We start from the raw sequence: 222,910 nt of genomic DNA, 5'->3' as shown, positions 1-222,910 counted from the left end.
GGCGGCCGAGCGCTGGCTGTCGACGCACCCCTCGACCGACGAGCGCGTCGAGCGCCTGCGGCAGATGGCCGAGTCGCAGGGACCGACGCGGCGGATTCCCGCGGGACCGTCGCGGGCGGCCGTCGGACGAGGACGGTCCCGGCGGTGAAAGGCGTGCGACACGCGATTCGGTCGGTACTGCGGTGGCGCGTGCCTGCGAGCGGCCGCCTCCGGCGGCCGCGAGGAGCACGCGCGAGGGACGCGGTGAGAGAGGGGTGACCGCAGGGAACCCCGAGCGAACCGCGAGGCTGGGGAGGGGTGAGGTGCGGTTGCGGGGCGGGGTGGGACTCAAAGGGGCAGCCGGGAGGGCGAAGCACGACGACGCAAGGACCGCAGAAGCGAGCGAAGCGAGCGACGAGGACCGCAGCGAGTCGCGCGAGTCCTCCCGGCTGGGGCTTTGGAGGTGTGCGCCGTCGGTCCGCTGGCAGCAATAGATAGGTGATCGACCGCGACGACGGACGCCCTGATCTATAAGTCGTACTTTTCGCGCGTCACGTCGTCGAGTCCGGACGCTTCCAGCACGTCCGACGGGACCAGCATATCGAGCTGGACGACGCCGGGAAGCCGGCCGATCTGGACGCCGCCGGTGAACGTACACCGGCCGCGGACCTCGCCCTCGCTCATGCCGAGCAGGGTGCCGGCGCGGTCGAAGGCGTTCTGGGTGGCGTCGTTGACGGTCGCGCCGGAGCCGATCACCTGGATCGGGGCGGCGTCGGTGTCAACGTCGACGCCGTGCTCCTCCCCGAGACCCTCGCCCGCTGCGACCTCCTCGTCGCTGTAGGGCGCGCTGATGAACGGGAGGTCTGCCTCGTTCGGCAGCAGGACCGGGCCGTCGAGGTCGACGTCCTCGATCACCTCGACGTCCATCGTGACCGTCCCGCTCACGTCGGTGGTGTGGAGGGATAGCTCCCCGTCGCCCTGGTTCGCGTGGAGGTCGCCGACGTAGACCCCGCCGCCGTCGACGACGACCGGGCAGATCAGCGTCGCGCCCGCCCGGACCTCGGGCACGTCCATGTGGCCGTCGGTCCGCAGGTCGAGGTCTTCCTCCGTCTCGACGCCGTAGTCATGGTCGGCGCCGATCAGGTTCTGCCCGAAGTCGCCCGCGTTGTGCGAGTCGGGCATCGTCACCGGCGGCGTCGTGCCGATGTTGCCGATAAAGGGTCGGAGGCGACCGAGCGTGCCGGACATCCCGTCCGGCTCGTACAGCAGGATCGGGTGCTGCCGGGCGTTCTCGGGAATGTCCATCACCTCGTCGGCGTCGAGCGCCAGCTCGTGGGCGCCCTCCTTGTCGAGCGTGATCCCGACCGCGTTCTCGTGGTCGAACGCGACGGTGTAGCCGTACTCGAAGCCGAACGAGGAGGCGTTCGCGCCGCACTCTGCGCAGCGGATCGCGTCCTCGCCGGTGCCCTCGACGACGGAGTCGGGCCACGTCGTGCCGCACTCGGGACAGCGGTGGTCGACGAAGGGGTCGTCGCCGAACGCGCCCTCGCGCTCCGCCATCGACCCCGTGCTGGTGGCCATGCTCGTCACCTCCACGTCGCGGATGTGGATCGCGACGGCGTCGCCCACCTCCGCGCCCTCGACGCGGATCGGGCGGGTCACCTCGTGGCCGCCTCGGAACGAGGGGGTCACCATCGGGCCCCAACACCCCGGCGGCGTGTACGTCGTCACCGTCCCGCCGTCCGCGACCGTCCCGGCCCACTCCTGATCGGGTCCGACCAGCCCGAGCGTGTACTGGTCGACGTACAGCTCCTCTTGAACGCCTTGCTGTGACATACCGTGTTAACGTACGGCGCAGACCGAGATAATCCTACTGCTCGCGGTAGGGGCCGGGCGGTCCGGCGGCGCCGCGGCCGGTTGCGGTCGTTTATAACCGCGCCGCGTCAAACGGCTCGCGTATGCAGACCCACGTCGTGCCCGTCGGGTTCGACTACGACCGGATGATCGCCCCGCTCATCCGGGACCAGTTCGACGTCGACCGGGTGATCCTCCTGGAGGGGACCGTCGGCAGCGAGGCCAACGTCGAGTACTCGCGCAACATCGCGCGCAAGCTGGAGCAGGACTTCACGAACCTGCTCGGCGCCGAGACGGTACGCGAGCAACTGGACGACGTGTACGACTACGACGCCGCCTTCGAGCGCGCCTTCGACCTGATCAACGCGGAGCTGGACCGCGACGGCGCGGCGGGCGGGGGCGACGATTCCGGGGAGGCCGACGCGCCCGCCGACGAGCGCGAGGTGTGGGTGAACCTCTGTTCGATGCCCCGGCCCGTCTCCTTCGCGTTCGCGACCGCGGCCCACTCGATCATGGTCGAGCGGCAGGCGGACCGCGACCGCATCCACACCTACTACACGGCCCCCGAGAAGTACCTCGAAACCGAACTCGCGGAGGAACTGCGCGCGACGCGCGACCTCCTGCGCGACCTCGACGACGAGAGCGACGCCGAGGCGCTGGCGGACGCGGGCGTCGACCCCGACCGCGTCGCGGACCGGCTGGCGAGCACCACGGACCTCCTCGCGGAGTTCGACGAGCGCGGGACTACCATCGGCGCGAAGAAAATTGGCGACCGCCACGTCATCGAGCTGCCGGTCGCCTCCTTCCAGAACGTCAAGCCGTTCGAGGAGCTGGTGCTTTTCACCCTCGGCGAGCACGGCGAGTTCGAGTCCGTCTCGGAGCTGGCGGAGACGCTCGCGGCCGAGCTCAACGAGGAGTACACCGACTCGTTCCGCTCGAAGGTGATTTATAACGTCGATCGGTTGGGTCCCGGCGGCAAGGGGTACATCGAGCGCGAGGAACACGGGAAGTCCTACCGGACGAGTCTTTCGCGGATCGGGCAGTTGTGGGTGCGTTCGCACGCCGACGAAGATCGAGACGTGGCGTAACCAGTGGTTGGCGAATCGATCGATTACTTGTAAACCGACACCGGCAGATCGGCAGAGAACACTTCCAAAGCCCCAGCCGGGAGGCGGACAGACGCTCGCTGCGCTCCTCGTCGCTCGTTTCACTCGCTCCTGCGGTGCTTACGTCGCCTCTGTCCGCCTCCCGGCTGCCCCTTTCGAGTCCCGCCCCGCACCGCAACCGCACAGCGCCTCACACCTCCCCAGCCTCGTCGGCCGGCCTCCGCTTTGCTCCGGCCGCCCGACTCCCTCGCGCGTGCGATTCGCGCCCTTCGGGCGCTCATCGGCACGCGCCACCGCAGTTGTTTATAAGTAAACGTCGCAGCGCCTGGATCTATTTATAAACAGACGTTCGTGATCGGCGCCGATTCTCCGACTCGACCGGTGTCGCGACCCGCCCGTTTATCAGGGTGGAACCGGGAGCGTTAGGGGATGAGTTCGGGGGGTAGTTCCGACGCGAGCGGATCGGACGGCGACGGAGACAGGCGGTCGGAGAGCGGCGCAGAGGGGTTCGACTTCGCGACGCCCGCGACCGACCAGTCGTTCGAGAACGCGCTCGCGAAGGCCCGCGACGGCGTCCGGCTTTCGGTCGACGACGCGACGGAACTGCTCGCCACCGGCACGGAGTCGTCGGGGATCGACCCTGTCCGCAAGGAGGCGGTGCTGGAGGCGGCCGACCGGCGTAGGGCCGAGGAAGTCGGCGACGAGGTCACCTTCGTTGCCAACCTCAACAACAACGTCACCACGGCCTGCAACACCGGCTGCCTGTTCTGTAACTTCAAGGACTCCGCGCACGCGTTCGAGGCCGACAGCGAGGTGGAGCACGCGGGGTTCACCAAGACGCCCGCCGAGTCACGTGAAATCGTCGATGACGCCCTCGACATGGGGATCTACGAGGTCTGCTCCGTCTCGGGGCTTCACCCGGCGTTCGCGCTGAACGGGGAGCACCACGAGATCCTCGCCGCGCACGACGACCCCGCGAGCGAGGTGAACTACAAGCCCCCCGAGACGTACGCGACCGACCCGGGCACCTATCTCGAACAGATGGAAGCCATGTCGGTCGGCGGCGTCCACCTCCACTCGATGACGCCGGAGGAGGCGTACCACGCCGCCCGCGGCACCGACTGGGAGTACGAGACCGTCTACCGCGAACTGGCGGCCGCGGGCCTCGACTCCGCGCCGGGCACCGCCGCCGAGATCCTCGTCGACGAGGTCCGCGACGTGATTTGCCCGGGGAAGATCCGCACCGACGACTGGGTGGCGGCGATGGAAGGCGCGGCCGCCGCCGGACTTGACATCACCTCGACGATGATGTACGGCCACGTCGAGACGGTCGCGCATCGGGCGCAACACCTGAAGGTTATCCGCGACCTCCAGGACCGCACGGGCGCGATCACGGAGTTCGTCCCGCTCTCCTTTATCCACCAGAACACGCCGCTCTACCGCCGCGGCGTCGTCGACTCCGGGCCCTCGCGCGCAGAGGACGAGCTAGTGGTCGCCGTGGCGCGGCTCTTCCTCGACAACGTCGACCACGTCCAGGCCTCGTGGGTGAAGTCGGGCGACGCCCACGGGCTGAAGCTGCTCAACTGCGGCGCCGACGACTTCATGGGCACCATCCTCTCGGAGGAGATCACCAGTCGCGCGGGCGGCGAGTACGGCGAGTACCGCTCGTTCGACGACTACGTCGAGATGATCGCGGCTATCGGGCGGACCCCGGTGGAGCGCTCGACCGACTACCGGACTCGGCGCCGCATCGACCCCGACAACGGCCCGTACGGCCCGCAACTCGGCCCGCGAGCCGACGGGACGCCGTTGCTGCCGAACCGTTCGTCCGGCGGCGGAAACGGCGGCGACGCGGCCGGTGCGTCCTCCGCCGACGACTGAACCGGCCGAGCGGACCGAGTCGACGCCCGAGAAAACCGGTTGGAAACCGAATACGTTCCGCCGAGCGCTGGCGACTCCCAGCGAGTGGGAACTGCCGGTGGTCCCTTTACCGCGATACGCGTCACCGTATGTGAGATGGCCACACCTGACGCACAGCCGACCGACCGTCCGGCAGGGGGTTCGGATGCTGGGGAACGCGACGGGCGGATCGACCCCGACCGTCCGTCGCTCACGCGCTCCGACGAGCGGCTGCTCTCGTACCTCGCCGACGTCGGCGCCGACTACCAGGCGTTCGTCGCCGGGAACACCGGACTCTACGACGACCACGTGGAGTCCCGGCTGACCGCGCTCGAAGACGCCGGACTCGTCGAGCGCGTCTCCGGCGAGGCGGTGTACCGGATCACCGACGCGGGACGGGACGCGCTCCGCGACGACTGTCCGTGCTGGTCGGATTGAGGGAAGGAGTTCGCGGGCCGAAACGTCCGTTTATCGGCCAAGTTCCTCGTGCGCCGACGAGAGGTGTCGCGAGCCGAGCGCAGCGAGCAGGTTGAGTTCGCCCGCGAGCGCGCACACCGCGATCGACTCCGCGAGCGCGTCGGCGTTGCTCCCGGCCGGGTCGCCGCCGCCGGCGACGCCGAGGATCTCCAGGCTCGCCCGCTGCGTCGGCAGCTTCGTCCCGCCGCCGACCGTCCCCACTTCGAGGCTCGCCAGCGAGACGGAGACGTAGAGGTCGCCGTCGGCGGTCGTCTCGGCGGTGGTGATCGCGTTCGCCCCCTCGACGACCTGCGCCTCGTCCTGTCCGGTGGCGAGGAACATCGCCGCGACCGCGTTGGCGACGTGGGCGTTGAAGCCGAGCGCGCCCGCCTTCGCGGAGCCGACGAGGTTCTTCCGGGTGTTGATCTCGGCGACGGCCTCCGGGGTCGTGTGGAGGCGCTCCTCGACGACCTCGCGCGGGATCGTCGCGTCCGCGACGACCGAGCGTCCACGGCCCTCGACCGCGTTGATCGCGGCCGGCTTCTTGTCCGAACAGAGGTTCCCCGACAGCGCGACCAGCGACGCGTCCGTCTCCGCCTCGACCACGTCGCAGGCCTCACGGGTCGCGATGGTGGCCATGTTCATCCCCATCGCGTCCTTCGTGTCGTAGCGGAACCGCAGGAAGACGTTGTTGCCGACGACGTACGGCGTCACGTCGAGCAGTTCGCCGTGGCTCGTCGTCGACTCGGCCGCCTCGCGCAGCGCGGGGACGCTGTCGCGGACCCAGGCGACCAGCGCCTCGGCCTCGGCGACGCCCGCGACCCGGAACACGGGGGCGCGGGTCATCCCGCTCTTCGTCACCCGCGCGGTCGCGCCGCCGCCGTCGTCGATGGCGGAACAGCCGCGGTTGATCGACGCGACGAGCGCTCCCTCGGTGGTCGCGAGCGGGAGGTAGCGCTCGGCCGACCCCGATCCGCCGTCGACGGTCACCGGACCGGCGACGCCGACGGGGACCTGAACGCCGCCGAGGGTGTTCTCGATGTTCGAGCCGTGGACGGCCTCGGCGTCGAAGGCGTACTCGCCGAGCGGGTCGAGGTCGGCGTCGGTCGCCTCCGCGACGAGCAGCCGGCGCGCGGCGGTCGCGGCGTCGGCGTCGGCGTGGTCTTCCAGCTCGTGGAAGCGGAGGTCGCCGTCGCGGACCCGGGCCGCGAGGTCCGCGGGAGTCGGTTGCGACATGCCGGTCGTTCCTCGCGGCGGGCGCTAAGTACTGTCGGTTCCGCGGCCTTCGGGGGCGGAGAGAGCGGTCAGAGATCGCTGACTACCGCCCGACGAACCCGGAGAGCCGCTCGCGGATCGACTCGCCGCCCAGCTTGAGGTAGTAGGCGTCGCCGCCGTCCTCGTAGTAGTCGTCGATGCGGCGGATCACCTCGAATCCGAGGTGCTCGTAGAAGCCGAGCGCCGAGCGGTTGGTCGTACGGGCGTGACAGGTGACCGACCGGTGCTGCTCCGCGACGTCCGCGATGAGGCGCTCGGCGTGGCCGCGGCCGCGGTGGTCGGGGTGGACGGCAAGAAAGAGGATGTACCCGTCTCGTCGGACGGAGGCGAACGCGACGAGCCGGTCGTTCTCGACGAGCAGGTGGGCGGTCGACCGGCGGTACGCGTCGACGAAGAAGCCGCGTCGCTGTCGGAGGACGCCCTCAGCGGACCGAATGTGCTCTTTGAGCTCCCACGCGGCGGTCGCGTAGTCGGACTCGCCGGGCGGGTCGACCCGCTTTTCGACGTTGACGCTCACTGCGATGACCTAATACGCCAGCGGAATATAACTCCACCGCCAGCGGGGACCGTTGCGGACGGCTCCGCCGCCAGCGAAAGCGTTGCGGGCGCGAAAGCGTTTGCGGACGCGAAGCGTTGCGGACGCGAGAGCGTTGTGGCGGCAGACCCGCTCTCGACGGGGCGACCCCTGTCCGCGTCGACACCGAGACCACGACGGAAACGTTTTGTCGCGGTCGCGCGTGGTCGCGATCAATGACCGACGAGTCGTCGGGAGCCGAACTGCTCCGACGGGCGTTCCTCACGGGCGTCGCCGTGGTCGTCCCCGCCGTCATCACGCTGGTCGTCCTCGCCGTCGCGTTCAACGCGGTGTACAACTACCTCGACGTGTTCTCGTCGGCGGTCGTCGCCGTGTCGCCGGGCGGCGGACTGCCGCTGATCGGTGCGATCTCCCGGGAGCTCGCGATCGAGATCGCGACCCCGGTCGTGTTCGTGGCCGCCATCCTCGTCATCGGCGTGGGCGTCGAGTCATCGCGGTACGGCGAGCGCGCCGTCGACTACGTCGACGAGGCGGTCGAGCGCGTCCCGGGCGTCGGCTCCGTCTATCAGGGGTTCCGACAGATGAGCGACGCCATGCTGGAGTCTGACGGGGGAAACTTCCGCGAGGTCGTCCTCGTGGAGTTCCCGACCGAAGACACCTACACCCTCGCGTTCGTCACGAGCGAGACGCCCGCCGTCATCGCGGACCACGCGGACAGCGAGGGGGATGGCATGCGGACCCTGTTCATGCCGATGGCGCCGAACCCGGTGATGGGCGGCCATGTCGTCTTCGTCCCCGACCGTCGGGTCGTCGACGTCGAGTTGAGCGTCGACGAGGGGATCCGCGCGCTGGTGACCAGCGGCGTCGCGCTGGAGGAGGTCGCCGCCGACCTCGACGACGTCGACCCGGAGGACCTCCGCGCCGGGGCGCCGGAGCAGACCATCGACGCCCGGTTCCAGACCGACGAGCGACCGGGGAGCGCCGAGGCGTCCCGCGACGAGACCGGCGGAGAGAGCGGCGGGCGATGAGCTACGAACTCCGCGACCACACCGCCGACGTCGCCGTCGAGGCGACCGCCGACAGCCTCTCGGCGCTGTTCGCGGCGGTCGCCGACGGACTCGCGGCCGCGAGCGCGGAGTCGGTCCCGGACGCCGGCGATCGCTTCGAACTCGAGGTCGCCGCCGAGAGCCGTGAGGCGCTGCTGTTCGACTACCTCGGCCGGCTGATCTACGAGCGCGACGTGCGGCTCGTCCTCCCGGCCGACCACCGGTGCGCAGTGGTCGAACCGGGTGAGGGGGACCGGCAGAACAATCCCGCAGACCCGGACGAGTGGCGGCTCGCGGCCAGCGCGCGCGGCGTCCCGCTCGACGCGGTGGCGGCCCGGGAGATCAAGGCGGTCACGTACTCCGAGATGGCGCTCGAACGCCGAGACGACGAGTGGTACGCGTACGTCGTGTTCGACGTGTGAGGCCGCGGGCAGGCGGCCGGAATCCGCCTCGACGGGGCGGGGGTGGCACCCCCGCCCGCTGACGCAACGCCCTTGCCTCCCCGCGTCGAACGCCGTGTATGACCACGCGCGAGTTCGACGGAATCCGACTGGAGAAGGTGCGCGAGCACGTCTGGGAGATCCCCCGCGAGGGGGACATGAACGTCCCCGCGCGGGTCCTCGCCAGCGAGTCGCTGCTCGAAGAGATCGGCGAGGACGACTCGCTCCAGCAGCTGAAGAACGCCACCCACCTCCCCGGGATGGTCGAGCCGGCCCTCTGTATGCCCGACGGGCACCAGGGGTACGGCTTCCCGGTCGGCGGCGTCGGCGCTATCGACGCCCGAACCGGCTGTATCTCGCCCGGAGCGGTCGGCTATGATATAAATTGCGGCGTCCGAATGGTCCGAACGAACCTCACCTACGACGACGTGCGCGGGCGGGAGGAGGAGCTGGTTGACGCACTTTTCGAGGCGATCCCCTCCGGGCTGGGCGGCGGCGGCGTGATCGGCGGCGACGCGGACGCCATCGAGGGCGCCCTCGAACGCGGCGTCGAGTGGGCGGTCGAGGCGGGGTACGGGATCGAGAGCGACCTCGCGCACTGCGAGGACGAGGGCCGTCGCCCCGACGCGCGCCCGGAGCACGTCTCCCAGAAGGCGATGGACCGCGGCCGCAACCAGATGGGGTCGCTCGGCTCGGGCAACCACTTCCTGGAGGTCCAGCGCGTCACCGACGTGTTCCGGGAGGACGTGGCCGAGGCGTACGGGCTGGCGGAGGACGGTATCGTCGTCCTGATCCACTGCGGCAGCCGCGGGCTGGGCCACCAGACCTGTAACGACTACCTCCGGCGGATCGAGAAGGAGCACGGCGACCTCCTTGAGAAACTGCCCGACAAGGAGCTGGCGGCCGCGCCCGCCGGCTCCGAGCTGGCCGACGAGTACTACGGCGCGATGGGCGCCTGCATCAACTTCGCGTGGGTGAACCGCCAGCTTATCACCCACCAGGCCCGCGAGACGTTCGGCGAGGTGTTCGACGCCGACCCGATCGATGACCTCGGGATGGAGCTGCTGTACGACGTGGCGCACAACATCGCCAAGAAAGAGACCCACGAGGTCGGCGTCGACGCCGAGGGACGCCCCGCCGTCGGCGACGAGGCGGTCGACCGCGCGGAGCGCGAGCTGTACGTCCACCGCAAGGGCGCGACGCGGGCGTTCCCCGCGGGCAACGCGGACGTGCCCGAGACCTACCGCGACGTGGGCCAGCCCGTCATCATCCCCGGCAGCATGGGCGCCGGGTCGTACGTGCTCCGCGGCGGCGACGAGTCGATGTCGGTCTCGTTCGGCTCGACCGCCCACGGCGCCGGCCGCCTGATGAGCCGGACGCAGGCGAAACAGGAGTTCTGGGGCGGCGACGTTCAGGACGACCTCGAGGACGGCCAGCAGATCTACGTGAAAGCGGAGTCCGGCGCCACCATCGCGGAGGAGGCCCCCGGCGTCTACAAGGACATCGACGAGGTGATCCGCGTCAGCGACGAGCTCGGCATCGGCGACAAGGTTGCGCGCACGTTCCCCGTCTGCGAACATCAAGGGATAGCGTCCAGTCGCCGAGTTCGCCCCGCCTCTCCGACTCCTTATCACCGGTAGCGCGGCCACTCACCGTCGAGATGGCGAGTCACTCGCGGGACGGCGACACGCAACGAGAGCCGACCAGACGAACGCTTCTCGGCGGAACCGCCGCCGTCGCGGTCGGCGGCCTCACCGGTCTCGGTGCCCTCGCCGCGTCGAGCGAGCCGGCGGCCGCGGTCGAGGGCGACCCCGCTGCCTTTGAGGCGGGCGACGCCCCGACGGTCACGAGCAATGACGGTCGGGTCGAGTCGGTGTACCTCTCGCCCGCCCTCGAAGTGTCGTGGACCGACTTCTCCGAGGGCGTCGACCGCGTGACACTCTCGCTCGCGGTGGGAAGCGATGCCGGCGTCGATGAGGTGTACCGAGAGACCCTGACGGACACGGATCCGGAAGCGACGCCCGGAGACGTCGCGTCGGTCGGGAGACCAAGCAGCGACCAGTCCGACGCCGCGTCGGACGCACCGCCAGACTTCGACGCGGTCGACGGCGCTCTCACCGCGCGGTTCGAGCGTGTGGACGCGACCGAGCGCGGCGACGCCGTGACGAGCGAGACCCTCTCCGCGGCCGACCTGTCCGGCGGCGAGACGGCCACGACGACGCTCGACGTCGTGTTCCGCGCGGACCTCGCCGGTGGCGGCGACGAGGCAACCGTCGTCCGCACGACGACCGTCGAGGTCGCGGTCGAGAACCCCGCGGGCGACGCGACCGCGGGTGGGTCGGTCGAGATCGACACCGCGTGACATAGAGCGTCGAGGTGATGCCGTGCCGACTCGTCACCGCTCCCGCTTCGCTGCCCGACCGAGGTGATCTTCGACCGCGTCTACCTTCTCCGCGGCGGTCCCGTCGCTCGTCCGCTTGTCGTCGATCTTGAGGACGGTCGAGACACGGTCGCCGTCGACCGCGTCGTGGGCGGCCGCCGCGGCCGCGAACAGCGTCTCGGCGTCGTCGGCCTCAATGACGGTCCCCATCGGGTTCGTCTCGTAGCTCACGTCGAAGTCGTCGAGCGCGGCGACGGCCGCCGCGACCTCCTCGGCCATGCTCCCCTCGATCACCGGCGCGACGCTCAACATTGCGATCGCTGTCATGTTCGAGACTGTGCTGCGAACTCACTTAAGCAGTAGCGGGGAGCAGAGTTCCGAGCGACGACTTATGGAAGTAACAAGGCAAAAACCCCGCCCTTCAGGGCGGGGATACAGCCGACAATCCCTCCACTAACTACGTTCGATGGCCCCTCCGGATATTCCACGTCTCAGTCGTTGCTTTTAATACTTGATTCTTCATAAGTACTTATGAACACAGTCCGATGTTGGAGACAACCCGCACCTATCGAGCAAAAATCGTCAACCACCAACAGGTGAGTGACGACCTCGATGACTGCGGGCACTCAGCATCCAAACTGTGGAACGTCGCCCGCTACCACATCCAACAAGAATGGGATGACACGGGAGAGATTCCGTCCGAAGCCGATCTTAAGCGCGAATTAAAAGACCACGAACGATACAGTGACCTACATTCTCAGTCAAGTCAGCGCGTTCTTGAAGAACTCGCTGAGTCGTTCAACGGTTGGTTCAAAAAGCGCAAGAACGGTGATTCAGGCGCGAATCCTCCCGGTTACCGGAAGCGAGGCGACAACCATCCACGCTCCACCGTGACGTGGAAGCAGAACGGCATCAAACACGATTCCAAGCACAATCAACTCCGTCTGAGCAAAGGGTTCAACCTGAAGAACCACCGTTCTGACTTCATCCTCGCAGAGTACAAGACTCGACCGGACGTGACTGTAGAGAACATCCAGCAGGTTCGAGCCGTGTGGAACGGCGACCGCTGGGAACTTCACCTCGTCTGCAAAGTCGAAATTCCCGTTGGGGACGCACCCGGCGACAACACGGCTGGAATCGACCTCGGTATCAGCAACTACCTCGCCATCGCCTACGACGACGGTGACGCCGAGTTGTATCCGGGGAACGTCTTGAAGCAGGACAAGCACTACTTCACCCGCGACGAGTACGACACGGAGGGCGATCACGGGCCATCGAAGCGTGCGCTCCGCGCCCGACAGAGACTCTCGCGTCGGAAAGACCACTTCCTACACGCCCTCGCCAAACACATCGTTGAGCAGTGTATCGACCACAAAGTCGGTCGCATCGCCATCGGTGACTTGAGCAAGATTCGTGAGGACGAAAACGGTGACTCGCGGAACTGGGGGAAGCGCGGGAACAAGAAACTCCACGGATGGGAGTTCGACCGCTTCACCACGTTGCTCGAATACAAGGCTGAGGAACACGGTATTCTTGTTGACCGCACGAGCGAGCGAGACACGAGCAAGACGTGTTCGTGTTGTGGTCGGAAGCGTGATGCGAATCGCGTGGAGCGTGGGTTGTACGTCTGTGAGTCGTGCGGAGCGACGATGAACGCAGACGTGAATGGTGCGGTGAACATTCGCAGAAAGATAACTCAGAGTCCTCCCACTGAGGATATGAGTAACGGTCGTTTGGCACGGCCAGTAGCCTACCTGTTCAACCAAACCTCGGGGCGTTTCGCACCGAGGGAACAGGTGGGTTACAAACCATAATATCCCAACCCTCGGGAATCCTCGCCCTTCAGGGCGGGGAGGATGTCAATCGAGCGCGTCGCGCAGGAACGACAGCTGGTGACCGACCGCGCCCTCGAAGTCCGCGCCCAGCACGGAGAAGTGGTCCGCCGGCATCGAGACGACCGTGCCCCGCGAGAGCCGCTCGCCCGCGTCCGCGACCGACTCGGCGTCGACGATGGCGTCGTCGGTGCCGGCGAGAAGCAGCGTCGGGGCGTCGATCTCCTCGAGCCGCGTCACGGGTCGGTACCGGACCAGGCCGAGCAGCGACCGCGCGGGCGTCTCGTTGCGCCACGCCGACTCACGGTCGACGAGGTCGATGTACTTCCGCTTCGTCCCCGGCTCCGTGATCGCCGCGCACTCCTCCGTCCCGCCGACGATTGGGACGGTGCGGCCGCGACCGATCCGGTGACCGAGCAGGTCGCGGAGGCCCGCGGCGCCGGAGCGGAGGAGGTACCGCCCGCCGCGCCGCAGGGCAATGGCTCGCCCGTCGAGCATCGGGACCAGCCCCACGACCGCGTCGACGTCGCGGCGCTCCGCAGCGAGCGTGAGGACGTGCCCGGCCGACAGCGACGCGCCCCACAACACGAGGTCGTCGCCGACGGCGTCGACGCGCTTCGCGCGGTCGATCGCGGCCGCGTACGCCGCGCGCTGGCGGTCGAGTTCGACCGCCTGCGAGTCGCCGTCCGACTCGCCGAACTCCGGGTGATCGAACAGCAGCGCGGCGTAGCCCGCGTCCGCGAACCGCTCCGCGACGGCGGGGTAGCCGAAGGTGCGCTCCGCGCCGAGTCCGGGCGCCATCACGACCACCGGGGAGTCGTTCGCGTCGCCGCCGGGGAGGTACAACGTTCCGCGGCAGGTCGCGCCGTCGACGTCGAACGCGACCGCTCGGGTGGCGAACCGCTCGCGGGCCGGCCGCGCGAGCCGTCGCTGTGCGCGGTTGACCGGGTCGCGGCGGGTCACCGGTCCGCCTCCGGGTCGGTTTCGGCGGCCGGCTGAGCAGCGCCCTCGATCGCGTGGCTCACGGTGTCCAGCACGCGGGCCGAGAACTCCGTCTCGGATATCTCGTAGCTCGTGAGCGCCTCGAACCACTCGGCCTCGGCGCGCCACGTACCGAGGACGTCGCCGGGCGATCGAACGACCGTGCCCTCGACGCGGACCGGGTCCCACTCGTCGGCCTCCGTGCGGTCGATGAGCGCGTTGAGCGCGCGACCGATCTCGCCGCGGTGGATCTCGCGGCCGGGGAACGCGGTCATGTACGTCAGCTCCAGCGGGTCGCCGCGGTCGATCGACTCGACGCTGACGCCGTAGCTGCGGAGCGCCGGCTCCACGTCGGCCGTCCGCTCGTCGCCGGTCATACCCGATCCGTCGGCGGGACGGGATAAATCGGTACCGGCACGCGACGGCGACGCGGCTACGAGGAGGGGGGAACGGGATGTCGGACGAAAGCCGCGGACGGGGGTGCGGCCGCCTTCGGCGGCCGCGGATGGGTTGTCAGAGGCACACGATTATCCCGCGCGGCCGATCGGTGATAGTCCGCGAAGCGATATAAACGCTCGGGCCGGGGACCTTTATGCGGCTCCCGTCCCTGTGTTGGGCCACATGCTCACCGCGGCCGCGACGGCACTGACGCGAACCGACGACGCCGCCGGCGTCGTCCTCGTCGGCGGGGTAGTGACCCTGCTCTCGTGGGTCCTGACGCCGCTGTGGCTCGGCGGCGTCCTCTTCATCACCCCGGCGTTCGTCGTCGCGGCCCCGGTCGCGCTCGCCCCGTGGCTCGTCGCGCGCGGCTACTTCGTCCGGGTGACGCGCAGCGCGATCCGGACCGGGGAGGCGACCGGCGTACCGTCGCTCGTCGCGTGGGGGGAGCTGGTCAGGGACGGTCTCAAGTCCGCGTTGCTGTCTGCCGCCCTCCTCGCGCCGCTCGCAGGCGGCCTCGCGGTCGCCGGCGGCGTCGTCGCCGCGCTCGTCGCCGGGCCGGTGGAGCCGGCGTCGGTCGCGGCCGCCGTCGAATCCGCCCTCGGACCGAACGGACCGGCCGCCGTCGCCGCGGTCGCCGCCGGCGGCGTCGGCGCGCTCGTGGTCGCGTACCTCCTCGCGTTCGCGTACGTCCGCCCGGCGGCGCTCGCGACCTTCGCGGAGTCCGGACGACTCAGAGACGGACTGCGTCCCCAGACGGTGGTCGGCGTCGCCGCGACCGGCTCGTACGCCACCGGGTGGACGCTCGCCGTCGGGGCGCTCGCGGTAGGGTACGCCGTCGCGGCGCCCACGACGCCGCTCGTCGTCGGGGTCGCGCTTGCGTTCGCCGTCCGCGTCGTCGCCCACGGCCTTTACGGGCGAGGTGCGGCCGACGCCTTGCGGGGGGATCCGGCACCGAACGCGGGTCGCCGTCCGGAGGACGACGGGTCTCGCGACGACGCGACTTCCGACCCCGAAACCGTCCGCGACGCCGACGTGATTCGCGACAGCGGTCGCTCGCGCGACGACGGTCCGGTCCCCGCCGTGTCGGGCGACGGCGGGCGGCCGATGCGGAGCGAGCCGCCGGCCGCGGTCCAGGTCGGCCGGGCCGTTCCGGTCGGCGACCGGGGAGACGCCGTCGAAAGCGACGGGATCGGCGGGGGCGACCCGGCCGGTGGCTTCGAGTGGGGACCGGCCCTCGCCGACGCGGAAGACAAGAGTTGATACGGCCGCGAGCGAACCTTCGGGCATGCGCATCTCCGAGCGGGGGTACGGCGAGGAGGGCCGGGAACGGCTCACGCTGGTCCCCGAGAACGTCGACGACCTCTGGCACCTCGCGCACGTCCTCGAACCCGGGGACCTCGTCGAGGGCGACACCACCCGACGGATCCAGCGGAACGACGACCAGATGCGGGACACCGGCGGCCAGCGCGAGCACATCTTCGTCACGCTGGAGGTCGAGGACGTGGAGTTCGCGCGGTTCGCCAACCGCCTCCGCGTCTCCGGGGTCATCGTCGGCTGCTCGCGGGAGGACCAGCTCAACGCCCACCACACGCTCAACGTCGAGGAACACGACGAGATCACCGTCGAGAAGCACTTCAAGCCGGACCAGACCGAGCGGCTGGAGGAGGCCACCGAGGCCGCCGAGAACCCCGACGTCGCCATCGCGACCGTCGAGGAGGGCGCCGCCTACGTCCACACGGTCCAGCAGTACGGCACCGAGGAGTACGCCTCGTTCACGAAGCCGACCGGGAAAGGCGAGTTCTCGCGGCCGCGCGAGGAGCTGTTCGCGGAGCTGGGAGAGGCGCTCGCGCACCTCGACGCCGACGCCGTGATCCTCGCGGGACCGGGGTTCACCAAGAACGACGCGCGCGACTACATCGACGAGGAGTACCGGGACCTCTCCGACCGGATCACCACCGTCGACACCTCCGCGGCGGGCGACCGCGGCGTCCACGAGGTGCTCAAGCGCGGCGCGGTCGACGAGGTCCAGAAGGAGACCCGCATCTCGAAGGAGGCGAGTCTCATCGACGAGCTGACCGAGAACATCGCGACCGAGGCGAAGGCGACGTACGGCCCGGACGACACCGCCGAGGCCGCCGAGTTCGGCGCGGTCGAGACGCTGCTCGTCGTCGACGAGCGGCTCCGCACCGAGCGGCAGGGCGACGGCGACTGGGACATCGACGTCAACGAGGTGATCGAGTCGGTCGAACAGCAGGGTGGCGACGTCGTCGTCTTCTCCTCGGAGTTCGCCCCCGGCGAGCAGCTCGCCAACCTCGGCGGCATCGCCGCGATCTTACGCTACCGACTCCAGTGAGCGGCTGACAGTCGAAGTGCGGTGGCGCGTGCCCGTAAGCGGCCGCCGCAGGCGGCCGCGAACGGCACCGCGCGAGGGACGCCGCGAACGCCCGAAGGGCGTGAGCGGCGAGGCTGGGGAGGTGTGAGGTGCTGTGCGGAGCGGTGCGGGGCGGGACTCGAAGGGGCAGTCGCGAGGGCGGCGCAGGCGACGTAAGCACTGGAAGGAGCGAGCGCAGCGAGCGACTGAAGTGCGCAGCGAGCGTGCGCCGCCCTCGCGGCTGGGGCTTCGGAAGTGTCGGTGTCAATCGATTACATATAAATGAAAGCGTACCGCCGAGCGGCTGGGGCTTCGGCGGCGTTCGTGTCGATCAGTTATTTATAAGAACCACTGTCGTATCGCCGAGCGGCTGGGACTTCGGCAGGCCCGGTCGTAGAGTCGTTCGCAGCGACGACAGTCACATATCGCGTTCGGGGAGCGGCCGTGACCTTATGAGAGCGCGTCGCCAACTCCGGATCGATGGCGGACCGATCCGGCGGTGACGAGAGCGTCTCGACGACCGCCGACCGCGAAAGCGCCGATGACGCCGACGGCGATCCGATCTCGGACGCCGATCCGCTCCCCGACGACCTCGACGCCGGCGTCGACGAGGCGGTGAAACGCCGGCTCCGGGAGGCGTACCTCAACGACGAGGAGAACGCGCTGATCGTCACGGAGGTGCGCTCAGTTGGCGACCGCGTCGCCGTCGAGATGCGCCCGCCGCACGGGGACGCGACCCACACCGAGCGGTTCGACGCGCCCCGAGACGGGTCGCTCCAAGAGTCCGAGGCGTTCCTCGAATTTCTGGAGGCCGCGGGCGTCTCGCCGCTCGACGTCGACGAGCTCGTCGGCGCCCGCGTCCCGGCGATGTACGACCCGGAGACCGGCTGGCGGGTCGACGCCGCGTACCGCGGCGAGGTGGAGACGGAAACCGAGAGCCGATTCGCGGACGCCCGCGAGTGGCTGTGGACCTACCGGACGTGGCTGCTCGCCGCGCTGCTCGTCGGCGGGGAGTTGGCGTTCGTCGCCGTGATCATTCTGGTGTACGCGTGACCGGCGACCGGGTGCGTTACTTCCCCCAGAAGGGGTCGCGCTTGCGACGCGTCTCCAGATACCCCTGAAGCGCCTCGCGCTCGTCGGCGGTGATCTCCTCTTTTAGCTCCTGTTCGAGGATTTTCGCGTGCTTCTCGGGCACCTCGGTCCACAGCGTGTCGCCCTCTTCGATGTCGCGGCCGACCGTCGGCCCGTCGATGGCGATGCTGACGCGCTCGCCGGCGCGCGCCTCGTCGACGTCGTCGCCCTGCTTTTGAATCCCGGAGAGACCGCCGACGCGCTCGAACTCGTTACCCTCGAAGTAGCCGACGTTGCGGTTGTTCTGGAGGGTGCCGGAGATGACCTCGACGCCGACGACCGCGGGGTCGTTCTGCCGGAAGGTGTGGTCGGGGAGGATGCGGAAGCGGGCCGGGCGCACGACCTTGTCCAGCACCGTCTCCTGTTGCGCGCGCTGCTTCTCCTCGACGTAGCGCTCGTAGTCCTCGACCAGCTGGTAGATGACCTCGTTTTTGAACAGCTTCACGTCCGCGTTCTCCAAGTCCGACTCCGCGTTCTGGAGGAGGTCGACGTTGAAGCCGAGAATCGCCTTGTGTTCGTCCTGGTTCGCGGTCTCCGCGACCGCGATGTCTCGCGGTGCGATGTCGCCGACCTCGGCGCGCAGGATGGGAACCTCGGCCTCGCGGAGCGCGTTCGCCATCGCCTCCAGCGAGCCGAGGGTGTCCGCCTTGACGACGACGCCGTTTTCTGCCGTCTCGACCTCGATCTCGGCCAGTTCGGCCTTCACTTCCTCGACGACCTGGTCGACGGTGCGGTCGCGGACGACCCGGACCGGCGCGCCCGCCATCGCCTGGTCGAGGTCGGGCGCGGCGATCTTCACGCCGGCCGCGGCCCCGATCTCGCCGACCTTCTCGAACTCCTTCTCCGTGCGGATCTCCGCGAGCGGCCGCGGACGGAGCAGCGCGCGGATCTCGGTGACGATCGGCTCGTCCTGCCCCCCGACGACGACGGTGTCGCCGTTGCGGATCACGCCGTCGTAGACGACGGTGTCGACGGTGGCGCCGAACCCGCGCTCGTCTTTTACCTCGAGGACCGTCCCCTCGCCCGGGCCGGTGACGTCGATGGCCATCTCCTCTTTCATGAACCGCTGGGAGAGACCCATCAGGACCGTGAGGAGGTCGGGGACGCCCTCGCCGGTGAGCGCCGACAGCGGGACGACGCCGATGTTCTTCTGGAAGTCCTGGACGCGCCAGTAGAGGTCGGCGGAGAAGCCGGCGTCCGACAGCTGGCCGATGATCTCGTAGAGGTTCTCGTCGAGCATCGACTTCGCGCGCTCGGACTGGGCGTCCATGCTCACCTGGATCGGCTCGCCGTCCTGTGGGTTCCAGCCGGGCGTCGTGTCGACCTTGTTGGCGGCGACGACGAAGGGGGTCCCCGTCCGGCGGAGGATGTCTATCGCCTCCTCCGTCTGCGGCTGGAAGCCGTCGTTCACGTCGACGACGAGCACCGCGATGTCGGCGAGCGCGCCGCCGCGGGCCCGCAGCGTCGAGAAGGAGTGGTGGCCCGGCGTGTCGATGAACAGCAGGCCGGGGAGATCGAAGTCGGTCGGGTCGATGAGCTCGCCCGCCATCCCGGAGATGGTGTCGAGCGGGATGTCCGTCGCCCCGATGTGTTGGGTGATCGCGCCGGCCTCGCCCTCGCTGACGGCGGAGCCGCGGATCGTGTCGAGCAGGCTCGTCTTGCCGTGGTCGACGTGGCCCAGCACGGCGACGATGGGGGTTCGCAGGGTGTCCGCGTGTGTGTGGTCGGTCATATGTGATCGCCCCGAGAAGGTTATACCGTCCGTTCCGCCGGCCGTCAGTTAAGCCTTTCAAAATGCCGCGACGAACCGGGACGACGGAGCCGGACCGTTCGGCGTCGTTCGTCCAGCCGTGGTGCGACGCGTTCGTCCGGCCGCGGTGCGACGCGCTCGTCTGTCCGTCACCCGTCCGACGGCCCGTGGCGTTTAATACCGTCGCCCGGAACCGTGAGGGTATGGTCGACATCCTCGCGGAGAACCTCTCCGGGAAGGCGGTGATGAGCGCCGACGGCACGGAACTCGGGGACCTCTACAACATCACGATGAACCTCGAGTCCGGCGAGCTGAACCACCTGCTGGTCAGCCCGCACGAACAGCTGCGGCCCGAACGCGTCGACTTCGAGGTTGACGAGATGGGGCGGCTCCGAGTACCGGTTGCGAACGTGCAGGCGGTGAAAGACTACATCGTCGTCGCCCGCTGATGCAGGTCCTCGACTCGTCCGCGTTCATCCACGAGTACACGACAGACGAGGACGTGGTCTCCATCCCGGCGGTCCACGACGAGCTCACCGGCGAGGTCGCCCTCCGCTTCGACGCGATGGAGGGTTCCGGGATGACCGTCCACGTGCCGGCGCCGGAGGCAGTCGACCGGGTCCGCCGGGCCGCGAAGGGGTCGGGTGACGCCGCGGAGCTGTCCGACACCGACATCCGGCTGATCGCGACCGCGCTGGAGCTTCACGCGACGCTCGTCACCGATGACTACGCGATGCAGAACGTCGCCGAGCGGCTCGACCTCCCGGTCGAGGCCATCGCCCGCGACGGCATCTCCGAGGAGCGGGAGTGGCGCTTCCAGTGCGTCGGCTGTAACCGCACCTTCGACGAGAACAAAGAGCGGTGTCCGATCTGCGGGAGCGACCTGACCCGGAAGAACCCGGCGTGAGCGGTCCGACCGCGTAGCGGCGCGCGAACTGATTCTGCGTGCTATCGTACCGCACACGACCGACCGATTGAACAGGCGTCCCGCCGACCACCAGCCGTGAACGCCTTCGAGGAAATCTCTCCGGACGCGCTCCGCGACGGACGGGCCGACGCGCTCGACGACGCGGTCGCGACGGCGCTGGCCGCTCACCCGCTCGACGGGGTCGAGACCGAGTACCCGCACTATCAGGGAGTCGTGGAGGGACCGGAGGCGCCGCCGCGTCCCGCCGAGGACCACCCCGTCTTCTACGGCTGTTTCGACTGGCACTCCGCGGTCCACAGCCACTGGGCGCTCGTGCGCGCGCTGCGCCTCGGCTCGGACCACCCGGACGAGTCCGAAATTACGGCGAGCATCGACGGGCGGCTGACCCCCGAGAACGTCGCTCGCGAGGTCGACTACCTCGACGAGAACCCCGGTTTCGAGGAGCCGTACGGCTGGTCGTGGCTGCTGCGCCTCGCCGCCGAGCTTCACCTCTGGGACGACCCGCGCGCCGACGCGTGGCGCGAGACGCTCCGCCCGCTCGAAGTGCGGGTCCGACGCGGGACCCGCGAGTCGTTCCTCGACGTCGACCGCCCGCAGCGCGTCGGCACCCACGGCAACACCGCGTTCGCGCTCGCCGGGGTCCTCGACTACGCGCGGGTCGTCGGCGACGCCGACCTCGAAGCGGAGACAGAGGCGACGGCGCGCCGCCTCTACGCGGACGACACCGCCGCGGTCGTCGGCGCGGAGCCGGTCGGCTGGGACTTCCTCTCGCCCGCGCTGACCGAGGCGGACCTCATGCGCCGCGTCCTCGACGCCGACGCGTTCGCGGCGTGGCTCGACGAGTTCCTCCCGGACCTGGCCGCCCCGCCGCACGACGCGCTGGGCTCGCCCGTCGACGTCGAGCCGGACGAGGGCGACGGCGCCGCGATGCGACCTGATCGGGCTGAACGTCTCCCGCGCGTGGTGTCTCGCGGGGCTGGCCGACGCGCTGGCCGGCCGAGAGGGACCGGCGGCGGCCCGGCTTCGGGAGCCGCTGGAGACCGCGGCGCGCCGCCACGCCGAGGCGGGGGCCGCGGACGTGCTCACCGACGATTACGCGGGGTCGCACTGGCTCTCCTCGTTCGCGCTGTACCTGCTGACGCGGAACGAGGGCGGGATCGCGCCGGGAGCGGTCTAATCGCGGTTCCGAGAGCGGCCCGCTCCGCGCGCTACGACTCCGGCGCGTCGGCGTCGACCGGGTCGGCCGCGTCGCCCTCGGCGATGCCGAGCGCGTCCTCGGAGAGGTCGCTGCCGTCGAGCCGCGGGACGCGGTCCCGGAGCCGCGAGGCGGCGGCGCGGGCCTCGGCGAACTCCACCTCTGCGAGCGCGCGCACCAGCGCGGCGGCCCGCTCCGCGCGGGCGCGCTGCCACGACTCCTCGCGCGACTCGTAGGTGCGGATCGCGCGCAGGAAGTCGGCCTCGGAGAACTCCGGCCAGTACGGCGCACAGAAGTAGACGGCGGCCTCGTTGCCGTTGGCGTGCCACGGGAGGAAGTTCGAGGTGCGCTCGTCGCCGCCGGTGCGGACGATCAGGTCCACGTCGCGGATCGGCCGGTCGTACAGCCGGGACTCGACCGTCTCGACGTCGACGTCCCCCGGCGCTATCTCGCCGGCGTCCACGTCGCGAGCGATGGCGCGCGCGGCGTCGAGCAGCTCGGTCCGGCCGCCGTACGCCAGCGCGACGTTGAGCGTGAACCGGTCGTTGTCGGCGGTGCGCCGCTCCGCGTAGTCGACCGCGTCGCGGACGCGCGGCGGGAGCCTGGGCACGTCGCCGATGGCCCGGACGCGCACGCCCTGATCGTGGACGCGGTCGGCGTCGGCGAACTCCCGGAGCTTGTGCTCCAAGAGGTCGAAGAGGGGTTCCAGCTCCTCATCCGGGCGGTCGAAGTTCTCGGTGGAGAAGGCGTAGAGGGTGAGCTCCGAGACGCCGAGGTCGGCGCACCAGTCGAGGACGCGCTCGGTGGTGTCGGCGCCGGCGCGGTGGCCGTCGGGGGCGTCGTCGCCGCGCTCGCGGGCGTACCGACGGTTCCCGTCCTGGATGACCGCGACGTGGTCCGGGACGTCGTCGATCTCGCGGCGGAGGTGCCGCCGGTACGCGCGCCCGACGAGGTCGCGGAGTCGCTTCCACATGGCCGTATATCACGCCCCCGAGCGGTATACCTTTATGGATCGATCGCTCGACCCCCGAGGCATGGAGGCCGCATACGTGTTCCGCGTCGCCCTCCGCCTCGATCCGACGGCCGCCGCCGTCGACCCCGACCGGTTCGAGACGACGATGGAGATCCCCGCGAGCGAACCCGGAACCGACGGCTGGCTCTTCTTCCGCGACCGCCTGTGGCGCGGCGAGGTCGGCGACGAGCCGGCGTTTCGGCGGCTTGCGGAAGAGCGGTTGGGGCTCGCGGACGCCGCGAGCGTCGAGGTCGTCGACGTCGACTTCCGAGAACTCCGCACCGACGAGGCGTACCTCGACGCGCTGAAAGACGCGATCGCCGCGGATCTGGACCGGTTCAACGCCGACTCGGTCGACGAGGTGCTCCGCAAGTACCTCGGCTCGTCGGTCCACGTTCGGGACTGAGCGAGAGGATTCGGAGCGGAAGGCCAAGGCCTCAGAGCGGAAGACCTCGGAGCGGAAGACCTCGGAGCGGGACGACCGCCTCGCTCCGAACCCGCAACGCACTTGCCGGTCCCCGGCGTACGGGTCGATCCATGGCCGTCGCCGACTACGATTTCCACCTGTTCGACCTCGACGGCACCCTCGTCGACGCCGAGTGGGAGTACACCCGAGCGGTGTTCGACCGCGTCGGCGACCGACTGGACCGCGAGTTCTCGGACCGAGAGGCGTACGTCCTCTGGCACGGACTCGGCGGCGCGCGCGCCGAGACCCTGCGCGGGATGGGGGTCGACCCCGACGCGTTCTGGCCGGCGTTCCACGACGTGGAGGATCCGGTCGCCCGCGCGGAGGCGACGTTCCTCCACGACGACGCCGCGCGCCTGCTCGACCGCGTGAGCGAGGTCGGCGGACCGACCGGGCTGGTCACCCACTGTCAGGAGTTCCTCGCGGACCCGGTCCTCGATCGCGTCGACCTCGCCGACCGCTTCGACGCGGTCGTCTGCTGCACCGACGAGACGGGGTGGAAGCCCGATCCGGACCCGATCGAGGCCGCGATGGGCGAACTCGGCGTCGACCCGGGCCGGCACCGCGGCTACTACGTCGGCGACGGCGAGAGCGACGTGGCGGCCGCCTGGAACGCCGGACTCGACGCGGTCCACGTTGAGCGCGTCGGCCACGACGACCGCGGCCGGTGCGTCCTCGGCGACCGGCGCGTCGAGCGCCTCGACGAACTGGTCGGCGGCGACGGGGGCAACGCCGACCGCCGCGGCGGCGTGCGCGTCGATTCCGGTGGCGCGGTCGACGCGTCGTGAGCGATTTATCCCTTCCCGGAGCGACTCGCGATCCATGACGAAGTGGTTCCACAGCGGCCGGCGCCGCGACCTCTGCGCGCTGCTGTACGAGCACGGCGAGCTGCGCGCGCAGTCGGCGAAGAGCCGGCTCGAATCACACTACGACGAGCGGATCGATCCTGGCTCCTTCTACGGCACCCTCTCCGCGCTCGTCGAGTCCGGCTACCTCGACCGCCGGACCGAGGGGATCGCCGACGTGTACGCGCTCACCGAGGCGGGCGAGACCGCGCTGCTCGACCACTACGCGTGGCTCGGCGACCGGATCGAGGGGGGCAACGGGTCCGAGCGAGGGCCCGATCGCGGCGACCCGGACCTCAAGGATTAACAACTTCGCCGGCGTGGGTTAATACATGACAGTCGTCAGCGTGTCCATGCCCGAAGAGCTGCTCGAACGGATCGACCAGTTCTCCGACGAACACGGCTACACCGGGCGCAGCGAAGTGATTCGCGAGGCCTCCCGGAATCTCCTCGGTGAGTTCGAGGACGCCAAACTGGAGGACCGTGCGCTGATGGCCGTGGTGACGGTGCTTTTCAACTACGAGACGACGAGCGTCGAGGAACGCATGATGCGGCTGCGACACGAACACGAGGGGATCGTCGCCTCGAACTTCCACAGCCACGTCGGCTCGCAGTACTGTATGGAGCTGTTCGTGCTGGAGGGCGGCTTAGAGGAGATATCGACGTTCGTGGGGAAGGTCCGCGCGACGAAGGACACGCTCACGGTGGATTACAGCGTCACGCCCGTCGACGAGTTCGGCGCCGGCGCCCTCGGCGAGGCGCACGCACACGGTTCCCCGGGGGGCGACGAGACCGCGACTCCCGAGGAGGACTGACCGGACCGACGGAGTCGCCGCTTCCCGCCCTTAGACGGTCTCGGGCCGGACCGATTCGAGCGCCGCGTCGAAGTCCGCGCCGGTGATCCCGACCTCGTCGGCGTGGTCGTTGGCGGCCTCCCCGTGTTCGTCGGCGACGCGCTCGATGGCGCGCATCGCGGCCGCCCTCGACAGGGCCGCTATCTCGGCGCCGGAGTACCCCTCCGTCTCGTCGGCGAGCCGCTCCAAGTCGACCTCGTCGACCAGCGGCTTCTCGCGCGTGTGGACCTCGAGGATCTTGCGGCGCGCCTCGCGGTCCGGCTCGGGCACCTCGACGTGGGTCTCCAAGCGACCGGGGCGGAGCAGCGCCGGGTCGAGCGCGTCCCGCCGGTTGGTCGCCGCGAGGACGACGAGGTTCGGGTTGTCGCTGGCGCGATCGAGTTCGGTCAGGAGCTGCGAGACCACCCGCTCGCCGACGCCGGAGCCGTCACCGCCGGCCGCGTCGCGGTCGGTCGCGACCGCGTCGATCTCGTCGAAGAAGATGATCGCGGGCGCCGCCTGTCGGGCGCGGTCGAACAGCTCGCGGACCGCCTTCTCCGACTCGCCGACGTACCGGTCAAGGAGTTCGGGGCCGGCGACTTGGATGTAGTTCACGCCGCTCTCGCCGGCGATGGCGCGCGCGAGCAGCGTCTTCCCGGTCCCGGGCGGGCCGTACAGCAGGACGCCGGTCGGGGGTCGGCGCCCGCCGCGTCGAACAGGGGACCGTACGACAGCGGCCACGTCACGGCGCGCTCCAGCTCCGCTTTCGCGTCGTCGAGACCGCCCACGTCGGCGAAGTCGGTCGTCGGCTGCTCGGCGACGTACTCGCGCATCGCGCTCGGCTCGACGTTCGCGTGGGCCGCCTCGAAGTCGGCCTTCGTGACCGTCACGTCGTCGAGCGCGGCCGCGTCGTCCTGCCGGGCGCGGCGCAGCGCCGTCATCGCCGCCTCCTGCGCGAGCCCCTCGATGTCGGCGCCGACGAACCCGTGGGTGCGGCTCGCGATCCGGTCGAGGTCCACGTCGTCGGCCAGCGGCATCCGGCGCGTGTGAACGTCGAGTATCTGCCGGCGTCCCGCCTCGCCGGGGACGCCGATCTCGATCTCGCGGTCGAAGCGCCCGCCCCGCCGGAGCGCCGGGTCGATGGTGTCGACGCGGTTCGTCGCGCCGATGACGATCACGTCGCCGCGGGCGTCGAGACCGTCCATCAGCGAGAGCAACTGGCCGACGACGCGGTTCTCCACGTCGCCGCCGTCGTCGCGCTTGCCCGCGATCGAGTCGATCTCGTCGAAGAAGACGATCGCCGGAGCGTCGTCGCTCGCGCGCTCGAACACCTCGCGGAGCCGCTCTTCCGACTCCCCTTTGTACTTCGACATGATCTCCGGGCCGTCGACGGTGATGAACGTCGCGTCGACCTCGTTGGCGACGGCGCGGGCGATGAGCGTCTTCCCGGTCCCCGGCGGCCCGTGGAGCAGGACGCCCTTCGGCGGGTCGACGCCGAGCCGGGTGAACACCTCCGGCTCGGAGAGGGGCAGCTCGATCGTCTCGCGGACCAGCTCCAGCTCCTCGTCGAGACCGCCGATGTCCTCGTAGGTCGCGCCCGCGGTGTGCTCCGCGGGCGGCGATCCGCCGGCCGTCGGTTCGGCGTCGTCTCCCGGCGGAGCCGTCCCGGAGCCGGTCGGTCCCCCGGTGCGGTCGTCCGTGCTCCGGGTCGGTACATCGGCCCGGTCGCCTGCGGATTCGGCGTCGTCGTCATACTCGACCGAGACGTCGGTCGAGGCGGTGATCCGGACGGTCCCCAAGGGGGCCGTCCGGGCGACGACGAACCGGAGGCCGCCGAGCCGCTCGACGTGGACGGCCTCGCCCTCGGTGACCGGGCGGTCGCGCAGTTCGCGGGAGAGCGCGCGCTCGACCACTTCGCGGCTCACGTCGACCTCGGCGAGGCGGCCGGGCGCGGCCAGCGTCACGCGGTCGGCGTCGGAGACGTCGACGGGGGCGATCGTCACGGTGTCGCCGACCTTCACGCCGGCGTTGGCGCGGGTGTCGGCGTCGATGAGGACGGAGCCGTCGTCGGCGTCTGGACCGCCCGGCCACACCTTCGCGACCGCGGTGCGCTCGCCGCGCACCTCGACCGTGTCGCCGCTGAGGAGGGCGAGCCGCTTGCGAGCCGACTCGGGGAGCCTGGCGATGCCCCGGCCCGCGTCCCGCTTCTCGGCGGCACGCACCGTGAGCCGGAGCCCTGCGGTGTCGTTCATACCCGTCGTTCTCGCCGGCGGCTCTTTATCCTTGTCCGGCCGGACAGCGCCGGCGCCCCGCCGCGGCGTGTGAGACCGATTCACAGCTTTTATTTTCGTTTGATTTTCACTTCCGCTCGATGACCGAGTCCGTACTGAACGTCGCTGCCTCCGTGTTCGTGTACGGGCTCGTCGTGGCTTTCCACGAGTTCGGTCACTACGGCGTCGGACGATGGGTCGCCGGGATTCCGGCTTCGAAGATCAAGGTCGTCCTCCTCGACTTCCCGCAGCACGTGGCGTTGCGTGACGAGGAAGACTGGATCAGACCGCGGGAACAGCCGCGATACGGCGAGATATACGCCGGGTACGACGCGGAGGCCGCGCGGACGAAGCACGTCGACCTGTACACCGCCGGAGGGCTGGTCGGACAGGCCGTCGGCGTCGCCGCGGCCGTTGGCATCTTGCTCGCCGTCGGGGGACGAGCGTGGGCCGAACTGTTCGTCGACCTGTCCGTGCTGCTGACGGCGTCGTACTTTCTTTTCAATCTCGGAGCGTCCTTCCGTTCCGCTCGAAACAGGCGGTACACCGGCGACTTCTCGGCGCTCTGGACGTACTCCCCGCCCGGGACCATCGCGGTCGTGCTCTTCTTCGTAGTCGTACACGGCGGTCTCTATCTCCTGTTGTGAGGGGACGCGATGACTGAAACCAGTCGGTCGCCTCGGTCGCTGGGGGTTTCGGTGGCAGCGCGCCTCCCGGCGTCGACGGGAATGTTCCGAACGGATCCGTTTTTTGTCTCCCCGCGAACGGACACGTATCAGTCGGCCCCTCGCCGGCACACCGCGTCGCGGACTGTCGGCGGCGGCCCGTTACACGGAACGAGCGATGGACCCCGAGATCACCGAACGGCTCGACGCGAGGTTCGACAACCACAAGGTTCGCCGTCGACTCCACGACGTTCCGCCCCACGAGGTGTACGAGGTGTCGGTCGACGGCCGTCTCGCCGTCTACAAGGGAGACACCGGTCCGACCGGGAACGCGGAGACGGAAGGGCGGGCGATGGCCGCCGTCGGGGACCACACCTCGGTTCCGGTGCCCGAGATGCTGTGTGTCGGAGACGGCTACTACGTCGCGGCGTGGCACCCGGACGCCCCTTCTGCCGAGGCGGACCACGAGGCGGACGAGGCGTGGGCCCGCGCCGCGGGGCGCGGGCTGGCGACGCTCCACGACGAGACGGCGCCGTTCGTCGACGCCTACGGCGCCTTCCGGCCGGAGGAGCCGTTCGCGGTCCGCGGGCGCGACGAGTGGCAGGCCGCCGCGGTCGAGTACGTCGAGGACCGCCGTCCGGTGCTCGCTCGGTACGGGCACGCCGACGTTGTCGACCGGGTGCTTGACCACCTCGCGGCGCGTCCCGACGCGTTCGCCGGTGCCGGCGAGCCGGTCTGCTGTCACGGATGGGCCACGCCCGAACACGTCGCTGTCGCCGACGGCGAGGTGGCGTGTCTGATAGACTTCGAACACGCGATCGCCGCGCCCGGCGAGTACGACTACTGGCGGACCGTGTTCCCGGCCTTCGGGCCGGGGGAGAGCGATCCTCGAACCGCGTTTCGGGAGGGGAACGAGTCGCTCCGGTCGCTGCCGGCCGGGTTCGAGCGGCGAGCGCCCCACTACGCGCTGTTGAACGCGGTGTACCACTTCGAATCGCTGTACGTCCAAGACCAGAACGACCCGGAGGAGACGGGGAGGAAAGCCGATCGGCTGCGGAGCCGGGTCGACGCGATACTCGACGATCTCGCGTGAGGGCCGCGCGGGGCGCCGGCCGCCCGCCGACCGCAACCCCCTTCCCTCGGCCGGCCGGTCTGACGCGTATCGCAACCGACCGGCCACCTGCGGGGCGACGCGGTCCGCGTCGGCGGGGACGCCCGCCAGCGCTTCTACGACGCCCGGGGGTACGGGCGACCGCTCGACGGCAACGAGATCGCGCTCTCGCGGGTCGAGGCCGCACACCTGCTGTTCCGCGGCGACCTCTCCGGGATCGAACTTGGGGATGATTCAGATCCCGTCGGCTTCGAGCGCTTCTTCGTCGCGAGCGCGGCGGCGGCCGACCGCTTCGCGGTGCGCTTCCTCGTCTACTCGGACCTGCGCGACCGCGGCTTCTACCTCTCGCCTGCCCGCGAGCCGTGGCCGGGCGGGAGCGACGCGCCGAGCGACGCGGTCGACTTCGTCGCCTACGAGCGCGGCGAGACGCCCGACACGGGCAACGTGAAGTACCCGATCCAGGTCGTCGGCGAGCGCGAGTCCGTCGCGGCCGCGGGACTCGCCGGGCGCACCCTCGCGGTCGTCGACGAGGAGTCCGACATCACCTACTTCGCGGCCGAGTCCGGCGGAATCGAGGGCGCGACCGACTACGAGCCGCCGGAGTCGCTTGCGGGCGTCCTCCTCGCCGACCGCGTCGTCGTCTGGGACGCCCCAGAGGACCTCTACGAGCGCGGCTTCTACGGGCGCCCGCTCACCGGGCGGGCCGCCGATGTCGAGGGCGCGCTCCAGCTCTCCCTCGTCGAGGCCGCGTCGCTGGCCGCCGACGGCCGGCTGTCGCTGTCGGCGTCGGTGGGGAGTGGAGACGTGGACGGAAAGAGGGGTGACGCCGCCGCCCGAATCGTCGCCCGCGGCCGCGACGTGGAGGGCGAGCGGTTCGACCGCCGGCTCGCCGTTTATAAGCGCCTCCGTGCGGCCGACACGGTGCCGAAGACCGGCTTCAAGTTCGGCGCCGACTTCCGGACGTACCTCGACGTGGAGACGGTCGATGACCTGCCGCACTCCGAGCATCTCGTGCGCGTGGTGGGACCGGCCCACGAGTTCTCGCCGCGCGAACTCTCGCTCGACGTGCGCCTCGCCGGCGGCGTCCGCAAGGAAATGGCCTTCGCGCTGACCGCGGTCGGGGGCGAGCATCCCGCGGAGCGCGGAGACACGCGAGAGGGCGACGCCGCCCGCAACGCCGACGTGGACTGGCTCTCGGTGGATCGGCTGACGCCGTAGCTCACTCCTCGATCGCGAAGGGAACGACGTAGGTCCGGTCGTTCGCCCCGAGCGAGAAGACGTACTCGCCCGACCGGTGTAGCACCGCGTCGCGGCGGTCCGACGCGTCCGGCGCGCTCGGATCGTGGCGGAGTTCCCACGTCTCCGTCTCGCCCGGAGCCAGTCCCCGCACGGTCAGGTTGTGGGTGCCCGCCGGGGCGTTCGCGGCCGTCTCCCACTCGGGCGCGTCCGCTCCCGATTCGGCGGCGTTCCGGAAGACGACCCACTGGTCCGGGTTGACCGGCACCGTCTCGTCCCCCACGTTTGTGGCGGTGACGCGGACGGTCTCGGCGTCCCGTTCGAGGGACAGCGAGAGGCCGCCCGCCCGCTCGTCCGGACACACCGGATCCTCGACCCGCTCGCCGTCCGGTCCGATCGCGGGACAGGCCGGGGCGCCGCCCGACAGGCAGCCGGCGACAACGACGAGACAACCGATCGCGACGAGCGCGAGCCGAGACATCATCGTCACGACGGCTCGCCGTTCAAAAAGGGGTTCCGAAGGCTACGACGATCGCTTTAGAACGACTGCGTTCGGGTGCGGGCGCCGCCGAGAGAACGGCAGGTTTTTCCGCCGGTGACGCGCTTCGACACCCATGGACGATCCCTCCACCTCCCCGTCGGAGTCGAGCAGGTACGACATCTCGACCGTCGACCTCAGCGACGACCGCTACGAGGTCAAACAGTCGATGGTGCGGAACAAGTACACCGTCCGCGACGGCGCCGGAAACGTCGTCCTCCGCGGGAAACAGAAGATGTTCAAGCTGAAAGAGGAGTTCCCGTTCGTCACCGGCGACGACGCGGACGCCTTCTCGGTGAAGGCGGGCGGAATCATGGACATCGGCGGGAACTACGCCATCGTCGACGCGGGCACCGGCGAGGAGGTGGTCGTCCTCGACGAGGACTACTCGCTGTTCGTCGAGAACTGGACGATCCGCGACCCCGAGACCGGCGAAGCGCTGGCGACGATTCAGTCGAAGAACAAGCTGCTGTCGGGGCTCCGCCACCTCGTCGGCGCCGCGAACCTGATTCCGAACAAGTACGAGATATTCGACGCCGACGGCGGCCACGTCGGCGACATCGAGGGGCAGTTCTCGATGCGGGACGCCTACACGGTCACCGTCGACGACGCGAGCGACGTACCGAAGGAGGCGGTGGTCGCGGCCGCGTGTATTCTCGACGCCTTGGAGAACCAGTAGTCGGTCGCGGAAAACAGCGGTCCCGCTTACTCCCCGCCCAGCTTCGACTCGCCGACCGCGTCGTGGCCCTCGATGACCTCCGTCCCGCCCATGTACGGGCGCAGCGCCTCGGGGACGGTGACGGTGCCGTCGTCGTTCTGGTAGTACTCCAAGATGGCGACGACGATCCGGGGAACCGCCAGCCCAGAGCCGTTCAGGGTGTGGAGGTACTCCGCGGACTCGTGGTGCTCCTCGCGGTACCGAATCCCGGCGCGGCGCGCCTGAAAGTCCTCGAAGTTCGAGACGGAGGAGACCTCCAGCCAGCGGCCGCCCTGTTCGGGGCCCTCGTCCATGTCGTCGGCGGGCGCCCACACCTCGACGTCGTACTTCTTCGCCTGCGTGAACCCGAGGTCGCCGGTACACATCTCCAGGATGCGGTAGGGGAGTTCGAGTCGGCGAAGCACCTCCTCGGCCTCGTCGACCAGCCCCTCGAAGCGATCGTCGCTCTCTTCGGGTCGGACGAAGTTCACCATCTCCACCTTGTTGAACTGGTGGACGCGGACGATTCCGCGCGTCTCGGTGCCGTGCTCGCCCGCCTCCTGCCGGAAGTTCGGCGTGTACGCCTGGTACTTCAGCGGGAGGTCCTCGCCGAGCAGGATCTCGTCGCGGTGGAGGTTCGTGACGGGCACCTCCGCGGTCGGGAGCAGCCAGAGGTCGTCGTCGTCGTACTCGTCCTCGTTCGACCCTTCTACCCGGTAGGCGTCCTCGGTGAACTTCGGCAGCTGCCCGGTGCCCCGCATCGACGCGGAGTTGACCGGGATCGGCGGGAACACGTCCTCGTACCCCTGCTCGCGGTGGACGTCGAGCATGAACTGGATCAGCGCGTGTTCGAGGCGCGCGCCGTCGCCCTTCGCGACGTAGAAGCCGCCGCCGGCGACCTTCGCGCCGCGCTCGAAGTCGAGGATCTCGAGCTCCTCGCCCAGGTCGTAGTGCGGCTCCACGTCGGCCGGGAGGTCCCGGAGTTCGTCGAACCCCTCGCGGCGGCGCTCGACGTTCTCCGACTCGTCTTCGCCGACCGGCACGGAGTCTTGGGGAATCTGCGGCAGTTCGAGCAGCGACTCCTCCAGCTCTTCCTCCAGCTCGTCGGCCCGTTCCTCGATCTCCTGAAGCTCCGATTTGAGCTCCTGCGAGCGCTCGATCGCCGCTTGGGCTTCCGCCTCCTCGCCGGCCGCCTTCAGCTCGCCGATCTTCGAGGAGACCTCGTTGCGCTCGTGCCGTAAGTCGTCGCCGCGCTGTTTCAGCTCCCGCCACTCCTCGTCGACGTCGAGTATCCGGTCGAGGTCAACGTCGACGCCCTTGTTTTCGAGCGCCTCGCGGACAACCTCGGGGTTCTCCCGGACGAACTGTCGAGACAGCATTTGTCGGGAGTTCCGCGGGGCGACCCAAAACCGTATCGGAGCGTCGGCATCGGTTGGCACGACGTGTCGACGTCGGTCGGCACGGCGCGTCGGCACCGCGCGACGCGAAGCGCGTCGTGGGGGCCGTTCAGGGAACGAACGCGAAGTTAGCGACGACCATGAGCAGCGCGAGACCGGCGACGACGACGCCCATCACGCGCATCATGAGGATCCGGGTGTCGCTCGGTTCGATCTGTTGGGTAGAGCCGTCGGCCGATCGCATCTGCCACGCGGTCATCCGTCGGGGAACGCTGCCATCGCCAGCGCGCCGCCGGCGACGAGGAGGGGAACGGCGACGAAGAACAGCCGGAAGGGTGCGGGGAGCATGTCCGGGCGTTGGTCGCGCGGACACACAAAAACTTGCGATTTCGAACATTCCCGCCGAACCACGACGGTCTCGAACGAGCGTCGCCGTCAGTACCCGCCCGGCAGCGCCATCCCGACGGCGAGCACGACGAGCGGAACCGCGGCGACGACCGCGTACCACAGCGGCGGCGACGAGGAGGATCCACGTCGAGTAGCCGTATCCGGTCGGGTCCCAGTCGATCCCGAGCCGCGGGAGGCCGGCGACGGCGACCGCCGGGGCGACGAAGCCGACGAGGACCCCGCCGAACAGCGCCGTGGTGAGGAACCCCTCGCTCCAGGCGGGACCCGTGTCGGCGGCGAACGCGACCGTCAGCACGACGCCGACGATGTACGGGACCGAGAGACCGATCGAGACGCCGATGTACGAGGGCGTAACGCGTCCCGCCGGGGGAGCGCGCGGAACAGCGCCCGGCAGCGCGTCGTCGCGAGGAACGGCGCGCACAGCCCCGCGGCGACGAGTCCGGGGAAGAGGAACAGCGCGAGCGCCCACAGCCACTCGACGACCGAGTCCGCGACCGCGGAGATCGCGGGGGTGGGGACAGAGAGGAGGGCAAGGACCATGCGGAAGACGAGGCGTTGCCGGCGACAAACGTCTTGTGGTGGCCGCGGCGGTTCGTCGACGGACGCGGTCGCCGCCCCGCCGCTCCGTGGCCGGGAACCACCAGCGTTTATCCCGCGCGCCGCGACCGGCCGACAACGATGCTCATCACGGGTGCGACGCTGGCCGACGGCCGGGTGCGAGACGTGCGTATCGGCGACGACGGGCGGATCGACGCAGTCGCCGAGGGACTCGGCGCCGACGCCGGCGAGCGCGTCCTCGAGGCCCGCGGCAGACACCTCCTGCCGGGCGCGGTCGACGTCCACGTCCACTTCCGCGAGCCGGGCGGGAGCCACAAGGAGACGTGGACTTCCGGGTCGAAGAGCGCGGCCGCGGGCGGCGTGACGACCGTCGTCGACCAGCCGAACACCTCGCCGCCGACCGTCGACGGCGACGCCTTCGACGAGAAGGGCGCGCTCGCGGCCGACTCGCTCGTCGATTACGGGATCAACGGCGGCGTGACCCCCGACTGGGACCCGGAGAGCCTCTTCGAGCGCCCCCTCTTCGCGCTCGGCGAGGTGTTCCTCGCGGACTCGACCGGCGACATGGGGATCGACGCCAACCTGTTCGCGGACGCGCTCGACGCCGCCGCGGCCCGCGACGTCCCGGTCACCGTCCACGCCGAGGACGCGACGCTGTTCGACGAGTCCGCGCTCGACGGCGACCTCGGTGGGGTCGGGACGGCCGCGACCGCGGACGCGTGGTCGGCCTACCGAACGGCCGACGCCGAGGTCGCCGCGGTCGAGCGCGCGCTCGCGGCGGCGGCCGACCGCGACGCGCGGGTCCATATCGCGCACACCTCGACGCCGGAGGCGGTCGACGCCGTCGTCGAGGCCCGCGAGGCCGGGGCGGGGGGAAGCGACGGCGACGGAGACGGGACCGACGCGGCGCCCCGCGTCACCTGCGAGGTGACGCCCCACCACCTGTACCTCTCCCGTGAGCGGGCGCGCTCGCTGGGGACGTTCGGGCGGATGAACCCGCCGCTCCGCTCCGAGTCGCGCCGCGAGGCGCTGTTCGCCCGGCTCGCCGAGGGCGACATCGACGTGGTCGCGACCGACCACGCGCCGCACACGGTCGAAGAGAAGCGGAAGGGACTGGTCGACGCGCCCAGCGGCGTCCCCGGCGTCGAGACGCTGTACCCCCTCCTCCTCGAATCGGTCCGGAAGGGGGAACTGTCGCTCGAACGCGTCCGCGACGTCGTCGCAGCGAACCCGGCCGAGACGTTCGGACTCGACCGGAAGGGACGGGTCGCCGAGGGGCGCGACGCCGACCTCGTCCTCGTCGACACGGCCGACCCGCGAGAGATCGAGGCCGCGGCGCTCCACAGCGCCCCCGCGTGGACCCCCTTCGAGGGCCTCCGCGGCGTCTTCCCGGAGGTCACGCTCGTCCGCGGCGAGGTCGTCTACGAGCGCGACCCGGCGACGGGCGCGGCGTCGTTCGGCGATCCGGTTGGCCGGAACGTCAGGGGGTCGTAGTCCCCCGAAGAACCGTCGGTCCCGAACGAGAGTCGAACCCCACGCGGGCGACGCCGAGAGACGAGATCCGGCGAGACGGACGGCCCCTCGCCGGCGGAACGCATATGCCGTTCCTCGTCTTACTCGGGGTATATCGATGATCACGGGGAGCATTCGCACGGTCGTATCCGGACGGGGAACCGACCCGGACGAGACCGACCGGCCATGACGGACCCCGGGGAGTCCGGACCGGTCGGAACGGGTCCCGCTGAATCGACCGACGGCGATGCGGAGACCGCCGGCGCGGCGGCCGGTGTCGGCGCGGCGATCGAACCCGAGACCCCCGCGGACGTCGCCGCGCTCGCGGACCGGATCGTGAGCGAGGTCGAGGACGTGATCGTGGGCAAGCGCGACGCGGTCGAACACGTCCTCGTCACCGTGTTGGCGCGCGGCCACCTCCTCGTCGAGGACGTGCCGGGCGTCGGGAAGACGACGCTCGCAAAGTCGGTCGCGCGCTCGATCGACGGCTCGTTCAAGCGCGTCCAGTTCACCCCCGATCTCCTCCCGTCCGACGTCACCGGCGTCAACGTGTTCAACCGCCGGACGGACGAGTTCGACTTCCAGCCCGGCCCGGTGTTCGCGAACGTCGTGCTGGGCGACGAGATCAACCGCGCCCCGCCGAAGACGCAGTCGGCGCTGTTGGAGGCGATGGAGGAGAACCAGGTGACCACCGACGGGACGACCCGCGACCTGCCGGACCCGTTCTGCGTGATCGCGACCCAGAACGACGTGGAGCCGGGACAGACGTACGAGCTACCCGTCGCCGAGGTCGACCGCTTCACGAAGAAGATCCGGCTCGGCTACCCGGACACCGAGGAGGAGGCGGCGATCCTCGGGCGGCTCGCCGGCGACCACCCGATCGACGCGGTGGAGCCGGTTGCGACGATCGCCGACGTGCGGCGCGCCCGCGAGGTCGTCGGCGAGATCGAGGCCTCGGAGGCGGTCCGGGAGTACGTGGCCCGGCTCGCGGTGTACACCCGTCGGAACGCGAAGCTCGGGGCGAGTCCGCGCGGGAGCCTCGCGCTGATACGGGCGTCGCAGGCCCGCGCCGCGCTCGCCGGCCGCGGCTACGTGATCCCCGACGACGTTCAGGCGGAGGCGCCGACCGTGCTCTCGCATCGGATCCGAACCGAGACGGGCGGGACGGACGGCGCCGACGTCGTCGACGACGCGCTCGACCGGATCCGGGTGGAGTGATGACGGCGACGCCGACCCCTCCCGCGCGCCGATGACGACCGCGCTCACCCGCCGGGGACGCGTCGCCGGCCTCGTCGGACTCGTCGCGGCCGCCAGCGCGCTTGCCGCCGGGGGGCGCGCGCTCGACGCGATCGTGATCCCGGTGGCCATCGCGCTCGCGGCCGGCTACGTTCAGGTGTCGCGCGTCGACACCCCCGCGGCCCGCCACGTGACGCCTCCCGACGGGTTCGTCGGAGAGACGCGGGACGTGCGCCTCGAGTTCGGGTCCGGGGCGGCGCGGGGCGGCGACGGCGACGATGCCTCACCCTCCTTTCTCGCCGACGTCGGCGTCCGGGTCGACGAGGGACTCGACGGGCCGACGACGCCGATCCGCGGGTCCGTCGGCACGGAGCCGGTCTCGTACCGCGTGACGTACCGCAGGCGCGGCGAGCGGACGCTCGGACCGGTCGAACTCACCGTCACCGACGTGTTCGGTCTCTTCGAGCGCGAGATGGTCATCGACGAGACCGCCGCGGTGACCGTGTACCCGCCCCGCGACCCGGTCCCGACCCGGTTCCGCCGGGAGCTACACGCGGTCGACGCGGTCGACGTGAGCCGGGAGCGCGAGGAGTTCGACCGGCTCCGGGAGTACACCCGGGGGGACGCGGTCCGTGACGTCCACTGGGCGACGACCGCCAAGCGCGACGAGATCGTCGTCAAGGAGTTCGCGGCCGAGACCGCCCGGAACCGGGTGACGATCGCCGGCGGGACGGACGTCAGCGGCGGCGACGAGGTCGGGGGGTTCGGGACGGCCGGCCGCGGCGACGGCGAGGGCGGCGACCGCTCCCCGAGCGCGGTCGCGGCCGACGAACTCGCGCGGGCGACCAGCAGCCTCGCGCTAGCCCTGCTCGACGACGGCGTCCCGGTCGACGTGCGGCTCCCCGGCGGTCGCGTCTCGGCGTCCCCGGGCGGACGGGGGCGGCGCGAGGTGCTCGAACTCGCGGCCCAGACCGGTCCCGGGGAGGTGACCACCGACGACGCCGACGTGACGGTCATCGCCGACACGAGCGGCGCCCGGTTCCGAACCGGCGACCGGGCGGTCGAGTTCGCGGAGCTGCGCCGCGAGGCGGACGAGGAGCGCTCCCCGAGCGGCGGGTCCGGGCGGAGTCGGACCGGCGAGGCGGCGGGTCGACGTGAGGTGACCCCGCCGTGAGCCGCGAGTCGTCCGCGGGAACGGCTCGCTCGCCGACCGAATCCGGCGGGAACGAACCGGGCGAGAACGACCGGCGGGCGGCCGACCCGGCGGTCGTCGGCGTCGCGGTCGTCGCCGCGGCGTACCTCACCGTGTTCTTCCAAGTGACGAACGTCGTCGGCGGGACGGCCCGGACTGCCGGCGTCGTCGCGGTCGCGGGGGTCGGCGGGGTCGCGCTGGCGCGGGTCGTCGGCGAGCGGACCGCGCTGTGGCTCGCCGGCGCGGTTCTCGTCGCCGGACTGTCCGGCTATCTCCTCGCGATCCCCGAGAGCCAGCGCGCGCTGTTCACGGTCCGGAGCGTCGCCCTGGACGTCCTCGCGCTGTCGACCGGTCTCTCCGTGTTGCGGCTGGCGCTCGCGGACGTCTGGGTGCTCGCGGTGGCGCCGGTGCCGACGTTCCTCGTCGGGTACTTCGCCGGGCGGGGACGGCACGTCGCGGCCGCGAGCGCCGGCGGCGGGACCCTCGGCTTCCTCGTGCTCACCGGCGACGCGGGAACCGAGGCGGCGGTCGCCGGCGTCGTCGGGCTGGCGCTCGCCGTCGGTCTCTCGACGCTCTCGACGCCGAGCCGCCGCCGCGGCCACGCCGGCACGTTCGCGGTGGTGGTCGCGGCGATGGTCGTCGCGAGCGCGACCGTCACCGTGATCCCGGCGGGCGCGGCGGCGCCGCTCGGGCTGGACCGCGGCACGGCGACGCTGGAGTCGAGCCTCAGCGGCGACGACGAGCTGGCGGTCGTCGGGACGACGCGGCTCTCTCCGGAGGTGCGGTACACGATCGAGAGCCCGGTCGAGCGGAACTGGCACACGGGCGCGTACGACACTTACACGGGCGACGGCTGGGTCAGGACGGGGGAGCGATCCACGCTCGGTGACTCGCTTTCCGGTCCGCCCGGGTCGAGCGAGTCCGTCACCGTCTCGATCACCGCGGAGACGGAATCGACCGCGCTGCCGGCGCCGTGGAAGGCGGTATCGGCGTCGACGGCGGACGGCGGGGCCGTTCGGCTCGACGAGCGCGGCAGCCTCCGGCTCGCGGAGCCGCTCGAACCGGGCGAGGAGGCGACCGTGGAGAGCCGCGTGCTCGACGCCGACCCGGCCGCGCTCCGGAACGCGAGCGCCGACTACCCGGCGGCGATCGAAGAGCGGTACACGCAGCTGCCGGAGAGCACGCCCGACCGGGTCGGCGAGCGAACGGACGAGATCACGGCCGCGGCGGACGCCGACTCGCCGTCCGAGCGGGCGGCCGCGGTCGAGGCGTACCTGCGCTCGGAGTACGAGTACTCGCTGACCGTCGAACGGCCCGAGAGCGACATCGCCGACGCGTTCCTCTTCGAGATGGACGCCGGCTACTGTGTGTACTTCGCGACGACGATGGCGGCGATGCTCCGGTCGCAGGGGATCCCGACCCGGATGGAGACCGGCTACACCCCGGGCCAACAGGTGGGCGAAGACGAGTACGTCGTGCGGGGACAGAACGCCCACGCGTGGGTGTCGATCTACGTGCCGGACCACGGTTGGGTGGCGTTCGATCCGACCCCGTCGGACCCCCGCGACGAGGCCCGAGACGCCCGGCTCGCGGAGGCGCGCGCCGGCGGCGCGGAGAACGTCGACACCGAGGAGTCCACCCCCAACCAGACGCTTGAGGTGGGTCCCAGCACGGGCACCCCTGACCCCACCGACGGTGACACCGCGTCGAGCGCGGACGGAAACGACTCGACCGACCCGGAGACAGGGGGTTCGAACGTGACGAACGGCACGGAGGAGAACTCGTCGGTCGACATCTCGCGTCTCGAAGGCGCGAACGCGGAGGGCGGCGGACCGAGCGTCGTGTCGGGCGATACCGGCGATAGTGGACTCCTCCCGACTCCGAGCGCCGAGACCGCGATGTACTGGCTGCTCGTCGTCGCGCTCGGGGTCGCGGGCGCCCGTCGGACCGGATTCGCGAGCCGCGCGACCCGGCGTATCGGACCGATACTTCCGCGGCGGCGGCGCGACCCGGTCGCGGACGCCGAGCGCGCGTTCGCGGACCTCGAACGGCTGCTCGCGGGGCCGTACCGCGAGCGGCGGCCGGGCGAGACGCCGCGGAGCTACGTCGACACGGTCCGGACGCTCGGCGCGGACGAGCGCGTCGAGACCGTCGCGGCCGCGTACGAGCGCGCCGCGTACGCCGGATCGATAACCCGCGACGAGGCCGACGAGGCCCGGCAGGCGGTCCGGCGGCTCGCGCTCGAACGGGCGCCGCTCATCGGGCGGTTCGTCCGCTGATCGGGGGGCCTCCCGACACTATTTAATACGGGCGTCCTGTAGATTCGGGCTGTAATGTCGGAAGTCTGCTCGACGTGCGGACTGCCCCAGGAACTCTGCGTCTGCGAGGACGTCGCGAAAGAGTCCCAGCAGATCAGCATCCGCATCGACGAGCGCAGGTACGGTAAGGAGGTAACGGTCATCGAAGGATTCGACCCGAAGGACGTTGACATGAGCTCCCTCTCGTCGGATCTCAAGTCGAAGTTCGCCTGCGGGGGCACCGTCGAGGACGGTGCCATCGAACTCCAGGGGAACCACTCGGGTCGCGTGGAGGACTTCCTCCGCGACAAGGGTTTCAACGTCGCGTGACCGTCACCTGACCGTCCGCCGTCGAGCGTCGATTCGAACCGCAACCGCGGCCGTTTTTATCGCCGACCGTCCCGGCCCGGAGCCGTCGCTTCGCCCGACTCAGACGACCACCGCGGCCCGACCGACGACGAACGCCGCCGCCGCGAGGAACGTGCCGTACTTGAAGCGGCGCTGCGCGGCGGCGGGGTCGGCGAAGCTCTCGTAGGTCGCGTACAGCATGACCGCGTCGGCGACCGCGACGACCGCGAGGTACGCCGCGCCGAGCGTCCCGGAGAGGTACGGGAGCGGGCTGACGGCGACGGCGATGACGAGTGCGGCCGCGCCGATCCACAGCGCGCGGCGCTCGCCGACCGCGATTGGAAGCGTGGTAAGCCCCTCCTCGCGGTCGCCGGCCACGTCCTCGACGTCTTTGATCACCTCGCGGGTGAACGTCGAGAGGCCGGCAAGCGCGGCGAGGACGAGGACAGAACGGGGATTGCCGACCGCGGCGCCGCCGAAGAGGAACGTCGACCCGACGAGGTAGGCGACCAGGGCGTTGCCCAGACCGGGCGTCCCCTTGAAGAGGCTCGTGTAGGTGACCAAGGCGACGAGGTTCACCGCGGCGATGCCGATCGAGAGCGGCGGGAGGCGGACCGCGGCCGCGACCGCGACCGCGAACCAGGCGATCGCGGTCGCGAGCGCGACCCGCGGGGAGACGGCGCCGCGCGGGATGGGGCGGTCGGGGCGGTTGACCGCGTCGATCTCGCGGTCGAAGTAGTCGTTGATGGCGTTGCCCGCGGCGACCGCGAAGACGGTCGTGACGGCCGCGAGCGCGGTCGGGAGGGCGGCGCCGCTCGCGCCCGCGACGAACGCGCCGGTCGCCGTGAGAGTCCCGGCGGCGACGCAGTTGCCGAGGCGAGCGAGTTCGACGATACCGCTGAGCGTGTCTCGCACGTCGTCCGCGTACTCCCGCCCCCGAGAAATAAACGGTGCGGGATCGGTCGACGCGCCTCGCGCCGCACCTCCGTACCCCCACGAACGTTTATCACGTCCGAAATGAAATAGCCGCGTATGGCCAAAGGCCTTGACGTCGGCACGATGAACATCCTCTCCGGACGGCAGGAAGGCGCGGAGACGGTGTTCGTACAGCAGCGCAACTCGTTCGTCGAGATCGAGTACAGCGACATGGCCGAACAAATGCTCTCCCGCAGCGAGGTCCTCCACATCCGAAAGGACGACAAGGTGTACGTCGTCGGCGACGACGCCCTCAACTTCGCGAACATCTTCAACAAGGAGACGCGCCGGCCGATGCGAACACGGAATCCTCTCCAGCGACGAGGCCTCCGCGATCCCGATGATCAAGCTCATCACCGAGCAGGTGGTCGGGGAGCCGTCGAAGCCGAACGAGCGGCTGTTCTACTCCAGCCCCGCGGACCCGATCGACTCCGGGCTGACAACGCTGTACCACGAGAAGACGCTCGAATCGATGCTCGGCGACATGGGGTACGACCCCGAGCCGATCAACGAGGGGATGGCGGTCATCTACTCCGAGCTGGCCGACAACAACTTCACCGGGCTGGGGATCTCCTTCGGCGCGGGGATGACGAACGTCTGTCTCGCCTACTACGCGGTGCCCGTCATGAAGTTCTCCATCGCCCGCGGGGGCGACTGGGTCGACGAGCAGACCTCGCAGGCGACCGGCACCCCGGTCGACAAGGTGACGAGCATCAAGGAGGACGACTTCGAGCTGGACTTCCGCACCGACGTGGGCGGCGTCGAGGGCGCGCTCGCCATCTACTACGAGAACCTGCTCGATTACGTCATCGAGAACATCACCCGCGAGGTCGACGAGGAGGACGTCGAGGAGGGCCTCGACGTGCCCGTCGTCGTCACCGGCGGCACCTCCAGCCCGAACGGGTTCGAGGACATCTTCGCCGACCACCTCGCGGACGCGAACATCCCGTTCTCGATCAGCGGCGTGCGCTCGGCCGACGAGCCGATGTACAGCGTCGCCAGCGGCGCCCTCGTCGCCGCGCGCTCCGAGGAGGGCGAGGAATCTGATTCGGGCGGCGCAGCCGACGAATCCGCCGAGGAGGCCGCCCCCGAGTCCGAGGACTGACGCCGGACGCAGCGACGCGGCGACGTGCCCGCGTTCTCCCCCTACTCTCCGCTTTTTCCGAACCGACCCGGACCGCCGCGCCGGATCTCGGGAATCCGCCGAAGAATAAAACCGACGCCGTCCGTAGCGACTGACATGTCCGACGCCGCCGGCGACGACGGCGACCGCCGTCTGCGGGTCGACCTCGACGTCGATCCGACCGGCGACAGCGGCTGTCCGATCGTCTCGGAGGCCGACGAGGCCGCCGAGGTGGCGGTCAACGCCGTGGGCGACGAGTGCGTCGTCGACGTGACGACGCCGGACGGGGAGGTGCGCCGCGGAACCGGCGAAGTCGACGAGGGCTGCCTCTGTCACGCGTTCGGGCGGCTCGGCTGCGCGCCGCACTTCCGGCGGGTCGAGGACGGGACGATTCTCGTGACCGCGTACGTCGACGACCGGGCCGCCGTCCGCGGTCTGGTCGACGAGCTGCGCGGCGTCGTCGACCGGGTGCGGCTCGTCCGGCTCGCGGTCGTCGAGGGACCGAACGCGACGGAGCAGGTCACCTTCGACCTCTCCGCGCTGACGCCGAAGCAGCGCCGCGGCCTCGAACTCGCGGTCGTCCGCGGCTACTTCGACGACGACCGCGACGTGCGCCTGCGCGACCTGGCCGAGGAGCTCGAGATCAGCAAGTCCGCGCTCTCCCAGCGGCTCCGCACCGCGCAGGCGAAGCTGGTGACGGACGTCTTCGATGACGCCGAGCGGTGAGCGCGGGTGCCTCTTGAAGCGATGCGACACGTGAAGCGGGACGCGGAGGGGCCGCCGAGCTCTTCGTCCGGCCATGAGCGACGACGACCCGCCGGGAGGTTCCCGCCGAACGGTTCTCGGCGAAGTACGGCACAGGAGGGGAGTCCGGGACCACGGGCGAGGCGAGGAGTAGGCGATAGCGACGACCGCCGCCCGGAGCGGCTCAGTCGTCGGCGGGCGCGGACCGGTCGGTCCCGTCAAGCCGCGCGAGCGCCTCCTCGCCGGCGCGCTCCGCCTCGGTGAGGTAGCACTTCGGATCCGGGGCGAACGGGTCGCCGTGCGCCGAGAGCGCGCGGAGCCGCGAGCCGCCGCGGCAGATCGACTGGTACGCGCAGTCGGCACAGCGGCCGGAGAGACGCTCCTCCCGGTCCCGAAGCCCGGAGAGGAGCGGGTTCGACTCGTCGGACCAGATGGCGCCGAACGACCGATCGCGGACGTTGCCGGGCGAGTACCCCTGCCAGAACTGCGTGAGGTGGACGTTGCCGACGGGGTCGACGTCGGCGACCCGCTCGCCGGTCGGGTCGCCGCCGTTGCGCTGGAGGTACCGGTAGATGAGCCGGGCGCGGTCGGTCCCCATCTCGCGGTCGGCGTACTCGACAAGGTGGCCGGCGTCGGCGTAGTTGCCGACGAGCAGCGTCTCTATCTCCTCGCCCGCCTCGTGGTACTCGCGGGTGAGGTCACAGAGGTCGGTGACCGCTTTCCGGGTCGCCTCCGGACTCAGGTCGACGTTCGAGATGTCGGCGCCGCGGCCGCCGTAGTCGAGGTGGTAGAAGCAGAAGCGGTCGACGCCGACGTCGACGAGCAGGTCGACGACGCCCGCAAGGTCGTCGACGTTGTGCTCCGTGATCGTGTACCGCAGTCCCGTCTTGAGACCGACGTCGAGGCAGGCCTCGATTCCCCGGACTGCGGCGTCGAACGCGCCTTCCTCGCCCCGGATCCGGTCGTTGCGTTCGGGCAGCCCGTCGACCGAGACGCCGGCGTACTTGAGACCGGCCTGCTTCAGTTCACGGGCGCGTTCGCGGGTGAGGAGGGTGCCGTTCGTCGAGAGCACCGGGCGAACCCCGCTGTCGTCGGCGTACGCGATAAGCTCCGCGAGGTCCTCGCGAACGAGGGGTTCGCCGCCGGAGAACAGCAGGACCGGGACGCCGAACTCGGCGAGGTCGTCGATGAGCGCCTTCCCCTCGGCGGTCGACAGCTCGTTCGGCGCGCCCTCGGCATCGGCGCCGGCGTAGCAGTGCTCGCAGTAGAGGTTACACCGCTTCGTTGTGTTCCAGACGACGACCGGGCGCCGCTGTTTCTCCTCGGTGATCTGCGGCTCCTTCGAGCCGTCGGCCGCGTCGTAGCGGAGCCCGTCGCTCTCGGCGTCGAGTCCGCACAGCAGCTTGCTGACGGAGATCATCGCGGTCCCTCCGCGTCGTCGGTGTCGGCGGTGTCGGTCGCGTCGGCGGCGTCGGCCGCGTCGGTCGCGGGCGCCCCGCCGCAGGAGGCGGTCGGCGTCCCCTCAGTCTCCTCGTAGACGCGCGGCTCGTCGGGGTCTGCGGACGACTCGTCGCCCTCTCTCCCGTCGTCAGCGAGCGACTCCGCGGAGTACCGGGACACCTCCCCGGCCGGACACACCCACACGTCGCGGGCGTACCACGCGAAGAGCTTGCTCGCCTCCTCGTGGGCGACGTCCGGCGTCGGCGCGGCCACCGTGCCGACGTGACGGAGCGGGTCCGACTCCTCCTCGCGGACGAACACCTTGAACCGGCGACCGTCGGCCGACCTGGGGCCGTTCGCATCCTCGCTTCGGTCCGTCTTCTCGACCATACGCCCCGTACGGACGGTCCCCCGAACGGGGTTTCGCGCGTTCTCACGGCCGCGAAATTCGCCCGAACCCGTTCGGGCGAGCCTGAAGGATGAGACGCGACCCATTTGGGAGACGGGTAGCGAGCGGCAGGCTCATCGCTACCGAAGCGGAGTGAGATTCGGGGACCGCGAGCGACGCGATCCCGCGTGAGAGCGGCCTGTCACCGCAGTAGAGAGCCGATCAGATGACGCGGTTCTGCAGGTAGTCGAGGTGTTTCGCGTTGTAGACGATCTTGACCTCGTCGGTAGCCGGACTCCCGATACAGGTGAGGCGGACGTTCTTCTCCTCGACCTCTTCGTCGGAGAGGATCTGCTGCATGTCCATGTCGATGTCGCCCTTCTTGACGATGGACGCGCAGTTCGCACACGCGCCGGCGCGACACGAGAAGGGCCAGTCGTAGCCCTGGGCCTCGGCCGATTCGAGGATGTACTCGCCCTGGTTGACTTCGAGGGTACCGTAGTCCTCGTCGTCGAGGTCGGCGTCGGCGGCCGCCTCGAAGAGGTCGTCGTCGTCCATCGACCAGCCGTGGTCGTCGAGCACTTCGTAGTTGAGGTATTCTACTGTGGGCATCACCTGCCGGTTTGAAGCCCACCTCATTAGGCTTTGCTGTTCCCCACTTGTCGCCCCCGGAGAGCAGGGCCGCGCGGCCGAACACGTTCGACCGACCGCAGCGATCCCGGCAACCTCCGGGGCACGCCGACGTATCGCGCCGCGCTCGACGAACCCCGTCGGTCCGTCGGCGCTCGCGTGACAGTTCGTTATCACGACTGATACGACGTGAGAAACAATAAATAGCGTACGGCGCTCAGGTAGTATCGATGGAGGAGTCCGTCGTCGCCGACTTCGTCGGCCGCGTTCACGCGGCGAGCCTACAGACCGACGAGCCGGTGACCGGTCGCGTGCTGTTGAGCCAGAAGCGACTGGTCCTCGCGACGGACGACGGCAAGGAGACGATCCCGCTCGCGCGGGTGTTCGACGTCGTCGTCGGGAGCGTCCCCGGCGACCTGCGCTCGTTTTTCAACGACAGCGTCACCGTCGCGTACGACCGCGACGGGTCGCGTCGCTCTGCGCTGGTCGAAGGGGAACCCGAGGACATGGACCGGTTCGTCCGGCTGCTGTTCAAGCTGCTGTTGCGGAACGTCACGGTCACGGTGCGACACCCGGCGAAGGTCGGCGGCCGCGTCACGGACGCGACCGACCACCGCGCCTCGGTGTCGGTGTCGCCGGGCGAGATACGGTTCGACGACTGCCCTGAACCGTTCACCGTCGACCTCTCCGCCGTGATCGACTACGAGCGCACCGACCGCACCCTCGGCGGAAAGAAGCGACCGGCACTCGTCTTCCGCCACGTCGCCGACGACCGGACGGTCACGTCGATCACGACCGTCCCGAACGAGCGGGCGCTCAACATCCTCGGTCGGTACATCAAGATCGAGTACGACGAGGCGATGGAGGACCTCGACTCGTTCGACCCGACCGAAGAGCAGCTGGAGATCCTCGTCTCCATCTACTCCGCGGGCGGCGAGGCGAACATCGCGGACGTCGTCACCGGCGACGTCACCCAGACGTCGATGATCCTCGACTCGCTGCGCGAGGCCGGCCTCGTGGCCGACGGCGAGAGCGGGACCACGCTCACCCGCAAGGGCCAGATGATCGTGAGTTCGTACCTCGAATCGGTCAACGCCTGATAGCGGGAGATAGTCGGACCGCGCCGTTCGCGGCCGCACGCGACGCGTCCGCTCGGGGGAAGTTTCAAGCTCTTGTAACCGTAGGTGTCTCTCATGTCAGGCCGCGACCACCGCGGCGGCGAGACGCCGCTCGACGCCGTGGTCCGCGAGCGGGGAATCGACGCGCCCGACGGGGCGGGGGAGGTGGACGCGCCCGGGGGCGAGACGACCGCGACCGACGGCAGCGACTCGGGACCGCGGGTCGCCCGCGTCCCGGAGACCCACGACCACGACACGTTCTCGGTCGAGGGGATCGACACCGACCGCCGCGAGGGGCTGCTGGAGGAGGTCCTCCGCGACGTCGACGGGGTCAGCGCCGCCTCGGCGACGCGGCGCAACGGGACGGTGGGCGTCCACCACGACCCGTCGCTGTCGCGCGACGCGCTCCGGGAGGTCCTAGTGGACTGCGGACTGGTCGTCGCGCCCGGCGACGACGCGTTCGAGGCGCGACGCGCCTCGCAGTTCGCGTCGGCCCGCGTCGCGGTCGCGGTCCTCTTCGGCCTGATGGTCGCGACGCCGTACGTCGCGGTGCTGTACCCGACCCGCGTCGAGTGGCTGTTCTACGACCCCGTGACGGTCCAGTACCTTCAGTCGATCCTCGACTCGCAGATGACGACGCACTTCTTCGTGAACCTCGGCGCACTCTCCGGGATCGCGTTCCTCGTCGCCTGCGGTCCCACAATCCGCCGCGCGCTCGCGGCGGTGCGTGACGGTCGGTTCACCAACGAGATCGCGTTCGTCGGGAGCGTCGTCGCCCTCTACGGGTACAGCACGCTGGTCGCGTTCACCGGGCTGGAGGGCGCGGTCCACTACGACCTGGTCGCGTACGCGGTCGTCGTCGCCACCCTGTGGACGCAGTTCGGCGTCACGGACACCGCGGTCGACCCCGCGTCGACCGGTGAGTCCGCGGCGGAAGAGGTCCCCGACGCCGACGGCGACGGCGACGGCGACGAACCGGTCGCGATGACCGACGGCGGCCGCTGACGCGTCGCGGCTCCCCGTCCGACTACTCCGCCGTAGATTCGCTCTCGGCGATCGGCGTCCCGTTCTCGTCGACCGCGACGACCCCCTCGACAGTGACCTCGTCGCCGACGGCGAGGGCGTCTCCCCACGAGCGCTCCTCAACGACGGTGTTGACCATCAGCCGGAAGTCGTGGTCGAAGCGGTCGCTTTCCGTCCACTCCGGTAGCGTCTCGCGGCGCCGCCGGATGAACCGCTCGCGGAACCCCTCGATCTCGTCGCCCGTGTCCGGGTCGCGGGAGGGGACGACGCAGCGCTGGCAGGGGTTGACGCCGATCAGCTCAGTCTCGCCGACCGCGACGCGGACCCCCTCTCCGTGGTCCGCGAACAGGCGGTCCTCGAAGAACGCGGGGCAGTCGTCGAAGACGACGTTCGGACGGAGCCGACGGCGCATCTCCGTCGCGTCCGCGATGCCGTCGAACCACGACGCGACCGTCTCCAAGGTCGCCCGTGAGACGACCGTCGGGCCGTGCGCGGCGCGGTCGTCGGGGAAGCCGCCGGACGAATCGCGGACGAGGTCGACCGCGTACCCAAGGTACTCGCCGACCCAGTCGGCCAGGGCGTCGCCCTCGTCGGGGAGCGCGAAGGTGCGCTCGTCCGCGGGGGCGCGCTCCGTCTCCGGCCGCGAGAGCGTCACGGCCGTCGGCGTCGCGTCCGTCGGTCCCGCGAGGTCGTACTCGGCGCTGAGTCCGTGGACCGCCGGCTCGCTTTTCCCGTTCACGTAGCCGCCGCCACCGCCGACGGAGGCCGAGTCGGGGTCGACGCCGGCCTCGACGAGCGCGTACGAGCGGTCGCCGCGGAGCGCGCCCTCGGGACCGATCGTGGCGCGGTCGACGGCGACGCCGTCACAGGACTTCAGCGGGTAGGCGACGAGTTCGGCGACGCGTGTCATACCCGGGGTTCGGCGGGGCAGACCAAAAGCGATCGGCCGACCGAGACGGGTCCCGTCGCACCGGTTCCGGAGGGGACCGGCGGGTCAGAACAGCCCGGCGATGAACCCGAGACCCATAACGATGAGAACCGCCGCGGAGAACGCGGGGAGGTACGGCGTGTACCGCTCGACCCGTTCCTGCGAGCGGTGGTAGCCCGCGATCAACAGCATCGTCAGTCCGACGATGCCCGCGATCACCGTCAGCGCGTACGCGCCCATCAGTTCGAGACAGTAGTTCGACCCGGCACACAGCGCGATGATCTCGAACTCCTCCTCGTGGGCGAACCCGAGGACGAACGCGAACCACGCGATGCCGAGGAGTCCCCGATCAGCGCTCTCGTCGAAGCTGTCGTGCGAGTGGGAGTGGCCGCCGACGAACGGGAGAAGCCCCTTCAGCTGGGCGAGGCGTCCGCCGCCGTCGTCGTGGTCGTGTGAATGATCGTGGTCGTGCCCGTCGTGGCGATCGTGGCCGTCGTGGCTGTGGTTGTGCTCGTCGTGGCTGTGGTCGTGCCCGTCGTGGCCGTCGTGTCCGTCGTGGTGGCCGTGATCACCTTCCGAGTCGTGGTCGTGCGCCTCGCCGGGAGACTCGTGCGAGTGCCCGTGGAAGTACTCGCGGACGCCGAGACCGATCAGCAGCACGCCGGCCACGAGACTGACCGGCCCGCCGATCTGAACGCCGCCGAGCACCGTGATCGGCTCGTTGACCTGCGTGAGATCGAAGTAGTTCTTCGCGTAGAAGAAGGCGGCAACCATCGCGATGCTGCTGACGAGGTGACCGAAGCCGATGATGGCGCTCGCCGCGAGCCCGTACAGCCACTTGTTGGTCTGATCGAGCGCGTAGGAGGCGGCGACGGGCCAGCCGTGCCCGGGTTCGATACCGTGAATCGCGCCGAGCAGGATCGCGCCCGCGAGCGGTCCGAACAGTTCGCTTGGGAGCATCTTGCGCGAGGGTCGGGAACGGAGCCGTTTAGCGGTTGTTAGTACCGAACCGGGGGAATCGTCATAACGAACCTCTTGTGTCCGGGGCCTCGACGACGAGGTGATGCGAACGAGTTTCAACATCCCCGACGGACTGATCGAGGAGTTCGACCGGGCGTGGCGAGACGAGGGGATTGAGAACCGGTCGCGGGCGGTCCGAGAGGCGATGCTGGAGTTCGTCGAGTCGCACTCGCGGCTCGAGGAGACGTCCGGGGAGGTCGTCGCGCTCGTCGGCTTCGACTACCGCCACCACGAGGTCATCCGAGAGCTTCACGGCGCCCAACACGAGTACCAAGACGTGATACTCAACACGAGCCACACCCATCAGGGCGAGTGGTGTCTCGAGTCGCTGTTCTGCCGCGGGGACGCCGAGCGCGTTCGCGAACTGACGTACCGGCTCCGCGACTTCGACGCCGTTCGCCGGGTGAAGGTGATGCTGATCCGCGACGGCGACGGGTAGGGCGGAGCCGCGTCGACCCGCGAAGACGCTAACGGCTCTCCCGCTGTTCGACCTTGTTCAACTCGATCAGCAGCCGGAAGATTGCCTTCACGAGATTGGCGTCCACGTCGAAGCGCTCGGCGTTCTCGCCGGCGCGCTCCATCACGCGCTCCTCTTGGCCCTCGTCGGTTGTCGGGAGGTCTCGTTCGTCTTTCACGGCCGCCACGGTGTCGGCGACGTAGGTCCGCCGGGCGATCAGTTCGACGATCTCGCGGTCGATGTCCTCGATCTCGTGTCGCAGTTCGTCGAGGCTCCGGTCCTCGGTGTTGGGTGTGTCGCTCATTGGTAGTGGGGTCGGTCGGTGATCTGCTCGCGGGTACTCACTCGACGGCCGCGCCGTCGTTTCTGGTCGTCGTTCGTCGCAGCGTCCCGGGGCGGTCGCCCCACGCGTCGGCGACCGCGTCGAGGTCGGTCTCGGGGTCGTCGGGGGCCGCGACGGCGACGACGCTCGGGCCGGTGCCGGAGAGCGACACCGCGGTCGCGTGCGGCATCGCCTCGACGGCGGGGTCGGCGTCGAACCCGAGCGCGGCCGAGAACGCCAGCCCGTTCACCGTCATCGCCTCGCCGTACCGCCCGTCGAGCGCGAGGTCGGCGACGAGGTCGGCCATCGGCGCCACGGCCTGACAGCGCGCCACGTCGGCGTCCGCGCTGTACGCCCGCTCGGCCGGGGTCCAGACGAGCACGTCCCAGTCGACCGTCTCGCGGACCCGCAGTTCGTCGGCGTCGTTGTCGGTGACGGTGACGCCGCCGAGCATCGACGCGGTCGCGTCGTCGAAGGCCCCGGTGACCGTGACGCCGGCCTCGCGGGCCGCGCGCACGCCGAGCCGGCAGGCCGCGAGGCGGGTGACGTCGACCGCGGGGTCGTCCCGGTCGTCGCCGACCGCAAGTCCGAGCGCGTCGCAGGTCGCGAGGACGGTCGCGTTGGCGGCCGCGCTAGAGCTTTTCAGCCCCGCCGCAAGCGGCACGTCGCTGTCGGTGCGGACCGTGCCGCCCTCGCCGTCGCCCCAGCGCTCGGTCGCGAGCGCGACGCAGCGCTCGATCAGGTCGGTGTCGGCGTCGGCGTCCTCGGCGATTTCGCCCGCGACGTCGTCGGCCGCGGGGTCGAGTTCGACGGTCGCACGCGTCTCGACGTCGATGCCGAACGCCGCGCCCGTACCGGTCGCGAGCGCGTTTAACACGGTTCCGGCGCCGAGCGCCGCCGCCCGTCCCTCCATGGGTTCACGCTCGCGAGCGCGGACAAAGAGGTAGCGATCACGGCGAGTCTCTCGGCGGGGGCCGACCGGGGTCTCAGACCGGCTCCGCGCGCCTGACCGCCGCGTCGACCGCGTATCGGTCCGGCTCGGGCCGAACGTTGCTCCGTCGGCTCGGGAACGTGATCTCCACCGTGAACTGCCGTGTCCGCGACCCGTCGAATCGGTCGTCTGACGGGAAACGACGCGTGACATTCCCGAACCCGACGGAGTCGCGCTCGTCCGACCCAGCCGGCGTCGGGTACGCGTCGACGCGGAACTCGACGACCCCGTACACGAACCGACCCGCGTTCTCGACGGTCAGGCGAGCGTCGACCGTCGTCCGTCCCCCGCTTTCCGTTACGTCCAGCACCGTGGCGTCGGTGACCACGAGACCGGACCCGTCGGGACCGACCTCCTCGGGCGGGGTTTCGGCGTCGCCGCCGGAATCCCCCACCGTCACCGCCGGACCCGTTGTCGCCCGCGTCCGAGTCGTCGCCGCCCCCGCCGTCGTCGTCCGATTCGTCGCCCCCCGTCCCGTCGTCCGTCTGTCGAGCGGCGGCGCCGTCTTCCTCCTCCGAGGTCACGAGACAGCCGGCGAGCAGTCCGGCGGCCCCGGCCGCGAGGACGCCCCGCCGCGACGCGCGTCGGAGGGGTCGGTCGGGTCGGTCGTTGTCGCAGTCCAATCTGTCCCGGTTTCGGGTCATCGCATCAATCCTCCGAGGACTCCGGCCGACGCGCCGACGGCCCCGGAGACGAACGCCGTCGCGAGCGTCGGCACGAGCGCGTCGGCCAGCCCGTGCGCCTGTGTCGCGGCGTCGCCCTGCGAGACGACGATAACCGTGACCGCGATCAGCCCGTACGCCAGCGCGCCGAGACCGGTTCCGAGTCCGCAGGTCGTCGCCGCGGAGACGACCCCGCGGGCGCGAGACCCGACGAGCACGCCGAGGACCCCGGCCAGCGGGACCGCGGCGACGAGGACGGTCGCGGTCACCGCGAGGTACGACTGCGCGACGAACACCGGCCCGAACCGCGCGGTCTCGCCGGTCGCGGCGGTCGCCAACGCGGCCTCCGCCCAGCCCGTCGCGGCCGCGCCGACGATGCCGACGCCGGCGCCAACGAGCGCGAAGACCGCGGCCACGAGACCGACTTCGTTCGCGTTCACGCGCCGCTCACCCACCCGTGCCGCAGTCTGCCGTGCCAGCCGGTCCGCTCCTCCCACGCGTCGCCGGAGAAGCCGGTCGCGAGGAGGAACTCCCCCGCCCGGACGACGTAGCCGTACTGGACGCCGGCGTGCTCGTCGAACCCGTACCGCTCGCCCTCCGCCTCGCGGTGGTAGAAGCGGTACCAGGCGGTCGGGCCGTCGTCGACGTCGGCACGCTCCTCGCTTCCGCCGTCGGCGGCGGTGTCGTTTTCGGTCGCCGAACTGTTCCCGCTGAAGTCGGAGCCGGCGAGCGTCGCCTCGGGGTCGATGGCGGCTCGCCCCTCCGTCGACCCCCCTTCGAGAGCGGTCGAGAGCCGCGCCTCGGCGGTCTCCGCGTCCGGATACCGCTGGACGTAGGCCGGAACGCCGTCGAGTTCGCGGGCCCAGCCCTCGAACGCCTCTCGGCGTCGGTTCCCCGCGGAAGGGCGGTCCGCGAACGCGACGAACAGCTCCTCGATCCGGTCCGCCGACTGCGGGATCGGGCCGAGCCGGGCGCGCAGTTCTCGTTGTCGCTCGGGAGCGAACGCGTCGCCGTAGATCCGCGGCACGTCGTCGCGGTCGAGTTCGTCGCCGTACGGCCGGTGCGCGAACGTCGAGAAGCCGCGGCTCGCGACGGCGAGTTCGACGAGCGTCCCGGACGTGACGCGCCCGCGCTCCCCGTCGTCCGTCGGCAGCGGCGCCAGCAGCCGACGGAACAGACGGTTGTGAATCGGGTCTCGGGAGAACTCCTCCTCGACGTAGATGGCGGTCCCGATGCTCGCGAGGTCGGTGCGCATGCGGTCGAGTTCCTCAAGAGCGCGGTCAACGTCGTCGCGGGACGCGAAATCCCGCAGAACGTCGAGGTGAGGGTCGACGCGGGCGCGGATCCGCGGCCCGGGCGAGAAGTGGGGTTCGAGGGCGTCCGCCGCCCGCGAGGCAGCGGTCTCGCCGGCGGCCGCGACCTCCTCCACCTGTTCGGCCGTGATCGTCGCCTCCTCGTCGACGGTTTCGCGGACCGATCGGACGGTCGAGACCGCGTCGGCGACGGCGTTGCGGTAGGTCGCGACCGCGTCCGGGTACTCGGTCGCGAACCACACCGCGTCGTCGACGACCGCGCGGGTCGCGTCCGCCAGCGCGGGGTTCGCCGCCGGCGGGTCGCCGTCGGCGTCCGCCGGATCGTCGGGAGGGCCGTCATCGGGCGGGTCATCGTCGGAGTCGCCGTCGTCGCCCGGCGCGTCGGCACCCTCGGGGGCGTCGGGGTACTCGACGCCCTCGACGCCGAGACACCCGGTGGTCCCGACGAGGGCGGCGCCGACCCCCAGAAGCGTCCGTCGCGTCCGTTCCATGACACGCACTCCCCGCGGTAGGAACTTAAATGTGGCACGCCGATTCTCGCAGCTGAGGGCGCCCCGGCGCTCGGCGGGGATCGAGGCGCTCCCGCCGGTCGCTGGCGGCGCGGTCCGGCGCGAGGCCCGAGCGCGTTCCTTTTGAGGCCGGCACCCGGAGCGTGGCGTATGTCCGCGCCATCACGCAGCGACGTGCCGCCGACATCGATCGGCGTCGACCTCCGCGAGGAGGGCATCGTCGTCGAGTACCTCGACGGGCGGACGACCCTCTACCGGGGCGTCCCCGAGTCGGCCGAGGGGTCGGTGACCGCCGGTCCCGGCAAGGAGACCCACGTCCTCGTCACCGACCCCACGGAGACGGAGGGCGTGATGACGTACGTGAACGACTACAAGACCGACGACGAGATCCTCGAAGACTCCGGCGTCGGCCGCGTCATCGTCGAGGACGGCGAGCGCGACGAGGTGTTCCCCGGCGTGATCGTCGGCCGCGACGGCCAGCGCAACGAGGTCGTGGCCGACCCCGAAATCGCCGGCGGGCGCGTGTTCGTCTTCGTCGAGGACGGGTGGACCGAGGGGAGCTACGAGATCGTCGAGGGTCCCGAAGACGGGCTCGACGCCCACCGGTAACCGCGGCGACGCCGACAACGCTTATCAGATGAGCCTCGCGAAACCCTGGCGCGACCTCGACCGCTCGACGGTCGGGAGCGTCCCGAACCGCTACGCGCTGTACGAACTCGGGGACGCCGACGGCGAGACGGTGGGATTCGGAACCGGGATCCTCCACGACGAACTGAAGGAGGCGCTCGCGTACGGCGACGCCGCGAAGGTCCGGTGGGAGTTGGCCGACTCGCTCGACCACGCCGAGCGCCTGCTCGCGGAACACGTCGAGGAGTGACCGCCTCGTCCGCCTCGACGTGACCGTCCCGAGCGCGCGGGAACGACCGACAGACGAAAGTCCCGCGGCCGCCGAGGGAGCGACATGAGCGACGAGGCCGAGACCGACGGCGACGAGGCCGAGACCGACGGCGGCGACGAGGTGCTCCGCGCCAGCGACCTCGGCGGCGAGGGACCGCCGATCGAGGAGAAGCCCTACAAGATCGTCTTCGAGGCGAACAAGTGCTTCGGGGCGGGGAAGTGCGCGGAGGTCGCGGACAACTGGGTGATGGACGTGGTGAGCGGGATGGCGAAGCCGGAGACGTACTACATCGGCGAGGACGACTTGGAGGAGAACGTCCGCGCGGCCGAGGCGTGTCCCGCCAAGAAGGAGGCGGGCGTGATCCACGTCGTCGACCGCCGGACGGACGAGGAGATAGCGCCGGATCCGCACGGCGACGGGACGCTCTCGGTCGACTGGTAGCGCGTTCGGCCCGGTGTTCCGAAAGGCGTTTCACCTCGCCGCGGATACCCGAATCCGCGCGGGGGTGGCTGAGCCTGGCCAAAAGCGGCGGACTTAAGATCCGCTCCTGTAGAGGTTCGAGGGTTCGAATCCCTTCCCCCGCATTGCTGCTGCGAGCAACTCGCGAGCAGCAGCAATCAGAAATGGGATTCCAACCAGGGAGCGGGAGGTGAGCGAGCGTAGCGAGCGAACGGGAGCGACCGTGGTTCGAATCCCTTCCCCCGCACTCCTGCGGCGAGCACTTCGCGAGCCGCAGGTGTTTGATCTAAATCGTTGCCTTACAAACCTAATAGCTCGGACGACGCGTGGCGAATTCTGAAGAGCGTACCGGATGGCACGGCGATCCGAGCGCGGGACTCGAACCCCCTCCCCACGTCGTGAGCGCGGGAGAGCTACTCCTCGGTTTCGTAGGGGTCACCGACGACGGACGGGACCCGCGTCTTCCCCCACACCGTGAGCACCACGAGCACCGCAGCGTACGGGAGCAGGTTGATGAGCCGCGCCGGGACCTCGATGCCGACCGTCTGGAACTGAACGTTCAGCATGTCCAGAGCGCCGAAGAGGAGTGCCGCGGCCGCGGCTCCGACCGGGTTGTAGTTGCCGAACAGGTACGCGACGATGGCGATCCAGCCGCGGCCGTCGACCATCGTCGAACCGGCCCCCACGAAGTTCCCGGCGTGAGCGAGCAGCACGGCACCTGCGAACCCAGCCATCGCACCGGAGAAGATCACCGTCGCGTAGCGGACGCGGTTGACGTCGACGCCGGCGGTGTCGAGCGCCTCGGGGTTCTCGCCGGCGGCTTGTACCCAGTAACCGTACCGGGTCCGGTAGAGGACCACCCAAGCCGCGCCGACGAGCAGGACGGTGATAAACACCAGCGGCGACTGTCCGAACGCCAGCTTCTCGACGCTGGTGAGTCCGGGGCTGGAGCGGCTCCCCCACAGGAGCGCGGCCGCGAACGGGGCGAAGCCGAGTCCGATGAACCAGACGGCCAGCCCGGCGACGATCTGATCGGCCTTGTACCGGATCAACAGGACGGCGAAGAGCGTCGTGAGGACTATCGAGACGACGACCGCGACGAGGACGGCGGTCCAGACGTCAGCCTGCGTCGGTGACGTGCCGCCGAGCACGAACATCGTTCCGGCCGTGATGAACGCGCCGAGGATCATGAACCCCTCAAGCCCGATGTTGAACACGCCGCTTTTTTCGGCGTACAGTCCGCCCACCGCCGCGAGCGCGATCGGCGTCGCCATCTCAAGCGACCGCGTCACGAACCCCCGCGTGACGATTCGGGAGAGGTCCACGTCGAGTCCGACCGTGAGGACGGCGGCGATCACCGCCAAGGCCCCGAGGGAGAGGCCACCGATCCGGACCCAGCCGGACTCGACGAGGTCGGAGACGCTCACTCGCCGTCACCCCCGAGTCCCGTCCGGTAGGCGATCATCCGAAACAGCTCCGGGGCGGCGACGAAGAGGACGACGAGTCCCACGATTCCGTCGATCAGTTGGACGGGGATGTCGCTATTTATCTGTACGTGCGATCCCGCGGACTCGAGCCCGCCGAACAGCAGGCCCGCGGGGAGGACCCCGATCGGGTTGTTGGCGGCGAGCAGGCTCACGGCGATCGCGTCGAAGCCGTAGTTGCCGATGCCGGAGGGGTCAGTGTAGTAGCCTTGAATCATAATCGCGAAGAGCGCGCCCGTCAGCCCCGCGACCATTCCGGAGAGCGCCATCGTCGAGATGACCATCCGCTTTGCGTCGACCCCGGAGTACGTCGCCGCGGTGTCCTGGTACCCGCTCGTCACCATATCGTATCCGAACCGGGTTCGAGTCATGATCACGGCGACGAGCCCGACGACGCCGAGCATGACGAGAATACCGACGATAGAGAGGTTCGGATCGCCGAAGACCGCCTGTGGGAGCTCCACGCTCTCCGGGAGGCGCCTGGTTCGAGTCGCGGTCGCCTCGGGGTCGCCGAACGGACCCGAGACGAGCCAGCCGACGAGACCGATGGCGATGAAGTTCAGCATGATCGTCGTGATAATCTCGTTTGCGTCCCCGTACGCCTTCATCACGCCGGGGAGTGCCCCGTAGAGGCCGCCGGCGGCGACGCCGACGAAAGTGCCGAGGATCATCAGGACGACTCCGCCGACCGTGCCGGCCGGCACGAACGACGCCAGCCAGATGATCGAGACGACGGTCGCGAACCCGCCGACGACGAACTGTCCCTGAACGCCGATGTTGAACACGCCGGCGCGGAACGCGACCGCGACCGCGACGCCGGTCAACACGAACAGCGTCGTGCCCCGCAGCGTGCGAGCGATGGCGCGCTCGCTCCCGAACGCACCGACCAAGAGCTGTCTGGCGAACTGGACCGAGTCGTAGCCGGCGACGGCCGCGATGACGAGTCCGATGAGAAGCGCCAACGCCGTCGACGCGGTCGCGATCCCGACGCGTTCGAGGACCGTCGCGTCGAGAAGCCTGTCTGCGGCGGCGTCGAGAGCGCCCCGAACCCGACCCCTCTCGGAACCGCTCACGACGTGACACCTCCGTCGGCGTCGGTCGATTCCGAGTCGCCGGACGCGCCCTCGTCGTCGAGCGTTCCTCCCGTCATCAGGAGACCGAGGTCGGACTCGGAGACCGAATCCGGGTCGACGACGTCAGCGAACCTGCCCTCGTACATCACCGCGATGCGGTCTGAGAGCTTCTGTATCTCCTCAAGCTTCGAGGAGACGACCAGGATACCGATCCCCCGGTCCCGGAGCTCGATCAGCCGGTTGTGGATGAACTCGATCGAGCCGATGTCGACACCGCGGGTCGGATGCGAGGCGACCAAGACGTCCGGGTCGTGACCGATCTCGCGCCCGACGATGAACTTCTGCTGGTTCCCGCCGGACAGCGACTCCGCGTCGGTTTCCGAGTCAGGAGGCTGAACGTCGTACTCCTCGATGACGTCCTCGGCGTGAGCGCGGACCGCCTCCCAGTCGATGACGCCGTTTTTCGCGTACGGATCGATCGTCTGGTTGCCGAGGAGCGCGTTCCGGTAGAGGGAGTACTCCTGAACGAGCCCCTCCGTCTGTCGGTCCTCGGGAATATACGCGATCCCGTCTTCGATCCGATCGCGTCGGCTCCGGTCCGTGATGTCGGTCCCGCGGAGCCGAACCGTCCCCGACGACGGTCGCCGGAGCCCCGTGATACCCTCGATGAGCTCACTCTGTCCGTTGCCTTGGACTCCCGCCACACCGAGAATCTCGCCCTCGCGGAGGGTGAAGTCGACGCCCGCGGCCTGCTCTTGGCCGCGGTCGCCCCGCACGTGAAGCCCCTCGACGCCGAGGACGGGATCCCCCGCGGTCCCCTCGCGTTCGAGACGGTCGAACAGTACCTCGCGGCCGACCATCATCCGCGCGAGGTCTTGCTCTGTCGTCCCGACCGCCGAAACCGTCCCGACTGCCTCCCCGTCCCGGAGGACGGTAATGTCGTCGGCGATTTCCAGAGCCTCGTCGAGCTTGTGTGAGATGAAGATCAGCGAGCAGCCGTCCGCCCGGAGGTCGTTCATCACGTCCATCAGCCCGTCGACCTCCTGCGGCGTGAGCACCGCGGTCGGCTCGTCGAGTACGAGCACGTCCGCGCCTCGATAGAGGCTCTTGACGATCTCGACCCGCTGTTGCGCGCCGAGATCGAGGTCCTCCACGGGCGTGTCGAGGAACCGGTCGACGTCGAAGCCGTACCGCGAGCAGATCGCTTCGACCTCCTCCCTGGCGCTCGCGTCGTCGACGAGTCCGTTCGTCGTCGGCTCGTGACCGAGGACGATGTTCTGAAGCACCGTCATCGGTTTTACGAGTTGGAAGTGCTGGTGGATCATCCCGATCCCCGCGTTCATCGCGTCCCGCGGCGACTCGAACGTCCGCGCCTCTCCGTTCACGCGGATCGTTCCGCTGTCCTGGTCGTACAGCCCGTACAGAACGCTCATCAGCGTCGTCTTTCCTGAACCGTTCTCGCCGAGAAGGGCGTGGATGGATCCGCTCTCGAGCGTGAAGTCGACATCGTCGTTCGCGACGATATCGCCGAAGCGCTTCGTGATTCCTTCGAGGCGTACCGCGGATCCGTCACGCGTCATAGATTCTCATAGTGGGTGGGTGGGTGATAAATTCGGACGAGGGGGGCGCCGTCAGCAGCTCGTCGGACCGCAGGTGAGGTCTATCTCGTCGTTCTCGAAGCCGGTCTTCGCCTCATCGATGCGCTGAGTAAGCGCGTCGGGAAGGTCGCCCTCGAACGCCTGTCCGACGACGAAGTCGATGCTGCCCTGTGCGACGCTGAGGTTCTGCTCACCGACGTACTCGTCGAAGTTCCCGTTGACAACCGCTTCGGAGACGGTGTAGGTGGCCTCGTTGAGCGCCTTGACCGCAGAACCGAGGATCACGTCCTGATACTGGTCTTCGGTGACGGACTGGTCGACGTCGACGCCGAGCGCAAACCGCCCGTTGTCCTGCGCCGCCGAGAAGACACCCCCGCCGGCCGCTGAGGCGGCGTGCCAGACGATGTCTGCCCCGTCGTCGATCTGGGACTCGGCGACGTCGTTCGCCGCGCCGGTGTCCGAGAAGCTTCCGCCGTAGCCGGTGAGAACCTCGATGCCATCGTCGATCCACGCGACGCCCTCGATGTAGGACTGCTCGAACGCGTTGATGAGCGGGATGTCCTCGCCGCCGACGAAGCCGACGGTTGACCCGTCGGGGTCGGTAGAACTGCCCTCGTACTCGAACTCCTGTTGGGTCATCACGCCCGCGGCGACGCCCGCGAGGAACGACATCTCGTTGTTCATCTCGATCCAGCCCGAGACGTTGTCGGCGCCTTCAACGATGTTGTTGATGAGCATCCAGTTCTGGTCGGGATACTCGCTCGCGTTGGTCGTCAGCGGGTCGGTGTGGTTGTCGCCGACGCAGACGATAAGGTCGTACCCGCTCTCGGCCACGTCGGCCTGAACCGACTCGTACTGGGCCTCCTGGGTCTCCTCGACGGTCGTGTACTCAAGGTCAAACTCCTCAGACGCCTCCTCTAACCCCTGAACCGCGTTGTCGTTGAACGCGTTGTCGTCGAAGCCTGCGGGGCTGGAGATGATCGCGACTTGTGTCGTCGACCCGCCGTCTCCGCCGTCCCCTCCGTCGCCGCCGCCGCTGAGGCAGCCGGCAAACACCGTCGCGGTCGCGAGCGTTCCACCGGACGCGAGGACTGTCCGCCGGCTGATACCCGTCGATTCGTCGGAGTGTGTTAGTCTATCTGTCATGGGTGTGTCTGTTACTCTCACATCCCTCATTATAAATTTGCGTATTAACTGACGATGTCACTAATCACGGATTCTCAGAGACGACCGTGAGCGAGGAGACTGATCCCGAATACTCCGAATGTAGCCGCGTTAACAGCAGAACATGAACGGGTAGACGAGCGCGACGCGGTCGCCATCCTCGAGTTCCGTGTCGAAGCCCTGCTCGTTCTCGTTGAAGTGACCGTTCACGAGGATCCGGGCGTACGCGATGGTCTGCTCGCCGACAGGGTTCTTCGACCACGTCCCCGGAAGCTCCTCCGGCGTCGGCGCCCAGCCGCTGTGGGTCGCGTCCGATTCGGACTCCGCGATCAGCATGTCCTGGAGCTGGGGGTAGTCCTCGAACAGCTCGTCGAGGAACGCGCGGAGGGTGTTGCCCTCGAAGGTGTACTCGAACTCGTACACGCCGAGTTCCGTGCGCACGTGCCCGGTACACCGGACGGTGACGGTCGTCTCCGCCTCGGTCGCGGTCGCTTCCGCCTCGTCGCCGCCAGGTTCCGTTTCGGCCGCGCTCCGGTCCGACTCGGCCGCGGGCGGGTCTGCCATCTCGCTGGTCTGGGCCATACGCGGGCGTACGCGACCGTTCCGGGTAAGACGGGTCACGAACATGTTCGCAGGGAGTTCGGCCACGGCGGAGCGGAGTCGGGCGAGCGGGACCGTTACCGCGCGAAGCGCGTCCGGGAGTCCGCCAGTTCGCCGTCGAGATCGGTCGAAAACGCCCGACTGAAGCGCTTTCGGCGGTCGGGAAACCGACCGAACATGTTGCCGCCAAACCCATAGGGCGTCTCGACGGTACGCACACCCGATGGAACTCACGCGCAAGACGATAGCGAAAGTGATCGTCGCGGCGTTCCTGCTCAACCTGGTCGTGATGGGCGCCGGGGCGTGGTTCGCGTATCAGGAGGCGCCGCCGATACCCGACGAGGTCGTCGGTCCCGACGGCGAGACGGTCGTCACGGGGACCGAGGTCCAAGACGGGAAGGAGGCGTTCCAACAGTACGGGCTGATGAACCACGGGTCGATACTCGGCAACGGAGCGTACTACGGCGAGGACTACACCGCCGAGACGCTGGAGTTGAAGACCCAACACATGCGCGAGTACTACGCCGACGCCGAGTACGGCGCGGCGTACGGCGACCTCGACTCCGGCGAGCAGTCGCGGATCGATGCGCTCGTCCGCGACGAACTCGACCAGTCGCACGACGGGAGCGACACCGTGGAGTACTCCGCCGCGGAGATGTACGCGCACGAGCAGGTGCGGGAGACGTACGTCGAGCGCTACCACGAGGGCGACCACGACCGCGGCGTCCCGGTCGAGATGATCGACTCTGAGGAGGAGGCCCGGTCGTTCGCGGACTTCGCGCTGTGGACCGCGTGGTTCTCACACACCGACCGCCCGAACGCCGACCACTCGTACACCAACGAGTGGCCCTACTCGCCCGGCGCCGGCAACGACGCTACCGGCTCGGCGATGATCTGGAGCGTCATCGCGATGGTGCTGCTCGTCGGCGCCGCTGGCGCCGCGATATTGCTGTACAAGTCGGTGAAGCTCCCGGAACCGTCGGCGGAGGGACTCTCGGTGCCGAAGCCGGGGGACGTGAGCGTCTTCCCGAGCCAGCGCGCCGCGCTTCGGTTCATCCCCATCGCGGCGGGGCTGTTCCTGGCGCAAGTGCTGTTAGGGGGCTGCTCGCGCACTTCTACATCGAACGGGCGGGGTTCTTCGGGGTAGAGCAGGTGTTCGGGATCCACATCCTCCAACTGCTCCCCTTCTCCATCGCGAAGACGTGGCACATCGATCTGGGGATCCTCTGGATCGCGTCGACGTGGCTCGGCGCCGGCCTGTTCCTCCCGCCGCTGCTCACCGGTCACGAGCCGAAGCGGCAGGGAGCGTACGTGAACGTCCTGCTCGGCGCGCTCGTCGTCGTCGTGGTCGGCGGGATGGGCGGCATCTGGCTCGGCGCGAACGGCTACCTCCCGGGCGAGCTCTGGTGGCTGCTCGGCAACGAGGGGCTGGAGTACCTCGAAGTCGGGAAGGTGTGGCAGGGCGGCCTCCTCGTCGGGTTCGTCCTCTGGGCGGTCCTCGCGATCCGCGGCCTGAAGCCGCTGCTCGACCGCGAGCCGGTGTACGGGCTGGCGCACATGATCCTCTACGCGGGCGGCTCGATCACCCTGCTTTTCGTCGCCGGCTTCATGTTCACGCCGTCGACGAACATCGCCGTCACGGAGTTCTGGCGCTGGTGGGTCGTCCACATGTGGGTCGAGGGCGCCTTCGAGTTCTTCATCGTCGCCATCATCGGACTCACACTCGTCTCGATGAACCTGCTCTCGCGGCGCAGCGCGGAGAAGGCGGTGATGCTCCAGGCGCTGCTCGTGATGGGGACCGGCGTCATCGGCGTCTCCCACCACTACTGGTGGATCGGAATGCCCGACTACTGGGTGCCGATCGGCAGCGTCTTCTCGACGCTGGAGCTGCTCCCGCTGATCTTCATCCTCTACGAGGCGATCGGCCAGTACCGCGCGATGAGCGAGACCGGGTTCCCGTACAAGCTCCCCTTCATGTTCATCGTCGCCAGCGGGGTGTGGAACTTCGTCGGGGCCGGCGTCCTCGGCTTCTTCATCAACCTCCCGCTCATCAACTACTACGAGCACGGGACGTACCTCACCGTCGGGCACGCCCACGCCGCGATGTTCGGCGCGTTCGGCTTCCTCGCGCTCGGCATGGTCGCGTACATGCTCCAGCTGTCGATCGACCCCGACCGCTGGGACGGCTCGTGGCTCCGCGCGTCGTTCTGGCTCTGGAACGTCGGGCTGGCGCTGATGGTGTTCGTCTCGGTGCTCCCGGTCGGCTTCCTCCAGCTCGACGTCGCGTTCACGGAAGGCTACGCCGCGGCCCGCAGCCTCGGCTTCTACGAGGGCGACCTCGTCCAGACGCTGTTCTGGGCGCGGCTCCCCGGTGACACGCTGCTCATCCTCGGGACCGCGGTCTACTTCGCGGACCTGATCCGCAAGCGGTTCGTCCTCCGGCGCTCCGAGGACGACCCCACGATCGACGACATGGCGGTCGCAGAGGGGATCGTCGGCGACGACGACTGACGGTTCCCCTCTCGTTTTCGCGAGCGACGAGAATCAGGAGCGCGGCGGTCTCACCCGGCGCCCGTTCGTCGGCCGGATCCGTTCGTCGGCTGAAGCCGCTGCCTGACGCGCGTGGCTCGCGCCGATCGCGTCAGGCTTCTTTCGGTCGCATCACTTCCCCTTCTTCTTGCTGGCTTCCTGGACGAGGGCCTCGAGATCGAGGTGGCCCGCGCCGTGATAGGTCTCGCCCGCCTCGGGCATGTTGGCGGTCTCCTGGATGAGGGACTCGATCTCATCGACGGAGGCGTCGGGACGGAGCGACCGGACGAGCGCGACCGCGCCGGTGACCTGCGGCGCCGCCATCGAGGTCCCGGCCTTCCAGCCGTAGGACGCGGTCTGTTCCCCGTCGGGACCGGAGACGTTGACCGTGGAGTAGACGAGGTCGTTGTAGGCGTCCGGGTTGTTCGCGAGCGCCTCCTGGTCGACGTTTCCGCCGCCGGCGCTCACGTCGACGGCTGAGCCGTAGTTCGTGTAGAACGCCGGCTCGGTCGTCGGCTCCGCCAGGCGGTTCCCGGTGAGCCACTTGGCCTCGTTGTCGCTGTGTTTGCCGCCCCAGCCGTAGCCGATGGGACCGGTCGCGCTCACGCCGAAGACGCCGTCGGCCTCCGTCGGGAGGCTGAGGATGTTCTCGGCGTCCATGTCCAGCGAAGAGTTGCCCGCGGAGTTGACAATGACCGTCCCCTGCGAGCGAACGTACTCCGCGACCTGACTGATCATCTGTTCGAGGGCGATCAGGCTCGGGTACTCGACGGTGTCGGCGACCGTGTAGCCGACGCTGTAGTTGATCGCGTCACAGCCGATCCCCGCGGCGTACTCCCAGCCGGCGAGACCGTCGCCCGCGTACCCCTCCAGACCGGAGAACATCCGAACCGCGACGATCTCGGTGTCCGGCGCCGTGCCGAGCACGCCGCCGGCGGGACCGTCGTTGTCGTTCGTCGCAGCGATCGTTCCCGCGACGTGGGTGCCGTGGTTGCCCGCGCCGTTGGGACGGAAGTCGAAGCCGTCGCCGGTGATGTTCACCGAGAGTTCCGCGTTGACGACGCCCTCCAGGTCCGGGTGGTCGTCGTAGACGCCGGAGTCGACGACGGCGACGCGGGTCCCCTCGCCCGTCGTCGTGTCGTGGACGAACTTCCCGCCGCCGGGCTTGTCGGTGAGTTCGGCGCTGACCGCCTGCTCGCGCTTGTCCCACTGGTACTCGGTGTTGCTCGGCGCCCCGTCGTGGTTGTGGCTCGCGGAGTCGCCCGCGGCCGCCGGCCCCTCGGACTCGACGACCGCCCCGGTCTCGTCGTCGCTGCGGTCGATCTTCACGTCCGGCGCCGTCGCCGTCGCGCTACCGACGCGGGTCTGATCGCCGCGAGCGACCAGCACGTCGGCCGCCGAGAGGTCGTGGATGATCTCCACGTCGTCCGGCACGTCGCTGCGGTCGACCTTCCGGAGGTTGATGAGGAATCGCTCGTCGTCTGTCGTCGCCGAGACGTTCCCCGTGCCGAACGCGAGGCCGCCAAGTGTTACGCCCGCTCCTTCGAGAAACCGCCGCCTGCTATGTTGTCGCATGACTCTCTTACAGAGTACAGACAACTTACATAATAGTGTTCATAGAGGAAACTTAGTAGTGCCAGGGGTACTCGCGGAACTCCGGCTCCCGACCCTCCAAGAACGCGTCGCGGCCCTCCTGAGCCTCCTCGGTCATGTACGCGAGGCGGGTCGCCTCGCCCGCGAACACCTGCTGGCCGACCATCCCGTCGTCGGCCATGTTGAACGCGTACTTCAGCATGCGCATCGCGGTCGGCGACTTCCGGGTCATCTCGTCGGCCCACTCCAAGGCCACCTCCTCCAGCTCCCCGTGTGCGACGACCTCGTTGACCATCCCCATGTCCGCGGCCTCCTCGGCCGAGTAGGTCTTCCCGCGGAAGAACACCTCGCGGGCCTTCTTCTGGCCAATCTGTTTCGCGAGGTACGCGGAGCCGAACCCGCCGTCGAAGGAGCCGACATCGGGGTCGGTCTGGAGGAACTTCCCGTGTTCCTCGCTGGCGAGGGTCATGTCGCAGACGACGTCGCAGCGAGTGGCCGCCGCCGACCGCCCAGCCGGGGACGACCGCGACGACCGGCTTCGGCATGAACCGGATCAGCCGCTGGACTTCGAGGATGTGGAGCCGGCCCGCCCGCGCCGAACGAACGAGGTCGTCGTCGTCGTCGCCGGCCTCGTCGTCGTCGCGGTACTCGTAGCCGGAGCCGCCACGGACCGACTGGTCGCCGCCCGAGCAGAACGCCCAGCCGCCGTCCTTCTCGGAGGGACCGTTGCCGGTGAGGAGGACGGTGCCGACGTCGGCCTGCTTGCGCGCGTGGTCGAGCGCGGCGTACAGCTCGTCGACCGTGCCGGGGCGGAACGCGTTGCGGACCGCGGGACGGTCGAAGGCGATCCGGACCGCGGGGACGTCGACGGCGCGGTGGTAGGTGATGTCGTCGAACTCGTCGGTGACCGGCTCCCACGCGTCGGGATCGAATATCTCCGAGACCATGCGGGTACGTACGCCCGGGACGCCCATAAACGGCTCCGGATCGACGCCCGGGCCACCCATAAACGGCGTAGGATTGAACGGGGAGTGAGAACCGCCGGTTCAGAGAGTCGACTCTCCGCGGCGCTAGGCGACGAGAACGGGGAGCCGGCCCCAGCGCCGGGGGCGGACGCCGGAATCCCGGCCAGTCCGCCGGAGTTCGTCAGTCGTCCTGCGCGTACGCACCCTTCGGGTGGCCCTTGTGCTGGAGGTTGCGGTTGTCGCGTTTCCGCGTCGCGGTCGCGGGGATGACTTCGCGGGCCGGATCGATCTCCGACCGCGGCATCCCGGTGTAGCCGTGGTCCGGCTGCTCGGAGCAGTGCGCCATCGCGTCGTGCGAGCCCTCCCACGGGCCCTCGTTACAGCCGTCCGCCGTACAGACGAACACTATCTCCTCTGACATGCTAACCGGAGGTTCCCGACCGGGGTATAAAAATCTCGCACCCAAATTATCAGATGTGATTTCGGGCGAGAGAGGCGGCCGTAAAACGACCGACTACGGGACCGCGCGGTCAGTCGCCGACGGCGGGCGCGCCGAACAGTTCGACGCTCGTCCCGTCGTGTCGGCAGTCCTCGAGGGCGTGTTTGGCCGCGAAGCCGGCCTCGTGGGCGGAGGCCCCCTGACCGACGCCGACCTGAAGCTCGATGTCGACGTCCTCCTCGACGTGCTCGACCGCCGACGAGAACGCGGTCTCGGGGAGGTCGGGGCAGACCGCCACGACGTTGTCGCCGCCGACGAAGAAGGAGAGGGCGCCGTGCGCCTCGCGGAGGTGGCGCATCAGCGAGCCGTACGCCTGTTCGATATTGATGAACGTGTCGAACTCGTTGAGCCGGTCGGTGTACTTGCCGGTCGCGTTGACCACGTCGAAGTGCGCGACCTGGAGGTCCGACCGGTTCGTCTCCGAGAGGTACTCGCCGGCGAGCACCTCGGTCCGGCTCTCGTCTTGGGCGCTGCCCGCGGTCTGGAGCCGCCGGTTCGCCGCTTCGAGCGCGTCGACGGGGCGCTCGGCGACGGCGGTGCCGAGGCTGACGCTGACCGGGTAGCGGTTGCCGATCGACTCCTGGAGGGTCGCGTGGGCCGCGCCGTCGACGCCGTTCGTCACCGCGATCATGTTGTCAAACCTGGTGAAGAAGACGTAGGCGTCGCGGTGGCCCAGGAACTGGGCGACGTCGGCGAAGAGCCGCGACTGGAGCGTCTGGAGGTCCATCTCGCGGCGCGGCTCCGGCGTCGTCGTCCACGGCCCGTAGTTGTCGATCTGGACGAGGGTCACCTGGGTCGTCGTCACAGTGGACACCGGTACGGAACGCGGCCGCTTTACCCTTCCGTTATCCCGAAGGTGGGACCTGTATCGTGTTCGTGATCGTCGGTCCCGGACGGGACCGGTCCGCCGTGGACCCGGGCGCAACCCCTACGGCCGTGGCGTCCCCACTCCGGATATGGAATTCAGCGGCGCCGTCCTCGACGTCGACGGTACGGTGGTGCGCGGCGACGATCCGATCCCGGGCGCCCCGGCGGGATACCGGCGGCTCCGGGAGACCGGTATCGAGACCCTGTTCGTCTCGAACAACCCGACAAAGGCGCCGCCCGCGTACGTCGACCGCCTCGGCGCCGCGGGGTACGACATCGACGCCGAGCGCGTGCTCACCGCGGGCAGCGTGACGACGCGGTACCTCCGAGAACACCACGCGAACGACGACCTGCTCTGTATCGCCGACCCCGGACTGCTCGCTCAGTTCGCGGACGCCGGTCTCTCGACGACCGACGACGTCGACGCCGCCGATGCCCTGATCGCTTCCATCGACCGCGAGTTCGACTACGAGGACCTCTGTACCGCGCTGTGGGCCTTGGAGCGCGAGATCCCCTTCATCGGCACCGACCCCGACGTGGTGATCCCGGCCCCCGAGCGCGACGTACCCGGGTCGGGCGCCGTGATCAACGCGGTCGCGGGCGTGGCCGAGCGCGACCCGGACGCAGTCCTCGGCAAGCCCTCGGACACCGCGATCGAGATGGTCCGCGAGCGGCTCCCCTACCCGCCCGAGGAGTGTCTCGTCGTCGGGGATCGGCTCAACACGGACATCGCGCTGGGAGAGCGCGCCGGGATGACGACGGTCCTCGTCCGCTCGGGCGTCACCGACGACGACGACCTCGCGGCGTCCGAACTCTCCCCCGACCACGTGCTCGATCACCTCGGCGAGATCGACCGTATTGTCGGCTGAGGATCGTCTCTGAGCGGTCGATCACCTTCGCCACGTTAACAACAGTTATATGCGAGCGAGTGTACCGCTCGCACATGGGAGTGGTTGACTCACACGAAGATCGGACCGGGGACGACGAGGAGGATCCGGAGGAGTCCGTCCGCGTGCTGGAGGGACACGCGGTCCAGTTCAACGAGTACCGATACTGACGGCGTCGTCGCGTCGGCTGGGTTCCGCGACCGACCGCCCGACGGCTGTCGGGACCGTTAAGTGGTCGTCGCGGGTAGCCGAGGGTGTGATACGGAGGCTCCGACGAGCGAGTGTTTTCGCCGCGGTGGCCGCCTTCGCGGCCCTCGCGCCGGCGCTCGGCGCCGCCGCCGCCGTTCCCTTCTTCGCCGTCGCCGGTGTCGCGTTCTTCGGAGTCCGCGACGGCGAGTGGTTCGAGACGCTCGCGCTGCCGGGCGACCGCGAGGAGGAGCGCCTCTACGGGTTCGTCTCCTTCGCGCTCGCCGGCGCCGGTCTCGCCCTGTTCGCGTCGCTGCCGCGCGCCCCGCTACCCTACGAGGCGTTCGCGGCCGCGACGCTCGCGGTCGGCGCCGGCCGCCTCGGTCGAACCCTCGTCTCCCGGCGGACGGCCGACGAGTTCCCGCTCGTCGCCGGCTACGTCGTCACCGGGACGGCCGCCGCCCTCGCCGGACAGATCGCGGTGCGCCTCCAGACCGACGCCCCCGTCGACGCCGAGGCGGTCCCCCTGCTCGTCTTCCTCGCGGCGGCGGCGGCGCTGACGGCCGCGCTCGTCCGCTCGCTGGTGTTCTCTCGGGACGCGCACATCACGACGATCCTCGTCGCGTTCGTGACGTGGGGGTTCCTCGCCTTGGAGCCGACCGTCGACGCCCCACTCATCGTCGTCGGTCTCGCCGTGACCGGGGCGCTCGGCTACGTCTCCTTCGCTATCGGCACCGCCTCGGTCGCGGGGATGCTCACGGGGGTCGTCTCCGCGCTGCTCGCGGTCGTCCTCGGCGGTGTCGGCTGGTTCCTCACGCTGATGTCCTTCTACGCGATCGGGGGGCTGGCCTCGAAGTACCGGTTCGACGAGAAGGCCGCCCGGGGGGTCGCACAGGAGAACGAGGGGGCCCGCGGCACCGGCAACGTGCTGGCGAACTCCGCCGTCGCGCTCGCGGCGGTGGTCGGCTACGCCGCCGCGCCGCACCTCGCCGTCCCTGCCGCCCCGCTCGGCTTCGCGTTCGCGGGCGCGACGGCGACCGCGATGGCCGACACGCTCTCCTCGGAGATCGGCGGTCTCTACGACGGGCCGCGGCTGGTGACGACGCTCCGGCCCGTCGAACCCGGGACCGACGGCGCGATCACTTGGCAGGGCGAGCTAGCGGGTCTCTCCGGGGCGCTGCTCGTCGGCGCGCTCGCAGCCGGCGGGGCGCCCTACCTCGACCCGGTCGCCCCCGGCGGCGTCGCCGCGGGTGGCGCGGTCGTCGCCGGCGGCGTCGCCGGGATGACCGTCGACAGCCTCCTCGGCGCCCTGATCGAGGGCGACCGGGTCGGCAACCAGACCGTGAACTTCCTCGCGACGCTCGCCGGTGCCGCCGTCGCCGTCGCGCTCTGGGCGGTGGTGTGAGATGGCGGACGGCGATATCGACCCCCGGGTCCGTCCGGGGCGGCCCGCCGACGCCGACCGGATCCGCGAGCTCCAGTCGCACCTCCGCCAGCCCAGCCCGGACCTCTTGGAGTACGGTCTCGCGGTGGGCGCCGCGCGCGTGAGCGTCGCCGACGGCCGCGTCGTCGGCTACCTGCTGCCGGTGGATGGCGCGAATCGCCCGGGCGTCCACGTCGCGGAGCTCGTCGTCGCCCCCGGATTCCGGCGCGAGGGCCGAGCGCGCGCGCTGCTCGCCGCGACGGTCGCGGACGCCGACGGGCCGGTGACGCTCCAGGCGCACCCCGACAACGACGCCGCGCTCGCGCTGTACGAGTCGCTCGGCTTCGAGGTCGCGGAGCGGCGGCCGGACGCGTACGCCGACGGCGACGCGCTCGTGATGCGGCGGGAGTAGCGCGTCCAATCCGCCCCGGGGCGGGTAATACGTCCGATCCGTTCCGGGGCGGAGACCGGCTCCGAGACGCCTCGCGGGACGCTCCCGCGCGGTGACCGCAGGCACAAGGACTATTCGAGCGCCACGCCTCCGGACAGCCATGAGTGACGCCGACGCGGAGACCGGGTCGATCGAGGTCGACTTCGGCGACGACGGGTTGGTCCCGGCGGTCGCCCAGGACGCTAACTCCGGCGAGGTGCTGATGCTCGCGCACGTCTCGCCGGAGGCGCTCTCTCGCACCCGCGAGACCGGCGAGGCCCACTACTACTCCCGGTCCCGCGAGGAGCTGTGGCACAAGGGCGGCACCTCGGGTCACACCCAGTCGGTTCGGGAGGTCCGGGTGGACTGCGACGCCGACACCCTGCTGTACCTCGTCGAGCAGGAGGGCGGCGCCTGCCACACCGGCCACCGGTCGTGTTTCCACCGGACGATAGACGGCGAGCACGTCGGGGAGCGCGTCTTCGACCCCGACGAGGTGTACTGATCGATGGCCGACGGGAACCGAAGGACCGACGGCGGCCGGGCCGCCCGCAGCGACGCCGAGAGCGACGCGGACGACCCCGTCGCCGAGGCGGGCGAGGCGGCCGCGCGGCTCCGCGAGCGCTACGACGAGCTCCGCCGGACGACGTCGCGGATCGACGGCTACGGCCGCGACCGCGTCGAGGCCGCCGCCGACGCGTACCGCCGCGCGCAGCGCATCCTCGACCGGTACGAGGAGGACGCGGTCGGCTCCGGCGACTTCGAGTCGTACGTCCGCTTCCGCGGCGAGTTCGGCGACGCGGTCGACGTGGACGAGGATCTCCCCGCCAGCGACGCCTTCGAGGCGGCCGACGAGGCGGTCGACAAGCGCCGGCTCTCGGAGTCGGACTTCGCGGACGCCCGCGACGCGCTGGAGCCGGCCGGGGAGTTCGTCGACCTGCTGGAGGCGTACGACGACGCGGTCGACGACTACCGGGCGGCGCGGAAGGACGCCCGCGAGGCCCGCAAGCGCCTCGAATCGCGGCTCGACGAGCTCCGCGAGGTCGCCGACATGGCCGACGCCGACCTCGACGCGGACCTCTCCCGCCTCCGCAATCCGATCGAGGCGTACGACGAGGGGATCCGCGAGGCCTTCCGGGAGTTCTTCAAGTCGGCGTCCGCCCGCGAGGTGTTCGACTTCCTCGACCGCGCGGACGGGACGCCGTTCGTCGACGTCGACGTGCCGCCGACCGACCTCGCCGAGTACGTCGAGTCGCACGCGGCCGGCGAGGAGCCGCCGGCGACCTTACTGGAGTACGCCGACTACACGAACTCCAAGCTGGAGCACTACGTCGACGATCCGGGCGCGCTCCGCACCGCGGTCGCGGTCCACCGGACGTACCTCGAACGGCTCGACGGCGATCCGCTGACGCTCGACTGGCCGCCGAAGCCGGGCGACGAGCTCGCCTACGAGATAGACGAGCTGGTCCCGCTGGTGGGACGGATCGCCGACGACGAGGTCGTCGCGACCCTGCGCTCGGTACGGGAGCTCGCGCGGACCGACGAGTACGAGCGGCTCCGCCGCGCGGCCGAGGTGCGCGACGCGCTCGACGAACCCGACCTGGCCCTGATCGAGCGCGGCGAGGCCGGCGCGCGGGTCGCCGAGGCCGAGCGGACGCTCTCGGTCGTCGACGACGTGTTGAGCGAGACGGAGCGGGAGTGAGTGCGGCGCGGCCGTCGACGGATCCCCGCCGCCGCGGAGTGCGGATTTTAAGCCCCGCCGCGGCCGAGCGGGAGTATGACCCGATTCGACGCCGCGACCGAGGACGAGCGGCTGAAGCTGTTCGCCGACGCCGCGGCCGCGCACCGCGCGCGCTCCGGCGACGTGATGACCGTCGACGTCGACCCCGACAGCGACGACACCGAGGGCGGCGAGGTGCCGCCGTGGATCCAGTTGGCGGGCACCGAACTCATCATGGACTGTACCGACGAGGAGCTGGAGCGACTGAAGTCGCTGCTCTCGGAGTTCCCCGAGTTCCGGATCGACGAGCTCGTCAGCCCGGAGGAGGCCGAGGGGACGAACGCGGTCGTCACCGCGCGCTCGGACGCGAACCGCGTTTCCGGGTTCGTCGAGCGCGCCTTCCGCGAGGTGTACGAGCTCAACGAGGAGTACCAAGCGTGGGTGACGGCGATATAGGCGGACGACGGCGATACGGCGGCCGATCGCCCCGCCTCAGTGGAATCCGCGGTCGACGTCGTCGTCTTCGATCAGGTCGTCCAGCTCCGAGGTGAGCAGCTCCTCGGCCTCCTCGAAGGTGTCGGAGAGTTCGTCCAGCTCGTCGGGGCGGCCGTCGAACTCGTACTCCATCGGCCCGAACGCGGGCGACTCGACCGCCTCCATCACGTCCTCGAAGAGGTGGTCGGGGTCGGTCGGCGCCTCGGCGTGGACCTTCAGCGTCTCGGTGAGTCGCGTCGCCATCTCCTCGGCGTGGTCCTCGTCTTCGGGCGCCGACCGGACCGCGAACCGCCCGTCGCTTTCGGCGTCCGGGAGGAGCGGGTCGAGTTCGTCGTCGACCTTCCGGGCGACCTGCGTGCCGACGCCGCGGAGGTCGTGTGGGTTCTTCGCGTACGTCTTCAGGTGGTAGAGTCCGACGCTCGGGTGGCCGAAGTAGAGGTCCTCGCCGAGACCGCCGCGGCGGGAGCCGGCGACCGCACGCCAGCCGTCGGGGTCGGTCGAGTCGCTCGCGACGTCCGCGAGGATGTCGTTCCAGTCTCGCACGCGCATATCAGAGATTGCCGCCTCGTCGTCATGAGAATGTCGGTCGCGGCGGGTTCGATCGGTGTTCCACCCGATACGGAGGTTCAGGTGTGCCCATCGGTACCGAGGATCGTCGTTCGGGCGCTCCTGTCAACGGTTTTCTGTTTCACTTCGCCGCTGACCCGAACCCGTTCACTTCTTCTTTGAGACCTGAAACTATCGTCAAAAATCGATAGACTACGACGACCCTATTGTTTATGAACTATGAAATTATTGACCACTTTCAGGACGGTAGCTACATTTATCACTCGTTTCGTGGAATCAGTATTCCCACTGGGGAACATGTAATGAGATGTGCGTCGTGTGAGGATCGCCAGGTCCGCAAGCGGGCGATCATCGACGTTCACGGCGAGTCGGTGCTGAGCGGCTACTGTCGGTCGTGCGAGCGGAGTCACTTCGGCGAAGCGCTCGAAAACGGCGACTGGGACGGCGATTCCCGCTGTCTCCTCTGTGGCGACGGCGGTCGGTTCGCGCTGGCGCTCCGCGAGATCGAGTACGTCGAGACCCCGGACGGCGAGATCCGCCACGAGACGTTTCCGATCGGGTCGGAGACGCCGCGACTGTGTGGGACTCACCTCCAAGACGTCGTCGGCCTGCCCGCGGAAACGGAGACCGAACAGCTCCGGTTACCCGAGGTCGATCCGGTCGGCCGCTCACCGTGACCGCCCCCGAAGCCTATCGACGGGCGGGAGTCCCCCGACGAGCGACGGAGAGCGCCCGCCGAGCGGCGATCCGCCGATGGAGGGCGCGCAGACCGAGATCGCCGAGAGACCGCACCGACAGCGTTTTTCGCCGCCGCCGCCGAGCGGGAGCGTGAACGTTCGGGGGCCGATCGTCTCCGTCGGGGAGGCGCGGACGGTGTCGACATCCTACGGGGAGCGCGACCTCCGCGAGGTGCGGGTCCGGCCCGACCGCGGCGCGGGCGACCCGGTCGACGTGACGCTGTGGGGGAAGTGGACGGAGACGGCCGAACACGCGGCGCCGGGGATGGAGCTGCTCGTCACCGACCCCGAGGAGGACGAGTACCGCGGGGAGACGGGGTACGCGACGACCGACGAGTCGTGGGTCGTCCTCGAACCCGACTTCCTCGTCGACGTGACCGGGATCCGGTCGTGGGTCCAGTGTCCCCGGATGTACTACCTGAACAAGCTCTCGGGGATCCCGCTCAACTACCCGGTGGTCAAGGGGACGGTCGTCCACGAGGTGTTCGGCGACCTGCTCCGCGGGATGGAGCTTGAGGCCTCGGTTCAGGACCGCGTCGCGGAGGCCGGTCTCGAACTCGGGCTGCTCGGCTACGAGACGGAGGAGGTCGAAGACGAGGTGCGCCGCAACGCCGCCGCCGTCGAGGGGTGGCTCGCGCAGGGGACGCTCGCCGACGAGGACACGTGGCGCTCGGAGTTCACCCTCATCTCGCCCACGTTCGGACTGAAGGGGCGGGCGGACGCGCTCCGGCGCGGCACGCCGGTCGAGCTGAAGACCGGGAAGAACACCAAGCGGGAGCCGCGCTTCCACGACAAGGTCCAGGCCGCCTGCTACGCGCTCATGCTGGACGAGCGCGGCATCGACCCGGACATCGGGACGCTGCTGTACACGAAAAACACCGCCCTCGACCGCAACGAGGAGTCGGGCGACCTGGCGCCCGCCAAGGAGTTCACCGTCGGGCGGGGCTTCCTGGAGTTCGTCGTGCGCGAGCGCAACGCCCTCGCGGCGATGGAGTGGCGCGCGCTCAACGACCCCGGTGAGCGCCCCACGGTGCCGACGGGGTACGAGGCGGACGCGACGTGTAGCTACTGTTTCGAGCAGGACGCCTGTATGGTCGTCTCCGGCCGGCTCGACCAGGAGTCGAAGGCGGGACAGGTCGGGACGCCGGTCCCCGACGAGGAGCGCGACTACTTCGACCGCTTCTACACCGCGCTCGAGGAGGAGCGCCGCGAGACCCACGCCGAGTACCGGAAGCTGTGGGAGCAGACGCCCGAGGAGCGGGCGGCCGACGACCGCGCGCTGATCGACCTCGAACCGGTCGCACAGACCGAGATCGACGACGCCCGCTGGGAGCTGCGCGCCCGGAAATCGGGCGACGCCGTCTCGAAGCTCCGCGAGGGCGACGTGGCGCTCGCGAGCGACGGCGACCCCGTCTCCGGCCACGCGGAACTCGGTCGGATCACCGAACTCGGGGGCGACGAGGTCGTCGTCGAGACGGACGAGCCGGTCGAACTGCGCCGGCTCGACGTGTACCCCTCGGAGATCTCCGTCGACCGCTCGCTCACCGCGCTCCACGACGCGGTCCTGAAAGGCGAGCCGGAGCGCAAGGACGTGCTGTTCGGCCGCCGAGAGCCGGAGTTTCGGGACCCGAGCGAGCGACCACCGGGCAGCCCCGGAACGGACGACCCGGACGACCCGGACGCCCAGGATGCCCCAGACGCGTACATCGGCAACAACGACGCCCAGAACGAGGCGGTCGAACTCGCGGTCGACGCCGAGGATCTCGGCGCTGATCCACGGGCCGCCCGGCACCGGGAAGACGTACACCATCGCGCGGACGATCCGGGCCTTGGTCGACGAGGGCAACCGGGTGCTGCTCTCCGCGTTCACTAACCGCGCGGTTGACAACGCCCTCGAAGCGCTGCGCGATCAGGGCTTTGACGAGGTTCTGCGAGTCGGGACCGAGACCGGCGTCCGCGGCGACATGCAGGACGTGCGGCTGGTCCAGCGCGGCGAGCCGAACGCGAAGGCGGCCGAACTGCGGGACGCGCCGGTTGTCGCCGCCACCACCGCGGCCTGCGGCTCCCGGGTCATGCGCGAGTGCGAGTTCGACGTGGCCCTCGTCGACGAGGCCTCCCAGCTCACGGAGCCGGGCACCCACGCCGCGATCAACCTCGCCGACCGGTTCGTCCTCGTCGGCGACCACGAGCAGCTCCCGCCGGTCGTCCGCGCGGAGAACGACCTCCAGACGTCGCTGTTCCAGCGCCTCATCGAGACGTACCCGGACGCGAGCGTCATGCTCGACCGGCAGTACCGGATGAGCCAGCGCATCCAAGCGTTCGCCTCCGCGGAGTTCTACGACGGCGCGCTCCGGCCCACGACCCCAGAGGTGGCCGGGCAGACGCTCGCGGACCTCGGCGTCGACCCCGACGCGCTCGCGCCCGAGCTGACCGGCGGCGTGGGGTTCGTCGACCCCGACGGCGAGCGCGACGGCAACCGGAACGTCCGCGAGGCGGAGCGCGTCGCCGCGGTCGTCGACGCCTACGTGGCCGCCGGCGTCGACCCCGATGATATCGGCGTGATCGCCCCCTTCCGCGCGCAGGTCGCGGAGATCGGTCGCCGGACCGACGTGACGGTCGACACCGTCGACCGCTTCCAAGGCTCCTCGAAGGAGGTGATCCTCGTCTCGTTCGTCGCGACCGGCGACCTCGACGGTCCCATCTTCGAGGACCACCGCCGCGTGAACGTCGCGCTTACCCGGGCGAAAAAGCAGCTGACGATCGTCGGCGACGCCGACGCGCTCGGCTCCGACCCGTTCTACGCGCGGATGCTCGATTGGGCGCGGCGCTGAGACGGTCATCAACCCGATTCGTTCACGCCAGTGAGTGACAGCGTTGATCGCTTATAAACCGGTGCGGTGGCGCGTGCCGACGAGCGCCCGGAGGGCGCGAGTCGCACGCGCGAGGGAGTCGGTCGCCGAGCGGAGCGAAGGCGACCGACGAGGCTGGGGAGGCGTGAGGTGCGGTCGCGGTGCGGGGTGGGACTCAAAGGGGCAGCCGGGAGGCGGACGCAGGCGTCGCAAGCACTGGAGGGAGCGAGCAACGCGAGCGACTGAAGCGCGTGGTTCGAGAGAGCTTTGCTCTCTCGTCATCCCGAAAATCGGAGATTTTCGGGCGACAACGAGCGTGCGCCCGCCTCCCGGCTGGGGATTTGGAGGTGTTCGCCGCCGATCCGCTATATTCTATTTATAAGTGAGTGGCTGGGGCGTTGGCGGTGGTTACCGCCGATCCACTATCAGCGATTTATAAGTCGTCGACCGCGTCGAGCGCCGCCTCGACGTCAGGGACGTCGAACCACTCGCGGTCCGTGTATGTGTTCGTCCCGGCCGCGTACAGGTCCGAGACGGCCTCAACGACCGCGGGCGGCAGCGGGTCGGGCGACTCATCGCAGAGCTCGCGCCAGTCGTCCGTCTCGCGGCCCGCCACCGACTCCTTCGCCGCCTTGACGGCCTCAACCCAGTCGGGGTCGTTTGCCTTGTACCACTGGCGGACGACCTCCTTCGAGATTCCCCGGCCGCCGTAGGAGAACCGGTTCTCGTCGAAGGTGCCGACCACGTCGGCGACGCGGAGGTCGCCGTCGACGTAGAGGCACTCGATCTTGCCGTCCTCGTGGACGAACCCGGTCGCCTCGGCGCGCTCGGTGACGACGCGGTTCACGTCGCGCGCGAGCGATTCGAGGGCCTCAATGTCGGCGACGCCCGCGACCTCGTCGGCCTCGGCGCGCGTGAGGTAGCGGTCCTGCTGCTCGTACTTCGTCGAGAACTCCACGACGGGTTCGGGGAGGTCGACCGGCTCGTCGGGCCACTCGCCGTCGGCGCCGCCGAGGTCGTCGAGGCCGAAACCGGCGGGGTCGGTTCGCCTCCGCAGGCTGGACCCGACCGGGACCCGGTTGCGGAAGACCACTTCGAGCGGGACGAGGTAGTTCTCCCCGCCCGCGGCGTGGAAGGCGTCGTAGTCGTAGCCGGCGTGCGGTCCCTCGTACGGGAGGTCGGGTACCTGCGTCAGGTCGATGGCCATCTCCGTCGGCGGGGCAGTCGCCTCGTCGAGCGGGACGACCTCGGGCGCACCCCCGTCGCCCGCGTCGGCGTCCCGACCGGGGTCCGCGACACCGCGGTAGTGGGTCGGGACCCCCTCACGCTCCAGCAGTTCGAAGTTGAACGCGCCCATCGCACAGAGGCTCGCGCCCTTGTTCGGGATCGCGTCGGGCATCTGTCCCCAGTCGAACACCGAGTAGGCGTCCGTGAAGACGAACCGCCCCCGACCGAGTCCGTCGGCGGTCGCCGGCTCGTCGACGCGGAACTCCTTGACGCTCGTCATGCCTCACACCGCGACCGCCTCCCACATGAAACTTTCAGTTACGTGGTTACATGGACGGTCTTCGAACCAATTCGATCCACGAAAACGGATCGAAACGGGTTCGACGAGCGTCGTCGACCGCGCGCGCTCGCATCGAAAGCGACACCCGGATTCGCCCCCCAGCACGTGGCATGAACGATGCGCGCGAGGTCGTCGTCCTCCGGTACGGCCACCGGCCGGGGCGCGACGACCGCATGACGACGCACGTCGGACTCACGGCGCGGGCGCTCGGCGCCGACCGGGTGATCTTCCCGGACAACGCCGGGCAGTCGGCGGAGACGGTCCGCGATATCACCGACCGGTTCGGCGGGCCGTTCGCGGTCGAACTCCGCGACGACCAGAAGGCGATCGTCCGGAACTTCGAGGGGGTCGTCGTCCACCTCACGATGTACGGTGAGCGCGTTCAGGACGTCGAAGCGGACGTTCGCGAGGCGGTCGGACTCGACGGGCCGGACGTGATCGAAGAGGCGTCGCCCCCGCGCGACCTCCTCGTTGTGGTCGGCGGCGAGAAGGTCCCGTGGGCGCTGTACGAGCGCGCCGACTTCAACGTGGGCGTGACGAACCAGCCGCACTCCGAGGTCGCCGGGCTGGCGGTGTTCCTCGACCGGCTGTTCGAGGGCGCGGAGCTGGACCGCGAGTGGGAGAATGCCGACCGCCGGGTGGTGCCGGAGGCGACCGGGAAGACGGTGGTCGACACCGAGGAGGAGTCCGAGAACGACGCGGCCGCGGACTCCGACGAGGGATCCGAAACCGGCGACCGCGACTGAGTCGTTCCCGCGCGCCTACTCGTCCCAGTCGCCGCGCTTCGACTTCCGTTCCGACTCCTCGACGACCTCCGGCGTGCCGCTCAGGATGCCACGAAGCCCGGACATCGGCTCGCCGACGGTGATCCCGTGTTCCGTAATCTTGAACTCGCGGATCGTCCGCTCGAAGTCGCTCGTCCGCTTTTTCAGGACGCCGATCGCCTTGCGGATCTCGCCGTTGACCTCGAGGTGCCGGAGGAAGACGATGTTGTCGGCGAGGTAGCTGATGTTCTCCATCGTCGCGTGGAACTCGCCCGTGACGTTCTGCGTCTCGTCGATAAACACGCCCGTGACGCCCGCGTTCTTGAGGTACCGGCCGAGCGCGTCCGATCTGCTGGAGCATCTGCTGGTCTTCCCCCCGGAGCGTCAGCCGGTAGCCGGAGATGCCGTCGACCATGACGATATCGGCGCCCCGCTCTTCGACCTCGTCGCGGACCATCCGCGCGAACTCCTGTGGCGACCGCTCCAACGCCTCGACCTCGTTCACCTGGAGCGTCCCCTTCTCTATCATCTGGTCTACCGGGATGTTGACGGCCCGCGACCGGGAGAGGAACGTCCCTCGGGTCTCTTCGAACAGGTAGATGACCGAGCGTTCCCCCGGCCGGCGGCCTCCTTCATGAACTGGGTGCTGAGAGTGGTCTTCCCCACGCCGGTCGGCCCGCTCACGATGCTGACGGTACCACGTTCGATCCCACCGTGAAGTAGCTCGTCGACCTCGGGGATCCCGGAGGATATCTGCTCGAACCCGCTGCTTTCTCCGCGGTGCGCTCCGGGCTGGAGCGCCGGATACACCTCGATGCCCGAGTCGGTGATCCGGTACGCGTGGTCGCCGCCCTGCGTCGCCGAACCACGGAACTTCGGCACGTCGACCGTCTTGCCGTACGACGCGGCGTTCAGTCGGATCGTCCCGTCGGTGATGAACTCCAAGTCGTCCGTCGGCAGCGACTCGGTGTTCTGGACGGTGAAAATCACCGTCGACTCGCGGTCTTTCACGAATCGCATGAATCCGACCACCTGCTTCCGGAACTGGTAGTCGTCGGACAACAGGAACCGGAGCTGCGTCAGCGGATCGACGACGACGCGGTCCGGATCGACCGCGGTGACGCCCTCGACGATCCGGTCGGTTAGCGGTTCCCGTTCGACCTCGGCCGGCTCGAACACCTCGTACGATTCGTCCCCGACGAACGCGTCCGCGCTGGGACTCAGATCGAGGAACTCTATCGCGTCAGTGTCGAAGCCGAGCGCGGCCGCATTCGTCTTCAGGTCTCGGAGGTCCTCTTCGAGGTTGATGAACAGCGCCGTCTCCCCCTCGTCGATCCCCTGCTGGAGGAAGTGGAAGCTCAGGATCGTCTTCCCGCTCCCCGCCTGTCCGCGGACCATGTAGCTCCGTTCTGGAACGAGGCCTCCGAACAGCACCTCGTCGAGCCCGACGATGCCGGTCGACGCTCGCTCGGACAGCGGTGGTGTCATGCCTTACCAATCGAGCGGGACGGTCATATAAATGGGGTAGTTCTTAGTGCGTTCCCCGCCTCACTGAAATAGAGATGGATTCGGAGTCGGATCCCGAAGCCGGTGCCGACGGCGACGAGTCTGCGGAACGGGACGGCGACGACGTTCCAGCCGGTGACGACGCTCGTGGTGACGACCTCGCCCCGCGACCGGACGGCGACGCGACCGTCCTCCTCCTGATGGACGGCGACCGCGACCGCGAACTGCTCGCCGAGGCGCTGGGCGAGCGGTACGAGATCCGAACCGCCGCCGCGCCGTCCGCGCTCGACGGCGAGTTCGACTGCTGTCTCCTCGATGCCGACGCCTTCGACGCCGCTGGCGAGGCGGTCGACTCGCGGCGCGAGCGCGCCGACCCCGTATTCCTGCCGTTCGTGTTGCTGGCGAGCGACGGGTCACGGAGCGGGCTGGACGACCGCGCGTGGCAGCGCGTCGACGACGTCGTCGAACTGCCGGTGGGGCGGCGGGCGCTCCTCACGCGGGTCTCGAACCTGATCGAGCGGCGGACGACCTCGCTCCGGCTCAGGCGAACCGTCGCGGACCTGCGGCTCAAAGAGCAAGCGATGGACGAGGCGCCCGTCGGGATCACCCTCGCGCGTGCGACGGGGGGCGACGACAACCCGCTCGTGTACCACAACCAGGGGTTCGAGGAGCTGACCGGCTACGGCGAGGAGATGCTCGGCGAGGACTGCCGGTTCCTTCAGGGACCGGACACAGCCGACGAGACGCCGGAGGAGATCCGAGCGGCGCTCGACGAGGAGCGACCCGTGAGCGTCGACATTCTCAACTACCGCGCGAACGACCAGAAGTTCTGGAACCGAGTCACCATCGCGCCGCTCCGCGACGAGGAGGGGAGTACCACGCACTTCGTGGGGTTCCAGACCGACATCACCGAACGGAAGATCCGAGAGCGACGGCTGGAGGTGATGACTCGGGTGCTCAACCATAACCTCCGGAACAAGATGAACCTCATCTCGGGGTACGCGGATCTGCTCCGGGGCGACCCCGGCGAGGAGATGCGCCGCCGGTCGCTGGACGTGATCGGGGAAACGGCGGACGACCTCACGGGGATCGCGGAGGCGGTCCGGACGGTCGACGAGACCCTCTCGGCGTCGGAGGCGGCGGTCGATCTCCAGGTGGAACTGATCGAACTCCGGAACCGGATCCGGAGCCGCTACCCGCACGCGGATCTGACGCTGTCGCTGCCCGACGACGACCCGATCGAGGTTGCGGTCGTCGGCCTGACCGTCGCCATTGAGGAGGCGGTCGAGAACGCGGTGAAACACAACGACGCGGCGACGCCGTCGGTCGAGGTGCGCGTCGAGCGAGACCCTCCCGGGTGGATCGCGATCGCGATCGAGGACAACGGCCCGGGGATCCCCGACCACGAGACGCAGGTGCTGGAGTCGGGCGAGACGTCGCTGACCCACGCCGACCGCCTCGGCATCTGGCTCATGTACTGGGTCGTGGGGAAGGCAGGCGGCGATTTTACCGTCGACACCGGCGAGGACGGGACGACCATCCGGCTGGAGGTCCCGACCCATCCCTGAGTCGGTCGAAGCCACGCGGCCGGCCGCCCCTACAGCACCCTACCCACCTCTACGACGCCCCTACCCGCCTCTACAGCGCCCGTTTCGAGCGGAGCCGCGCGAGTCGGGTCCGCCCCTCCTGGCGACTCGTCCCGCGCACGCGACCCGTCTCGGCGTCGGCCATGGAGACCAGAGAGAGGCGGTCGAGGAGGGGCGGCCAGTCGCCGGCGCCCGCGGCGTCACTGGCGAACGCGACCGCGTTACCGAGCCCGTCACGTTCCTCGCTCCCGGCCCGCGCGACCAGCGCGTCCGCGGCGCGGCGCCCGCCAGCGACGGAGAGCCGGTCGCCGACCGTCGCGGGGATCCACGCCGGAAGCAGCACCAGCCAGCACAGGACCCCGGCGGCCACGTAGGCCCACGACGGGACGCGCTCGCGGTCCGGCTCGTATCCATGGATCCGGTTGACGCGTCGGTCCGCGGCGGTGCGGTCCCCGCGGCGTCCCACGAGCAGCGTCGCGAGCAGCGCCGCGGTCTCGACGGCCGCCAGCGCCGGGAGCGTCGCGGTCGTGAGCAGCGCCTGCCGCGTCCGGAGCCTGACGAGCGCGTGGCGCAGCGCGGCGTCGCGGTCGGCCTTCGGCAGCGCGAGCAGGCGCGTCGAGACCACCAGTCGGGATCCGCGGTAGCCGTCTGTGACGGCGACGTTCGCGGCGTCGGCGCGGACCGCGGTGATCTCGGGCACGTCGACCCCGACGTCGGCCGCGAGCGACTCGACGCGGTCGGCGACGAAGTCGGCGCGCCGGTCGTCGAGGTCGGCGCCGGGGAGCCGAGCGATCCGCCTGTCGACGAGGACCGGGCCGAGGAGCGCGGATGCGGCCGGGCCGACGACGATGGCCGCGAGCAGTCCGCCGAGCGCGCCGAGCGGGAGCACGCCCAGTCCGCCGGGACCGAGCAGCGCGGCGGCCGGGACCAACGGGACCGCCGCCAGCACGACCGGGACCGCGAGGAGCGCGACGGCGCCGAGCGCGCGTCGCCCCCGTCCGTCGACCGAGTCTGTCATACGGCCGAGTGTGAGCCACGGCGCGTAAAGCTCTGCCGGACCCGCGGGTGGGTCGACGGCGGTTGGGGGAGAGGTTCGGCGGCGGTTCGGGGAGGGGTTCGGCGAGCGGTTGGGGGAGAGGTTCGGCCGCGCGGTCCCGGAGGCGGTCCCGACGCGCGTCGGGACGAGCACGACCGCGCCTTTCGGAGGTTTTAACCGGATTCCACCACCAGTTTCGCGTAATGGCTTTTGAGGATCTACTGAACGACCCCGTCATCCAGAAGTACCTCCACGAGCTGGTGGGACCGACGGGGATGCCGGTCGCGGCCGCGCCGCCCGACGGCGAGGTCACCGACGAGGAGTTGGCCGAGGAGCTGGGCCTAGAGCTCAACGACGTGCGGCGCGCGCTGTTCATCCTGTACGAGAACGACCTGGCGACGTACCGCCGCGTCCGCGACGAGGACTCCGGGTGGCTCACGTACCTGTGGACGTTCCACTACGACAACATCCCGGAGAACCTCCAAGAGGAGATGTACCGGCTGCTCGACGCCCTCGAAGAGCGCGAGGAGTACGAGCGCACCCACGAGTTCTACCTCTGTGAGGTGTGTTCGATCCGCTTCGAGTTCGGCGAGGCGATGGACTTCGGCTTCGAGTGCCCCGAGTGCGGCTCGCCGCTGGACGCGATGGACAACGACCGGCTTCGCGACGCGATGGACGAGCGCATCGACCGGCTCCGGGACGAGCTCAACGTGGACGTGACCGGCTGATGGTCGTCCTCGCAACCAAGTGCTACGTCGAGGGCGACGCCCGCGACCGCGCGCTCGACGGCATGAACTCGCTCGTCGCCAATGACGTCGGCGAACTCGACGTCGACTGGCAGGTCGGCGTCCGCGACGACGAGTTCGTCCAGATCGACCTGACCGGCGAGGACGCCCCGGTCGCGCGCAACGTCCTCGCGGAGACGTGGGGCGAGATCGTCGCCCACGACGGCGGACTGGAGTCCGGAGAGGAGTACGTCGGCACCCTCGAGTCGTGGGACGACGTGGGGTTCACCCTCGACGCCGGCGTCGACGTGTTCGTCCCGGCCGACGAACTCGGGCTTGGCGTCGGCTCGCCACAGCAGGTCGTCGAGCGGTTCGGACTCGTTCAGCACCTCCCGATGCGGTTCGTCTACGGGGGCGACCCGGACGGCGACGACGAGCCGGAGCCGTCCCGGCTCGCCGACGCCGAGCGCGACCGCCTGTACGACTGGCAGCGCGGCGACGGGCGCGTGAACGTCAACTCCGCGACCCGCGGCGAGACGCGCGCGACGGTGAACCGCGCGGGCCACGCGCAGGACATCGTCACCGTCGAGCGGCTGGGACTCCTCGAACAGAGCATCGTCTGCGCGGAGGGGACCGACCCGCCGGGACTGCTCGCGGCCATCGGCTCGTACCTCCCGGCGGAGATGCGCTGCGTCGTCTGAGGTGAGTTGAACACGTGAACAGACGCTTCGCGCTCGCGGTGGCGGCGATCGCCCTCCTCGCTGCCAGCGCCGGCTGCCTCGGCTACGCGACCGGCGGCGGCGAGGTGACGAACGAGACGCTCGACGCCGAGCCGCCCCGCGAGTACGACTTCGACACGGACCGGGACGCCGCGTTCGACCTCTCGACCGACGCGACGTACACCGTCGTGTACGCGGTCGGCGACCGGGAGGAGATCCGGCTGTACGAGCAGACGCCGTACGCGGGCGACGAGCCGATGGAGTTCGAGGCGCTCCGGTACCAGTACCCCGACGGCGAGGTGATCACCGGCAGCGAGTTCCGCGCCCGCGGCGGCGAGGTCGAGCGGACGACCGACGAGACGTGGATCCGCTTCGCGGACGACATGGCCGGCGGCAGGCTCGCGTTCTCCGGCGACGGGTCGCCGCGCCGGTTCACCATGCGCGCCTACGTCGAGGGGTCGTACGCCGTGACGCTGCCGCCGGAGTTCAGCACGGAGTTCCCGATTGTCGGCCACGTGTCGCCGCGCGACCACTCGGTCGAGACGGTCGGCGACCGCGACCGGATCGTCTGGGACGAGGTGACGACCGGGTCGATCGTCGTCCAGTCGTACCGCGAGGGGGACCTGCTGGTGTTCGGCGTCATTCTCGTCATCGGGGCGATCGCCGCGGTCGCCGGGACGGTCTACTTCCGGCGACAGCTGGAGGCGCTCCGCCAGAAGCGCCGCGACCTCGGCTTGGGCGTCTACGACGACGAGGACGACGACGGCTGGCTGTAGCGGGCGCGGCCGCCCGCCGTCCTTCCGGTCCCGCCCGCGCCGCGGTCCTTTTCTACCGCGCGGCGCTTGCGTTCGGTATGAACGCCGCCGTCGTCACCGTCGGGGACGAGCTCCTCGTCGGGGACACCGAGAACACGAACGCCACCTGGCTCTGCGACCGCCTCGACGCCCGGGGCGTCGGGGTCCGGCGGGTGACCGTCGTGCCGGACGAGGTCGCCGAGATCGCGCGAGTCGTCAACGAGTACCGCGCCGAGTACGACGCGGTGATCGTTACCGGCGGTCTCGGGCCGACGCACGACGACGTGACGATGGAGGGCGTCGCGGCCGCGTTCGGACGTGACCTCGTCGAGAACGCCGAGGCGGCCGCGTGGCTCGCCGAGCGGGGGTACAGCGGGAGCGACCTCGCGGCGGAGACCACGCACCTCCCCGCCGACTGCCGGCCGCTGCCGAACGAGGCGGGGGTCGCGCCCGGCGCCGTTGTCGACTCCGTCTACGTCCTGCCCGGGGTTCCGGGCGAGATGAAAGCGATGTTCGAGCTGGTCGAAGACGAGTTCGCGGGGACACTCACCCACGTGGTCACTGTCGACGTCGACGAGCCGGAGAGCGAGCTGCTCGACCGGATCGCGACGCTGCGGGAGCGGTTCGACGTGCGAGTCGGATCGTATCCGGGCAGGGTCGTGACGGTGAAGATCACCGCCGAGAGCGAGGCGGAGGCCGAGCGCGCGGCGGCGTGGGTCCGCGAACACGCGGACGCGATCGAAGAAACGGACGGAGACTCGGTCGGGGACGAGGCGGCCTGAGCGTCGCGTCGCGACGGCTCGGTTACCGGTACAGGTACGCGACCCACACGGCGACGAGGGCGAGGCTCGCGAGCAGGACCGCGCCCGCGGTCGCGCTGATCGGCAGCGGCTCCGTCACGGCGGCTTCGAGGATCATATCTCGGGGTTGTTCTGGGGGCGTCTTAAGTATTGATTCTCGGGCGATCCGACGCCGGGAGCCGGTCCCGATCTCCCTCTCCGCCCGGACGCGGCTCTCTTAAGAGGCCGGCGCGGTGAACGTCGGGCATCCACGTGGGGATCGCGGTGAACCCGGTCGCCGGCATGGGCGGCCGCGTCGGCCTGAAGGGGACCGACGGGAAGGTGGCCGAGGCGGTCGAGCGCGGCGCGGAGCCGCGGGCGCCGGATCGAGCGCGGCGGATGCTCGACCGGCTGGCCGCAGTGGCCCCCGAGACGACCGTCTCCGCGGCCGCGGACCCGATGGGCGAGTCAATCGTCCGCGAGGCGGGCTTCGACCCGGTCCGCGTCGTCGACCCGTTCGAGGGAGAGGCGCCGGAGCAGACGGCGACCTCGGAGCCGACGGAGACGACCGCGGCGCACACCGCGGCGGTCGTGCGGGCGTTCGCGGGAATCGACGACGGCGACGACGGCGAGGCCTCGGACGAGACCGCCGCCGACCCCGTCGACCTCGTCTTGTTCGTCGGCGGCGACGGCACCGCCGCGGACGTCGCGGAGGCCTTGGAGGGGACCGACGTGCCGATGCTCGGCGTCCCCGCCGGCGTGAAGGTGTACTCGTCGGTGTTCGCGGTGTCGCCGGAGGACGCCGCCGAGGTCGCGGCGTCGTTCTCGCGGACCGAGCGCCGCGAGGTGATGGACATCGACGAGGACGCCTACCGCGAGGGCGAGGTCCACCCGGAGCTTCGGGGGGTCGCGCACGTTCCCGTCGCCGACGACCTCCAGTCGTCGAAACAGACCGCGAGCGGGACCGTCGAGTCGCTGGCCGAGGGCGTCGCGGCCGACATCCGCGAGCGCGACGGCGAGGGAGTCACCTTCGTCCTCGGCCCGGGGTCGACCGTGGGCGCGATCAAGGACGAACTCGGCTTCGAGCCGTCGCCGATCGGGGTCGACGTCTGGCGGGACGGCGAGGTGCTCGTCCGGGACGCGACGGAGGCGCAGATCCTCGACGCGCTCGGCGAGGAGAACGTGATCGTCGTCTCCCCCATCGGTGGGCAGGGGTTCGTCTTCGGCCGCGGCAACCCACAGATCTCGCCGGCCGTGATCCGGCGCTGCGACCTCCGGATCGTCGCCTCGCGGGCAAAGCTCGACGACGTGCGCGCACTCCGCGTCGACACCGACGAACCCGACCTCGACGACGAACTCGCGGGGTGGGTCCGCGTCCGCGTCGGGAAGTTCGAGACGCGGATGATGAAGATCGTCTGAGGCGGCGCACCGGTTCTCGGGAGGGACAGGCCTTTGTCGGTGGCCGGGGCGGGAGTCGTATGGGACGCGAGAAGGAACGGATGCTCGCCGGCGAGGCGTACGATCCGATGGTGCCGGAGCTGGTCGCCGACCGCCGGCGCGCGAGGGACCGCTGCCGCCGCTACAACGCCACCGCCGCGACGGAGACCAACCGCCGGGAGCGACTCCTCCGGGATTTGTTCGGCGAGGTCCGCGGCGACGCGACGGTCCTGCCGTCGTTTCGCTGCGACTACGGGTACAACGTCGGCGTCGGCGACGGCTTCTTCGCGAACTTCGGCTGCGTGTTCCTGGACGCCGCGCCGATCGCGTTCGGGGAGAACTGTATGCTCGGGCCGGGCGTCCACGTCTACACCCCGACACACCCGATCGACCCCGAGGAGCGCGCGACCGGCCGCGAGTTCGGCGACCCTGTCACGGTCGGCGACGACGTCTGGATCGGGGGGCGGGCCGTGATCACGCCCGGAACCTCGGTCGGCGACGGCGCGGTCGTCGCGGCCGGCGCCGTCGTGGTCGACGACGTACCGGCGCGGACGGTGGTCGGCGGCAACCCGGCCGAGGTGATCCGAGAAATCGACGAGAAGTGATCAGTTACGGAGCGTCGAGCGCGTCGGCCACGGCGGGCGCGACGCTGACGACGCTACAGCCCCGCTCGACGGTGTCGCTGCCGACGATCCGGTCGACGCCGGCGGCGCGGAGCTTCGTCACCGCGTTGGCCGCGAGGACGGGGTGGACGCAGGCCGTCAGCACCCGCGCGGCGCCGCGGTCGGTGAGGACGGCGACCGACTCACTCATCGTCGACCCGGTCGCGATGATGTCGTCGACGACGACCACGTCCCGGTCGGCCACGGGGGCGTCGGAGGGCGACACCGCGACGGCGCCCGTCTCGCGGTCGCGGTGCTTCTCGAAGTAGTCCGTCTCGCCGGCGCCGTAGGCGTCGCGGACGGTGGCGGCCACGTCGATGGCTCCCTCGTCGGGGGAGAGGAAGAGCGGGTCGTCGAGGTCGACGGGGAGCGGACCGGCAAGGACGCCGGCGGCGTCGACCGTCTCGACGGGGACCTCGAAGAAGTCGGCGACCGTCGCCTCGTGGGGGTTGACGAGGAGGACGCGGTCGGCCCCAGTCGATATCGCTCTCGCCATCGCGCGGGCGGAGACCGGCTCGCCCTCGCCGAACGAGGCGTCCTGGCGCGCGTAACCCATGTACGGGATCACGGTCGTCACGGTCGTCGCGCCGGCCTCGCGGACGGCGTCTTGGAGTTGGAGCAGTTCCACCCACGCCTCGTCGGAGTCGGTTGCGGCGACGATCACGGCCTCGTCGGCGTCGAAGTCGGGCACCGCGGCGAGCCCCTCCCCGTCCGGGAACCGGTCGTATGTCGGGGTCGCGAGCGCCCGGTCCGTCTCCTCGGCGAGCGCGGCCGCGAGCTGCTGCGAGCTGGACCCGGGTACGATCATGGGCGACCGTTCCGCGGACACCGGTAAACCAGTTTCCTTACCGCGCGGCCCACTCCCGCGCTCGGGGCGGTCCACCCCCGCGCTCGGGACGGCCCACCGGCGTCGCCGCGCCGCCGCGCGCCACGCGAGCGCGACCCACACCGGTCCCACAGGGGCGGATATTCACGGGCGCGGCGGGTACGAACGGCCAATGACCGACACCGAAGCCGGCGCGCGCGTCGGACTCCCCTGTCCGTCGTGCTCGCCGTCCGAGCCGACCGTCCACGAGGTCCTCAGTCCGGGCGGGCAGGCCACCGTGCGCTGTACCGAGTGCGACCACACGCATAAGACCGAGATCCCCAAGGAGGAGACCGTCGCCGTGACGATCGTCGTCTCGCAGGACGGCGACTCGTTCACGACGACGATGGACGTGCCCGCCGACGGCGACGTCGCCACGGGCGAGGAGTTCGTCGTCGACACCGATGAGGCGCTGATGCAGGTGCGGATCACCGACATCGAACTCGGGCCGGAGAACCGCGTCGAGGAGGCCGACATCACCGACGTGGAGACGCTGTGGACCCGCGCGGTTGACAACGTCGCGGTCCCTGTCACGCTCCACCCGAAGGACGGCGACGCAGACCAGACGCGCTCGCTGCGCGTGAACGTCCCGGGCGACTACGAGTTCACCGTCGACGAGACGGTGGAGTTCGGCGAGGAGGAGTTCACCGTCGAGGGGCTTCGAGATCCGCGAGGACGCGCCCGAGTACCGCCACGAGAAGCTCGACCACCCCGGCGACCTCGCCTACGCGAAGGACCTTAAGCGGGTGTACGCCCGCGACGAGACGCTGACCGCGTGGTCGGCCTGGTAGGCGCGGCGCGCTCGCCTCACCCCGGCCGGCGAAAGCTCGTACCAACATAAACAATTATGAAGGATACGCCCATTAGTCGAGTCGTGCCACCCGTAGTACACGACTGACGCACGCTCGACGGCGGGGACGACGGCCGGTCCCGGCGGTCCGAGCACGCGCGAGGCGACCGAGACCGAACCGACGACCGAACGACCGAAGTCGTCCCCGGAGTCCGACGAGGACAACGCCGACGACGCAACCGACGACCTGCCGACCGCCGCCGAGGCGGTCGCGCAGGCGGCGGGGACGTTCGACCCGTCGGACACCCGACAGATTGCGAACGGCACCGACCGTTGGAACGCGTACGCCGGCTCGTCGCACTGACGACGCGGCCGGATCCTTTTATTCGGCGGCGCGACTACCGACGAGCGGCCGATGACGAACCACCGCTCCGAGCCGGACTCGGCACCCGGCGACGACGAGCCCTATGAGTGCCGAGGCCCCCGTTTTTAACGGTAGATGGCAACTCAGAGGGGATCTGGTTATGGCCACGGTAGACATAGGCCCCGGTCAGGTTCCCGCTGATTAGGCGGACACGGATTTAAGAACGTTGCCGAGTAATCAGCCGATATGGCCGCCGAAATCTCCGATCGGGTTCGAGAACTCGCTGAAGCCCGCGGCCTTCCAGAGTCCGAAGTATTCGAACAGGCACTCGAACGCGGTCTCGAAGACCTGTGGGAGGATCTCGTTCTCGCTCGGTACCTCGACGGCGAACTCGACCGCGAGGAAGCAATCGAGCGAGTCGGCCGGACGAAAGTCGAGCGAGCGGAGCGAGAGCGGGAAGTCGTCGAGGAAGACGTCGACTGGGGCCTAAACGCGTGACGCTCGCCGCCGTCTCAGACGCAGGACCGCTCATTCACCTCGCCGAAATCGACTCGATCGAACTGCTTGAGACGTTCGACACACTTCTCCTTCCGGAGACGGTTTACAAGGAGGTCGATGCCGGCGGTGTTCCGGACGGGTTGACCAATCTCTCGTACGAACTTGTCGAAGCCGATAAAAGCCGAGTTGGGCTTGAAGAGCTGGACGCCGGAGAACGCGCCGCGATTGCCGATCGCAGAGGACCGAGGAGTCACCCTCCTGACTGACGGCCTCCCCGCCCGAAAGACGGCGTCCGACGCGGAGATCGAAGTACACGGCTCTATCGGCGTCGTCGCGCTCGGGTACGGCCGCGGGTTGCTCGATAGGGACAACGCGGCATCGCGAATGCGAGCACTCCAGCGTGAGACGAGCCTCTTCGTGACCGATGCCGTCGTCGAACGTGGCATCGAACTACTGGACGAAACGTGATTTCAAGCCGATCATCTGATGTGGAATAGATCAGTCACCACGCTTCACTTCCGGTCCGGTTGGACGTCGTTTATTATTTAACAGAACGCTCGTTCCGCTATGTCCTATTACGGGGGTACATCTTGGACGACATGTCCGCACTGCGATAAAAGGCAGAAGGCTTCGAGTGGCTGGGTGACGTGTCGAAGTTGCGGCGAGAACTTCCACGCTTGACCGACGGTGTTTGAGTCCGCCAGATCGCAGAAGAGCGGTGTCTATAGACGCGCTGAACACAGTCACTAGGGATAGATTGTGAGTCGTGAGTGCCGAGGCCACAGCTTCGGAACCGACGCCGAGTGAGCGGAGACTACACGAATCTCTGAAACGTTTTTGAGGTGCGAGTACGGCGAAAATCTGGATGCTTCGACGGAAATCACCGTCTCGGACGAGGGGCGAGACCGCCCTGACCGTCGGTCGCGTCGAGCGATCGATTACAGGAAGAACGTGACGAGCGCGAGCACGACGAAGATAATGACGAGCCACTTGGCGATGGTCATGCTCAGCCCGGCGACCCGGCTGGCGCCGGCGATCGCCGCGATGACCGCGAGGACAAGGAAGGCGATCGCCAGTCCGATCAGGTCCCCGCCGAACTGGAGGGGGGCGAGCACGGCTCCGTCGTGAACCACTTGGGCCAAGTTCATACCCTATCGACCGTCGCCACCCGGTTAGTTATTCGAGGGCTATCACGCGGACGAACCGTTTTTACGCCGGTGTGTGAGTCGTCACCCATGGACCACCGCTGCCCCGACTGCGGCGCCACGATGGAGGAGGTCAGGTTCGGCGTGGGCGACGCCTGAAACGCGTACGTCGAGATCGGCGAGAAGCGGGCGGGGCTGCTCGGCAAGCTCGGCGTGAACGAACACACGGACCTGACGACGGTGATGTGTCCCGAGTGCGGGCTGGTGCGGCACTACGTCGAGTTCGAGGAGTGACGCGAGAGCCCGGGGGAGTCGCGCCGGACCGACACCGGACACATCCGGTCGGGGCTTTATTCTCTCGGGCGCCGGACGAGTTCGTATGGAGCCAGACTTAGACCGATTCACGTCGCGCCGGTCGACCGTGTACGGGCAGCGCGGCGTGGTGGCAACCAGCCAACCGCTCGCGAGCGAGGCGGGCATCGAAGTCCTCCGAGAGGGCGGCAACGCCTTCGACGCCGCGGTCGCGACCGCGGCCGCGCTCAACGTCGTCGAGCCGACCTCGACCGGCCTGGGCGGCGACGTGTTCGCGCTGTACCGGACCGCCGACGGCGACGTCGGCGCGATGCGCTCCTGTGGCGGCGCGCCCGCGGACGCGACGATCGAGAACGTCAAGACGGCGTTAGCGGAGGACGACGACGCCGACGCCTACTACCCCGACGACGGCGGCTACGCGGTCGACGACGCGGGCGAGGCCGGGATGCCGTTCTACGGGCCGCACGCGGTCACGGTCCCGGGGACGGCCCGCGGCTGGGAGGCGACGGTCGAGAAACTGGGCCGGCTGAGCCTCGCGGACGCGCTCGCGCCCGCCATCCGCTACGCGACCGAGGGGTACCCGGTGTCCGAGGTGATCGCCTCCTACTGGGCGAGCGCCGACGCGCTGTTCACCGACGACCACGCCCGCGAGGCGTACCTGTTCGACGACGATCCGCCGAGCGTCGGGCAGACGGTGACGATGCCGCGCCTGGGCGAGTCGATGCGCAAGATCGCCGAGGAGGGCGCGGATGTCGTCTACGAGGGCGAGATCGCCGAGGCGATCGCCGACGAGGTCCAGTCGCAGGGCGGGTTCATGACCGTCGACGACCTCGCCGACTTCGAGGTCGAGTGGCCCGACCCGGTGTCGACCACCTACAACGGCGCTGAGGTGTACGAGCTCCCGCCGAACAACCAGGGGCTGATCGCCCTCGAAGCGCTCAACGTCGCCGCCGAGCTGGGCGCGGGCGAGCACGACTACGACTCGCCGGAGCGCGTCCACTACTTCGCCGAGGCGCTGAAGCGGGCCTTCCACGACGGCCACCGCTACATCACCGACCCCGAGTACGAGGAGGTCCCGCCGCTCGCGTCGAGCGAGTGGGCCGCGGAGCGCGCCGCGGGCGTCGGCGAGACCGCCTCGCACGATGTCTCCTTCGGCGTGCCGAACGCGAACGCCGAGGACGCGGACACCGTCCTCCTCACCGTCGCGGACGACGCGGGCAACGTCGTCTCGTACATCAACTCGCGGTTCGCCGGCTTCGGCTCCGGGCTGGTCGCCGGCGACACCGGCATCGCGCTCCAGAACCGCGGCGCGTCGTTCTCGCTCGACCCGGACCACCCGAACGCGCTCGAACCCGGCAAGCGCCCCTTCCACACGCTCATCCCGGGCGTCGTCCGATTCGACGAGGACGACTGGGCCGCCTTCGGCGTGATGGGCGGATACATCCAGCCGCAGGGCCACGTCCAGGTGATCTCGAACCTCGTCGACTACGACATGCCCCTCCAGCGCGCGCTCGACGAGCCGCGCTGGCGCTACCGCGAGAGCGGCGAGCTGGCGCTCGAACCGCACTTCGACGACGCCGCCGCGGCGAAGCTGGTCCGGAAGGACCACGACGTGCGGACGCTCTCGCCGGTCATGTTCGGCGGGGCACAGATCGCGCGGAACCGAGACGGAGTCCTCTCGGCCGCCACGGAACCCCGGAAAGACGGGAACGCACAGGGATACTGAGACGGAACCTCTCGTCCGCGGAGCCGGCGTTGTTTTCTATCAAGTAATGTATATGAAACGGAGTTCGCGCTCGGTCGTCGATCAGCGAACGGTCGGTAGAACGCACAAGTCTCCGACAGAACCCGTCTGATCGGCCCGAATTCGAACGCCGTCGTATTTGTGGCCGTGGATACACTTATAACGACTCGTATGGTATACGCTCACAGGATGACGCGAAGAATCCAGCGACGCGACGTACTCAGAGGCGCCGGTGCGGTCGGGATCGCAGCTGTCGCCGGCTGTTCGACGGAGAGCGGCGACGGCGGCGACGGCGGCGACGGCGGAGACGGCTCCGACGGTTCCGACGGCGGCGACGGCTCCGACGGTTCCGACGGCGGAGATGGGAGCGACGGCGGCGACGTTCCCGACGCTGTCATGGTCGTCGGCTTCCCGCAGTCCGGCATTCAGCTGTTCCGCGACTTCTACTCGGAGTTCGCCGACAGCGCGCCCGACCTGGACATCATCGTCCCCGACGGGCTGATCGACGCCGACCTCCCCGGCGAGGTCGACAACGACATGAACAACGTCATCGGCACCGCGCCCTCCGCGGGCGGTCCCGGCGCGGAGTTCTTCACGGAGTCGTATCAGGAGGCGTACGACGAGGAGCCAGGCGTGTTCACCGCGCAGGCGTACGACGCGATGGCGGTCGAGATCCTCGCGGCCACGGCCGCGGGCGAGAACGACGGCGAGGCGATCCGCGACCGGATCCGGACCGTCGCGAACCCCGGCGGCGAGGAGTTCGGCCCGGCCGACCTCCCGGAGGCGGTCGAGACCGTCGCCGGCGGCGACCCCGTTCACTACGTGGGTGCGTCGTCGAGCGTCAACTTCGACGTGAACGGCGACGTCGCCACCGCCGCCTACGACATCACGGATTTCCAAGACGGCGAGCTCGTCACCCTCGACACCGTCGAGTTCGGGAACGAGCTCTCGGAGGAGGACCAGAACGCGACCGCCGCGGATCCGGTCGGCGTCGACTCCTTCACTGCTCGGATCGGCGTGTTGATGCCGGAGACCGGCGACCTCGGTCCGCTCGGCGTGCCGATCCGCGACGGCGCACTGCTCGCGGCCACGCAGGTCAACGACGCGGACATTAACGTCGACGTCGAGACCAGAGTCGAGGACACCCAGACCGATCCGCAGGCCGGTATCTCGGGCGCGAACGCCATCGTCAACGCCGGCTACGGCGCGGTCGTCGGCCCGGCGTCGTCGAACGTCAACCTTCAGGTCGCCGACCAGGTGTTCATCCCGAACGGCGTCGTCGGCATCTCGCCGTCGTCGACCGACCCGAACGTGACGGACTTAGAGGACAACGGCTACATCTTCCGGACCGCGCCCTCCGACCTGCTTCAGGGACCGGCGATGGCCGACCTCGCCGTCAGCGACACGGTCGGCGCCGAGTCCTCCGGCACGCTGTACCTCAACGACGCCTACGGCCAGTCGCTGGAGGAGGCGTACGTGAACGCCTTCGAGGAGCGCGACGGCACCATCGACCAGCGGGTCTCCTTCGAGCCGAACCAGGCGACGTACACCAGCCAGTGGTCGAGCGTGCTGAACGAGTAGGGAGTTCCTCCGAGTCTGTTCCGATTTTCCGCGGCACGTGAGCAGCGGTGCTGGTCCGGAGAGGCAGTGCGATCGAGGGATGACCGCGACAATGATTTATAAAATACTGCGGTGGCGCGTGCCGACGAGCGCCCGCAGGGCGCGAGTCGCACGCGCGAGGTCGCCGGCGCTACTTACGTCGTCTGCGCGGCCCTCGCGGCTGGGTCTTTGGAGGCGTTCACCGCGGAGTCGCCAGCACCCATTTATAAGCAAGCGGCTCGGGCTTCGGTGTGGTTCGTGGTGGCGGTGTGGAGCGCGTATCGCCGAGCAGCTGGGGTTTTGGCGGTGTTCGCCGCCGATCCGCCGTCGGCGCGTATAAATAGCCGCCGGCAACGTCCGGAACCGGTTTATAAACGACCGTCCTCCCGCAGCAAAGCGATTATCCGCCGAGGAAGTCGCGCCGCACATCCTCGTCTGAGAGCAGCACGTCGCCGCGGTCGGTGTAGCGGTTCTCGCCGTTCACCAGCACGTAGCCGCGGTCGCAGCGGCGCAGCGCCTCCTTCGCGTTCTGCTCGACCATCAGCACCGCCGTCCCGCCCTCGTTGATTCGGTCGATCCGGTCGAACATGTCGGAGACGAGATCGGGGGCGAGACCGGCCGAGGGCTCGTCGAGCAACAGGAGGTCGGGGTCGAGCATGAGCGCTCGGCCCATCGCGACCATCTGCCGCTGACCGCCCGAGAGCGTCCCCGCCTTCTGGTCGCTGCGCTCCCGGAGGATCGGGAAGCGGTCGTAGATCGTCTCGATCTGGTCTTCGGGCACCTCGTCGAGGATGTACGCGCCCATCTCGAGGTTCTCGCGGACGCTGAGTCCCGGGAACACGTTGTCGTTCTGCGGGACGAACCCGATCCCCTCGCGGATGATCTCGCTCGGGCGCGAGCCCGTGGATCGGCTCGCCCTCGAACTCGACGGTGCCGTCCATGTGGGTCGTGAGTCCGAAGACGGTCTTCATCACCGTCGACTTGCCGGCCCCGTTCGGACCGACGATGGTCACGTACTCCCCGTCGGCGACGTCGAGGACCACGTCCGAGAGGATCTGGAGGTCACCGTACCCCGCGTCGAGGTCGCGGATGCGGAGGATCGCGTCCCCGTCGATCGCGTGATCGGTTCCGGCGTCGGCGTCAGTCTCGACCGAGTCCGAGTCGACGTCGACCGCGTCGGTGGTATGTCCGCCCGTCGCGGAGGCGGCGTCGGCCGGCGCGTTCGTCGCGGTCGACTCGGCGTCGGTCACCGCCTCGTCACCCGTGGCGTCGGCGGTCATAGGTCCTCACCCAGGTACGCCTCGATGACCCGCTCGTCGTTCCGTATCTCGTCGCCGGTCCCCTCGGCGAGCACGCTGCCCTGATCGCATGACGATGACGCGTTCGCAGTTGTTCATGATGACGTCCATGTCGTGTTCGACGAGCAGGAAGGTGTAGCCGTCAGCGCGCAGGTCGTGGATCCGGTCTAAGAGCTTCTCCTCGAGCGTCGGGTTGACCCCGGCGAGCGGCTCGTCGAGCAGCACCATCTCGGGGTCGGTCATCAGCGCGCGGGCCATCTCCAGCAGCTTCCGCTGGCCGCCGGAGAGGTTCCCCGCGTGCTCGTGCGCGAGGTGGTCGATCTCGAAGAACTCCAGCGTCTCCCAGGCGCGCTCGCGGAGCGCGGTCTCCTCCTCGACGACCGCGCCGCGAAGCCCGGGCGTGACCGACCGAATCGCGGACTCGCCGAGCTGCCCCTGCGGCGCGAGCATGAGGTTCTCCAAGACGGTCATCTCGGAGAGCTCCCGGGCGATCTGGAACGTCCGAACCAGTCCCTTCCGCGCGATCTGATGCGGTCTGAGACCGGTGATGTCCTCGCCGTCGAAGTACACCTTCCCGGCGGTCGGCTCGTGGACGCCGGTGATGCAATTGAAGGTGGTCGACTTCCCGGCGCCGTTCGGCCCGATGAGTCCGGTCAGCGATCCGGACTCGACCTCGAAGGAGGCGCCGTCGACCGCGGTGACGCCGCCGAACCGCTTCACCAGCCCCTCCACGCGGAGCGGGACCGTCGAGGGGGTGCGCTTCGCGGCCTCCTCGACCGCGCTGTCGTTCGCCTCCGGTTCGTCGTCCGGCCCGTCCGCCGCCGCGACGGTGTCGGCCGCGCCGGCGTCTCCCGGGTCTGCGGCGTCGTTCGCGTCGGCGTCGTCGATCGGATCGGGCGCGTCGCTACTCATCGGACTCACCTCCGGCGGGCCGCTCCGAGAGGTCGACGGCCGCGGCCGTCTCGATTCGGTCGCCGAGGATCCCCTCCGGGCGCCGGTGGATGATGAACACGAGCACGAGTCCGAGGAAGACGAACTGGAGCGGCGCGACGTTGTCGGTCGCGTACGCCAAGAACATCACCGGGTCCAGCGAGGCGACCGCGTCGGCGAACGACGCCGGCGTCTCCGCGTCGATGAGACCGCGGACGGCCCCGCCGACGCGCCGCGGCCCCTCGAACAGCACCGCGGCGAAGACGATACCGCCGAGGACGGAGCCGGTGTTCGACCCGGAGCCGCCGATGATCACCGCGATGAACACGTAGAAGGTCAGGAGCGGCCGGAACTGCGGCGTCGGCGAGACGTTGCCCTGGCTGCCGAACCAGAGGATGCCGGCGAGTCCCATCAGCGCGCAGCCGATGACGAACACCTTGATCTTCACGAGGTTCACGTCCTTGCCGAGCGAGTTGGCGACGAGTTCGTCCTCCCGAATGGCTTTCATCGTCCGCCCGAACGGCGACCGTCCGAGGCGTTCGAGCAGGAGGTAGAAGCCGATCAGGAAGCCGGCGAGAACGGCGATGTACCCCCAGCCGATGAGTATCGTGTGGGCGATGCCGAGACCGTCGGTGCCGAAGACCCCGAAGACGAGGTCGCCGAGTGCGGTCGGGTTCCCCGCCTGTCCGTCGACGAGGAACAGGCCACGGACGGGGTTGTCCGGCATTCCCATCCCGCGGCCGCCGCCCGTTCCGGCACCGATCGTCTCGCGCAGGAACGTGTCGAAGGCGCTCGACTGGAGCGACAGGCGGATTATCTCGGAGAGTCCGAGCGTCACGATCGCGAGGTAGTCGGCCTTGAGCCGCAGCGCCGGGAGAGCGGCGAGCGCACCGAGCAGCGCCGCCATCCCCATCCCGGCGAGGACACCGACCGGGAGCGGTAGCCCGAGTCCGGGCGGACCGAAGGCGGGATCGGGCGACCGAACGACCATCCCCATCGTGTACACGCCGACGGCCATGAAGCCGGCGACGCCGATGTTAAAGAGACCGGTGTACCCCCACTGGAGGTTCAAGGCGAGCGCGGTGAGCGCGTAGACGAGACCGAGGAAGGTCAGCGTCTCAAGCAGCCCGACCACGCTGTTGAGTCCGTCTGTGAACGTGAGCAGCGTCGCGGCCGCGTAGACCGCGAGCAGCGTCCCGACCACGAGTCCGAGGTCGCTCTCTCTTGCGGCCTCGACCAGCGCCGCGGTGACGCTCTCGGGCGGGTCGGACGCGGGCGCGGGGTCGCCTGACGTGGAAGCGGAGTCGTCGGACGCGTCGGGGTCGCTCATGTCGTCGAAACACCTCCGAACAGCCCCTCGGGGCGCAACAGCAGCATCAGGATCATCACGGCGAACGCCGCCGCCTGGTTGAAGTCGGACGGGATCCAGATCGTCGAGGTCGTGAACACGACGCCGATGACGAGTCCGCCGACGATGGCCCCGTAGACGGAGCCGATCCCGCCTAAGATTACGGCCGCGAAGATGAGAAGCAGGAGGAGCCAGCCGAAGTCGAACTGGATCGTCCCCCGGAGCAGGACGTAGAGATAGCCGGAGGCGCCCGCGAGTCCGCCGCCGATGATCCACGTGGCGGTGACGACGCGCTCGGCCGGAATCCCCGTGATGAGCGCGAGGTCCTTGTTGTCGGCCATCGCGCGCATCGCGGTCCCGAGCTTCGTGTGCTGGAGCATGCCGTCCATCGCGAGCATCAGGCCGAGCGCCGCGACGAGGATGGTGAGTTCGTGCGCGTTCACGGAGAGTCCGAGCGGGCCGAACGCGAGGTTCGACGCGTCGACGCTGGCGGTCACGCCGCGCCGGTCGGAGCCGTAGCCGAACTGGAGCAGGTAGCGCACGACCAGCGCGGCGCCGATGGAGGCGATGAGCAGCGAGATCCCGTCGCGGTCCCGCATCGGCTTGTAGAACGCCCGGTCGAGCGCCACCGCGAGCAGCGCGGTGACGACGAACGCCACGAGGAGTCCGACGAGGATCGCGGCCGGCGTCGTGAGGATGTGCGCGCCGATGTCGCCCGGCGAGGCGCTCCCGGCGTCCCGAACGGTCAGCAGCGCGCGGACCGGAACGTCGCCGAACCCGGCGATCAGGAAGGCGACGCCCCAGCCGGAGAACGCGCCCACGCTGACGAGGTCGCCGTGCGAGAAGTTCGCGAACGAGAGAATGCTGTACGTCATCGAGAGCCCGATCCCCGCGAGTCCGATCACGAGGCCGATGACGATGCCGTTCCAGAGGTTCGATCCGAGCCGGTCGACCGAGAGCGACCCCCCGATCGGGCCGAGACCGATCCCCGCGAGTTTCGCCGCGAGGTCGACGAGGAGCAGGCTGCCGAGGAGGACGACGAAGAGAAGCCCCGGACGTGCCCGCACTGAGTCGACGATCGACGAGTCAGTTGTTCCCATGTGTACGTCTCACTGAGACAGGGTGGGTCACCGAGAGGTAAATAACTCGCTGTTCGGACAAGACCTCGAAAGCGCCTGACAGCTGTCGAAGGTGGCGAGTTCCGGGACCCGCGTCTCAGTCGCTTCCCGCGGCCCGCGCGTGGCGTCGCGCGTCCTCGGGCGACCGTCCCTCGCGCAGCAGGGCCTCGACGAACAGCTCGCCGGCCTTGTACGACGACCGAACCATGGCGCCCGACGCACAGTAGAGGAAGTCGAACTCCGTCTCGGCCACCCGTCGCCACGTTTCGAAGACGTCCGGGTGGACGTACTCGAACACGTCCAGATGCGAGCGCGAGGGCTGGAGGTACTGGCCGAAGGTGACGACGTCGACGCCGACCTCGCGGAGGTCGCCGAGCGTCCGGTACACCTCGTGGTCGTACTCCCCGACGCCGAGCATCAGGCTCGTCTTGGTGTGGATGTCGGACTCGCGGTCGACCCGATCGAGGACCGCGAGGGACTGCTCGTAGTTCGCGCGGCGGTCCCGGACCGGCCACTGGAGCCGCTCGACCGTCTCGACGTTGTGCGCGATCACGTCCGGTCCCGCGTCGATGATCCGGTCTATCGCCTCGGGGTCCCCGCCGAAGTCCGGAATGAGCGTCTCGACGAGGATCTCCGGGTCCCGACGCTTGATCTCGCGGATCGTCTCGGCGAAGTGCGCCGACCCGCCGTCCGCGAGGTCGTCGCGGTCGACGGACGTGAGGACGACGTAGTCGAGACCGATCTCCGCGACCGCGTCCGCGACGTTCGCCGGCTCGTCGGGGTCGAGCGCCTCCATCCCGCCCGTCTCCACGTCACAGAAGTTACACCCGCGCGAGCAGCGGTCGCCCATCAGCATGAACGTCGCCGTGCCGCCGGGACCGCCCTCGGCGGCGTCCGCCGCCTCGCCGTTCGGGGGCGCGTTCGCACCCCCGACCAACACTCGCCCATGTTCGGGCAGTTCGCCTCCTCGCAGACCGTGTGGAGGTCATGGTCGCGGAGGATGGACTTGATCTCGGTGAACCGACTCCCGGACGGCGGGCGCGACTTCAGCCAGTCCGGCTTCCGGCGGCCGCGTTCCATGGTCGACCCTTGGCGTCCGAGCGCAAAAGGGTGCGGGTCGGATCGTCTCCCGCTGCCGGGTTTTCGAACGTCGTATCGGCTCACCTCGGTCTGCGCCGTCAGCGGATCCTCCGGCCAGTAGGCGATATAATTATTTGAGGTAGAAATAGATTTATTGCTCACCATCCGGTAGGTAGAGTATGAGCGAAGTCAGCCCCGCGGTTGAAGCGTGGAAAGAAAACGCGAGCGCATTCGACAGGGTTCAGTCAGTCGCCAGCGCCCTTTCAGAACCGCAGACGGCGTCGTACATCGCGAACGAAGCGTACGTGGCTGAGAACACCGCACGGAAACACTTGGAGCGACTCGTGGATCTGAACGTCCTGATAACGAGCGAGCGAGAGGGGACGACCCACTACTCCGCCGACCCACTCCACACCCGGCTACAGACACTTCGGGAATTGCTGGAACAGAACGATCGCGACGACCTGATCGAATTGAAGTCGGAGCTACAGTCGGAGATCGAGGGATGGAGCGACGAGTACGGGGTCGACTCACCCTCCGAACTCCGTGCCCGTGCCGCGGAGACGGGGACTGCCGCGCAGACGAGAGCAGTCAAAACGACGGCGAGTGATTGGGAACTCGTCTCGTATCGCCTGTCCATCGTCGAGGACGCCATCGAGAACTACGCGGAGTACGACCGAGACTACCGAGCGTCGGCCTGACTATGAGAGGTAGTGGAGGATCGTACGACCCGGCAGCGGCTTCCCATCGGGTCCTTCGCGGTATCCAGCAGGAACTCGAGCGGCATCCGGTGGTCACGGAGGTTCGAGGGTTCCCGGCAGGTGAGTTTACGCAAGTTGTCGCAGAGATAGCGGCCGGACGGTGGGAGATCGAGCGTGATGGGGGAACGCTCACGGTGCGGTGGTTTACCGGAGAGACGCCCGACGACCGCCCGGAGTTTTCATTTCACTACAGCGACGAGCGAGTCGATTTCGGGTGGCATCACGAGCCGAACCCACACGTCGACGAGTGGGGCACTTTCAGGAGCGGACGGGCGAGAAGGCGGAATATTCGTACGAGCCGTTCACGTTCCCTTCTAAAAGCCCAACGCGGCTCGTCTGGGAGATCATGACCTCCCTCTCCGAACGACTCGAGCCGGAGTGAACGTCCGGTAGGGGGTTCGTACGGGACCGACTCAACCCGGGTGATACCGCTCGCAACCGGATCCGTCCTCCGCTACGCCCGGCCCCGCCCCGGCGACCTACGCCTCCGGGACGAAGACGTTCATCGACGGCGTCTGGATCCCCTGGAACTTGTTCTTCCAGTTGTAGGCGATGTTGAGGACGCGTCGCCGATTGCCGGGCGGCCCCGTCACCACGCTCACGGAGGTACCGTCCTCCGGGATCTCGACGCGCGTGTCCTCCCACTCGAAGCCGGCGAGCAGCTCTGCGGGGTTCTCGACGGTCACCGTCCCGCTGTTTTTGTTCACCTCGTACAGCCGGTAGGAGTCGGTTTCGAGCAGCCGCTTGATATCGTCGAGGTCCTCGTCGAAGTGCGCTTCGAGCGCGTCGGCGGTGTGGTAGCCGCAGACGATCAGGTGCGCGAACGTCTCGACGTTGCGCGGGTTCTGCTCGGCGGCCCGGAGGTGATCGAAGTACGCCAACTTCTCCTCCCTGTCGAGTTCGAGGATCTCGTTGACGATCCGGGCCGCCTCCCGCTCCGTTTCCGTCGCGTCCGGGTCGGCGAGGACCTCGTCCGCCCGCGACCCCGTGTTCTGCCCCCGCGACACGTCGAGGACGTTCTTGAGGTGTTTCGCGCGGTCGTACACCGCCGACTTGTACGACCAGTCGCGGACGTCGTCCGGGTAGTCGTCGAACTGCCGGAGGAGCGCCTCGCGGTCCTCCGGGAATCCGATCTCCTCGCGGAAGTCGCTCCACGCGGTGGCGCCCTCGAAGAGTTCGAACTCGGTGAGGGTGTCCTGTCCGAGGTTCGCCCGCGTGCCGCCGCTGGCGACAAACTTGGCTTCGAGGAACGTCTCCCCGCCGGCGGCCTCAACGATGAGGTCGCCGAGCGAGTCGTAGGAGTTGCCGGCGTGGCGCACCGCGGTCCGGTCCGGGAAGTCGGCCTCGATCCGTTCGGCGAGGGCTTCGGCGAGGTCGGGTCGACCCTGCTCTTCGAGGTCGGGGTCGGCTGCCGCGCCGTTCGCGAGCTGCGCCGTCAGCTTCTCCGTGGCCTCGACCCAGCCGCGCTCGTGTTTGCCCATGTAGCCTGTCAGTCGGAGAGTGAGGGATAAAAAAGCGCCTACCGCGGAGAGAGTCGATCGCCAACCAGGACCGGTTCAGGGAGGATTGCTCACGGCGTTAAGCGGCGCGTACGAGTCCGCGTGGTAGGCGACCCGCCACAGTTTGAGAACGGCGCGGGTGACCATCTCCTCGGGAGACTGCGTGATACAGGACGCCTCGACCTCGTCGGGGTCCGAACTCGCGTCCGGGGGCGGATGGTAGTGTTCCGGCCCGGTGGCGTGAACGTAGTCGCCGCCGTGGGGGTGGTTTCCCCAGCGGAGGTCTACGCCCGCGGCGTCCGTGTAGTGGAACTTGTAATCGCCTCGGGTCGTCCACGTGACGTCGATCCGGGCCTCGTCGGCGTCGCGGAGTCCGTCGGCGAGTTCGACTTCGAGCACGGACGGATTGAGGTAGTCGTCGAGGCGGGCCGTCGCGAGCGGCTCCATCCCCTCGACGGTGTCGCGGATCGCGAGCAGCGCCGGGCGGTCGGTCGCCCCCCGGAGGGCGTGGCGCTCGGCCTGTGGGTCCGGCATGAATTATACGGGGACGCCGTCGTCGCCGGGGCTGCGGTCGTCGTCGACGAACCGCTCCGCGTTGCCAATCGAGAGGGCCGCGTTCGCGAACGCGAGGTTCCGCCGGAGCGTCTTCCACTCGCGGATCGTCTCCGGGTCGGGGTCGTCCGACTCGGACTCGGACGCCGCGAGCGCGTGGTTCGTCTGGTCGACGGTCAGTTCCTCCGGAGATTCGACGCCGTACTCCGACTGGAACTCGCCGAGCTGCGTCCGCATCTCACGTATCCGAGCGACGAGGTCGTCGGTAGAGACGCGTTCGAGGATCTCCGCGGCCTGTTCGACGACCAGCGACTCCGGCGAGCGCCGGTACAGCGTCCCGCCGTGGTCGCCGTTCTCCGTCTCGACGAACCCCTCCGTTGCGAGCGCGTTCAGGTGTTTGCGGGCGGTCTTCGGCGCGGTTCGCGCCTCCTCCGCGACCGTATCGGCCGAGATGGGGTCGTACGCGTGCTCGATGACGCGCCGGACGCGTTCGTACGGCGTCGTTTCGGCCTCCCACTCGGCGCCGACCGCTTCGTTGACGTCCGCGAACTCCTCCGGTGGGCTTCCGTCATCCATACGATCACATGGGATACGAAGGAATATAGTAGTTCGGAGAGACACATATTACTTAATCGTCGTCAGCGGTGTACGCGCCGCCCCGACGCTTGATACGGGCGACGACGAGCCGCTCGTCGTTCTGCCGGAAGCTCACCGAGAGCCGGAACTCCCCGACACGTATCTTCTTGTACGGACTGTTCTGGAGCGGTTCACCGTAGTCGGGCGGGTCGCGCCACGGCGATTCGACGATCTCGTCGAGTTTGTCGAGGATTTGTTTTTGATTGGCAGGAGGGAGTCCGTCGAGGTCGTCTTCGGCCGTCGCGGAGAGTTCCCACGTCCACCCGTCCTCACTCATCCGTGCCGAACCGCTCGCGGGCCTCCTCGGCGCTCGTCGTCCGACCCTCGCGGATGTCTTCCTCGGCTTCGAGCAGGGCGACGAGTTCGTCGCGGTCGAACGTCGGGAACTCGACGGCGTCTCGAAGCGTGTACCGGATGAACTCGCTCCGACTGTTGAACCCGCGCCCCTGCCACGTGTCGTCTATCTGTTCGAGGAACGACTCGGTGAGTTTGAAGTTCACCGTGGCGATGTCGTCGCCGCCGTCGTCGTTTGTGGTCGCTTCAGACATATAGACGTAATACGCTGGTCTTACCGATAGTCGTTTCGGCGGGATCACACCACCCTACGTCGCCATCGTGGAGAGTCACATCGCGGAATGCTGTGTGTTCGAAAAGGAGGACACGTCGCGGGACGGCAAGGGGTACTCTATGGGGCGGGGGAACCGCCTCGGAGACGAGTCTCGGTAAAATGAGTCGAACGACGGGAAGCGCAAGGAAAGCGAACGCCGAGAAAGCCTAGGCCGAGATTTGAACTCGGGGTCTCGTCCTTACCAAGGACGCGCTTTACCGCTAAGCTACCCAGGCACGCAAACTGTCGTTGACCGGATTCGACTTTATGGGTTTCGATTCGCGGGCGCGGCGTCGGGGAATCCGGGGAGTGCTGTCTGCCGTCACCGCACCGATTAGCTGTCCGTCGCGCTGACAGCCCGGTCGGAGATGTCCGCGATGCGGTCGGCGGTCGCCTCCGGCAGCGCGCGGCCCGCGGGCGGGAACTCGCCGTCGCAGTCGGCGGCGAGGTCGCGGGCGTACGCGAGCAGCTCCTCGGGCGGGTCGCCGCCGACGGCAGTGGTGCCGGCGACGACCGCGAGTTCGAGGGCGTCCACCTCCAGGTTGCGGTCGAGTCCGGCCGCCGTCTCGGCGTCCGCGTCCTCCCGGTCACGCAGGGTCTGGTCCCGGCCGAACGCGCGCACCACGTCGACCGCGGGGCGGGCGGCGTCGGTACACGCGAGTAGCGAGAACCCCCGCGAGACGAGCACGTCGGCGGCGAGGACGTCCATGTCCGCGTCGATGTCTGCGGCGGTCGGCGCCGTCACCCACGGCTCCTCACGGGCCACTGTGCGAGTGAGCCGTAACCCCTCGTAGATGAGCTGTACGCCCGCGGCGCGGTCGGCCACGCCGTCGAGGTCGACCTCCGGTTTCAACGCGCGAGCGGTGACCAGCGCCAGCACGCCGGGGGTCACCGCGGCGTCGACGAGTCGGGAGTCGAGGGCCTCGCGGAGCTGTTCGGGTTCCACGTCCGCGAGCGCCTCTCGCGCGGCGTCACGCGCTCGCGCGGCATCGTCCATTGTCGTTCGATAGACGAGCGAAGGGCAAAGACCTTTGGAAACGAACGGGATGCCGTCTCGTGATCCGAACCCAAACCGACGGCGACGTGCGCGTCGTCACGCTCGACCGCCCCGAGGCGCGCAACGCGCTCCGACCGGCGGACCTGACCGCCCTGCGCGAGGCGTTCGAAGAGCCGGAGGGCGACGACCGCCGGCCGGTGACGTACCTCCGGGGCGCCGGCGACGCCTTCTGTGCGGGCGCCGACCTCGACGCGGTCGCCGCCCTCGACGACCCGGAGGCGTTCGCACGGCGCGGCCAGCGCGCGGCCGCCGCGATCGAGGAGTCGCCGTCGGTCGTCGTCTGCGGCGTCGACGGGGCGGCCCGCGGCGGCGGTGTCGAACTGGCGCTGGCGGCGGACGTCCGCGTCGCGACCCCGCGGGCGACGCTCGGCGAACCCGGCGTCTCGCTCGGGCTGTTCGGCGCGTGGGGCGGGACGGTCAGGCTCCCGCGGATCATGGGAGAGGGCGACGCGCTCGATTTCGCGCTCTCGGGGCGTGTCCTCGACGCCGAGGCCGCGCTGCGGACCGGACTCGTCTCCCGCGTCGTCGACGACCTCCGCGCGGTGGCCGACGAGATCGCGGCGGGCGAGTCGGACGCGCTCGCGGCGATCAAGCGCCGGATACGGGACCGGCGAGACGAGGAGACACAAGAGAACGCGGAGGCGACGGCGTTCGCCGACCTTCACGACGCGCACGCCGCGGAGATCGCGCGACGGAGAGAGTGAGCGGCGGGGGGTCTGTGGCGACCGCACCGCCGCGCCGTCCCGATGTGACAGACTTAAGTGAGTCTCCGACCAACTCCAAGATGCGAAGCACGCACCGGTAGTGTAGTGGTATCACGCAACCTTGCCATGGTTGCAACCCGAGTTCAAATCTCGGCCGGTCCATCTTCTTGAACGTAGTGAGAGAGATCTCCGCGAGATTTGAACGCTATCAGTTATTTATAAACTGGCGGCAGATCGTCCGAGTACACCTCCAAAGCCCCAGCCGGGAGGCGGGCGCACGCTCGCTTCGCTCCTCGGTCGCTCGTTTCACTCGCTCCCTGCGGTGCTTACGTTGCCTACGGCGGCCTCACGGCTGCCCCTTTGAGTCGCACCCCGCACAGCACCGCAACCGTGCCTCACGCCTCCCCAGCCTCGTTCATTTATAAATAACACGCTGGTTCCCATCGTTATTTAAATACCGTGCGCATTCGCGGCTGTCTCCCTCGTAACCACTCTGCGAGCGTCCGACGGGCGGAGCCGACGCGGACGGACCCCGTCCGTTTAACAGCGCGTGCGTACTCTGTTCGCGTATATGGTAGAGATTCTTCTTTTCGTCGGGGTCGCGGTGGCGGCGTTCGTCGGATACAACATCGGCGGGGCGACGACGGGACCGGCGTTCGGACCGGCGGTCGGCGCAGACGTGCTGTCGAAATCAGGCGCTGCGGCGCTGATGTCGGTGTTCTTCTTCATCGGCGCGGGGACGCTGGGCCAGCGCGTGGTCACGACGCTGGGCGAGGACCTCGTCACCGGCACGAACGTGTTCACGCTGGAGACGAGCATCATCGTCCTCTTCTTTATCGGCGGCGCGCTGTTCGTCGGCAACTTCGCCGGCGTCCCGGCGTCGACGTCGATGACGGCGGTCGGCTCCATTGCCGGGCTGGGGATCGCGACGAACACCCTCGACTGGGCCGTGATGGGCGAGATCGCGATCTGGTGGCTCGTCGCGCCGATCATCGGGTTCTGGGTGTCGGGCGTCGTCGGGCGCTACTTCTACTCCGCGATCGACCGCTGGGTGGCGATCGAGAGCACCGAGGGCGCGCTGTTCGAGTTCGACCGCTCGGGGCTGATCCCGAAGCCGGTCCTCGGACCGAACACGACGCGGCGAGAGCTGACGGGCGGGATCGTCGTCATCGCCATCGGCTGCCTGATGGCGTTCTCCTCGGGCACGTCGAACATCGCGAACGCCATCGCGCCGCTCGTCGCGCTCGACTCCGTGGAGATGACGCCGATGATCCTCCTCGGCAGCGCCGCGGTCGCGGTGGGCGCGTTCACCATCGCGCGCCGGACGCTCGACACGCTCGGCAACGACATCACCGACCTCCCGCTGACGGCCGCCATCGTCGTCGCGGTCGTCTCCTCCGGGATCGTCATCAGCCTCTCGGCGGTCGGGATCCCCGCCTCGTTCGTGATCATCGCGACGATGTCGATCGTCGGTCTCGGCTGGGGGCGCGCGACCCGCACGGTGACGGTGCGAGAGGGGATCAAAGGCGAGAAGGAGCCGACGGTCTCCGTCGGCGCGCTGACGGCCGACGAGATGCCGCCGATCGGGGAGGGCGACGCGAGCGACATTCCCTCGGCGTCGGACCTGTTCAATCCGGGAACGAGCGCACGCGTCGTGCTGATGCAGAACGTCGTGCCGATCCTCTCGACGGTGGGGGCGCTGGTGACGTTCACCGTGCTCTTCACCTTCGTCTGGTAGACCGGTCTCGGAGGTCCCGACCGGAACCGATCACCGACCGAACCGCCGCTGGCGGTCCTGGAAGTCCAAGACCGCGCGAAGGTACTCCCGTCTGCGGAAGTCGCGCCAGTTCACGTCGGTGAAGTACAGCTCCGCGTACACCGACTGCCAGATGGCGAAGTCGGAGAGCCGCTCGGCGCCGGTCTTGATCACGAGGTCGGGTTCCTCGGGGAACAGCAGGCGGTCCGCGACATCGGCCTCGTCGATGGCGTCGGGCGGTATCTCGCCGTCCGCGACGTCGCTTGCCAGTTCGCGAACCGCGCCGGCGAACTCCGCTTTCCCGCCGAGACCGACCAGGATCCGGACCGGCGCGTCGTCCGTACTCGTGTCCGGAGACTCGTCGGCGTCCGGGCCGCGGACCACGGTCTCCGCGGGGGCGTCGAGCCGACGTAGCTCTCGGATCAGCGTCGGGGCGACCGCCCGGTCGAGAACGGAGACGGAGACGGTGACGCGCTCGGCACCGTACTCGAACGCCCAGCCGATCGCCGATGCCAACGTGTCGAACGCCCCGTCGGCGAGGAGGTCGCGTTCGGTGAGAACGAGCGCGACGTGCGCCGGCGGCTCGGCGTCGTGGAGGCGGTAGCGCGTCGCGAGGTACGCGTCGTAGAGACCCACGTCACAGGGATCCGGTCGCGCGTATAAATGGCTTCCCGCCGACGAGGGATTTAATTCGCCGACGCACCTACCGGAGTCGATGGCAGACAGCTACCGCGGGGTGTTCGGTGCGATCCCCTACGCGTTCCGCGCGACCGAGTCGTGGACGATGCGCGCGTACGCCGCGCTCGGGGCGTTGACCGCCGGGTTCGTCGCGCTCGTCGTCACCCTCGGACTCGTCGTCTGGATGGGCGAGACGGTCTCGGCGCAGGGGGGACGTTCCTCTTCTCGCGGTCGCTGTTCGTGGTCGCCGGTCTCGGCGCCGTCGGCCCGCTGCTCGCACCGATCCTGTTCGTCGCCCGTCGCCACCGCCGCGGCGACCCGGTCGCGGCCACGTACGACCGGTGGATGGGCGTCGTCGGCTTCCTGTTCCTCGTCTCGCTGTACCTCGGAATCGTCATCTCGGCGCCCGAAGGACTCCGCGATCCGAGCGGCTCCGCGGTGGTGAACGCGCTGTACGCGCTGCCACAGCCCGCGGGGATCGTCCCGCCCGTCGCGGCCGCGCTCGCCGTCTTCGCGACGCACTTCCGGCTCCGCGGCGGGGCAGACGATAACGCGACGACCGACGCCGACACGACGACCGACGCCGACACGACGACCGACGCCGACACGACGACCGACGCCGACGCGACGGCCGACTCCCGCGAGTCGACGTGAGCGGAACGCCGCCGTCCGCGGCTCGAAAGCCGGAAGTCGCCCGAGCAACTACCCGGACACAATGACCGACGAGAAGGAGGGCACGTTCCTCGTCACGCACGTCGAGAGCGACTCGGCCGTGCTGAAAGACGTTCACGACGGACAGGTCCACACGCTGAGCTCGAACCCCGGACTCGACGTCGACGACGCCGTCGAGGCGACCGTCGCCCCCGACCCGCCGATGGAGGTCACCTATCAGGTGATCGAGGTCGAAGAGCGTCGCTCGCTGTCGATCGAAGAGAGTCCGGAGCCGCCGACGGTCCACGAACGCGAACTCGCCGCGGAGACGCCGACCGGAGAGCTGGCCCGAGAAGAACGCGCGGGCGTCGGCGAGATCCACGTGTTGACGCCGCCGGAGTCCGAGACGGACGACGCGGTGGCCGACGTGATCGACGACCGCGAGGGGACCCTTTCGCGAGCGGCCCGCCTCGGCGTGAACCGCGTCGAGGTCCGGTCGGAGCCGGGAGTCGTCGCGGTTCGATACCTCCCGTAGCGCGGGCGTTCGGAGCGCCGTCCGCGCCGACGGCTCACCAGATAAGAAGGCTTATTCGCGCCCGCGGAGGAAGCGGTATTTATGGTATCGATCGAGGTGCCGGAAGTCAACTACACCGACTACTCGAACCGGCAGCTTGCGGCGGTTCCGCTCGCGTTTCTGGTCCTCGCGCTGGCGATCCTCGGCGGGTGGTTCGTCGCCACCGGTGCGCCGGCGAATCTCGGACTGGAGTTCACCGGCGGCGTCGAGCTGCGAATCGCGGACGACGGGGACGACGTCGAACAGCAGATTCAGACGGCCTTCGACCGCGAGCCCGATACGGTCCAGACGATCCCCAACGACGACGTCGTCGTCGTCACGTTCCAGGCGCCCGACGACGGGCGCGAGGGGTTCGCTGACGACCTCCAAAATCAGGCGGATTCGGCGGGATTGACAACGACCGCGGTCGACCAGGTGTCGGCGAGCTTCGCGAGCGACACCGCGCGGACCGCCCTCTTCGGCGTGGCGCTCGCGTTCCTCGGGATGAGCGTGCTCGTGTTCGCGCTGTTCCGGACGTTCGTTCCCTCGCTGGCGGTCGTCGCGTCCGCGTTCTCCGACCTGGTGATACCGATCGCGGCGATGAATCTCCTCGGCATCCAGATGACGCTGGGGACGATCGCGGCGCTACTGATGATCATCGGGTACAGCGTCGACTCGGACATCCTGTTGAACGACTCGGTGCTGCGCCGCACCGGCGAGTTCTACGAGTCGGTCAGCCGCGCGATGCGGACCGGGGTGACGATGACGCTTACCTCCATCGCGGCGATGGTCGTGATGGCGATCGTCGCCTCGCTGTTCGGGATCGGGCTGCTCCGTGACATCGGGATCATCCTCTCGGTGGGGCTGTGTGCCGACCTGATGAACACGTATCTGTTGAACGTCTCACTGCTTCGCTGGTACAAGTTCGAGGGGGTGAACCGCTAATGCTCGAACCGATCAAGGAGAACTGGCGGATCCTGCTGCTCGTCGCCGTCGTTCTCGGGGCGTCGGTGGCGCTTTTCAGCGGCGCGTTCGCCCCGGAGCAGGCGTCCGGCGAGAACGCGAGTGAGGCCCAGGGGATCACGAACCTCCAGTACGGTCTCGACCTGGCCGGCGGGACTCGCGTCCGCGCACCGCTTTCGGGATACACCGCCACCGACGTCGCGTTCGACGGAGACACGGCGGGCACGGTCGCGGAGGCGGTCGCCGCCGAGTTGGACAACGCCTCGACGCGGAACGTCGGCGCCGTTCCCGACGAGAGCGCGGTGGAGGTCACCGAGCCGTCGGTGACCGAATCGCAGTTCCGCGCGGCGATGGACGCCGCCGGCTACGAGTACGCGGATATCCGCTCGGGCGTCACCCAGCAGACGCGCGACGAGACGATGAACGTCATCCAAGGGAAGATCAACGAGGCGGGTCTCTCGGGCGGGAGCGTCCAGCAGGTCCAGTCGGCCACCGGCGAGTACTTCATCCTCGTCGAGGTGCCCGGTGAGGACCGACAGGACGTGGTCAGCCTCCTCGAAGAGCGCGGAACCGTCCAGATCGACATCGCGTATCCCGACGGGAACGACACCGGCGTCGACGAGGGCGTGTTGATCCAAGACGACTTCGAGGAGATCGGAACCGCGACACAGAACGACCAGGGCACGGGGGCATACGTTCCGGTCACTGTTCGGAACACCGCGCCGGAGGGCGAGCAGTCGCCGGCATACGCGTTCCAAGACCTCGTGGATCAGCGCGGCTTCCCCGACGAGTACCAGACCCAGGGAGACAGGTGCCTGTACAACGCGGAGACGGGTGAGCTGAACTCGGACGAGGAAGGAGAGGCGCCGAACCCGTGCCTGCTGCTCGTCGTCGACGGTGAGGTCGTCAACTCCTTCGGGATGGATTCCGGACTCGCGGGCGACATGGGATCCGGATCGTGGGCGGAGACCGGTCGGTTCCGACTCACGACCGGGGAGTTCTCCGAAGCGCAGCGGATTTCGCTGAATCTCCGCGCCGGCGCGCTCCCGGCTGACCTCGACATCGACGGCGGGGGGACCTCCTCGTACATCTCGGCCTCGCAGGGGGAGAACTTCCGGACGTACTCGCTGATTATCGGCGTGCTCTCGGTGCTCGCCGTCGCCGGAATGGTGTTCTTGCGCTACCGCGATCCGCGGGTCGCCCTGCCGATGATCGTCACCGCGCTGGCGGAGGTGTACGCCCTGCTCGGCTTCGCGGCGCTGCTCGGCTACCCGCTGGAGCTCGCGGTGATCGCGGGCTTCATCGCGGTGGTCGGGACCGGCGTCGACGACCTCGTCATCATCGCCGACGAGGTGATGAGCGAGGGCGAGGTGAACTCCCGGAAGGTGTTCAGGTCGCGGTTCCGACGGGCCTTCTGGGTCATCGGCGCGGCCGCGGCCACGACGGTCATCGCGATGTCGCCACTGATGGTGCTCTCGCTCGGCGACCTCTCCGGGTTCGCCATCTTCACCATCCTCGGCGTGCTGATCGGCGTGTTGATCACCCGACCCGCGTACGGCGACATCCTGCGTCGCCTGCTGACGGTCAGGTGAGTCGCGTTCGGGTCGCCCGGCGCCGACCGTCTTTTTAAACCCATCTGACGGGAGATCAGTTTTTCAGCGCAACCGGCGCCGTTTTTTGCGTTCGTCGTCCCGATCGGACCGGATTTAGAGTTTAGCCAGAAATAGAATAGGATCCGACAAACTATTAATTTAGACCAGTCTAAAACAGGTATGCCAACCGACGCCGTCGAGGACTACCTCAAAGCGATCCATCGGGTCGAGTCGCGGTCCGGACCCCCCGTCTCGACCTCACAGATCGCCGAGGCACTCGACAAGAACCCCGCGACCGTGACGAGCATGGTCGAGAGCCTCGCAGAGCGCGGGCTGCTCTCCCGCGAGAAGTACGAAGGCGTCGAACTCACGCCCGCCGGCGAGGTCGCCGCGCTGGAGGTCGTGCGCCGACATCGGCTCATCGAGGCGTTCCTCGCCGAGCAGTTGGACTACGAGCCGACCGAGGTCCACGACGAGGCCGACGCGCTCGAGCACCACGTCAGCGAGGAGTTCACGCGGCGGGTCGAACGCCTCCTCGATTACCCCGCCGCCGACCCGCACGGCGACCCGATCCCCCCGGCGGACTTGTCGACGCCGGAGGACGCCGGAACGACGCTCGTCGCGGCGTTGGAACCCGGCGAGCGGGGAACGGTTGCCCGCGTCAGCGACCGCGACTCCGACGTGTTGGAGTTCCTCGTCGACGCGGAGATAACGCCCGGAACGACCGTCGAAGTCGTCGACATTACGTCCTTCGGACTGGTCACGGTCAGGACGGACGACGGGACCGAACACGGCCTGCCGGAGGCGGTCGCGGACCGGGTGTACGTCCGCCGCGGAACGGACTCGGCCACCGCGACCGACGGTCAGGAGGCGGGTGACGCATGACCGGCTACGTCGAGATCGTCGCCGTCGCGTTCGCCGCCCAGCTCGCGGTGCTCCCCGGCGAGAAGGTCCAGCTGATGATCGCCGGGCTCGCGACGAAGTACGACCCGAAGATCGTCGTCGCCGCCGCCGGGTCCGCGTTCGCCGGCTGGACCGCGGTCGAGATCGCGTTCGGGCAGGCGCTCCAGTCGGCGCTCCCGCCGCTCGCGCTCAACGTCGTGACCGCGGCCCTGTTCTTCGTCTTCGCGGTGCTCCTGTACCGCTCCGCGCCGGCCCGGGGAACGAGTCCCGAGGCGGAGCGCACCGACGGCGGACTGGCGGCGTTCGACGACCTCTCATTACCGGGGCGTCTCGACCGGTACTCGGGGTCGTTCGGCGGCTTCCTGCCCATCTTCGCGCTCACCGCGACCGGCGAGTTCGGCGACAAGACCCAGCTCGTCACCATTGGGCTGGCCGTCCAGTACGGCGCCACCTCCGCCATCTGGGTCGGCGAGATGCTCGCGATCATTCCGGTGAGCCTCGCGAACGCGTACTTCTTCCACACCTTCGCCGGGCGAGTGGACATGCGGCTCGCGCACCTCGGCTCCGCGCTGCTGTTCGCGTTCTTCGGCGCGGACACCGTGCTGGCGATCGCGACCGGGTTCTCGGTGTGGGAGGCGTTCGTCGGCGCAGTCGGCGGTCTCGCCGCCGGGTTGTTCTGAGGCGTCGGTCCGCGAGTCCTGTACCGCGTTCCGGTTCAGAACTCGTCGAGCGCGGACTGCTCTGCGGCCGCGAGAACGTCGTCACAGGTCGCCCACGACCGGCGAGCGCAGTCGGGAAGGTCGCCCGTCTCGGCGACGTACTCACGGAGGAACGAGCGCGTCGCGGGGTCGCTCGGATAGCCGCTCCCGAGGTCGTCGTAGTCGGCGTACTCCGCCTCGATCGCGGTCATCCGCTCGTCGCGGGCGGCCTTCGCGACGACGCTCGCGGCACCGACGACGGGGTCGTCCTCGTCGGCGCCGTGGGCGGCCGTCACGTCGACCGACGGGAGGGGTTCGCCGTCCGCTGGGGGTTCGTTCTCGCCGCCGCCCTCGACGAACTCGCGGAGGCGCCGCGCGAACCGCTCCTCGCTGGTGTCGCCCGCGTCCGCGACGACCTGGACCGGTTCGGCGACCCCGGAGGAGAGGTCGGCGAGCGCGGCCCGGACCGCCCGGGCCTGCCCGCGGACGGTGAGCGTGTTCATGTCGGTGTCCGGTCGGTCGATCTCGGCCGGCTCGACGCGGGCGACGCCGACCGCGACGTCCGGGCCGCCCCTGAGGGCCGCCGCCATCTCCTCGCGCCTGGCCGGCGCTATCCGCTTCGAGTCGTCCACGTCGGCCGGCAGGCTCGCCGGGTCGGCGACCACCGCCGCCGCGACCATCGGTCCGAGCGCGGGTCCCTTGCCGGCTTCGTCGACGCCGAGGTACACGCGTCGGTGGTGGGGCAGCGAGGGGAAATACCTTCAGAAAGGCTCCGACGGAGCCGTCGGGTGACGGGCGTCGCGTCGGTCTCAGTCGAGCAGGACCGCGTTGACCTGACCGGTCTGGCCGGGACGAGAGGTGACGCGGGCGCGGCCGGCGGACGTCTCGATAATAGCGCCCTTCGTGACGATGTTCCGGCGGACGTAGTTGACGTTCGCGGGGTTGTCGACGACGTTTTCGATCTCGACCTCGTCCACGTCGCCGCCGTCGGCGACCTGCGCGACGTTCGTCGAGAGCGCGCGGACCTTCTTCCCCGTGCCGCGGGAGTCGATGTACTGGAGGCGCGTCTCGCCGACCGTCGTCTCGGCCGGCTCGCGGCCGAGCTGGTGGCGCTTCTTGTTCGAGGCGTGCTTGAGTCGGCCGCCGGTCCGCTTGCGCGTGGAGCGTCCCTGGTCTTTCATACGGATACGAACAGCCAGCGAATACTTGAAGTGTTCGACTCGTCCCGGCGGGGAACGGCGGCGCGAGCGGGACCAGCGCCGCGAGCCGGCCCGGGCGAACGCGCGCTCAAAGCGAAGACGGACGCTCAGGCGAACGAGCGCTCGAACGCGCGGACCCCCTCGTCGGTGCCGGCGACGACGAGCTCGTCGCCGCGCTCGACCCGCGTCTCCGGGCCAACGTCCGTGACGAGCTCGTCGCCCCGCTCGATCGCGATGACGGTACAGCCGGTCGTCTCGCGGACGGCCGCCTGCCCGATCGTCCGGCCGACCAGGGCCGGCGTCTCGCTCCGGACGACCTCGACGTGCGTGTCGAGCGAGAGCACGTCCCGGTCGGCGAGCACGGCCGAGGCGGACATCCGCCCCGTCACCGTCGAGAGGGAGAGGACGTAGTCGGCGCCGGCCCGGTGCGATCTTCGGCACGCTCTCGGGGTCTTCGACCCGCGCGAGCAGCTCGACGTTCGGCGCCAGGTCCCGGGCCACGAGTGTCGCGAACTCGGCGGTCGTGTCGTCGGGAAGCGCGAGGACGACGGTCCGAGCGTCCGCGACGCCGGCGTCCCGCAGCGTCTCCGGGTCCGTCGCGTCGCCGACCACGTCGATCGCCTCGCCGTCGTCGCGGTCGACGACGGTCACCGGAAGGCCGGCCGCTTCGAGCGCGTTCGCGACGGTTTTTCCGACCTGTCCGTACCCGACGACGACCGTCTCGCCCGCGCCGAACCGCCGGGCCGCCGAGTTGGTCAGATCGACGAGCTGCTCCACCTGTGTCTCGGTTCCAGAGACGAGGAGGACGGTCCCGGCCGACAGCGTCGCGTCCGGCGGCGGCGCCGCCTCGAACGCCCCGTTGAACCACGCGCCGATCACGTCGACCCCGGTGCGCTCGCCGATCCGGCTGCCGGCGAGCGTCGACCCGGCGAGGCCGCTCCCGTGGTGGACCGAAATCTCCACGATCCGCAGGTCTCCGACCGCGACCGCCTCGTCGAGGTCGGTCCGCACCGCCGTCGTCACCTTCGAGGCGAGGCTCTCGCCGAGCAGCGACCGCGGGGAGAGCACCTCGTCCGCGCCGGCGAGGCGGTGGTAGCGCTCGCGGGTGGAGTCCTCGACGACGCTTATCGCGCGGACATCCGTCGAGAGCTCCTTCGCGGCGAGGACGATACTCGCGTCCACCCGGTCGGAGACGTCGGTCACGAGCGCGCGCGCCGACCCGAGGCGGGCGCTTTCGAGCCCCGCCGTCGTCTCGGGATCGGCCCGGATCACCAGGTGACCCGCCTCGTACAGCGCCAGCGCCCGGTCGGGGTCGGGTTCGACGACCACGTACGGAACGTCCTCCGACTCGAACTCGTCGAGGAGCGCGTCGGAGCGCGTGGTGTCGGACGCGACCACGACGTGTCCCTCCATCTCCGTCTCCAGCGACCGGGGGACGGTCGTCGAGAACGCGGATTCGAGAAGCGGGGTCGCGACCACCGGGAGCGCACCGATGAGCAGCATCATCCCGATCAGGTCCATCACGGCGACGAACGCGTGTATCTGCTGGCTCTGCCACGACGACGAGTCGCCGCCGAAGCCGGTCGTCGTGAACATCTCGACCGCGAACTGGAACGACTCGATCAGGGTCCGGGGTCGCTCTCGTACACGCGCATTCCCCACCGGTAGGCGATGGCGGTGAACGTGAGCATGACGCCGAGAAAGACCGCGTACAACACGACCCGCCGCTTCCACGTGTCCATCGAGGCTCGCTACGCCGCGGCCGTACAAAAACGGGCGGACTCGTGGGGTCGGGTCCGGAGGTCCGATCCGGTCGGCGTTCGACAGCCGACGGAACCGACCGGAGTCTCGTCGGACGGAAGTTCGATGGTTTAAGTTTCGGGGGCCGAACCGTCACGCATGGTGCGGGACCCGTCGCGAGACCCGGAGCCCCCGTCGGTCGACGAGGTACTCGACGCGCTGGCCGACGACGCGGCCCGTCGGATCGTCGCGGCGCTCACCGAGCCGAAGACCGCGAGCGAGCTCTCCGAGGAGTGCGACATTCCCCTGTCGACGACCTACCGGAAACTGGAGAAGCTCACCGACGCCTCCCTGCTGTCGGAGTCGACCGACATCCGGCGGGACGGACAGCACACGACGCGGTACTCGGTGTCGTTCGACGCCGTCACCGTCTCGGTCGACGACGGCGCCGAAAGCGACGCGGACCGCCGCGAGTTCGACGTCGAGTTCTCCCGACCGGAGCGGACCCGAGACGAGCGACTGGCCGACCTGTGGTCGGAGCTACGAGAGGAAACATGAACCCGTACATCGACCTGACAATCATCGTCGCAAAGACCGCCATCCTGGTGCTCGGTGGCAGCATCACCTACTACGCGCTCCGCGCGTACGACCGGACCGGCGACCGGTCGCTGCGAGAGCTCGGCGTCGGCTTCGGCATCGTCACCGTCGGTGCGCTGTTGGGCGGCGTCTCCCACCAGATCATCGGCGCCGACCTGGCGGTCGGCATCGCCATCGACGGGCTCCTCACGTCGGTCGGGTTCGCCGTCATCGTCTACTCGCTGTACCTGGAGTAGGGTCCGGCGCCGTCGACGCGCAACGAACGGTAGCCTTTTGCGGCGCTCGGCCGTCGATTCACGGCATGAGCGACGCACGCGAGGAGCTCTCCCGCCGGATCGCCGGCGAGATAACGCTGAGCGACGACCCCGGGGCGACCCTCCGGAAGTGGCGGACCGACTTCGATGTCTCGCAGACGGAGCTGGCCGACCAGCTCGGCGTCTCCTCGTCGGTCGTCTCCGACTACGAGAGCGGCCGCCGCGAGAGCCCGGGCATCGGGGTCGTCCGCCGCACCGTCGAGGGACTGCTCGACATCGACGAGCGCCGCGGCGGCGGCCGGCTCCGGCAGCACGCCCGGGTGCTCTCTGCCGGGTTCGACAGCGATATCGTCCACGACCTCCGCGAGTACTCGACGGCGGTCCCCATAGAGGAGTTCTACGAGGCGATGGGCGCGACGGAGATCGTCCGCGGCGACCACGACCACGTGAACGGCCACACCGTGATCGACTCGATTCAGGCGATCACGCGGCTGTCGAGCGAGGAGTTCTACCGCCTGTACGGCCAGTCGACGAACCGCGCGCTCGTGTTCACGCGCGTGACCCGCGGCGAGTCGCCCCTCGTCGCGCTGCGGGTGGTGAGCCCGACGCCGAACGCGGTCGTGCTCCACGGGATCGAGGACGGCGACCTGTGGGACCACGCCGCCGACCTCGCCCGCGTCGACGGGTTCTCGCTGGCGAGGTCGAACCGCGACCTCGACGACTGCCTCGCGGACCTCCAGGCGCTGTGAGGTCGCCGCCACCGATGCGCCGCGCCGCGGCTCCGCCGGCGACCGAACCGCGGGCCTGAAACCGCGGGCGCCCGTCGGACCGTCCATGAGCAAGGATTACGCCGAGCGGCTCCGCGCGAACCGCCGGGAGAAAGACGAGTTCTTCGCCGAGCACCAGCAGTTGCCGATCCCGCCGGAACACCGCGACGCGTTCGACGGGCTGGACTACTTCCCGCCCGACCCGGACTACCGGGTCGAGGCGACCGTCGCCGTCCACGACGAGCCGGAGCCGGTCGAAATGGAGACGACCGCGAGCAACCCGGTGCGGTACCTCCGGATCGTCACCTTCGCGTTCGAGGTCGACGGCGAGGAGCACACGCTCGCGGGGTACCGACAGGAGGGCGACGACGGCGCGGTCTTCGTCCCCTTCCGCGACAAGACGACCGGGCAGCAGACGTACCACCAGGGCCGGTACATGGAACTTGCGCCCGAGCGAGACCTCGCCGACGGCGACACCGTCACCGTCGACTTCAACCTCGCGTACAACCCCTTCTGCGCGTACAGCGAGACGTTCTCCTGTCCGCTGCCGCCCGAGGAGAACTGGCTGGAGATCGTGATTCCCGCCGGCGAGCGGACGCCCGACCTCGACTGATCTGGATCCAGTTAGACGGAGACGCTGCTGGCGCTCTTTGGGATCGGAGTTCAGTCGAAAAAGCGGTCAGCGTGCGAATCGCCTCGGAGTCGGCCCGCCGCGGTCGGCCTATTCGAGCGTCTCGCTCGTGACGAGCGTGTCGTCTTCGAGGTAGTGCTCGATGTGGTGGCCGTGTTCCTCGACGTCTTCGAGTATCTCGCGGAGCAGTTCCTCGGTGTTGTAGTCGCCGAGGTTGTTGGCGAGCTGGATGTGCTCGCGGAGCTGCTCGGTGATGTCGCCGAACATCTCGAGGTCGTGTTCCAGCGACGTGCGGATGTCGTAGGCGTCGGCGTCCTCGGGGGTCACCGGCGCGTGCTCCTCGTAGTTCGCGCCGCCGGAGAGCGGCACGCCGCCGAGCGCCTGCGCGCGCTCCGCAAGCACGTCGGCTCCCTCTTCGAGGTCGGCCGCGACCTCGCCGAGGTACTCGTGGATACCGAGGAACTCGGCGCCCTCGACGAGCCAGTGGTGCTTTTTGATCTGGTGGTAGAGGACGTACGTCGCCGCGAGGTCGCTGTTGAGCGCGTCGACGAGCTGTTCGGCCTTCTCCTCGGGGACGCGGAGCGCCTCGCTCTCGTGAACGTCGCCGTACCGTTGACGGGCCTGCTTGTGGGTACTCATTTCAATTATACATACGCGCGCGACCTACTTAATAGTCCCCACTCTGAAAACTACTCTTTCAAGATTAATAAAATCATTTTCTACAGATTGCTGATGGCTTCGCCCCACGACAACACAGACGACGTTCTGCCGAGACCGTGAGGTGAGCGGGACGCGATCAACTCCCGGTCGTAAGGAGGATACGCTCACGGCACCGACCGACCGACATGACCTTCGCCGACCTGTTCGAGCGCGCGGCCGCGCTCGCCGGCGACCTCGACGAGGTGGACGTGCGACGCGCGCTCGACGACGTGCGATCGGGAGCGACCCCGGACGACAATGTACGATCGGGATCGACCCCGGACGACGGCGACGTCGCCGCCAGCGACGCCTCCGCCGACGGCGACGAGGCGGTCACCGACCCCCTCGACCCCAGTCCGGCCCGGGTCGTCGCCGACGCGGACGCGCTCGCGGCGGACCTCCTCGTCGGCGGGACCGCCCGCGACGCCCTCGACGCCCTCCGGTCGCACGCGTGGACGACGCTCGTCGCCAGCGATCCGCTCCTCGACGACGCCGAGGCGGCCATCGCGTCGCTGTCGGACCCGGACCTGGCGGCGGACTGGCGGGCCGCGATCGAGGCGTGGCGCGAGCCGGTCGCGCAGCCCCCGGGAGACCACCCCGCGCTGGCGTCCGCGTACCGGGGCGGCGCGATCGGAGATCGTGAGCCTCGACCCCTCGCTCACCGGGCCAGGGGCCGCCGCCGGCCTGCGCGACCGCCTGCCCGTGAGCGTCCGGGAGCCGCGGGCGTTCGCGACGGTGTTTGACCCGGCGAAGCTGTACCCGGAGGCGGTCGGCGGCGAGTATCCCGGTCCCGACCGCGACCCGCGGACGATGGCGGCGGTCGGCGCCGACGGGGACCAGCACGGATAAACCGTAGCCGGCCGGACCGGAGATATGACCGACGCGGAGAGCGCCTCCGAGCTCCCGGCCGATCTCGACGCGGTCCGCGACGCACTCGTCGACTGGTACGAGGCGGACCACCGCGAGTTCCCGTGGCGCCGCACCGACGACCCCTACGAGATCCTCGTCAGCGAGGTGATGAGCCAGCAGACCCAGCTCGACCGGGTCGTGCCCGCGTGGGAGGACTTCCTCGCCGAGTGGCCGACGACCGCCGACCTGGCCGCGGCCGACCGCGCCGACGTGGTCGCCTTCTGGTCGGACCACTCGCTCGGGTACAACAACCGCGCGAAGTACCTCCACGAGGCGGCCGGGCAGGTCGAAGCGGAGTTCGGCGGGTCGTTTCCGGAGGATCCCGAGGGCCTGAGCGACCTGATGGGCGTCGGCCCGTACACCGCCAACGCGGTGGCGTCGTTCGCGTTCAACAACGGCGACGCCGTCGTCGACACCAACGTGAAGCGGGTGCTGTACCGCGCGTTCGACGTCCCGGACGAGGACGACGCGTTCGAGCGGGTTGCCTCCCGGCTCATGCCCGCGGGCGAGTCGCGGGTGTGGAACAACGCGGTCATGGAGCTCGGCGGCGTCGCCTGCGGGAAATCGCCCCGCTGCGACGAGGCGGGCTGCCCGTGGCGCGAGTGGTGTCACGCCTACCAGACGGGCGATTTTACCGCACCCGACGTGCCCGAGCAGCCGAGCTTCGAGGGGAGCCGCCGGCAGTTCCGCGGGCGGATCGTCCGCCTCCTCGGCGAGCACGACGAGATGGAACTGGACGCGCTCGGCCACCGGATCCGCGTCGACTACGCGCCCGACGGCGAACACGGCCGGGAGTGGCTCCGCGGGCTGGTCGACGATCTCTCCGACGACGGGCTGGTTGAGACGGGGACCGACGGGGACGAGGCCGTCGTCTCGCTTCGCCGCTGAGATGCGGCGCTTTCCGGGGTCGGTCCGCCGCGGGAACCGTCACCCGTTTGTAACCGGAGTTGGAAGGAAGACGCATGAGCGAGACCGTCGATTCGGACCTGTACACCCGCACGAAGGCCCTGCTTGAGCCGGGCGACATCGAGCTGGTGGGCTGTATCGTCCACACTGACCTCGACGGCCAGCAAGACCTGGAGATCGCACGAGCTGACGGTCGCCACCAACGAGGTCATCGCCGACCACGCGGGGAAAGGCGAGACGTACATCGAGGCGGGCAACGACGACACGAACTTCTCGTCGAACCAGTTCCAAGGACTCACGCTCGACGGCGAGGAGTTCGTCTGGGAGTGCCAGCAGCTGCTGCGGGACGGCGCCTTCGACATCGTGTTCTACTACGAGGCGAACGTCGACCAGGAGGCGCTCGCGGCCGACCTCGAAGCGCTCGACAACGTCGACCGCGTGACGCAGGTCCCGTGAGCGGGAGCGACGGCGAGGCTCGAGATCCGACACCAGTGAGCGACACCGTCCTGATCCCCGGCGGCCGCGACGTGCGCGCCACCCTCGACACCGCCGCGAGCGACGGGGTCGAGGTCGGCTCCGAGGACCCGCCCCGCGCCGAGACGGTCGTCGTCGCCTGCCCGCCGCACCCCCAGCAGCGCGGGCACCGCGGCGACGAGCGGCTGGCGGCCGTGAGCGACGCCCTGACCGACCGCGGAATCGACTGCCTCCGGTTCGACTACGGCGACTGGGACGAGGGGTACGGCGAGACCACCGACGCGGACGCGGCGGTCGGCTGGGCGCTCGACCGCTACGACCGCGTCGGCCTGTTCGGCTTCTCGTTCGGCGGCACGGTCGCGCTCGTCGCGGCCGCGTCGCGGCCCGAACTCGCTGGCGTCTGCGCGCTCGCCCCGACCGCGCGGCTGAACGACGATGTTGACGCGGTCGCCGCGCTCGACGAGGTGGTCCAGCGCGGCGTGCCGGTCCGGGTCCTGTACGCGACGCGCGACTCGACGGCCGACTGGAGACCCGTCGTCGAGCGCGCGGAGGAACTGGGGATCGAGACGGTCGCGTTCGAGTCCGACCACTTCTTCGTCGGGCGGAGCGGGGAGGTTGGCGAGGCGGCCGCGAGGTTCCTCGGAGCGCGGCTCAGCGGGGAGTGACGGCTCAGTTGTAGCCGCGCCAGCGGTGGCCGCACTCTTTACATTTAAAGAATCGCGTCGGCGGCTCGTCCGCCGCGCCGGTCTGTTTGATCGTGTACCACGCCTCGCCGTGGCCGCACTCGTCGCAGACGATATCGTTCGCGGTGGGTTTCCCCTCGAAGTTCGCGCCCTCCTCCGTCTCGATCACCTCCTCGCCGGTCTGTTCGGTCGTCGACTCGAACTCGGCCGCGAGCTCCTCGTCGCGCTCGGCGGTGCCGCCGCAGTCGTCGTTCTGACACACCATCTCCCCGTCGCGAGAGACCATCATCGAGCCGCAGTCGTCACAGAACTGCATATACGTGTTTGATACGGCGTCGAGCGGTTTAGGTCCGGTGGGTACGGTCGAATACGTGGTGTGACGTGAGGAAGGCGTTTTCCGAGTGTTCGGTGTTATTGGATGATCGCCGGCGAACACCTCCAAAGCCCCAGCCGCGAGGACTCGGGGGCCTCGCTGCGGTCCTCAGTCGCTCGCGGTACTCGCTCCCTGCGGTCCTTGCGTCGGCCGCCTTCGTCCTCGCGACTGCCCCTTTGAGTCCCACCCGACCGCAACCGCACAGCGCCTCACGCCTCCCCAGCCTCGTCGCTGGCGGCTGGCGCCGCCAGCGACTCCCTCGCGCGTTCGACTCGCGGCCTGTCGGCCGCTCGCAGGCACGCGCCACCGCAGTTTTACTGGTAAATAAGCTGTCATCCCAGCGGCTTAGTCGTTCGCACCGACCCGCTCCCACGCGAGGTGGACCGCGATCCCGACGACGAACGCGACGCCGAGGTTCGTCGCGAGCGCGAGGAGACCGATGCCGACCGAGAGCACGCGGTTCCCCGAGTCGGTGACGTTGCGCGCCAGGGAGACGGCGACGATCGCGAGGAGGGCGCCGAGCATCGCCAGCGGGAACGCCGCGATCAGCGCGGGCGTGGCGAACAGGGCGGCGACGAGGTAGCCGGCGCCCAGCACGACGTTCGCGCCGCCGGTGCGCGCGCCGAACGCGTGTTTGCCCGCCACGCCGTCGCACCCGTGACACATCGGGATCCCGCCGATCGGCACCGCGATCAGGTTCGTGATCCCCATGCTCGTCGACAGCTCGTCCGGCGTCACCTCGGCGTCGAGCAGGTCGGCGAAGAGGAGCGAGGTCGCCAAGGCGGCGTTCCCGATGGTCATCGCCAGTTGCGCGACCACGCCGTCGAAGGCCGCGCGCGTGAGCGCCGCACCGAACGCCGGCGTCGGGGGCGCACCGGGAAGGCGAGGGGTCGGTACCCCGGCGACGACGAGCGCGGTCGCGACGCCGACGAGCGCGACGGCCAGCGCGCTCGCCTTCCCGCGGCCCGCGAGTGCGAACGCAGCGGCGATACCGACTCCGACGAGCGCCACGACCGGGTCGTCGACCGCGAGTCCGATCCCCGTCTCCAGCAGGACGAGTCCCACCGCGAACTGGACGCCGCGGATCACCGGCTCGCCGATCCACCGCTCGACGTACGCGAGCGTCCCCGTGACGCCGATCACGAGCAGGATGACGCCGAGGATCACCCCCGCGAGCGCGAGCTCGGCGTAGGTGAGCGCGCCCGCGATAGCGAGCGCGGCCAGCGCCTTCATCGGCTCGACCGACACCGGCAGCCCGTAGCGGACCCCCCAGACGATCTGGAAGACCCCGAACGCGACGAGCGCGTGTGGGAGCGACACGTCCGTCAGCAGCGCCAGCGCGACGACGAGCGGGACAACCGTAATCGAATCCCCTATCGCGCCGGTGATCGCTCCCGGCCCGAACTCGACGGATTCGACCGTCTCTCAAAACGGATCCAATCACGGGACACGCGCTCTATCGCCCGAGTGCGCTTGAACGTGTTCAGAAATCTCTCGCGGTCACGCGCGGGACTCGAAGAAACGTATTCCGGTTATTCCTCGTCGAACGCGGGGTCCTCCGCGTCGACCATCGGGCAGTTCCGGACCCGGAACCGGGAGAAGTCGACCGACTCGACGATGTCGGTCCCCTCGTGGGTACACGCGGTCTCCGGGGGCGCCGAGAAGTGCGGGCACTGCTGACAGTAGCTCCGCTTGTCGACCACGCGCTCGTCACCGCCCGCGCCGGCTCCCGCCCCCGGTCCGCCGAACCCCGTCGCATCGCCCGGGTCGACGCGAGAGCCGCTTCCGGCGTCGAGATCGGTCGCGTCGGCGCCGACGGACGACTCCTCGTCGAGCGCCGCCCACACGTCCTCCTCGCCGACGTCGCCGACCTCCATCGACTCGAACGGGTCCTCGTCGGCGGTCGCGTCGTCCGCGTCGGCGTCGATCTCGGCGAACGGGTCGTCCGCCGGTGCGGCCGGTTCGGGATCTGCGTGGGACGACGCGTCCGCGGCCGCGTCGGTACCCCCCTCGTCGCCCCCGTCGACCCCGTCGCCGAGCGCTGCGAAGGGGTCGTCGACCGCGCCCGCATCGTCGGCGTCGGGCTCCGCGAACGGACCGTCGGCGTCGTCGCTGGACTCTTCCCCGAACACCTCCTCGTCGAACGGGTCGTCCGGCACGTCGTCGCCGTCCGGCCGGTCGCCGTCCGGTCGGTCGCCGTCGCTCATCGATCGTCCCCGTCGGGTCCGCCGTCGCTCGCGGCGGTTCCCGTCCGGTCGGTGGTCCGGCTCATCTCGTCGCGGTCGCCGTCCGCGATGTCGCCGTCGATCGCCGGCCGGTCGGCGACGAGCAGCCGCGACGTGCCGAGGAAGCCCGTGTTCGGCTCCAAGTCCTCGAACCGCCGCCCGCAGTGGGGGCACTCCGGCGTCGACAGCAGCCCCAACTCCACGCCGCCGCCGCAGTGGTCGCAGTCCGCGCTCCGGACTCCGTGTCGGTTCGCCGTCCGCGTCAGCGCGTCCACGCGCTCGCGGTCGGCGCGGTCGCGCTCGGCCGCGTCGAGCCGTCGTTTGACCCTGACGACCGCGCTCGCGACGCGAGAGAGCTTGTCGTCGATTTCGGTCAGTTCGTCCGCGGAGATCCCGGCGAGGTCGGACTCGACGCCGTCGAGTCTGGCGTCGAGCGCGTCGAGTCGGTCGCCGAGGTCGCCGACCCGATCCGAGGAGGGGGCGTCGGCGACCGCCGCGTCGAGGCGGTCCAGTCGGGCGGCGACCTCTTCCAGTTCGTCGGCGAGGTCGTCGAGGCGCGCCGCGTCTGCTGCGGCCGCCCCGTCACCGTCGCCTTCCGCAGCGGCGTCGAGCGACTCCACCTCACGGTAGAGGTCGATGAGCCGCTCTCGGAGATCCGTGATTTTCTCGTCGACGTCGTCGTCGAGGTCGTCGAGGCGCGCCTCGATCGCCGCCACCTCCTCTGCGTCGGGGACGTCGATCCCCTCGGACTCCGCGAGCGCGACGAGCGCGCGCTTGAGGAGCTCCTCGCGGCTCACGCCGGCGTCCTCCGCGGCGGCGTCGAGGGCGGCCGCCGCCGGATCGAGGTCACTCATCGCGGATCCTCCGTCATCTACGTGTGGTTGCGGGGCGAGGCTTAAGTAACCTGTCGCGCCGTTCTCCGGATCGATACTCGGCGTTAGGCCCGCGTTACCGAATCTTCCGAACGTCGCTGATGTCGAACCCTCCCTCGTGGATCTCGGTCTCGAAGCGGACGATGTTCTCGGCCTCCAGCCGGGAGAGCACGCCGCGGAACTCGCGGACGAACATGGTCCGAGCGCGCTGGGAGCCGCCGCTCTCCCACGAGAACTGGAGCGTCCCGCCCGCCGCGTCCATCAGAGTGCCGAACTCGCGGTCCCGGAGCGCCTCGGTGTTCACCAACACGAGGACGAGGGCGTCCCACTCGTAGGCGGCCTTCTTTAACCCCTTCATCACCATCGCCACGTCGCTCCAGTCGGTGTCGTCGGAGACCATCGAGACGAGGTCGGTGACGGAGTCGATGGAGACGAGGCTCCCCTGCCCGTGTTCCGAGAGGTAGTTGCCGAACGCGGTGAGCACGTCCTCGTACTCGCCTCGCTCGCCGAGTTCGGTGATCGAGGCCGTCTCCGTCTCGTACCAGTCGCGCGGCACCGGCGACAGCTGGAAGTACTCCGGCGAGAGGTCGCGGAAGGAGATTTCGTCGACCGCCGCGTCGACGATTTCGTCCGCCATCGTGTACTCCATCTCCCGGGTGATCGCCCCGGTGTCGGCGGTAAAGGAGATGTAATGGACCGACTCGGGCAGGCTGGCGTCGGCGTCGATGTCGCCGTAGTAGAGGTCGAACAGCTCCTCGTCGGCGCCCGCTAAGGCGTTCATCGCGGCGCTGGTGTAGCAGAACTCCCGGGCGCCCGCGCCCGCCTCGCCGGCGAGCAGCACGACGCTTCCCGGCGGCGCCCCGCCGCCGAGGATCGAGTCGAGGCGCGCGACCCCGAACGGAAGACTGGACATGGCTTACGCCCCGTCGCCGCGAGGCTTAGTGTTACCCCTCTCGGGGTCGCCCGACGGCGAGCAGGACCCACCTTCGGCGTCGATTCGCGCGCCCTCGTTCGCCGCCCGGACGACGGCCACCTCGCCGCCGACGCCGGCCGCGTCGAGCGCGCGCTCGCCGGCCTCGGCCGCCGCGTCCGCGTGGTCCGCGTCGGTGACGCCGTACACCGTCGGTCCCCACGAGGACTGCCCGGCGCCGAACACCGGAGAGGCGCCCGACAGCGACGCGACGACCTCGCCGACCGGCGGTCGGTACACCCCGCCCTGCTCGTCGGCGTACCACGCGCCGTTGAGCCGCCCGATCTCTGCGACTGCGGCGCCGAACGTCTCCGCGTTCCCCGTCGCGATCGCGGGAAGGACGCGTCGGGTGACGATCCCGCCGATCCGGTCGGCGATCCCCGGCTCCGCGCGCTCGACCGCGGTCCGCATCGCGTCGTCCTCGGCCGCCCCGCTTCGGCCGGCGTCCGCGTCCGGCTCGACGAGCAGGAACCGCCAGTCGTCGGGGACGGCGTGGCGCGCGGCCACGGGCGGGACAGTCCACTCGCCGTCCGCGGGGCGGTCGGTGGTGAAACGGGCAGTCGGGTGCCCGGCGTCGAGGACGAAGCCGCCCCTCTCGAACGTCGCGACGCCGACGCCGGAGCGCCCGCCGCGGCCGAGCGCCGGGGCGCGCTCGCGAACCCGGGCCGGCTCGCCATGGGCGGTCGCGACCGCCGCGAGCGTCGCCGCCGCCAGCTGCGTCCCGCTGCCGAGACCGGCGTGGCGGGGGAGCGACTCCCGGACCGTGATGCGGGCGCCGTCGACGCCGAGCAGATCGGTCGCCGCGGACGCGTACTCGTAGATGTCGTCGCGCACGGTGGGGATGGAACCGGCCGGGTCGCCCGCGGCGGATCCGGTCTCGACCGTCACGCTCACCTCCGGGACCGGTTCGGCATCGACGACGACCCGCGGCGCAGCGAGTCCGACGCCGAGGGCGCCGTACAGCCGCTCGTGCGAGAGGCTGAGGTTACAGAAACCGAAGTGGAGCCGCGCCCCGGCGCTCGCGCGTGCCATAGTCGTCTCCGGTTTCGGGACGGACTGATAAAGGGTGCGTGACCGTGGCGGGAGTTGCCCCGGAAGCCGCGCAGGGGCGGGAGCGGACCGGATACCCCATCTCGCGGTCGCGGTCGCCGAGGCGACCGAACTGGTGCGCTTTTGAACGCGGGGGACCTCGGATCGCGTATGACCGAAACGCTCAGGCTCGCGACCCGCGGGTCGGACCTGGCCCTCCGACAGGCCGAGACCGTCCGCGAGGCGCTGTCGAGCCGGCGCCGCGACGTCGAACTCCGGCAGGTGGAGACGCGCGGCGACCAGATCCCCGACGAACTGATCCACCGCCTCGGGAAGACGGGCGCGTTCGTGCGCGCCCTCGACGAGGAGGTACTCTCCGGCGACGCCGACCTCGCGGTCCACTCGCTGAAGGACCTCCCGACCGAGGAGATGGCGGACCTCGTCGTCGCGGGCGTCCCCGAGCGCGCGCCCTCCGGCGACGTGGTCGTCCACCCCGACGGACTCGGCATCGAGGATCTCCCCGCGGGCGCCGTCGTCGGCACCGGCTCGCTCCGTCGCGGCGCACAGATCCGGGCGGCCCGCCCCGACCTCACCGTCGAGCCGATCCGGGGCAACGTCGACACCCGGCTGGAGAAGCTGCTCGCGCCCGGTCTTCAGGCCGAACACGAGCGACGGCTGATCGCCGCCGGCGAGGAGAGCACGCTGACCGCGGAGGGCGGCGACGCGGACAGCGAGGGCGACGAGAGCGACGAGGGTGACGCGGGCGACGAGGGCGACGCGGACAGCGAGGGCGACGAGAGCGACGAGAGCAGTGAAATCGACGAGGAGTTCGACCGCAGCGTCGAGGAGTGGTTCGACTCGCTGTCGGACCTCGAACGCGCCGCGATGGAGCGGAAGGCCGAGACCGAGTACGACGCGGTTGTCCTCGCGGAGGCCGGGCTGCGCCGCTCGAACCTCTTCTACGAGGTGGAGACGACGCGGCTCCCGCGCGAGGAGTTCGTCCCCGCGGCCGGGCAGGGCGCCATCGCCGTCACCGCGAGCGACCCCGACGTGATCGAGGCGGTCCGCGAGGCGGTCGACCACCCGCGGACCCGCGTGGCGGTCACCGTCGAGCGGACGGTCCTCGGCGAGCTCAACGGGGGCTGCGTCGCGCCGATCGGCGTCTCGGCGCTCGTCAAGGGCGAACACGTCCACGTCCGGGCGCGGGTGCTCTCGACGGACGGCACCGAGGAGGTGGTGGACACCCGCGACCTCCCGATCCGGTCGCACGCGACGGCCGCCGCGGAGTTCGCCGCGGACCTCGCGGACCGCGGCGCGGACGACCTGATCGCCGAGGCGCGCGACGAGGCCGCGGAGGCGGGGACAGATGACTGAGGGCGGTTCCGGCACCGGGGCGGGACCCGGATCGAACGCGGACGAGCCGCCGACTCGCGGCCGCGACGATCGGGTCGGCACCGTCTTCCTCGTCGGCTCCGGCCCGGGCGACCCGGACCTCCTCACGGTGAAGGCGAAGCGGCTGATCGAGTCGGCCGACGTGGTGCTTCACGACAAGCTCCCCGGGCCGGAGATCCTCGGCGAGATACCCGAAGCGAAGCGCGAGGACGTGGGGAAACGCGCCGGCGGCGAGTGGACGCCCCAGGAGTACACCAACCGGCGCATGGTCGAGCTGGCCCGCGAGGGGAACCGCGTCGTCCGGCTGAAGGGCGGCGACCCGTTCGTCTTCGGGCGCGGCGGCGAGGAGGCCGAGCACCTCGCAGAGGCGGGAATCCCCTTCGAGGTCGTCCCCGGCGTCACCTCGGCGATAGCCGGTCCTGCGGTCGCCGGCATCCCGGTGACCCACCGCGATCACGCTTCCTCGGTCTCGTTCGTCACGGGCCACGAGGACCCGACGAAGGAGGAGTCCGCGGTCGACTGGGACGCGCTCGCGGCGACCGGCGGGACCATCGTCGTGCTGATGGGCGTCGGCAAGCTGCCGGCGTACACCGCCGCGCTCCGCGACGCCGGACTCGACGACGACACCCCGGTCGCGCTCGTCGAGCGCGCCACCTGGCCCGACAGCCGCGTCGCGACCGGGACGCTCGACACCATCGTCGACGCGCGCGACGAGGCGGGGATCGAACCCCCGGCGATCACCGTCATCGGCGACGTGGCCGCCACGCGCGACCGCGTCGTGACCTTCCTCGAAAACGCCGGCTCGGCGCCGGTTCAGTCGGCGAGCGAGGGGGACGAGTCACCGGAAGAATCGGAGGGCGGCGCCCCGACAGACGGGGGTGACGGGACGTGAGCGAAGGCGGGTCGCGCGGGCCGCGCGTGGCCGTCTTCCGCCCCGACGACGAGCGGATCGAGTCGGCGGTCGAGCTGCTCCGGTCGCTCGGCGCGGAGCCGGTCGCCGATCCGATGCTCGAGGTCGAGCCGACGGGCGCCGTCCCCGCCGACGCCCCGCTCGTCGTGCTCACCAGCAAGACCGGGGTCGAACTGGCCGCCGAGGCCGGCTGGGAACCCGGAGACGCCGACCTCGCCGCCATCGGTCCCGCGACCGCCGCGGCCGCCCGCGAGGCGGGCTGGAGCGTCGACGTCGTCCCCGAGGAGTACACCTCCGCCGGTCTCGTCGCGGCGCTCGAACCGCGCGTCGCGGGCGAGCAGGTCGCCGTCGCGCGCTCGGACCACGGCAGCGACGTCCTCCTCGACGGCCTGCGCGAGGCCGGTGCCGACGTGACGGAAACCGTGCTGTACCGGCTCACGCGACCGGCCGACGCGGGCGACTCCGCCGAGTCGGCCGCCGCGGGCGACCTCGACGCGGTCGCGTTCACCTCCTCGCTGACCGTCGAGAACTTCCTCGCGGCGGCCGAGGACCGCGGCGTCGACGACGAGGCGCGCACCGGGCTGGCGGACGCGGTCGTCGGCACCATCGGCCCGCCGACCGCGGAGACCGCCGCCGACAACGGCGTCGCGGTCGACGTGGTCCCCGATGAGGCGTCGTTCGAGGCGCTCGCGACCGCGGTGGTCGACGCGCTCGACGACGAGGCCGCGGACGACCCCGACACCGGCCGAAGGTAACCTGGTTCGGACCTCTCCGCCGTCGCCGTCGCCGTCGGCGGGAGTACCGTCCCGTTGGAGCAACAGATCCACACGCCGACGGCGGATCCCAAATATCTCGGCCGAAAACCATAGCGAATGCGTCCGTCGACGATCGGTCGGAGACCTCCATATCGTTTCCTTTCGCGCGATCTGGGCGTTCGACGTGTTTTCCACAGAATACCAGATATGATATTTTGAAACGCGGCTTTATAATCAGGAGCGTGATATCGAAGAGCATGGAACCGAGCGAGCGCTGGCTGCTGCGGGTCGAGGACGACGTCCTCGTCGTCGAGTTCCCCCACGGAACTGGACTGAGCCCCGCGGACGGCGAGGCGCTGCTCGATCGGTGGCGGAGCGCGACCACTCCCGGCGAGGTCGAGGCGGTCATTATCATCGTGCGGACGAGTCGGCCGTGTTCGGACGCCGGGCGGCGGGCGCTCCGCGAGTCCGCACAGATCGCGGTCGCCCGCGGCGTCGACCGCTTCGCCGTCGTCGGCGAGCGCTCGAAGCGGCGGTACCTCAAGCGGACTATCGACGTCGAGGACATCGAGGTCGAGGCGTTCAACGACCCGTCGGTCGCCGCGACGTGGGCGTCGTCCGTCGACACCGACTCGTCGTCGATCGAGACGACGCTGTGAGACCGGCGCGTCCGCACTTCTCTCCTCCTCGGTCAGTCGGACCGTCGCCGATTCAGACCGGCGCGTCCGTCTCGATCCCGGCCTCTTCGACGACGCGCTTCGCCTGGCGAGTGGCGCGCTCCCGGACCGCGGCGGCGTCGATTCCGACGTGCTCGCCGTCGGCGTAGCGGACCTCGCCGTCGACCATCGCGAAGACCACGTCGTCGCCGTGGGCCGCGTACACCAGGTGCGAGAGCGGGTCGTGGAGCGGCGTGGCGCGGGTCAGGTCGGTCGTGACCCCGATCACGTCCGCGCGCCGGCCCGCTTCGAGCGTGCCGAGCCGGTCGAAGCCGGCGGCGCTGGCGCCGTTCTCCGTCGCCATCTCCAAGACGGTCCCGGCGGGGAGCCGGGTCGGGTCGCGGGCGTCGACCTTCCCGAGGAGGCTCGCCTGCCGCATCTCCGTGAAGGCGTCGAGCGTGTTGTTACACGGGGGGCCGTCGTTGCCGAGCGCGACCGTGATCCCGCGGTCGAGGTAGTCCTGAACCGGCGCGATCCCCGAGGCGAGCTTCATGTTCGAGGAGGGGCAGTGGGTGACGACCGTGTCCGTCTCCGCGAGCACCTCGCGCTCGCGCTCGTCGGTGTGGACGCAGTGCGCGAGCGTCACGTCCGGACCCGTCAGCCCCACCTCGTCGAGCCAGAGGACGTTCCGTTTCCCGGTGTCGGCCTCGACGGTCTCGATTTCGTCTTCGTTCTCGCTGGCGTGGGTGTGGATCGTCACGCCGTCGTAGCGGTCGGCCAGCTCGCGACAGCCGCGCAGGCACTCTTCGGTACAGGTGACGGCGAACCGCGGCGTGACGGCGTAGCGGACGCGGCCGTCCGCGGCGCCGTGGTACTCCCGGATGAGGGACTCGCTCTCCGCGAGCGCGGCGTCGGTCTCCTCCAACAGGCCGTCCGGCGAGTCGCGGTCCATCAGCACCTTCCCGAGCCGCGCGCGGATCCCCGTCTCGATCGCGGCCTCGAACGCCTCCGCGGCGTGGTTCACCGAGAGGTGGTCGACGACGGTCGTCGTCCCCGATTCGAGACACTCTAAGTATCCCAACTCGGCCGCGGCCCGGGTCGCCTCGGCGTCCATCGCCGCCTCCATCGGGAGCACGGCGTCAAACAGCCAGTCGAGGAGGGCGTCGTCGTCGGCGATCCCCCGACCCAACGACTGGACGGAGTGAACGTGGCCGCCGACGAGACCGGGCGCAACGATGTCGAACGCGCGTCGCTCGTGGTCGGGGTAGCGCTCGCGGAGGGCAGTCTCTTCGCCGACCGCGGCGATCGTTTTCCCCTCGACGACGACGGCGCCGTCGGGGATGACGGTCTCTGAGTCGGCGACGACGGTTCCGGCTATCAGCATGTCCGTCCGTTCCTGACGGTCGACCGGTAAGAGGCTGTCCGTTCGCGGCCTCTCTATTCCGTTCTTCGGTGCTGCCGAGCGACAGCTGGGGAGACAGAGGATCAGCCCACCGACAGCGACGCGATATTTAAACCCGGGTGAGCGGCCGTGATGATTGCTTATAAATGCCGGTGCGGTGGCGCGTGCCTGCGAGCGGCCGCCTTTGGCGGCCGCGAGTCAGCACGCGCGAGGTCGCCGGCGCTACGCGCCGGCTGCCGAGGCTGGGGAGGCGTGAGGCGCGGTGCGTTCCCGCGAGCGTAGCGAGCGGGAACACGGAAGTCGCAGCCCGCGCAGCGAAGCGAGCAGGAACGTCTTCCGGAGGGGCGGGACTCAAAGGGGCAGCCGGGAGGGCAGCGCAGGCGAAGTAAGCACTGGAAGGAGCGAGCGGAGCGAGCGACTGAAGCGCGCAACGAGCGTGCGCTGCCCTCCCGGCTGGGGCTTTGAAGGTGTTCGTCGTCGATCCGCGGTCGTCTATTTATAAGTGAGCAGTTGTGGCCACCGACATCCCACGGTTAGCTACTTATAAATAACCACCAAGTCGATCCAATCTGTCCTATTCCAGTCGGCGGTCGCGGAACGCGCGGATCACGTCCTGGCGCGCGATGATGCCGACGAGCCGGCCGTCCTCGTCAACCACGGGGACGCGGTTGATGTCGGGGTCGTCCCCGACGAGCAGGTCCAGCACGTCGTCGACGCTCGCGTCCGGCGTCACCGTCGCCACGTCGGCGCTCATCACGTCGGAGACGGGTCGGTCCGCGTTGCGGATCATGTCGACGCCGAGGTCGAGGTCGGCCCACGGGCGCTTCACCTGATACGAGAGCGTGTCCACAAACGGCGGGAGTCCGATCGGGATCCACAGCGTCTCGTCTTCGGGTTCGAACAGGTCGACGAGGTCGGACTCGGTGATCACGCCGACCACCCGCTCGTCGTCGTCGACGACCGGGAAGCCGCTGAACTCGTAGCGGGCGAATCGCTTGAACACCTCGGCGACGTCGTCGTCCGGCGAGACCGTCTTTACGTCCGGTTCCATCAGGTCGCGGGCGGTCAGCGTCATACCGGACGGTCGCGGCGGGAGGCCGTAGTCGTTTCGCCCCGAGCGCGCCGACGCAACGGACTTACGGACAGGAAACCGAATCGATCGCATGCACCGCAACGGCCACGTCGGGGCGTCGCTCGCCGTCTACGCCCCGTTCGGGTTCCTCGTGACCGCCCTCGCCTCGATAGAGGTCGGACTCGTCGGCGCCGCCGGCGTCGCGTCGCTGGCGATGGTCCCCGACCTCGACATCCGCGTTCCCTTCGTCAAACACCGCGGGATCACGCACACCGTCTGGTTCGCGCTGCTCGTCGGGGTCGCCTTCGGCGTCGTCGGGCTGGCGCTCGGGTTCCAGAGCGGGGTCGCCGCCGCGCTCCTGTTCGGTGCCGTCGGGTTCCTGTTCGGCGCCGTGACGATCGTCTCGCACCTCCTCGCCGACGCGCTCACGCCGATGGGGATCCGACCGTACGCACCCGTGCGAGACACCGAGTATACCCTCGACCTGTTCACGGCGGCGAACCCGCTCGCGAACTACGGGCTGTTGGGGCTGGGCGGCGTCGTCGCCGCGGTCGCGCTCGTCGCCGGCGAAGCGGTCCCGGTGTAGAGGTCCGCCCACCGACAACTCGACACCGTCGAGCGAGTCGACGGTACCGACGCTCGGTAAGTGAAGAGGAGAAAGAATGGCCGGGGTGGGCTCCGAACCCACGATCTCCGCATGTCCCAGGTCCGAGGCTCGGCGGAGCCACGGGAAGGACGCGGACGCTTCCAAGGCGTCACCGCACCGAATCTCTGAACCCTATGAGTGCGGCGCTATGTCCAGCTAAGCCACCCGGCCTCACCAGTTCGTACCGCGATGAGACCCTTTAACCTTCCCATCCGTCGGAGGGTTGTGAACCGATCGCAGATCCCCGCAGGCTGGCAGTTCCGGGGCGATACGGTGCCGAAGACGCCCGCAATCTCGGGCGCAACGAACGCGCTCGACCCGCGCTCACCGTCGACCCAGCGGATTTATGCCGGGCGCGGCGTATCCCGGGCGTATGAGCCTTCCCGAACTGCTCGCGGGGACCGTCGGCGACGAGGAGGTCGTCGCCGAGGTGCCGCTGGGCGGCGACGATCGACTCGCGGTCACGCCCACCCGGACCCTCGTCTACCGCGGCGACGGACTTCTCTCCGACGAGTCCGTCGACGAGTACGACCACGACGTCGAGCGCATCGAGGTCTCGACGGGCCGCCGCAAGTCGAAGATCACCCTCGGATACGGTCTCGACGGCGACGAGACGCTCTCGGTCCCCTCGAAACGCGTCGACGACGTTCTCCACCCGATCCTCGCCGGCGTCCTCTCGTCGAGCGGCGTCACGGGAGCGGGCGAAACGGTCGTCCGCACGTTCCGCTTCTCGGAACTTACCCTGATAGTCACCAGCGAACGACTGGTCAAACACGTCGGCTCTGCCGTCTGGGACCCCGAGTTCGAGGAGTTCCACTACGCGGACCTGACCGGTCTCGACTTCGAGGAGGGGACCGTCGCCACTGCGGTCGTCCTCGTCCACGACGGTCGCTCGGAGCGGTTCAAGGCGCCGAACGAGTCCGCTCGGGCGGTCCGGGAGACCCTCGCCGACGCGGTGTGTTCGTTCCACGGCGTCGAGAGCTTAGAGGAGTTCCGCGTCGCCGCCGCCGCCGAGGCGGACGAGTCGACGACGGACGGGAAGTCGGGCGGTACGACCGACTTCGGCGAGGGACCGGACCCGCTCTCGGCGTCACCGGTCGCCGACGCGGAGGCCGACGCCGACGGAGCCGAAACGGCGTCGGACGGGGCGGTCGACGCCGCCGACCCCGCCTCCCGATCCGAGCCGGTCATCGACGGCGACGACGCCGTGGGGGAGACCGCGGAAGGGACCGGCGCCGTGGGAGAAGCCGGCGCCGCGACGGAGACCGACGCCCCGGGGGCGTCGTCCACCGAACCGTCGGAGCCGAGCGACGACGACCCGCTGGACGCGGACCCGCTCGCCGCGGACGCGGCCGTCGACGACGCGACCGGGGCAGATCCGGCGGATCCCCTCGACGCGGACGCGACGGCGACCGCGTCCGCCGAAGGGGTCGAACGGGAGCCGACGGACGAACCCGCGGCGGTGGACGACCCGGCAGACGAACCTGCGGCGGACCCGACGGTCGCCGACGCCGTGGGGGCGGACTCCGTCTCCGACGCCGAAACGGTCGATGCCGACGCCGAGGACGACGACGATGTCACCGTCCCGGACGACGACGGGTTCGACGGGTCGGCGTTCGAGAGCGCCGGCGTCGAGGACGCGGACCTCGCGAGCGAGGTCGCCGCGCTGCGGCGTACCGTCGAGGCGCAGTCCGAGCGCCTCGACCGGCAGTCGACGCTCATCGAACAGCTGATCGAAGAGCTTCGGCGAGGCCGGTGACGGACGCGACCGCCGCGGCGGCGTGCCGAGCCGCCACCCTAATTCTCTCGGTTGAGACTCGCGTCGAACGCGTTATCCAACCGGCGACGAACCCCCGGCCGTGATTGGCGGACTGGGCACTCGGGTCGGCGCGGTGTTGAGCGACGTCGCGACCACGGAGGGACGGCTGGCGGTCACCGCCGGCATCGCCATCGTGACGCTCGCGGTCGGCTGGCTGCTGCTTCCGAAGGCGGTCCGCGCCGGGGAGCGAACCGCCTCTGGATGGGTCGAGCGGTTCCTCGACGGCCGGGCTGGAGAGTCGACCGAGGGCGCAGTCGAGACGCTCCGCGAGGGAGTTCCCGTCTCGTTCCTCCTGCGGATGGCGGTCGGACTCTCGCAGCTCGCGCTGTTCGCGCTGGCGGGCGTCGCCGTACTGACGGTGTGGGGGCGATTCGACTTCGTGGTCGGAGTGTTACCCGTCGCCAGAAACGCCGTCAGGGTCGGGGGACAGGTCTTCGTCTCGGCGGTCCTGCTCGGCGGCGCCTACCTCGTCAGCGACGCGCTGGAGGCGTACATCGCGGATCTGTCGGCCGACAGCGACCGGATCACCGCCCACCAAGAACAGCTCCTCACCCGGCTGGCGCAGGTCGGACTGCTCATCCTCGCGGGGATAACGGTCCTCGGTATCTGGGGCGTGAACCTCGGCGGTCTCCTGGTCGGCGCCGGGTTCCTCGGCATCGTCCTCGGGATGGCGGCCCGACAGACACTGGGGTCGCTCATCGCCGGCTTCGTGCTGATGTTCGCCCGTCCGTTCGAGATCGGCGACTGGGTCGAGATCGGCAACGAGGAGGGGTTCGTCACCGACATCACGATCATGAACACCCACATGCGGAACTTCGACGGGGAGTACGTCGTGGTTCCGAACGACCTCGTCGCCAACCAGGCGATCACGAATCGGAGCCGCGATGGGCGCCTCCGGATCCACATGGCGGTCGGGATCGGGTACGACGACGACCCCGACGAGGCGGCCGAGATCGCCGAGGAGGTCCTCGACGGGATCGATACGATCGCGAACAACCCCCAGCCGTACGCGATCCCCTCCGGCTTCGGCGACTCCGCGATCCTCCTCGACCTCCGGTTCTGGATCGACCCGCCGACCCCGCAGGCGCGGTGGCGCTCGAAGGCGGCCGCGGTCGAGCGGATCCAAGAGCGCTTCGCCGACGCCGGCATCTCGATCCCCTACCCGCAGCGGACCGTCTCCTATCCCCCGAGACGGCGAAAGCGGAGGAGACGGTCGAGCGCGTCGAGCGGATCGACGAGGACGGCGACGGGCGTTCGAACGATCGACCCGCCTGAGACTCCCTCGGCTCGGACGGCCGTTATCTATCCGACGGCCCGGTGTAGCCGCTCGGAAGCTCCGTCCCACGGCCCGTGAACAGGCGCTCGAACCGCTCGATGCGCTCCAGGATGTAACTGAGCGCCGCCGTGAGCGAGTCGGCGCCGATCGAGAGCAAGTGGCGCGCACCCTTCGTGCGGTCGGCGTGGTAGAAGCTGATCTCCCCTTCCGGCTCGGTGTTCCGCTCCGGCATCACCACCAAGTCCTGTCTGGAGGGACCGTGTCGGAAGACGAGGACGTCCGTGAGCGAGTCGGCGCCGTAGGTGACCACGTCGTGGAGGACGCTCCACTTCGGCGGCGTCTCCTCCGCGAGCGCGTCCGCGTCGACGACGTTCCGCATCGTCGTCGCCGTCGAGACGCGCTCTAATCCCGACCCGCGCCGGTTCCGAAGCCACGTGAGCAGTCGCTCGACGAGGTCGCGGAAGCCGTCTGGCGCCGAAAAACGGCCGCCAGACCGCTCCTGCGGCAGCGAGCCTCGCGTCACTTCGGTCCGCTCTCCCATGCGAATACCCCCGGTCCCATCATGTTAATAGGTACCGGTCGGGATCCGGGTCGGTGCCGAGGCGAGAGCCGCCGGCTCACGCGCCGCGCGTGACGTTCAAATCCGTCTGTACGTTCTCCGCGAACGGCGACTCTCGGACATCTATCTGCGTGTCGTTAGCCCGGAGCGTGTTCGTCGCGACGACGCCGTCGGCACCGGACCGGACGAGAACCCCGGTGTCGCAGTCGTTGATCGCGTTCCCGGTGACGGTGAAGCTGTACGGGCGCTTCGTCCGCCGGTACTCGTCCTCGTCGCTCTCGTCGACCGGAACTGTCCGAGAGATGAAGCCGACGCCGCAGTTCTCGACGTGGTTGTTCGCGACCGTGATATCGAAGGAGGTCTCGTTGTCCGTGCCCGCCACCTCGTCGCTGAGGTGCGTCTCCTTGTACTCGATCTCCAGCCCGGCCTCCCCGCCCGGATCGGCGGCGATCGGCTCCAGCTCCAGGTCGCGACAGACGTTACCGACGATCGTTCCCTGTTGTGACGGCGAGCAGGCGATGAGGCTGTGCCCGCCGCGGTAGCAGACATTCCCCACGACGCTGAAGTTGGCGACGTTGTAGGGGGCGATGTTGTTGAACGTCACGTCGGTGACGCGGTTCCCCTGTATCAGCGCGTCGGTCGAGCGCCGGAGGTCGAGCCCGTCGCGGGCCCCGCGGCTGGTGATCCCGTACCAGTTGGGATCTATCACCTCGTTGCCGCGGACGACGACGTTCTCGCAGTCGGCGAACGACAGCGCCATCTGGAACCCGTTCACCGTCCGGTTGTCCGCGAGCAGCAGCCCGTCGCAGCCCTCCGCCTGTACCGCGTGGTTGTCGAGCCGGGTGTCGTTCGCGTCGAACTCGATGCCGGTCACGGCCGCGTCGTCGCCCCGGACCCGGATCAGGTCGTGGCCGACATCCAGCTCGCGCTCGGTGAAGCCGATCCTTGACCCCGTCGCGGACGCGACGAACCGCGTTCCGGAGCCGCCGGTCAAGAGCGTCCCGTCGCCCATCACCGCCGGGCCGCCGAACCGGAACTCGTCGGTATCGGCGACGACCGTGCCCCCCTCTTCGGGCACCTGGTCGAAGGCGTACTGGAACGCCTCCTCAGCGTTCCCGTCGGCCGCGGTCGTGAACTCGACGCCGCCTTTTCCGGCGCTCGCGACCCGGTACTTGCCGTTCGATCGATACACGTGGTAGGTGGCGCCCGAGGGGGGCGGCCCGCCGTTCCCCGCTCCTCCGTTCCCCGAACCGTCGTTCCCCGCCCCGCCGTGGTGGGACGCCAGTCGTTCGAAAACCGATCCCAGTCCGGTCGCCGCGCCGACGCCGCCGACGAACGAGCGTCGGTTCGTCGCGCCGAGCGGCGTCGCGGCCGTCGATCGCGCGTTGTCGGTGTCCATCGTTTTGGTCTGAGTTTCGCCGTTAGCGTTCGCTCGCGAGATCCGCGATTCCGATCCGTCTGTTTCGTGGGGATCCCCCACAATATTCCTATCAACCGAATATTAAATGAACGCTGCTATGAGCGGACTATATCGCTCAATAGCGGACGGATCCGTTCGGATCCGACGTGTTTCATACGTTCTGGGGGATTCGACGTGTCTGGGACGTTCCGGAGGATCTGACGTGGCGGGGACGTTCCGGACCGCGGTCTCGCACCAGCGCGCAGTCGTTCCCGGGGAACGTACCGATCCCGACGCACCGATCCCGACTCAGCGATCCCGGCCAAACCCGGCCGCGAACGTCTCCTCGTCGAGCGAGAGGACGGTCGGCCGGCCGTGCGGGCAGGCGTACGGGCGGTCGCACTCGCCGAGGCGGTCGAGTAGGTTCCGGAGGTCGCCGTCGTCGAGACCGGAGAAGTCGCCGCGTTTCAGCGAGGGGTGACACGCCAGGTCCGCGAGCAGGGCGTCGCGCGCGTCCCGAGGGGTCTCCCGACCGCCGCTCGCCCCCGACAGCGCCGCGAGGGCGTCGCGGAAGGCGTCCGCGTCCGCGGTCCGGCCGAACGGCGCGGGGACGGTCCGCAGGCGACGCGCGCCGCCGCCGAACGCCTCCGTCTCGAAGCCAAGCGCGGCGAGGTCGTCCGCGTGCGCCCTCGCGGCCGCCGCCTCGTCGGTCGACAGCGAGACGGTCGCGGGCGGGTCGAGCGTCGCGGTCGGCACCGGGTCGCCGTCGAACGCCCGGCCGAGCCGCTCGTAGTTCACGCGCTCGTGGGCGGCGTGGCCGTCGATCACGAGCAGTTCGTCGCCGGACTCGACGAGGACGTAGAGGTCGCGGAAGGCGCCGATCGGTTCGGCGTCCGCGAACGCTCCGGGGCGCGACCCGTCACCCTCCCCGACCGGATCGAGCGCGGAGTCGAGGTCGGTGGCGACATCCGCCGAACGCCGGAGGTCCGCGCCCGTGAGCGCGTCTTCGATGACGGACGCCACCGCGTCCGCGACCGCGTCGGCGTCGCGGAGCCCCACCTCGCGCTTGGCGGGGTGGACGTTCGGGTCGACGCGATCGGGCGAGAGCGACGCGTCGACCGCCGCCACCGGCTCGCGGCCGTCAGGGAGGAGCCGGCCGTAGCCGTCGCGGACTGCGGCCGCGAGGCGGTCGTTCCGCACCGGACGCCCGTTCACGGAGACGCGGACGTGGTCGCGGGTGGCACGGGTGATAGAGGGGTACGCCAGCGCGCCCGAGACGTCGACGCCCACCGAACCCGCGTCGCGCTCGCCGTCCGCTTCGACGCGGACGCTCGCGGAGACAGTCGTCGACCGGCTGGCGGTGTCGCGGTCGTACACGCCGAGCAGCGCGTCCGTGCGGTCGGTTCCGGGCGTCGACAGCGTGGTCGACCCGTCATGGTCGAGCGTGAACGCGACCGACGGGTTCGCCAGTGCGTAGTCGGCGACGAGCGAGGAGATCCGCGCGAACTCCGCGTTCGCCCCCGCGAGCGACTCCCGGCGGGCCGGTCGAGTCGCGAACAGGTCCTCGACGACGACCGTCGTCCCGCGGGCGCGGGCCGCGGGTTCGACCGCGACGTCCGGCTCGCCGCCCGGCCTCCCCGACCCCGTCGCGGTCTCCGCGGTCCCGTCGACGACGACCCGCGTGCCGACCCCGTCGCCCGGGCTGGTCACGAGTTCGAGCCGGGCGGCCTCGGCAATAGCGGCGAGCGCCTCGCCGCGGAAGCCGAGCGACTCGACGCCGACCGGGTCGCCGTCGGGCGCCAGCTTGCTCGTCGCGTGGCGCTCGACGGCGCGGGCCGCGTCCGTGCGGCTCATCCCCCGGCCGTCGTCCGCGACGCGGATCCGGTCTGTCCCGTCGCCGTCGACCGCGATATCGACCCGAGAGGCGTCCGCGTCGAGCGCGTTGTCGACCAGTTCGACGACGACTCGGGCGGGGCGCGTCACCACCTCGCCGGCCGCGATCCGGTCGACCGTCGCCTGATCGAGCCGGCGGACGCGCCCCTCGTCTTCGACCGGATCGCCGCCGGCTTCGGCGGCGTCCTCGGTGCCGGACGCACCGCGCTCGGGGTCTCGCTCACCCGTCATCGTCGACCCGCGACTGGAGGTCGTGGAGGGCGTTCAGCGCCTCGATCGGCGTCATCCGCGCGAGGTCGAGGTCGCGGAGCGCCGCGGCGAGGTCGGGCGGAGCGCCGGCGGCGACCCCATCGTCGGCGCCGTTCGTCGGGTGTTCGCGATCGCTCGTCGGTCGTGTACGGTCACCCTCGGGCGGGGTCTCGGTCGATCCGTCCGCGCCGTCGCCGACCGTTTCTCCGTCTTCCGAGGCCTCCTCCGCGAGGAACTCCCGCAGCGACGCGTCGCTGTCGCGGTCCGCGTCATCGGTCGATTTTCCGGCGTCGGCTGCCTCTTCGCCGTCGGTCCCGCCCTTGCTCTCGGTCCGGGTCGCCTTCCGCCCCGCTCCGCCTCCTCGGCGGCGACGAGGCCGCGGGCGCGGTCGACGACGGGACCGGGAACGCCGGCCAGCTCCGCGACCTCGACGCCGTACGACGACGAGGAGGCGCCGGGGACGACCCGGTGGAGGAACGTCACGTCGCCGTCCTCGCGGGTGGCGGTGAAATGGAGGTTGAAGACGCGCTCGCGCTCGTCGGCCAGATCCGTGAGTCCGTGGTAGTGGGTCGCAAAGAGGGCGGTCGCGCCGAGTTCGTCGTGGAGGAACTCCGCGGCCGCGCGGGCGATGGCGCGGCCGTCGGTGGTCGCGGTTCCCCTCCCGACCTCGTCGAGGAGGACGAGCGAGTCGGCGCCGGCGTCGTGGAGGATCTCGGTCAGCTCGCTCATCTCGCGCATGAATGTCGACTGCCCGCCCGCGATGTCGTCGGAGGCCCCGACGCGGGTGAACACGCGGTCGAAGACGGGGAGCGTGGCGGCCTGCGCGGGGACGAACGACCCCGTCTGCGCGAGCACGACCGCGAGCGCGACCGACCGCATGTACGTCGACTTCCCGCTCATGTTCGGTCCCGTGATCACGGCGACCGACCCGCGCGGGAGGTCCGCGTCGTTCGGGACGAACGAGTCCTCGGTCCGCTCGACAACCGGGTGTCTGCCGCCCTCGATCTCGATTCCGGGGGCGGGGTCGGTGGCGGCGTCGGTGGCGGCGTCGGTGGCGGCGTCGGGGGCGTCGAGGGCGTCGTCGACGCCCGTGTCGGGGTCCTCCCGGAGTTCGGGGCGGACGTAGTCGCGCTCGACCGCGACCGCGGCGAGCGAGGTCAGCGCGTCGAGTTCGGCGAGCGCGTCCGCGAGGCCCTGGATCCGTTCGGTCTCGCTTGCGACGCGCTCGCGGACGTCGACGAACAGCTCGTACTCTAAGGCGTCCGCGCGCTCCGCGGCGCCGACGATCTCCTCTTCGCGCTCCTTCAGCTCAGGCGTGACGTAGCGCTCGCTGTTCTTCAGCGTCTGTCGGCGCCGGTAGTCGTCGGGGACCCGGTCGACGTTGGCGTCGGTCACTTCGATGTAGTAGCCGTGGACCTGGTTGTGTCCCACCGACAGCGAGTCGATCCCGGTGCGCTCGCGCTCGCTCGCCTCCAGGTCGGCGACCCACTCGCGCCCCTCGCGCTCGGTGGCGCGCAGGTCGTCGAGGTCGTCGTCGAACCCCTCGCGGATGACGCCGCCCTCGGTGATCTCCTGCGGGGGGTCGGTCGCTATCGCGCCGTCGATCAGCTCGCGGACCTCGGTCAGCTCGTCGAGCCGCTCGCGGAGGTCGCGGAGGTGGTCGGTCCGGGGGAGGGCGGGGTCGCTCTCGCCGGCGCCCGGCTCGCCGCTCGCACCGGTCTCTCCGTCCGCCCCCGCGAGCGTCGCCTTCAGCTCCGGGACGACCGCGAGCGTCCGGTGAAGCGAGCGCAGGTCGCGGGCGTCGGCCCGGCCCCGCGAGACGCGGCTCACCAGTCGTTCGAGGTCATAGGCCGTCGCGAGCGCGTCGGCGACCCCCTCGCGGGCGAGGCTCCGGTCCGCGAGCTCGCCGACCGCATCGTGGCGGCTCCGGATCGCGTCGGCGTCGACGAGCGGACGGCGGAGCCAACGCTCCAGACAGCGTCGGCCGAGCGCGCAGTTCGTCTCGTCGAGCGCGTCGAACAGCGTGTCGCTCGCGCCCAGCCCGCGGTTCTCGAACAGCTCTAGGCTCCGCTGGGCCGCCGCGTCGAGCCGGAGGCGGTCGCGGGGGTCGTACCGCCGGATCCGCGTCACGTACGAGAGCGGGCCGTCGTCGCCCTGCGTGTACTCGGCGTACGCGAGCACGGCGCCCGTCGCGCGCAGCTCCGCGTCGGAGTCGAACCGCCGGTCGGGAGAGGGGAGGTACGGCTCCAGCCGCTCGGCCGCCGTTCGGCGGTCGAAGGCGCCCGCGTCGTAGTCGTGGGTCGTCCAGCCGTGCTCCGCGTCGCTCGGTTCGAAGTCGGGGGCGTCCGGCCCGGCGATGAGTTCGGCGGGCGCGATCCGGTCGAGCTCGCCCGCGACGGCGTCCCGATCGCCCGACGTGACGAGGCACTCGCCCGTCGAGACATCGACGGCGGCGAGACCGACGGGCTGCGAGGTGGAATCGCTATCATCACCGCCGGCAGCCACCGCCGCCACGTAGTTCGTCGTCCCCGATTCGAGGAGGTCGTCCTCGACGACGGTTCCGGGCGTGATCACCTCGGTGACGGCGCGGTCGACGAGACCGGACGCCTGCTCGGCGTCCTCGACCTGGTCGCCGAGCGCGACGCGGTAGCCCGCGTCCAGCAGCGCTTCGAGGTAGGGGGCCGCGTTGTCGATGGGGATCCCGGCCATCGGGTAGTCGCCGGTGGAGTCGGAGCGCTCCGTCAGCGTCACCTCGCAGACGCGCGCCACGGTCTCGGCCGCCTCGCAGAACGCCTCGTAGAAGTCGCCGACTTGGAATAAGACGAGCGCGTCCTCGTGGTCGGCACAGAGGTCGGCGTACTGCGAGAGCATCGGGGTGAGCGCCTCGCGGGCGGCCGCGATCCCGGGCGGCAGTCCGGTCACCGTCTCTCGGTCCGCCGGTTCCATACCCCGTATCCGGGCGGCCGCGGGCATAAACGGTGCGGAGGCGAGACGCGAGTTGCCGGCGCTCCCGGAGAGGGGTCGGCGAGAGCCTTACGGTCCTGCGACCCCGAATACGGCCGTGACGAACCGAACGATCGTCGTGGGGCTCGCCGGGACGTTCGTCGGCATGACGGCGCTGCTCGTGATCGGCGGGATCGTCCTCCACCCGATCGCCTTGGCGCTCGCGGTCCCGTTCGGCGCCGTCTCGTACTTCCTCTGGTACCACGCCACGGGTCGCCTCCACGACCAGGCCCGGCGGTCCGCCGAGCAGGCGGGACCGACGGAGCGCCAGCGCGCCAGCCAGCGCGCCCGCGCGGAGGCCAACCGGGAGCGCGCGTACCGCGCCGCCGGCGCCGCCGACGGCGGTCGCGGCCCGGGTCCGGGACCGGGTCGGCGCGACGCCCGTGGAACCGGGAGGCGGGGCGGTCCCGACGGATCCGAGGCCCGCGACCCCCGCGACCGCGCGCCGTCGACCGACGGGATGACCGAGGGCGAGGCGTACGAGACGCTCGGACTCGACCGGACGGCCGACGGCGAGACGGTGCGCCGGACGTACCGCGAGCGCGCGAAGCGGCTCCACCCGGACGGCGCGGACGGCGACGAGGAGGAGTTCAAGCGGCTCAACGAGGCGTACGAGGTGCTGACGGACTGACGGAGCGGTCGGAAAACAGCCCGTCGCCGCCGACGACTCACTCCGCGTCGACCGCGGCGGCGACCGCCCGCTCGGCCTCGTCGAGTTCGGTCCGCGTGTTGACGTTCGTGAATGTGCGCTCGGTCGTCAGCGACCGGATCGCCTCGTCGTCGACGACGACCGCGTCCAGCCGGTCCACCAGCGCGAGCACCTTCCGGTCCCCGCGGTCGAGCGCGCGGTCGCAGGCGTCCGCGGCCGGTTCGGTGGCGTAGACGGCCTGTGTCGTCTGATACCAGCGGTCGTCGAGCCGCGGGACGGCCGCCTCGGTTTCGGCCTCGGTGTCGCTCGCCGCCCCTGCGGCCGTCTCGCGCAGCGCCGCGACGAACGCGGGGTCGACGAACGGCATGTCGCAGGCGACGACGGCGGCGTAGGGGTCGGTCGCGGCCCGGCAGGCGTTCCGGATCCCCGCCAGCGGGCCCAGGTCCGGCTCCTCGTCGAGCGCCCAGCGGACGGGGAGCGGTATCCCCGACAGCGCCTCGGCGACCGCCTCGCGCTGGTCCGGGCGACAGTTGACGACGAGTTCGTCGACGACGGGATCGCCGCCCCCGGAGCGGTCGGAGCCGGGCGGGACCGGGTCGTCGGTCCCCGCGAGCCGGTCCGCGACCCGACGGATCATCGGGACGCCGGCGATCGGCGCGACCGCCTTGTCGGCATCGCCGAAGCGCGTCGAGCGCCCGCCGGCGAGGATGGCTCCGGTGGTCACGGCCGCGGCTTGGGCGGCGGGGGACTTCGCGGTTGCGGTGGCGACGACCCGGAGGGAACCCCGTCTCGGCTCGATCCGCGAACGGCGCTCTCGCCCGCCCATCCGCCCGAAAGCGACCCGTTAAGTGGCCGGCGACCCACGTATCTGCCATGCCAGAGGCCACGGATCTGGAGGAGCTGAAGCGGGGGACCGAGCTGGTCAAGCGCGGTTTCGCACAGATCGAGAAGGGCGGCGTGATCATGGACGTCGTCAACCGCGAGCAGGCCCGCATCGCGGAGGACGCCGGCGCGGTCGCCGTGATGGTGCTCGAACACGTCCCGGCGGACATCCGCAAGCGCGGCGGCGTCGCACGGATGCCCGACCCCGAGCGCGTCCCCGAGATCATCGACGAGGTGTCGATCCCGGTGATGGGGAAATCGCGGATTGGCCACCGCAAGGAGGCGGAGATCCTGGAGTCGCTCGGCGTCGACATGATCGACGAGTCGGAGGTGCTGACGCCCGCCGACGACGAGTACCACACCGACAAGCGCGACTTCACCTCCCCGTTCGTCTGCGGCGCCCGCAACCTCCCCGAGGCGCTCCGGCGGATCCGCGAGGGCGCGGCGATGATCCGGACGAAGGGCGAGGCCGGAACCGGCGACGTGAACCAGGCCGTCAAACACCAGCGCACCATCAAAAACCAGATCCGAACGCTCAGCGGTCTCAACTACGAGGAGCGCGAGAAGTGGGCCCGCGAGCACGGCGCACCCCGCAACCTGGTCCACGAGACGGCCGAGGCCGGGCGGCTCCCGGTCGTCAACTTCGCGGCCGGCGGTATCGCGACGCCCGCCGACGCCGCGCTGATGATGTATCACGGCTGCGACGGCATCTTCGTCGGCTCCGGCATCTTCGGCGCGGAGGACCCCGAGGCGATGGGCACCGCCATCGTCGAAGCCGTCAACAACTGGGACGACCCCGACGAGCTCGCTCGGATCGCGAGCGGCACCGGCAAGGGAATGAAGGGCCAGTCGAACGAGGATATGGAAGAGGAAGAGAAGCTCCAGGGCCGTGGCGTTTAAATAGGCGTTTTCAGCAGCGCAGCGACTCTTTATAACTGAAATTGCGGTGGCGCGTGCCTGCGAGGCCGCCTTGCGGCCGAGTAGCACGCGCGAGGGAGTCGCTGGCTCCCGGAGCGAAGCGGAGGGTGCCAGCGACGAGGCTGGGGAGGTGTGAGGTGCTGTGCGGCGCGGTGCGGGGTGGGACTCAAAGGGGCAGTCGCGAGGGGCGCAGTAGGCGACGTAAGCACCGCAGCGAGCGGAGCGAGCGAGGAGCGCAACGAGCGTACTGCGCCCCTCGCGACTGGGGCTTTGGAGGCGGTCAGCGCAGATCTCCGGTCAATTATTTATAAGTAATCGGCTTGGGCGTTAGCAGAGTTCTCTGCGATAGCGACTGCGCTCATCGAGACTCGTTCATATGCGTCGAAAGTCGACTAATGGCTACCCCGACCGCGTACCCGACGAGTCCGAGCACGACCGCGAACACCAGTCCGTATTTGACCCCGTATTCAAGTCCGCCGATCAACTCGGCGCGTGCGGATTCGTAGCGGTATCCCAACATTCGCGGGTGATTATACCGTGTCGACCCCGCCCAGTTACCGGTGACGTAACCGACGAGCGGCGGGAACGCGAACCACCAGAGACCGACGAGCCACAGCGAGCCGACGGTCGGGACGAGACCCGCGCCCGCGAGTCCCGCCGCGATTGCGATCCCGAGTGTTACCGCGATCCAGCCGAGGGAAAGCCCGACGTCCAGCCCGAGCGCGAAGCCGCCGGAAGCGAGCAGGAGGAGTCCGCCCACCGCCAGCGCGAGCAGCCCCCTTGCTGGGGAGGCGCCGACGACGTGCGGGGAGGAGCGAACACTTTCGAGGACCATAACCGTCAACTGAACCGCCGCGCGCAAAAGCCGTTTCGGGGGTTCCGGAGTCAGTCGGGTCTCGACGAGAACGTCCAAGCGAGGAAGTCGACGGGAGCGACGCTCATCGAACGTCGTCGTCGTACACCCACGCCCCGACGACCTCCTCGTCGCCGTCGCGACGCCAGCGGATCGTCACGATATCCGGAACCCGGATCGAGAGCTGTACCGCTTCCCCGTTGATCGCCTCGTCCGGTCCGAGGTCGTCGTCCAACTCCGCCCACGCGACGGTGTCGGACTCGCCCGCCTCGTAATCGACGCTGACGTTGGTGACGAACACGTCCGCGGCGCGGAGTTGCTCCGTCCCGCCGGTGTGTTCGATGGTCAGTCGGTTCGGCGCGTCGTCCGCGCCCTGGTAGTCGAACGCGAAGCAGGCGAACTCCTCGCAATCCGTCAGTTCGCGGTACCCGAGGGCGCCGAACCCGACCGCGCCCGCGCCGACGAGGAGGACGGCTCGCCGCTTTGGAGACATAACCTGCCTCGCGGAACGGCGACAATTAGGCGTTTGGGCGTTCGGATCCGTCGTTGTTGGCGGTTGCTTATAAATAGTTGCTGGCGGATCGGCGACGAACCTCTCCGAAGCCCCAGCCGCGAGGCCGTCGTACGCTCGCTGCGCTCCTCGCCCGGTCGCTCACTCCGTTCGCTCCCTCGCTCCGGTGCTTGCGTCGCCTACGACGGCCTCGCGGCTGCCCCTTCGAGTCCCGCCCCGCACCGCACGGCACAGCACCTCACGCCTCCCCAGCCTCGGCGGACGGCCCGGCGCGGGCAAAGCCGCGCCGGACCGCCGCCTCCCTCGCGGTCGGCTCGCGCCCTCCGGGCGCTCGCCGGCGCGCCGTTCGGCTTTTAAATAGTACGGGTCGAGAACGAGCGCGGCGTCGACCGCGGGGCGCCGCGAGGGCGAGACCGCCGAGAGCGGCAGCGCGGCCAGCGCGGGGCCGTGGTTCGTGTGCGCGTCGATAGTATGTCATCCACGCGACCCGAGTGGATGTTTCCGTCGACGACGGAATCAGAGGCCGTGTCGGCGGTTGACGACGGAACCGACCGAAATCGCTTTCGGCGAGCGACACGGCGCCGGCGTTCGGTGTTTCGGCAGGGACCGAGGCGTACCGGTTACGGATGCTTTTTCAACGGCCCGACGTAAGGGACGGTAATGAGTGAACGCGACACCGCGCGAGCGGGTGATCGGCGATGATGGGCGGCAACGACCAGCAGGCGTACGACCGCGGTACGTCGCTGTTCTCGCCGGACGGGCGCATCTATCAGGTCGAGTACGCCCGCGAGGCGGTCTCTCGCGGTGCGCCGAGCGTCGGCGTCCGGACGACGGACGGCGTCGTCTTCGTCGCGATGTCCCGCCCCTCCTCGTCGCTGATGGAGGCCGAGAGCATCGAGAAGCTCCACAAGCTTGACGACCACCTCGGCACCGCGAGCGCGGGCCACGTCGCCGACGCCCGCCAGCTGATCGACCTCGCGCGCCGCCAGTCGCAGGGGAACCGCCTCCGCTACGGCGAGCCGGTCGGCGTCGAGACGCTGACGAAGTTCGTCACCGACCACATCCAGGAGAACACCCAGCGCGGCGGCACCCGACCGTACGGCGCCGCCCTCCTCATCGGCGGCATCGACAACGGCGAGCCGCGCCTGTTCGCCGCCGACCCCTCGGGCACGCCCAACGAGTGGAAGGCGACCGTCATCGGCGGCGGTCGACAGGAAATTCAGGGCCACCTCGAAGAGGAGTGGCACGACGACCTCTCGCTGGAGGACGGCATCGAGCTCGCGGTCGCGGCGCTGGCCGCCCACGACGACGAGTTCGAGGCCTCGGACCTCGCGGTCGCGACCGTGACCGAGGCGGACGGTTTCCGGACGGTTCCGGTCGAGGAGGTCGAGACCGCGTTCGAGGCCGCCGGCCTGAACACGGACGACGAGGGTGACGCGGACGACGAGGCGGACGACGCCGAGTCCGACACCGAATCCGACGCGGACGACGAGTAGCGACCGCCTCTCGGAACCGCCGGCCTCGTCGACCGCACGGCGACCAACGATCGTCGGCGGCGTCGAACGCGCGGGATTGTATGTTGTACACACAATACTTTTGCCGACGGGGAGCCTCGTTTCTCGTGTAAAATGCCCGATTCGATGTCCGAACAGCTCCAACGGGACATGGAGTGCGAGGGGTTACTCGAGTGTTTCCACGGCCTGAAACAGTTGGACAAAGACTGTTATCAGGCGCTCGTGTCGGCCGACGAGGCGCTCACGATCGACGAGGTCGCCGAGCGCGTCGACCGCGAGCGCTCCACCGCCTACCGCGCGGTTCAGCGCCTCCTCAAGGCTGGATTCATCCAGAAAGAACAGATAAACTACGAGCAGGGCGGCTACTACCACGTGTACAGGCCGACGGACCCGTCGCAGATCGCCGACGACATGCAGCGGATGCTCAACGACTGGTACGCGAAGATGGGCCAACTCATCGGCGAGTTCGAGGAGAAGTACGACCGGCCCGAGCGCGCCGCCGCGGAGAGCTGACGCGAGCGACACGCGGTGTTACGTCGGTTCCCTCGCCGGCACCCGTCGATCACGACGAGCAGTACTGTACGGAGATGGCTATACTACGTCTCCGCCCGCGCGCCAAAGCGACCGAGCGCGGCACGGGGATCGGTGGCGTTAGGCCCTTGGAGTCCGCACGATCGGTATGGCAACGAGCGTCAGCGTTCGCTGTGACGACTGTTCGTACGAGGAGGCGTTCGACTCCCTCCGGCGAGCGCGGACGGCGCTGAACGAGCACGAGCGCGCGACCGGCCACGCGGTCGAGTGGGAGATCGGTTCGCTGGCCGGCGGCGTCGAGCGCGCCGGCGACGACGCGGGCGTGTGCGGCCGGGCGGCGTGTGCGAACCCCGACTCGCCGCTTCTCAACCACGACGCCGCACGCGACGTCGACTCGGACGACTGACAGCGCGGTCGACGCCGCTCACCGCGGGGAGGTCCGCGACGAGCATCGGCGGTCCGGCGGGTCCCCGCGTCGTCCGCGGCGGGGGTTTTTGTCTCCGCCGTTCGGAGCGGGAATCGATGTCACGAGAAGTTGTCTCACACCGCGACGGCCACGTGTACGAGTTCGGCCCGGAGATGGAACCGGTCTACGAGGCCGCCGACGGCGAGTCGCTGACGATCGAGACGGTCGACAGCCTGAACGGCGAGATCCAGGAGAACGACGACCTGCTCGACGCGATCCCCGAGGAGGTCAACGCCGCGACCGGGCCGATCGCGGTGGCGGGGACGAGTCCGGGCGACGTCCTCGCGGTGGAGATCGAGGACGTGTGCGTCGCCGAGGACCGCGGCCGCGTGCTCACCGCGCCCGGGTTCGGACTCCTCCAGGACGATCCGGAGATCGATCACCCCGCGACGCGGATCACCGATGTCGACGGCGGGGACGGTGTCAGCAGCGAATCGGGGACGATCGACTTCGAGGGGATCGACGTGCCCATCGAACCCGTTATCGGGACGATCGGGGTCGCCACGAGCGGCGAGACGGTGTCGACGCTCACGCCCGACGAACACGGCGGCAACCTCGACACGACCGACGTGACCGACGGGACGACCGTCTACTTCCCCGTCTTTCAGGAGGGCGCGATGCTGGCGATGGGCGACGCGAAGGCTGCGATGGCCGACGGCGAGATGTGCGGGACCGGCGCCGAGATCGCGGTCGAGATCGACGCGACGCTCTCCGTGGTCGAGGATCCGGCCGTCTCGCTGGACCGCCCCGTCGTCGACACCGGTGACGCGGTGAAGACGCTCGCGAGCGCGGAGACGCTGGAGGACGCGGTCGCGCTGGCGAACGGCGACATGCTGGACCTGCTGGCGCACCACCACGACTTCTCGCGCACCGAGGCGTACCTCTTTTCGAGCCTCGTCGGCGGGCTGGAGGTCAGTCAGGTGGTCGACCCGCAGGTGACGGCGCGGAACGCGGTGCCGAGCGAGTACCTCTCGCTGCCGTTCTGACCCGCGGACGCCGGGGATCCCGACGACGAACAGGTCGCGTTGGCGTTCGGACGTCAGCGCTCCGACCGCTCGGCGAACCGACGCGCGGCGTCGCTCAAGCCGGAGTCGGTCGCCGTGTCGGTCTCGGCGGCATCGGTCTCGGCGGCACCGGTCTCGTCAGCTTCGATGGCGGTTTTCGACGCGGTCCGCTCGCGGTCCGAGTCGGGAGCGTCGCCCTCGGCGACCGCGTCACCGTCCCCGACGAACGACGACCCGTCTCCGCTGCCCTCGTCGGCGGACGCGGTGATGCCCGCCTCACCCGAGTCGGTGACCTCGGAAGGGTCGGCGTCCGGCGGGTAGCTCAGCTCGGCGGGCGGGACGAAGGCGGTCTCGACGGCGCGGACGATCTCGTCGATCTGCTCCTCCTCTAACCGGTCGGCGTACGCCTCGCGGACGAGATCCGGGACCGCGTAGGCGTAGTGCCCGCGGCCGGCGTGGCGGATGAGTCCCGCCCGACGGATCGGTCGGTGGCGGCTGTAGGCGTGCCCGGAATCGCCGTCGCCGCCGGCGTCGATGTGGGCCGCGACGGGGTCGCTCGCGCCCTCGCGGCGGTAGTGGCGGAGCATCCCGCGAGAGAGCTCCGGGAGCGCCTCGATCCGCGAGCGGAGCTCCTCGATCACCGCCTCCCGGGTACCGAGTTCGATCGCGTCGTCGAACCGGAGCGCGCTCTCGGCCACGTCGTCGCGGGTGACGGGGTCGACGTCGTCCGGTGGGCCTGCCTCGTCCTCGGCCGCGGGGTCGACGGCTGGGGAGTCGGCAGATGCGGTTTCGGGGTCGACGTCGCCGGCGTCCGAGGGGGTTTCCCCGTCGGCCGCCGCGGAGGCCGCGTCGACCTCGGCGCCGCCGTCGGCGGACGAGGGGTCAGGTCCGCTCTCGCTCTCCTCGGTCGCGGCGACAGCCTCGTCGTACGACTTGAGGACGGACTGGTCGTCGTTGCGCCCGTCCTCGCCGGCGCCGGCGCTCTTGAGTCGTTCGGCGCCGGCCGGCGGTCGCCCGCCGCCGCCCCGGTAGGGGGCCTCCGCTTTGCCGAGGAGCGCCTGCGCGAACTGGTCGGCCATGTTGCTCAGGTCGCGGGCCTCCTCCAGCTCGCGTTCGAGGTCGGCGATCCGCTGGTCCTTCTTGTCGAGTTCCTGTTTGAGGTCGGCGAGTTCGGACTCGCGGCGCTCCTGCTCGTCGGAGATGGACTGGAGTTCGCCGACGAGGTCGCTGGAGACCGACTTCAGTTCCGGGCGCTCGAAGTCGTCGAGTCCGGGGGTCGCGCCCGCGTCGAACGTCTGCTTGCGGTGGAACTGGATCCGGCGGATCGACTCGTCCCAGTCGGACATCAGGAACGCCTCGCCGTCGCCGAGGTCCTCGACCGCGCTCGCGTATTTCGACCCGAGAATCCGGCCGACGACCTTCGTGTCGTTGTCCCAGGTGAGCCGGTGCCAGCAGAGCCAGTCGCACTGGGTGATGAAGTCCTTCTTCACGTCGGCGGGGCGCTGGCTGATCCCGACGATGCCGAGACCGTGCTTCCGGCCGCGCTTGCCCACCTTGATCAGCATCTTGCCCGTCTCGTCCATCCCGCCGCCCTCGGGGATGTACTCGTGGCACTCCTCGATGACGAGCAGGAAGGGTTTCTTCATGCGCTTCTCCTTCGCGAACAGCTGCTTGACGACCGCCAAGAGCAGCTCGTTGGCGGTGTCCTCCTCGAGGTAGCCGGAGACGTCGAGGATGATCGGGACGTTCTGCTCCAAGGCGAGGTTCGCGAGTTTCTCGGCGTGTTCGGGGGAGACGACGATGTCGCACTCGTCGTCGGCACCGGCGTGGAGGATCTCGTACTCCTCCTTCAAGCCGTAATACTCGCCGTCTGTGTCGACGATGAGAACCGGGAAGCCGCTGTCGAGCAGGTTCTCAATGACGACGGACGCGGTGTTGCTCTTGCCGGACCCGCTTTTTCCGGTAATAAAGGACCGGCCGGTGAGCACGTCGACGACCGGAAGTTCGACCGGAGAGCCGGGTTCCGCCGTCGCGTCGCCGCCGATCCCCTCGCTGACGTCCGCGACGTGGATCGTCTCCTCCTCGCTCATACCCGAGAGAGGTGGCGCCCGCCTCATAAACCATCGCCTCGCTCCTCGTCGGTCACCGTCGGTCGCCTCGGCCGCAAGCGGGGACGGGTGGTCCGCGGGCGGTCCGCGAGTGGTCCGCGGGTGGACCGCGAGTGGTCCGCGAGCGAGTCGCGTTCCGAGGTCCGCAAGACGTATGCCGTCTCCGGGAGTCCGGCCACGCATGGCCCCCGAAGACACCCTCCGCAATGCGGTCATCGGCGCGGTCGCGTCGGTCCTGCTCACCTTTACCGGCATCTCTCCGCTCCTCGGCGGCGCCGTCGCCGGGTACTTAAATAGCGACGGCACCGCCGACAGCGGCGACGGACTCCGCGTCGGCGCGCTCTCCGGATTCATCGCGTCGGTCCCGATCGCTGGCCTGCTGTTGCTCGTGCTGGTCCTGTTCCCCTTCTTCGGCTTCTTCGGGTTCCCGATCGAGTTCAGCCTCGTCGCCGGGAGTCTCTTCGTGTTCGGCGCTATCGCAGTGGTGGCCAGCACGGCCTACACCGTCGTGTTGAGCGCTCTCGGCGGCCTGCTCGGCGTGTACCTGAAAGAAGAGCTGTAGAGGCGGTCGTCGAAGTCGGGTTCGTGACCGTGTCGGCGGTGAAGGCTCTGAATCTCCGGTCGCTCGATACTACGCGAGTGACTGTGGATCGGCGGTGACGCCTCCAAAGCCCCAGTCGCGAGGCTGGCGCACGCTCGCTGCGGTCCTCGGTCGCTCGCGCTGCTCGCTTCCTGCGGTCCTTACATCGCCTGCGCCAGCCTCGCGACTGCCCCTTTGAGTCCCGCCCCGCACAGCACCGCACCTCACACCTCCCCAGCCTCGTCGCTGGCGCCAGCGGCGCCAGCGACTCCCTCGCGCGTGCTCCTCGCGCCCTTCGGGCGCTCAGAGGCACGCGCCACCGCAGTACGTCACTTAACAGAGAAGGACAGAAATCGGTGCGCGACCCCAGCGGAGACGCCTCAGTGCTCGCCGCCGGTCCCGCGCCGGTCGGAGTCGAGGTCGATGTCGAGGTCGTCGAGCAGTTTCTCGGCCTCCTCGCGTTTCTCCTGATGGTCTTCGAGGAACTCGCGCATGAGTTCGGCGGCCTGCTCCTTACAGCCACCACAGAGGCGCTCGCCGTTGACGCACTCGGAGTAGACGGTCTTGGTCAGCTCGTCGTCGTCGCCCGCGAGCAGGTAGGCGTACAGCTCGTAGACGGGGCACTCGTCGGCCTCGCCGCCGAGTTCGCGCTGCTCGTCGGCTGTGTCGCGGCCGCCCGTGGTCGCCGCCTTCACCTTGTCGTAGCCGTCCTCGGGGTCGTCGAGCAGCGAGATGTGGCTCGCGGGGATCGAGGAGGACATCTTCCCGCCGGTGAGCCCGGTCATGAAGCGGTGGTAGATCGAGGAGGGCTGCCGGAAGCCGAACCCGTCGTGGTCGATTTCGACCTCCCGCGCGACCGACTCGGCCTCGTCGCGAGTGAGGTCGAACGCGTCGACGTGGCCCTCGAACACGCGCTTCTCACCGTCGACCGCCTCGATCAGCGCCTCGAACGCCTCGTCGGTCGCGTTCCGGTCGAAGAAGCGGACGCGGGGACGAAGCGGCTCCTTCCCGCCGGCGCGGAGCTTGTCGAGGGCGCTGGATTTGGCGGCCGCGAGGTCGACGCTCTCGCGGTCGCTCTCCGGCGGCTCGTAGTCGGCGAGCCAGTCGGCGGCGTCCTCGCAGCGAACGTCGCTTTCTGAATCCGCGGCATCCGGTGCGAGCGCGTCGTAGGCGGCCCGCACCAGCTGCCGCTCGTCGTCGTCCAGCTCGAAGGAGGCGAACGCCTCGGTCACCTTGAAGTAGCGCACGCGGGTCGCGAGGTCGCGGGTGAGCCGGACGTGCGGGTCCTGATCCGGACCGACCGGGATCACCGTGGGTTTCGGCTCGTCCACGAGCTGCGGGTAGAGGATGTCCGCGGTCTGGGTGACGACGCTTTGCATGTGCGAGATGTTCGTCTCGCCGTCGAAGCCGTAGATCGCCTCGAACTCCGAGAAGTTCGCCTTCGAGCCGAGTTCGAAGCCGAGGTCCTGCACCGCGCGGTTGTCGGACTGGCGGTACAGCTCGCCCTCCTCGGCGTCGAAGCCGAGCGCGAGCAGCGAGAGGAGGTAGTTGCGCGCGTGCTCGTCGATCTCGTCCCACGACATCCCTCTGGCAGAGTGCGCCTCGAGGTCGGCGATGAGTCCGAACGCGTCGCCGCCCATCTCCTGATGCCAGATGATCTCGTCGAACACGAGCTTGTGGCCGATGTGCGGGTCGCCGGTGGGCATGAACCCCGACAGCGCCGCGAACGGCTCGTCGTTCGCCATCGCCTCGGCGACCGCGTCGTACTCGCGGTGCCCGAAGATGACGCCCCGGCGCATCAGATAGTGCGGGTCCGGCACGTCGTCGTCGACCTCGTCGAACGCCTCGATGCCGAACTCCTCGAAGAGGTCCGCGTAGTCCCCGACCGACGCCGACCCCCACGGGTCGAGCGCGACGTCCTCGGTCGGCTCGTCCGCGCGCTCGGTCCCGCCGTCCGTCCGGAGGGGCGTCGACGACCCGCGGGCGCCGGCGGACTCGCGTCCGTCGCCGCCCGGCGTCGCCCCCTCAGGGGTGTCCTCGTCCATACCACCTCTCCCGTCGGTCGACGCAAAAACCGTTCGCTTGCGCGGGAGCGCTTGCCACGGGCGACGGTCCGACACGACCGCGCGGGGTCGGCGTCACTCCGCGTGCGGCACCAGCCGCGTCGCGGTCGCCTTCCACCGGATCGACACCGGGTCGCCGGAAGCGAGGCCGAGCCGGTCGATGCTCTCGGCGGTGATCAGCGCAGCGACCTCGGTGTCGAAGTCACCCGGCGCGCTCCCGTCGCCGGCGCGACTCCCGTCGGTCGCTTCGACCGCGATTCGGACCGTCGACACCGTCTCGCCGGGGTCGATCCCCGCGACGCGTCCGGCGAGGCGGTTCCGAGCGCTCGTCGCGTCGGGGTCGACCGCGTTGGCCGCGTCGTTGACGGTGACGGCGTCGGCCCCGATCCGGACTTGAACCGCGTCGCCAGCGGTCACCCCGTCGCTCTCGGCGGCCTCAGTACCTCTGGCCTCGCCGTCGCCGGTCCCGCCGTGAAGTCCGGAGATCTCACCGACCGAGGTGTCGACGACCGCGAGCTCCCCGTCGATGGCGGTCACGGTGCCGTCGAGGACGGTCTCCGGTACCGCCGCGGTCGCCGCGAGGACGGCCTGGAGCCGGTCGTAGCGGTCGAGGAGGCCGCGACCCGAGGCGGTGAGACGGCTCCCGCCGCCGCCCTCGCCGCCCCGCCGCCGCTCGACGATCGTCCCGTAGGCGTCCTCCAGCGCCTCGATCCGCGAGAGGGCGCGGGCGCGCGACCGACCGAGTTCCGAGGCCGCGCCCGCGACCGACCCCGCCGCGTCGACCGCGCGCAATAGGGCCGCGTCGCGGCCGTCGAACTCGATCCCGTCCTCGATGAGCGCGGCACGCCCGCGACCCGCGGCCGCGTCCGGACCGGGTTCGGTCGGCTCTTCCATGTCGGAAGATGAGCCGGGGTCGTGTTGGCGTTTTCGCCCCGTCCGCCGCGCGTAAGCTATATGTGAGACCGACCCACCGTTGTATCTATGCCGATACAACGACGCCGGCTCCTGACGGCGCTCGGCGCCGGGGCGCTCGCGAGCGCGGCCGGCTGCTCGGCGGTCGGGGGCAGTGAGGGGGGCGGCGACGGCGGGAGCGCGGTTGGAGTCGCCGGCGAGACGCTGACGCTCACGACGACGACGAGCACATACGACACGGGGCTGCTCGACGCCATCCACGGAGAGTTCGAGGAGCTGTACGGCGTGAGCGTCGACGCGATCCCGAACGGGACGGGCGCGGCCCTCCGGACGGCTCGCGACGGCAACGCCGACGTGGTGATGGTCCACGCCCGCGGGCTGGAAGACGAGTTCCTGCGGAACGGGTACGGGATCAACCGCCGCGACCTGATGTTCAACGACTTCGTGATCGTCGGTCCGGAGAGCGACCCGGCGGGAATTCAGGGGACGAGTTCGGCGACCGAGGCGCTCACCGCAATCGCCGAGGCGGAGGCCGCCTTCGTCTCGCGCGGCGACAACTCCGGGACCCACACCAAGGAGCTGAACCTCTGGGAGGCGGCCGGGACGGAACCGGGCGGGGACTGGTACCAGGAGACCGGCTCCGGAATGGGCGAGGCGCTGAACATCGCGACCCAGCAGGGCGCGTACACGCTCTCGGACCGCGGGACCTTCATCTCGCAGCGCTCGGAGGTCGACCTCGCGATTCTCGTCCAGGGACCGATCGAGGACGGCCCGGAGATCCTCGCGAACCCGTACGGGATCATGGCCGTCAACCCCGGCGTCCACGAGGACGCCAACTACGACCTCGCGATGGCGTACATCGGCTGGATCACCAGCCCCGGCGTCCAAGACGCCGTCTCGGAGTACCGGGTGAACGGCGAGCAGCTGTTCTTCCCGCGGGCGGTCTCCGAGGACCCGGACTTCCAGCAGTACGTTCCGGAAGGGTGGAGTAGCGAGGGCGACGACGCGTAGCCGTGCCGATCGAACCGACCGTTCAGGTGGTCCCGACGCTGTTCGAACCGATCGTTCAGCTGGGTCCGACGCTGTTCGAACCGATCGTTCAGCTGGGTCCGACGCTGTTCGAACCGACCGCACGGCTGGTCCCGGCGCTGCTCGACGCGGCCGCACGACCCACGGCGTCCCTCCTCGACGTCTCGTTCAGGGACGGGTACGTCGGGAGCGTCATCGCCGTCTCGCTGTACGTGAGCCTCACCGCGGTCGCGTTGAGCGCGCTCGTCAGCGTGCCGGCCGCCGTCGCGATCGGACTCGCGGAGTTCCCGGGCAAGGGGTTCGTGAAGTCGGTCGTCAACACCGGGATGGGGTTCCCCAGCGTCGTCGTCGGACTGGTCGTGCTGTTCGCGGTCTCCAACCAGGGACCGCTCGGGTCGCTGAACCTCGTGTTCACCCGCGAGGCGATGATCGTGTCGCAGTTCGTCCTCGCGACGCCGCCGATCACGGCGATCAGCCTCGCGGCCGTGAGCGGCGTGGACGACGGGGTCCGCGACGCGGCCCGCGTCCTCGGCGGGACGCGCGTCGACGTGGCCCTGGTCGTGATCAAGGAGGCCCGCTACGGGATCGCGACCGCGGTGCTGGCCGGGTTCGGCCGCGCGGTGAGCGAGGTCGGTTCCGTCCTCATCGTCGGCGGGAACATCACGAGCGCCGACGGGGTCTCGAAGACGCGCACGCTGACGACAGCCATCCAGCTCGAAGCGCGGCAGGGGCAGTACGAGACCGCATTGGTGCTCGGCGCCGTGCTCGTCGCGCTCGTGTTGGTCGTCAACGCCGTCGTCGTCCGCTTCGGCGACCGGGGGGTGGCGGGCTGATGCTCCGAAGTGGTGGCCGACCGATGCTCCGGGAGGTGACGGACTGATGCTCCGCGCGAGGAACGTGTCGCGGTCGTACGGCGACGAGACGGTGTTCCGCGACCTCTCGATCGACGTCGACGCGGGCGAGGTCGTCGCGATTATCGGTCCCTCCGGCGTCGGCAAGACGACGCTGCTCCGGGCGCTCGCGCTCTCCGCGGAGCCGGACGAGGGGACCGTCGCACTCGACGGGACCGACGCGTGGGCGGTCGACGAGACCGAGCGCCTCGCGCTGCGGCGCCGCGTCGGGATGGTATTCCAGGAGGCGAGCCTCTTCGGCGGGTCGGTCGCGCGCAACGTTGAGTACGGACTCCGAGTCCGCCGCTCGTGGAGCGACCGGCTCGCCTCGATGCTCCACCTGAACGGCGCCGCCGACGCGGTCGAGGAGTCCCTGGAGGTCGTGGGGCTGGCCGACAAGACGAGCCAGCCCGTCGAGTCGCTGTCGGGCGGCGAGGCCCAGCGCGTGTCGTTCGCCCGCGCGCTGGCGTACGAACCCGACGCCCTGCTGCTCGACGAACCCACCTCGGACCTGGACCCGCGCAACACCGCCGTCATCGAGGACGCGGTCGACGAGGCGAAATCGAGGGGGATCGGGGTCGCGCTCGCGACCCACGACATGCATCAGGCCGAGCGGGTCGCGGACCGCGTCGCGGTGCTGCTCGACGACGGGATCACGGAGATGGGACCGACCGAGGAGATCTTCGAGAACCCCGAAAACGAGCGCACCCGGAAGTTCATCTCGGGCGAACTGGTGTACTAAGTCGTGTCGAGGGGACGCGGGAGACCGGTCGGAGTCCGGCGACGATGCGGCATTTAAATGCGTGTGAGCGGTGAGCCGGCAACGCTCCCGAAGCGTTTTGCGCTTGGGTGGGATAGTAGAGCATATGGCAAGGGCCGATCCGGGTGATACGGACTCCCCTGACAGAGAGATCCGGTTACTGAAGAATCCGGACGGACAGTGGACCGCTCGCGATCTTCGCGTCGGTGTAACTGCGCAGGGAGAGAGTCGGGATGCCGCGCTCGACAACCTCGATGCAGTCGTCGACGCGGTCGAAGGCGATGGGGGTCGCGCACCGACGGACGACGAAATCCGTGAGCTCGGCGTCGATCCCGAAGTCGCTCGGACACAAGACGATGAACTCCCTGACGCGTTACAGTAGCGATGGTGACCCGAGATTTTTCGGGTGAGGACGTGTACAAAGTACTAGTGAACGTCGGCGGGTTCCGGCACGTCCGCACCACCGGGGATCACCTGATTCTGCGCTGGGATCCACCGGAAAGCCACGAGGATACGGAGAGTCGCGTCGTGACCGTCCCGGCACATGACTCCATCAGCATCGGGACGCTCCACGATATCGCCGACGACGCCGGAGCGAACGACTTCGAGACGTTCTGCAAGTGGATCGCCGCGAACCGGTGACGGCCGACCCGAGTCAGGTCATTCGTGGTTCGGTTCCCTGTGGATCGGCTCAGACGTCGAAGTCGAGTTCGACCGCGTCGCCCGCGTCGACGTCGCCCGGATCGACCGAGTTCTCGTCGGCCGCGAACCCCGTGTGGAGGTGCTCGTAGGTGCGCTCTATCGCCTCCACGATCACTTTCGTGTCGCCGGTGACGGGCATGAAGTTCGTGTCGCCGCTCCACCGCGGGACGACGTGCGTGTGGAGGTGGTCGATCGAGCCGCCGGCCGCGTCGCCGCCGAGGTTCTGGCCGGTGTTGACGCCGTCGGGGTCCAGATCGCGCCGCAGCGCCGCGAGCGTCGCCGCCTTCAGCCTCGCGTGGTCGAGGAGGGTCGCGTCGTCGAGGTCGGTCGGGTCCTCGACGTGTGCGTCCGGGATCACCATCGCGTGGCCGGGGTTGTACGGCGCGTTGTTGAGCAGGACGTAGTTGCGCTCGCTGCGGGCGACGATCCGCGACTCACGGTCGTCCTCGCGCTCGGGGAGCACGCAGAACGGGCAGCCGTCGATCGGGTCGGCGTCGCGCTCGACCCACTCGATCCGCCACGGCGCGAAGATCCGGTCCATCAGTCGTCGAAGCCGTGGATCCCCGCGGTCGTCACCTCGACGCCGTCGTCGGTGACGAGCAGGGTGTGTTCCGCCTGGCTCACGAGGGCGTCGTCGTCCTCCTTTAAGACGGGGTACCCCTTGATCGCGTTCGCCTGCTTCAGCCGGCGGAGCGCCATCTCTGCGCGGTCCGTCTCCAGCCACCGCGCCGCGAACGGGAGGTCGTCGAACGCCTCGATCTCTTCGAGGGCCTGCCGCGCGCGCCGGTCGCGCACGCTCGCGGACCCCTGCTGTTCGAAGATCTGCTCTTCGGTCCCCTCGCCGACCTTCCCGCGCCCGTCGGTGGCGAACGGCTCGATCGCGACCGCCTGTCCCGGTTCGAGTTCAACGGATCGGTCGACGCCGCGGTTCGGCACCGTCGGCCCGGTGTGGGCGTCGTAGCGCTCGACGCCGTGGCCGGAGAGGTTGAGGACGGGCGTGTAGCCGTACCCGCGGATCACGTCCTCGATCGCCTGTCCCACGACGCCGACCTCGACGCCCGGGCCGGCCTCGTCGAGCGCGGCTTCGAGGGCCATCTCCGCAGCCTCGACGAGTTCGGGGGTCCCGCTGTGGTCGACCGTCACCGCGGCGTCGGCGATGTAGCCGTCGACGTGGACGCCGACGTCGAGACACACCATCTCCTCGCCGAACTCCGTCTCGTCGTCGCGGCCGGGCGTCGCGTGCGACGCCTCCGGGTCGACGCTGATGTTCACCGGAAAGGCGAGACCGGCGCCCTGCTCGCGGACGAAGTCCTCGGTCCACTCGGCGACTTCGAGGTGGGTCCGTCCCGGCTCGACCATCTCGCGGGCCTCGTTCATCGCCTCCACCAGCACCGCACCGGCCTCGCGGTAGCTCTCGACCGCGTCCGCGTCCAAGGATCCGTGACTCATGGACTCAGATTCGGCGACCGCGCGCAAAGAGGTTGCGGAGGGCGGTCGCAACGCTCCGGATCCGGCGAGGGCGACGGTGCCGATCCGCCGCCGGTCAGGCGGGCGTGATCTCGACGTACCACTCGTCTTCGGCCGGGTTCGCCGTCTCGTGGGCGTACCCGCGCTCCGCCAACACGTCGTACAGCGGCACCGGCTCGAAGCTGTTCACCAGACAGAGCGACTCCCCGTCGTCGAGACCGTCGAGCGCGGCCATGATGTCGCCGAAGGGTTCGCCGTCGATCTCGCGGGCGTCCAGCCGCTCGTCCGCGTCGTCGAATGGATCGGCGCTCATGGATCGGCGGTCGCGTCCCGCGGTAGTATAGTTCCTCCCGAAAGCGTTCGGGAGGTCCGTTCGAGCTGGGCGTGCGCTCGAACATGTTCGCTCGAAGACGTAGGAGGCTTGGGCGCGTACCGAGGGATATGTCGAGTACACCCTCGGATCACGGCCACGACCACGACCACGGCGCGGACCCGGTGACCGACCACGTCCACGAGAACTCGTGGTCCGCGAACCTCGAAGGCCCCGAACACGCCGAGGACCGCGACCTCCTCGTGCGGCAGGCGATCGAGGCGGTCGAGCACACGGCCGCGGGCAACCACGTCAACCTCGTCACCCACGGCGACCACGGCCACCCGGAGGAGTACCTCTTCGAGGCGCTCGAATCCCAACTCGGCGGCGACATCGACCCGGAGTACGTCGAGCAGTGCGGCTGCGGCGGCCACGTCGTTCGCGTCGACGTCTAAGCGGATTCAATCGTTTTCGCTGGCCGCTCGCGGGAGCCACATCCGCACCACCGTGCCGGTCGGCTCACGGGTGTCGATCTCGAGGTCGCCGCCGGACTCCGTGACGATCCAGTGGACGAGCCAGAGACCCAGCCCGCTCGCATGTTCGAGCGCCGTCTCCCGGGCCTCCGAGAACACCGCCCGCTCGACCGGCGGGATCCCCGGCCCGTCGTCGGCCACGTCGATCCGGAAGCGGTCGCCGTCGGCGACGACGCTCGCCTCCACGTGCGGGTCGTCGCCGTCGTTGTGGACGACCGCGTTCTCCAACACGTTCCGGACCGCCGACTCCAGGAGTTCGTCCGCCGAGACGACCGCCGACTCCGGGGCGGTCACCGTCACCGTCGCCCGCGGGAACGACGACTCCAGCGAGTCGCAGAGGCGGTCGACGAGCGCGGCCAGATCTATCTCGGTCCGGCCCGCGTCGCTGTGGAGCGCGACGTCGATCTCTCGGGCCTGATCGCTGAGGTGGGTCAGCGTCTTGACCTTCCGGTCGATGATGTCGAGATACTGCTGGCCCTCCTCGTCGACGTGGTCGCGGAGCAGGTCCGCGTACCCGCCGATGACGTTGGTGTCGTTCTTGAGGTCGTGGCGCAGCACGCGGTTCAACACCTGAAGCCGCTGTTCGTACCGTCGGGCCTCGGTGACGTCGGTGGCAGTGATGACGACCTCGCGAGCGTCTTCGAACAGGCGTTCGATCACCGTCTCGAACTGACGCCAACTGCCGTCGGCGCGGGCGATCCGGTGCGTGATCGACTCCGGCTCCGGGCCGTCGAAGGCGCGCTCGAACGCCCGCTGTGCCTCGCGTCGGTCCTCGGGATGGACCAGATCGATGACCGGTCGCCCCTCCACCTCGCTTGTCCGATGGCCGAGCAGCCGCTCTATCGACGGGCTCACGTACCGGAGGAGACCGTCGTCGCCGCAGACCGCGATCACGTTCGGGGACTTCTCGATGAGCGCGCGGTAGCGCCGCTGAAGCGTCTCCCGCTCGGTGACGTCGCGGAACAGGAGCACCGTCCCGCTGCGGGCCGCCCCCGGCGCGGTGATGTCGTGGACGTCGACGGTCAGGAACCGCGGCGCGCCGCCCCCGTCGACCGTCACGTGGAACTCGTCGTCGGCCGCCCCGTCCGCGACCGCGTCGGCGACCGCCGGGGCGTCGGCGAACGCCTCGTCGGCGTGGACGCCGAGTTCGGCGTCGGGGAACAGCGACCGGGCGGGGTCGTTGCGGTCGACCACGCGGCCCTCGGCGTCGCAGACGACGACGCCGTCTGAGAGGTTCGCGAACACCGCGTCGCGGGCGATCGGCGAGACGTCGAGCAGCCGATAGCGGAACACGACCCACGCCAGCAGCGCCGAGGTCCCGCTGAACGCGATCGGGGTGAAGTCGACGAGACCGGTCTCGGGACCGATCGCGCCGGCGATGCCGGCCGCGCCCAGCGCCAGCGGCGCGACGCCGGCGACGAAGAGGATCGCGGCCTGTCGGCGGAACACGCCGTCGCGGGTCGCCGCGGCGTAGCCGAGGACGGCGAAGGTGAACAGGTTGACCGCGTAGGTGTAGCCGACGAACCCGAGCAGCGCGGGCGTCGGCGCGTAGTCAAGGACGCGGTAGCCGCCGGCGTCGACGAGCGACGGAGCGAGATAAAAGAGCGGGTCCACCCCGACGGTCCAGACGGCGACGACGACCGCGGCGGGGACGAGCCAGAAGAGCGCGAAGCGGCGCCGACCGAGCCACGCGGTCCGGTCGACGTACGAGAGGACGAAGGCGGGCCACGCGACCGCCAGCCCGGCGGTGCCGAGCCAGACGAAGCGGTTGAAGTACAGCGTGGTCTCCAGCGAGGCGGCCGACAGCTGTGCCGCGTACGCCAGCGACCAGACGCCGGCGGTGCCCGCGACGCCGACGAAGCTCCACAGGAGGGGGTTGCCGCCGCGGGATCGGTTACCGACCGCGTAGACGGAGAAGGCGAACGACGCGACGGCCGCCACAAGCAACGGAGCCGTGTACGGCGTCGGTTGCCACGCCATCGATACCGATAGGTTGCGAGTAGTCCCTAAAAAGGGACCGAATCCCCTAACCCGTTCGAGGAGAGTCGATCCGTATGCTCGAACCGGGCGACTCCGCACCCGAGATCACGCTCACCGACCACCGCGGCGAGACCGTCACCGTCGACCCGGCCGCGGCCGCTCACACGGTGGTGTACTTCTACCCGCGCGCCGATACGCCCGGCTGCACCGCCGAGGCGTGTGCCTTCCGCGACGAGTGGGACGCGTTCGAGGACGCGGGGATCGCCGTCGTCGGGATCAGCGACGACCCCGTCGAGGACCTCGAACCGTTCGCCGCGGAGTACGACCTCCCCTTCACCCTGCTCTCGGACCCCGACGGCGAGGTGTCGAGCGCGTACGACTCCTACGGCGAAAAGCAGATGTTCGGGAACACCTTCGACGGCGTGTTCCGGAACACGTACGTCCTCGACGGCGAGGGCACCGTCGTCCTCGCGTACGAGGGCGTCTCCCCTGAGGACCACGCCGTCGAGATACTCGACGACATTGCCGCGCTCGAGGACTGACCGGGGATCGATCGACGGCGGGACCACCATCGCCGGCCGCCACCCGGTAGTATTATTACTTGTCACGATTCACCTGAAACGATGCCCTCCAAACGAGCGTTTGCGAAGCGCGTAGCGGCGCTCGCAGCGACCGGGCTGGGAGTCGCCGGACCGATCGATGCCTTGACCTCCGAGCCGCCGCCCGACGCGACCCTCGCCGTCGAATCGGCCGCGACCCGAGCCGACTCAAACGGCGACGAGACGGCGAGCGACCGCGCCGACGCGGGGTCCGGCGGGCCGCGCTCCGCGGTCGCCGCCGGAACCTACGACCCGGCCGCGACCGCGTCCGGCGCCGTCGACACCGTCGTGACGGCCCGGATCGATCCGCCGGTCCTGACGGCCACCGGTCTCCCGAGCGGGATCGGATTCCGGGTCCGTCGGCTCCTCGACCGATACGAGAGCGTGTCGATTGGTGGCCTCCGACAGGCGACCGGCGGCGCCGCGCTCACCGCGGACGGGCCGGAGGGGTGCGCGGTCGCGGTCGGCGACGTCGACGCGGCCGCGCTCGCCGCGGAGCTCGACGCGGACCCCGACGTGGTCCGCGAGGGCGAGGACGACTCCGAGTTCTCCCGGTTCCGAGCGCGGAGCCTCGGGTCGGCAGTCGCCGTGGCACCGGGAGAGCTCGTGGCCGCGTACGGCCCGACGCCCGCCGTCGCCGCGACGCACCGCGACGCGGGGATCGACGGCGAGAAGCGGCGGCGGGCGGGCGCGACCGCGAGCTACGGGCCGCTCCCCTCGCTGCTCGGCGGTGACGCGACGGTGTGCGTCGACCTCGGGTCTGACGCCCGCGATCACCTGCGGGACCTGCTTGCCGACGCGCCGGACGAGCTCCGCACCGCGCTCGACGCGTCGGGCGCGGTCGGGGCGTCGCTCCGCGTGACCGACGAGGGGTCTGGGAGCGGAGACACGGTCCCGGACGGCGACGCGAACGCTGACGCCGACGCGCCGAGCGTCGCGCTACGGTACGGCGCGGTCGCGGACCCCCGACGCCTCGACAGGGAGACGGCCGAAGCGATCGCGCGGGCGGCCCGCGAGGGCGAGACCTCCCTTTCGGACGCGACCGTCGCCCGACACGGGCGGACCGTGATCGTCGACGCCGCCGCCGAGAGCGATTCTATTCGCCTCCCACGCCTCGCTGTTCGGCGCGGCCGTCGGCGACCCGATCGAGGTGGCCGACGCGTGAGCGACGGCGACGACCGCGACGGAGACGCAGACGCATCGACGAGCAACCGACGCGCGAGCGAACCCACGATGACGACGCTACAACACACGACGCTACAACACGCGACGCGACGACTGCGGAATCGAACGAGGGCGACTCGATGAGCTCCGAGGATCCGCCTTCGAGGACACCGGACGAATCGACGGACGACGCGGAGGTCGCGACGGACGACCGATCGACCGCCACGCGATCGGCGCCGAGCGCCGGGCGGTCGAGCGGGGACGACGCGGACGCGACGCTCCTCGACCGCGTCGAGACCCGACACGCGGTCGGCGTTGCGGCGGTCCTCGCGATCGCCGCGGGCCTGCTCGTCGCGCCCGGCGTGTACGGGGCGGTGACCGGTCCCGACGGGACGGTCGCCGTGGTCGAGATCGACGGCAGCATCGACTCGGCGACGGCCCAACACGTCGAGGACAACCTCCGCGACGCCCGGACGAACGACTCGATCGAGGCGGTCGTCCTCGAAGTCAACAGCGGCGGCGGCCTGCCAGCACAGAGCGAGCGGATGTACGCCGCGGTCGACCGCACCGCGTCGGTGATGCCGGTGTACGCCGCCGTCGACACGCTCGGCGCGTCGGGCGCCTACCTCGCGATCGCGCCCGCCGACCGGATCTACGTCGCTCCCTCCGCGCAGGCGGTCGGCAGCGTCGGGGTCGCCGGCACCGCGCCGGCCCCGAACGGCCCGAACGCGGGGACGACCGGACCGGACAAGTCCGGCAGCGATCCGGACACCCAGCGCGAGCGCCGACAGACGCTCGCGAACCTCTTCATCGAGAACGTGATCGAACAGCGCGGCGACGAGATCGAACTCGACCGCGAGGCGATCGCGCACGCCGACGCGTACCTCGGCACCGAGGCGGTCGAGAACGGCTTCGCCGACGAGTTCGGCTTCGTCGACGGCGCGGTCGCCGACGCCGCTGCCGAGGCGGAAATCGACGACTACGAGGTCGACACGCGCCGCACCGAAAGCCCCGTGCCGACCAGCATCCCGCTGTTGGAGCGCGACGACGGGACGGTCGTCGTCGCCGACGGCTCCGAGGAGGAACTCGGCGACGGACTTGTCCTCGCGGTCGCGCCGGAGGCGTGGGACGAGACCGTCGGCGACGACGTCGTCATGACGAGCTACACCGGGCGCTTGCCCGCGGACGGCGACGCGGCGGACGCGGAGACGACGGCCGGTGGCGACGGAGACGCGACGACCGACGACGCGGCCGCGGAGAACGGGGGTGACGGCGAATGAGCGTCGACCTGCGAACGACGGTCGGCGCGTTCGCGCTGGTCTTCCTCGCGGTCGTCGGCGTCGCCGCCGTCGGCGGGGTCGTCCTCGACGACGCGCCGCCCGAGACGGAGTCGGTCGCGGATGACCACTGGCAGGCGGACGAGGTCGAACCGGAGACGGTGAGCGAGGGCGGCGAGGTCGAGATGGAGAGCACCGAGTCGTCCAACACCGTCGTCGTCCATCTCGGCGGCGCGACGGCCGGAGTCGGCGGCGGCACGTCGATCCTACCGATCGAAGACGGCGACACGCCCGCGGAAGCGGACATCGGGTCGCTCGGCGGCGTCCAGCGCGGCGTCGCGCCGCTCACCGCGGCGCTCGTCGAGAACGGCCACGAGGTCCGGTTCTACGGCGGGGCGGCGACCGCGGAGCCGCTGTCGTCGATGCTCTCGGACGCGGACGCGTTCGTCACCACGAGTCCCGGCGCGCTGTCGGCGACCGACGCCGACACGGTCGAGTCGTTCGTCGACGGCGGCGGCCGGACGCTCGTCACGAGCGATCCCGGCGGCGCCGGCGCGCTCACCGACTTCGGCTCGCCGTTCGGCGTCTACGGCGAGGCGGGCTACGTGTACGACATGGAGAACAACGACGCGAACTACCTCAGCGTGCTCGTCGAGCCGACCGGGGCGGGGTCGCTGACGGAGGGCGTCGAGGAGGTCGTCCTCCGCGGCGCCGCGCCGATCGGCGCCGCCGGCGACTCGGCGACGCTCGCCACCGCGGAGACGTCGCGGCTGTCGACGACCCGGGAGGCCGGCTCCTACGACGTCGCGGTCCGAAGCGACTCGCTCGCGGTGGTTGGAGACTCGAGCTTCCTCGAACCGGAGAACGCCGGCCGCGCCGACAACGGCGTCCTGATCGGTAACGTCGCGGACTTCCTCGTGACGGGACCGAACCCCGACGTGTCGTTCGGACCGGCGACCGGCACGGGCGGCGCGGTCCCGCCGGGAACGACGGTCCCGCCGGGAGGGACCACGACGCCGACCGAGCCGACCGACCCGTCCGAGAACGAAACGGACCCGTCCGGGAACGCGACCGCGTAACCGGTTCGCGCCCCGGCGCAACGCCGACTTTTCTATCCGGGAACCGGATCCTGGCGGCCGCGTCGGCGATCTCGCGGCGCTTCAGCAGGCCGAATCCGAAGACGATGACCGCGAAGCCGGGGACGGTGAACGCGGTGACCGGCTCGTCGAGCAGCAGGGCGCCCGCGACGGTCGCGACGATCGGCACGACGTAGGAGACGAGGTTGATCTCGCAGGGACCGAGCCGCCCCAGAACAGCGCGAGCAGACAGAACAGCGCGGCGTTTCGGTACCGTGACACGGTCGACCCGCTCAGTAGCCGCGGACGATGAGGTAGTCCGCGAGGTCTTCGAGCAGGCTCCGAGAGCCGCTCTCGGGGAGCTGTTCGAGGTGTTCCTTCGAGCGCGCGGTGAGGTCCGCGGCGGTCTCCCGGGCGTACTCGATGGAGCCGGCTTCTTCCAGCGCCGCCACGGCGTCGTCGATGGCCGCCTCGGTCACCTCGGCGGGCGTGTCGGCGTCGACGAGGCCGTCGACATCGATCCCCTGCTGGCGCGCGTGGAGGGTGATCAGCGTCTCTTTCCCCTCGACGAGGTCGGAGCCGCGCTGTTTCCCCAGATCCTCGGAGGGGACCGTGATATCGAGCACGTCGTCTTGGATCTGGAACGCGCGCCCGGAGTCGATCCCGTACCGGTAGAGGGCGTCGACGACCTCCTCGTCGGCGCCGAGCAGGAGGGCGGGCGTCGCCGCCGACGCGCCGTACAGCACCGCAGTCTTCAGCTCGACCATGTCGAGGTACTCCTCCGGCAGGATGTCGTCCCGGCTCTCGAAGGCGACGTCGAGCGCCTGTCCCTCGCAGATCTCGGTACAGGTCGACGCGAGCATCCGCATCGCCTCCAGCCCGTTCTGCGGGTCGGCGCCCGTCTCGGTCATGAACTCGAACGCCTTCGAGTAGAGCGTGTCGCCCGCGAGGATCGCCGTCGAGAGGTCGTACGCCTCGTGGACCGCGGGGACGCCCCGACGCAGGTCGTCCTCGTCCATGATGTCGTCGTGGATCAGCGTGAACGACTGGATCACCTCGATGGCGACCGCGGCCCGCATCACGTCGACGTCGTCGCCGTCGAGCGACGGGAACGCGCGGAAGTCCGCGTCCATCGGCTCGGTGCCGGTGACCGCCTCGGCGGCCAGCGTCGTCACCGTCGGGCGGAGCCGCTTCCCGCCGGCTTCGAGGATGTAGCGAGTCGCCTCGTACAGCCGCTCCGGCTCCTGTACCGGCAGCTCCTCGTCGATAGCGGCGTTGACGAGGTCACGCCGCTCGCGGATGGCGTCCAGCACCCGCGCCTCCTTCGTCTCGCTCGTCATTCGACGAGCTGGATGGTGGACCCGTTCTGCGTGACGTGGACGTCACGTCCGAGCTTGTACCCCTGCGACTTCGCGAGGTCGACGTACGGCGAGCGCCCCTTCAGCGTCTGGTGGCCGGGGATGAGGTGCTGGGGCTGGAGCGCGTCGAGCATCTCGTAGTGGCCCTCCTCGCGGAGGTGGCCGGAGACGTGGATGTCGTCGTAGAGGCGCGCGCCCTGCATCCGGAGCAGCTGTTCGGACTGGTAGCGCTGCCCCTCGTTGGTCGGCTCCGGAATGATGCTGGCACTGAAGACGACCTTGTCGCCGTCGTCGATTTCGTACGGGGTCTCGCCGCGGCCCATGCGAGTGAGCATCGCGCGCGGCTCGCCCTGGTGGCCCGTCACGATGGGGAGGAAGTTCCCCTTCCCCTCCTTCATGATCCGCTTGAACGCGCGGTCGACGGACTTGCGGTGCCCGTACATGCCGACGTCGCCCTGGAAGTCGACGAAGTCGAGGCGTTCCGCGGTGCCCGAGTACTTCTCCATCGAGCGCCCGAGCAGGACCGGCTGCCGGCCGATCTCGCGGGCGTACTCGACGAGCGTCTTCACGCGGGCGATGTGAGAGGAGAACGTGGTGGCGACGATGCCGCCGGTGTAGTCCTCCATCGACTTCAGCGTGTCCTCGACGTGCTTTTTCGCGTACGACTCGGAGGGCGTCCGGCCCTTCCGGCCGGCGTTCGTACAGTCCTCGATGTACGCGAGGACGCCCTCGTCCTGCCGACCGATCTCGCGGAACCGCTCCATGTCGATCGGGTCGCCGATGACGGGGTCGTGGTCCAGTCGCTTGTCGAGCCCGTAGACGACCGCGCCCTCGGGCGTGTGGAGGACGGGGTTGATCGCGTCGATGATCGAGTGGGTGACGTTGACGAACTCCATCTCGACCTGCTCGGAGTCGCCGATCGCCATCGAGGCCCCCGGCTTCATCTTCACGAGGTCGTTGTCGACCTGGAACTTCCCCTCGTCTTCGATCTGCTGGCGCACCAGCTCGATCGTGTACGGCGCGGAGACGATCGGCGCGTCGTAGCGGTGGGCGAGCTTCGGGATCCCCGCGATGTGGTCGAGGTGACCGTGGGTGGGGACGATCGCCTTGACGTCGCCTTCGAGTTCGCTCATGACCCGGTCGTCCGGGATGGCGCCCATGTCGATCAGGTCGAGGCTGTGGATGCTTTCGGTCTCCACGTTGTCGTGGATGAGGACCTTACTGAGGTTCAGGCCCATGTCGAAGATGACGATGTCCTCGCCCGCTCGGACCGCCGTCATCTGTCGACCGACCTCTTCGTAACCGCCGAGTGTCGCAATTTCTATTTCCATGGTGTGCGTGTCTGACGCCGTGGTCGGCGTCGATCACTGAAACCCCGCAAGGAGCCGTCAGCGCTGCGTCGTACCGCGCGTCGTTGAGGCCCCGCTACGGCCGAGTCGTCGCGACTCACCGTGTCCCGCGGGAGTGTGGTACCTCGGCGTACTCCCGCCCACGTTAAAAACTCCCGGGTTCGGTTGCGCGGCGGCGGTTCGCGTCCGAACGGGGCGGCGAGGGACCGCGTTTTAACCGAGCTGACGACGGAAGCTCCGGGCGAGTCCCGCAAAGCGTTTCACGCTCTCAGTCGAATCGCCGACGATGGCAGACGTTCCCCGCCGCCGAGCCCTCCTCGCGGCCGCGTCAGGGATCGCCGCCCTGGCCGGCTGCGCCGGCAGCGAGACCGCGTCGAACAGCTACCCGACCGCCAATCAACCGATCGACGACTACGAACTGGAGAAGGCCCGCGACGAGAGCGGCGGCGTGCTGGTCACCGCGGACGACGAACTCCCGTCGCTGTCGGCCGACGAGCGGGCGAGACAGGGGCGAGCGACGCGGCGCGTGCTGGTGGCGGACGCCAACCTCGCGGAGCTCACCTTCGCCGGGACGGATGCGGGTGAGACGCTCCGGTCGTTCTGCGCCGCGACCGACTTCGACGCGGCGTCGGTGTACCTGCTCGCGATGCCCGTGGACGCCTGCCGGGAGATCCGGTTCCGGTCGGTGGCCGTCGAGCCGGACCAACTCGCGGCCGGCGACCTCCACCCCCACGCCGACTTCTGTGAGGCGTACCGCCCGGCGGACATCGACTGCGGCGCCGACGAGACCCACACCGTCGGGTTCGCGATCCGGCTCCCCGTCGCCGCCGACAGCTCGACCGGGAGCGGGCGGGGGATGAGCAGCTCCTGTGGACGAGTGGAACCACCGACCGTGTTCAACGCGGCGGCGGCGTCCGGAAGCGGCGGTGATGACGCGTGACCCGCGGATCGGGTTCGGATCGCGGATCGGATTCGCGCCGCGGATTCCTCGCCGGAGTCGCGACGGCCGGCGCGGCGGCGGTTGCCGGCTGCTCCGCGCTCCCGTTCACCGGCGACGAGGAGCGTCGGGAGCAGCCCGTGTCGCTCCCGTCGGACGCCGTCGGATCGATCGAGTGGCCGGCGTCGCCGTTCCCGGCGACCGTCCCCGCGTCGCTCGCGGACGCCCATGAGACGCGTGCCCGCGGGATGCTCGCCGACGTGCCGGCCGATCCGGACGTACCCAACGCTGCGGTGGCGACGGCGATCGGCGACGACCGCGAGCAGGCGATGCGGCGCGTGGACGCCGAGATTGCCGACGAGTGGCCGGTCGACGCGCTCTCGGCGTGGCGCCGTCGCCGGGAGGACGCCGCGGAGGTCCGCGGCGCGTACCGCGCGGCCACCGGGACCGACGACGGAGCGGATCTCGCCGCCCAGCGCCGCGCGGTCCGCGACGACCGCGGGGCGCTCGCTTCCGGTATCGAGTACCGGGGCGAATCGGCCGTGGAGGCGGTGCTGGCGTACGAGCCGGTCGAGTCGCTGCTCGCGGAGTGTGCGAGAAACGTCCGGCCTCGGGTGACGTACCCCGCCGATCCGGTCGCCGAACCCTTCCGCGCGGGCGAGGCGGTCGCCCGCGTCGAGCGCTCGCGGGCGGCCGTCGCCGACGCCGCGGGGCTGCGCGAGGCGTACCTCGACGGCCGCGACGGGGCGGCGCCGCGGTGGGCGTCGCTGGTCGCGGCTGCCGACGGGCTGCGCGGGTCGGTGAGCCGGACGCGTTCGACCGTCCGTGAGCGTACCGGCGGCGAGGAGCCGCTCGGCGATGAGGACCTGAGCGGCACGGTCGCACAGGAGCTGGTCGCCGTGGCCGAGCTCGGGATTGGGTCGACGGTCGAGGACGTCGAGCGGGCGATCGACGCCGGCGACCACGCGACCGCGGCCGTCGAGGCCGGCACCGCGCTGGCCGAGAGCGAGGCGTACCGGACGGCGATCAACGAGATCCGCGACGGCGAACACCGGGACGTTCCCACGGAGGCGTCGGTTCGGTCGACCGCCGAGCGGGCGCGGGCGACGGTGAGCGAGGTCGTCGACGCCGATGATCCGCTTGCGACGCGGCTCGTCCGGCCCGGGCTGGAAATAGTCGGGTACGTCGACGACCGAATCGATGAGGGGTACGGCTCGGCGCGGCGGAGTCAGGCGGAACTGGCGTACGCCGACCTGTACGCGAGCGCGGTCCCGGCAGCGGCCGCGTTCGTCCGCGAGCGGCTGGAGTGAGCGCCGGTCGGGGGCGACCGAAAACGGGTTCGTGTCAAACCGACCGGCCTCGGGACCGGCGTCCCGGTATTTTTATTACCGCGACGGGCGGCGGTACGGACAATGAGTGGACGACCCCTCGACGTGCTCGAAGCGTCGCTCGAGGAGCCGGTGACGGTACACCTGAAGGACGGCACGACGTACTACGGAGTCCTGGGCGGCTACGACCAGCACATGAACGTCGTCATCGAACCGGAGACCGACGTGGACGACCGCGTCGACGACGACCTCGACGGTGAGTTCGCGGTCGCGATCGAAGACACAACGATTATACGCGGCGATAACGTCGTTACCATCAAAGCATGACCGGAGCAGGTACGCCCTCTCAGGGAAAGAAGAACAAGACGGTCCACGTGAAGTGTCGACGCTGCGGCGAGAAGTCCTACCACATCAAAAAGGAGCGCTGCTCCTCGTGCGGCTTCGGCAATTCCGCCTCGCGTCGCGATTACGCCTGGCAGTCGAAGACCGGCGACAACTGAACTGCGGTCTCTTCGGTTTCTTCTCGCTTCAGTCCGCGCAGTCGTACGTTTATAAGTAGAGTGGCGAGAGACGGCGAATACCTCCGAGACTCAACCGCTTGCTTATAAACGCCTGCTGACGGAAGAGCGGCGAACACCGCCAAATCCCCAGCCGGGAGGCCGCAGTACGCTCGTTGCGCTCCTCGTCGCTCGCGGTGCTCGCTCCTGCGGTGCTTACATCGCCTACTGCGGCCTCCCGACTGCCCCTTTGAGTCCCGCCCCGCACAGCACCGCAACCGCACCTCGCGCCTCCCCAGCCTCGCGGTTCGCGCTCTTCGAGCGCTCACCGCGTCCCTCGCGCGTGCTGCTCGGCCGCAGAGCGGCCTCGCAGGCACGCGCCACCGCATGGGGCCCGTAGTTGCGGTTCGCCACGACACCGCCGGGACCCAAACCGTTTCCCGCGGCGGTAGCCGTGTCCGAACATGGACCTCTCAGTCGTTGACCTCTCGCCGGTCCCCCGGGGCGGCACCGCGGCGGACGCCTTCGAGAACACGGTCGACGCCGCGAAACACGCCGAGCGACTTGGCTACGAGCGGTTCTGGGTCGCCGAACACCACGGGATGGGCGACCGCCTCGCGGGCACCACGCCCGAGGTGCTGCTCGGCCGCCTCGCTGGCGCGACCGACTCGATCCGGATCGGCTCCGGCGCCGTGCTCATGAACCACTACAGCCCGTTCAAGGTGGCCGAGTCGTTCGGCGTCCTCGACGGCCTGGCCCCCGGCCGCGTCGACCTCGGGATGGGGCGCGCCAACGGCTCGCCCGCGTCGGACCGCGCGCTCGGCACCGACCGGCGCGTCGAGAACCCGAACGAGGACCACCGCGAGCGGATCACGGCGGTCGTGAACCACCTCCGCGACGACTACCCGCCGGACCACCCGTACAGCGACCTGTCCGTGCCGGGGTCCGACGAGGGACCGGCCGTCCCGTGGGTCCTGGGATCGAGTCCGTCGAGCGGGAAGCTCGCGGGCGAGCTGGGGCTGCGCTACTGCTTCGCCGCCTTCATCCGCCCCGGGTTCGCCGAGCGCGCGTTCGCGGCGTACCGCGAGGCGTTCGACCCCGAATCCGGACCCGGAGGCCTCGACGAGCCGCGGGGGATGGTCGCGGTCAACGCGGTCGCGGCGGAGACGGACGAGGCCGCGGCCCGGCGGCGCGCGCCCGCAGAGGCGACGTTCCGACGGATGCAGCGCGGCGAACTGGGCGACGAGACGCCCACGGTGGCGGAGGCGGTCGACGAGCTGGGCGGCGCGCCGGACCCGACGCCCGCGACGCTGGACGACGACGAGTGGCCGCGGGCGATCTCCGGGAGTCCGGAGACGATTTCGGGGCTGTTGGAGCAGTTGGCCGACCGCGTCGGCGTCGACGAAATGATGATCCAGCACACCGTGCCGGACCACGACGACGCGCTCGACTCGCACGCGCTCCTCGCCGAGGCGATGGATCTGGACTCGCAGGCATAAATTGACTCCAGCGCGGGAGCCGCTCTCGGTCCCACGAAGGCTCTTTGAGAGGCAGTCGAGAACAGATCGGTGACGGACACGGCCAAAGCCCCAGCCGCGAGGACTCGCGCGGCTTGCTGCGCTCCTCAGTCGCTCGCGGTGCTCGCTCTTTGCGGTGCTTACTGCGCCGTGCTTCGTCCTCGCGACTGCCCCTTTGAGTCCCACCCCGTACAGCACCGCAACCGCCCTCACGCCTCCCCAGCCTCGTCGGCCGGTCTCCGCTTCGCTCCGACCGGCCGACTCCAGCGAGGGACCGAAGGTCCCTCTGGCAGCCGGCGCGTAGCGCCGGCGACCTCGCGCGTGCTGTCTCGCGGCCAAGGGCCGCTCGCAGGCACGCGCCACCGCGGATTGATTTATAAACAATGACGCGGTCAGGGCCGCACTCGTGGCGCTATTCCACGCGCTCGCGGGCCGCAGCGATCAGCATCGGGAGCATCACGGTCGCGTCGCCGTAGACAGAGGCGTTGCGCGCGTCCTTCTCCAGTTTCCCCCACGAGCGCGCCTCTTCGAGGGTCGCGCCGGAGAGCCCGCCGGTCGCCTCCGGGTCCATCGTGATCTGGACGGCGTAGTCGTACGCGCGGGGCGTGACGAGCATCGTCTGGAGCGTGAAGTTCTTCGGCACGCCGCCGCCGACGAGCAGGCAGCCCGCGTCGTCGGCGTCGAACGCGAGGTCGGTCAGCTCCGTCATGTCCGCGAGGGCGTCGAGCGTGAAGTCAGCGGTCTGGGCGTACATCCACGCCTGAAGCCCCAGCACGGAGTCTTGAACCGCGGGACAGTAGATCGGCACGTCGCACTCGTAGGCGGCGGCCGCGACGCCCGGCCCTTCGGGGACGTCGTCGCGCTCGTTGACCTCGGCGTTCGCGCGGCCGAGTTCGCGCGTGAGGTCCGCGATGGAGACGGCGTCGTCGCCCGCTCCGCTCCCGTCTTCGGCGTCGGGGTCGGCTTCCAGCGCCGGGAACACCTTCTCGCGGAGGTGCCCCTCGAACTCCGCGAAGTGCTCTTGGGGAAGGTAGACGTTGTAGATGCGGTCGACCCCCTCGTCGCGGAGTCCCTCGTCGTGCTCGCGGAGGCTCTTCTCGGGGTCGTGGGTCCGTCCGTGGTGGTGTTTCCCGCCGATCGCCTCGATGGCGTCGTGGGTGAGGTTCGCCCCGGTGGTCACCACGGCGTCGACGTACCCGTCGCGGATGAGGTCGGCGACGATCCGGCGCATGCCGGCGGGCACCATCGCGCCCGCGAGCGAGAGGAACACCGTACAGTCCTCGTTTTCGAACATCTCCGCGAGCACGTCGCCCGCCTCGTTGACCGCGGCGGCGCCGATCCCCGCGTCGCCGTAGCCGTCGACGAGTTCGCTCACCGTCATCCCGGCCGTCGCGCGGGTGTGGCCCATCGGGTCCTCGCCGAACTCCTCGCGGTGCGGCTCGTGGCCGCCGTGATCGTCGTGATCGTGGCCGTCGCCCGCCGCGTCGTGCTCGTCGCGTGCGTCGCGTTCCCCGTCGGCGTTCCCGGCGTCCGCGGCGTCGTCCCGCGTCCCCTCGTCGCTGTCGGTCATGGCTCCGGATGGGGTCGGCGCGCGTTTGAAACGACCGATTTATCGGCCGACGCTCCCGCCGCTCACGGGCGGGAACAGCGCCAGTTCGTCGCCCGCTTCGAGGGTCGCGTCGAGTCCGTCGTCGTGACGGACGCTGCGCCCGTTCCGGAGGACGTTGATGTGGTCCGCGACGGTCCCGTCCTCGATGACGCGGTCCCGCAGGTCGGGGTGTGCGTCCAACAGCGCGTCGAGGGCGTCGCCGACCGTGTCCCCCGGCTCCGCGTCGACGGTCACGGCGCGGCCGCCCGCGATCTCCGCGAGGTCGGCGAACAGCTTCCACTCCATACGCGGATCCCCGCGCGGACGACTCAAGAGCGTTGCGTCCCGTCGGGGTCGGCGGGGTCGTCGCTCGGGGCGGTGTCGCCGCCGTCGGTCGAGGCGATGCCGTCGCCGTCGTCGAGTTCGGCGTCGCGCTCGGCCGCGGACGCCGTCCCGTTTGATCCGCCCGATCCGCCACCCTCGTCGGACGCCGCGGCGGCCGTCTCGAACCGGCGAATCGCGTCCGGGCGCCCGACGAGATACACCAGATCCCCGGCGTCGAAGGTGTACGACCCCGGCGGGATCGGCTGGACGGACCCCTCCGCCGGGCGGACCGCGGCGACGACGGCCCCGACCTCGCCGACCGTGCTCCCGTCGAGGTCGCTCCCGGCCGCGACGGTGACGGAGGCCATCGTCTCGTCGGCGTTCCGCAGCAGGGAGGCGAACTCGCGGTCCGCCTGCGGCTCCGCGGGGAGCGTCACGACCCGGTACCCGCCCTCGTCTGTCAGGCGCTCGGCGTCCGACTCGTCGAGCGCGACGGTAACGGCGTCGCCGGCGACGCCGCGCAGCTCGCCGGTCGCGACTCGCTCCGGCTCCGGATCGTCGCGCCACAGCTGAACCGTGTCGCCGACGGTCGCGTTGTTCGGCGGGTCCGCCGAGACCGCGACCGCCGCCGACCCCGGCGCGAGCGTCGGGCCGAGTCCGGCGGCGCGGGAGCCGACCGCGAAGTAGTCGACCGTCCCGTCGGCGTCGAGGTCGACGTCGACGTAGCCGACGCCGTACTCCTCCTTGAGCCGGGCGACGAGCCGCTCGCGGAGGGTCGCCTCCGAGAGCTTCCGCGGGAAGAGCAGGGTCGTCTCGGCGAGCTCCGCCTTCTTCTCCGGCGAGACGGGGTCGTACGTGTCCATGTCGGCGATCTCGTCAGCCGGCGGGAGCGTCACCGCCGTGAACCGCCCCACGACGCGCACGACCCCGCTCAGCTCGCCGTCGAGCTGTTTGGCCCCCGAGAGCGCGAACACGTCGACCGCGAGGCGGTCGCCCGCGTACCGGCCGACCGGGGCCATCACCGCCGCTACGCCGAGCGAGACGAGGTTGAAGAACACGCTCTCGGGCGCCAACAGCGCCGGGTTGTCGCCGACCGCGACCGATCCCAGCGAGGTCGTGTTGAGGTATAAGGCGACCACGGAGACGCCGATAAGCCCGGTCACGCCCTCGGGGATCTCCGCGCGAAAGTACCAGCGGTAGGCCAGCGCCGCGCTCCCGGCGACGAGGGCGGCGACGACCGCGAACGTGACGAGGGCGACCGCCGCCTGCCGGGGGCGCGCGAAGCCGACGTCCACGGCGCTGGCGACGGCGAGCGCGAGCGTCACGCGGCCACCTCCGCGAACCGGTCGAGCGCGTCGCGGCTCCCGACGACGAACAGGTCGTCGCCCGCCGACAGCGACTGCGACCCGCTGGGCGCGATCGTCCACGACTCGTGGCGGGCCGCGAGGACGGCCACGTCGTACGCCTCGCGGATCTCGGCCTCGCCGATGGTGTGGCCGTCCAGCGGCCCGCCGGCGACGACCGAGACCTTGCGGAACCGCTTCCCGGTCCGGCGCAGCAGGGCCGTGAGCTCGTACTCGCGACGGGTGCCCCGCGACAGCACCAGTACGCGCCCACGGTCGGCGCGGAGGAGCGTTGCCGCCTCCGAGCGGTCGAGCGCGAGCGTCACCCGTCCCTCGCCGCCGGTGGTCGTGGGCGCGGTCGCCGCGGGCGGAGAGGCGACGGCGTCCTCGCCGCCGTCGGTCCGAGCGTCATCGTCCGGGTCCGGGTCGTCGCCCGCGGCGGGGGAGTTCGGTGCCGCGGCCGCTCCCGGCTCCGGCTTCCCGCTCGATCGGGCGGCGAGCACGGCACCCTCGGTTCTGAGGTCGGGTGTGATCACTCGGACCACGTCCCCGCGGGCGATCCCGGTCGGCACGAGCGCCGACACCGACACCGCGCGCTTCCCGGCCGGAACCCGCTTCGAGAGCGCCCCCGTCGGCGGCGCGGCGGAGACGGTCGCGCGCGCCTGCTCGTCGATCCGGACCGCCACGTCGGCGAGGTCGAGCTCGGTCCGGAGCCGCTCCGCGAACCGGTCTTCCAGCTCCGCGAGCGGGAGGTCGGCCGGGAACGTCCAGTCGCCGTCGAGGATCGCCCGGCGAGTCTCGGCCGGCAGCGGCGGGTACCCCTCCATGTCGTTCACCTCGCCGGCGACTTCGACGGAGACGCGTCCGCGGCCGCCGACGAGTTCGATCACGTCGGTCGAGAGCGTCCGGTCGCGGAGCTGTTTGAGCGAGATCCGCTTGGGAACGCTGGCGCCGAGCCGGTCTCCCTGGGCGTGGGCGTACAGCGAGATCATCAACACGACGATGATCGCCGTGAGGATCGCCGGCGCGCGCTCCGACGACCGGATCGCCTCGTCGTTGAGGGCGAGCAGCCCACCGTTGATCCCGGCGATCGCGAGCGACAACACGACCACCCCGAGCCCAGGGATCGTCACGTCGGTCACGTACTTGAACACGAACCCGAGAGTCCCGGCCACCAGCGCGGGGACGATCCCGGTGATGACGCCGAGGTAGATTCCGAAGACGATCTCGACGGGCAGCGACATACGCCCCTCAACCGGCGGCGCGGTTAAACGTGTATCGGCGCGGGAGTCGCGTCGAATCCGCCGTCGACGCCGCCAGCACGCTCCGCGGCCGGCGTCGAAGCCGTCCGACTCGATGCGGCCTCGCGGGGTTTAAGTTCGGTCTCGGCGACGCGGGGGTATGGAGCTGACCCGGGACTGGGTGACCGTTCGGGCGTCGATCCTCCTGACGTTCGCGGTCGCGGTGCTGTCGATCCTCGCCGGGCTGGCCCAGATCGGCGGGCTGGGGGTCTCCGGTCCGCTCGCCCCCCTCGTGCCCGACTTCATCCGCCAGACCGTCGGCTTCACCGGGACGATAACCGGCTTCGCGATGTTCGGAAGCGGCTTCGCGCTGCGGAACGGCTACCGGATCGGCTGGTACTCCACGGCGGTCCTGCTTCCGCTGACCGCACTCCAGGGGCTGATGCAGGCGTCGGTGCTGTCGTTCCCGCTGGTCGCGCTGTCGGCCCTGTCGCTGCCCGCACTCTTATACAACCGCGGGCGGTTCGACAGGGACTTCTCCCCGTCGCCGACCCAGCTCGCCGCGGGCGCGGCGCTCGTGACCGCGGTCTCGTACGGCACGGTCGGCACGTACGCGCTCCGCGACCAGTTCCAGGGCGTCGAGACGATCGTCGACGCGTTCTACTTCACCGTCGTCACCGCCTCCACGGTCGGCTACGGCGACGTGATCCCGCAGACCGGCCCCGCCTCCGACATCGCGCAGCTGTTCGTGCTCTCCTCGCTCGTGATGAACGTCGCCGCCTTCGCGGTGGCGCTCGGGGTCCTCCTCACGCCCGCCATCGAGGCGCAGCTCTCCAAGGCGCTCGGGAAAATGACAGACAGACAGATCGACCTCCTCGACGACCACGTCCTCGTGCTCGGCTACGGGGACCTGACGGAACCGATTCTCGAAGAACTCGCCGCCCGCGACGGCGTCGACTACGCGGTAGTGACGCCCGACGAGACCGTCGCGAGACGGCTCGCCGAGCGCGACATTATGGTGTTCACCGCGGACCCCAGCGACGTCGACCCGCTGGAACGGGTCAACCTCGACGGCGCCCGCGCGGTCGTCGCCGCCACCGAGGACGACGCGCGCGACGCGCTCGCCATCCTCACCGCCCGCCAGCTCAACCCCGACGTGCGGATCGTCGCGGCCGCGACCCAGCGGGAGAACGTCGACAAGCTCCGCCGAGCCGGCGCCGACCAAGTGATCTCGCCGTCGACGCTCGGCGGCCACATCCTCGTCGACTGCGCGTTCGGCGCGGACAGCGCGGACGCGACCGAAGGGATCCTCGACGACATCGACCTCGACGACTGAGGTCGGGAAGCGCCGTCACCGGCGCGCTCTCAGCGGCTCTGTCGGCCCTTCGTCTGCCGGTAGTCCCGGCTCAACACGCTCTCGCGCATGTGATCGCGGAAGGCGTCGGCCTCGGCGTCGGTCATCGACGCCGGCTCCTTCATCGGCACCAGCTCGAAGCCGCGCCCGCGGATCGTCGTCGCGTGTTCGGCGTCGACGTCGAAGGAGTCCGGCCGGCGCGTCGTGTACTCCATGGCCAGTTCGCGGAGGGGCCGCTCGCCGACCGGCACGATGATCTGGGGGTTGATCATCCGGATCTCCGCGTTGAGGAACGGCTCGCAGGTCTCCGCCTCCCAATCTGTCGGCCCGCGGTCCGGGTGTCGACACCGCGTCAGGTTCGTGAAGAAGAGGTTTTGCACGTCGGGCTCCGCGGCGTCCGGCTCCGACCTGACGAAGCCGAGGTCGCCGAAGATCGACTGGACGCGTTCGCCGCCGCCCGGGCCGGTGAAGGGGACGCCGTTGCGTTCGGCGGCTTCTGTCGGCGCCGTCCCGACTACGAGGAACTCGGCGCCGACGTCGCCGTAGCCGTGGACGACGCGGTCGCGGGCGCCGCACAGCTCCTCGCAGTTCTCGCAGTCGGGGTCCATCGCGAACGGGTTCTCGAACTCCGTCTGGTTCGCGTCCACGGTGGCCCTGCGCGCTCCGCGTTCCTAAACGCTCCGCTGTGGCTGGCGAGGCGACGAGAGAGAAGCAGGTCGCATCCGCCGACCCGCGCGTCGAGAAAACGGCCGCGTCAGTTCGGCACGTAGCAGTCGCCGTCGCAGTCGACGAGCCCCTCGTTGCGGAGGGTCTTCAGGATGCTGTATAAGGAGAGCTTCTTCATGCCGAGCGACTCGCCCATCTCCGAGACCGTCGCGTCGCCGTTGGTGGTCAGATAGAGGTAGACGAGCTTGGCTCGGGGAGACTGGAGCTCCGTGGGCAGCGCGCGGGCCGCCGCGGACGCGGTTTCCGTGTCGATCATCTTGTCCGATGCGTTGCGTTCGACGATAATAAATCCCCCATTCAACAGTCGTCGAAATGATCTGAAGCCGTCGAACAACGTCTGAGGCCGCCAATTTTCTCACATACGAGCAAACAACGTCAATCGACGAACCGTAAATCGACGCGTATCGACGCTCGGTTTCGACCGTCGACGGATAGGAAACCATGAACGATCCGGATCGATCCGGCGAATGCGGGACGGGCCCGCGGCGAGGCGCCGCCGCCGATCGAGCGTCGTCGGCCGGCTCAGTACGAGCGGGTCTTCGGCTCGTACGTCTTGTTCTCGCCCTCGAGGACGACCGGCTTGTACCACAGCTCCGGCTCGCCGTCGTTCCACGAGATGAGCGTGTGCTTCAGCCACTCCTCGTCTTTCCGCTCCTGGTGTTCCTTGCGCCAGTGGGCGCCCCGGAACTCCTCGCGGGCGAGCGCGCCCATCGTCAGCGCCTCCGCGATGTCGAGGATGTTCCGCGTCTCGATCGTGTGGATGAGGTCGGTGTTGAACGTCCGCGACGGGTCCGACACCGCGACGTCCTTGTACGCCTCGCGGGCCTCCCGGAGGTCTTCGAGCGTCTCCTCCAGCCGACCCTCCTCGCGGAACACGTTGACGTTGGCCGTCATCGTCTCCTGAACGGCGGAGCGGATCTCCGCGTGGTTGCGGCCGTCGCGGGAGAGCAGCTCCTCGACGCGTTCCTGCGCCCGGTCGACGGCGCCCCCGACGACGCTCTCCGCGTCGGTCGCCACGGCGCCGCCGTCGGCCGCGGCCGGGTCCGAACCGCCGGTCTCGCCGACCTCGACGCCGAACTCGTAGTCGGCCGGCTCCCAGTCGCTGGACCGGCCGGTCGTGACCTCGGCCTCGCCCATCTCCTCGCCCGCGGCGTGGCGGCCGGCGCGCTTGCCGAAGACGATGAGTTCGGGGAGCGCGTTGCCGCCGAGGCGGTTGGCGCCGTGGACGGACGCGCAGGCGCACTCGCCGGCGGCGTACAGCCCGTCGATGACGGTCTCGCCGAACTCGTTCGTCTCGATGCCGCCCATCGCGTAGTGCTGGCCGGGCTTGACCGGCATCGGCTCCGTCAGGCCGTCGGCGCCCTCGAAGTCCTCCGCGAGGTGGAGGATGTTCTCCAGCCGGTCGAGGATGCGCTCCTCGCCGAGGTGGCGCATGTCGAGGTGGACGTACTCGTCCTCGATGCCGCGCCCCTCGTTGACCTCGGTCAGCTCGGCGCGCGAGACCACGTCGCGGGAGGCGAGCTCGCCGTCGTTGTTCGCGTAGCCGTGTTCGAACATGAACCGCTCGCCGTCCTCGTTGTAGAGGATACCCCCCTCGCCGCGGACGCCCTCGGAGATGAGGACGCCGGTCGACGGCAGGGTCGTCGGGTGGAACTGGATGAACTCCATGTCCTCCATCGGGACGCCCGCGCGGTAGGCCATCGCGACGCCGTCGCCGGTGTTGGCGACCGCGTTGGTGGTGTGGTCGAACACCTGTCCCATCCCGCCGGTCGCGAGGATGACGCCGTCACTGGCGCGGAAGCCGCTAATTTCGCCGCTCTGGATGTCGTACCCGACCACGCCGTGACAGGTCCGCTCCGCGGGGTCGTCCTCGTCGGTGACGGCCAGATCCATCACGTGCCACTCGTCGTACACCGTAATGCCTCGTTTGACCACCTGCTCGTACATCGTGTGGAGCATCTGGTGGCCAGTCTCGGCGCCAGCGTACGTCGTCCGCGGGAACGAGAGACCCCCGAACGGTCGCTGGGAGACGCGACCGTCCTCCTCGCGGGAGAACGGCATCCCCCAGTGTTCGAGCCGGATGACCTCCTCGGGGCTCTCCTGACAGAGCGCCTCGACCGCGGGCGCGTCCCCGAGGTAGTCGGACCCCTTCATCGTGTCGTACGCGTGGTCCTGCCAGGAGTCGGCGTCGCGAAGCGCCGCGTTGATCCCGCCCTCCGCCGCGCCCGTGTGCGACCGGACGGGATGAAGCTTCGACACCATCGCCACGTCCGCGCCCGCTTCCTGTGCCGCGATCGCCGCCCGGAGTCCCGCCCCGCCGGCCCCGACGACGACGACGTCGTGTTCGTACATTGTTGGTATGTAATTTCGTAGGTTCCGGAGTTCCTTGATACTGTCTGTCGGAATTACCAGAACTTCAGATTGTTTTTGACCGCTTCGCGCTTCAGCTCCTGGATGTGCTCGGTGAGGGGGATGTCCTTCGGGCACACCTCCGTACAGGAGAACTGCGTCTGACACCGCCAGACGCCGTGCTCCTGCTCGATGATCTCCAGGCGCTTCTGTTTGATATCCTCGCCCTCGCGCTCGTCCATCGCGAACCGGTACGCCTTGTTGATCGCGGCCGGTCCGAGGTACTCGTTGTCGCCCGCGGCGATGTTACACGAGGACATCGCACGCGCCACACCAGATACAGCGCGTGGACATCTTGATCTTCTCGCGGTTCTCGCGGTCCTGCCGCTGCTCTTCTAACTCGCCGTCCGGGTACTCGTTCGTCTGGAAGTACGGCTCGACGGCCTCCATCTGCTCGTAGAAGTGCTCCATGTCGACGACGAGGTCCTTCGTCACCTCGGCGTGGGGGAGCGGCTCGACGCGGACCGGCTGTTCGAGGTCCGAGATCTGCGTCTTACACGCCAGCTTCTGCCCGCCGTTGACGAACATCGCGTCGGAGCCGCACACCGCCTGCCGGCAGGAGTGGCGGAACGTGAGCGAGGAGTCGTACGTGTCGCGCGCGTACATCAGCGCGTCGAGGACGGTCATCCCCTTCGTGAACGGGACGTGGAACGTGTCGAACCGCGGCTCCTGTTTCCCCTCGACCTGCGGGTCGTAGCGGAACACCTTCAGCTCGACCGTGCTCTCGTCGGCGGCCGCCTTCTCCGCCTCCTCCTCCTGTCGCTGCTCGCGGCGCTCGGCCGCTCGGCGCCGCTTCTCGGCGCGGCGCTCGTCGCCCTTCGAAGCCGGCTCCGCCTCGGCGTCGGTCTCGGTCGATTCCTCGGTCTGCTTCGGAATTTGCGTGCTCATTGTCGGTTCAGTAGAGTCCGATGTCCGCCCACGCGTTCGCGGTGCGGATTCCCTGCGCGATCAACACGACGCTCGCGGCGACGAGCGTCCACTTGATCACGGTGCGTTTCGTGCCGGAGAGTCCCTGATTCAACAGGGCGTTGTAGACGCCGTTGACCCCGTGGAACGTCGCGGTCACGAGGAAGAGGACCATCAGCGAGTAGTAGCTCAGCGACTCCATGCGGCCGGCGCTCGCGAGGAACGACACCTCGTCGGCGTGGTGGACGAAGTGGAGCAGGAAGAAGTGGAACGCCAGCACGACCAGCAGGAACACCGCGGTGATCCGCTGGAGCAGCCACATCCGGCCGCCGGAGTCGAACGAGGAGTAACGCTCGGCCATCTCAGAACGCCCCCGCGATGAACGTCGGCACGGACGCGACGGTGATCGCTCCGGTGAGGATCAGCGACGCGTAGAAGCTCTTGTCCTGTGCCTCGAGTCCGATTCCGAGGTCGACGAGGAGGAGCCGAGTCCCGTTGAGCATGTGGAAGACGGCGACGGCCAGCAGGCCGACTTCGAGAATGCGCACGAGCAGCAGCCCTTCCAGGGAGACGATGGTCTGCGTGTACACGTCGTTGCCCGCGCTGATCGCCGCTTCGCTCGCCCCGGCTGCCGGGATCCCCGTACTCAGGACGGCGATGTGCGTGAACAGGTACCCGATGAGCACCCATCCCGTGAACTTGTGGAAGATCCACGCCCACATCCCCGCCTCGAACTCCCGCCAGCGGGAGAAGTCCTCGATGAGGCCTCGATTGTACGACTGACTCATACCTAACGGTTCTGAACCGGCGTCGTATAGTAGTTACTAACACGGCGGCGCTCGCTCCCGCGTTTCCGAAATCTGAGGGGCGTCACGGTCGTGTGACACGGCATTTCACGCCCCGGACAGTCGCGGAATCCTTTTATGTCCCAGTCCCGGTTTTCCGGTCGCAATGGCGAAAGGCGAAGTCGATTTCTTCAACGACACTGGTGGCTACGGTTTCATTTCGACTGACGACGCGGACGAGGACGTGTTCTTCCACATGGAGGACGTCGGCGGTCCGGACCTCGAAGAGGGTCAGGAAGTCGAGTTCGACATCGAGGAAGCGGACAAGGGTCCGCGCGCGACGAACGTCACGCGTCTGTAAGTCGGCGACGACACCGAGGCGAATCGCTTTTCGACCGTTCTCGCTCCCCGAGCGGCCGCGCCGTGCTGGCTTCACCGCCGGACGGGCTTCACCGCCGGACCGTTTCGACGAGAGCGGTTTTCGGCGGCAACGTCCCCGACCGATAGGAATTTACCGCTCGTTGACTGACCGGTCAGTCAATGAGCGACGCGCCGAGCGCGGCCGAAGAGATCATGGACGGGGTGTACAGCGCCCTCCGCGCTCACGGGTACGCCGACCTGACGATGCAGGACATCGCGGACGAGTGTTCGAAGAGCAAGTCGCTGCTTCACTACCACTACGACACGAAAGAGGACCTGCTCGTCGCCTTCTTAGAGTACATCGTCTCCGACTCCGAGGAGCGGATCGCGGCCCGCGCCGCCGACCCGCCCGTCGAGCGGCTGGTCCAGTTCATCGGGTGGTTCGTCTTCGCTCCCGACGAGACCGACCGCGAGGCGTTCCACATCGCGCTGCTGGAGCTGCGGACGCAGGGACCGTTCAACGAGCGGATCCGCGAGCAGCTGGCGCGCAGCGACCGGCTGCTCCGGGGGACCGTCGCCGACATCCTCGCGGACGGCATCGAGACCGGCGTCTTCCGCGACGTCGACGTTGAGGAGACGGCGGCGATGATCGTGGCGACCCTCGACGGCGCCCGGACCCGACAGATCACCCTCGCTAACTCCGTTCGAGGCGACGAGGCCGACGGCTACACCCGCACCGTGGCGGAGGCGACGCTCCGGCGGATCGTCGAGCCGCTGCTCGCCGACGGGGCGGAGCTGCCGCCGCTCGACGCGGCGATCGAGGCGCTCCGGCGGGACCCGGAAAGTCCGGAGCCGGACGACCCGGAACCGGATGACCCGAAACCGGACGACCCGGAGGCCGACGCGGCCGCAGACGGTCCCGAATGACGCGCTTCGGCTTCGAGCGACCGCCGCCGGTGCTGCTCGCGGTGATCGCGAGCACTTTCTTCGTCGGCTTCGGCGGCGGCGTCGTCTTCCCGATCTTACCGAACCTCGGCGCGGTGCTCGGCATCTCGGCGTTCATGGTCGGCGTGATCCTCTCCGCGAACCGGTGGGTTCGACTCGTCGCGAACGCGCCCGCCGGCGCCCTCGTCGACCGGTACGGGACGCGAAAGCCGTTCGTGATCGGCCTGTTCGTCGAGGGGGTCGCCACGCTCGGCTACGTCGTCGCGCTCGCGATGCCGCCCGCCGAGTCGCTCCGCCCGCTCGCGACGTCGCTGCCGACGCTCGCGGCCGGCCCGCTGGCCGTTGGCCCGGACTGGTGGTTCACGGCGCTTTCGGGGGTCGTCGCGCCCGAGACGTGGTTCCTGCTCGCGCGGGTCCTCTGGGGGCTCGGCTCCGCCGCGGTGTTCGCGACCGCGTACACCATCGCGGCCGACCTCTCCGACGGCGGCTCGCGGGGGACGAACATGGGGATCGTCCGCGGCGGGATCACGATGGGGTTCCCGGCCGGTCTCGTGCTGGGCGGCGTCGTCTCCGCGGTCGCGGGCAACGTCGCCGCGTTCGTCGTCGCCGCCGCGTTCGCGCTCACCGCCAGCGTCGTCGCCCACCGCTACGTCCCGGAGACCCACGTCACGGGCGACCGATCCGGAGACTCGATCAGGCCGTGGGAGGTCGACACCGCCGTCCCCGCGGTGACGGTCGGGCTGGTCAACTTCGGGCTGATGTTCGCGTACATCGGCGCGCTGTTCTCCACGCTCGTCTTGTTCCTCGGCGAGAACGACATCTCGCTGTTCGGGCTGGCCCCGCAGGGAACCTCCGGGCTGTTCATGGCCGGCACGGTCCTCTCGGCCGCGTTCTTCATGCTCGTCGGGGGGCGGGTCTCCGACACCCGCGACTCCCGGACGCCAATCTTGCTCACGTTCCTCGTCGTCTCGTTCGTCGGGTTCCTGCTGCTCGCTCGGGCCGGGTCGGTCCTCTCCTTAGGGCTGGCCTGCGTCTTCATCGGCGCCGGCCAGGGCGGGACGAGCGGCCCGATGATGGCCCTGCTCGCGGACCTCACCCCCGACGAGCGGATGGGCCGCGCCTCCGGGACGAACAACGTCCTCGGCGACGTGGGCGGCGGTCTCGGGCCGATGGTGTCGCTCCCGCTGATCGAGGCGGTGGGCTTTACGCCCATCTACGCCGCCTGCGCCGTCCTCCCGCTCGCCGCGGGCGCCGTCCTGCTCGTCGGCGTCCGCCGGGAGACCGGAACCTTCCTCCCCGGGCACGCGGCGGACGAGACAGGTCCGAGCGAGCGGTCGAGCGCCGCGGATTCGTAGTCAAGGCGGCCTTCGACCCGTGGACACGATTTATAAGTAGATAGGCGGTGGCGCGTGCCTCCGAACGCCCGCAGGGCGTGAGGAGCACGTGCGAGGTCGCCGGCGCTACGCGCCGGCTGCCAGAGGGACCGGAGGTCCCTCGCTGGAGTCAGTCGCCGGAGCGAAGCGACGGCGACTGACGAGGCTGGGGAGGCGTGAGGTGCGGTGCTGTGCTGGGCGGGACTCAAAGGGGCAGCCGCGAGGCGGGCGCAGGCGACGCAAGCACCGCAGGGAGCGAACGAAGTGAGCGACCGAGGAGCGCAGCGAGCGTGCGCCCGCCTCGCGGCTGGGGCTTTGGAGGCAGTCACCGCAGAGTGAGTGATCACGTACAGCCGAGCGACTGGGGCTTTGGAGGCGGTCACCGCCGAGCGCCCGTTGTCGGTCAATTATAAACAAGCGGCGGGGGGTCGGTGGCGTTCCACTCGGTATCGCGTGAACTCTTATAAACACGTACTGAACTGCCGTGTCTCGTCGAGCGAGTTGTTCACCGCTATTCAGTCGATCTGTATGGTGTGCGAACCGCTGACTCCCCCTACCCGAAAGAACAACCGTTAAAAGTCGCCGACGGGTTCGTACGGACATGGCTGGAACTATCGAAGCGCTCGTCCCCGGCGGGCAGGCCACCCCCGGCCCGCCGCTCGGTCCCGAGCTCGGACCGACGCCGGTGGACGTTCAGGACGTCGTCGCGCAGATCAACGACGAGACCGCCGCGTTCGACGGCATGGAAGTGCCCGTCACCGTCGACTACGACGACGACGGCGCCTTCACCATCGAAGTCGGCGTGCCGCCCACCGCGGAGCTCATCAAGGACGAGGCCGGCTTCGAGACCGGCTCCGGCGAGCCCCAGAAGGAGTTCGTCGCGGACATGTCCATCGAGCAGGTGAAGACGGTCGCCGAGCAGAAGTCGAGCGACCTGCTCGCGTACGACACGAAGGCCGCCGCCAAGGAGGTCGGCGGCACCTGCGCCTCCCTCGGCGTCACCATCGAGGGCGAGGACGCCCGGACGTTCGACGACCGCGTCGACGCCGGCGACTACGACGACGTCCTCGACGAGTAACGCCGCGACTCCGACGACGAACGTTCTTTTCGGCGTAGGTTTCCCGGCGACCGCGTTCCGACGCGCCCGACTCGACCGAGAGCGCACGCGCCGTCAACCCGACCGAGAGCGCACGCCCCCTCGGTTCGACGAAGAGCGCATGCGCCCTCAGTTCGACGGCGCGTGCGCTTCGGCGGTTTTATCTCCGAACCGCGGCCACACGCCGGTATGCCGGACCTTCATCCGATCGCGAAACGGATCCACAACGTCCAACCCCGAGCGGTGCGGCTCGAACTCGATTCCGGCGAAACCGGCGTCTTCGAGTTCTCGTCGACCGAGTTCTTCCAGCGGGAATTCCGCGGCGAGGGCGTCCGGACCGACGCCGACCGCAACGCCGACTTCCGGCTGATAAGCTCCGAGGACCACGAGCGGATCCTGCTCGGTCGCTCCGGTCCCGACGAGGAGGGGTGGTCGATGGTCGGCGAGGTGGTCGCGGCCGAGCGCGCCGAGGAGTGATCGTCGGTCTCGGCTCGCGGGACCGCTCAGCGAACGACGGTGACGGGCACCTCGGCGCGGCGGACGACGCCCTCGGCGACGCTGCCGAGGAGGACCCGAGAGATCCCGGTCCGGCCTCGACTCGCCAACACGACGTGGTCGAACGGCTCGCCGGAGCCGTCGTCCCCGCCGACCGGCTCCTCGCCGCCCGCCACGTCGAGGATCGTCTTCGTCGGGCGGCCGACTTCCAGTCTCGTCTTGATCTCCCGACCGGCCGCCTCGGTCGTCTCGGAGAGGACCCGCTCGCCGCGCTGTTTGGCGCTTTCGTACCACTGGTCGGAGGCGCCCGGGAACCCGCCCTCCGCGCCCGTCGCCGAGTCCGCGGGGTTGATCACGTGGAGCGCCGTGAGTTCGGCGTCGGGCCACTCGTCGGCCGCGAACCGGAGCGCTTCGGCCGCCTCCTCCGACCCGTCGACCGCGACGAGGATACGCTTGGACATACGCGAGGGTTCGCGCGCTCAGGTTAAAAATGGCGGCGGCGACTCCGATTCGGCAAAAATCCGCTCGGAGAGACGGTAGAGGGGGATCGATCAGCGGAAGAAGCCGTTCAAAAAACACTTGCCGGGCGGCCGTTCACCGGCTCGTATGAGCAACCCGTACGCGCAGTCGCAGCTGGCGTCGGTCACCGCCCGCGGCGGCGCGTGGCTCATCGACATCGTCGCGAGCCTCGTCGTCGCCGCGGTCGTCTCGCTTCCGGTCGGCGTCGCCTCGGCCGGCCTCGCCGACCTCCCGTTCCTCCTCGTCCCGGTCGGCTGGCTCGTCGTGTCGGAGGCGGTCTGGGGCCACACGCCGGGGAAGTGGATCGTCGGAATCGAGGTCGTCGACACGAACGGCGACGAGGTCTCCGCAGTCGCCGCCGTCGTGCGAAACGTCACCAAGATCGTCGGCGGCGGCTCGCTGTTGCTGATCCTCGCCGGCGTCGTGTTCATCGCCGATTCGTCCGACAACCAGCGGCTCGGCGACCAGTGGGCGGATACGCTCGTCGTGCGGGTCTAGGAAGGCTCTCGTCGTCAGTCGTGTAAGACCCCGGCGTCAGTCGTGGCGCGTCACGCACTCCGAGAGGCCGATCAGCTCGACCGGCTCGGAGTTGTCCGGCGAGTAGACGACCATCTGTCCCTTCTCCATGTACGGCACCTTGCCGGCGAGGTTCGTCGGGATGTTGACGCTGCTGATGGCGTCCTCGTCGCCGAGGTTCAACACGATCTTCGTGTTCACCTGCTTGAACACCGACTCCGCCACGTCCTGCGGGTCTTGGGTGATCAGGAACAGGCCCAGCCGTTCCTTGCGACCCTGCTTGGCGGCCTCCGTGAACTTCTGGACCACCTTCTGCGCCTGGACGTTGTCGGCGTCGGCGAGGAAGTTGTGCGCCTCGTCCATCCCAACCAGCAGGGGCGTCTCCTTGATCCGGTCGCTCTCCGGGTCGTTCGAGAGCTTGTCGTCGATGAGCAGCCCCGCGACCGCGAGGACGACGATCTCCTTCTGCCGTGAGGTCGGCAGGTGGTAGGTGGGGACGACGGAGAGACCGCCGGGGCGGACGAGCGTGTGGTCCAGCTCCGTGATCGGCTTCGCGTCCTGGTCGAACACGCCGCTCGGGACCCCGCGGACCCGTCGTTTGACGGCGTCGAACGTCGCCTCGTGGACCCGACCGCTCTCGTGGAGCTCCTCTTTGAGCGCCGGGTCGTCGAGGTACGAGAGGAACTGGCTGTAGGTGCCCGAGTCGCCGTAATTGTCGAAGAATCGGTTGAGAAGCGTCAACAGCGCGGGGTACTGGTTGTCGTTGAGTCCCGACCCGGCCACCAGCCACGGCATCTCCTGCGCGAGTGAGAAGGGGATCGTGAACTCGACGCGCTCGGCGCGGTGGCCCTCCCCGGGGTACGTCGCGTTCGCGACCCGGGGCACGAGGGCGACCGTGTCGTCGTGGCCGCCGTGGGCGATCCCCTCGCGCTCCAAGCGACGGGCGAACGCGTCGTCGAGGTCGGGGTTGTCGTCGTGCGATCTGCGCGTACTCGTCCTGCGGGTCGAACTGGACGACCGCCATCCGCGACTCGCGGCCGTCGCCCATCGGATACGTCCGGTCCGAATCGAGGTACTGCCGGAGGACGTTCTTCGAGGCGTGGGTCTTCCCCGAACCGGTGCCGCCGGCGACGAGCGTGTGGCGGAACGCGAGCGGGTCGCCGTCGGCGTAGTCGTCTTTTACCCGATAGTCGACCGTGGGCGGCTCCGCCGCGGTCCGGACCTTCTCGCCGCCGACCGAGAGGTGGCCGAGGAAGACGCCGTCGTCCGGGATCTTCAGCCCCGTCTTGATCTCGGCGTCGTCGGCCGCCTCCTCGACGACGGCGCCGGGCTTGGGGACTCGGTCCGTCATCCGGCGTTTCATCGAATCGCCCTCGCCGTAGACGACGGACATCGGCTCCAGGTCGGCGACGAACTTGTAGTCGCGCTCGGCGAACTCGTCGCGTCGCATCTGCCGGCGGGCGTGGATCTCGGTCGCGTCGTCCGACTGGAACTCCTGCGCGTACTCCAGCCCCGTGATCCGACAGAACAGCCGCTCGCCGTCAGGGTAGGGGATCAGGAGGTACTTCCCGAGCCGGACCGACTCGCGGTTGTCCGTCGTGACGAACGCCTTCAGGGACGTCTCATCCTCCTCCTCGGCGACGCGAAGCCCCTGCGATACCGACACGACGCCGAGACCCGCGTCGCTGCCGGCCGGCGTCGCCTCGTAGGCGGCGAACGCGTCGTCATCGGCGTCGCCGGGTGCGTCGGCAGCGTCGGTCGACGCCGAATCGGCGGTCGCGGCGTCAACCGCACTCCCGGTGTCGGCCGCACTCCCGCCGTCAGCCGCGGACTCGGCCTCGTCTCCGGCGTCGTCGGTCTCACCCCGAGTGCCGTCGCCGTCGCCGTCACCGCTGAACTCGGTGAAATCCTCCAGGGTCATGGCGTATCCACCGGTCGCCGGGCCGAAAGCGTTTGCCCTCGCGTCGCGCGGTCGGTTCTCCCGGCGCTGAGCCGTCGCGGGGGCCTTATCCCGCTCGGCCCCCTACTCGTGGCATGATACTCGTTCGCGGCAGCGGCGGCGGGACGGACCTCACCGGCACGGTGTTCGAGCGCGGGGAGGAGCCGCCCGCGTACAAGGGCGCGCCGAACGAGGACGCGCCGTACGTGTGGGTGTGCGACTCCTTCTACGAGGTCGAGAGCGGCGGATCGCCGCTCGTCGTCGACGGCGAGGAGATCCGCGTCGCCTTCGAGGAGCCGATGCCCCGCGGGTTCGACACCCGCGAGCAGGCGGTCGCGGCGGCGCGCGAGCACGTCCGGACGCAGTTCGCGCGGATCGGCGTCGACCCCGCCGACGTCGAGGTCGAAGTGAGCGCGGCGGACCCCGTCTGAGTTCCGCCGCCGAACCACGACCGCGCCCGCCACAAACCGCGATCTTACCCGTTTAGACCCAGTACGGGCCGTATGTCCGATCCATCCGAAGAGTTCGATCCGGGGTCGTGGGAGGAGCGCGAGGTCGCCGCCGAGGCGGCCAGCGACCGCTCCGACTTCCTCTCGCTGATGGCCCACACCTACCGCGGCGAACTCGGTCGGACGAGCTCGTGGCGGACCCGGATCGACCGGACGACGAACTGGGCGGTGGTGGTGACCGCGTCGCTGCTCACGTGGACCTTCTCGAACGAGTCGCGGCCGCACTACGTACTGCTCATCGGACTCGTTATGCTCAGCGTCTTCCTCGGCATCGAGACGCGCCGGTACCGCACCTTCGACGTCTGGCGGTCCCGCGTGCGGCTCCTCGAAGAGAACGTGTTCGCGAACGCGCTCGACCCGGAGGGCGTCGAGGAGTCGAACTGGCGGCGGCTCCTGAGCGCGGACCTCCGGGAGCCGACGATCAAGATGCCGAGCATCGAGGCGGTGTCCCGGCGCCTCCGCCGGGTGTACGCGCCGCTCTTCTCCGTCCTCATCGCCGCGTGGATCGTAAGGCTCACCGTGTTCACTCCCCCCGGAAGTGGCGTCGTCGAGACGGCCGCGGTCGGCGCGATACCGGGCGCGATCGTCCTCGCCATCGTGGCCTGTTCCTCCCTCCTCGTGCTGATGCTGACGCTCCGGCGGGCCCCGAGACGGGCCAAAGGCGAGATGCAGGCCGCCGAGGCCGACGACGAGTGGAAGTAGCCGGCCCGCGTCCCCGCTTCCCACAGCCCTTTTCGACCGCGGCCCAACCACGCCGTATGACCGAGCTACCGGACCGCGTCGTCGGCGACGCGCGGACGAGTGACTTCGGGTGGGACCTCCTCACCGACCTGACCGACATCGGGAACCGCATGGCGGGATCGACCGGCGAGCGCCGCGGCGCCGAGCGCGTCGTCGAGGCGTTCGAGGCGGCCGGCCTGCGGAACGCCGGTCTCGACGAGTTCGAGATCCCCGGCTGGTGGCGCGGCGCGTCGTCGCTGTCGGTGTCCGGCGCGGTCGAGCGTCGCCACGAGAACTCCCACGAGGTGATCGCGTTACCCGGCACGCCCAGCGGCGAGGTGACCGCCCCGCTCGTCGACGTGGGCGACGGCACCGACGAGGAGTTCGCGGCCGCGGAAGAGGAGCTGGAGGGCGCGGTCGCGATGGCCTCCTCGCGCACGCCCGAGAGCCACGACCGGTGGATCCACCGGATGGAGAAGTACGTCGCGGCGGCCGAGCGCGGCGCCGTCGGGTTCGTCTTCCGCAACCACATCGAGGGGGCGCTCCCGCCGACCGGCGAGATCGGCTACCACAACCGCCCCGGACCGATCCCCGCGGTCGGCGTCTCGAAGGAGGTCGGCGACCGGCTCGCGCGACTCGCCGCGGCGGCCGGGGGGACAGGGAAGGTGGCAACGGTTCGGGAGGCGGCGCCGCAGCGGGAGACCGCCCGACCGTCTCGCTCGACGTCGACTGCCGGAACGAGCCGACGACCTCGGTGAACGCGGTTGCTGAGGTCGGCCCGGAGACAGAGGAGGCGGTGTACCTCACCGCCCACGTCGACGCCCACGACGTGAGCGACGGCGCCAACGACAACGGCGCGGGGTCGGCGCTCGTCGCGGAGGTCGGCCGCCTGCTCGCGACCGTCGAGGGCGACCTCGACACGCGGGTCCGCCTCGTCACCTTCGGCTCCGAGGAGATCGGGCTGTGGGGGGCGTATCACACCGCGGAGACGACGGCGCGCGAGGAGATCGCCTGCGTGGTCAACCTCGACGGCGCCTGCAGCTCGCGGAACCTCCGCGTGGGAACGAACGGGTTCGACGGGATGCGGTCGGTTTTCGAGGCGGTCGCGGACGCGTTCGACGCGCCCCTGACGACCGGCGAGACGATCGCGCCGCACGGCGACCAGTGGGCGTTCGTCCAGGAGGGGATCCCGGCCGTGATGGCCTCGACGACGAGCGACCAGTCCGGGCGCGGCTGGGGCCACACCCACGCCGACACCCTCGACAAGCTCGACTCCAGAGACCTCCGCGAGGTGGCGACGCTCGTGACCGCGGCCGTCTACCGGTTCGCGACGGGGGAGGTCGAGGCGACCCACCGGTCGCGGGAGTCGATCCGCGACGCCATCGACGAGGGGTACGTCGAGGAGCTGAAGACGGGCGGGCGGTGGCCGTACGAGGAGTGAGAGCCGCGGAGTAGAGAGGACGCCGGGCGCGGCGGCTCACGGACCGCTCGCCGCCTCGGCGTCCGACTCACTCCTCGCCGGAGCCGTCGGAGACGCCGAGCGGGAGCGAGTCGGGGGCGTCGCCGTCGGCGTCGAGACCGGCGTACGCGTCGTCGATTAGCCGGGCCAGCTGCGTCTCGGGGGTCACGCCGCGGGCGGCGGCGAGGGCCGCGAGGCGCTCGTACTGCTCGTCCGGCACGGAGACGGTTCCGTCGTCCATACTCGGCGCTGCGTCCCGAAGCTACAAAAGCGTTGTTCGGACCCCCGTTCACGACGAATCCGACCGATCCGACTCGCGGACGGCGCCGACCGGTTCCCCCTCGGCGAACCGGTCGAACAGCGCGTTCATCACGACCGACTCGGCTCGCGAGAGGTGTTCCCACACCGTCGTCGAGCCGAGTCCCAGCTCGGCGGCGACCTCCTCGACGCCCACGCCGCCGCCGTGGTCGTAGTAGCCCGCGGCGATCGCGGTCGCGAGGACCTCCCGCTGCCTGTCGGTGAGACCGTCGAGGAGTCCGGAGGCGGGGAGCTGCGGGGAGCGCTCGATAGAGGCCAGCTCCACGTTCCGCGCCAGCTCCACCTCGTTGCCGCCGCGTTCCAGCTCGCGCATCACCGCCGAGAGATCGTCGTCTTCCTCCAGGTACGCCGTCCAGCGCTCGACGCCGCCGGAGATGGTCGTCCCCGTCCGGTAGTGAATCCCCATCCGCGAGAACCGCTCGCTGATCCCCTCCCAGTCGGCCGCCGCGACGTCGATCGTCAGGGCGACGTACGCGTGGGTACCTTCGATCGGCGCCAGCGGCTCGGCGGAGACGATCAGGTCGAACTCGCGGAACTCCTCGACGAACGCCTCGATCTCGTCCGGCGGTCCGGTGAGTTCGGCGATCCGCTTGCGCTCCGGACCGCTCCCCGTCATCGACGAGACGGAGCGGTACCGTACCTCCGGGTGGCGCGCGCTCACCTCGCACTCCGGCTCCCCCGCGTGGTGGATCCGGAACGTCACTTCCCGCATGATCGACCCTGACGCCGCCGGGGTTCAAACGGGTTCCGGACCGGTCGCGAGCCATTTATACCCGCGAGCGCGCAACCGTCGACGTGGTGGCGATGACGAGTCGGTTACCCCCACTGAGCCCCTTGTGATGACGGGTTTCGACCGAGCCACCGTTCCCACGGCCGCCAGCGACGCGACTCCCGGCGTCGAAACGGAATCGCAGCCCGGCCAGACCGAGGTCTCCCGCGGCGCGGCAGGACGCTGAGGCACGGTGAAAGTGGTCGTGAGAGACGGCACCCCGCCCCCAGTCACGCGGTTTCGAGGCGAAAGGACCGGGTCGCGTCGCGGCTTCGAGGTCCGGGGATCGTCGCGCGCTCGATTCAGTACGAGGCCGCGCGCTTGTCGAGACCGGCGGCCTCGATGTCCTCGCCGTCGACGGAGGTGCGGAGGACGTCCATCCCGTCGTCGCGGTCGATGTCGAAGTTGCGGGCGTACAGCTCCGCCACCCGCTCGTACTCGGCGTCTGAGACCGGCGGCACGTCGGCGGCGGCGCTCCACTCGGCGATGTCGTCGCCGTCGCGGAACGTCGGCGTGACGGAGGCGACCTCGTCGTGTGCGAGCAGCCAGCGGATCGCGGCCTGCGCCATCGTGCGGGTGCCCTCGACGCCGTCGGGGTCTTCGAGGAAGCGGATCGCGTCGACCTTCTCCCAGCCCGTCTCGTACCACTCCTTGGGGCGGTGCGAGCGGTGGTCGCCGTCCTCGAGGACGGTGTCGGGCGTCACCTGCTCGTTGAGCAGGCCGGAGGAGTGCGGGACGCGGGCGATGACGGAGGTGTCGGAGCCGGACTCGCGGATGCTGTCGACGAAGTGGCTGCCGGGCTGCTGTTCGAAGAGGTTGAAGACGGTCTGGACCGCGTCGAACTCCTCGTACTCGATCGCGGCGTCGCCCTCGGCGAGCCAGCCGATCGAGGGACCGAGCGCCCAGCCGAGCGCGCCGACGCGACCGTCGGCCTTCCACTCGGCGAGGAGGTCGCGCACCTCGGGGGTGACCTCGTCGACGTCCGCGTTGTGGAGCTGGAGCACGTCGACGTAGTCGGTGTCGAGCCGGTCGAGCGACGCCTCGAACGCCTCGGTGAGGTACTCCTCGTTCAGCTCCTTGGGAAGCTCGCCGTGGCCCGCCTGCGGGTTGTCGTAGAAATCGTAGCCGATCTTCGTCGACAGCGTCACCTCGTCACGGCGGCCGGCGATCGCCTCGCCGATTATCTCCTCGCTGTCGCCGTGGCCGTACACGTCGCCGGTGTCGACGTAGGTGACGCCCGCGTCGAGCGCCTCCTCGACCATCTCGACCGCCTGTTCGTCCGAGCGGTCGCCCCACCAGTCGGTGCCGACGACCCACGCGCCGAAGCCGATCTCAGAGACCTCGACGCCCGAGTTCCCGAGTTCGCGGTGTTCGCATACCCACCGGTTGGCGGCCGGGACACTTATCGGGCGCGGTCGCTCCCGCGCCGGTGGAATCGAAGACTGGGACCGCGCCGGTGGAATCGAAGACCGGGACCGTCCCGATGGAATCGAAGCCGGTCACGGTCGCACCGAGGGGATCGGTCTCAGACTCGGTCGCGGGGGGGTCGCGGTTTCGTGTCCCGTCTCGCACCGTTGGATATTACCCGTTCGTCGCCCACCGAGCGGCCATGGACGACGCCCTCCGCCGGCGGCTCGACGCCGTCGTCGCGCTGCTCGCGGTCATCGCCACCGTCTCGGTCGCCGCCCTGCTGCTCTCGTTCGGTAGGGCCGCGATCGCCCCGTCCCTCGTGATCGCCTTCGTGGGCGCCCTCGTCGCCCTGTTCGTCGACGCCGAACTGTACTGACCGGCTCGGGCGTCGAGAACGCACAACCGAATCCCTTTGAGTGACGGCGACGAAGGTGGGCCGATGACAAAGCGACACGTGTCCCTGCCCGACGGCGCCGAGGCCGGGGTCCGAGGGTTCATCGACGAGGTGGACGAGCGGCTCTCCTCGGACGAGGACACCTGCGAGGTCGTCCGCGACGTGCTGATCGACCTCCACGGCGACCGCGAGGCGTGGGAGGCGTGGCAGGACGGCGAGTCCGTCTCGCGGGCCGAGCGCGTCCGCCTTCAGGGGTACGACCCGTGTAACGCGACGCTGGAGTCGGAGTACTACGCGGAGAAGGACGAGGACCGCTTCCAGCGCTCGAAACACCTCCAGTGGCTCTGGCGGCAGTTCGACGCCACACCGATGGCCGACAACGTCGAGTTCGCCCTCCGCTTCCGCCAGATGCTCGGGGACCACCTCTTCGCCGAGTGCGGGGAGAACTGCCGCTTCTTCAAGGGGATCTCCGTCACCTACGGCCACAACATCGAGGTCGGCGACAACGTTGTGATCCACGACGACGTCCACCTCGACGACCGCGGCAAGCTGACGATCGGCGACCGCGCGTCGGTCTCCGACGGGGTCCACCTCTACAGCCACGACCACGACATCGTCGACCAGACCGAGGTCCGGAACTTTCACACGATCGTCGAGGACGACGCCCGCGTCACCTACGACGCGATGGTCCGGGCGGGCTGCCGGATCGGCGAGAACAGCGTCGTCGGCGCGCGCTCCGTGGTTCAAGGCGACGTACCAGACCACCACGTCGTCGTCGGCTCGCCCGCGCGCAGCGTCCGCGTGAAGCCCGGCTGGGAGGAGACCGCCGAGGAGTTAGAGGACGGGCGGCTCCCCGACAACCAAGACGAACGCGAAATCGAGTACGACCTCCCCGAGGACCTCGAACGGTTCGACGAGTTTCAGCGGGACCTTCAGCCGCCGAACTGAGTCGGCCGGCGGGAACCGCACCGCGGTCAGTCCTTCTCCTTGTCGAGCAACAGCGTGTTCGACACCAGCGTGGCGATGCCGCGCCGGAGGCGTTCGGTCACGGCCTGATCGGAGATGTCGAACGAGTCCGCGAGTTCCTTCGTGGATATCTGGCGCGGCAGCGAGTAGTATCCGTTCTCCACGGCGTCCGCGAGTGTCTCGCGCTGCGGGGGCGTCAGCCCGAACCAGGGACCGGCGTCGGGTTTCGTGGGGTTGTAGATGCGCTCGATAGACACCTCGATGTCCTCGTCGAGGTAGAACTCCTGAAACGCCGAGAGCGCCTCGTGGCTCGGGAACCTAAGTTCGAGTCCCCACGTGTCGGCCGTACCGGTCGCGCCCAGCAGCACCGCGTCCAGATCGAGGATCCGCCGGAGCAGCGAGGCGTCCGACGGCTCCCAGTCGAGCGCGTACAGCGTCTCGTCCTCGTGGGTGTTGACGAGCTGGATCTCGTTGACCGAGGGGTGCTCGCGGACGGAGCGCTCGAACGTCTCTCGGGCGTCGTTCCGGATCCGGACGAACGGCGTGGGTTTCCCGCCGAGTGGGACCATCGTTTCCAGGGAGATCTCCGTCGGCTTTTCGATGCGGAGGATCTGTCCCAGCTCGAACGCCGCAGATGGGATAGTTATCTCGACGATGACACTCATCAGATGTCTGCCTGTTCTGTCGCAACCGCGTTAAAGACTCGGTAGCGGTCGTCTCTCCGGGAGGGTTGGACCTTGGTGTACCAAGGGTTTCGGTAGTGTTATCCCGTGAAGAGACGTATCAGGTAACGAAGAGACACGCGGCTGCGAACCCGCTGTTTGTGTGTGTATGACTCTCGCACCGTAGCAGCGTCGTATCGCGGTCGAGTGTGTTGCCCATCATGACTGCCGACTTCACATCCGACGACGAGATATCGAGTACAGAGGAGTTCGAGACCGCTCTCGGTCGGGTGATTCTCGCCGCTCTCGAAAACGGCGTCGACCCCCGCGGAACGTGGGAGTATCGCGCCAACGGAACGAACTCGGACGTGGAAGTCATGGTCGTCGAACTGGCGGACTGACACCTATCGGGCCGCGGCGACCGGTTCTAACTTAAACACCCTGATAGGCCATCCCAAAAGGGTTCGTGATCAGAGGTTGACATTCTCGTATGACGAACGCTCTCGATTCCCTCGATCCGCCGACCGATCGGTCCGAATCGGGAGATGCGGTCGCTCGCCGGCTCCTGGAGAGCATCTCCTCGCACGCCATCTTCATGCTTGACGCCGACGGGACCGTTGCCACGTGGCCCGCGCCAGCGGCGGCGCTCTACGGACACGACGCGGCGGCGGTTCTCGACCGACACGTGCGGATGCTGTTCGCCGACGACGAGGGGGAAGCGGACTCCGACTCGCTGCCCGGGGACTTCTTCGCGGAGCCGAAAGACGAGACGGTCGAGTTCGAACACTGGCACCGGCGGGCGGACGGCTCCGTCTTCTGGGGGACGCTGACGCTGTCGCCGCTGTGGAACGGCGAGTTTCACGGGTACGCGGCGATCAGCCAGGACACGACGACGACGAAGGAGTACGAACGGATGTTAGAGCGGCAGAACGACCGCCTCAAGGAGTTCACGGACATCCTCGCACACGACCTCAGAAACCCGCTGAACGTCATCGAGGGGAACCTGACGCTGTACGAGGAGACCGGCGACGAGGAACACCTCGACACGATAGACGAGACGACCGATCGGATGGCGCGCCTCGTCGAGGACCTGCTCCGCGTGGCGCGACAGGGAAACGTCGTCACCGACCCGGAGCCGACCGACATCGGCGAGGTCGTCGAGACGGCGTGGCAGAGCCTCGGTGACAACTCCGGGGCGACCCTCCGTTACGACACCGTCCGATCGGTGAGCAGCGACCCCGACCGGCTCCGCGAGCTGTTCGAGAACCTCTTTCAAAACGCGGTTGACCACGGCGGCGACGACGTGGCGGTTCGGGTCGGCCCGCTCGACACTGGCTTCTTCGTCGAGGACGACGGGCCGGGATTCGCTGACGGCCACGTGAGTGAGGTCTTCGATCACGGGTTCACCACGCGCGAGGACGGGCACGGCTACGGTCTCTCGGTCGTCCGGACGATCGTCAACGCGCACGGCTGGGACGTCGTCGCGACCGAGGCGGAGAGCGGCGGAGCGCGGTTCGAGATCACCGGCATCGACTTCCTCGGCTGATGTGAACTACCCCGACCGACTCACTCGCCGCTGGCGCGGTTCGTTCCTTGAGGTCGGGGCTTCCTGTTTCCACGACGCGCTTTACAGGGACCGAATTGGTCCCCGTAGGGAGCGCAGTCTCCGCAGGCGTTGTTTCGGAGCGTCCCTCTCCGAACCGCTTGATTCCGCGAGAAAGAATATTCCATGCCGCGTTCCAGTTCCTATCGGTGTGTGGTACCACGCGCCAGTATCGTTATTGGCCAGCAGCGCGTACAAGCAGGTGGTGTTACACGCATGACAGGACAGCAGATACTGATGATCGTCGGCGACTTCGGGGAAGACTACGAGATCATGGTCCCGTTTCAGGCGCTTCAGGCGGTCGGCCACGAGGTCCACGCCGTCTGCCCGGAGAAGGAGAGCGGCGAGTCGGTCAAGACCGCGATCCACGACTTCCGCGGCGACCAGACCTATCTGGAGACGCGCGGCCACGACTTCGAACTCACGCACGGGTTCGACGAGGTGGACCCGGCCGACTACGACGCGCTGGTCGTCCCCGGCGGACGCGCCCCCGAGTACCTCCGCGGCTACGACGAGGTGCTCGACGCGGTGCGGCACTTCTTCGAGACCGACAAGCCCGTCGCGTCGATCTGTCACGGCCCGCAGATCCTCGCGGCCGCCGGCGTGCTCGACGGCTACGAGATGACCGCCTACCCCGCCGTCAGGCCCGAGGTCGAGGCCGCCGGCTGCTCGTGGGTCGACGGCGTGACGACCGACGGGAACCTCGTCACCGGGCAGGCGTGGCCCGACCACCCCGAGTGGATCGCGCAGTTCCTCGACCTCCTCGGCACCGAGGTCGACCACGAGGCGACGGCTGCGACCGCGGACTGAGGCCCTCGCGGTCTGCGGAGACGGGTCGGTCGCCGGGGCCGGTCAGTTCGCCGGAGACGGGTCGGTCCGCCACCGCGATTTATGAGGTGCGGCCGCGTTGTGCGTCCCATGAGCGACGACGAACCCACGGAGACGGCGGACGGGGCGGCCGACGAGGGCGAGGCGCCCTCCCGGCTCGGCCGGGTCCTGCTCGGCGTCGGTCTCGCCGCGCAGGCCTCGGAGGACTTCCGCGACATGGACGACACGATCGAGTACGCCGAGTCGGCGGGCGTTCCGATGCCGGACGTGGCCGCGCCGTTCGCCTCCGGGATGATGGTGGTCGCGGGCGCCGGTATCGCGCTCTGGCGGCTTCCCCGAGTCGCGACCGGCGCGGCGGTCGCCTTCCTGACGGTCGTGACCGCAACGATGCACGACTTCTGGAACGCCGACGAGGACGACAAAAGCGGCGAGCGACTCGCCTTCTTCGGCAACCTCGCGATGCTCGGCGGCGCGTTGGTGTTCCTCCGCGAGGCGTATAAGAACTGATCGACGACGTGGAGAGCAGGTTCAAAGCCGGGATCGCCTGTTTATAATCTGTTGCTGGCGGATCGACGGCGAACACCTCCAAAGCCCCAGCCGCTCGGCGATACGTAGTTGGTTCTTGATCGACAGCGAACACCCCCAAATCCCCAGCCGCGAGGACTCGCGCGGCTCGCTGCGGTCCTCACTCGGTCGCTTCCGCTCCCTCGTTCCGGTCCTTACGTCGCCGTGCTTCGCCCTCGCGACTGCCCCTTTGAGTCCCGCCCCGCACCGCACAGCACCGCAGCCTCACACCTCCCCAGCCTCGTCGCTCACGCCCTGCGGGCGTTCGCGACTCCCTCGCGCGTGCGGTTCGCGGCCTGTCGGCCGCTCACCGGCACGCGCCACCGCGTCGTTCCTTTATAAATCACCGGCGTCCAGCGGGTCCTCCAGCTGTCCCATCACCGCCTCCATGGCGTCGGTCGCGGTGATCAGCCCGACGACCTCACCGTCCTCGATGACCAAGGCGAGCTCCTGTGACTCCGCCTGGAACTGGTCGAAGGCGTTGCTGACGCTCGCGTCCGCAGAGATCGTCATCGGCGGCGCGGCGACGTCCGCGAACGTCAGGTCGCCGGCCCGGAGTTCGTCGTAGCGGCTCACGATCGAGGGCGCGTACACGATCCCCTCGAAGTCGCTCAGGTCGTCGCCGACGAGCGGGAAGCGGCTGTGCGGGGTGTCACGGATCCGGTCGAGGTTCTCCTCGGCGGAGACGGTCGTCGACAGCGAGACGATTTGGTCGGCCGGGGTCAACACCTCGCGCACGGCGAGTTCGTCGACGTCGAGCGCGTTGAGGACCTCCTCGCGGCGCTCCTCGGGGAGTTCGACCTCCTCCATCATCGAGCCGAGGCGGTTGCGGAGCTGCGCGCGCGTCTCCAGCACTTCCTCTTCGGCCTCCGTCCACGACCCGGTCATCTCGACGCCGAACAGTCCGAGGGTGGCCTTCGCGACCCAGTCGCCGACCTTGATCAGCGGCGAGATGAGCCACGCGAACCAGTAGAGGGGGCGAGAGCCGTACTCCGCGACCTGCTTCGAGCGCTCGACGCCGAGGTACGTCGGCGTCTGCTCGCCGTGCGTCAGGTGGACCATGTTGATGATGAAAAAGCCGAGTAGCGAGCCAGCACCGGCGGACGCGAGCGCTGTGTTCTCGAAGAGTGGCGCGAACAGCGCCGCGAGCCCCGGCTCGGCGACGATCCCGAGCGCGATGGAGGTCCCGGAGATCCACACCTGACAGGTAGTGAGGTAGAACTCCAGATCGTCGGTCATCTCCCAGGCGCGCCGCAGTCCGGGAGTGTCCATCTCCGACTCCGGATACTGTCTGAGGCGCGTCAGGCCGAACTCGATCGCCACGAAGTACGCGTTGATCAGGATGAGGGCGACGCCGGCCGCCACGCGGAGACCGATCTCGACGGGAGGCATCGTTGTCGCGAGCGGGATCATCGTTCCCACCGTCCCGACGCGCGACTGAAAAGCGTTGAGGGATCGCGTCGCTCCGTCCGGGGAAGTGGAGCGCGTCGACGGAGCGCTCGCCGCGGCGCTACTCGTAGTCCTCGTACGTCGGCAGCCCCTCCTCGGGCGGGAACTCCTCGACCGGGACCGTCGTCTCGTCGCCGCTTTCCATGTCCTTCACCGTGTACTCGCCGTTCTCCAAGTCGCGCTCGCCAACGACCACGACCGTCTCGGCGTTGATCGAGTCGGCGTATCCCAGCTGGGCGCCGAACGAGCGGTCGGAGACGTCCTGCTCGACGACCACGTCGTCGCCGAGCGCGCGGAGGTCGCTCGCGAGCGCGGCCGCCTCGCTCCGCGTGTCGCCCACCGAGAGGACGTAGTAGTCGGTCGTCAGCTCCTCGTCGGGCCAGACGCCGGCGCGCTGGCAGAGGAGCTTGAGGGTGGCGTGGCCGGGCGCGACGCCGACCGCGGGGGTCGGCTGGCCGCCGAAGCTCTCGATGAGGTCGTCGTAGCGCCCGCCGCCGAAGACGGACCGGGACACCTCGCCCGTGGAGTCGAAGCACTCGAAGACGACGCCGGTGTAGTAGTCCAGCCCGCGGGCGGTCGTCAGCGACACCTCGCAGAACTCGCCCGCGCCGAAGTCGTCGGCCGCGGCGAGCACGTTCCGGAGGTTCTCGACCGCGTCCTCGACCGACTCGTCACCGGCCTCGGCGACCGCGTCGAGGTCGTCGACCGTCTCGACGCCCGAGATGAGGTCGTCGAACTCGCGCGCAGTGTCGCGCGAGAGACCCGCGTCGGAGAGGAGGCCGACGTACTCACCGTCGTCGACCTTCGCGCGCTTGTCGACCGCGCGGATCGCGGCCTCGGCGTCGACCGCGTCGGGGTCAGCGGCGAGCGACCGGACAAGCCCGCCGAGGATGTCGCGGTGCGAGACGCGGAACTCGAAGTCGTCGCCGGTGAGTCCGAGGTCCGTGAGCGCGTCGGCCGCGACCGCGAGCACCTCGGCGTCGGCCTCCGGCGCCGAGGAACCGAACACGTCGATGTTCGTCTGATAGAACTCGCGGAACCGACCCTGCTGGACCTGCTCGTAGCGCCAGAACGGCCGAGTGGACATCCACTTGATCGGCTTCGACAGCTCCTGCCCCCTCGCGACGACCATCCGGGCGACGGTCGGCGTGAGTTCGGGCGTCATCGAGACGCCGCGGCCGCCTTTGTCGTCGAAGGCGTACAGCTCCTCGACGATCTCCTCGCCGGACTTGTCGACGTACATCTCCGTCCGCTCCAAGGCGGGGGTGGCGATCTCGCGGAAGCCGTGTCCGGCCGCCGCCTCCTCGATCGCGTCGGTCACCTCGCGGCGGGCGGACTGCTCGCCGGGGTAGAAGTCGCGGAATCCCTTGAGGCCGTCGTACATAGGCGTCGGTTCGGCGGTCGCCCGCTTGAAAGCATCCTTTCGGGGGCGACCGCCGGTTCGGTCCCGCCCTCGGGCCGTCAGTCCGAGTTCGCCTCGCCCGTCGGGGCGGCGTCACCGGTTCCGAGGTCGGCGGCGTCGCCGGTTCCGGGGTCGGCGGCTCCCGGATCTGCGGGACCGGCGCTGGACGCGGAGCCCCCGAGAGAGCCTTCTTCGCCGTCCGCCGGTGTCACCTCCGCGTCCGTCTCGAACCGGTCGAGCGTCTCCGAGAGCTGGGCGGCGCGCTCGGAGAGCGACGAGACGGACTCCGAGACCTCCGCCAGCGAGGTCGTCTGCTCCTCGGCGGCCGCGGCGACGTTGTCCGCCTCGGAGGCGGTCTCCTCGCTGATCGTCGCCACCTCGTCCGCCATGGAGACGACCTCCTCGGTGGAGGCGGCCTGCTCTTCGGTCACGTCGGAGATCTCCTGGACCCCGTCGTTGGTCTCGTCCGCGAGGTCGGCGATGTGTTCGAGGTCGTCGACGGCGGTCTCGACGCGCTCCGCGGCGTCGTCGATCTGCTCGCTCGTCGACTCGACCTCGGCCGTCGACTGGTCCATCCGGGCGCGGATCGCGTCGATCCGCGACTCCGCGGTCTCCGCGGCGTCTTTCACCTCGTCGGACAGCGCCTTGATCTCTTCCGCGACCACCTCGAACCCCTTGCCGGCCTCGCCGCCGGAGCGGGCGGCCTCGATGTTGGCGTTCAGCGCGAGGATGTTCGTCTGCTCCGCGATCTCCGTGATCCGGTCTATCAGCTGGTCCACCTCGCTCACCTCGTCGTCGAGCGCGTGGATCGCCGCGACCGCCTCCTCGACGGTCTCCTCGGTCGTCTCCATCTCGTCGATCGCGTCCTTGGCGGCCTCCTGCCCGCGGTTGCCCGCCGCCGCCGTCTGCGCGGCGGCGTCGGCGACCTGGTCGGACGACGAGGCGACCTCCTCGATCGTCGCGGAGAGGTCGCTCATCTCGTCGCTCACCTCGGTCAGCGACTCGCTTTGGTCAGCGGCACCTTGCGATATCTCGTCGACCGATCCGGCGACCTCGGAGGCCGTCTCGGCCACCTCCTCGGCGGAGGCCGTCGCCTGCTCGGACGCCGAGGCGACCTCGTCGGCGAACGCCGAGAGGCGGGCGTACGTCCGCTCGATCTCCGCGATCATTCCGTTGAACTCCTCGGCGATCGCCGTCATCGCCTCGTCGTCGGTGTCGGTCCGCATCCGCGCGGTGAGGTCGCCGTCGGCCGCCTCCCGCATCGTCTCGCCGTAGTCGTCGGCGGTCGCCTGCAGCCGCTCGTTGCGCCGTGCCATCCGCTCGCGCTCGGTCTCCGCGGCCTCCTGTGCGGTCTCCGCCTCGTCGATCTTGGTGCTGAGGGAGTCGCGCATCGCGCCGAACGACCCGTACAGCCGGCCGATCTCGTCGATTCGGTTCGTCTCCAGGTCGACCGAGAGGTCGCCGGACTCCATGCGCTCCGCGCGGTCGCGGAGGTCGCGCAGCGGGCCGACCGTCTGCCGGCTCAGGGCGAGTCCGACGACGACGAGCGAGAGGAGTCCGGCGCCGATCACCGTCAGGACGCTGGTTCCCACCGTGTCGCTCGCGGCGAAGGCCTGCGCGGTCGGGACGGTGGTGACCGCGACCCACTCCTTGTCGCCGGTCGAGGCGTACGCCGCCACCTCGTCGTCGCCGCGCTCGAAGTCGGTTCCGTCGCGGGACGCGCCGAGCTCGGCGACGACGTCGCCGTCGGCGTTCAGCGTGGCGTTGCCGCCGGAGAGAATCGTCTCGCCGTCGGAGTCGACGATCATCGTCTCCTGGTCGGCGTGGAGCTTCCGGAGGTTGTCGACCCGGTACTCCAGGGTGCCGACCAGCACGACGACGCGCGACTCCTCGCCCTCGACGGGGCTGGCGAACGCCATCACCTGATCGCCCATGGCGCTCGACTCGTAGGCGGTCGGCGAGTTCCACACGTCGTTCGAGGAGGTGAGGTCGACGCCGGGTTCGACGTCGGTCCACGGGGCGTCGACCCCGTCGACCGACTCGCCGCGCAGCGCGGGCGACGTACTCGTGACGACGCTCCCCGCGGCCGTGTCGACGAGGTGGATCGCCCGCACGTCGACCGGGAGCTGCGCCTGCTTCTGGATCAGCTCTCCCTCAGCGGTCCCGGCGTCGGCCCCCGAGAGCGCCTGCGTCGACGAAACGGAGCGCGTGTGGGTCTCCATCGAGACCGCCCACTCGTTGATCGAGTCAGCGTCCATGTCCACCGTCGAGGTGAGCTGCTGTTCGGCGTCCCGCTCGACCGTGGCTTCAGCGCTCGCGTAGTTCACGCCGCCGACGGCCGCGAGGACGACCACGACGAGGAGGATGGAGATGACGAACTTCGCCCGGTAGTTGCGCCGGATCACGCCCGGCGTGATCCGCCTCGCGACCCGGCCGACGACCGAGTCGTCGGCGTCGTTCGGGGCGTCGTCGCCGCTCTCGCGGGAGCTGGGGTCGCTCATTCGCCCACCTCCGGCGAGACCGCCTCGATGACGTTGATTCCGTCGGCGTCGTACCGGAAGTACTCATAGTCGATGCCGGAGACGTCGCCGTTCTCGTCGAACACGATCTCGCTCGACGCCCCTCGGTACTCGACCGGGTCGCCCGCGGCGGCGCGGCGCACGCCCTCGGTGAGGGAGTCCGGCGTGACCTCGGTGCCGCCCTCCGAGACGACGTTCCGCATCTGTTCGCGGATCGCGCCGCCGTCGTTCTCGCCCGCGGCGGCGTTCGCGAGGAGGAGCACCGCCGCGGCGTCGTACCCGTTCGCGGTGAAGATCCCCGGAGCGCTCCCGTACTCGGACTCGTAGCGCTCGGCGAAGGTCTCGTAGCCGGGACCGTTCGAGGACGGGGCGGTCCCGTAGACGTTCGACATCGGTTCGCCCACCTGCTCCGGGAGCGATGGGTCCATCATCCCGTCGGTGGTGAAGACGGTCTCCTCGCCGGCGTAGCCGTCGTAGTAGTGGCTGAATATCTCGACGCCGTCCTCCGGGTAGCCGATCACGAAGAGCAGGTCCGGCTCGTCGGAGAGCGCGGTCGCCAGCGGCTCCTCGTACTCGTCGGAGAACGACACCTGTCGCTGTATCTCGCCGTCGAAGGACGTGGCGAAGGCGCCGGAGAGTTGTCGTCCGTAGTCGCCCGCGATGTACAGCGTCGCCGCCGACGACGCGCCGTGTTCGTCGGCCGCGAGCCCCGCGGCCACGACGGCCTGTAGGGAGTCGTCGGGCGCGGTCCGGAAGCTGAAGCCGCGGTCGTTGAGGATCGAGAGCGTCGGCGTCGTGCTCGCGGGCGAGCAGTTGACGACCTCCGACGGGATGGAGGCCTGCTGGACCGCCTGGAGGGTCACGTCGGAGCCGAGCGGTCCGGCGACGGCCGGGAACCCGGCGTCGACGAGCGTCCGCATCGCGTCGATCCCGCCGCGAGCCGTCGTCTCCGAGTCCTCAATCTGCCACTCGACGTCGGCCTCGATCTCCGAGGCGTCGAGCTGTTTGCCCGGGAGCTCGACCGCGTCGGCGATCGGCGTCCCCACGGACTCCAACCCGCCGGAAAGCGCCATCACGCCGCCGTATCGGAGGGTCCGCTCCGACAGGGGCGTGCGGCGATCCTCGGTGCGTTCGGCGTTCGATCCGAGACAGCCCCCGAGCCCGAAGGCGGCGGCTCCGGCCGTCGCGGCTAACAGTTCGCGACGGCCGCGTTCTGGTATCGGTCTGTTACGACACACACACCTCCGGAATCAGCTCCGGGTTTTAACCCCTCAGTCCGAGTTATCGTATTCGATAAATTGGTTTGCGAGACACATGACCAAGGGCCGAGAGAACGAGTAACACGTCATCAGACCCGAGATTTTCCCATTATCGATCACGACACACCAGATGCAGAATTTGAGAAACGGAGCAGATCGATCGAGACGGAGAGAGATCGATCGGAGGTGGCGCTGCGGCCCGGGACCGCCCTCGAAGTCCTCCCGCCCTCGAAGTCCTCCCGCCCGCTCAGTCGTTCCGGCCGTGGACGTACGTCTGGTCGTGGTCGGGGAACACGTCGCCGACGGTCTCCGCGCCGTACTCGTCGGCGATGAGCGTCCGGAGCTCGTCCTCGTAGTCCGCCTTCGGGACCTCCTCGCTGGGTCCCTGCTGGACGTCGAAGGTGGCGTCGACGAGCTGGTCGACCGCGTGGCGGCCGAACCCGGAGAGCGGGGAGATGTAGTCGATCTCGTTGCGGTCTTCGAGGCTCTGCGCCTGCGCCCGCGACACCGTGGGGACGCGGTCGTCGCGGCGCGTCCCGTCGGCGATGGCGTCGACGTCGAGCGCGGCGATAGTCTCTAAGGCGTGCTCGTGGACGCGCTGGATCCCGTTCCGGGGGTAGCCGTCGGCGACCATGGTCTCGGCGGCGCTCTCCGCCACCTCGCGGTCGAGGTCGACGCGCTCGAACGGGAATCCGAGCTCGGTGGCCGCCCGCTCGGCGTGCTCCCAGTCGTCCGTAAGCCCGAAGCTTCCGGTGACGCAGCGCACGTCGTAGAACCGGTCGAGCAGGTGGGCGGCGAGCGAGGAGTCTTTCCCCCCGCTGTACAGCAGCGCCAGCTCCATCTACCGGCGGCGGATGTCGAAGCTCTTCTGTTCGGGCTGGAGCTCTTTGAGCAGGTCTCGCATCTGGTCCTCGTCGATCTGCCCCTGAATACGGCCGCTCTGCGCCAGCGCGGCGACCTGTTTTTTCACCTTCTCACCGAACTGCGGCTTCGACATCTCGACCGCGTTGAGCCGCTGGCGCGCGCCGTCGGTGAGGTGCTGTTTCAACACGGCCTCCTGCTGGGCCTCGGCGCGCTCTTGGGCCTCCTGTTGGGCCTCGGCAGCGTCGCCCTCGCCGCCCTGGCGCTCGCGAAGCTCTTCCATCTTCTGTTCGCGCAGTTCCTCGAGCCGTTCGTCGTCAGGGTTGCCGCTCATACGCGTCCGTTCTCGGTCCGTGCGAAAAACCATTTCGGAGGTCGCGACCGGCGCGGATCGACCGGAACCGCGCTCGCGGTCGGCGCGCGGACCGCCGCGGTCCGCGTCGTTTAAACGGATCCTCGGCGTAGCCGGCGTCAATGAGCGAGTCGCGGGAGTTCTGTCCGCGCTGCGGCGACCCGGTCCCCGAGCGGCGCGACCCCCTCCCGGGCGAGCCGCGCGGGCGTGACGCGCTGCTGTGCGACGACTGCTACTTCGAGGACTTCGACCTGGTCGACGCGCCCGACCGGATCGAGGTGCTGGTCTGTTCCGGCTGCGGCGCCGTCAGGCGCGGCGAGTCGTGGCGCGACGTGGGCGCGCGCGACTACACCGACGTCGCCGTCGACGAGGTTGCCGAGGCGCTCGGGGTCCACGTCGACGCCGCGGACGTGGAGTGGGGCGTCGAGCCGGAGCAGGTCGACGAGAACACGGTCCGGATGCGACTGCCGCTTCTCGGGGGTCGTCCGCGGCACCCTCCGCTCCGCGGAGGTCACCGTCCCGGTCAAGATCTCGCGCGGGACCTGCGACCGCTGCGGGCGCATCGCCGGCGGCTACTACGCCGGGATCGTCCAGGTCCGCGCCGACGAGCGCGACCTCACGCCCGCGGAGCGCGCGGAGGCGCTCGACATCGCCGAGACCTACGTGGCCGACCAGGAGGCCGACGGCGACCGAGAGGCGTTCATCACCGAGGTCAAAGAGACCGACGACGGGCCGGACATCAAGCTCTCGTCGAACCGGCTGGCGCAGAACGTCGCGACGCGGATCACCGAGTCGCTCGGCGGGAGCTTCGAGTCGTACCCGACGCTCGTCACCGAGGACGGCGACGGCAACGAGGTGTACCGCGTCACGTTCGCGGTCCGACTCCCGAAGTACGCGGAAGGCGAGATCGTCGACCCCGAGGACGGCGACGGACCGGTCCTCGTCACCGGCGTCTCGGGCCGCCTCCAGGGCGTCCGTCTCGCGAGCGGCGCGGAGTACACCTCCGCGTTCGCGGACGCCGAGGCCCCCGACGCGACCCGGCTCGGTACCCGCGACGACGCGACGGAGACGACCGTGGTGACCGTCGAGGACGAGAACGCGATCCAGGTCCTCGACCCCGTCACCTACGAGGCGAAGACCGTGCCGAACCCCGCGTTCGTCGACGACGACGCCGATTCGGTGCTCGCCTTCGAACACGGCGGCGAGGTCCACCTCGTGCCGGAGGAGGGAGCGGAACCGACCGCGCCGTCGCCGCGAAGCCGAGACTGACTGGTTCTCGGGGTTCGTTTCGGACGGAGAACTGATCGTTCGTCGGGGAGCGTCGGAAAACGGGGCAGCGCGTCGCCGTCGCAACGCAAACGCGTCGCGGTTCAGTCGGCGCGAGCGGGCTGTTCGCGGCCGAGCGCTGCGGCGCGCTCGGAGTCGGTTACCTCGATGCCGCGGCGTTCGAGCTGCTCGATGAATTCGGCCTCGCTGAGTCCCGCCTGTGCGGCCGCCTGCGACAGCGTCAGGGTTCGCGCACCGTACAGCGTCAGCGCACTCGACAGCCCGTTCGTGGCCATACACACAGTAGTCACGTGAGGGATTATGAAGGTTACTACTTCATTGAGGGACCTGATACACCTTATACGATATATATTGACGAATGATCGACGCGGAGATCATAATACGACCCACGCAGCACCGCTCCTCGCCCGCAGGAGTTATACGGTTCTACGGTCGACAGGCGCGCATGGACAGACAACAGATCATCGCGGTGTTTTTCGCGCTACTCATGGTGAGTTCGATGGTGGCGTACGGCGTCTCCCTGCTGTAGCCGACGGACCTTCCCGTCCGGCCGACAGCCGCCCCGCCCTTCGTTAGCCGTCGCCCCAGACGTCGGATAAGGGGTGGTTCTGTCGACGCTCCGCGTCCTGCTCGGAGCGGGTCCGGACCGACTCGCCGCCGGTCGTCCCGCTGTCGGCGGTCGCGTCGCCGTCGTCGCCTCCGCGACCCGCGTCGCCGCCGGACGAACGGTTCGCGCGGGCGCCGTTCGATTCGGATGAGTGCCGACTCCGCCGCCGTCCTGCGCCCGCGCCGCCCGCCGGGGACGCGTCGATACCGGCGAGCGCCGCCTCGGGGTCGAACGCCGGTAGCGACGGGTTCGTCATCGCGTCGACCTGGTCGCGGAACCACGAGGGCGTGTCGGTCTCGGCGCGGTCGAAGAGGTCGAGCAGGGAGTCGTCCGCGAGGTACGTCGCGCCGTAGTCGTCCGGGGCGCGGACGACCCGCCCACAGGCCTGAATGACGGTTCGCAGCGCGGTGCGGTGGTACCACGCCCACTGGCCGTCCTCGAGCCGGCGGGCGACCCGCGAGTCGTTCGTGTTCCGGTACGGCGCCTTACACACCACCTGCCAGCGACACAGGTCGCCCTTCAGGTCCAGCGCCTCCTCCATCTTCACGGAGACGAACACCTCCGGGTCTGAGCTTGCCTTCCACGCCTCCAGCTCGGCGTCTCGGTTCGCCCGGTCGTGACGCCTGACGCGCGCCGCGACGCCGAACTCGCCGAGGCGCTCGGTGAGCCGCTCGGCGATGTCGTACGAGTGCGCGTGGATCAGTCCCTTCTCGTCGGGGTGTTCCGCCATCAGCCGGACGATGAGTCGGGCGATCTTCGGCACCGTCTCGTCGCGGTGTTCGTACGTCATCGACCCCTGCGTCACGTCGTACAGGGGACGGTTCGCGAGCGGGAACGTGTGTTCGACATCGACGAGAGCGACATCGGCGGGGTTGAGACCGACGCCGCGGCAGAACGCCTCCTTCGAGAGGATGGTCGCGGACAGCAGCGCGAACCGGTTGCCGCGGTCCCACACGGTGTGTCTGAGGTACCGCGCGGGGTCGAGCGGCTTGATGTCGATCGCCGTCCCCTCGCCCCCCGGCTGGTCGACGACCCACGTGGTCGGTGACTGCGGGTCGCGGTAGTCCTCGAGGAACCAGCCGAGCTCGCTTATCAGCTCCTGGAGCCGGTCGCGCCGGGCGACCTCCTCGCGGTCGAGTTCGGGGCGACCCACCAGCTCGTCCTTCGCGCGGATCGCCACGTCGCGGAGCGTCTCGACGAACCGCGCGGTCCGGTCGACCGCGTCCTCCTCGGGACCGGCGTCGGCCGCGACGTCGGGGACGCCGACATCGTCCCACACCGGGACGCGCTCGGGCGAGCACTCGATGGTGGCGTACATCTCGGCCCACTCCGCCAGCCCGTGCGCCTCGTCGATCACGACGACGTCGCGCTTTCGAAACACCTCGGATCCGGCCGTGCGCATGAAGTACGCCAGCGTCAGCGCCGCGAAGCGGTTGCCTGAGGCGATGGCGCGGTCGGAGAAGTACGGACAGCGGTGTCGGATCGAGCAGTCGAACCCCTGCTGGCGGGCGCAGGGCGCGCGGTTCACCGGCGTGTCGTGCTCGCCCGGGAGCACACAGTCGTAGTTCGACTTCCCGCGGATCACCGCCAGATCGTCGAGTAAGTCGTCGGACTCGACGTCGTCGATCTGCGACACCTGCGGAGTCGTGTAGTAGGCCCCGGTCGCCTCGCTGGGGGCCGCCTCGCCGGCGGTCTCGGCCGCGCCCATGATAGCGCGGGCGAGCAGCGACTTGCCGCTGCCCGTCGGCGCGCGCACCAGCACGACCCGGTTGCCCGCCGCGAACGCGTCGCGGATGTCGGCGAGGGCCCGCTCTTGCGCGCCGCGGAAGCTCGGCGCGGGGAACTCGTCGGGGATCCGGCTCGGGTCCACACGACGCCCTCGCGCGCTGGCGGAATTAAACCCTCGTTTGGGCGACGGGCGCGACAGCTATTCGTGGTCGGAGCCGAGAGCGACGAAGTAGCGATGAGCGATGACGGCATCTTAGGGTCGCTGTCCGCCGTGGGCCTGCTGAGCCTCTGTTGTCTCGGGTTCGGCGGGCTAGCCGGCGGGGCGGCGGTGATCGGCGGCTCCGCCTCGGCGAGCGCGTTCGCGACCGGGGCGACGAGCGCGCGCGGCGCGCTCGTCTCCGGGGCCGTCACGTTCGGGACGGTCCTCCTCGCCGCCGCGGTGACCCGTTGGCGGCTGAATCGATTGAGTGAGAGGTAGGGGTCGGCGGCGGAGTCGAACTCACTCCCGCCCGTGCGTCTCGATGTTCTCCCAGACGATAGCCATCAGCTCGCCAGTCTTCGTCACGAGGTCCTCGACGGCGTCCTCGTCGACCCCGGCGGCCGACGCGCAGCCGAGGTCCCGGATCGCCTTCGTCGCCGAGACGTGGTGGACGTGGACGCGGTCGTCGTCCGCGCGCTCGTACACGACGGTGGTACACGGCAGCATTCCGGCGAGCGTAGGGTCGATACGCAAGGCGTCGTACGCGATCTCGGGGTGACAGACCACGATCAGCGCCGTTCGCTCGACGTCGTCGTGGCCGAGCATCCCTTCGATCATCTCGTCGAGCCGCGTGACGCGCACCGTCTCGAAGTCGGCGAGCTCGTGTTCGATCTGGACGAACGGCACCGCGTCCTCGAAGGAGAGGTCGACCGTCGTGTGGAGCGCCTCGTCGGCGGTCGGCGCTGGGTGTGCGGCGTCGCTCATGCGAAATTCTCGCACCCCACCGGGTAAATCCGTTCCGCCGTCTCAACACCTGCCGCTTCCGCCGACGGGAATCGACGCCCGCGGAGGCCGCCGCCCCACCGATGGGACCGGCGCCGAGACGGACTTATCCGGCGCCCGCTCGTTGCCTGAGTATGATCGAGTTCGCTCGGGAGGCCTACGACGACGTGGTCCGTCACGCCGACGCGGGCGGCGCCGAGGAGGTCTGTGGCGTGTTGGCCGGGACGCGCGGCGACGGCGACGAGCCGAGCGTCGTCGCTCGCGCCCACGAGGCGGAGAACGTCGCCGACGCGCCCGCGACCCGGTACCGGATCGACCCCGAGGAACAGCTCGAGCTGTTCGAGGCGATCGATGCCGACGGCCGCGAGGTGGTGGGGTTCTACCACTCGCATCCAACGGGACCGGCGGCTCCGAGCGAGACGGACGCCGCGCGGGCGACCTGGCCCGGCTACTCGTACGTCATCTGCGCGCTGGACGGATACCCGTTCGTCGGGTCGTGGCGCTGGCGAGGGGACGAGGAAGCGTTCGAGCGGGAGACGGTCGCGGCGCGGAGCGAGGGGGTTGGCGCCCGCGACTGAGAGGCGCTAGCCGACGCTCGTCGATTCCACTCGCTTCGTTCGAGAAATGCTCCGGCTGGGATTCGAACCCAGGTCATCACCGTGAGAGGGTGATATGATTGGCCGGACTACACCACCAGAGCGCACGTCCGTTCGACGCGTTCTACGGTATGAAAGGAGATTGTAAAACTGTTCCGTTTCGACGCCGCCGTGCCCCGGTTTGTCGTGGCGAGCGGGGCGGGAGGAGGCAGATCTCGAGGCGGTCGGCGGCGGCGAACGCGCCGAGTTTCGGGGCGATCGACTCAGATATCGACGGCGAACGGATCCGCCGCGTCCGCGGCGTCGCCCGCCGCGGAACCGATCGCCGCGAGGAGGTCCGCGACCGCGTCGAGGTCGTCCGTGTCGATCACCTCGACCGGCGTGTGCCATGTACCGGTTCGGGATCGAGACGTTGAGCGCGGGGGTCCCGCCCCGCGTCGTGTAGAACGCGTCCGCGTCGGTTCCCGTCCGGGTGCCGGCCGCCTGGAGTTGGACGTCGACGTCGGCGTCTTCGGCCGCCTCGCGCGCGAGGTCGACGAGGACGGGGTGGTTCGCGCTGCCGCGGCCGATCACCGGACCGGCACCGAGTTCGATCGGGCCGCGGCGCTCGCGGTCGACGTCGGGGTTGTCGGTGGCGTGCGTGACGTCGACCGCGACGAACGCGTCGACGTCGTCGAGGTCGACCCCGACCATCCGCGCGCCCTGAAGCCCGACCTCCTCTTGAACGGTCGAGACCGCGTAGACCGTGGCGTCGACGTCGGTCTCGACGGCGCGTCGGAGTCCCTCCGCGGCCGCCCACGCGCCGGCCCGGTTGTCGACTCCGCGGGCGGCGATCCGGTTGCCGACGAGGTCGCGGACGCCGGATGAGAAGGTGACCGGATCGCCGACCTCGACGTGCTCGCGCGCCTCGTCGGCGTCCTCGGCGCCGATGTCGACGAACTGGCCGGCCACGTCCTCGTACTCGTCGTCGCCGCCGTCTCGGAGGTGGATCGCGGTCTGCCCGATGACGCCCTGAACCGGTTTGTCGGCGTGGACCGTGACGTGCTGGCCCTTCGAGACGGTGCGGTCGGCCCCGCCGATCCGCGCGATCCGGAGGAAGCCGTCGTCGAGCACGTCGCGGACGATGAACCCGATCTCGTCGGCGTGGCCGGTGACGGCGACCGTCGGGGCGGCGGGGTCCCCCTCGTGGACCGCGACGGCGTTGCCGTACGCGTCGGTGTCGACCCGGTCCGCGAACCCGCGGACGTAGTCGGTCCAGACCCGCTGCGCGGCCGTCTCGAAGCCCGAGGGACTCGGCGTCGCGAGGAGGTCGTCGAGGAACGCTCTGCGCGTGTCGTCCATGTCCGTGGCTGTGTTGCGTTCGGCAAGAAGACACCGGATCGCGAGCCTCGCCGGCGGGGTGCGCGCTCGACCGACACAAGCGCTTTGGGGCGGCCGCCCGTCCGATCGGCCATGGACATCCTCCGAAGCGTCCGGGCCGTCGCCGAGGCCGAGGGACCGGGCGTCGTCGACTGGGACCGGGCCGCGGCGGCCGCGAAGGACGCCACGGATCCCGGATCGGTCGCGCTCACCGACGCGGAGCGCGAGGGCTACGCCGCCGACGTCCGCGATGCCCGCTCGCGGCTGGCCGAGGTGGCGGGGATCGAGTTCGACGTGCCCGACACCGTCGAGGTCCAGAACCGCCACCACTGGATCGACGCGAGTGTCGGCACCTTCCGGCGCGTGATGGACCCGATCGAGGCGGCCGCGGCGGACCCCGGCGGTCCGGACGGGGCGTTCGACGCGACGCCCGGGCCAGTGCCCGGCGTCGCGTTCGCGCAGGACCTCTCGCGGGTCGCCAACACGGGGTCGATGGCGTTCGCGCTGGGCTTTCTCGCGCGAAACGTCCTCGGCCAGTACGACCCGCTCCTGCTCGCGGACGAGCCGGACGCCGACCACGGTCTCTACTTCGTCCACCCGAACATCGTCGCGGTCGCCGCCGCGCTCGACGTCGACTACCCCCGGTTCCGTCGGTGGATCGCGTTTCACGAGGTGACCCACGCAGCCGAGTTCGGCGCGGCGCCGTGGCTCCCGGAGTACCTCGAATCGCGCGTCGAACGCGGCGTCGAGGGGATGGTCGGCGGCCCGGGGGGCGCTGGCCGCGGGCTCGACCCCGACGCGTTCGCGGAGCTACAGACCGCGATGACCGCTGTCGAGGGGTACGCCGAGGTGCTGATGGACCGCGCGTTCGACGGCGAGTACGCTGACCTCCGGCGGAAGCTGGACGAGCGCCGCGGCGGCGGGGGTCCGATCCGACAACTCGCGCAGCGCCTCCTCGGACTGGGTCTCAAGCGCCGGCAGTACGAGCGCGGCGCCGCCTTCTTCCGGCACGTCGCCGACGAGCGCGGCATCGAGGCCGCGGGCGCCGTCTGGGAGCGCGCCGAGAACCTGCCGACCGCGGCCGAGATCGACGACCCGGGCGCGTGGATCGTCCGCGTCGACCCCTGATATACGGGATTCGGCTTATTCGAGTTCGAGGTCGCGTTCCCGACTGTTCTCGGCGCGATCGGACCCGGTTCGGTCGAGCCGCTCGTCGAGGTCCTCGGTTGCCAGCAGGTGGTCGAGTTTCCGCTCGAACTCCGCTTCGTCTATCTCTCCGGTCGCGTACCGCTCGCGCAGCGCCGCGACCGGCCGCTCGGCCGAAGCCGCCGCCGCGGTCGGCTCCGACGACCCGATAGCCTCAGTCGCGTCGGCCGCCTCGTCGTCGGCCGCGACGAGGGGGAACTGCTCGCCGAGCACCGCCACCAGCGGGATGAGGATGAGGAACCCGGTGATGAACGTGGCGGGGATAAGCGGTCCCAGCGCGGTTGGGAGGAGCACGGCGAAAAGCGCCGTGAGTCCGAACGAGAGGATCCCGATGAGACCGATGAGCCGCTTCTTCTCGAACGTGGGGAGGGCCATACGCGACCGATGTCGTCGGGTCGACAAAAGCGTACTGCCGTGGTCGGTCGATCCCTCATCCGCGACCGACGGCTATTCCTCGCGGGCGTGCCCACGCCGATCCGTGCTCAGGTACGTGACGACGAACCCGGGGAAGGTGCGCGAGGCGGAGCGGTACCTCCCGGACGGCTCGGTGGAGCGGCTCGACTTCGACTACACGGAGATCCAGGCCGACGGACTCGGCCCGATCGCGGCGCAGGGGGCCCGCGAGGCGTACCGCCACGCCGACGCGCCGGTCCTCGTCGACGACGCGGGGCTGTTCGTCGAGGGACTCGACGGGTTCCCCGGTCCGTACTCGTCGTACGTCGAGGACACCCTCGGGGTCGAGCGCGTCCACGAGATCGCCGCCGAACTCGACGACCGCCGCGCCGCCTTCCGGTGCGTGCTCGGCTACTGCGACGGCGACGGGTTCGCCGCGAGCCCCGACCCCGTCGACCAAGGCGACCGCGACGCGGCCGCGGCGGCGGGACCGGACGGGGAGGT

Annotated in this window: 205 protein-coding genes, 5 tRNA genes and 30 pseudogenes (2 of these 240 running past the window's edge); 129 read left to right on the top strand and 111 right to left on the bottom strand. The window is 69.7% G+C overall.

The genetic code is table 11. The annotated features are described in order from the left end of the window. On the top strand, positions 1-148 hold the 3' portion of the coding sequence (locus ACODNG_RS12960; RefSeq protein ID WP_434521647.1) for a M48 family metallopeptidase. 839 nt of this gene lie to the left of the window's left edge; only the last 148 of its 987 coding nucleotides appear in the window; the start codon falls outside the window, past its left edge; the stop codon is at positions 146-148. A 359-nt stretch (positions 149-507) separates the two neighbouring features. Here ACODNG_RS12960 and ACODNG_RS12955 read toward each other — a convergent pair whose 3' ends face one another. Then, positions 508-1,815, bottom strand: a complete 1,308-nt coding sequence (locus tag ACODNG_RS12955) for an acetamidase/formamidase family protein (RefSeq protein WP_434521646.1) — start codon at positions 1,813-1,815, stop codon at positions 508-510. A 122-nt stretch (positions 1,816-1,937) separates the two neighbouring features. Here ACODNG_RS12955 and ACODNG_RS12950 point away from each other — a divergent pair, with 122 nt between their 5' ends. The 3 genes from ACODNG_RS12950 (at position 1,938) to ACODNG_RS12940 (ending at position 5,276) form a co-directional block, all read left to right on the top strand. Continuing rightward, on the top strand, positions 1,938-2,921 hold the full coding sequence (locus ACODNG_RS12950; RefSeq protein WP_434521645.1) for an HFX_2341 family transcriptional regulator: 984 nt from the start codon (positions 1,938-1,940) through the stop codon (positions 2,919-2,921). Between the two features lie 447 nt (positions 2,922-3,368). Continuing rightward, positions 3,369-4,820 carry a 7,8-didemethyl-8-hydroxy-5-deazariboflavin synthase subunit CofH gene (cofH, locus tag ACODNG_RS12945; RefSeq protein WP_434521644.1) on the top strand — a complete coding sequence of 484 codons (1,452 nt, stop codon included), beginning with the start codon at positions 3,369-3,371 and terminating at the stop codon, positions 4,818-4,820. A gap of 135 nt (positions 4,821-4,955) precedes the next feature. Beyond that, positions 4,956-5,276, top strand: coding sequence for a DUF2250 domain-containing protein (locus ACODNG_RS12940; RefSeq protein WP_434521643.1), 321 nt, complete (start codon positions 4,956-4,958; stop codon positions 5,274-5,276). Between the two features lie 30 nt (positions 5,277-5,306). On the opposite strand, the gene hmgA is transcribed toward ACODNG_RS12940, so the two are convergent. Together hmgA and ACODNG_RS12930 are read right to left on the bottom strand one after the other, a co-directional pair. Further along, complete coding sequence (gene hmgA, locus ACODNG_RS12935) at positions 5,307-6,530, bottom strand: hydroxymethylglutaryl-CoA reductase (NADPH) (protein WP_434521642.1); 1,224 nt, start codon at positions 6,528-6,530, stop codon at positions 5,307-5,309. A gap of 82 nt (positions 6,531-6,612) precedes the next feature. Further along, positions 6,613-7,086, bottom strand: coding sequence for a GNAT family N-acetyltransferase (locus ACODNG_RS12930; RefSeq protein ID WP_434521641.1), 474 nt, complete (start codon positions 7,084-7,086; stop codon positions 6,613-6,615). A gap of 233 nt (positions 7,087-7,319) precedes the next feature. Here ACODNG_RS12930 and ACODNG_RS12925 point away from each other — a divergent pair, with 233 nt between their 5' ends. From ACODNG_RS12925 to ACODNG_RS12910, 4 genes are all read left to right on the top strand, one after another. Continuing rightward, positions 7,320-8,132: a DUF502 domain-containing protein gene (locus ACODNG_RS12925; protein ID WP_434521640.1), complete on the top strand. Its 813-nt coding sequence runs from the start codon at positions 7,320-7,322 to the stop codon at positions 8,130-8,132. After that, positions 8,129-8,572, top strand: coding sequence for an archease (locus tag ACODNG_RS12920; protein ID WP_434521639.1), 444 nt, complete (start codon positions 8,129-8,131; stop codon positions 8,570-8,572). Before ACODNG_RS12925 ends, ACODNG_RS12920 begins: the two co-directional genes overlap by 4 nt. 98 nt (positions 8,573-8,670) lie before the next feature. After that, positions 8,671-10,230 (top strand): RtcB family protein, encoded by a 1,560-nt coding sequence (locus ACODNG_RS12915; protein ID WP_434521638.1) that lies wholly within the window; start codon positions 8,671-8,673, stop codon positions 10,228-10,230. Between the two features lie 20 nt (positions 10,231-10,250). Beyond that, complete coding sequence (locus ACODNG_RS12910; protein WP_434521637.1) at positions 10,251-10,952, top strand: hypothetical protein; 702 nt, start codon at positions 10,251-10,253, stop codon at positions 10,950-10,952. Between the two features lie 33 nt (positions 10,953-10,985). Here the strand turns inward: ACODNG_RS12910 and ACODNG_RS12905 are convergent, their stop codons facing one another. After that, positions 10,986-11,297 carry a thiamine-binding protein gene (locus ACODNG_RS12905; RefSeq protein WP_434521636.1) on the bottom strand — a complete coding sequence of 104 codons (312 nt, stop codon included), beginning with the start codon at positions 11,295-11,297 and terminating at the stop codon, positions 10,986-10,988. Positions 11,298-11,515: 218 nt separating this feature from the next. Between ACODNG_RS12905 and ACODNG_RS12900 the strand changes: the two genes are divergently transcribed. Further along, positions 11,516-12,784: an RNA-guided endonuclease InsQ/TnpB family protein gene (locus ACODNG_RS12900; RefSeq protein ID WP_434521635.1), complete on the top strand. Its 1,269-nt coding sequence runs from the start codon at positions 11,516-11,518 to the stop codon at positions 12,782-12,784. A gap of 45 nt (positions 12,785-12,829) precedes the next feature. On the opposite strand, the gene ACODNG_RS12895 is transcribed toward ACODNG_RS12900, so the two are convergent. Both ACODNG_RS12895 and ACODNG_RS12890 read right to left on the bottom strand, forming a co-directional pair. Next, positions 12,830-13,765, bottom strand: a complete 936-nt coding sequence (locus tag ACODNG_RS12895) for an alpha/beta hydrolase (RefSeq protein WP_434521634.1) — start codon at positions 13,763-13,765, stop codon at positions 12,830-12,832. Then, positions 13,762-14,160 (bottom strand): hypothetical protein, encoded by a 399-nt coding sequence (locus tag ACODNG_RS12890; protein WP_434521633.1) that lies wholly within the window; start codon positions 14,158-14,160, stop codon positions 13,762-13,764. The genes ACODNG_RS12895 and ACODNG_RS12890 overlap by 4 nt, the downstream gene beginning before the upstream one ends. Positions 14,161-14,404: 244 nt before the next feature. Here ACODNG_RS12890 and ACODNG_RS12885 point away from each other — a divergent pair, with 244 nt between their 5' ends. The 3 genes from ACODNG_RS12885 (at position 14,405) to ACODNG_RS12875 (ending at position 17,648) form a co-directional block, all read left to right on the top strand. Further along, positions 14,405-15,484: a DUF4013 domain-containing protein gene (locus ACODNG_RS12885; protein ID WP_434521632.1), complete on the top strand. Its 1,080-nt coding sequence runs from the start codon at positions 14,405-14,407 to the stop codon at positions 15,482-15,484. A gap of 25 nt (positions 15,485-15,509) precedes the next feature. Next, positions 15,510-16,577 (top strand): mRNA surveillance protein pelota, encoded by a 1,068-nt coding sequence (locus ACODNG_RS12880; protein WP_434521631.1) that lies wholly within the window; start codon positions 15,510-15,512, stop codon positions 16,575-16,577. Between the two features lie 498 nt (positions 16,578-17,075). Beyond that, positions 17,076-17,648 carry a hypothetical protein gene (locus ACODNG_RS12875; protein WP_434521630.1) on the top strand — a complete coding sequence of 191 codons (573 nt, stop codon included), beginning with the start codon at positions 17,076-17,078 and terminating at the stop codon, positions 17,646-17,648. A gap of 16 nt (positions 17,649-17,664) precedes the next feature. Here ACODNG_RS12875 and infB read toward each other — a convergent pair whose 3' ends face one another. Next, entirely contained in the window at positions 17,665-19,458 is a 1,794-nt protein-coding gene (infB, locus tag ACODNG_RS12870) for a translation initiation factor IF-2 (RefSeq protein ID WP_434521629.1), read from the bottom strand. A 221-nt stretch (positions 19,459-19,679) separates the two neighbouring features. Between infB and ACODNG_RS12865 the strand changes: the two genes are divergently transcribed. The 3 genes and pseudogenes from ACODNG_RS12865 (at position 19,680) to ACODNG_RS12855 (ending at position 21,581) form a co-directional block, all read left to right on the top strand. After that, complete coding sequence (locus ACODNG_RS12865; RefSeq protein WP_092920292.1) at positions 19,680-19,925, top strand: PRC-barrel domain-containing protein; 246 nt, start codon at positions 19,680-19,682, stop codon at positions 19,923-19,925. Further along, positions 19,925-20,383, top strand: a complete 459-nt coding sequence (locus ACODNG_RS12860; protein ID WP_017344245.1) for an NOB1 family endonuclease — start codon at positions 19,925-19,927, stop codon at positions 20,381-20,383. The genes ACODNG_RS12865 and ACODNG_RS12860 overlap by 1 nt, the downstream gene beginning before the upstream one ends. 96 nt (positions 20,384-20,479) lie before the next feature. Continuing rightward, positions 20,480-21,581: pseudogene (locus ACODNG_RS12855) on the top strand (DUF2891 domain-containing protein). Positions 21,582-21,612: 31 nt separating this feature from the next. On the opposite strand, the gene uppS reads toward ACODNG_RS12855, so the two are convergent. After that, positions 21,613-22,572, bottom strand: coding sequence for a polyprenyl diphosphate synthase (gene uppS, locus ACODNG_RS12850; protein ID WP_434521628.1), 960 nt, complete (start codon positions 22,570-22,572; stop codon positions 21,613-21,615). A 61-nt stretch (positions 22,573-22,633) separates the two neighbouring features. On the opposite strand from uppS, the gene lwrS reads away from it, so the two are divergent. From lwrS to ACODNG_RS12830, 4 genes are all read left to right on the top strand, one after another. Beyond that, entirely contained in the window at positions 22,634-23,017 is a 384-nt protein-coding gene (gene lwrS, locus ACODNG_RS12845; protein WP_434521627.1) for an LWR-salt protein, read from the top strand. Between the two features lie 131 nt (positions 23,018-23,148). After that, positions 23,149-23,865 (top strand): HAD family hydrolase, encoded by a 717-nt coding sequence (locus ACODNG_RS12840; RefSeq protein ID WP_434521626.1) that lies wholly within the window; start codon positions 23,149-23,151, stop codon positions 23,863-23,865. A gap of 34 nt (positions 23,866-23,899) precedes the next feature. Further along, positions 23,900-24,229 carry a PadR family transcriptional regulator gene (locus ACODNG_RS12835; RefSeq protein WP_434521625.1) on the top strand — a complete coding sequence of 110 codons (330 nt, stop codon included), beginning with the start codon at positions 23,900-23,902 and terminating at the stop codon, positions 24,227-24,229. A gap of 25 nt (positions 24,230-24,254) precedes the next feature. Then, complete coding sequence (locus tag ACODNG_RS12830) at positions 24,255-24,737, top strand: CopG family ribbon-helix-helix protein (RefSeq protein WP_434521624.1); 483 nt, start codon at positions 24,255-24,257, stop codon at positions 24,735-24,737. 30 nt (positions 24,738-24,767) lie between these two features. On the opposite strand, the pseudogene ACODNG_RS12825 reads toward ACODNG_RS12830, so the two are convergent. Continuing rightward, positions 24,768-27,007, bottom strand: a pseudogene (locus tag ACODNG_RS12825) (AAA family ATPase). 119 nt (positions 27,008-27,126) lie between these two features. On the opposite strand from ACODNG_RS12825, the gene ACODNG_RS12820 reads away from it, so the two are divergent. The 3 genes from ACODNG_RS12820 to ACODNG_RS12810 all read left to right on the top strand — a co-directional run bounded on the left by ACODNG_RS12820 (position 27,127) and on the right by ACODNG_RS12810 (position 30,019). Next, entirely contained in the window at positions 27,127-27,672 is a 546-nt protein-coding gene (locus ACODNG_RS12820) for a hypothetical protein (protein ID WP_434521623.1), read from the top strand. A 196-nt stretch (positions 27,673-27,868) separates the two neighbouring features. Further along, positions 27,869-28,783 (top strand): phosphotransferase family protein, encoded by a 915-nt coding sequence (locus ACODNG_RS12815; RefSeq protein ID WP_434521622.1) that lies wholly within the window; start codon positions 27,869-27,871, stop codon positions 28,781-28,783. 87 nt (positions 28,784-28,870) lie between these two features. Further along, positions 28,871-30,019 (top strand): tRNA-intron lyase, encoded by a 1,149-nt coding sequence (locus tag ACODNG_RS12810; RefSeq protein WP_434523099.1) that lies wholly within the window; start codon positions 28,871-28,873, stop codon positions 30,017-30,019. A gap of 1 nt (position 30,020) precedes the next feature. On the opposite strand, the gene ACODNG_RS12805 is transcribed toward ACODNG_RS12810, so the two are convergent. After that, positions 30,021-30,518, bottom strand: coding sequence for a hypothetical protein (locus ACODNG_RS12805; RefSeq protein WP_434521621.1), 498 nt, complete (start codon positions 30,516-30,518; stop codon positions 30,021-30,023). 133 nt (positions 30,519-30,651) lie between these two features. Between ACODNG_RS12805 and ACODNG_RS12800 the strand changes: the two genes are divergently transcribed. Continuing rightward, complete coding sequence (locus tag ACODNG_RS12800) at positions 30,652-31,254, top strand: hypothetical protein (protein ID WP_434521620.1); 603 nt, start codon at positions 30,652-30,654, stop codon at positions 31,252-31,254. Between the two features lie 26 nt (positions 31,255-31,280). Here ACODNG_RS12800 and serS read toward each other — a convergent pair whose 3' ends face one another. From serS to ACODNG_RS12785, 3 genes and pseudogenes are all read right to left on the bottom strand, one after another. Further along, the gene (gene serS / locus ACODNG_RS12795) at positions 31,281-32,651 is read right to left on the bottom strand and encodes a serine--tRNA ligase (RefSeq protein ID WP_434521619.1); all 1,371 of its coding nucleotides are present in this window, start codon (positions 32,649-32,651) and stop codon (positions 31,281-31,283) included. Positions 32,652-32,778: 127 nt separating this feature from the next. Further along, positions 32,779-33,017: pseudogene (locus tag ACODNG_RS12790) on the bottom strand (hypothetical protein). Between the two features lie 87 nt (positions 33,018-33,104). After that, positions 33,105-33,617: pseudogene (locus tag ACODNG_RS12785) on the bottom strand (hypothetical protein). 138 nt (positions 33,618-33,755) lie between these two features. Here ACODNG_RS12785 and ACODNG_RS12780 point away from each other — a divergent pair. The 5 genes from ACODNG_RS12780 to yciH all read left to right on the top strand — a co-directional run bounded on the left by ACODNG_RS12780 (position 33,756) and on the right by yciH (position 40,202). Then, a complete protein-coding gene (locus tag ACODNG_RS12780; RefSeq protein ID WP_434521618.1) occupies positions 33,756-35,129 on the top strand; it encodes a dihydroorotase in 1,374 nt (457 codons plus the stop codon). A 204-nt stretch (positions 35,130-35,333) separates the two neighbouring features. Then, a complete protein-coding gene (locus ACODNG_RS12775; RefSeq protein ID WP_434521617.1) occupies positions 35,334-36,365 on the top strand; it encodes an AAA family ATPase in 1,032 nt (343 codons plus the stop codon). 31 nt (positions 36,366-36,396) lie between these two features. Further along, positions 36,397-37,557 (top strand): DUF58 domain-containing protein, encoded by a 1,161-nt coding sequence (locus ACODNG_RS12770; protein WP_434521616.1) that lies wholly within the window; start codon positions 36,397-36,399, stop codon positions 37,555-37,557. Continuing rightward, positions 37,554-39,854, top strand: coding sequence for a transglutaminase domain-containing protein (locus ACODNG_RS12765; RefSeq protein ID WP_434521615.1), 2,301 nt, complete (start codon positions 37,554-37,556; stop codon positions 39,852-39,854). Before ACODNG_RS12770 ends, ACODNG_RS12765 begins: the two co-directional genes overlap by 4 nt. Before the next feature lie 54 nt (positions 39,855-39,908). After that, complete coding sequence (yciH, locus tag ACODNG_RS12760; RefSeq protein ID WP_004046732.1) at positions 39,909-40,202, top strand: stress response translation initiation inhibitor YciH; 294 nt, start codon at positions 39,909-39,911, stop codon at positions 40,200-40,202. A gap of 99 nt (positions 40,203-40,301) precedes the next feature. Here yciH and ACODNG_RS12755 read toward each other — a convergent pair whose 3' ends face one another. Further along, positions 40,302-41,135, bottom strand: coding sequence for a geranylgeranylglycerol-phosphate geranylgeranyltransferase (locus ACODNG_RS12755; RefSeq protein ID WP_434521614.1), 834 nt, complete (start codon positions 41,133-41,135; stop codon positions 40,302-40,304). 117 nt (positions 41,136-41,252) lie between these two features. Between ACODNG_RS12755 and ACODNG_RS12750 the strand changes: the two are divergent. Continuing rightward, positions 41,253-42,300, top strand: a pseudogene (locus tag ACODNG_RS12750) (hypothetical protein). Positions 42,301-42,435: 135 nt separating this feature from the next. Continuing rightward, the gene (locus tag ACODNG_RS12745) at positions 42,436-43,044 is read left to right on the top strand and encodes a helix-turn-helix domain-containing protein (protein WP_434521613.1); all 609 of its coding nucleotides are present in this window, start codon (positions 42,436-42,438) and stop codon (positions 43,042-43,044) included. Positions 43,045-43,246: 202 nt separating this feature from the next. Here the strand turns inward: ACODNG_RS12745 and ACODNG_RS12740 are convergent, their stop codons facing one another. The 3 genes from ACODNG_RS12740 to fer form a co-directional block, all read right to left on the bottom strand. Next, positions 43,247-44,482 carry a TIGR04347 family pseudo-SAM/SPASM protein gene (locus ACODNG_RS12740; RefSeq protein ID WP_434521612.1) on the bottom strand — a complete coding sequence of 412 codons (1,236 nt, stop codon included), beginning with the start codon at positions 44,480-44,482 and terminating at the stop codon, positions 43,247-43,249. After that, positions 44,479-44,892 (bottom strand): Htur_1727 family rSAM-partnered candidate RiPP, encoded by a 414-nt coding sequence (locus ACODNG_RS12735; protein WP_434521611.1) that lies wholly within the window; start codon positions 44,890-44,892, stop codon positions 44,479-44,481. Before ACODNG_RS12735 ends, ACODNG_RS12740 begins: the two co-directional genes overlap by 4 nt. 220 nt (positions 44,893-45,112) lie before the next feature. Then, positions 45,113-45,502 carry a ferredoxin Fer gene (fer, locus tag ACODNG_RS12730; protein WP_434521610.1) on the bottom strand — a complete coding sequence of 130 codons (390 nt, stop codon included), beginning with the start codon at positions 45,500-45,502 and terminating at the stop codon, positions 45,113-45,115. 248 nt (positions 45,503-45,750) lie between these two features. On the opposite strand from fer, the gene ACODNG_RS12725 reads away from it, so the two are divergent. Both ACODNG_RS12725 and ACODNG_RS12720 read left to right on the top strand, forming a co-directional pair. After that, on the top strand, positions 45,751-46,620 hold the full coding sequence (locus ACODNG_RS12725) for a CheF family chemotaxis protein (protein ID WP_434521609.1): 870 nt from the start codon (positions 45,751-45,753) through the stop codon (positions 46,618-46,620). Between the two features lie 93 nt (positions 46,621-46,713). Further along, positions 46,714-47,643: a hypothetical protein gene (locus ACODNG_RS12720; RefSeq protein ID WP_434521608.1), complete on the top strand. Its 930-nt coding sequence runs from the start codon at positions 46,714-46,716 to the stop codon at positions 47,641-47,643. Positions 47,644-47,665: 22 nt separating this feature from the next. Here the strand turns inward: ACODNG_RS12720 and ACODNG_RS12715 are convergent, their stop codons facing one another. Together ACODNG_RS12715 and ACODNG_RS12710 are read right to left on the bottom strand one after the other, a co-directional pair. After that, entirely contained in the window at positions 47,666-48,571 is a 906-nt protein-coding gene (locus ACODNG_RS12715) for an MOSC domain-containing protein (protein WP_434521607.1), read from the bottom strand. A gap of 84 nt (positions 48,572-48,655) precedes the next feature. Further along, on the bottom strand, positions 48,656-49,549 hold the full coding sequence (locus tag ACODNG_RS12710; RefSeq protein WP_434521606.1) for a hypothetical protein: 894 nt from the start codon (positions 49,547-49,549) through the stop codon (positions 48,656-48,658). Positions 49,550-49,652: 103 nt separating this feature from the next. On the opposite strand from ACODNG_RS12710, the gene ACODNG_RS12705 reads away from it, so the two are divergent. Continuing rightward, positions 49,653-50,048 (top strand): CopG family ribbon-helix-helix protein, encoded by a 396-nt coding sequence (locus ACODNG_RS12705; protein ID WP_434521605.1) that lies wholly within the window; start codon positions 49,653-49,655, stop codon positions 50,046-50,048. Between the two features lie 28 nt (positions 50,049-50,076). On the opposite strand, the gene ACODNG_RS12700 is transcribed toward ACODNG_RS12705, so the two are convergent. The 5 genes and pseudogenes from ACODNG_RS12700 to ACODNG_RS12680 form a co-directional block, all read right to left on the bottom strand. After that, the gene (locus tag ACODNG_RS12700; RefSeq protein ID WP_209547075.1) at positions 50,077-50,370 is read right to left on the bottom strand and encodes a chorismate mutase; all 294 of its coding nucleotides are present in this window, start codon (positions 50,368-50,370) and stop codon (positions 50,077-50,079) included. Between the two features lie 37 nt (positions 50,371-50,407). Continuing rightward, positions 50,408-51,301, bottom strand: coding sequence for a shikimate kinase (locus tag ACODNG_RS12695; protein WP_434521604.1), 894 nt, complete (start codon positions 51,299-51,301; stop codon positions 50,408-50,410). Positions 51,302-51,374: 73 nt separating this feature from the next. Further along, positions 51,375-52,023 (bottom strand): annotated as a pseudogene (locus tag ACODNG_RS12690) (hypothetical protein). After that, positions 52,020-52,481: a hypothetical protein gene (locus tag ACODNG_RS12685; RefSeq protein ID WP_434521603.1), complete on the bottom strand. Its 462-nt coding sequence runs from the start codon at positions 52,479-52,481 to the stop codon at positions 52,020-52,022. The pseudogene ACODNG_RS12690 and the gene ACODNG_RS12685 overlap by 4 nt, the downstream one beginning before the upstream one ends. Next, a complete protein-coding gene (locus ACODNG_RS12680; RefSeq protein ID WP_434521602.1) occupies positions 52,478-53,845 on the bottom strand; it encodes a hypothetical protein in 1,368 nt (455 codons plus the stop codon). Before ACODNG_RS12680 ends, ACODNG_RS12685 begins: the two co-directional genes overlap by 4 nt. Before the next feature lie 168 nt (positions 53,846-54,013). Here ACODNG_RS12680 and ACODNG_RS12675 point away from each other — a divergent pair, with 168 nt between their 5' ends. From ACODNG_RS12675 to ACODNG_RS12660, 4 genes are all read left to right on the top strand, one after another. Next, positions 54,014-54,472 carry a DUF5796 family protein gene (locus ACODNG_RS12675; protein ID WP_434521601.1) on the top strand — a complete coding sequence of 153 codons (459 nt, stop codon included), beginning with the start codon at positions 54,014-54,016 and terminating at the stop codon, positions 54,470-54,472. Between the two features lie 28 nt (positions 54,473-54,500). Further along, complete coding sequence (locus ACODNG_RS12670) at positions 54,501-54,740, top strand: DUF7508 domain-containing protein (RefSeq protein WP_434521600.1); 240 nt, start codon at positions 54,501-54,503, stop codon at positions 54,738-54,740. Positions 54,741-54,824: 84 nt separating this feature from the next. Beyond that, a complete protein-coding gene (locus tag ACODNG_RS12665) occupies positions 54,825-55,202 on the top strand; it encodes a ferredoxin (RefSeq protein ID WP_434521599.1) in 378 nt (125 codons plus the stop codon). 58 nt (positions 55,203-55,260) lie between these two features. Then, positions 55,261-55,345 (top strand) — tRNA-Leu (locus ACODNG_RS12660). Between the two features lie 288 nt (positions 55,346-55,633). Here the strand turns inward: ACODNG_RS12660 and ACODNG_RS12655 are convergent. The 5 genes from ACODNG_RS12655 to ACODNG_RS12635 form a co-directional block, all read right to left on the bottom strand. Then, a complete protein-coding gene (locus ACODNG_RS12655) occupies positions 55,634-56,647 on the bottom strand; it encodes an ABC transporter permease (protein WP_434521598.1) in 1,014 nt (337 codons plus the stop codon). Next, positions 56,644-57,777 (bottom strand): ABC transporter permease, encoded by a 1,134-nt coding sequence (locus ACODNG_RS12650; protein WP_434521597.1) that lies wholly within the window; start codon positions 57,775-57,777, stop codon positions 56,644-56,646. Before ACODNG_RS12650 ends, ACODNG_RS12655 begins: the two co-directional genes overlap by 4 nt. Continuing rightward, positions 57,774-59,357 carry an ABC transporter ATP-binding protein gene (locus tag ACODNG_RS12645; protein WP_434521596.1) on the bottom strand — a complete coding sequence of 528 codons (1,584 nt, stop codon included), beginning with the start codon at positions 59,355-59,357 and terminating at the stop codon, positions 57,774-57,776. Before ACODNG_RS12645 ends, ACODNG_RS12650 begins: the two co-directional genes overlap by 4 nt. Positions 59,358-59,408: 51 nt before the next feature. Further along, positions 59,409-60,521, bottom strand: a complete 1,113-nt coding sequence (locus ACODNG_RS12640) for a BMP family lipoprotein (protein ID WP_434521595.1) — start codon at positions 60,519-60,521, stop codon at positions 59,409-59,411. A gap of 129 nt (positions 60,522-60,650) precedes the next feature. After that, entirely contained in the window at positions 60,651-61,121 is a 471-nt protein-coding gene (locus ACODNG_RS12635; protein WP_434521594.1) for a MoaD/ThiS family protein, read from the bottom strand. 241 nt (positions 61,122-61,362) lie between these two features. Here ACODNG_RS12635 and ACODNG_RS12630 point away from each other — a divergent pair. Further along, positions 61,363-63,650 (top strand): annotated as a pseudogene (locus tag ACODNG_RS12630) (nitric-oxide reductase large subunit). Positions 63,651-63,800: 150 nt separating this feature from the next. On the opposite strand, the gene ACODNG_RS12625 reads toward ACODNG_RS12630, so the two are convergent. From ACODNG_RS12625 to ACODNG_RS12610, 4 genes and pseudogenes are all read right to left on the bottom strand, one after another. Beyond that, complete coding sequence (locus ACODNG_RS12625; RefSeq protein WP_434521593.1) at positions 63,801-65,243, bottom strand: S8 family peptidase; 1,443 nt, start codon at positions 65,241-65,243, stop codon at positions 63,801-63,803. A 52-nt stretch (positions 65,244-65,295) separates the two neighbouring features. Continuing rightward, positions 65,296-66,208: pseudogene (locus ACODNG_RS12620) on the bottom strand (1,4-dihydroxy-2-naphthoyl-CoA synthase). 199 nt (positions 66,209-66,407) lie between these two features. Further along, complete coding sequence (locus ACODNG_RS12615) at positions 66,408-66,647, bottom strand: hypothetical protein (RefSeq protein ID WP_434521592.1); 240 nt, start codon at positions 66,645-66,647, stop codon at positions 66,408-66,410. A 109-nt stretch (positions 66,648-66,756) separates the two neighbouring features. Then, positions 66,757-67,530, bottom strand: coding sequence for a GTP cyclohydrolase III (locus ACODNG_RS12610; protein ID WP_434521591.1), 774 nt, complete (start codon positions 67,528-67,530; stop codon positions 66,757-66,759). Between the two features lie 151 nt (positions 67,531-67,681). Here ACODNG_RS12610 and ACODNG_RS12605 point away from each other — a divergent pair, with 151 nt between their 5' ends. The 6 genes from ACODNG_RS12605 to ACODNG_RS12580 all read left to right on the top strand — a co-directional run bounded on the left by ACODNG_RS12605 (position 67,682) and on the right by ACODNG_RS12580 (position 72,694). Next, a complete protein-coding gene (locus ACODNG_RS12605) occupies positions 67,682-68,461 on the top strand; it encodes an HAD-IIA family hydrolase (protein WP_434521590.1) in 780 nt (259 codons plus the stop codon). 274 nt (positions 68,462-68,735) lie between these two features. Beyond that, on the top strand, positions 68,736-70,070 hold the full coding sequence (locus tag ACODNG_RS12600) for a DUF92 domain-containing protein (protein WP_434521589.1): 1,335 nt from the start codon (positions 68,736-68,738) through the stop codon (positions 70,068-70,070). Position 70,071: 1 nt separating this feature from the next. After that, the gene (locus tag ACODNG_RS12595; RefSeq protein ID WP_434521588.1) at positions 70,072-70,500 is read left to right on the top strand and encodes a GNAT family N-acetyltransferase; all 429 of its coding nucleotides are present in this window, start codon (positions 70,072-70,074) and stop codon (positions 70,498-70,500) included. 139 nt (positions 70,501-70,639) lie between these two features. Further along, a complete protein-coding gene (gene hisI / locus ACODNG_RS12590) occupies positions 70,640-71,023 on the top strand; it encodes a phosphoribosyl-AMP cyclohydrolase (RefSeq protein WP_434521587.1) in 384 nt (127 codons plus the stop codon). Positions 71,024-71,026: 3 nt separating this feature from the next. Further along, complete coding sequence (locus tag ACODNG_RS12585; protein WP_434521586.1) at positions 71,027-72,220, top strand: DUF7118 family protein; 1,194 nt, start codon at positions 71,027-71,029, stop codon at positions 72,218-72,220. 75 nt (positions 72,221-72,295) lie between these two features. Beyond that, positions 72,296-72,694, top strand: a complete 399-nt coding sequence (locus ACODNG_RS12580) for a hypothetical protein (RefSeq protein ID WP_434521585.1) — start codon at positions 72,296-72,298, stop codon at positions 72,692-72,694. A gap of 36 nt (positions 72,695-72,730) precedes the next feature. Here the strand turns inward: ACODNG_RS12580 and ACODNG_RS12575 are convergent, their stop codons facing one another. Continuing rightward, the gene (locus tag ACODNG_RS12575; protein ID WP_434521584.1) at positions 72,731-73,282 is read right to left on the bottom strand and encodes a hypothetical protein; all 552 of its coding nucleotides are present in this window, start codon (positions 73,280-73,282) and stop codon (positions 72,731-72,733) included. Positions 73,283-73,602: 320 nt separating this feature from the next. Between ACODNG_RS12575 and ACODNG_RS12570 the strand changes: the two genes are divergently transcribed. Beyond that, positions 73,603-73,977: a hypothetical protein gene (locus tag ACODNG_RS12570; RefSeq protein ID WP_434521583.1), complete on the top strand. Its 375-nt coding sequence runs from the start codon at positions 73,603-73,605 to the stop codon at positions 73,975-73,977. Positions 73,978-74,128: 151 nt separating this feature from the next. Beyond that, positions 74,129-76,868, top strand: a pseudogene (locus tag ACODNG_RS12565) (AAA domain-containing protein). Positions 76,869-77,319: 451 nt separating this feature from the next. On the opposite strand, the gene ACODNG_RS12560 reads toward ACODNG_RS12565, so the two are convergent. Beyond that, positions 77,320-78,393: a phosphoribosylaminoimidazolesuccinocarboxamide synthase gene (locus ACODNG_RS12560; RefSeq protein WP_434521582.1), complete on the bottom strand. Its 1,074-nt coding sequence runs from the start codon at positions 78,391-78,393 to the stop codon at positions 77,320-77,322. A gap of 170 nt (positions 78,394-78,563) precedes the next feature. On the opposite strand from ACODNG_RS12560, the gene ACODNG_RS12555 reads away from it, so the two are divergent. After that, positions 78,564-79,199 carry a tRNA (cytidine(56)-2'-O)-methyltransferase gene (locus tag ACODNG_RS12555; RefSeq protein ID WP_434521581.1) on the top strand — a complete coding sequence of 212 codons (636 nt, stop codon included), beginning with the start codon at positions 78,564-78,566 and terminating at the stop codon, positions 79,197-79,199. 15 nt (positions 79,200-79,214) lie between these two features. On the opposite strand, the pseudogene ACODNG_RS12550 reads toward ACODNG_RS12555, so the two are convergent. Then, a pseudogene (locus ACODNG_RS12550) lies at positions 79,215-80,705 on the bottom strand (ATPase domain-containing protein). 74 nt (positions 80,706-80,779) lie between these two features. Between ACODNG_RS12550 and ACODNG_RS12545 the strand changes: the two are divergent. After that, positions 80,780-82,291: a PAS domain-containing protein gene (locus ACODNG_RS12545; protein WP_434521580.1), complete on the top strand. Its 1,512-nt coding sequence runs from the start codon at positions 80,780-80,782 to the stop codon at positions 82,289-82,291. Positions 82,292-82,361: 70 nt separating this feature from the next. Here ACODNG_RS12545 and ACODNG_RS12540 read toward each other — a convergent pair whose 3' ends face one another. Next, positions 82,362-83,327 carry a hypothetical protein gene (locus tag ACODNG_RS12540; protein ID WP_434521579.1) on the bottom strand — a complete coding sequence of 322 codons (966 nt, stop codon included), beginning with the start codon at positions 83,325-83,327 and terminating at the stop codon, positions 82,362-82,364. A gap of 221 nt (positions 83,328-83,548) precedes the next feature. On the opposite strand from ACODNG_RS12540, the gene ACODNG_RS12535 reads away from it, so the two are divergent. The 6 genes from ACODNG_RS12535 (at position 83,549) to ACODNG_RS12510 (ending at position 88,404) form a co-directional block, all read left to right on the top strand. Then, the gene (locus ACODNG_RS12535; protein ID WP_434521578.1) at positions 83,549-84,073 is read left to right on the top strand and encodes a transcription factor; all 525 of its coding nucleotides are present in this window, start codon (positions 83,549-83,551) and stop codon (positions 84,071-84,073) included. After that, positions 84,073-84,771 (top strand): DUF2110 family protein, encoded by a 699-nt coding sequence (locus ACODNG_RS12530; RefSeq protein ID WP_434521577.1) that lies wholly within the window; start codon positions 84,073-84,075, stop codon positions 84,769-84,771. The genes ACODNG_RS12535 and ACODNG_RS12530 overlap by 1 nt, the downstream gene beginning before the upstream one ends. A gap of 14 nt (positions 84,772-84,785) precedes the next feature. After that, positions 84,786-85,565 carry a DUF5803 family protein gene (locus ACODNG_RS12525; RefSeq protein WP_434521576.1) on the top strand — a complete coding sequence of 260 codons (780 nt, stop codon included), beginning with the start codon at positions 84,786-84,788 and terminating at the stop codon, positions 85,563-85,565. Between the two features lie 77 nt (positions 85,566-85,642). Then, positions 85,643-86,365 carry a competence/damage-inducible protein A gene (locus ACODNG_RS12520; protein WP_434521575.1) on the top strand — a complete coding sequence of 241 codons (723 nt, stop codon included), beginning with the start codon at positions 85,643-85,645 and terminating at the stop codon, positions 86,363-86,365. Between the two features lie 264 nt (positions 86,366-86,629). Further along, entirely contained in the window at positions 86,630-87,781 is a 1,152-nt protein-coding gene (locus tag ACODNG_RS12515) for an ATP-NAD kinase family protein (protein WP_434523098.1), read from the top strand. 59 nt (positions 87,782-87,840) lie between these two features. Further along, positions 87,841-88,404 (top strand): maltose acetyltransferase domain-containing protein, encoded by a 564-nt coding sequence (locus ACODNG_RS12510; RefSeq protein ID WP_434521574.1) that lies wholly within the window; start codon positions 87,841-87,843, stop codon positions 88,402-88,404. Positions 88,405-88,408: 4 nt separating this feature from the next. Here ACODNG_RS12510 and prs read toward each other — a convergent pair whose 3' ends face one another. Beyond that, positions 88,409-89,269, bottom strand: a complete 861-nt coding sequence (gene prs, locus ACODNG_RS12505; RefSeq protein WP_434521573.1) for a ribose-phosphate diphosphokinase — start codon at positions 89,267-89,269, stop codon at positions 88,409-88,411. Between the two features lie 190 nt (positions 89,270-89,459). Between prs and ACODNG_RS12500 the strand changes: the two are divergent. From ACODNG_RS12500 to ACODNG_RS12490, 3 genes and pseudogenes are all read left to right on the top strand, one after another. Next, positions 89,460-90,117, top strand: a pseudogene (locus ACODNG_RS12500) (HVO_0476 family zinc finger protein). Between the two features lie 609 nt (positions 90,118-90,726). Then, positions 90,727-90,978 (top strand): hypothetical protein, encoded by a 252-nt coding sequence (locus tag ACODNG_RS12495; RefSeq protein WP_434521572.1) that lies wholly within the window; start codon positions 90,727-90,729, stop codon positions 90,976-90,978. After that, positions 90,975-91,446 (top strand): annotated as a pseudogene (locus tag ACODNG_RS12490) (nucleic acid-binding protein). The gene ACODNG_RS12495 and the pseudogene ACODNG_RS12490 overlap by 4 nt, the downstream one beginning before the upstream one ends. Before the next feature lie 470 nt (positions 91,447-91,916). Here ACODNG_RS12490 and ACODNG_RS12485 read toward each other — a convergent pair. Next, positions 91,917-92,126 carry a DUF1328 domain-containing protein gene (locus ACODNG_RS12485; protein WP_434521571.1) on the bottom strand — a complete coding sequence of 70 codons (210 nt, stop codon included), beginning with the start codon at positions 92,124-92,126 and terminating at the stop codon, positions 91,917-91,919. A gap of 376 nt (positions 92,127-92,502) precedes the next feature. Here ACODNG_RS12485 and ACODNG_RS12480 point away from each other — a divergent pair, with 376 nt between their 5' ends. Together ACODNG_RS12480 and ACODNG_RS12475 are read left to right on the top strand one after the other, a co-directional pair. Next, positions 92,503-94,161 carry a gamma-glutamyltransferase family protein gene (locus ACODNG_RS12480; RefSeq protein WP_434521570.1) on the top strand — a complete coding sequence of 553 codons (1,659 nt, stop codon included), beginning with the start codon at positions 92,503-92,505 and terminating at the stop codon, positions 94,159-94,161. A gap of 207 nt (positions 94,162-94,368) precedes the next feature. Continuing rightward, positions 94,369-95,760, top strand: a complete 1,392-nt coding sequence (locus tag ACODNG_RS12475; RefSeq protein ID WP_434521569.1) for an ABC transporter substrate-binding protein — start codon at positions 94,369-94,371, stop codon at positions 95,758-95,760. Between the two features lie 418 nt (positions 95,761-96,178). Here ACODNG_RS12475 and ACODNG_RS12470 read toward each other — a convergent pair. From ACODNG_RS12470 to lipA, 5 genes and pseudogenes are all read right to left on the bottom strand, one after another. After that, positions 96,179-97,058 (bottom strand): annotated as a pseudogene (locus tag ACODNG_RS12470) (ABC transporter ATP-binding protein). Then, positions 97,055-97,988: pseudogene (locus tag ACODNG_RS12465) on the bottom strand (ABC transporter ATP-binding protein). The pseudogenes ACODNG_RS12470 and ACODNG_RS12465 overlap by 4 nt, the downstream one beginning before the upstream one ends. Next, positions 97,981-99,336, bottom strand: a complete 1,356-nt coding sequence (locus ACODNG_RS12460) for a branched-chain amino acid ABC transporter permease (RefSeq protein WP_434521568.1) — start codon at positions 99,334-99,336, stop codon at positions 97,981-97,983. The pseudogene ACODNG_RS12465 and the gene ACODNG_RS12460 overlap by 8 nt, the downstream one beginning before the upstream one ends. Continuing rightward, complete coding sequence (locus ACODNG_RS12455) at positions 99,333-100,454, bottom strand: branched-chain amino acid ABC transporter permease (protein ID WP_434521567.1); 1,122 nt, start codon at positions 100,452-100,454, stop codon at positions 99,333-99,335. Before ACODNG_RS12455 ends, ACODNG_RS12460 begins: the two co-directional genes overlap by 4 nt. 115 nt (positions 100,455-100,569) lie before the next feature. Then, positions 100,570-101,552, bottom strand: a pseudogene (gene lipA / locus ACODNG_RS12450) (lipoyl synthase). A gap of 179 nt (positions 101,553-101,731) precedes the next feature. Between lipA and ACODNG_RS12445 the strand changes: the two are divergent. After that, on the top strand, positions 101,732-102,253 hold the full coding sequence (locus ACODNG_RS12445; RefSeq protein WP_434521566.1) for a DUF7342 family protein: 522 nt from the start codon (positions 101,732-101,734) through the stop codon (positions 102,251-102,253). A 539-nt stretch (positions 102,254-102,792) separates the two neighbouring features. On the opposite strand, the gene ACODNG_RS12440 is transcribed toward ACODNG_RS12445, so the two are convergent. From ACODNG_RS12440 to ACODNG_RS12410, 7 genes are all read right to left on the bottom strand, one after another. Next, positions 102,793-103,794 (bottom strand): hypothetical protein, encoded by a 1,002-nt coding sequence (locus ACODNG_RS12440; protein ID WP_434521565.1) that lies wholly within the window; start codon positions 103,792-103,794, stop codon positions 102,793-102,795. Between the two features lie 75 nt (positions 103,795-103,869). Continuing rightward, the gene (locus ACODNG_RS12435; RefSeq protein WP_434521564.1) at positions 103,870-104,346 is read right to left on the bottom strand and encodes a toxin-antitoxin system TumE family protein; all 477 of its coding nucleotides are present in this window, start codon (positions 104,344-104,346) and stop codon (positions 103,870-103,872) included. Positions 104,347-104,349: 3 nt separating this feature from the next. Then, positions 104,350-104,940 (bottom strand): DUF7342 family protein, encoded by a 591-nt coding sequence (locus tag ACODNG_RS12430; RefSeq protein ID WP_434521563.1) that lies wholly within the window; start codon positions 104,938-104,940, stop codon positions 104,350-104,352. A 52-nt stretch (positions 104,941-104,992) separates the two neighbouring features. After that, complete coding sequence (locus tag ACODNG_RS12425) at positions 104,993-105,277, bottom strand: type II toxin-antitoxin system RelE family toxin (RefSeq protein ID WP_434521562.1); 285 nt, start codon at positions 105,275-105,277, stop codon at positions 104,993-104,995. Continuing rightward, positions 105,270-105,548 (bottom strand): ribbon-helix-helix domain-containing protein, encoded by a 279-nt coding sequence (locus ACODNG_RS12420; RefSeq protein ID WP_424013301.1) that lies wholly within the window; start codon positions 105,546-105,548, stop codon positions 105,270-105,272. Before ACODNG_RS12420 ends, ACODNG_RS12425 begins: the two co-directional genes overlap by 8 nt. 223 nt (positions 105,549-105,771) lie before the next feature. Beyond that, positions 105,772-105,843: transfer RNA gene (locus ACODNG_RS12415), tRNA-Thr, on the bottom strand. A 98-nt stretch (positions 105,844-105,941) separates the two neighbouring features. After that, positions 105,942-106,604: a DUF7114 family protein gene (locus tag ACODNG_RS12410; protein WP_434521561.1), complete on the bottom strand. Its 663-nt coding sequence runs from the start codon at positions 106,602-106,604 to the stop codon at positions 105,942-105,944. Between the two features lie 59 nt (positions 106,605-106,663). Here ACODNG_RS12410 and ACODNG_RS12405 point away from each other — a divergent pair, with 59 nt between their 5' ends. From ACODNG_RS12405 to ACODNG_RS12395, 3 genes are all read left to right on the top strand, one after another. Then, positions 106,664-107,368 (top strand): enoyl-CoA hydratase/isomerase family protein, encoded by a 705-nt coding sequence (locus tag ACODNG_RS12405; RefSeq protein WP_434521560.1) that lies wholly within the window; start codon positions 106,664-106,666, stop codon positions 107,366-107,368. A gap of 91 nt (positions 107,369-107,459) precedes the next feature. Beyond that, positions 107,460-107,530 (top strand) — tRNA-Gly (locus ACODNG_RS12400). A gap of 409 nt (positions 107,531-107,939) precedes the next feature. After that, complete coding sequence (locus tag ACODNG_RS12395) at positions 107,940-109,106, top strand: inorganic phosphate transporter (RefSeq protein ID WP_434521559.1); 1,167 nt, start codon at positions 107,940-107,942, stop codon at positions 109,104-109,106. Positions 109,107-109,136: 30 nt separating this feature from the next. Here the strand turns inward: ACODNG_RS12395 and ACODNG_RS12390 are convergent, their stop codons facing one another. Continuing rightward, positions 109,137-109,760: an undecaprenyl diphosphate synthase family protein gene (locus tag ACODNG_RS12390; protein WP_434521558.1), complete on the bottom strand. Its 624-nt coding sequence runs from the start codon at positions 109,758-109,760 to the stop codon at positions 109,137-109,139. Positions 109,761-109,839: 79 nt separating this feature from the next. Between ACODNG_RS12390 and ACODNG_RS12385 the strand changes: the two are divergent. From ACODNG_RS12385 to ACODNG_RS12360, 6 genes and pseudogenes are all read left to right on the top strand, one after another. After that, a pseudogene (locus ACODNG_RS12385) lies at positions 109,840-110,456 on the top strand (hypothetical protein). Positions 110,457-110,517: 61 nt separating this feature from the next. Then, positions 110,518-110,988 (top strand): DUF5812 family protein, encoded by a 471-nt coding sequence (locus ACODNG_RS12380; RefSeq protein WP_434521557.1) that lies wholly within the window; start codon positions 110,518-110,520, stop codon positions 110,986-110,988. 81 nt (positions 110,989-111,069) lie between these two features. Continuing rightward, a complete protein-coding gene (gene secF / locus ACODNG_RS12375; RefSeq protein WP_434521556.1) occupies positions 111,070-111,951 on the top strand; it encodes a protein translocase subunit SecF in 882 nt (293 codons plus the stop codon). Continuing rightward, positions 111,951-113,561: a preprotein translocase subunit SecD gene (locus ACODNG_RS12370; RefSeq protein ID WP_434521555.1), complete on the top strand. Its 1,611-nt coding sequence runs from the start codon at positions 111,951-111,953 to the stop codon at positions 113,559-113,561. The genes secF and ACODNG_RS12370 overlap by 1 nt, the downstream gene beginning before the upstream one ends. Before the next feature lie 180 nt (positions 113,562-113,741). Then, positions 113,742-114,446 carry a metal-dependent transcriptional regulator gene (locus ACODNG_RS12365; RefSeq protein ID WP_434521554.1) on the top strand — a complete coding sequence of 235 codons (705 nt, stop codon included), beginning with the start codon at positions 113,742-113,744 and terminating at the stop codon, positions 114,444-114,446. Then, a complete protein-coding gene (locus ACODNG_RS12360) occupies positions 114,443-115,144 on the top strand; it encodes a TMEM165/GDT1 family protein (protein ID WP_434521553.1) in 702 nt (233 codons plus the stop codon). The genes ACODNG_RS12365 and ACODNG_RS12360 overlap by 4 nt, the downstream gene beginning before the upstream one ends. A 35-nt stretch (positions 115,145-115,179) precedes the next feature. Here the strand turns inward: ACODNG_RS12360 and rnhB are convergent, their stop codons facing one another. The 3 genes and pseudogenes from rnhB to ACODNG_RS12345 form a co-directional block, all read right to left on the bottom strand. Then, complete coding sequence (gene rnhB / locus ACODNG_RS12355; protein WP_434521552.1) at positions 115,180-115,890, bottom strand: ribonuclease HII; 711 nt, start codon at positions 115,888-115,890, stop codon at positions 115,180-115,182. 81 nt (positions 115,891-115,971) lie between these two features. Next, positions 115,972-116,322, bottom strand: a pseudogene (locus ACODNG_RS12350) (30S ribosomal protein S8e); the annotation flags it as partial. Between the two features lie 146 nt (positions 116,323-116,468). Then, a pseudogene (locus ACODNG_RS12345) lies at positions 116,469-118,103 on the bottom strand (potassium channel family protein). Positions 118,104-118,260: 157 nt separating this feature from the next. On the opposite strand from ACODNG_RS12345, the gene ACODNG_RS12340 reads away from it, so the two are divergent. From ACODNG_RS12340 to ACODNG_RS12325, 4 genes are all read left to right on the top strand, one after another. Continuing rightward, entirely contained in the window at positions 118,261-118,659 is a 399-nt protein-coding gene (locus ACODNG_RS12340; RefSeq protein WP_434521551.1) for an ArsR/SmtB family transcription factor, read from the top strand. Then, complete coding sequence (locus ACODNG_RS12335) at positions 118,656-118,934, top strand: DUF7521 family protein (RefSeq protein ID WP_434521550.1); 279 nt, start codon at positions 118,656-118,658, stop codon at positions 118,932-118,934. Before ACODNG_RS12340 ends, ACODNG_RS12335 begins: the two co-directional genes overlap by 4 nt. A gap of 65 nt (positions 118,935-118,999) precedes the next feature. Continuing rightward, positions 119,000-119,701 (top strand): helix-turn-helix domain-containing protein, encoded by a 702-nt coding sequence (locus ACODNG_RS12330; protein WP_434521549.1) that lies wholly within the window; start codon positions 119,000-119,002, stop codon positions 119,699-119,701. An 85-nt stretch (positions 119,702-119,786) separates the two neighbouring features. After that, entirely contained in the window at positions 119,787-120,332 is a 546-nt protein-coding gene (locus ACODNG_RS12325) for a DUF1684 domain-containing protein (protein ID WP_434521548.1), read from the top strand. 108 nt (positions 120,333-120,440) lie between these two features. Here the strand turns inward: ACODNG_RS12325 and dpsA are convergent, their stop codons facing one another. Continuing rightward, complete coding sequence (dpsA, locus tag ACODNG_RS12320) at positions 120,441-120,989, bottom strand: DNA starvation/stationary phase protection protein DpsA (protein WP_434521547.1); 549 nt, start codon at positions 120,987-120,989, stop codon at positions 120,441-120,443. A gap of 206 nt (positions 120,990-121,195) precedes the next feature. On the opposite strand from dpsA, the pseudogene ACODNG_RS12315 reads away from it, so the two are divergent. From ACODNG_RS12315 to ACODNG_RS12300, 4 genes and pseudogenes are all read left to right on the top strand, one after another. Continuing rightward, positions 121,196-121,898, top strand: a pseudogene (locus tag ACODNG_RS12315) (DUF7384 family protein). A 24-nt stretch (positions 121,899-121,922) separates the two neighbouring features. Then, positions 121,923-122,846 (top strand): A/G-specific adenine glycosylase, encoded by a 924-nt coding sequence (locus tag ACODNG_RS12310; protein WP_434521546.1) that lies wholly within the window; start codon positions 121,923-121,925, stop codon positions 122,844-122,846. Between the two features lie 74 nt (positions 122,847-122,920). Next, positions 122,921-123,320, top strand: a pseudogene (locus ACODNG_RS12305) (DUF5778 family protein). A 35-nt stretch (positions 123,321-123,355) separates the two neighbouring features. Continuing rightward, on the top strand, positions 123,356-124,003 hold the full coding sequence (locus ACODNG_RS12300; protein WP_434521545.1) for an alpha/beta hydrolase: 648 nt from the start codon (positions 123,356-123,358) through the stop codon (positions 124,001-124,003). Positions 124,004-124,007: 4 nt separating this feature from the next. On the opposite strand, the gene ACODNG_RS12295 is transcribed toward ACODNG_RS12300, so the two are convergent. The 6 genes from ACODNG_RS12295 to ACODNG_RS12270 all read right to left on the bottom strand — a co-directional run bounded on the left by ACODNG_RS12295 (position 124,008) and on the right by ACODNG_RS12270 (position 129,493). Beyond that, on the bottom strand, positions 124,008-124,337 hold the full coding sequence (locus tag ACODNG_RS12295; RefSeq protein ID WP_434521544.1) for a transcription factor S: 330 nt from the start codon (positions 124,335-124,337) through the stop codon (positions 124,008-124,010). A 402-nt stretch (positions 124,338-124,739) separates the two neighbouring features. After that, positions 124,740-125,783 carry a putative sulfate/molybdate transporter gene (locus ACODNG_RS12290; RefSeq protein WP_434523097.1) on the bottom strand — a complete coding sequence of 348 codons (1,044 nt, stop codon included), beginning with the start codon at positions 125,781-125,783 and terminating at the stop codon, positions 124,740-124,742. 143 nt (positions 125,784-125,926) lie between these two features. Beyond that, positions 125,927-126,601, bottom strand: coding sequence for a hypothetical protein (locus tag ACODNG_RS12285; RefSeq protein WP_434521543.1), 675 nt, complete (start codon positions 126,599-126,601; stop codon positions 125,927-125,929). After that, positions 126,598-127,473, bottom strand: coding sequence for a hypothetical protein (locus ACODNG_RS12280; RefSeq protein WP_434521542.1), 876 nt, complete (start codon positions 127,471-127,473; stop codon positions 126,598-126,600). Before ACODNG_RS12280 ends, ACODNG_RS12285 begins: the two co-directional genes overlap by 4 nt. Before the next feature lie 94 nt (positions 127,474-127,567). Continuing rightward, complete coding sequence (locus ACODNG_RS12275) at positions 127,568-128,404, bottom strand: RAD55 family ATPase (RefSeq protein WP_434521541.1); 837 nt, start codon at positions 128,402-128,404, stop codon at positions 127,568-127,570. Positions 128,405-128,407: 3 nt separating this feature from the next. Further along, positions 128,408-129,493: a beta-ribofuranosylaminobenzene 5'-phosphate synthase family protein gene (locus tag ACODNG_RS12270; protein WP_434521540.1), complete on the bottom strand. Its 1,086-nt coding sequence runs from the start codon at positions 129,491-129,493 to the stop codon at positions 128,408-128,410. A 168-nt stretch (positions 129,494-129,661) separates the two neighbouring features. Between ACODNG_RS12270 and hemC the strand changes: the two genes are divergently transcribed. The 4 genes from hemC (at position 129,662) to ACODNG_RS12250 (ending at position 133,206) form a co-directional block, all read left to right on the top strand. Continuing rightward, complete coding sequence (gene hemC, locus ACODNG_RS12265; protein WP_434521539.1) at positions 129,662-130,864, top strand: hydroxymethylbilane synthase; 1,203 nt, start codon at positions 129,662-129,664, stop codon at positions 130,862-130,864. Next, positions 130,857-131,774 (top strand): uroporphyrinogen-III C-methyltransferase, encoded by a 918-nt coding sequence (gene cobA / locus ACODNG_RS12260; RefSeq protein WP_434521538.1) that lies wholly within the window; start codon positions 130,857-130,859, stop codon positions 131,772-131,774. The genes hemC and cobA overlap by 8 nt, the downstream gene beginning before the upstream one ends. Continuing rightward, positions 131,771-132,547, top strand: a complete 777-nt coding sequence (locus ACODNG_RS12255; RefSeq protein WP_434521537.1) for a uroporphyrinogen-III synthase — start codon at positions 131,771-131,773, stop codon at positions 132,545-132,547. The genes cobA and ACODNG_RS12255 overlap by 4 nt, the downstream gene beginning before the upstream one ends. A 257-nt stretch (positions 132,548-132,804) precedes the next feature. Next, entirely contained in the window at positions 132,805-133,206 is a 402-nt protein-coding gene (locus tag ACODNG_RS12250; RefSeq protein WP_434521536.1) for a hypothetical protein, read from the top strand. Positions 133,207-133,258: 52 nt separating this feature from the next. Here the strand turns inward: ACODNG_RS12250 and ACODNG_RS12245 are convergent, their stop codons facing one another. After that, positions 133,259-134,587, bottom strand: coding sequence for a 5'-deoxyadenosine deaminase (locus ACODNG_RS12245; protein ID WP_434521535.1), 1,329 nt, complete (start codon positions 134,585-134,587; stop codon positions 133,259-133,261). Positions 134,588-135,179: 592 nt separating this feature from the next. After that, on the bottom strand, positions 135,180-135,680 hold the full coding sequence (locus ACODNG_RS12240; protein WP_434521534.1) for a CBS domain-containing protein: 501 nt from the start codon (positions 135,678-135,680) through the stop codon (positions 135,180-135,182). 88 nt (positions 135,681-135,768) lie between these two features. Between ACODNG_RS12240 and ACODNG_RS12235 the strand changes: the two genes are divergently transcribed. Next, entirely contained in the window at positions 135,769-136,263 is a 495-nt protein-coding gene (locus ACODNG_RS12235; protein ID WP_434521533.1) for a metal-dependent hydrolase, read from the top strand. 77 nt (positions 136,264-136,340) lie between these two features. Here the strand turns inward: ACODNG_RS12235 and ACODNG_RS12230 are convergent. After that, positions 136,341-136,494, bottom strand: a tRNA-Met gene (locus ACODNG_RS12230). A gap of 202 nt (positions 136,495-136,696) precedes the next feature. Here ACODNG_RS12230 and ACODNG_RS12225 point away from each other — a divergent pair. Together ACODNG_RS12225 and ACODNG_RS12220 are read left to right on the top strand one after the other, a co-directional pair. Beyond that, positions 136,697-138,082, top strand: coding sequence for a DUF7115 domain-containing protein (locus tag ACODNG_RS12225; protein WP_434521532.1), 1,386 nt, complete (start codon positions 136,697-136,699; stop codon positions 138,080-138,082). Positions 138,083-138,182: 100 nt separating this feature from the next. Further along, positions 138,183-139,417, top strand: a pseudogene (locus ACODNG_RS12220) (mechanosensitive ion channel family protein). A 23-nt stretch (positions 139,418-139,440) separates the two neighbouring features. On the opposite strand, the gene ACODNG_RS12215 reads toward ACODNG_RS12220, so the two are convergent. The 4 genes and pseudogenes from ACODNG_RS12215 to mutS all read right to left on the bottom strand — a co-directional run bounded on the left by ACODNG_RS12215 (position 139,441) and on the right by mutS (position 146,464). Next, positions 139,441-139,959 carry a hypothetical protein gene (locus ACODNG_RS12215; protein WP_434521531.1) on the bottom strand — a complete coding sequence of 173 codons (519 nt, stop codon included), beginning with the start codon at positions 139,957-139,959 and terminating at the stop codon, positions 139,441-139,443. Between the two features lie 76 nt (positions 139,960-140,035). Then, positions 140,036-141,376 carry a right-handed parallel beta-helix repeat-containing protein gene (locus ACODNG_RS12210; protein ID WP_434521530.1) on the bottom strand — a complete coding sequence of 447 codons (1,341 nt, stop codon included), beginning with the start codon at positions 141,374-141,376 and terminating at the stop codon, positions 140,036-140,038. Between the two features lie 309 nt (positions 141,377-141,685). Beyond that, positions 141,686-143,500 (bottom strand): DNA mismatch repair endonuclease MutL, encoded by a 1,815-nt coding sequence (mutL, locus tag ACODNG_RS12205; protein ID WP_434521529.1) that lies wholly within the window; start codon positions 143,498-143,500, stop codon positions 141,686-141,688. Further along, positions 143,490-146,464: pseudogene (gene mutS, locus ACODNG_RS12200) on the bottom strand (DNA mismatch repair protein MutS). The gene mutL and the pseudogene mutS overlap by 11 nt, the downstream one beginning before the upstream one ends. 115 nt (positions 146,465-146,579) lie before the next feature. On the opposite strand from mutS, the gene ACODNG_RS12195 reads away from it, so the two are divergent. After that, on the top strand, positions 146,580-147,152 hold the full coding sequence (locus ACODNG_RS12195; protein WP_434521528.1) for a J domain-containing protein: 573 nt from the start codon (positions 146,580-146,582) through the stop codon (positions 147,150-147,152). A gap of 37 nt (positions 147,153-147,189) precedes the next feature. Here the strand turns inward: ACODNG_RS12195 and mobA are convergent, their stop codons facing one another. Continuing rightward, entirely contained in the window at positions 147,190-147,894 is a 705-nt protein-coding gene (mobA, locus tag ACODNG_RS12190; RefSeq protein ID WP_434521527.1) for a molybdenum cofactor guanylyltransferase, read from the bottom strand. A gap of 149 nt (positions 147,895-148,043) precedes the next feature. Here mobA and pdxS point away from each other — a divergent pair, with 149 nt between their 5' ends. Further along, positions 148,044-148,952 (top strand): pyridoxal 5'-phosphate synthase lyase subunit PdxS, encoded by a 909-nt coding sequence (gene pdxS / locus ACODNG_RS12185; protein ID WP_434521526.1) that lies wholly within the window; start codon positions 148,044-148,046, stop codon positions 148,950-148,952. 376 nt (positions 148,953-149,328) lie between these two features. Here pdxS and ACODNG_RS12180 read toward each other — a convergent pair whose 3' ends face one another. Together ACODNG_RS12180 and ACODNG_RS12175 are read right to left on the bottom strand one after the other, a co-directional pair. Further along, on the bottom strand, positions 149,329-149,805 hold the full coding sequence (locus ACODNG_RS12180) for a hypothetical protein (protein ID WP_434521525.1): 477 nt from the start codon (positions 149,803-149,805) through the stop codon (positions 149,329-149,331). A 103-nt stretch (positions 149,806-149,908) separates the two neighbouring features. Continuing rightward, positions 149,909-150,316: a hypothetical protein gene (locus ACODNG_RS12175; protein ID WP_434521524.1), complete on the bottom strand. Its 408-nt coding sequence runs from the start codon at positions 150,314-150,316 to the stop codon at positions 149,909-149,911. A 716-nt stretch (positions 150,317-151,032) separates the two neighbouring features. On the opposite strand from ACODNG_RS12175, the gene psmA reads away from it, so the two are divergent. From psmA to ACODNG_RS12155, 4 genes are all read left to right on the top strand, one after another. Continuing rightward, entirely contained in the window at positions 151,033-151,830 is a 798-nt protein-coding gene (gene psmA, locus ACODNG_RS12170; RefSeq protein ID WP_434521523.1) for an archaeal proteasome endopeptidase complex subunit alpha, read from the top strand. A gap of 132 nt (positions 151,831-151,962) precedes the next feature. Beyond that, entirely contained in the window at positions 151,963-152,361 is a 399-nt protein-coding gene (locus ACODNG_RS12165; protein WP_434521522.1) for a helix-turn-helix domain-containing protein, read from the top strand. A 166-nt stretch (positions 152,362-152,527) separates the two neighbouring features. Then, complete coding sequence (locus ACODNG_RS12160) at positions 152,528-152,785, top strand: DUF7542 family protein (RefSeq protein ID WP_210113314.1); 258 nt, start codon at positions 152,528-152,530, stop codon at positions 152,783-152,785. A 116-nt stretch (positions 152,786-152,901) separates the two neighbouring features. Then, the gene (locus tag ACODNG_RS12155; RefSeq protein WP_434521521.1) at positions 152,902-153,831 is read left to right on the top strand and encodes an acetamidase/formamidase family protein; all 930 of its coding nucleotides are present in this window, start codon (positions 152,902-152,904) and stop codon (positions 153,829-153,831) included. 53 nt (positions 153,832-153,884) lie between these two features. Here ACODNG_RS12155 and ACODNG_RS12150 read toward each other — a convergent pair whose 3' ends face one another. Next, positions 153,885-155,939, bottom strand: coding sequence for a helicase HerA domain-containing protein (locus tag ACODNG_RS12150; protein WP_434521520.1), 2,055 nt, complete (start codon positions 155,937-155,939; stop codon positions 153,885-153,887). Positions 155,940-156,138: 199 nt separating this feature from the next. Here ACODNG_RS12150 and ACODNG_RS12145 point away from each other — a divergent pair, with 199 nt between their 5' ends. Continuing rightward, the gene (locus ACODNG_RS12145; RefSeq protein ID WP_434521519.1) at positions 156,139-156,519 is read left to right on the top strand and encodes a DUF5518 domain-containing protein; all 381 of its coding nucleotides are present in this window, start codon (positions 156,139-156,141) and stop codon (positions 156,517-156,519) included. 398 nt (positions 156,520-156,917) lie between these two features. On the opposite strand, the gene ACODNG_RS12140 is transcribed toward ACODNG_RS12145, so the two are convergent. Then, the gene (locus ACODNG_RS12140; RefSeq protein ID WP_434521518.1) at positions 156,918-158,582 is read right to left on the bottom strand and encodes a tryptophan--tRNA ligase; all 1,665 of its coding nucleotides are present in this window, start codon (positions 158,580-158,582) and stop codon (positions 156,918-156,920) included. Between the two features lie 93 nt (positions 158,583-158,675). Further along, positions 158,676-159,494 carry a TOBE domain-containing protein gene (locus tag ACODNG_RS12135; RefSeq protein WP_434521517.1) on the bottom strand — a complete coding sequence of 273 codons (819 nt, stop codon included), beginning with the start codon at positions 159,492-159,494 and terminating at the stop codon, positions 158,676-158,678. Positions 159,495-159,581: 87 nt separating this feature from the next. Here ACODNG_RS12135 and ACODNG_RS12130 point away from each other — a divergent pair, with 87 nt between their 5' ends. The 5 genes from ACODNG_RS12130 (at position 159,582) to ACODNG_RS12110 (ending at position 162,833) form a co-directional block, all read left to right on the top strand. After that, positions 159,582-160,523 (top strand): substrate-binding domain-containing protein, encoded by a 942-nt coding sequence (locus tag ACODNG_RS12130; RefSeq protein ID WP_434521516.1) that lies wholly within the window; start codon positions 159,582-159,584, stop codon positions 160,521-160,523. Between the two features lie 137 nt (positions 160,524-160,660). Beyond that, complete coding sequence (locus ACODNG_RS12125; protein ID WP_434523096.1) at positions 160,661-161,374, top strand: ABC transporter permease; 714 nt, start codon at positions 160,661-160,663, stop codon at positions 161,372-161,374. Positions 161,375-161,420: 46 nt separating this feature from the next. Then, positions 161,421-162,173 carry an amino acid ABC transporter ATP-binding protein gene (locus ACODNG_RS12120; RefSeq protein ID WP_434521515.1) on the top strand — a complete coding sequence of 251 codons (753 nt, stop codon included), beginning with the start codon at positions 161,421-161,423 and terminating at the stop codon, positions 162,171-162,173. A gap of 124 nt (positions 162,174-162,297) precedes the next feature. Next, on the top strand, positions 162,298-162,573 hold the full coding sequence (locus tag ACODNG_RS12115) for a type II toxin-antitoxin system HicB family antitoxin (RefSeq protein WP_434521514.1): 276 nt from the start codon (positions 162,298-162,300) through the stop codon (positions 162,571-162,573). A gap of 2 nt (positions 162,574-162,575) precedes the next feature. Beyond that, positions 162,576-162,833, top strand: a complete 258-nt coding sequence (locus ACODNG_RS12110; RefSeq protein WP_434521513.1) for a type II toxin-antitoxin system HicA family toxin — start codon at positions 162,576-162,578, stop codon at positions 162,831-162,833. 49 nt (positions 162,834-162,882) lie between these two features. Here the strand turns inward: ACODNG_RS12110 and ACODNG_RS12105 are convergent, their stop codons facing one another. The 3 genes from ACODNG_RS12105 to ACODNG_RS12095 form a co-directional block, all read right to left on the bottom strand. Beyond that, positions 162,883-163,434, bottom strand: a complete 552-nt coding sequence (locus tag ACODNG_RS12105; RefSeq protein WP_434521512.1) for an HIT family protein — start codon at positions 163,432-163,434, stop codon at positions 162,883-162,885. Beyond that, entirely contained in the window at positions 163,434-164,342 is a 909-nt protein-coding gene (gene map / locus ACODNG_RS12100) for a type II methionyl aminopeptidase (protein ID WP_434521511.1), read from the bottom strand. The genes ACODNG_RS12105 and map overlap by 1 nt, the downstream gene beginning before the upstream one ends. A 94-nt stretch (positions 164,343-164,436) precedes the next feature. Next, positions 164,437-164,673: a DUF2249 domain-containing protein gene (locus ACODNG_RS12095; protein WP_434521510.1), complete on the bottom strand. Its 237-nt coding sequence runs from the start codon at positions 164,671-164,673 to the stop codon at positions 164,437-164,439. A 128-nt stretch (positions 164,674-164,801) separates the two neighbouring features. On the opposite strand from ACODNG_RS12095, the gene ACODNG_RS12090 reads away from it, so the two are divergent. Beyond that, entirely contained in the window at positions 164,802-165,125 is a 324-nt protein-coding gene (locus ACODNG_RS12090; RefSeq protein WP_434521509.1) for a CGCGG family putative rSAM-modified RiPP protein, read from the top strand. Positions 165,126-165,131: 6 nt separating this feature from the next. Here the strand turns inward: ACODNG_RS12090 and ACODNG_RS12085 are convergent, their stop codons facing one another. Then, positions 165,132-167,183, bottom strand: a complete 2,052-nt coding sequence (locus ACODNG_RS12085; protein ID WP_434521508.1) for a histidine kinase N-terminal 7TM domain-containing protein — start codon at positions 167,181-167,183, stop codon at positions 165,132-165,134. 74 nt (positions 167,184-167,257) lie between these two features. Between ACODNG_RS12085 and ACODNG_RS12080 the strand changes: the two genes are divergently transcribed. The 5 genes and pseudogenes from ACODNG_RS12080 to ACODNG_RS12060 all read left to right on the top strand — a co-directional run bounded on the left by ACODNG_RS12080 (position 167,258) and on the right by ACODNG_RS12060 (position 171,302). Beyond that, positions 167,258-167,725, top strand: a complete 468-nt coding sequence (locus ACODNG_RS12080; RefSeq protein WP_434521507.1) for a peroxiredoxin — start codon at positions 167,258-167,260, stop codon at positions 167,723-167,725. 81 nt (positions 167,726-167,806) lie between these two features. Then, a pseudogene (locus tag ACODNG_RS12075) lies at positions 167,807-168,947 on the top strand (hypothetical protein). Continuing rightward, positions 168,944-169,090, top strand: a complete 147-nt coding sequence (locus tag ACODNG_RS12070) for a hypothetical protein (protein WP_434521506.1) — start codon at positions 168,944-168,946, stop codon at positions 169,088-169,090. The pseudogene ACODNG_RS12075 and the gene ACODNG_RS12070 overlap by 4 nt, the downstream one beginning before the upstream one ends. Next, positions 169,087-170,226 carry a S49 family peptidase gene (locus tag ACODNG_RS12065; protein ID WP_434521505.1) on the top strand — a complete coding sequence of 380 codons (1,140 nt, stop codon included), beginning with the start codon at positions 169,087-169,089 and terminating at the stop codon, positions 170,224-170,226. The genes ACODNG_RS12070 and ACODNG_RS12065 overlap by 4 nt, the downstream gene beginning before the upstream one ends. Continuing rightward, positions 170,223-171,302, top strand: coding sequence for a hypothetical protein (locus ACODNG_RS12060; RefSeq protein WP_434521504.1), 1,080 nt, complete (start codon positions 170,223-170,225; stop codon positions 171,300-171,302). Before ACODNG_RS12065 ends, ACODNG_RS12060 begins: the two co-directional genes overlap by 4 nt. Positions 171,303-171,339: 37 nt before the next feature. On the opposite strand, the pseudogene ACODNG_RS12055 reads toward ACODNG_RS12060, so the two are convergent. From ACODNG_RS12055 to ACODNG_RS12045, 3 genes and pseudogenes are all read right to left on the bottom strand, one after another. Then, positions 171,340-171,537: pseudogene (locus tag ACODNG_RS12055) on the bottom strand (DMT family transporter); the annotation flags it as partial. A gap of 55 nt (positions 171,538-171,592) precedes the next feature. Continuing rightward, positions 171,593-172,639, bottom strand: coding sequence for a geranylfarnesyl diphosphate synthase (gene idsA3, locus ACODNG_RS12050; protein WP_434521503.1), 1,047 nt, complete (start codon positions 172,637-172,639; stop codon positions 171,593-171,595). Further along, positions 172,636-173,988 carry an MBL fold metallo-hydrolase gene (locus tag ACODNG_RS12045; RefSeq protein WP_434521502.1) on the bottom strand — a complete coding sequence of 451 codons (1,353 nt, stop codon included), beginning with the start codon at positions 173,986-173,988 and terminating at the stop codon, positions 172,636-172,638. Before ACODNG_RS12045 ends, idsA3 begins: the two co-directional genes overlap by 4 nt. Before the next feature lie 304 nt (positions 173,989-174,292). Here ACODNG_RS12045 and ACODNG_RS12040 point away from each other — a divergent pair, with 304 nt between their 5' ends. The 5 genes from ACODNG_RS12040 to ACODNG_RS12020 all read left to right on the top strand — a co-directional run bounded on the left by ACODNG_RS12040 (position 174,293) and on the right by ACODNG_RS12020 (position 178,267). After that, on the top strand, positions 174,293-174,946 hold the full coding sequence (locus tag ACODNG_RS12040; protein ID WP_434521501.1) for a hypothetical protein: 654 nt from the start codon (positions 174,293-174,295) through the stop codon (positions 174,944-174,946). Next, the gene (locus ACODNG_RS12035) at positions 174,943-176,253 is read left to right on the top strand and encodes a twin-arginine translocation signal domain-containing protein (protein ID WP_434521500.1); all 1,311 of its coding nucleotides are present in this window, start codon (positions 174,943-174,945) and stop codon (positions 176,251-176,253) included. Before ACODNG_RS12040 ends, ACODNG_RS12035 begins: the two co-directional genes overlap by 4 nt. Positions 176,254-176,355: 102 nt before the next feature. Beyond that, complete coding sequence (locus tag ACODNG_RS12030) at positions 176,356-176,598, top strand: LSM domain-containing protein (protein ID WP_210113335.1); 243 nt, start codon at positions 176,356-176,358, stop codon at positions 176,596-176,598. Next, entirely contained in the window at positions 176,595-176,771 is a 177-nt protein-coding gene (locus ACODNG_RS12025; protein WP_434521499.1) for a 50S ribosomal protein L37e, read from the top strand. Before ACODNG_RS12030 ends, ACODNG_RS12025 begins: the two co-directional genes overlap by 4 nt. A gap of 461 nt (positions 176,772-177,232) precedes the next feature. Beyond that, complete coding sequence (locus ACODNG_RS12020; protein WP_434521498.1) at positions 177,233-178,267, top strand: LLM class flavin-dependent oxidoreductase; 1,035 nt, start codon at positions 177,233-177,235, stop codon at positions 178,265-178,267. 430 nt (positions 178,268-178,697) lie between these two features. Here ACODNG_RS12020 and ACODNG_RS12015 read toward each other — a convergent pair whose 3' ends face one another. Genes ACODNG_RS12015 through ACODNG_RS12000 form a run of 4 tightly spaced genes read right to left on the bottom strand, consistent with a single transcriptional unit; the run spans position 178,698 to position 182,784 of the window. Beyond that, positions 178,698-179,855, bottom strand: a complete 1,158-nt coding sequence (locus ACODNG_RS12015) for a deoxyhypusine synthase (protein WP_434521497.1) — start codon at positions 179,853-179,855, stop codon at positions 178,698-178,700. Between the two features lie 39 nt (positions 179,856-179,894). After that, the gene (locus ACODNG_RS12010) at positions 179,895-180,179 is read right to left on the bottom strand and encodes a ubiquitin-like small modifier protein 1 (RefSeq protein ID WP_434521496.1); all 285 of its coding nucleotides are present in this window, start codon (positions 180,177-180,179) and stop codon (positions 179,895-179,897) included. 23 nt (positions 180,180-180,202) lie between these two features. Further along, positions 180,203-181,522: a TrkA C-terminal domain-containing protein gene (locus tag ACODNG_RS12005; protein ID WP_434521495.1), complete on the bottom strand. Its 1,320-nt coding sequence runs from the start codon at positions 181,520-181,522 to the stop codon at positions 180,203-180,205. Then, on the bottom strand, positions 181,519-182,784 hold the full coding sequence (locus tag ACODNG_RS12000; RefSeq protein WP_434521494.1) for a potassium channel family protein: 1,266 nt from the start codon (positions 182,782-182,784) through the stop codon (positions 181,519-181,521). Before ACODNG_RS12000 ends, ACODNG_RS12005 begins: the two co-directional genes overlap by 4 nt. A 157-nt stretch (positions 182,785-182,941) precedes the next feature. On the opposite strand from ACODNG_RS12000, the gene ACODNG_RS11995 reads away from it, so the two are divergent. Further along, positions 182,942-184,117: an NAD-binding protein gene (locus ACODNG_RS11995; protein ID WP_434521493.1), complete on the top strand. Its 1,176-nt coding sequence runs from the start codon at positions 182,942-182,944 to the stop codon at positions 184,115-184,117. A 29-nt stretch (positions 184,118-184,146) separates the two neighbouring features. Here the strand turns inward: ACODNG_RS11995 and ACODNG_RS11990 are convergent, their stop codons facing one another. From ACODNG_RS11990 to sdhC, 6 genes and pseudogenes are all read right to left on the bottom strand, one after another. Next, positions 184,147-184,782 carry a uracil-DNA glycosylase gene (locus tag ACODNG_RS11990; protein WP_434521492.1) on the bottom strand — a complete coding sequence of 212 codons (636 nt, stop codon included), beginning with the start codon at positions 184,780-184,782 and terminating at the stop codon, positions 184,147-184,149. A 107-nt stretch (positions 184,783-184,889) separates the two neighbouring features. Next, positions 184,890-185,117 carry a helix-turn-helix domain-containing protein gene (locus ACODNG_RS11985; protein WP_434521491.1) on the bottom strand — a complete coding sequence of 76 codons (228 nt, stop codon included), beginning with the start codon at positions 185,115-185,117 and terminating at the stop codon, positions 184,890-184,892. Positions 185,118-185,383: 266 nt separating this feature from the next. Next, on the bottom strand, positions 185,384-187,213 hold the full coding sequence (locus ACODNG_RS11980) for an FAD-binding protein (RefSeq protein WP_434521490.1): 1,830 nt from the start codon (positions 187,211-187,213) through the stop codon (positions 185,384-185,386). Between the two features lie 53 nt (positions 187,214-187,266). Next, positions 187,267-188,158: pseudogene (locus tag ACODNG_RS11975) on the bottom strand (succinate dehydrogenase/fumarate reductase iron-sulfur subunit). Between the two features lie 7 nt (positions 188,159-188,165). Beyond that, positions 188,166-188,537, bottom strand: coding sequence for a succinate dehydrogenase hydrophobic membrane anchor subunit (locus ACODNG_RS11970; RefSeq protein WP_434521489.1), 372 nt, complete (start codon positions 188,535-188,537; stop codon positions 188,166-188,168). 1 nt (position 188,538) lies between these two features. Continuing rightward, positions 188,539-188,964: a succinate dehydrogenase, cytochrome b556 subunit gene (gene sdhC / locus ACODNG_RS11965; RefSeq protein ID WP_210113348.1), complete on the bottom strand. Its 426-nt coding sequence runs from the start codon at positions 188,962-188,964 to the stop codon at positions 188,539-188,541. A 163-nt stretch (positions 188,965-189,127) separates the two neighbouring features. On the opposite strand from sdhC, the gene ACODNG_RS11960 reads away from it, so the two are divergent. The 5 genes from ACODNG_RS11960 to ACODNG_RS11940 all read left to right on the top strand — a co-directional run bounded on the left by ACODNG_RS11960 (position 189,128) and on the right by ACODNG_RS11940 (position 193,212). Further along, positions 189,128-189,322 (top strand): cold-shock protein, encoded by a 195-nt coding sequence (locus ACODNG_RS11960; RefSeq protein ID WP_283401708.1) that lies wholly within the window; start codon positions 189,128-189,130, stop codon positions 189,320-189,322. Positions 189,323-189,501: 179 nt separating this feature from the next. Further along, the gene (locus ACODNG_RS11955; protein WP_434521488.1) at positions 189,502-190,248 is read left to right on the top strand and encodes a TetR/AcrR family transcriptional regulator; all 747 of its coding nucleotides are present in this window, start codon (positions 189,502-189,504) and stop codon (positions 190,246-190,248) included. Further along, positions 190,245-191,621, top strand: coding sequence for an MFS transporter (locus tag ACODNG_RS11950; RefSeq protein WP_434521487.1), 1,377 nt, complete (start codon positions 190,245-190,247; stop codon positions 191,619-191,621). Before ACODNG_RS11955 ends, ACODNG_RS11950 begins: the two co-directional genes overlap by 4 nt. A 619-nt stretch (positions 191,622-192,240) precedes the next feature. Next, positions 192,241-192,717, top strand: a complete 477-nt coding sequence (locus ACODNG_RS11945; protein ID WP_434521486.1) for a 50S ribosomal protein L11 — start codon at positions 192,241-192,243, stop codon at positions 192,715-192,717. A gap of 207 nt (positions 192,718-192,924) precedes the next feature. Beyond that, complete coding sequence (locus ACODNG_RS11940; protein WP_434521485.1) at positions 192,925-193,212, top strand: transcriptional regulator; 288 nt, start codon at positions 192,925-192,927, stop codon at positions 193,210-193,212. Positions 193,213-193,238: 26 nt separating this feature from the next. Here ACODNG_RS11940 and ACODNG_RS11935 read toward each other — a convergent pair whose 3' ends face one another. Continuing rightward, the gene (locus ACODNG_RS11935) at positions 193,239-193,691 is read right to left on the bottom strand and encodes a universal stress protein (RefSeq protein ID WP_434521484.1); all 453 of its coding nucleotides are present in this window, start codon (positions 193,689-193,691) and stop codon (positions 193,239-193,241) included. Positions 193,692-193,836: 145 nt separating this feature from the next. On the opposite strand from ACODNG_RS11935, the gene ACODNG_RS11930 reads away from it, so the two are divergent. Then, on the top strand, positions 193,837-194,247 hold the full coding sequence (locus ACODNG_RS11930; RefSeq protein WP_434521483.1) for an RDD family protein: 411 nt from the start codon (positions 193,837-193,839) through the stop codon (positions 194,245-194,247). A gap of 36 nt (positions 194,248-194,283) precedes the next feature. On the opposite strand, the pseudogene ACODNG_RS11925 reads toward ACODNG_RS11930, so the two are convergent. Then, positions 194,284-196,186: pseudogene (locus tag ACODNG_RS11925) on the bottom strand (ATP-binding protein). A gap of 113 nt (positions 196,187-196,299) precedes the next feature. Here ACODNG_RS11925 and ACODNG_RS11920 point away from each other — a divergent pair. The 3 genes and pseudogenes from ACODNG_RS11920 (at position 196,300) to ACODNG_RS11910 (ending at position 198,874) form a co-directional block, all read left to right on the top strand. Beyond that, positions 196,300-196,635, top strand: a complete 336-nt coding sequence (locus ACODNG_RS11920) for a DUF7113 family protein (protein WP_434521482.1) — start codon at positions 196,300-196,302, stop codon at positions 196,633-196,635. Positions 196,636-196,707: 72 nt separating this feature from the next. After that, positions 196,708-197,415, top strand: a complete 708-nt coding sequence (locus ACODNG_RS11915; RefSeq protein ID WP_434521481.1) for a DUF2270 domain-containing protein — start codon at positions 196,708-196,710, stop codon at positions 197,413-197,415. A 56-nt stretch (positions 197,416-197,471) separates the two neighbouring features. Further along, a pseudogene (locus ACODNG_RS11910) lies at positions 197,472-198,874 on the top strand (M28 family peptidase). A gap of 67 nt (positions 198,875-198,941) precedes the next feature. Here ACODNG_RS11910 and ACODNG_RS11905 read toward each other — a convergent pair. From ACODNG_RS11905 to ACODNG_RS11895, 3 genes are all read right to left on the bottom strand, one after another. Next, positions 198,942-199,133: a hypothetical protein gene (locus ACODNG_RS11905; protein ID WP_434521480.1), complete on the bottom strand. Its 192-nt coding sequence runs from the start codon at positions 199,131-199,133 to the stop codon at positions 198,942-198,944. A 48-nt stretch (positions 199,134-199,181) separates the two neighbouring features. Next, positions 199,182-199,922 carry a helix-turn-helix domain-containing protein gene (locus tag ACODNG_RS11900; RefSeq protein WP_434521479.1) on the bottom strand — a complete coding sequence of 247 codons (741 nt, stop codon included), beginning with the start codon at positions 199,920-199,922 and terminating at the stop codon, positions 199,182-199,184. 359 nt (positions 199,923-200,281) lie between these two features. Next, positions 200,282-201,385, bottom strand: a complete 1,104-nt coding sequence (locus ACODNG_RS11895) for an aldo/keto reductase (RefSeq protein ID WP_434523095.1) — start codon at positions 201,383-201,385, stop codon at positions 200,282-200,284. Positions 201,386-201,588: 203 nt separating this feature from the next. On the opposite strand from ACODNG_RS11895, the gene ACODNG_RS11890 reads away from it, so the two are divergent. Both ACODNG_RS11890 and ACODNG_RS11885 read left to right on the top strand, forming a co-directional pair. Continuing rightward, positions 201,589-201,765 (top strand): hypothetical protein, encoded by a 177-nt coding sequence (locus ACODNG_RS11890; RefSeq protein ID WP_434521478.1) that lies wholly within the window; start codon positions 201,589-201,591, stop codon positions 201,763-201,765. Positions 201,766-201,828: 63 nt separating this feature from the next. After that, positions 201,829-202,731 (top strand): acyltransferase, encoded by a 903-nt coding sequence (locus tag ACODNG_RS11885; protein ID WP_434521477.1) that lies wholly within the window; start codon positions 201,829-201,831, stop codon positions 202,729-202,731. 26 nt (positions 202,732-202,757) lie between these two features. Here ACODNG_RS11885 and ACODNG_RS11880 read toward each other — a convergent pair whose 3' ends face one another. Next, positions 202,758-203,414, bottom strand: a complete 657-nt coding sequence (locus tag ACODNG_RS11880) for a helix-turn-helix domain-containing protein (RefSeq protein WP_434521476.1) — start codon at positions 203,412-203,414, stop codon at positions 202,758-202,760. A gap of 218 nt (positions 203,415-203,632) precedes the next feature. On the opposite strand from ACODNG_RS11880, the gene ACODNG_RS11875 reads away from it, so the two are divergent. Further along, positions 203,633-203,812, top strand: coding sequence for a hypothetical protein (locus ACODNG_RS11875; protein ID WP_434521475.1), 180 nt, complete (start codon positions 203,633-203,635; stop codon positions 203,810-203,812). Positions 203,813-203,901: 89 nt separating this feature from the next. Then, positions 203,902-204,957: a sensor histidine kinase gene (locus ACODNG_RS11870; RefSeq protein WP_434521474.1), complete on the top strand. Its 1,056-nt coding sequence runs from the start codon at positions 203,902-203,904 to the stop codon at positions 204,955-204,957. Here the strand turns inward: ACODNG_RS11870 and ACODNG_RS11865 are convergent. Next, positions 204,932-205,162 (bottom strand): annotated as a pseudogene (locus ACODNG_RS11865) (hypothetical protein); the annotation flags it as partial. The gene ACODNG_RS11870 and the pseudogene ACODNG_RS11865 sit on opposite strands and share 26 nt — an antisense overlap. A gap of 68 nt (positions 205,163-205,230) precedes the next feature. Here ACODNG_RS11865 and ACODNG_RS11860 point away from each other — a divergent pair. Both ACODNG_RS11860 and ACODNG_RS11855 read left to right on the top strand, forming a co-directional pair. Then, complete coding sequence (locus tag ACODNG_RS11860) at positions 205,231-205,824, top strand: DJ-1/PfpI family protein (RefSeq protein WP_434521473.1); 594 nt, start codon at positions 205,231-205,233, stop codon at positions 205,822-205,824. A gap of 108 nt (positions 205,825-205,932) precedes the next feature. Beyond that, positions 205,933-206,349 carry a DoxX family protein gene (locus ACODNG_RS11855; RefSeq protein ID WP_434521472.1) on the top strand — a complete coding sequence of 139 codons (417 nt, stop codon included), beginning with the start codon at positions 205,933-205,935 and terminating at the stop codon, positions 206,347-206,349. Positions 206,350-206,742: 393 nt separating this feature from the next. Here the strand turns inward: ACODNG_RS11855 and ACODNG_RS11850 are convergent, their stop codons facing one another. The 6 genes from ACODNG_RS11850 to ACODNG_RS11825 form a co-directional block, all read right to left on the bottom strand. After that, positions 206,743-207,819, bottom strand: coding sequence for a CNNM domain-containing protein (locus ACODNG_RS11850; protein WP_434521471.1), 1,077 nt, complete (start codon positions 207,817-207,819; stop codon positions 206,743-206,745). Positions 207,820-207,916: 97 nt separating this feature from the next. Beyond that, on the bottom strand, positions 207,917-209,239 hold the full coding sequence (gene hisS, locus ACODNG_RS11845; protein ID WP_434521470.1) for a histidine--tRNA ligase: 1,323 nt from the start codon (positions 209,237-209,239) through the stop codon (positions 207,917-207,919). 77 nt (positions 209,240-209,316) lie between these two features. Then, positions 209,317-211,758 carry a methyl-accepting chemotaxis protein gene (locus ACODNG_RS11840; RefSeq protein ID WP_434521469.1) on the bottom strand — a complete coding sequence of 814 codons (2,442 nt, stop codon included), beginning with the start codon at positions 211,756-211,758 and terminating at the stop codon, positions 209,317-209,319. Then, complete coding sequence (locus tag ACODNG_RS11835) at positions 211,755-213,014, bottom strand: ABC transporter substrate-binding protein (RefSeq protein WP_434521468.1); 1,260 nt, start codon at positions 213,012-213,014, stop codon at positions 211,755-211,757. Before ACODNG_RS11835 ends, ACODNG_RS11840 begins: the two co-directional genes overlap by 4 nt. Before the next feature lie 268 nt (positions 213,015-213,282). Beyond that, a complete protein-coding gene (locus ACODNG_RS11830) occupies positions 213,283-213,876 on the bottom strand; it encodes a DUF7411 family protein (RefSeq protein ID WP_434521467.1) in 594 nt (197 codons plus the stop codon). Then, on the bottom strand, positions 213,877-214,230 hold the full coding sequence (locus tag ACODNG_RS11825) for a DNA-binding protein (protein ID WP_210113369.1): 354 nt from the start codon (positions 214,228-214,230) through the stop codon (positions 213,877-213,879). A gap of 140 nt (positions 214,231-214,370) precedes the next feature. Between ACODNG_RS11825 and ACODNG_RS11820 the strand changes: the two are divergent. After that, a pseudogene (locus tag ACODNG_RS11820) lies at positions 214,371-215,517 on the top strand (60S ribosomal export protein NMD3). 101 nt (positions 215,518-215,618) lie between these two features. Here ACODNG_RS11820 and ACODNG_RS11815 read toward each other — a convergent pair. After that, the gene (locus ACODNG_RS11815) at positions 215,619-215,810 is read right to left on the bottom strand and encodes a UPF0175 family protein (RefSeq protein WP_008441523.1); all 192 of its coding nucleotides are present in this window, start codon (positions 215,808-215,810) and stop codon (positions 215,619-215,621) included. Positions 215,811-215,893: 83 nt separating this feature from the next. Here ACODNG_RS11815 and ACODNG_RS11810 point away from each other — a divergent pair, with 83 nt between their 5' ends. Then, the gene (locus ACODNG_RS11810) at positions 215,894-216,064 is read left to right on the top strand and encodes a surface glycoprotein (protein ID WP_434521466.1); all 171 of its coding nucleotides are present in this window, start codon (positions 215,894-215,896) and stop codon (positions 216,062-216,064) included. A 43-nt stretch (positions 216,065-216,107) separates the two neighbouring features. On the opposite strand, the gene ACODNG_RS11805 is transcribed toward ACODNG_RS11810, so the two are convergent. Beyond that, positions 216,108-218,012 (bottom strand): helicase C-terminal domain-containing protein, encoded by a 1,905-nt coding sequence (locus tag ACODNG_RS11805; RefSeq protein ID WP_434521465.1) that lies wholly within the window; start codon positions 218,010-218,012, stop codon positions 216,108-216,110. Positions 218,013-218,105: 93 nt separating this feature from the next. Here ACODNG_RS11805 and ACODNG_RS11800 point away from each other — a divergent pair, with 93 nt between their 5' ends. Next, entirely contained in the window at positions 218,106-218,348 is a 243-nt protein-coding gene (locus ACODNG_RS11800; RefSeq protein ID WP_434521464.1) for a hypothetical protein, read from the top strand. Positions 218,349-218,369: 21 nt separating this feature from the next. Here ACODNG_RS11800 and ACODNG_RS11795 read toward each other — a convergent pair whose 3' ends face one another. Continuing rightward, positions 218,370-218,834, bottom strand: a complete 465-nt coding sequence (locus ACODNG_RS11795) for a DUF302 domain-containing protein (protein WP_434521463.1) — start codon at positions 218,832-218,834, stop codon at positions 218,370-218,372. A gap of 152 nt (positions 218,835-218,986) precedes the next feature. Between ACODNG_RS11795 and ACODNG_RS11790 the strand changes: the two genes are divergently transcribed. Then, positions 218,987-219,430: a desampylase gene (locus tag ACODNG_RS11790; protein WP_434521462.1), complete on the top strand. Its 444-nt coding sequence runs from the start codon at positions 218,987-218,989 to the stop codon at positions 219,428-219,430. A 47-nt stretch (positions 219,431-219,477) separates the two neighbouring features. Here the strand turns inward: ACODNG_RS11790 and ACODNG_RS11785 are convergent. Next, positions 219,478-219,552, bottom strand: a tRNA-Glu gene (locus tag ACODNG_RS11785). Positions 219,553-219,711: 159 nt separating this feature from the next. After that, positions 219,712-220,789, bottom strand: a pseudogene (locus tag ACODNG_RS11780) (M20/M25/M40 family metallo-hydrolase). A 111-nt stretch (positions 220,790-220,900) separates the two neighbouring features. On the opposite strand from ACODNG_RS11780, the gene ACODNG_RS11775 reads away from it, so the two are divergent. Beyond that, complete coding sequence (locus tag ACODNG_RS11775) at positions 220,901-221,935, top strand: zinc-dependent metalloprotease (protein ID WP_434521461.1); 1,035 nt, start codon at positions 220,901-220,903, stop codon at positions 221,933-221,935. Between the two features lie 15 nt (positions 221,936-221,950). Here the strand turns inward: ACODNG_RS11775 and ACODNG_RS11770 are convergent, their stop codons facing one another. Further along, positions 221,951-222,388, bottom strand: coding sequence for an SHOCT domain-containing protein (locus tag ACODNG_RS11770; protein WP_434521460.1), 438 nt, complete (start codon positions 222,386-222,388; stop codon positions 221,951-221,953). 103 nt (positions 222,389-222,491) lie between these two features. Between ACODNG_RS11770 and ACODNG_RS11765 the strand changes: the two genes are divergently transcribed. Next, positions 222,492-222,910, top strand: the 5' portion of a protein-coding gene (locus ACODNG_RS11765) for a non-canonical purine NTP pyrophosphatase (protein WP_434521459.1). Its footprint extends 238 nt past the window's final position; only the first 419 of its 657 coding nucleotides appear in the window; its start codon is at positions 222,492-222,494; its stop codon lies beyond the right edge, outside the window.

It is taken from the genome of Halorubrum sp. AS12, from assembly GCF_051122765.1.
Taxonomy (GTDB): Archaea; Halobacteriota; Halobacteria; order Halobacteriales; family Haloferacaceae; genus Halorubrum; species Halorubrum trapanicum.
The sequence above is the reverse complement of the archived record's forward strand: the minus strand, read 5'-3'. Positions and strand labels throughout refer to the sequence as shown.

Coding starts and splice junctions, on each gene's coding strand:
- idsA3 (WP_434521503.1), bottom strand. CDS start 172,639: ATGACGAGCGAGACGAAGGAGGCGCGGGTGCTGGACGCCATCCGCGAG.
- ACODNG_RS11815 (WP_008441523.1), bottom strand. CDS start 215,810: ATGGCCACGAACGGGCTGTCGAGTGCGCTGACGCTGTACGGTGCGCGA.
- secF (WP_434521556.1), top strand. CDS start 111,070: ATGGTATCGATCGAGGTGCCGGAAGTCAACTACACCGACTACTCGAAC.
- ACODNG_RS11880 (WP_434521476.1), bottom strand. CDS start 203,414: ATGAGTGTCATCGTCGAGATAACTATCCCATCTGCGGCGTTCGAGCTG.
- ACODNG_RS12060 (WP_434521504.1), top strand. CDS start 170,223: ATGAGCGTCGACCTGCGAACGACGGTCGGCGCGTTCGCGCTGGTCTTC.
- ACODNG_RS12475 (WP_434521569.1), top strand. CDS start 94,369: ATGACGCGAAGAATCCAGCGACGCGACGTACTCAGAGGCGCCGGTGCG.
- ACODNG_RS11775 (WP_434521461.1), top strand. CDS start 220,901: ATGGACATCCTCCGAAGCGTCCGGGCCGTCGCCGAGGCCGAGGGACCG.
- ACODNG_RS11900 (WP_434521479.1), bottom strand. CDS start 199,922: ATGCGGGAAGTGACGTTCCGGATCCACCACGCGGGGGAGCCGGAGTGC.
- ACODNG_RS12280 (WP_434521542.1), bottom strand. CDS start 127,473: ATGAGTGACCTCGATCCGGCGGCGGCCGCCCTCGACGCCGCCGCGGAG.
- ACODNG_RS12535 (WP_434521578.1), top strand. CDS start 83,549: ATGGCTTTTGAGGATCTACTGAACGACCCCGTCATCCAGAAGTACCTC.
- yciH (WP_004046732.1), top strand. CDS start 39,909: ATGTCGGAAGTCTGCTCGACGTGCGGACTGCCCCAGGAACTCTGCGTC.
- ACODNG_RS12160 (WP_210113314.1), top strand. CDS start 152,528: ATGGCAACGAGCGTCAGCGTTCGCTGTGACGACTGTTCGTACGAGGAG.
- ACODNG_RS12805 (WP_434521621.1), bottom strand. CDS start 30,518: ATGTCTCGGCTCGCGCTCGTCGCGATCGGTTGTCTCGTCGTTGTCGCC.
- ACODNG_RS12890 (WP_434521633.1), bottom strand. CDS start 14,160: ATGACCGGCGACGAGCGGACGGCCGACGTGGAGCCGGCGCTCCGCAGC.
- uppS (WP_434521628.1), bottom strand. CDS start 22,572: ATGTGGAAGCGACTCCGCGACCTCGTCGGGCGCGCGTACCGGCGGCAC.
- ACODNG_RS12080 (WP_434521507.1), top strand. CDS start 167,258: ATGCTCGAACCGGGCGACTCCGCACCCGAGATCACGCTCACCGACCAC.
- infB (WP_434521629.1), bottom strand. CDS start 19,458: ATGACCGACCACACACACGCGGACACCCTGCGAACCCCCATCGTCGCC.
- ACODNG_RS12365 (WP_434521554.1), top strand. CDS start 113,742: ATGCCAACCGACGCCGTCGAGGACTACCTCAAAGCGATCCATCGGGTC.
- ACODNG_RS12270 (WP_434521540.1), bottom strand. CDS start 129,493: ATGGCACGCGCGAGCGCCGGGGCGCGGCTCCACTTCGGTTTCTGTAAC.
- ACODNG_RS11800 (WP_434521464.1), top strand. CDS start 218,106: ATGAGCGATGACGGCATCTTAGGGTCGCTGTCCGCCGTGGGCCTGCTG.
- ACODNG_RS11850 (WP_434521471.1), bottom strand. CDS start 207,819: ATGATCCCGCTCGCGACAACGATGCCTCCCGTCGAGATCGGTCTCCGC.
- ACODNG_RS12115 (WP_434521514.1), top strand. CDS start 162,298: ATGGCAAGGGCCGATCCGGGTGATACGGACTCCCCTGACAGAGAGATC.
- ACODNG_RS12625 (WP_434521593.1), bottom strand. CDS start 65,243: ATGCGACAACATAGCAGGCGGCGGTTTCTCGAAGGAGCGGGCGTAACA.
- ACODNG_RS12595 (WP_434521588.1), top strand. CDS start 70,072: ATGGCGGACGGCGATATCGACCCCCGGGTCCGTCCGGGGCGGCCCGCC.
- ACODNG_RS12085 (WP_434521508.1), bottom strand. CDS start 167,183: ATGGCGTGGCAACCGACGCCGTACACGGCTCCGTTGCTTGTGGCGGCC.
- ACODNG_RS12180 (WP_434521525.1), bottom strand. CDS start 149,805: ATGGTCCTCGAAAGTGTTCGCTCCTCCCCGCACGTCGTCGGCGCCTCC.
- ACODNG_RS11875 (WP_434521475.1), top strand. CDS start 203,633: ATGACTGCCGACTTCACATCCGACGACGAGATATCGAGTACAGAGGAG.
- ACODNG_RS12605 (WP_434521590.1), top strand. CDS start 67,682: ATGGAATTCAGCGGCGCCGTCCTCGACGTCGACGGTACGGTGGTGCGC.
- ACODNG_RS12570 (WP_434521583.1), top strand. CDS start 73,603: ATGAGATGTGCGTCGTGTGAGGATCGCCAGGTCCGCAAGCGGGCGATC.
- hisI (WP_434521587.1), top strand. CDS start 70,640: ATGAGTGACGCCGACGCGGAGACCGGGTCGATCGAGGTCGACTTCGGC.
- hmgA (WP_434521642.1), bottom strand. CDS start 6,530: ATGTCGCAACCGACTCCCGCGGACCTCGCGGCCCGGGTCCGCGACGGC.
- ACODNG_RS11830 (WP_434521467.1), bottom strand. CDS start 213,876: ATGGAGCTGGCGCTGCTGTACAGCGGGGGGAAAGACTCCTCGCTCGCC.
- ACODNG_RS11810 (WP_434521466.1), top strand. CDS start 215,894: ATGATCGACGCGGAGATCATAATACGACCCACGCAGCACCGCTCCTCG.
- ACODNG_RS11920 (WP_434521482.1), top strand. CDS start 196,300: ATGATACTCGTTCGCGGCAGCGGCGGCGGGACGGACCTCACCGGCACG.
- ACODNG_RS12165 (WP_434521522.1), top strand. CDS start 151,963: ATGCCCGATTCGATGTCCGAACAGCTCCAACGGGACATGGAGTGCGAG.
- prs (WP_434521573.1), bottom strand. CDS start 89,269: ATGATCGTACCCGGGTCCAGCTCGCAGCAGCTCGCGGCCGCGCTCGCC.
- ACODNG_RS12275 (WP_434521541.1), bottom strand. CDS start 128,404: ATGTCCAGTCTTCCGTTCGGGGTCGCGCGCCTCGACTCGATCCTCGGC.
- ACODNG_RS12905 (WP_434521636.1), bottom strand. CDS start 11,297: ATGACAGCGATCGCAATGTTGAGCGTCGCGCCGGTGATCGAGGGGAGC.
- ACODNG_RS11890 (WP_434521478.1), top strand. CDS start 201,589: ATGGACGACGCCCTCCGCCGGCGGCTCGACGCCGTCGTCGCGCTGCTC.
- ACODNG_RS11885 (WP_434521477.1), top strand. CDS start 201,829: ATGACAAAGCGACACGTGTCCCTGCCCGACGGCGCCGAGGCCGGGGTC.
- lwrS (WP_434521627.1), top strand. CDS start 22,634: ATGGAGGCCGCATACGTGTTCCGCGTCGCCCTCCGCCTCGATCCGACG.
- ACODNG_RS12215 (WP_434521531.1), bottom strand. CDS start 139,959: ATGGGAGAGCGGACCGAAGTGACGCGAGGCTCGCTGCCGCAGGAGCGG.
- ACODNG_RS12095 (WP_434521510.1), bottom strand. CDS start 164,673: ATGAGCGCCGATCCATTCGACGACGCGGACGAGCGGCTGGACGCCCGC.
- ACODNG_RS11970 (WP_434521489.1), bottom strand. CDS start 188,537: ATGGCCGAGCGTTACTCCTCGTTCGACTCCGGCGGCCGGATGTGGCTG.
- ACODNG_RS12360 (WP_434521553.1), top strand. CDS start 114,443: ATGACCGGCTACGTCGAGATCGTCGCCGTCGCGTTCGCCGCCCAGCTC.
- ACODNG_RS12425 (WP_434521562.1), bottom strand. CDS start 105,277: ATGAGTGAGGACGGGTGGACGTGGGAACTCTCCGCGACGGCCGAAGAC.
- ACODNG_RS12130 (WP_434521516.1), top strand. CDS start 159,582: ATGCCGATACAACGACGCCGGCTCCTGACGGCGCTCGGCGCCGGGGCG.
- ACODNG_RS11980 (WP_434521490.1), bottom strand. CDS start 187,213: ATGTACGAACACGACGTCGTCGTCGTCGGGGCCGGCGGGGCGGGACTC.
- ACODNG_RS11860 (WP_434521473.1), top strand. CDS start 205,231: ATGACAGGACAGCAGATACTGATGATCGTCGGCGACTTCGGGGAAGAC.
- ACODNG_RS12340 (WP_434521551.1), top strand. CDS start 118,261: ATGGTGCGGGACCCGTCGCGAGACCCGGAGCCCCCGTCGGTCGACGAG.
- map (WP_434521511.1), bottom strand. CDS start 164,342: ATGAGTCACGGATCCTTGGACGCGGACGCGGTCGAGAGCTACCGCGAG.
- ACODNG_RS11985 (WP_434521491.1), bottom strand. CDS start 185,117: ATGATCGACACGGAAACCGCGTCCGCGGCGGCCCGCGCGCTGCCCACG.
- ACODNG_RS12880 (WP_434521631.1), top strand. CDS start 15,510: ATGCGCATCTCCGAGCGGGGGTACGGCGAGGAGGGCCGGGAACGGCTC.
- ACODNG_RS12735 (WP_434521611.1), bottom strand. CDS start 44,892: ATGGTCGAGAAGACGGACCGAAGCGAGGATGCGAACGGCCCCAGGTCG.
- ACODNG_RS12780 (WP_434521618.1), top strand. CDS start 33,756: ATGCTCATCACGGGTGCGACGCTGGCCGACGGCCGGGTGCGAGACGTG.
- ACODNG_RS12770 (WP_434521616.1), top strand. CDS start 36,397: ATGACGACCGCGCTCACCCGCCGGGGACGCGTCGCCGGCCTCGTCGGA.
- ACODNG_RS12740 (WP_434521612.1), bottom strand. CDS start 44,482: ATGATCTCCGTCAGCAAGCTGCTGTGCGGACTCGACGCCGAGAGCGAC.
- ACODNG_RS12900 (WP_434521635.1), top strand. CDS start 11,516: ATGTTGGAGACAACCCGCACCTATCGAGCAAAAATCGTCAACCACCAA.
- ACODNG_RS12920 (WP_434521639.1), top strand. CDS start 8,129: ATGAGCTACGAACTCCGCGACCACACCGCCGACGTCGCCGTCGAGGCG.
- ACODNG_RS12575 (WP_434521584.1), bottom strand. CDS start 73,282: ATGCGCGTGCGAGACTGGAACGACATCCTCGCGGACGTCGCGAGCGAC.
- ACODNG_RS12580 (WP_434521585.1), top strand. CDS start 72,296: ATGACCCGATTCGACGCCGCGACCGAGGACGAGCGGCTGAAGCTGTTC.
- ACODNG_RS12135 (WP_434521517.1), bottom strand. CDS start 159,494: ATGGAAGAGCCGACCGAACCCGGTCCGGACGCGGCCGCGGGTCGCGGG.
- ACODNG_RS12025 (WP_434521499.1), top strand. CDS start 176,595: ATGACCGGAGCAGGTACGCCCTCTCAGGGAAAGAAGAACAAGACGGTC.
- ACODNG_RS12540 (WP_434521579.1), bottom strand. CDS start 83,327: ATGACAGACTCGGTCGACGGACGGGGGCGACGCGCGCTCGGCGCCGTC.
- ACODNG_RS12455 (WP_434521567.1), bottom strand. CDS start 100,454: ATGGGAACAACTGACTCGTCGATCGTCGACTCAGTGCGGGCACGTCCG.
- ACODNG_RS12105 (WP_434521512.1), bottom strand. CDS start 163,434: ATGGACCGGATCTTCGCGCCGTGGCGGATCGAGTGGGTCGAGCGCGAC.
- ACODNG_RS12090 (WP_434521509.1), top strand. CDS start 164,802: ATGTCGAGTACACCCTCGGATCACGGCCACGACCACGACCACGGCGCG.
- ACODNG_RS12020 (WP_434521498.1), top strand. CDS start 177,233: ATGGACCTCTCAGTCGTTGACCTCTCGCCGGTCCCCCGGGGCGGCACC.
- ACODNG_RS12645 (WP_434521596.1), bottom strand. CDS start 59,357: ATGACGCGTGACGGATCCGCGGTACGCCTCGAAGGAATCACGAAGCGC.
- ACODNG_RS11795 (WP_434521463.1), bottom strand. CDS start 218,834: ATGAGCGACGCCGCACACCCAGCGCCGACCGCCGACGAGGCGCTCCAC.
- ACODNG_RS12440 (WP_434521565.1), bottom strand. CDS start 103,794: ATGGGCAAACACGAGCGCGGCTGGGTCGAGGCCACGGAGAAGCTGACG.
- ACODNG_RS12410 (WP_434521561.1), bottom strand. CDS start 106,604: ATGGACGATGCCGCGCGAGCGCGTGACGCCGCGCGAGAGGCGCTCGCG.
- ACODNG_RS12695 (WP_434521604.1), bottom strand. CDS start 51,301: ATGGAGGGACGGGCGGCGGCGCTCGGCGCCGGAACCGTGTTAAACGCG.
- ACODNG_RS12370 (WP_434521555.1), top strand. CDS start 111,951: ATGCTCGAACCGATCAAGGAGAACTGGCGGATCCTGCTGCTCGTCGCC.
- ACODNG_RS12435 (WP_434521564.1), bottom strand. CDS start 104,346: ATGCCGGACCCACAGGCCGAGCGCCACGCCCTCCGGGGGGCGACCGAC.
- ACODNG_RS12860 (WP_017344245.1), top strand. CDS start 19,925: ATGCAGGTCCTCGACTCGTCCGCGTTCATCCACGAGTACACGACAGAC.
- ACODNG_RS12330 (WP_434521549.1), top strand. CDS start 119,000: ATGAGCGACGCACGCGAGGAGCTCTCCCGCCGGATCGCCGGCGAGATA.
- ACODNG_RS11855 (WP_434521472.1), top strand. CDS start 205,933: ATGAGCGACGACGAACCCACGGAGACGGCGGACGGGGCGGCCGACGAG.
- ACODNG_RS12010 (WP_434521496.1), bottom strand. CDS start 180,179: ATGGAGTGGAAGCTGTTCGCCGACCTCGCGGAGATCGCGGGCGGCCGC.
- ACODNG_RS12875 (WP_434521630.1), top strand. CDS start 17,076: ATGGCGGACCGATCCGGCGGTGACGAGAGCGTCTCGACGACCGCCGAC.
- ACODNG_RS12155 (WP_434521521.1), top strand. CDS start 152,902: ATGTCACGAGAAGTTGTCTCACACCGCGACGGCCACGTGTACGAGTTC.
- ACODNG_RS11790 (WP_434521462.1), top strand. CDS start 218,987: ATGATCGAGTTCGCTCGGGAGGCCTACGACGACGTGGTCCGTCACGCC.
- ACODNG_RS12820 (WP_434521623.1), top strand. CDS start 27,127: ATGACCGAGTCCGTACTGAACGTCGCTGCCTCCGTGTTCGTGTACGGG.
- ACODNG_RS11905 (WP_434521480.1), bottom strand. CDS start 199,133: ATGGACGACGGAACCGTCTCCGTGCCGGACGAGCAGTACGAGCGCCTC.
- ACODNG_RS12235 (WP_434521533.1), top strand. CDS start 135,769: ATGCACCGCAACGGCCACGTCGGGGCGTCGCTCGCCGTCTACGCCCCG.
- ACODNG_RS11770 (WP_434521460.1), bottom strand. CDS start 222,388: ATGGCCCTCCCCACGTTCGAGAAGAAGCGGCTCATCGGTCTCATCGGG.
- dpsA (WP_434521547.1), bottom strand. CDS start 120,989: ATGAGTACCCACAAGCAGGCCCGTCAACGGTACGGCGACGTTCACGAG.
- ACODNG_RS12950 (WP_434521645.1), top strand. CDS start 1,938: ATGCAGACCCACGTCGTGCCCGTCGGGTTCGACTACGACCGGATGATC.
- ACODNG_RS12925 (WP_434521640.1), top strand. CDS start 7,320: ATGACCGACGAGTCGTCGGGAGCCGAACTGCTCCGACGGGCGTTCCTC.
- ACODNG_RS12510 (WP_434521574.1), top strand. CDS start 87,841: ATGGGACGCGAGAAGGAACGGATGCTCGCCGGCGAGGCGTACGATCCG.
- ACODNG_RS12145 (WP_434521519.1), top strand. CDS start 156,139: ATGGCCCCCGAAGACACCCTCCGCAATGCGGTCATCGGCGCGGTCGCG.
- ACODNG_RS12725 (WP_434521609.1), top strand. CDS start 45,751: ATGGAGGAGTCCGTCGTCGCCGACTTCGTCGGCCGCGTTCACGCGGCG.
- ACODNG_RS12670 (WP_434521600.1), top strand. CDS start 54,501: ATGAGCCTCGCGAAACCCTGGCGCGACCTCGACCGCTCGACGGTCGGG.
- ACODNG_RS12240 (WP_434521534.1), bottom strand. CDS start 135,680: ATGACGCTGACCGCCCGCGACCTGATGGAACCGGACGTAAAGACGGTC.
- ACODNG_RS12175 (WP_434521524.1), bottom strand. CDS start 150,316: ATGTCTCCAAAGCGGCGAGCCGTCCTCCTCGTCGGCGCGGGCGCGGTC.
- ACODNG_RS12720 (WP_434521608.1), top strand. CDS start 46,714: ATGTCAGGCCGCGACCACCGCGGCGGCGAGACGCCGCTCGACGCCGTG.
- ACODNG_RS11950 (WP_434521487.1), top strand. CDS start 190,245: ATGACGCGCTTCGGCTTCGAGCGACCGCCGCCGGTGCTGCTCGCGGTG.
- ACODNG_RS12710 (WP_434521606.1), bottom strand. CDS start 49,549: ATGCTCCCAAGCGAACTGTTCGGACCGCTCGCGGGCGCGATCCTGCTC.
- ACODNG_RS12840 (WP_434521626.1), top strand. CDS start 23,149: ATGGCCGTCGCCGACTACGATTTCCACCTGTTCGACCTCGACGGCACC.
- ACODNG_RS12705 (WP_434521605.1), top strand. CDS start 49,653: ATGCGAACGAGTTTCAACATCCCCGACGGACTGATCGAGGAGTTCGAC.
- ACODNG_RS12045 (WP_434521502.1), bottom strand. CDS start 173,988: ATGGAAATAGAAATTGCGACACTCGGCGGTTACGAAGAGGTCGGTCGA.
- ACODNG_RS12615 (WP_434521592.1), bottom strand. CDS start 66,647: ATGTCAGAGGAGATAGTGTTCGTCTGTACGGCGGACGGCTGTAACGAG.
- ACODNG_RS12800 (WP_434521620.1), top strand. CDS start 30,652: ATGGACGATCCCTCCACCTCCCCGTCGGAGTCGAGCAGGTACGACATC.
- ACODNG_RS12640 (WP_434521595.1), bottom strand. CDS start 60,521: ATGACAGATAGACTAACACACTCCGACGAATCGACGGGTATCAGCCGG.
- ACODNG_RS12775 (WP_434521617.1), top strand. CDS start 35,334: ATGACGGACCCCGGGGAGTCCGGACCGGTCGGAACGGGTCCCGCTGAA.
- ACODNG_RS12445 (WP_434521566.1), top strand. CDS start 101,732: ATGAGCGAAGTCAGCCCCGCGGTTGAAGCGTGGAAAGAAAACGCGAGC.
- ACODNG_RS11960 (WP_283401708.1), top strand. CDS start 189,128: ATGGCGAAAGGCGAAGTCGATTTCTTCAACGACACTGGTGGCTACGGT.
- hemC (WP_434521539.1), top strand. CDS start 129,662: ATGACCGAAACGCTCAGGCTCGCGACCCGCGGGTCGGACCTGGCCCTC.
- ACODNG_RS12250 (WP_434521536.1), top strand. CDS start 132,805: ATGGAACCGAGCGAGCGCTGGCTGCTGCGGGTCGAGGACGACGTCCTC.
- cofH (WP_434521644.1), top strand. CDS start 3,369: ATGAGTTCGGGGGGTAGTTCCGACGCGAGCGGATCGGACGGCGACGGA.
- ACODNG_RS12745 (WP_434521613.1), top strand. CDS start 42,436: ATGTCCGACGCCGCCGGCGACGACGGCGACCGCCGTCTGCGGGTCGAC.
- ACODNG_RS12295 (WP_434521544.1), bottom strand. CDS start 124,337: ATGCAGTTCTGTGACGACTGCGGCTCGATGATGGTCTCTCGCGACGGG.
- ACODNG_RS12430 (WP_434521563.1), bottom strand. CDS start 104,940: ATGGATGACGGAAGCCCACCGGAGGAGTTCGCGGACGTCAACGAAGCG.
- ACODNG_RS12335 (WP_434521550.1), top strand. CDS start 118,656: ATGAACCCGTACATCGACCTGACAATCATCGTCGCAAAGACCGCCATC.
- ACODNG_RS12030 (WP_210113335.1), top strand. CDS start 176,356: ATGAGTGGACGACCCCTCGACGTGCTCGAAGCGTCGCTCGAGGAGCCG.
- ACODNG_RS11825 (WP_210113369.1), bottom strand. CDS start 214,230: ATGAGCGGCAACCCTGACGACGAACGGCTCGAGGAACTGCGCGAACAG.
- ACODNG_RS12560 (WP_434521582.1), bottom strand. CDS start 78,393: ATGACGAGCGTCAAGGAGTTCCGCGTCGACGAGCCGGCGACCGCCGAC.
- psmA (WP_434521523.1), top strand. CDS start 151,033: ATGATGGGCGGCAACGACCAGCAGGCGTACGACCGCGGTACGTCGCTG.
- ACODNG_RS12555 (WP_434521581.1), top strand. CDS start 78,564: ATGAACGATGCGCGCGAGGTCGTCGTCCTCCGGTACGGCCACCGGCCG.
- ACODNG_RS12480 (WP_434521570.1), top strand. CDS start 92,503: ATGGAGCCAGACTTAGACCGATTCACGTCGCGCCGGTCGACCGTGTAC.
- ACODNG_RS11995 (WP_434521493.1), top strand. CDS start 182,942: ATGGAGCTGACCCGGGACTGGGTGACCGTTCGGGCGTCGATCCTCCTG.
- ACODNG_RS12940 (WP_434521643.1), top strand. CDS start 4,956: ATGGCCACACCTGACGCACAGCCGACCGACCGTCCGGCAGGGGGTTCG.
- ACODNG_RS12325 (WP_434521548.1), top strand. CDS start 119,787: ATGAGCAAGGATTACGCCGAGCGGCTCCGCGCGAACCGCCGGGAGAAA.
- ACODNG_RS12835 (WP_434521625.1), top strand. CDS start 23,900: ATGACGAAGTGGTTCCACAGCGGCCGGCGCCGCGACCTCTGCGCGCTG.
- ACODNG_RS12665 (WP_434521599.1), top strand. CDS start 54,825: ATGAGCGACGAGGCCGAGACCGACGGCGACGAGGCCGAGACCGACGGC.
- ACODNG_RS12150 (WP_434521520.1), bottom strand. CDS start 155,939: ATGAGCGAGGAGGAGACGATCCACGTCGCGGACGTCAGCGAGGGGATC.
- ACODNG_RS12955 (WP_434521646.1), bottom strand. CDS start 1,815: ATGTCACAGCAAGGCGTTCAAGAGGAGCTGTACGTCGACCAGTACACG.
- ACODNG_RS12715 (WP_434521607.1), bottom strand. CDS start 48,571: ATGACACGCGTCGCCGAACTCGTCGCCTACCCGCTGAAGTCCTGTGAC.
- ACODNG_RS12210 (WP_434521530.1), bottom strand. CDS start 141,376: ATGGACACCGACAACGCGCGATCGACGGCCGCGACGCCGCTCGGCGCG.
- ACODNG_RS12395 (WP_434521559.1), top strand. CDS start 107,940: ATGGTAGAGATTCTTCTTTTCGTCGGGGTCGCGGTGGCGGCGTTCGTC.
- ACODNG_RS12680 (WP_434521602.1), bottom strand. CDS start 53,845: ATGGAACGGACGCGACGGACGCTTCTGGGGGTCGGCGCCGCCCTCGTC.
- ACODNG_RS11870 (WP_434521474.1), top strand. CDS start 203,902: ATGACGAACGCTCTCGATTCCCTCGATCCGCCGACCGATCGGTCCGAA.
- ACODNG_RS12700 (WP_209547075.1), bottom strand. CDS start 50,370: ATGAGCGACACACCCAACACCGAGGACCGGAGCCTCGACGAACTGCGA.
- ACODNG_RS12830 (WP_434521624.1), top strand. CDS start 24,255: ATGACAGTCGTCAGCGTGTCCATGCCCGAAGAGCTGCTCGAACGGATC.
- ACODNG_RS12585 (WP_434521586.1), top strand. CDS start 71,027: ATGGCCGACGGGAACCGAAGGACCGACGGCGGCCGGGCCGCCCGCAGC.
- ACODNG_RS12460 (WP_434521568.1), bottom strand. CDS start 99,336: ATGAGCGACCCCGACGCGTCCGACGACTCCGCTTCCACGTCAGGCGAC.
- ACODNG_RS12530 (WP_434521577.1), top strand. CDS start 84,073: ATGGTCGTCCTCGCAACCAAGTGCTACGTCGAGGGCGACGCCCGCGAC.
- pdxS (WP_434521526.1), top strand. CDS start 148,044: ATGCCAGAGGCCACGGATCTGGAGGAGCTGAAGCGGGGGACCGAGCTG.
- ACODNG_RS12495 (WP_434521572.1), top strand. CDS start 90,727: ATGGCCGCCGAAATCTCCGATCGGGTTCGAGAACTCGCTGAAGCCCGC.
- ACODNG_RS12520 (WP_434521575.1), top strand. CDS start 85,643: ATGAACGCCGCCGTCGTCACCGTCGGGGACGAGCTCCTCGTCGGGGAC.
- ACODNG_RS12120 (WP_434521515.1), top strand. CDS start 161,421: ATGCTCCGCGCGAGGAACGTGTCGCGGTCGTACGGCGACGAGACGGTG.
- ACODNG_RS12245 (WP_434521535.1), bottom strand. CDS start 134,587: ATGCTGATAGCCGGAACCGTCGTCGCCGACTCAGAGACCGTCATCCCC.
- ACODNG_RS11840 (WP_434521469.1), bottom strand. CDS start 211,758: ATGAGCGACCCCAGCTCCCGCGAGAGCGGCGACGACGCCCCGAACGAC.
- hisS (WP_434521470.1), bottom strand. CDS start 209,239: ATGTACGACGGCCTCAAGGGATTCCGCGACTTCTACCCCGGCGAGCAG.
- ACODNG_RS12420 (WP_424013301.1), bottom strand. CDS start 105,548: ATGTCTGAAGCGACCACAAACGACGACGGCGGCGACGACATCGCCACG.
- ACODNG_RS12485 (WP_434521571.1), bottom strand. CDS start 92,126: ATGAACTTGGCCCAAGTGGTTCACGACGGAGCCGTGCTCGCCCCCCTC.
- ACODNG_RS12065 (WP_434521505.1), top strand. CDS start 169,087: ATGAGCTCCGAGGATCCGCCTTCGAGGACACCGGACGAATCGACGGAC.
- ACODNG_RS11940 (WP_434521485.1), top strand. CDS start 192,925: ATGCCGGACCTTCATCCGATCGCGAAACGGATCCACAACGTCCAACCC.
- fer (WP_434521610.1), bottom strand. CDS start 45,502: ATGCCCACAGTAGAATACCTCAACTACGAAGTGCTCGACGACCACGGC.
- ACODNG_RS12040 (WP_434521501.1), top strand. CDS start 174,293: ATGGCAGACGTTCCCCGCCGCCGAGCCCTCCTCGCGGCCGCGTCAGGG.
- mutL (WP_434521529.1), bottom strand. CDS start 143,500: ATGACGGGTGAGCGAGACCCCGAGCGCGGTGCGTCCGGCACCGAGGAC.
- ACODNG_RS11935 (WP_434521484.1), bottom strand. CDS start 193,691: ATGTCCAAGCGTATCCTCGTCGCGGTCGACGGGTCGGAGGAGGCGGCC.
- ACODNG_RS12110 (WP_434521513.1), top strand. CDS start 162,576: ATGGTGACCCGAGATTTTTCGGGTGAGGACGTGTACAAAGTACTAGTG.
- ACODNG_RS12000 (WP_434521494.1), bottom strand. CDS start 182,784: ATGTCGCTGCCCGTCGAGATCGTCTTCGGAATCTACCTCGGCGTCATC.
- ACODNG_RS11945 (WP_434521486.1), top strand. CDS start 192,241: ATGGCTGGAACTATCGAAGCGCTCGTCCCCGGCGGGCAGGCCACCCCC.
- ACODNG_RS12885 (WP_434521632.1), top strand. CDS start 14,405: ATGCTCACCGCGGCCGCGACGGCACTGACGCGAACCGACGACGCCGCC.
- ACODNG_RS12635 (WP_434521594.1), bottom strand. CDS start 61,121: ATGGCCCAGACCAGCGAGATGGCAGACCCGCCCGCGGCCGAGTCGGAC.
- ACODNG_RS12225 (WP_434521532.1), top strand. CDS start 136,697: ATGAGCCTTCCCGAACTGCTCGCGGGGACCGTCGGCGACGAGGAGGTC.
- ACODNG_RS12910 (WP_434521637.1), top strand. CDS start 10,251: ATGGCGAGTCACTCGCGGGACGGCGACACGCAACGAGAGCCGACCAGA.
- sdhC (WP_210113348.1), bottom strand. CDS start 188,964: ATGAGTCAGTCGTACAATCGAGGCCTCATCGAGGACTTCTCCCGCTGG.
- ACODNG_RS12380 (WP_434521557.1), top strand. CDS start 110,518: ATGACCGACGAGAAGGAGGGCACGTTCCTCGTCACGCACGTCGAGAGC.
- ACODNG_RS11930 (WP_434521483.1), top strand. CDS start 193,837: ATGAGCAACCCGTACGCGCAGTCGCAGCTGGCGTCGGTCACCGCCCGC.
- ACODNG_RS12545 (WP_434521580.1), top strand. CDS start 80,780: ATGGATTCGGAGTCGGATCCCGAAGCCGGTGCCGACGGCGACGAGTCT.
- ACODNG_RS12915 (WP_434521638.1), top strand. CDS start 8,671: ATGACCACGCGCGAGTTCGACGGAATCCGACTGGAGAAGGTGCGCGAG.
- ACODNG_RS11955 (WP_434521488.1), top strand. CDS start 189,502: ATGAGCGACGCGCCGAGCGCGGCCGAAGAGATCATGGACGGGGTGTAC.
- cobA (WP_434521538.1), top strand. CDS start 130,857: ATGACTGAGGGCGGTTCCGGCACCGGGGCGGGACCCGGATCGAACGCG.
- ACODNG_RS12140 (WP_434521518.1), bottom strand. CDS start 158,582: ATGGACGAGGACACCCCTGAGGGGGCGACGCCGGGCGGCGACGGACGC.
- ACODNG_RS11915 (WP_434521481.1), top strand. CDS start 196,708: ATGTCCGATCCATCCGAAGAGTTCGATCCGGGGTCGTGGGAGGAGCGC.
- ACODNG_RS12675 (WP_434521601.1), top strand. CDS start 54,014: ATGTCCGCGCCATCACGCAGCGACGTGCCGCCGACATCGATCGGCGTC.
- ACODNG_RS12285 (WP_434521543.1), bottom strand. CDS start 126,601: ATGAGCGACGGCGACCGACCGGACGGCGACCGGCCGGACGGCGACGAC.
- serS (WP_434521619.1), bottom strand. CDS start 32,651: ATGCTGTCTCGACAGTTCGTCCGGGAGAACCCCGAGGTTGTCCGCGAG.
- ACODNG_RS12815 (WP_434521622.1), top strand. CDS start 27,869: ATGGACCCCGAGATCACCGAACGGCTCGACGCGAGGTTCGACAACCAC.
- ACODNG_RS12310 (WP_434521546.1), top strand. CDS start 121,923: ATGACCGACGCGGAGAGCGCCTCCGAGCTCCCGGCCGATCTCGACGCG.
- ACODNG_RS12015 (WP_434521497.1), bottom strand. CDS start 179,855: ATGACCGACAGCGACGAGGGGACGCGGGACGACGCCGCGGACGCCGGG.
- ACODNG_RS12865 (WP_092920292.1), top strand. CDS start 19,680: ATGGTCGACATCCTCGCGGAGAACCTCTCCGGGAAGGCGGTGATGAGC.